218 protein-coding genes, 3 tRNA genes, 1 other RNA gene and 6 pseudogenes (2 of these 228 cut by a window edge) are annotated in these 228,417 nt (G+C 67.7%); 124 read left to right on the forward strand and 104 right to left on the reverse strand.

Annotated elements, in window-relative coordinates:
* The 8 genes in view from HUN07_RS02075 to HUN07_RS02110 are tightly spaced (at most 47 nt apart) and all read right to left on the reverse strand, a layout consistent with a single transcriptional unit that may run on beyond the window.
* On the reverse strand, positions 1-1,126 hold the 5' portion of the coding sequence (locus HUN07_RS02075) for a cytochrome P450 (protein WP_174907640.1). 74 nt of this gene lie to the left of the window's left edge; only the first 1,126 of its 1,200 coding nucleotides appear in the window; its start codon is at positions 1,124-1,126; the stop codon falls past the left edge of the window.
* Between the two features lie 22 nt (positions 1,127-1,148).
* Entirely contained in the window at positions 1,149-2,141 is a 993-nt protein-coding gene (locus HUN07_RS02080) for a PDR/VanB family oxidoreductase (protein WP_174907642.1), read from the reverse strand.
* A complete protein-coding gene (locus HUN07_RS02085) occupies positions 2,138-4,132 on the reverse strand; it encodes a flavin-containing monooxygenase (protein WP_174907643.1) in 1,995 nt (664 codons plus the stop codon). Before HUN07_RS02085 ends, HUN07_RS02080 begins: the two co-directional genes overlap by 4 nt.
* The gene (locus HUN07_RS02090; RefSeq protein ID WP_114723847.1) at positions 4,129-4,959 is read right to left on the reverse strand and encodes an alpha/beta fold hydrolase; all 831 of its coding nucleotides are present in this window, start codon (positions 4,957-4,959) and stop codon (positions 4,129-4,131) included. The genes HUN07_RS02085 and HUN07_RS02090 overlap by 4 nt, the downstream gene beginning before the upstream one ends.
* A 45-nt stretch (positions 4,960-5,004) precedes the next feature.
* Positions 5,005-5,694, reverse strand: a complete 690-nt coding sequence (locus HUN07_RS02095; RefSeq protein WP_174907644.1) for an SDR family NAD(P)-dependent oxidoreductase — start codon at positions 5,692-5,694, stop codon at positions 5,005-5,007.
* Between the two features lie 11 nt (positions 5,695-5,705).
* Entirely contained in the window at positions 5,706-6,479 is a 774-nt protein-coding gene (locus HUN07_RS02100; protein ID WP_174907645.1) for an alpha/beta fold hydrolase, read from the reverse strand.
* Between the two features lie 34 nt (positions 6,480-6,513).
* On the reverse strand, positions 6,514-6,711 hold the full coding sequence (locus HUN07_RS02105) for a tautomerase family protein (RefSeq protein ID WP_114723850.1): 198 nt from the start codon (positions 6,709-6,711) through the stop codon (positions 6,514-6,516).
* 47 nt (positions 6,712-6,758) lie between these two features.
* Positions 6,759-8,045: an MFS transporter gene (locus HUN07_RS02110; RefSeq protein WP_174907646.1), complete on the reverse strand. Its 1,287-nt coding sequence runs from the start codon at positions 8,043-8,045 to the stop codon at positions 6,759-6,761.
* 10 nt (positions 8,046-8,055) lie between these two features.
* On the opposite strand from HUN07_RS02110, the gene HUN07_RS02115 reads away from it, so the two are divergent.
* Together HUN07_RS02115 and HUN07_RS02120 are read left to right on the forward strand one after the other, a co-directional pair.
* Positions 8,056-9,021 (forward strand): IclR family transcriptional regulator, encoded by a 966-nt coding sequence (locus HUN07_RS02115; RefSeq protein ID WP_147283582.1) that lies wholly within the window; start codon positions 8,056-8,058, stop codon positions 9,019-9,021.
* Between the two features lie 102 nt (positions 9,022-9,123).
* The gene (locus tag HUN07_RS02120; protein ID WP_174907647.1) at positions 9,124-9,966 is read left to right on the forward strand and encodes an SDR family NAD(P)-dependent oxidoreductase; all 843 of its coding nucleotides are present in this window, start codon (positions 9,124-9,126) and stop codon (positions 9,964-9,966) included.
* Between the two features lie 167 nt (positions 9,967-10,133).
* Here HUN07_RS02120 and HUN07_RS02125 read toward each other — a convergent pair whose 3' ends face one another.
* The 6 genes from HUN07_RS02125 to HUN07_RS02150 form a co-directional block, all read right to left on the reverse strand.
* Positions 10,134-10,760: a non-canonical purine NTP pyrophosphatase gene (locus HUN07_RS02125; RefSeq protein WP_174907648.1), complete on the reverse strand. Its 627-nt coding sequence runs from the start codon at positions 10,758-10,760 to the stop codon at positions 10,134-10,136.
* 88 nt (positions 10,761-10,848) lie between these two features.
* A tRNA-Cys gene (locus HUN07_RS02130) sits at positions 10,849-10,919 on the reverse strand.
* A 35-nt stretch (positions 10,920-10,954) separates the two neighbouring features.
* On the reverse strand, positions 10,955-12,295 hold the full coding sequence (locus HUN07_RS02135) for an aminotransferase class III-fold pyridoxal phosphate-dependent enzyme (RefSeq protein WP_174907649.1): 1,341 nt from the start codon (positions 12,293-12,295) through the stop codon (positions 10,955-10,957).
* A gap of 38 nt (positions 12,296-12,333) precedes the next feature.
* Complete coding sequence (locus tag HUN07_RS02140) at positions 12,334-13,599, reverse strand: pyridoxal phosphate-dependent aminotransferase (protein WP_254622743.1); 1,266 nt, start codon at positions 13,597-13,599, stop codon at positions 12,334-12,336.
* Positions 13,600-13,779: 180 nt separating this feature from the next.
* Entirely contained in the window at positions 13,780-14,244 is a 465-nt protein-coding gene (locus HUN07_RS02145) for a GNAT family N-acetyltransferase (RefSeq protein WP_114723856.1), read from the reverse strand.
* Positions 14,245-14,363: 119 nt separating this feature from the next.
* Positions 14,364-15,590, reverse strand: a complete 1,227-nt coding sequence (locus HUN07_RS02150) for a benzoate/H(+) symporter BenE family transporter (protein ID WP_174907650.1) — start codon at positions 15,588-15,590, stop codon at positions 14,364-14,366.
* Positions 15,591-15,677: 87 nt separating this feature from the next.
* On the opposite strand from HUN07_RS02150, the gene HUN07_RS02155 reads away from it, so the two are divergent.
* Complete coding sequence (locus HUN07_RS02155) at positions 15,678-17,060, forward strand: aminotransferase-like domain-containing protein (RefSeq protein ID WP_174907651.1); 1,383 nt, start codon at positions 15,678-15,680, stop codon at positions 17,058-17,060.
* Between the two features lie 33 nt (positions 17,061-17,093).
* Here HUN07_RS02155 and HUN07_RS02160 read toward each other — a convergent pair whose 3' ends face one another.
* Complete coding sequence (locus HUN07_RS02160) at positions 17,094-17,879, reverse strand: class I SAM-dependent methyltransferase (RefSeq protein WP_174907652.1); 786 nt, start codon at positions 17,877-17,879, stop codon at positions 17,094-17,096.
* A 164-nt stretch (positions 17,880-18,043) separates the two neighbouring features.
* On the opposite strand from HUN07_RS02160, the gene HUN07_RS02165 reads away from it, so the two are divergent.
* The 6 genes from HUN07_RS02165 to HUN07_RS02190 all read left to right on the forward strand — a co-directional run bounded on the left by HUN07_RS02165 (position 18,044) and on the right by HUN07_RS02190 (position 26,448).
* Positions 18,044-18,652, forward strand: coding sequence for a TetR/AcrR family transcriptional regulator (locus tag HUN07_RS02165; protein ID WP_174907653.1), 609 nt, complete (start codon positions 18,044-18,046; stop codon positions 18,650-18,652).
* A gap of 27 nt (positions 18,653-18,679) precedes the next feature.
* Positions 18,680-21,013: an MMPL family transporter gene (locus HUN07_RS02170; protein WP_174907654.1), complete on the forward strand. Its 2,334-nt coding sequence runs from the start codon at positions 18,680-18,682 to the stop codon at positions 21,011-21,013.
* Between the two features lie 99 nt (positions 21,014-21,112).
* A complete protein-coding gene (locus HUN07_RS02175; protein WP_174907655.1) occupies positions 21,113-22,846 on the forward strand; it encodes an ABC transporter ATP-binding protein in 1,734 nt (577 codons plus the stop codon).
* Between the two features lie 26 nt (positions 22,847-22,872).
* Entirely contained in the window at positions 22,873-24,771 is a 1,899-nt protein-coding gene (locus HUN07_RS02180) for an ABC transporter ATP-binding protein (RefSeq protein WP_174914353.1), read from the forward strand.
* Between the two features lies 1 nt (position 24,772).
* Complete coding sequence (locus HUN07_RS02185; protein ID WP_174907656.1) at positions 24,773-25,936, forward strand: acyl-CoA dehydrogenase family protein; 1,164 nt, start codon at positions 24,773-24,775, stop codon at positions 25,934-25,936.
* A 50-nt stretch (positions 25,937-25,986) separates the two neighbouring features.
* Positions 25,987-26,448 carry a PPOX class F420-dependent oxidoreductase gene (locus HUN07_RS02190; protein ID WP_114723864.1) on the forward strand — a complete coding sequence of 154 codons (462 nt, stop codon included), beginning with the start codon at positions 25,987-25,989 and terminating at the stop codon, positions 26,446-26,448.
* Positions 26,449-26,549: 101 nt separating this feature from the next.
* Here the strand turns inward: HUN07_RS02190 and HUN07_RS02195 are convergent, their stop codons facing one another.
* Both HUN07_RS02195 and HUN07_RS02200 read right to left on the reverse strand, forming a co-directional pair.
* Positions 26,550-28,286 (reverse strand): N-acyl-D-amino-acid deacylase family protein, encoded by a 1,737-nt coding sequence (locus tag HUN07_RS02195; protein WP_174907657.1) that lies wholly within the window; start codon positions 28,284-28,286, stop codon positions 26,550-26,552.
* Positions 28,287-28,892: 606 nt separating this feature from the next.
* Positions 28,893-29,279, reverse strand: coding sequence for a carboxymuconolactone decarboxylase family protein (locus tag HUN07_RS02200; RefSeq protein ID WP_174907658.1), 387 nt, complete (start codon positions 29,277-29,279; stop codon positions 28,893-28,895).
* Between the two features lie 315 nt (positions 29,280-29,594).
* Here HUN07_RS02200 and HUN07_RS02205 point away from each other — a divergent pair, with 315 nt between their 5' ends.
* The 7 genes from HUN07_RS02205 (at position 29,595) to tgt (ending at position 37,158) form a co-directional block, all read left to right on the forward strand.
* Positions 29,595-30,617: an AraC family transcriptional regulator gene (locus tag HUN07_RS02205; protein ID WP_174907659.1), complete on the forward strand. Its 1,023-nt coding sequence runs from the start codon at positions 29,595-29,597 to the stop codon at positions 30,615-30,617.
* Between the two features lie 337 nt (positions 30,618-30,954).
* A complete protein-coding gene (locus tag HUN07_RS02210; RefSeq protein ID WP_114724619.1) occupies positions 30,955-32,010 on the forward strand; it encodes a 3-keto-5-aminohexanoate cleavage protein in 1,056 nt (351 codons plus the stop codon).
* An 83-nt stretch (positions 32,011-32,093) separates the two neighbouring features.
* Complete coding sequence (locus tag HUN07_RS02215) at positions 32,094-33,119, forward strand: ABC transporter substrate-binding protein (protein ID WP_114721371.1); 1,026 nt, start codon at positions 32,094-32,096, stop codon at positions 33,117-33,119.
* Positions 33,116-34,006, forward strand: coding sequence for an ABC transporter permease (locus tag HUN07_RS02220; RefSeq protein ID WP_254622744.1), 891 nt, complete (start codon positions 33,116-33,118; stop codon positions 34,004-34,006). Before HUN07_RS02215 ends, HUN07_RS02220 begins: the two co-directional genes overlap by 4 nt.
* Positions 34,003-34,815: an ABC transporter ATP-binding protein gene (locus HUN07_RS02225; protein ID WP_174907661.1), complete on the forward strand. Its 813-nt coding sequence runs from the start codon at positions 34,003-34,005 to the stop codon at positions 34,813-34,815. Before HUN07_RS02220 ends, HUN07_RS02225 begins: the two co-directional genes overlap by 4 nt.
* Before the next feature lie 182 nt (positions 34,816-34,997).
* Positions 34,998-35,837: a class I SAM-dependent methyltransferase gene (locus HUN07_RS02230; protein ID WP_114721367.1), complete on the forward strand. Its 840-nt coding sequence runs from the start codon at positions 34,998-35,000 to the stop codon at positions 35,835-35,837.
* 43 nt (positions 35,838-35,880) lie between these two features.
* Positions 35,881-37,158 (forward strand): tRNA guanosine(34) transglycosylase Tgt, encoded by a 1,278-nt coding sequence (gene tgt / locus HUN07_RS02235; RefSeq protein WP_254622745.1) that lies wholly within the window; start codon positions 35,881-35,883, stop codon positions 37,156-37,158.
* Here the strand turns inward: tgt and HUN07_RS02240 are convergent.
* The 4 genes from HUN07_RS02240 to gluQRS all read right to left on the reverse strand — a co-directional run bounded on the left by HUN07_RS02240 (position 37,125) and on the right by gluQRS (position 40,510).
* Complete coding sequence (locus HUN07_RS02240) at positions 37,125-37,877, reverse strand: queuosine precursor transporter (RefSeq protein WP_174907664.1); 753 nt, start codon at positions 37,875-37,877, stop codon at positions 37,125-37,127. The two genes, tgt and HUN07_RS02240, sit on opposite strands and share 34 nt — an antisense overlap.
* 128 nt (positions 37,878-38,005) lie before the next feature.
* Entirely contained in the window at positions 38,006-38,500 is a 495-nt protein-coding gene (locus HUN07_RS02245; RefSeq protein WP_174907666.1) for a DUF4282 domain-containing protein, read from the reverse strand.
* 68 nt (positions 38,501-38,568) lie between these two features.
* Entirely contained in the window at positions 38,569-39,486 is a 918-nt protein-coding gene (locus HUN07_RS02250) for a hypothetical protein (protein ID WP_174907668.1), read from the reverse strand.
* 109 nt (positions 39,487-39,595) lie between these two features.
* Complete coding sequence (gene gluQRS / locus HUN07_RS02255) at positions 39,596-40,510, reverse strand: tRNA glutamyl-Q(34) synthetase GluQRS (protein WP_174907669.1); 915 nt, start codon at positions 40,508-40,510, stop codon at positions 39,596-39,598.
* 210 nt (positions 40,511-40,720) lie between these two features.
* Here gluQRS and ctaD point away from each other — a divergent pair, with 210 nt between their 5' ends.
* On the forward strand, positions 40,721-42,520 hold the full coding sequence (gene ctaD, locus HUN07_RS02260) for an aa3-type cytochrome oxidase subunit I (protein ID WP_174907671.1): 1,800 nt from the start codon (positions 40,721-40,723) through the stop codon (positions 42,518-42,520).
* 23 nt (positions 42,521-42,543) lie between these two features.
* On the opposite strand, the gene HUN07_RS02265 is transcribed toward ctaD, so the two are convergent.
* Positions 42,544-43,101, reverse strand: a complete 558-nt coding sequence (locus tag HUN07_RS02265; RefSeq protein WP_174907673.1) for a TIGR03086 family metal-binding protein — start codon at positions 43,099-43,101, stop codon at positions 42,544-42,546.
* Positions 43,098-43,907, reverse strand: coding sequence for a helix-turn-helix domain-containing protein (locus tag HUN07_RS02270; protein ID WP_174907674.1), 810 nt, complete (start codon positions 43,905-43,907; stop codon positions 43,098-43,100). Before HUN07_RS02270 ends, HUN07_RS02265 begins: the two co-directional genes overlap by 4 nt.
* Before the next feature lie 78 nt (positions 43,908-43,985).
* Here HUN07_RS02270 and HUN07_RS02275 point away from each other — a divergent pair, with 78 nt between their 5' ends.
* Positions 43,986-44,480: a COG4315 family predicted lipoprotein gene (locus tag HUN07_RS02275; protein ID WP_174907676.1), complete on the forward strand. Its 495-nt coding sequence runs from the start codon at positions 43,986-43,988 to the stop codon at positions 44,478-44,480.
* A 3-nt stretch (positions 44,481-44,483) separates the two neighbouring features.
* On the opposite strand, the gene HUN07_RS02280 is transcribed toward HUN07_RS02275, so the two are convergent.
* From HUN07_RS02280 to HUN07_RS02295, 4 genes are all read right to left on the reverse strand, one after another.
* Positions 44,484-45,539, reverse strand: a complete 1,056-nt coding sequence (locus HUN07_RS02280; protein WP_114721347.1) for an ABC transporter ATP-binding protein — start codon at positions 45,537-45,539, stop codon at positions 44,484-44,486.
* Positions 45,536-47,092 carry an ABC transporter permease gene (locus HUN07_RS02285; RefSeq protein WP_174907678.1) on the reverse strand — a complete coding sequence of 519 codons (1,557 nt, stop codon included), beginning with the start codon at positions 47,090-47,092 and terminating at the stop codon, positions 45,536-45,538. The genes HUN07_RS02280 and HUN07_RS02285 overlap by 4 nt, the downstream gene beginning before the upstream one ends.
* Positions 47,076-48,128 (reverse strand): iron ABC transporter substrate-binding protein, encoded by a 1,053-nt coding sequence (locus tag HUN07_RS02290; protein ID WP_114721343.1) that lies wholly within the window; start codon positions 48,126-48,128, stop codon positions 47,076-47,078. Before HUN07_RS02290 ends, HUN07_RS02285 begins: the two co-directional genes overlap by 17 nt.
* Positions 48,129-48,311: 183 nt before the next feature.
* Positions 48,312-48,399, reverse strand: a tRNA-Ser gene (locus tag HUN07_RS02295).
* Positions 48,400-48,495: 96 nt separating this feature from the next.
* Here HUN07_RS02295 and ffs point away from each other — a divergent pair.
* Positions 48,496-48,590, forward strand: an RNA gene (gene ffs, locus HUN07_RS02300) — signal recognition particle sRNA small type.
* A 41-nt stretch (positions 48,591-48,631) separates the two neighbouring features.
* Positions 48,632-49,924 (forward strand): aminotransferase class I/II-fold pyridoxal phosphate-dependent enzyme, encoded by a 1,293-nt coding sequence (locus HUN07_RS02305; RefSeq protein ID WP_174907680.1) that lies wholly within the window; start codon positions 48,632-48,634, stop codon positions 49,922-49,924.
* Positions 49,925-49,991: 67 nt separating this feature from the next.
* Here HUN07_RS02305 and fepB read toward each other — a convergent pair whose 3' ends face one another.
* Positions 49,992-51,023, reverse strand: a complete 1,032-nt coding sequence (gene fepB / locus HUN07_RS02310) for a Fe2+-enterobactin ABC transporter substrate-binding protein (RefSeq protein WP_174907681.1) — start codon at positions 51,021-51,023, stop codon at positions 49,992-49,994.
* Positions 51,024-51,095: 72 nt separating this feature from the next.
* Between fepB and fes the strand changes: the two genes are divergently transcribed.
* The 11 genes from fes to HUN07_RS02365 all read left to right on the forward strand — a co-directional run bounded on the left by fes (position 51,096) and on the right by HUN07_RS02365 (position 63,809).
* Entirely contained in the window at positions 51,096-52,253 is a 1,158-nt protein-coding gene (gene fes, locus HUN07_RS02315; protein ID WP_174907683.1) for an enterochelin esterase, read from the forward strand.
* 689 nt (positions 52,254-52,942) lie between these two features.
* On the forward strand, positions 52,943-54,205 hold the full coding sequence (locus HUN07_RS02320; protein WP_174907685.1) for an ABC transporter substrate-binding protein: 1,263 nt from the start codon (positions 52,943-52,945) through the stop codon (positions 54,203-54,205).
* 22 nt (positions 54,206-54,227) lie between these two features.
* Positions 54,228-55,001, forward strand: coding sequence for an ABC transporter ATP-binding protein (locus tag HUN07_RS02325; RefSeq protein ID WP_114721331.1), 774 nt, complete (start codon positions 54,228-54,230; stop codon positions 54,999-55,001).
* Positions 54,994-55,806 carry an ABC transporter ATP-binding protein gene (locus HUN07_RS02330; RefSeq protein WP_174907687.1) on the forward strand — a complete coding sequence of 271 codons (813 nt, stop codon included), beginning with the start codon at positions 54,994-54,996 and terminating at the stop codon, positions 55,804-55,806. Before HUN07_RS02325 ends, HUN07_RS02330 begins: the two co-directional genes overlap by 8 nt.
* Positions 55,799-56,689: a branched-chain amino acid ABC transporter permease gene (locus HUN07_RS02335; RefSeq protein ID WP_174907689.1), complete on the forward strand. Its 891-nt coding sequence runs from the start codon at positions 55,799-55,801 to the stop codon at positions 56,687-56,689. Before HUN07_RS02330 ends, HUN07_RS02335 begins: the two co-directional genes overlap by 8 nt.
* 91 nt (positions 56,690-56,780) lie before the next feature.
* A complete protein-coding gene (locus HUN07_RS02340; RefSeq protein WP_174907691.1) occupies positions 56,781-57,812 on the forward strand; it encodes an ABC transporter permease subunit in 1,032 nt (343 codons plus the stop codon).
* Positions 57,812-59,338, forward strand: coding sequence for a class I adenylate-forming enzyme family protein (locus HUN07_RS02345; protein WP_174907693.1), 1,527 nt, complete (start codon positions 57,812-57,814; stop codon positions 59,336-59,338). The genes HUN07_RS02340 and HUN07_RS02345 overlap by 1 nt, the downstream gene beginning before the upstream one ends.
* Positions 59,339-59,402: 64 nt before the next feature.
* The gene (locus HUN07_RS02350) at positions 59,403-60,926 is read left to right on the forward strand and encodes an AMP-binding protein (protein WP_174907695.1); all 1,524 of its coding nucleotides are present in this window, start codon (positions 59,403-59,405) and stop codon (positions 60,924-60,926) included.
* A gap of 24 nt (positions 60,927-60,950) precedes the next feature.
* Positions 60,951-61,682, forward strand: coding sequence for a GntR family transcriptional regulator (locus HUN07_RS02355; protein WP_174907696.1), 732 nt, complete (start codon positions 60,951-60,953; stop codon positions 61,680-61,682).
* A 19-nt stretch (positions 61,683-61,701) separates the two neighbouring features.
* The gene (locus tag HUN07_RS02360) at positions 61,702-62,868 is read left to right on the forward strand and encodes an enolase C-terminal domain-like protein (protein WP_174907697.1); all 1,167 of its coding nucleotides are present in this window, start codon (positions 61,702-61,704) and stop codon (positions 62,866-62,868) included.
* Positions 62,869-62,876: 8 nt separating this feature from the next.
* On the forward strand, positions 62,877-63,809 hold the full coding sequence (locus tag HUN07_RS02365; protein ID WP_174914357.1) for a ketopantoate reductase family protein: 933 nt from the start codon (positions 62,877-62,879) through the stop codon (positions 63,807-63,809).
* Positions 63,810-63,829: 20 nt separating this feature from the next.
* Here the strand turns inward: HUN07_RS02365 and leuC are convergent, their stop codons facing one another.
* Both leuC and HUN07_RS02375 read right to left on the reverse strand, forming a co-directional pair.
* The gene (gene leuC, locus HUN07_RS02370; RefSeq protein WP_217487173.1) at positions 63,830-65,230 is read right to left on the reverse strand and encodes a 3-isopropylmalate dehydratase large subunit; all 1,401 of its coding nucleotides are present in this window, start codon (positions 65,228-65,230) and stop codon (positions 63,830-63,832) included.
* Between the two features lie 18 nt (positions 65,231-65,248).
* Entirely contained in the window at positions 65,249-65,815 is a 567-nt protein-coding gene (locus tag HUN07_RS02375; RefSeq protein WP_174907698.1) for a VOC family protein, read from the reverse strand.
* Between the two features lie 145 nt (positions 65,816-65,960).
* Between HUN07_RS02375 and HUN07_RS02380 the strand changes: the two genes are divergently transcribed.
* Complete coding sequence (locus tag HUN07_RS02380) at positions 65,961-66,578, forward strand: TetR/AcrR family transcriptional regulator (protein ID WP_174907699.1); 618 nt, start codon at positions 65,961-65,963, stop codon at positions 66,576-66,578.
* 66 nt (positions 66,579-66,644) lie between these two features.
* On the forward strand, positions 66,645-67,766 hold the full coding sequence (locus tag HUN07_RS02385; protein WP_174907700.1) for an alpha/beta hydrolase: 1,122 nt from the start codon (positions 66,645-66,647) through the stop codon (positions 67,764-67,766).
* Between the two features lie 16 nt (positions 67,767-67,782).
* Here the strand turns inward: HUN07_RS02385 and HUN07_RS02390 are convergent, their stop codons facing one another.
* The gene (locus HUN07_RS02390; protein WP_174907701.1) at positions 67,783-68,409 is read right to left on the reverse strand and encodes a DUF5701 family protein; all 627 of its coding nucleotides are present in this window, start codon (positions 68,407-68,409) and stop codon (positions 67,783-67,785) included.
* Positions 68,410-68,577: 168 nt separating this feature from the next.
* On the reverse strand, positions 68,578-69,102 hold the full coding sequence (locus tag HUN07_RS26750) for a hypothetical protein (RefSeq protein WP_254622748.1): 525 nt from the start codon (positions 69,100-69,102) through the stop codon (positions 68,578-68,580).
* A 131-nt stretch (positions 69,103-69,233) separates the two neighbouring features.
* On the opposite strand from HUN07_RS26750, the gene HUN07_RS26755 reads away from it, so the two are divergent.
* Genes HUN07_RS26755 through HUN07_RS02410 form a run of 4 tightly spaced genes read left to right on the forward strand, consistent with a single transcriptional unit; the run spans position 69,234 to position 71,245 of the window.
* The gene (locus HUN07_RS26755) at positions 69,234-69,884 is read left to right on the forward strand and encodes a hypothetical protein (RefSeq protein ID WP_254622749.1); all 651 of its coding nucleotides are present in this window, start codon (positions 69,234-69,236) and stop codon (positions 69,882-69,884) included.
* 53 nt (positions 69,885-69,937) lie between these two features.
* Positions 69,938-70,522, forward strand: coding sequence for an HhH-GPD-type base excision DNA repair protein (locus HUN07_RS02400; protein ID WP_174907702.1), 585 nt, complete (start codon positions 69,938-69,940; stop codon positions 70,520-70,522).
* A gap of 10 nt (positions 70,523-70,532) precedes the next feature.
* The gene (locus HUN07_RS02405; protein ID WP_174907703.1) at positions 70,533-70,751 is read left to right on the forward strand and encodes a hypothetical protein; all 219 of its coding nucleotides are present in this window, start codon (positions 70,533-70,535) and stop codon (positions 70,749-70,751) included.
* Positions 70,752-70,804: 53 nt separating this feature from the next.
* Complete coding sequence (locus HUN07_RS02410) at positions 70,805-71,245, forward strand: VOC family protein (protein ID WP_114721417.1); 441 nt, start codon at positions 70,805-70,807, stop codon at positions 71,243-71,245.
* Between the two features lie 39 nt (positions 71,246-71,284).
* Here HUN07_RS02410 and HUN07_RS02415 read toward each other — a convergent pair whose 3' ends face one another.
* Together HUN07_RS02415 and HUN07_RS02420 are read right to left on the reverse strand one after the other, a co-directional pair.
* Positions 71,285-71,683 (reverse strand): VOC family protein, encoded by a 399-nt coding sequence (locus tag HUN07_RS02415; protein ID WP_174907705.1) that lies wholly within the window; start codon positions 71,681-71,683, stop codon positions 71,285-71,287.
* 78 nt (positions 71,684-71,761) lie between these two features.
* Entirely contained in the window at positions 71,762-73,078 is a 1,317-nt protein-coding gene (locus HUN07_RS02420; RefSeq protein WP_174907707.1) for an ammonium transporter, read from the reverse strand.
* Positions 73,079-73,263: 185 nt separating this feature from the next.
* On the opposite strand from HUN07_RS02420, the gene HUN07_RS02425 reads away from it, so the two are divergent.
* A complete protein-coding gene (locus HUN07_RS02425; RefSeq protein ID WP_174907708.1) occupies positions 73,264-75,468 on the forward strand; it encodes a DNA polymerase III subunit gamma and tau in 2,205 nt (734 codons plus the stop codon).
* Between the two features lie 391 nt (positions 75,469-75,859).
* Here the strand turns inward: HUN07_RS02425 and HUN07_RS02430 are convergent, their stop codons facing one another.
* From HUN07_RS02430 to HUN07_RS02440, 3 genes are all read right to left on the reverse strand, one after another.
* Positions 75,860-77,212 (reverse strand): MFS transporter, encoded by a 1,353-nt coding sequence (locus HUN07_RS02430; RefSeq protein ID WP_174907710.1) that lies wholly within the window; start codon positions 77,210-77,212, stop codon positions 75,860-75,862.
* 451 nt (positions 77,213-77,663) lie between these two features.
* A complete protein-coding gene (locus HUN07_RS02435; RefSeq protein ID WP_174907712.1) occupies positions 77,664-78,179 on the reverse strand; it encodes a dioxygenase family protein in 516 nt (171 codons plus the stop codon).
* 56 nt (positions 78,180-78,235) lie between these two features.
* Complete coding sequence (locus tag HUN07_RS02440; protein WP_174907714.1) at positions 78,236-79,195, reverse strand: AraC family transcriptional regulator; 960 nt, start codon at positions 79,193-79,195, stop codon at positions 78,236-78,238.
* A 235-nt stretch (positions 79,196-79,430) separates the two neighbouring features.
* On the opposite strand from HUN07_RS02440, the gene HUN07_RS02445 reads away from it, so the two are divergent.
* Positions 79,431-79,796 (forward strand): YbjQ family protein, encoded by a 366-nt coding sequence (locus tag HUN07_RS02445; RefSeq protein WP_114721413.1) that lies wholly within the window; start codon positions 79,431-79,433, stop codon positions 79,794-79,796.
* Positions 79,797-79,990: 194 nt separating this feature from the next.
* Here the strand turns inward: HUN07_RS02445 and HUN07_RS02450 are convergent, their stop codons facing one another.
* Complete coding sequence (locus HUN07_RS02450; RefSeq protein ID WP_174907716.1) at positions 79,991-81,139, reverse strand: DUF7927 domain-containing protein; 1,149 nt, start codon at positions 81,137-81,139, stop codon at positions 79,991-79,993.
* Between the two features lie 193 nt (positions 81,140-81,332).
* Positions 81,333-82,460 (reverse strand): non-hydrolyzing UDP-N-acetylglucosamine 2-epimerase, encoded by a 1,128-nt coding sequence (gene wecB, locus HUN07_RS02455; protein ID WP_254622751.1) that lies wholly within the window; start codon positions 82,458-82,460, stop codon positions 81,333-81,335.
* A gap of 40 nt (positions 82,461-82,500) precedes the next feature.
* Between wecB and HUN07_RS02460 the strand changes: the two genes are divergently transcribed.
* From HUN07_RS02460 to HUN07_RS02505, 10 genes are all read left to right on the forward strand, one after another.
* Positions 82,501-85,578 carry a helix-turn-helix transcriptional regulator gene (locus HUN07_RS02460; RefSeq protein WP_254622752.1) on the forward strand — a complete coding sequence of 1,026 codons (3,078 nt, stop codon included), beginning with the start codon at positions 82,501-82,503 and terminating at the stop codon, positions 85,576-85,578.
* Between the two features lie 15 nt (positions 85,579-85,593).
* Positions 85,594-86,448, forward strand: a complete 855-nt coding sequence (locus HUN07_RS02465; protein ID WP_114721290.1) for a class E sortase — start codon at positions 85,594-85,596, stop codon at positions 86,446-86,448.
* A 2-nt stretch (positions 86,449-86,450) separates the two neighbouring features.
* Positions 86,451-86,606, forward strand: a complete 156-nt coding sequence (locus HUN07_RS02470) for a hypothetical protein (protein WP_174907722.1) — start codon at positions 86,451-86,453, stop codon at positions 86,604-86,606.
* Positions 86,603-87,133 carry a DUF2020 domain-containing protein gene (locus tag HUN07_RS02475; RefSeq protein WP_174907724.1) on the forward strand — a complete coding sequence of 177 codons (531 nt, stop codon included), beginning with the start codon at positions 86,603-86,605 and terminating at the stop codon, positions 87,131-87,133. The genes HUN07_RS02470 and HUN07_RS02475 overlap by 4 nt, the downstream gene beginning before the upstream one ends.
* 155 nt (positions 87,134-87,288) lie before the next feature.
* Positions 87,289-88,071 (forward strand): septum formation family protein, encoded by a 783-nt coding sequence (locus HUN07_RS02480; RefSeq protein WP_174907726.1) that lies wholly within the window; start codon positions 87,289-87,291, stop codon positions 88,069-88,071.
* The gene (gene wsfD / locus HUN07_RS02485) at positions 88,068-89,678 is read left to right on the forward strand and encodes a glycan biosynthesis hexose transferase WsfD (RefSeq protein ID WP_174907728.1); all 1,611 of its coding nucleotides are present in this window, start codon (positions 88,068-88,070) and stop codon (positions 89,676-89,678) included. Before HUN07_RS02480 ends, wsfD begins: the two co-directional genes overlap by 4 nt.
* Positions 89,675-90,259, forward strand: coding sequence for an exosortase/archaeosortase family protein (locus tag HUN07_RS02490; RefSeq protein WP_174907730.1), 585 nt, complete (start codon positions 89,675-89,677; stop codon positions 90,257-90,259). The genes wsfD and HUN07_RS02490 overlap by 4 nt, the downstream gene beginning before the upstream one ends.
* Entirely contained in the window at positions 90,256-91,629 is a 1,374-nt protein-coding gene (locus HUN07_RS02495; RefSeq protein ID WP_217487175.1) for a glycosyltransferase, read from the forward strand. Before HUN07_RS02490 ends, HUN07_RS02495 begins: the two co-directional genes overlap by 4 nt.
* Before the next feature lie 131 nt (positions 91,630-91,760).
* Positions 91,761-91,949 (forward strand): hypothetical protein, encoded by a 189-nt coding sequence (locus tag HUN07_RS02500; protein ID WP_114721283.1) that lies wholly within the window; start codon positions 91,761-91,763, stop codon positions 91,947-91,949.
* Positions 91,950-91,959: 10 nt separating this feature from the next.
* On the forward strand, positions 91,960-92,946 hold the full coding sequence (locus HUN07_RS02505; RefSeq protein WP_174907732.1) for a hypothetical protein: 987 nt from the start codon (positions 91,960-91,962) through the stop codon (positions 92,944-92,946).
* Between the two features lie 26 nt (positions 92,947-92,972).
* On the opposite strand, the gene HUN07_RS02510 is transcribed toward HUN07_RS02505, so the two are convergent.
* Positions 92,973-94,700, reverse strand: a complete 1,728-nt coding sequence (locus tag HUN07_RS02510) for an amidase (protein WP_174907733.1) — start codon at positions 94,698-94,700, stop codon at positions 92,973-92,975.
* Between the two features lie 238 nt (positions 94,701-94,938).
* Here HUN07_RS02510 and HUN07_RS02515 point away from each other — a divergent pair, with 238 nt between their 5' ends.
* From HUN07_RS02515 to HUN07_RS02525, 3 genes are all read left to right on the forward strand, one after another.
* A complete protein-coding gene (locus tag HUN07_RS02515) occupies positions 94,939-96,153 on the forward strand; it encodes an acetyl-CoA C-acetyltransferase (RefSeq protein WP_174907735.1) in 1,215 nt (404 codons plus the stop codon).
* Between the two features lie 31 nt (positions 96,154-96,184).
* Complete coding sequence (locus HUN07_RS02520) at positions 96,185-98,326, forward strand: 3-hydroxyacyl-CoA dehydrogenase NAD-binding domain-containing protein (protein WP_174907737.1); 2,142 nt, start codon at positions 96,185-96,187, stop codon at positions 98,324-98,326.
* Between the two features lie 191 nt (positions 98,327-98,517).
* Positions 98,518-99,285: an IclR family transcriptional regulator gene (locus HUN07_RS02525; protein ID WP_174907739.1), complete on the forward strand. Its 768-nt coding sequence runs from the start codon at positions 98,518-98,520 to the stop codon at positions 99,283-99,285.
* Positions 99,286-99,342: 57 nt separating this feature from the next.
* Here HUN07_RS02525 and HUN07_RS02530 read toward each other — a convergent pair whose 3' ends face one another.
* Both HUN07_RS02530 and HUN07_RS02535 read right to left on the reverse strand, forming a co-directional pair.
* Positions 99,343-100,644, reverse strand: coding sequence for a class I SAM-dependent methyltransferase (locus HUN07_RS02530; protein WP_174907741.1), 1,302 nt, complete (start codon positions 100,642-100,644; stop codon positions 99,343-99,345).
* Positions 100,641-102,071 (reverse strand): FAD-binding oxidoreductase, encoded by a 1,431-nt coding sequence (locus tag HUN07_RS02535; RefSeq protein ID WP_174907743.1) that lies wholly within the window; start codon positions 102,069-102,071, stop codon positions 100,641-100,643. The genes HUN07_RS02530 and HUN07_RS02535 overlap by 4 nt, the downstream gene beginning before the upstream one ends.
* A gap of 171 nt (positions 102,072-102,242) precedes the next feature.
* On the opposite strand from HUN07_RS02535, the gene HUN07_RS02540 reads away from it, so the two are divergent.
* From HUN07_RS02540 to recR, 3 genes are read left to right on the forward strand one after another with little or no spacing between them, the layout of a single operon-like run.
* Positions 102,243-102,677 carry an SRPBCC family protein gene (locus HUN07_RS02540; RefSeq protein WP_174907745.1) on the forward strand — a complete coding sequence of 145 codons (435 nt, stop codon included), beginning with the start codon at positions 102,243-102,245 and terminating at the stop codon, positions 102,675-102,677.
* A gap of 50 nt (positions 102,678-102,727) precedes the next feature.
* The gene (locus tag HUN07_RS02545) at positions 102,728-103,069 is read left to right on the forward strand and encodes a YbaB/EbfC family nucleoid-associated protein (RefSeq protein WP_114721269.1); all 342 of its coding nucleotides are present in this window, start codon (positions 102,728-102,730) and stop codon (positions 103,067-103,069) included.
* A 9-nt stretch (positions 103,070-103,078) separates the two neighbouring features.
* Positions 103,079-103,687: a recombination mediator RecR gene (gene recR, locus HUN07_RS02550; protein WP_114721267.1), complete on the forward strand. Its 609-nt coding sequence runs from the start codon at positions 103,079-103,081 to the stop codon at positions 103,685-103,687.
* 3 nt (positions 103,688-103,690) lie between these two features.
* Here the strand turns inward: recR and HUN07_RS02555 are convergent, their stop codons facing one another.
* Complete coding sequence (locus HUN07_RS02555; RefSeq protein WP_174907747.1) at positions 103,691-104,626, reverse strand: LysR family transcriptional regulator; 936 nt, start codon at positions 104,624-104,626, stop codon at positions 103,691-103,693.
* Positions 104,627-104,744: 118 nt separating this feature from the next.
* Here HUN07_RS02555 and HUN07_RS02560 point away from each other — a divergent pair, with 118 nt between their 5' ends.
* The gene (locus HUN07_RS02560) at positions 104,745-106,082 is read left to right on the forward strand and encodes an NAD(P)/FAD-dependent oxidoreductase (RefSeq protein ID WP_254622753.1); all 1,338 of its coding nucleotides are present in this window, start codon (positions 104,745-104,747) and stop codon (positions 106,080-106,082) included.
* Positions 106,083-106,152: 70 nt separating this feature from the next.
* On the opposite strand, the gene HUN07_RS02565 is transcribed toward HUN07_RS02560, so the two are convergent.
* Together HUN07_RS02565 and HUN07_RS02570 are read right to left on the reverse strand one after the other, a co-directional pair.
* On the reverse strand, positions 106,153-107,697 hold the full coding sequence (locus HUN07_RS02565; protein ID WP_174907749.1) for an acyl-CoA synthetase: 1,545 nt from the start codon (positions 107,695-107,697) through the stop codon (positions 106,153-106,155).
* A 115-nt stretch (positions 107,698-107,812) separates the two neighbouring features.
* Positions 107,813-108,547 (reverse strand): DMT family transporter, encoded by a 735-nt coding sequence (locus HUN07_RS02570; protein ID WP_254622754.1) that lies wholly within the window; start codon positions 108,545-108,547, stop codon positions 107,813-107,815.
* Positions 108,548-108,850: 303 nt separating this feature from the next.
* On the opposite strand from HUN07_RS02570, the gene HUN07_RS02575 reads away from it, so the two are divergent.
* Complete coding sequence (locus HUN07_RS02575; protein WP_174907751.1) at positions 108,851-109,717, forward strand: LysR family transcriptional regulator; 867 nt, start codon at positions 108,851-108,853, stop codon at positions 109,715-109,717.
* Here HUN07_RS02575 and HUN07_RS02580 read toward each other — a convergent pair.
* Entirely contained in the window at positions 109,696-110,631 is a 936-nt protein-coding gene (locus HUN07_RS02580; protein WP_441346795.1) for an oxygenase MpaB family protein, read from the reverse strand. The genes HUN07_RS02575 and HUN07_RS02580 overlap by 22 nt on opposite strands.
* Before the next feature lie 5 nt (positions 110,632-110,636).
* Positions 110,637-112,169, reverse strand: a complete 1,533-nt coding sequence (locus tag HUN07_RS02585) for an aldehyde dehydrogenase family protein (protein WP_174907754.1) — start codon at positions 112,167-112,169, stop codon at positions 110,637-110,639.
* 171 nt (positions 112,170-112,340) lie between these two features.
* Between HUN07_RS02585 and HUN07_RS02590 the strand changes: the two genes are divergently transcribed.
* Genes HUN07_RS02590 through HUN07_RS02600 form a run of 3 tightly spaced genes read left to right on the forward strand, consistent with a single transcriptional unit; the run spans position 112,341 to position 115,069 of the window.
* The gene (locus HUN07_RS02590) at positions 112,341-113,483 is read left to right on the forward strand and encodes an acyl-CoA dehydrogenase family protein (RefSeq protein ID WP_114721251.1); all 1,143 of its coding nucleotides are present in this window, start codon (positions 112,341-112,343) and stop codon (positions 113,481-113,483) included.
* A 9-nt stretch (positions 113,484-113,492) separates the two neighbouring features.
* Complete coding sequence (locus HUN07_RS02595; RefSeq protein ID WP_114721249.1) at positions 113,493-114,173, forward strand: GntR family transcriptional regulator; 681 nt, start codon at positions 113,493-113,495, stop codon at positions 114,171-114,173.
* A 59-nt stretch (positions 114,174-114,232) separates the two neighbouring features.
* Positions 114,233-115,069, forward strand: a complete 837-nt coding sequence (locus HUN07_RS02600) for an oxygenase MpaB family protein (protein ID WP_254622755.1) — start codon at positions 114,233-114,235, stop codon at positions 115,067-115,069.
* Positions 115,070-115,088: 19 nt separating this feature from the next.
* Here HUN07_RS02600 and HUN07_RS02605 read toward each other — a convergent pair whose 3' ends face one another.
* The 4 genes from HUN07_RS02605 to HUN07_RS02620 form a co-directional block, all read right to left on the reverse strand.
* Positions 115,089-116,282: a site-2 protease family protein gene (locus HUN07_RS02605; protein ID WP_254622756.1), complete on the reverse strand. Its 1,194-nt coding sequence runs from the start codon at positions 116,280-116,282 to the stop codon at positions 115,089-115,091.
* A gap of 66 nt (positions 116,283-116,348) precedes the next feature.
* Positions 116,349-116,825, reverse strand: a complete 477-nt coding sequence (locus HUN07_RS02610) for a DUF4334 domain-containing protein (RefSeq protein ID WP_174907756.1) — start codon at positions 116,823-116,825, stop codon at positions 116,349-116,351.
* A 2-nt stretch (positions 116,826-116,827) separates the two neighbouring features.
* Complete coding sequence (locus HUN07_RS02615) at positions 116,828-117,862, reverse strand: NAD(P)-dependent alcohol dehydrogenase (RefSeq protein ID WP_174907758.1); 1,035 nt, start codon at positions 117,860-117,862, stop codon at positions 116,828-116,830.
* Complete coding sequence (locus HUN07_RS02620; protein WP_254622757.1) at positions 117,859-119,121, reverse strand: TetR/AcrR family transcriptional regulator; 1,263 nt, start codon at positions 119,119-119,121, stop codon at positions 117,859-117,861. The genes HUN07_RS02615 and HUN07_RS02620 overlap by 4 nt, the downstream gene beginning before the upstream one ends.
* Before the next feature lie 298 nt (positions 119,122-119,419).
* Between HUN07_RS02620 and HUN07_RS02625 the strand changes: the two genes are divergently transcribed.
* The 15 genes from HUN07_RS02625 to HUN07_RS02695 all read left to right on the forward strand — a co-directional run bounded on the left by HUN07_RS02625 (position 119,420) and on the right by HUN07_RS02695 (position 134,854).
* Entirely contained in the window at positions 119,420-120,322 is a 903-nt protein-coding gene (locus HUN07_RS02625; protein WP_174907761.1) for an NAD(P)H-dependent flavin oxidoreductase, read from the forward strand.
* Entirely contained in the window at positions 120,319-121,098 is a 780-nt protein-coding gene (locus tag HUN07_RS02630; protein WP_174907763.1) for an enoyl-CoA hydratase, read from the forward strand. Before HUN07_RS02625 ends, HUN07_RS02630 begins: the two co-directional genes overlap by 4 nt.
* Positions 121,099-121,365: 267 nt before the next feature.
* Positions 121,366-122,964: a fatty-acid--CoA ligase FadD5 gene (gene fadD5, locus HUN07_RS02635; protein WP_174907765.1), complete on the forward strand. Its 1,599-nt coding sequence runs from the start codon at positions 121,366-121,368 to the stop codon at positions 122,962-122,964.
* Positions 122,965-123,034: 70 nt separating this feature from the next.
* Positions 123,035-123,844 carry an MlaE family ABC transporter permease gene (locus tag HUN07_RS02640; RefSeq protein ID WP_114721226.1) on the forward strand — a complete coding sequence of 270 codons (810 nt, stop codon included), beginning with the start codon at positions 123,035-123,037 and terminating at the stop codon, positions 123,842-123,844.
* Positions 123,844-124,701 (forward strand): MlaE family ABC transporter permease, encoded by an 858-nt coding sequence (locus HUN07_RS02645; RefSeq protein WP_174907767.1) that lies wholly within the window; start codon positions 123,844-123,846, stop codon positions 124,699-124,701. The genes HUN07_RS02640 and HUN07_RS02645 overlap by 1 nt, the downstream gene beginning before the upstream one ends.
* Position 124,702: 1 nt before the next feature.
* The gene (locus HUN07_RS02650; protein ID WP_174907769.1) at positions 124,703-125,896 is read left to right on the forward strand and encodes an MCE family protein; all 1,194 of its coding nucleotides are present in this window, start codon (positions 124,703-124,705) and stop codon (positions 125,894-125,896) included.
* Positions 125,893-126,942, forward strand: coding sequence for an MCE family protein (locus HUN07_RS02655; RefSeq protein WP_174907770.1), 1,050 nt, complete (start codon positions 125,893-125,895; stop codon positions 126,940-126,942). Before HUN07_RS02650 ends, HUN07_RS02655 begins: the two co-directional genes overlap by 4 nt.
* A complete protein-coding gene (locus HUN07_RS02660) occupies positions 126,942-128,009 on the forward strand; it encodes an MCE family protein (RefSeq protein ID WP_174914368.1) in 1,068 nt (355 codons plus the stop codon). Before HUN07_RS02655 ends, HUN07_RS02660 begins: the two co-directional genes overlap by 1 nt.
* On the forward strand, positions 128,006-129,118 hold the full coding sequence (locus HUN07_RS02665; protein ID WP_174907772.1) for an MCE family protein: 1,113 nt from the start codon (positions 128,006-128,008) through the stop codon (positions 129,116-129,118). Before HUN07_RS02660 ends, HUN07_RS02665 begins: the two co-directional genes overlap by 4 nt.
* A 17-nt stretch (positions 129,119-129,135) precedes the next feature.
* Complete coding sequence (locus tag HUN07_RS02670) at positions 129,136-130,155, forward strand: MCE family protein (protein ID WP_254622758.1); 1,020 nt, start codon at positions 129,136-129,138, stop codon at positions 130,153-130,155.
* Complete coding sequence (locus HUN07_RS02675; protein WP_174907775.1) at positions 130,152-131,372, forward strand: MlaD family protein; 1,221 nt, start codon at positions 130,152-130,154, stop codon at positions 131,370-131,372. The genes HUN07_RS02670 and HUN07_RS02675 overlap by 4 nt, the downstream gene beginning before the upstream one ends.
* Positions 131,359-131,949, forward strand: a complete 591-nt coding sequence (locus HUN07_RS02680) for a mce associated protein mas1a (protein WP_254622759.1) — start codon at positions 131,359-131,361, stop codon at positions 131,947-131,949. Before HUN07_RS02675 ends, HUN07_RS02680 begins: the two co-directional genes overlap by 14 nt.
* Positions 131,950-131,971: 22 nt before the next feature.
* On the forward strand, positions 131,972-132,874 hold the full coding sequence (locus tag HUN07_RS02685) for an oxygenase MpaB family protein (RefSeq protein WP_174907777.1): 903 nt from the start codon (positions 131,972-131,974) through the stop codon (positions 132,872-132,874).
* A gap of 118 nt (positions 132,875-132,992) precedes the next feature.
* Positions 132,993-133,667 carry a hypothetical protein gene (locus HUN07_RS02690; protein ID WP_254622760.1) on the forward strand — a complete coding sequence of 225 codons (675 nt, stop codon included), beginning with the start codon at positions 132,993-132,995 and terminating at the stop codon, positions 133,665-133,667.
* Positions 133,664-134,854, forward strand: coding sequence for a PrsW family intramembrane metalloprotease (locus tag HUN07_RS02695; protein WP_254622761.1), 1,191 nt, complete (start codon positions 133,664-133,666; stop codon positions 134,852-134,854). The genes HUN07_RS02690 and HUN07_RS02695 overlap by 4 nt, the downstream gene beginning before the upstream one ends.
* Positions 134,855-135,149: 295 nt before the next feature.
* Here the strand turns inward: HUN07_RS02695 and HUN07_RS02700 are convergent, their stop codons facing one another.
* The 4 genes from HUN07_RS02700 to leuA all read right to left on the reverse strand — a co-directional run bounded on the left by HUN07_RS02700 (position 135,150) and on the right by leuA (position 139,799).
* Complete coding sequence (locus tag HUN07_RS02700; RefSeq protein ID WP_114721209.1) at positions 135,150-135,863, reverse strand: type 1 glutamine amidotransferase; 714 nt, start codon at positions 135,861-135,863, stop codon at positions 135,150-135,152.
* Positions 135,856-137,112, reverse strand: a complete 1,257-nt coding sequence (locus HUN07_RS02705) for a Mur ligase family protein (RefSeq protein ID WP_114721207.1) — start codon at positions 137,110-137,112, stop codon at positions 135,856-135,858. The genes HUN07_RS02700 and HUN07_RS02705 overlap by 8 nt, the downstream gene beginning before the upstream one ends.
* Positions 137,113-137,257: 145 nt before the next feature.
* A complete protein-coding gene (locus HUN07_RS02710; RefSeq protein WP_114721205.1) occupies positions 137,258-137,638 on the reverse strand; it encodes an SHOCT domain-containing protein in 381 nt (126 codons plus the stop codon).
* Positions 137,639-137,990: 352 nt separating this feature from the next.
* Positions 137,991-139,799 (reverse strand): 2-isopropylmalate synthase, encoded by a 1,809-nt coding sequence (gene leuA / locus HUN07_RS02715; protein WP_174907778.1) that lies wholly within the window; start codon positions 139,797-139,799, stop codon positions 137,991-137,993.
* A gap of 228 nt (positions 139,800-140,027) precedes the next feature.
* Between leuA and HUN07_RS02720 the strand changes: the two genes are divergently transcribed.
* The 4 genes and pseudogenes from HUN07_RS02720 to HUN07_RS26770 all read left to right on the forward strand — a co-directional run bounded on the left by HUN07_RS02720 (position 140,028) and on the right by HUN07_RS26770 (position 142,181).
* Positions 140,028-140,384, forward strand: a complete 357-nt coding sequence (locus HUN07_RS02720) for a hypothetical protein (RefSeq protein WP_114721200.1) — start codon at positions 140,028-140,030, stop codon at positions 140,382-140,384.
* Positions 140,385-140,568: 184 nt separating this feature from the next.
* Positions 140,569-141,069 (forward strand): annotated as a pseudogene (locus tag HUN07_RS26760) (SulP family inorganic anion transporter); the annotation flags it as partial.
* Between the two features lie 82 nt (positions 141,070-141,151).
* Positions 141,152-141,310, forward strand: a pseudogene (locus tag HUN07_RS26765) (hypothetical protein); the annotation flags it as partial.
* A 73-nt stretch (positions 141,311-141,383) separates the two neighbouring features.
* A complete protein-coding gene (locus tag HUN07_RS26770) occupies positions 141,384-142,181 on the forward strand; it encodes a SulP family inorganic anion transporter (protein WP_254622762.1) in 798 nt (265 codons plus the stop codon).
* Positions 142,182-142,192: 11 nt separating this feature from the next.
* Here HUN07_RS26770 and HUN07_RS02730 read toward each other — a convergent pair whose 3' ends face one another.
* The 3 genes and pseudogenes from HUN07_RS02730 to HUN07_RS02740 all read right to left on the reverse strand — a co-directional run bounded on the left by HUN07_RS02730 (position 142,193) and on the right by HUN07_RS02740 (position 147,255).
* The gene (locus HUN07_RS02730) at positions 142,193-142,426 is read right to left on the reverse strand and encodes a hypothetical protein (protein ID WP_174907780.1); all 234 of its coding nucleotides are present in this window, start codon (positions 142,424-142,426) and stop codon (positions 142,193-142,195) included.
* Between the two features lie 113 nt (positions 142,427-142,539).
* The gene (locus HUN07_RS02735) at positions 142,540-145,095 is read right to left on the reverse strand and encodes a LuxR C-terminal-related transcriptional regulator (RefSeq protein ID WP_254622763.1); all 2,556 of its coding nucleotides are present in this window, start codon (positions 145,093-145,095) and stop codon (positions 142,540-142,542) included.
* Between the two features lie 178 nt (positions 145,096-145,273).
* A pseudogene (locus HUN07_RS02740) lies at positions 145,274-147,255 on the reverse strand (arylsulfatase).
* Between the two features lie 109 nt (positions 147,256-147,364).
* On the opposite strand from HUN07_RS02740, the gene HUN07_RS02745 reads away from it, so the two are divergent.
* The 7 genes and pseudogenes from HUN07_RS02745 (at position 147,365) to HUN07_RS02765 (ending at position 154,455) form a co-directional block, all read left to right on the forward strand.
* Positions 147,365-149,080, forward strand: coding sequence for a SulP family inorganic anion transporter (locus HUN07_RS02745; RefSeq protein ID WP_174907784.1), 1,716 nt, complete (start codon positions 147,365-147,367; stop codon positions 149,078-149,080).
* Between the two features lie 102 nt (positions 149,081-149,182).
* Positions 149,183-151,442: pseudogene (locus HUN07_RS02750) on the forward strand (arylsulfatase).
* Positions 151,443-151,476: 34 nt separating this feature from the next.
* Positions 151,477-151,962, forward strand: a complete 486-nt coding sequence (locus tag HUN07_RS26775; RefSeq protein ID WP_254622764.1) for a hypothetical protein — start codon at positions 151,477-151,479, stop codon at positions 151,960-151,962.
* Positions 151,863-152,408, forward strand: a complete 546-nt coding sequence (locus HUN07_RS26780) for a DUF1254 domain-containing protein (protein ID WP_254622765.1) — start codon at positions 151,863-151,865, stop codon at positions 152,406-152,408. The genes HUN07_RS26775 and HUN07_RS26780 overlap by 100 nt, the downstream gene beginning before the upstream one ends.
* A 60-nt stretch (positions 152,409-152,468) precedes the next feature.
* Complete coding sequence (locus tag HUN07_RS26785; RefSeq protein ID WP_254622766.1) at positions 152,469-152,867, forward strand: DUF1214 domain-containing protein; 399 nt, start codon at positions 152,469-152,471, stop codon at positions 152,865-152,867.
* A gap of 10 nt (positions 152,868-152,877) precedes the next feature.
* The gene (locus HUN07_RS02760; protein WP_174907786.1) at positions 152,878-153,864 is read left to right on the forward strand and encodes a SulP family inorganic anion transporter; all 987 of its coding nucleotides are present in this window, start codon (positions 152,878-152,880) and stop codon (positions 153,862-153,864) included.
* Between the two features lie 9 nt (positions 153,865-153,873).
* On the forward strand, positions 153,874-154,455 hold the full coding sequence (locus HUN07_RS02765) for a hypothetical protein (protein ID WP_254622767.1): 582 nt from the start codon (positions 153,874-153,876) through the stop codon (positions 154,453-154,455).
* 4 nt (positions 154,456-154,459) lie between these two features.
* On the opposite strand, the gene HUN07_RS02770 is transcribed toward HUN07_RS02765, so the two are convergent.
* The 3 genes from HUN07_RS02770 to HUN07_RS02780 all read right to left on the reverse strand — a co-directional run bounded on the left by HUN07_RS02770 (position 154,460) and on the right by HUN07_RS02780 (position 156,813).
* On the reverse strand, positions 154,460-155,065 hold the full coding sequence (locus HUN07_RS02770) for a LamG domain-containing protein (RefSeq protein WP_254622768.1): 606 nt from the start codon (positions 155,063-155,065) through the stop codon (positions 154,460-154,462).
* Between the two features lie 95 nt (positions 155,066-155,160).
* Positions 155,161-155,487, reverse strand: a complete 327-nt coding sequence (locus HUN07_RS02775) for a putative quinol monooxygenase (protein WP_114721189.1) — start codon at positions 155,485-155,487, stop codon at positions 155,161-155,163.
* A 117-nt stretch (positions 155,488-155,604) separates the two neighbouring features.
* Entirely contained in the window at positions 155,605-156,813 is a 1,209-nt protein-coding gene (locus HUN07_RS02780; protein ID WP_174907788.1) for a low temperature requirement protein A, read from the reverse strand.
* 138 nt (positions 156,814-156,951) lie between these two features.
* Between HUN07_RS02780 and HUN07_RS02785 the strand changes: the two genes are divergently transcribed.
* Together HUN07_RS02785 and HUN07_RS02790 are read left to right on the forward strand one after the other, a co-directional pair.
* A complete protein-coding gene (locus HUN07_RS02785) occupies positions 156,952-158,217 on the forward strand; it encodes an aspartate kinase (RefSeq protein WP_174907790.1) in 1,266 nt (421 codons plus the stop codon).
* A gap of 6 nt (positions 158,218-158,223) precedes the next feature.
* Positions 158,224-159,258, forward strand: a complete 1,035-nt coding sequence (locus tag HUN07_RS02790; RefSeq protein ID WP_174907792.1) for an aspartate-semialdehyde dehydrogenase — start codon at positions 158,224-158,226, stop codon at positions 159,256-159,258.
* Positions 159,259-159,327: 69 nt separating this feature from the next.
* Here HUN07_RS02790 and HUN07_RS02795 read toward each other — a convergent pair whose 3' ends face one another.
* Complete coding sequence (locus tag HUN07_RS02795) at positions 159,328-159,669, reverse strand: Imm51 family immunity protein (RefSeq protein ID WP_114721181.1); 342 nt, start codon at positions 159,667-159,669, stop codon at positions 159,328-159,330.
* A 161-nt stretch (positions 159,670-159,830) separates the two neighbouring features.
* Between HUN07_RS02795 and HUN07_RS02800 the strand changes: the two genes are divergently transcribed.
* Entirely contained in the window at positions 159,831-161,351 is a 1,521-nt protein-coding gene (locus HUN07_RS02800; protein WP_174907794.1) for an acyl-CoA carboxylase subunit beta, read from the forward strand.
* Positions 161,352-161,355: 4 nt separating this feature from the next.
* On the opposite strand, the gene HUN07_RS02805 is transcribed toward HUN07_RS02800, so the two are convergent.
* From HUN07_RS02805 to HUN07_RS02820, 4 genes are all read right to left on the reverse strand, one after another.
* Entirely contained in the window at positions 161,356-161,625 is a 270-nt protein-coding gene (locus HUN07_RS02805; RefSeq protein WP_217487176.1) for a hypothetical protein, read from the reverse strand.
* A gap of 294 nt (positions 161,626-161,919) precedes the next feature.
* On the reverse strand, positions 161,920-162,465 hold the full coding sequence (locus HUN07_RS02810; protein ID WP_114721179.1) for a hypothetical protein: 546 nt from the start codon (positions 162,463-162,465) through the stop codon (positions 161,920-161,922).
* A 275-nt stretch (positions 162,466-162,740) separates the two neighbouring features.
* A complete protein-coding gene (locus HUN07_RS27565) occupies positions 162,741-163,082 on the reverse strand; it encodes a sigma factor-like helix-turn-helix DNA-binding protein (protein WP_254622769.1) in 342 nt (113 codons plus the stop codon).
* 9 nt (positions 163,083-163,091) lie between these two features.
* Entirely contained in the window at positions 163,092-164,015 is a 924-nt protein-coding gene (locus tag HUN07_RS02820; protein WP_174907796.1) for a hypothetical protein, read from the reverse strand.
* Between the two features lie 257 nt (positions 164,016-164,272).
* On the opposite strand from HUN07_RS02820, the gene HUN07_RS02825 reads away from it, so the two are divergent.
* The 6 genes and pseudogenes from HUN07_RS02825 (at position 164,273) to HUN07_RS02850 (ending at position 170,710) form a co-directional block, all read left to right on the forward strand.
* On the forward strand, positions 164,273-166,132 hold the full coding sequence (locus tag HUN07_RS02825) for a multicopper oxidase family protein (RefSeq protein ID WP_174907798.1): 1,860 nt from the start codon (positions 164,273-164,275) through the stop codon (positions 166,130-166,132).
* A gap of 157 nt (positions 166,133-166,289) precedes the next feature.
* Positions 166,290-166,778 carry a DUF1269 domain-containing protein gene (locus tag HUN07_RS02830; RefSeq protein ID WP_174907800.1) on the forward strand — a complete coding sequence of 163 codons (489 nt, stop codon included), beginning with the start codon at positions 166,290-166,292 and terminating at the stop codon, positions 166,776-166,778.
* Positions 166,779-167,149 (forward strand): annotated as a pseudogene (locus tag HUN07_RS02835) (AI-2E family transporter); the annotation flags it as partial.
* A 123-nt stretch (positions 167,150-167,272) separates the two neighbouring features.
* On the forward strand, positions 167,273-168,811 hold the full coding sequence (locus HUN07_RS02840; protein ID WP_174907802.1) for an arylsulfatase: 1,539 nt from the start codon (positions 167,273-167,275) through the stop codon (positions 168,809-168,811).
* Positions 168,812-168,816: 5 nt separating this feature from the next.
* Positions 168,817-169,758, forward strand: coding sequence for an HAD family hydrolase (locus HUN07_RS02845; RefSeq protein ID WP_174907804.1), 942 nt, complete (start codon positions 168,817-168,819; stop codon positions 169,756-169,758).
* Between the two features lie 76 nt (positions 169,759-169,834).
* Positions 169,835-170,710 carry a formylglycine-generating enzyme family protein gene (locus HUN07_RS02850; RefSeq protein WP_174914379.1) on the forward strand — a complete coding sequence of 292 codons (876 nt, stop codon included), beginning with the start codon at positions 169,835-169,837 and terminating at the stop codon, positions 170,708-170,710.
* A gap of 64 nt (positions 170,711-170,774) precedes the next feature.
* Here HUN07_RS02850 and HUN07_RS02855 read toward each other — a convergent pair whose 3' ends face one another.
* Together HUN07_RS02855 and HUN07_RS27240 are read right to left on the reverse strand one after the other, a co-directional pair.
* Positions 170,775-171,374 carry a hypothetical protein gene (locus HUN07_RS02855; RefSeq protein WP_174907806.1) on the reverse strand — a complete coding sequence of 200 codons (600 nt, stop codon included), beginning with the start codon at positions 171,372-171,374 and terminating at the stop codon, positions 170,775-170,777.
* Between the two features lie 98 nt (positions 171,375-171,472).
* Positions 171,473-171,607 (reverse strand): hypothetical protein, encoded by a 135-nt coding sequence (locus HUN07_RS27240; RefSeq protein WP_302675472.1) that lies wholly within the window; start codon positions 171,605-171,607, stop codon positions 171,473-171,475.
* A 9-nt stretch (positions 171,608-171,616) separates the two neighbouring features.
* On the opposite strand from HUN07_RS27240, the gene HUN07_RS02860 reads away from it, so the two are divergent.
* Positions 171,617-171,772, forward strand: coding sequence for a hypothetical protein (locus HUN07_RS02860; protein ID WP_174907808.1), 156 nt, complete (start codon positions 171,617-171,619; stop codon positions 171,770-171,772).
* Between the two features lie 52 nt (positions 171,773-171,824).
* Positions 171,825-172,262 carry an SRPBCC family protein gene (locus HUN07_RS02865; protein ID WP_174907810.1) on the forward strand — a complete coding sequence of 146 codons (438 nt, stop codon included), beginning with the start codon at positions 171,825-171,827 and terminating at the stop codon, positions 172,260-172,262.
* A gap of 32 nt (positions 172,263-172,294) precedes the next feature.
* Here HUN07_RS02865 and HUN07_RS02870 read toward each other — a convergent pair whose 3' ends face one another.
* Positions 172,295-172,681: a TraR/DksA family transcriptional regulator gene (locus tag HUN07_RS02870; RefSeq protein ID WP_174907812.1), complete on the reverse strand. Its 387-nt coding sequence runs from the start codon at positions 172,679-172,681 to the stop codon at positions 172,295-172,297.
* 30 nt (positions 172,682-172,711) lie between these two features.
* A complete protein-coding gene (locus HUN07_RS02875; protein ID WP_174907814.1) occupies positions 172,712-172,918 on the reverse strand; it encodes a hypothetical protein in 207 nt (68 codons plus the stop codon).
* Positions 172,919-173,292: 374 nt separating this feature from the next.
* Between HUN07_RS02875 and HUN07_RS02880 the strand changes: the two genes are divergently transcribed.
* Together HUN07_RS02880 and HUN07_RS02885 are read left to right on the forward strand one after the other, a co-directional pair.
* Complete coding sequence (locus HUN07_RS02880; protein ID WP_174907816.1) at positions 173,293-173,823, forward strand: Fur family transcriptional regulator; 531 nt, start codon at positions 173,293-173,295, stop codon at positions 173,821-173,823.
* Between the two features lie 19 nt (positions 173,824-173,842).
* The gene (locus HUN07_RS02885; RefSeq protein WP_174907818.1) at positions 173,843-175,309 is read left to right on the forward strand and encodes a catalase; all 1,467 of its coding nucleotides are present in this window, start codon (positions 173,843-173,845) and stop codon (positions 175,307-175,309) included.
* A gap of 185 nt (positions 175,310-175,494) precedes the next feature.
* Here the strand turns inward: HUN07_RS02885 and HUN07_RS02890 are convergent, their stop codons facing one another.
* The 3 genes from HUN07_RS02890 to HUN07_RS02900 all read right to left on the reverse strand — a co-directional run bounded on the left by HUN07_RS02890 (position 175,495) and on the right by HUN07_RS02900 (position 179,410).
* A complete protein-coding gene (locus tag HUN07_RS02890) occupies positions 175,495-176,424 on the reverse strand; it encodes an ABC transporter permease (protein ID WP_217487177.1) in 930 nt (309 codons plus the stop codon).
* A 152-nt stretch (positions 176,425-176,576) separates the two neighbouring features.
* Complete coding sequence (locus tag HUN07_RS02895) at positions 176,577-178,040, reverse strand: pyridoxal phosphate-dependent decarboxylase family protein (protein WP_174907821.1); 1,464 nt, start codon at positions 178,038-178,040, stop codon at positions 176,577-176,579.
* On the reverse strand, positions 178,040-179,410 hold the full coding sequence (locus HUN07_RS02900; protein WP_174907823.1) for an MFS transporter: 1,371 nt from the start codon (positions 179,408-179,410) through the stop codon (positions 178,040-178,042). Before HUN07_RS02900 ends, HUN07_RS02895 begins: the two co-directional genes overlap by 1 nt.
* Before the next feature lie 166 nt (positions 179,411-179,576).
* On the opposite strand from HUN07_RS02900, the gene HUN07_RS02905 reads away from it, so the two are divergent.
* From HUN07_RS02905 to HUN07_RS02915, 3 genes are all read left to right on the forward strand, one after another.
* Positions 179,577-180,392, forward strand: coding sequence for a metal-dependent hydrolase (locus HUN07_RS02905; protein ID WP_174907824.1), 816 nt, complete (start codon positions 179,577-179,579; stop codon positions 180,390-180,392).
* A gap of 186 nt (positions 180,393-180,578) precedes the next feature.
* Positions 180,579-182,333 (forward strand): cholesterol oxidase substrate-binding domain-containing protein, encoded by a 1,755-nt coding sequence (locus tag HUN07_RS02910; protein WP_174914381.1) that lies wholly within the window; start codon positions 180,579-180,581, stop codon positions 182,331-182,333.
* A 129-nt stretch (positions 182,334-182,462) separates the two neighbouring features.
* Positions 182,463-182,924 carry a MepB family protein gene (locus tag HUN07_RS02915; protein WP_217487178.1) on the forward strand — a complete coding sequence of 154 codons (462 nt, stop codon included), beginning with the start codon at positions 182,463-182,465 and terminating at the stop codon, positions 182,922-182,924.
* On the opposite strand, the gene HUN07_RS02920 is transcribed toward HUN07_RS02915, so the two are convergent.
* Positions 182,921-183,430, reverse strand: a complete 510-nt coding sequence (locus HUN07_RS02920) for a TetR/AcrR family transcriptional regulator (RefSeq protein WP_254622770.1) — start codon at positions 183,428-183,430, stop codon at positions 182,921-182,923. The two genes, HUN07_RS02915 and HUN07_RS02920, sit on opposite strands and share 4 nt — an antisense overlap.
* 194 nt (positions 183,431-183,624) lie before the next feature.
* Here HUN07_RS02920 and HUN07_RS02925 point away from each other — a divergent pair, with 194 nt between their 5' ends.
* Entirely contained in the window at positions 183,625-184,032 is a 408-nt protein-coding gene (locus HUN07_RS02925; RefSeq protein ID WP_174907828.1) for a RidA family protein, read from the forward strand.
* Positions 184,033-184,223: 191 nt separating this feature from the next.
* Here HUN07_RS02925 and HUN07_RS02930 read toward each other — a convergent pair whose 3' ends face one another.
* The 9 genes and pseudogenes from HUN07_RS02930 to HUN07_RS02970 form a co-directional block, all read right to left on the reverse strand.
* A complete protein-coding gene (locus HUN07_RS02930) occupies positions 184,224-184,499 on the reverse strand; it encodes a hypothetical protein (protein WP_174907830.1) in 276 nt (91 codons plus the stop codon).
* Positions 184,500-184,563: 64 nt separating this feature from the next.
* Positions 184,564-185,604: an ABC transporter substrate-binding protein gene (locus HUN07_RS02935; RefSeq protein ID WP_114721136.1), complete on the reverse strand. Its 1,041-nt coding sequence runs from the start codon at positions 185,602-185,604 to the stop codon at positions 184,564-184,566.
* Between the two features lie 349 nt (positions 185,605-185,953).
* Positions 185,954-186,484 (reverse strand): annotated as a pseudogene (locus HUN07_RS02940) (integrase core domain-containing protein); the annotation flags it as partial.
* A 28-nt stretch (positions 186,485-186,512) separates the two neighbouring features.
* A complete protein-coding gene (locus tag HUN07_RS02945) occupies positions 186,513-186,908 on the reverse strand; it encodes a YbaB/EbfC family nucleoid-associated protein (RefSeq protein ID WP_174907832.1) in 396 nt (131 codons plus the stop codon).
* A 62-nt stretch (positions 186,909-186,970) separates the two neighbouring features.
* On the reverse strand, positions 186,971-187,534 hold the full coding sequence (locus HUN07_RS02950) for an LppA family lipoprotein (protein ID WP_254622771.1): 564 nt from the start codon (positions 187,532-187,534) through the stop codon (positions 186,971-186,973).
* Positions 187,531-189,225: an alpha/beta hydrolase gene (locus HUN07_RS02955; RefSeq protein ID WP_254622772.1), complete on the reverse strand. Its 1,695-nt coding sequence runs from the start codon at positions 189,223-189,225 to the stop codon at positions 187,531-187,533. The genes HUN07_RS02950 and HUN07_RS02955 overlap by 4 nt, the downstream gene beginning before the upstream one ends.
* The gene (locus HUN07_RS02960) at positions 189,226-189,531 is read right to left on the reverse strand and encodes a type VII secretion target (protein ID WP_174907834.1); all 306 of its coding nucleotides are present in this window, start codon (positions 189,529-189,531) and stop codon (positions 189,226-189,228) included.
* A 196-nt stretch (positions 189,532-189,727) separates the two neighbouring features.
* Positions 189,728-189,871, reverse strand: a complete 144-nt coding sequence (locus HUN07_RS02965) for a hypothetical protein (protein WP_174907836.1) — start codon at positions 189,869-189,871, stop codon at positions 189,728-189,730.
* Between the two features lie 217 nt (positions 189,872-190,088).
* Positions 190,089-190,250 carry a hypothetical protein gene (locus HUN07_RS02970; RefSeq protein WP_174907838.1) on the reverse strand — a complete coding sequence of 54 codons (162 nt, stop codon included), beginning with the start codon at positions 190,248-190,250 and terminating at the stop codon, positions 190,089-190,091.
* Positions 190,251-190,480: 230 nt separating this feature from the next.
* Between HUN07_RS02970 and HUN07_RS02975 the strand changes: the two genes are divergently transcribed.
* A complete protein-coding gene (locus tag HUN07_RS02975; protein WP_254622773.1) occupies positions 190,481-190,690 on the forward strand; it encodes a tyrosine-type recombinase/integrase in 210 nt (69 codons plus the stop codon).
* A gap of 85 nt (positions 190,691-190,775) precedes the next feature.
* Here the strand turns inward: HUN07_RS02975 and HUN07_RS02980 are convergent.
* Both HUN07_RS02980 and HUN07_RS02985 read right to left on the reverse strand, forming a co-directional pair.
* Positions 190,776-190,849, reverse strand: a tRNA-Pro gene (locus HUN07_RS02980).
* 54 nt (positions 190,850-190,903) lie between these two features.
* On the reverse strand, positions 190,904-191,884 hold the full coding sequence (locus HUN07_RS02985) for a metallophosphoesterase (RefSeq protein WP_114721131.1): 981 nt from the start codon (positions 191,882-191,884) through the stop codon (positions 190,904-190,906).
* Positions 191,885-191,948: 64 nt separating this feature from the next.
* On the opposite strand from HUN07_RS02985, the gene HUN07_RS02990 reads away from it, so the two are divergent.
* Both HUN07_RS02990 and HUN07_RS02995 read left to right on the forward strand, forming a co-directional pair.
* The gene (locus tag HUN07_RS02990) at positions 191,949-192,425 is read left to right on the forward strand and encodes a GatB/YqeY domain-containing protein (RefSeq protein ID WP_114721129.1); all 477 of its coding nucleotides are present in this window, start codon (positions 191,949-191,951) and stop codon (positions 192,423-192,425) included.
* A 98-nt stretch (positions 192,426-192,523) separates the two neighbouring features.
* A complete protein-coding gene (locus HUN07_RS02995) occupies positions 192,524-193,309 on the forward strand; it encodes a hypothetical protein (RefSeq protein ID WP_174907840.1) in 786 nt (261 codons plus the stop codon).
* A 3-nt stretch (positions 193,310-193,312) separates the two neighbouring features.
* Here HUN07_RS02995 and HUN07_RS03000 read toward each other — a convergent pair whose 3' ends face one another.
* The 4 genes from HUN07_RS03000 to HUN07_RS03015 all read right to left on the reverse strand — a co-directional run bounded on the left by HUN07_RS03000 (position 193,313) and on the right by HUN07_RS03015 (position 197,140).
* The gene (locus HUN07_RS03000; protein ID WP_174907841.1) at positions 193,313-193,876 is read right to left on the reverse strand and encodes a type 1 glutamine amidotransferase domain-containing protein; all 564 of its coding nucleotides are present in this window, start codon (positions 193,874-193,876) and stop codon (positions 193,313-193,315) included.
* Entirely contained in the window at positions 193,873-194,514 is a 642-nt protein-coding gene (locus HUN07_RS03005) for a DUF2231 domain-containing protein (RefSeq protein ID WP_174907843.1), read from the reverse strand. Before HUN07_RS03005 ends, HUN07_RS03000 begins: the two co-directional genes overlap by 4 nt.
* Before the next feature lie 66 nt (positions 194,515-194,580).
* Positions 194,581-194,736: a DUF6131 family protein gene (locus HUN07_RS03010; protein ID WP_174907845.1), complete on the reverse strand. Its 156-nt coding sequence runs from the start codon at positions 194,734-194,736 to the stop codon at positions 194,581-194,583.
* Between the two features lie 97 nt (positions 194,737-194,833).
* Complete coding sequence (locus HUN07_RS03015) at positions 194,834-197,140, reverse strand: penicillin-binding protein (protein ID WP_174914388.1); 2,307 nt, start codon at positions 197,138-197,140, stop codon at positions 194,834-194,836.
* A gap of 316 nt (positions 197,141-197,456) precedes the next feature.
* On the opposite strand from HUN07_RS03015, the gene HUN07_RS03020 reads away from it, so the two are divergent.
* Positions 197,457-197,780 (forward strand): WhiB family transcriptional regulator, encoded by a 324-nt coding sequence (locus HUN07_RS03020; protein WP_114721123.1) that lies wholly within the window; start codon positions 197,457-197,459, stop codon positions 197,778-197,780.
* Between the two features lie 144 nt (positions 197,781-197,924).
* On the opposite strand, the gene HUN07_RS03025 is transcribed toward HUN07_RS03020, so the two are convergent.
* On the reverse strand, positions 197,925-199,064 hold the full coding sequence (locus HUN07_RS03025) for an ArsA family ATPase (RefSeq protein ID WP_114721121.1): 1,140 nt from the start codon (positions 199,062-199,064) through the stop codon (positions 197,925-197,927).
* Entirely contained in the window at positions 199,061-200,101 is a 1,041-nt protein-coding gene (locus HUN07_RS03030; protein ID WP_114721119.1) for an ArsA-related P-loop ATPase, read from the reverse strand. The genes HUN07_RS03025 and HUN07_RS03030 overlap by 4 nt, the downstream gene beginning before the upstream one ends.
* Before the next feature lie 54 nt (positions 200,102-200,155).
* Between HUN07_RS03030 and HUN07_RS03035 the strand changes: the two genes are divergently transcribed.
* The 3 genes from HUN07_RS03035 (at position 200,156) to HUN07_RS03045 (ending at position 201,747) form a co-directional block, all read left to right on the forward strand.
* The gene (locus tag HUN07_RS03035) at positions 200,156-200,320 is read left to right on the forward strand and encodes a DUF4177 domain-containing protein (RefSeq protein ID WP_005515911.1); all 165 of its coding nucleotides are present in this window, start codon (positions 200,156-200,158) and stop codon (positions 200,318-200,320) included.
* A 5-nt stretch (positions 200,321-200,325) separates the two neighbouring features.
* Positions 200,326-200,796, forward strand: coding sequence for a RidA family protein (locus tag HUN07_RS03040; RefSeq protein WP_174907847.1), 471 nt, complete (start codon positions 200,326-200,328; stop codon positions 200,794-200,796).
* A 120-nt stretch (positions 200,797-200,916) separates the two neighbouring features.
* Positions 200,917-201,747, forward strand: a complete 831-nt coding sequence (locus HUN07_RS03045) for an enoyl-CoA hydratase-related protein (RefSeq protein ID WP_254622775.1) — start codon at positions 200,917-200,919, stop codon at positions 201,745-201,747.
* A gap of 54 nt (positions 201,748-201,801) precedes the next feature.
* Here the strand turns inward: HUN07_RS03045 and HUN07_RS03050 are convergent, their stop codons facing one another.
* Positions 201,802-202,425 carry a TetR family transcriptional regulator gene (locus HUN07_RS03050; RefSeq protein WP_174907850.1) on the reverse strand — a complete coding sequence of 208 codons (624 nt, stop codon included), beginning with the start codon at positions 202,423-202,425 and terminating at the stop codon, positions 201,802-201,804.
* Positions 202,426-202,558: 133 nt separating this feature from the next.
* On the opposite strand from HUN07_RS03050, the gene HUN07_RS03055 reads away from it, so the two are divergent.
* On the forward strand, positions 202,559-203,323 hold the full coding sequence (locus HUN07_RS03055) for an SDR family NAD(P)-dependent oxidoreductase (protein ID WP_114721111.1): 765 nt from the start codon (positions 202,559-202,561) through the stop codon (positions 203,321-203,323).
* A gap of 113 nt (positions 203,324-203,436) precedes the next feature.
* Positions 203,437-204,222 (forward strand): MBL fold metallo-hydrolase, encoded by a 786-nt coding sequence (locus tag HUN07_RS03060; RefSeq protein ID WP_174907852.1) that lies wholly within the window; start codon positions 203,437-203,439, stop codon positions 204,220-204,222.
* A gap of 13 nt (positions 204,223-204,235) precedes the next feature.
* Here HUN07_RS03060 and HUN07_RS03065 read toward each other — a convergent pair whose 3' ends face one another.
* Both HUN07_RS03065 and HUN07_RS03070 read right to left on the reverse strand, forming a co-directional pair.
* The gene (locus tag HUN07_RS03065) at positions 204,236-204,793 is read right to left on the reverse strand and encodes an SWIM zinc finger family protein (protein WP_174907854.1); all 558 of its coding nucleotides are present in this window, start codon (positions 204,791-204,793) and stop codon (positions 204,236-204,238) included.
* The gene (locus HUN07_RS03070; RefSeq protein ID WP_174907856.1) at positions 204,793-206,556 is read right to left on the reverse strand and encodes a DEAD/DEAH box helicase; all 1,764 of its coding nucleotides are present in this window, start codon (positions 206,554-206,556) and stop codon (positions 204,793-204,795) included. Before HUN07_RS03070 ends, HUN07_RS03065 begins: the two co-directional genes overlap by 1 nt.
* A 121-nt stretch (positions 206,557-206,677) precedes the next feature.
* On the opposite strand from HUN07_RS03070, the gene HUN07_RS03075 reads away from it, so the two are divergent.
* From HUN07_RS03075 to HUN07_RS03105, 7 genes are all read left to right on the forward strand, one after another.
* Positions 206,678-207,436 carry a TetR/AcrR family transcriptional regulator C-terminal domain-containing protein gene (locus tag HUN07_RS03075; protein ID WP_254622776.1) on the forward strand — a complete coding sequence of 253 codons (759 nt, stop codon included), beginning with the start codon at positions 206,678-206,680 and terminating at the stop codon, positions 207,434-207,436.
* A gap of 122 nt (positions 207,437-207,558) precedes the next feature.
* Complete coding sequence (locus tag HUN07_RS03080) at positions 207,559-209,034, forward strand: 2-hydroxymuconic semialdehyde dehydrogenase (protein WP_114721101.1); 1,476 nt, start codon at positions 207,559-207,561, stop codon at positions 209,032-209,034.
* Positions 209,035-209,072: 38 nt separating this feature from the next.
* Positions 209,073-209,852: a 2-keto-4-pentenoate hydratase gene (locus tag HUN07_RS03085; RefSeq protein WP_174907860.1), complete on the forward strand. Its 780-nt coding sequence runs from the start codon at positions 209,073-209,075 to the stop codon at positions 209,850-209,852.
* A complete protein-coding gene (locus tag HUN07_RS03090) occupies positions 209,849-210,319 on the forward strand; it encodes a RidA family protein (RefSeq protein WP_174907862.1) in 471 nt (156 codons plus the stop codon). The genes HUN07_RS03085 and HUN07_RS03090 overlap by 4 nt, the downstream gene beginning before the upstream one ends.
* Positions 210,316-210,837 carry a 3-hydroxyanthranilate 3,4-dioxygenase gene (locus tag HUN07_RS03095; RefSeq protein ID WP_174907864.1) on the forward strand — a complete coding sequence of 174 codons (522 nt, stop codon included), beginning with the start codon at positions 210,316-210,318 and terminating at the stop codon, positions 210,835-210,837. The genes HUN07_RS03090 and HUN07_RS03095 overlap by 4 nt, the downstream gene beginning before the upstream one ends.
* 3 nt (positions 210,838-210,840) lie before the next feature.
* The gene (locus tag HUN07_RS03100) at positions 210,841-211,845 is read left to right on the forward strand and encodes an amidohydrolase family protein (RefSeq protein WP_114721093.1); all 1,005 of its coding nucleotides are present in this window, start codon (positions 210,841-210,843) and stop codon (positions 211,843-211,845) included.
* A gap of 165 nt (positions 211,846-212,010) precedes the next feature.
* Positions 212,011-213,354, forward strand: coding sequence for an MFS transporter (locus HUN07_RS03105; protein ID WP_114721091.1), 1,344 nt, complete (start codon positions 212,011-212,013; stop codon positions 213,352-213,354).
* Between the two features lie 59 nt (positions 213,355-213,413).
* Here the strand turns inward: HUN07_RS03105 and HUN07_RS03110 are convergent, their stop codons facing one another.
* The 4 genes from HUN07_RS03110 to HUN07_RS03125 form a co-directional block, all read right to left on the reverse strand.
* Positions 213,414-214,346: a LysR substrate-binding domain-containing protein gene (locus tag HUN07_RS03110; RefSeq protein WP_174907866.1), complete on the reverse strand. Its 933-nt coding sequence runs from the start codon at positions 214,344-214,346 to the stop codon at positions 213,414-213,416.
* 113 nt (positions 214,347-214,459) lie between these two features.
* Entirely contained in the window at positions 214,460-215,317 is an 858-nt protein-coding gene (locus HUN07_RS03115) for an alpha/beta hydrolase (RefSeq protein WP_114721087.1), read from the reverse strand.
* A gap of 161 nt (positions 215,318-215,478) precedes the next feature.
* The gene (locus tag HUN07_RS03120; protein WP_005515884.1) at positions 215,479-216,153 is read right to left on the reverse strand and encodes a Crp/Fnr family transcriptional regulator; all 675 of its coding nucleotides are present in this window, start codon (positions 216,151-216,153) and stop codon (positions 215,479-215,481) included.
* 213 nt (positions 216,154-216,366) lie between these two features.
* Positions 216,367-216,648 (reverse strand): hypothetical protein, encoded by a 282-nt coding sequence (locus HUN07_RS03125; RefSeq protein ID WP_114721085.1) that lies wholly within the window; start codon positions 216,646-216,648, stop codon positions 216,367-216,369.
* 175 nt (positions 216,649-216,823) lie between these two features.
* Here HUN07_RS03125 and nth point away from each other — a divergent pair, with 175 nt between their 5' ends.
* Genes nth through marP form a run of 4 tightly spaced genes read left to right on the forward strand, consistent with a single transcriptional unit; the run spans position 216,824 to position 220,126 of the window.
* The gene (gene nth / locus HUN07_RS03130; protein WP_114721380.1) at positions 216,824-217,504 is read left to right on the forward strand and encodes an endonuclease III; all 681 of its coding nucleotides are present in this window, start codon (positions 216,824-216,826) and stop codon (positions 217,502-217,504) included.
* A gap of 5 nt (positions 217,505-217,509) precedes the next feature.
* Positions 217,510-218,178, forward strand: coding sequence for a TlpA family protein disulfide reductase (locus tag HUN07_RS03135; RefSeq protein WP_174907868.1), 669 nt, complete (start codon positions 217,510-217,512; stop codon positions 218,176-218,178).
* Complete coding sequence (locus HUN07_RS03140; protein WP_174907870.1) at positions 218,175-218,939, forward strand: NUDIX hydrolase; 765 nt, start codon at positions 218,175-218,177, stop codon at positions 218,937-218,939. Before HUN07_RS03135 ends, HUN07_RS03140 begins: the two co-directional genes overlap by 4 nt.
* The gene (gene marP, locus HUN07_RS03145; protein WP_174907872.1) at positions 218,936-220,126 is read left to right on the forward strand and encodes an acid resistance serine protease MarP; all 1,191 of its coding nucleotides are present in this window, start codon (positions 218,936-218,938) and stop codon (positions 220,124-220,126) included. Before HUN07_RS03140 ends, marP begins: the two co-directional genes overlap by 4 nt.
* Positions 220,127-220,152: 26 nt before the next feature.
* Here marP and HUN07_RS03150 read toward each other — a convergent pair whose 3' ends face one another.
* From HUN07_RS03150 to nhaA, 3 genes are read right to left on the reverse strand one after another with little or no spacing between them, the layout of a single operon-like run.
* Positions 220,153-221,088, reverse strand: coding sequence for an alpha/beta fold hydrolase (locus HUN07_RS03150; RefSeq protein ID WP_174907873.1), 936 nt, complete (start codon positions 221,086-221,088; stop codon positions 220,153-220,155).
* Positions 221,089-221,107: 19 nt separating this feature from the next.
* Positions 221,108-221,632 carry a phage holin family protein gene (locus HUN07_RS03155; RefSeq protein ID WP_174907875.1) on the reverse strand — a complete coding sequence of 175 codons (525 nt, stop codon included), beginning with the start codon at positions 221,630-221,632 and terminating at the stop codon, positions 221,108-221,110.
* A 58-nt stretch (positions 221,633-221,690) separates the two neighbouring features.
* Positions 221,691-222,899: a Na+/H+ antiporter NhaA gene (gene nhaA / locus HUN07_RS03160; protein WP_174907877.1), complete on the reverse strand. Its 1,209-nt coding sequence runs from the start codon at positions 222,897-222,899 to the stop codon at positions 221,691-221,693.
* Between the two features lie 321 nt (positions 222,900-223,220).
* On the opposite strand from nhaA, the gene HUN07_RS03165 reads away from it, so the two are divergent.
* Positions 223,221-224,552 carry an MFS transporter gene (locus HUN07_RS03165; protein ID WP_114721378.1) on the forward strand — a complete coding sequence of 444 codons (1,332 nt, stop codon included), beginning with the start codon at positions 223,221-223,223 and terminating at the stop codon, positions 224,550-224,552.
* Positions 224,553-224,649: 97 nt separating this feature from the next.
* Here HUN07_RS03165 and HUN07_RS03170 read toward each other — a convergent pair whose 3' ends face one another.
* The 3 genes from HUN07_RS03170 to acs form a co-directional block, all read right to left on the reverse strand.
* On the reverse strand, positions 224,650-225,015 hold the full coding sequence (locus HUN07_RS03170; RefSeq protein ID WP_174907879.1) for a Zn-ribbon domain-containing OB-fold protein: 366 nt from the start codon (positions 225,013-225,015) through the stop codon (positions 224,650-224,652).
* Positions 225,016-225,144: 129 nt separating this feature from the next.
* The gene (locus HUN07_RS03175; protein ID WP_174907881.1) at positions 225,145-227,475 is read right to left on the reverse strand and encodes an ATP-binding protein; all 2,331 of its coding nucleotides are present in this window, start codon (positions 227,473-227,475) and stop codon (positions 225,145-225,147) included.
* Positions 227,476-227,852: 377 nt separating this feature from the next.
* On the reverse strand, positions 227,853-228,417 hold the 3' end of the coding sequence (acs, locus tag HUN07_RS03180; RefSeq protein WP_114721066.1) for an acetate--CoA ligase. Its footprint extends 1,364 nt past the window's final position; 565 of the gene's 1,929 nt are visible here — the last part of the coding sequence; the start codon falls outside the window, past its right edge — the gene reads right to left on this strand; its stop codon occupies positions 227,853-227,855.

Raw genomic sequence — 228,417 nt, forward strand, 5'->3', positions numbered from 1 at the left:
CCAATTCGATCGTCTTCACCTTCTCGGCCAGGACGGTCAGGAGCGCTTCCGCCTCGAGCCGCGCGACATGTTGGCCGACGCACTGGTGAAGACCCATCCCGAATCCGAGGTGGCCGGAGGGGTCGCGCGTGAGTGTGAAACGGTCACCGTCCTCCCATCGCCGCGGGTCCGTGTTGCCGGCGCCGATCACGAGCAAGATCTTGCTGTGCTTTCCGAGTTGGACGCCTTCGAGTTCGACAGCCTTCGCCGTTGTGTGGAAGACGAACTGGAGAGGTGACGCCCAGCGGACGGCTTCGTCGAAAGCTCGACGGACCAGCTGGGGTTCGCTGCGCAGTCGCTGCCATTCGTCCGGATGTGTGGCGAAGGCGTGGAGGATGGCGGCGACACCGTGGACGGTGGTGTCGATGCCGGCCGACAGGAGGGAACGAACGACGAGTGGGGCCTGGTCGGCCGTCAGTTCCCCTCGGTCGGATGCCTCCCAGATCTTGGCGCCGAATCCGTCCGGGCTCAGGCTCTCGCGCTCGCAGAGAGTGGCGACCCATTGGGAGAGCTCGGACAGCCGAGCGGCCCCGCGGTGGAAATGCTCGTTCTGGGGCCCGAAGGCATTGAAGACCAGATCGCCGTAGGCGAGGAGGTTGTCCCGGTTCTCGGGTGGAAGACCGACGGCGTCGGGGAAGACCTTCAAGGGAAACGCAGAGGCCAAGTCCTTCATGGCATCGACCTCCGGGCCGCGAGCGAGAACCCGATCGACGACCTCCTCGGCCTCCTCGAGCCAGTGCTCGCGCAGCCGCCGCAGCGCTCTCATGCCGAGCACGTCGGTGAGTACCCTTCGGGGAGCATCGTGCTCGGGAGGGTCGGTCTCCGTCGGATTTGCCTTCGGGCGCCAGGGCTTTTCGGTGTGAAAATTGGCGAGACCCACGCCGGCGCCCACTTGGTAGGTGGGCCAGTCGGCGAACACCTCGCGGATCGTGTCGTAGCGTCCGGTGGCGTACACGCCGTAGGCGTTGAGGTAGACGACCGGCGCGGTCTCCCGGATCTCCTGCTGTACCCGTGATCGGTCGAGGAGATTCTCGAGCGCGAAAGGGTCGATATCCAGTTCTGTAACTGGTGCAAGCTGTGCTGGCATCACATGGTCCGATCTGCTGGGTTTACAAGTCGAGGACGAGGCGCTCGGTCTGTGCTCGCGAGACGCACGAAATCATGCAGTCGCCCGCCTGTCGGTCGACTTCACTGAGCACGCTGTCACGGTGATCGGGTACTCCGTCGACCACGGTGACCTCGCAGGTTCCGCACGTTCCCTGGCGGCAGGACGAGAGGATTCCGATTCCCGCTCCGGCGAGTGCGTCGAGGGCGCTCACCCCGGGAGGAACATCGATGTCGGTGCCCGATCGGGTGAGTCGGAGTGTGAACGGTCGATCCTGTGACGATTCTGCTGCCGATGCCGTGAACCGCTCTGTGTGCAGTGTGTACGGCGGCAGGTGTCGGCAGGCAGCTTCGACCGCTTCCAGCAGTCCGGCCGGCCCACAGCAGTAGACCTTCGTTCCTGGACCCTCATCGGCCAGGATCGCGTCGAGATCGAGGAGGCCGACCTCGTCCTGGGGCGCAAAGTGCACGTGATCCCCCAATCTCTCGAGATCGTCGAAAAATGCCATCGACTGCCGACTGCGGCCCCCGTACACCAGGCGCCACGGGCGGTCGGTCCGCTCTGCTTGATCGATCATCGGGATCATCGGCGTGATACCGATGCCGCCGGCAATGAACAAGTAGCGGTCGGCGGGAACCAGGGGGAAGTGGTTCCTCGGCCCGCCGTGGCCGAGCACGTCGCCTTCGCGGACGTTCTCGTGAATCCATCGCGACCCACCGCGTCCATCAGGCTCGTTCAGCACAGCGATCCGGTAACGGTATGTATCCCAGCGGTTTCCGCAGAGTGAGTACTGGCGCGACATACCGTTGGGCAGGATCAGATCGATGTGCGATCCGGGTGTCCACGGCGTGAGGCGCCGGCCGAGAGGATCGGCCAGCGTCAGCGACACGACATCGGCGGAAACCTCCTCGCGGGATTCCACGCGCAACGCAGCCAGCGTCGGGCCGGTCAGCAGGGACGCTGAACTGCCGGCACTGCTCACATCGGTCGTGTTCATCGGAAGTCGCCCGTGAGGTCGAATGCCGACAGATCCGGTGTCCGCGTCAGCTGGTAGAACTCGAGCAGTGAGAACGGCCAGACCTGCGTGGCGCGGCCGAATCGGTTGCGGTACCAGGTGTGTACGTCGGCAACCCCCCAGGTGCGGAGACGATTTCCCGCGTCGACCCGGTCGCAGAATTCGTCCATCGCTTCGGCGTGCGGCTCGATGTTCTGCTTTCGTGCACGGAGGAGTTCGCCGAGACACTCGACGGTGTACTCGGCCGCACACTCGGCCATGTACAGGGCGCTGCCATTGACGACGACACCGGTGTTCGGGCCCATGAGCATGAAGAGATTCGGAAAGGACGGGACCGTGATACCCATGTACGCCCGTGCGTCGCCGCCCCACGATTCGTGGAGGTCCTTCCCGCCGCGCCCGGTGATGGTGATCGGTTCAAGGTAGTCGGAAGCCCGAAATCCGGTTGCGAAGACGATGACGTCGACCTCGTGCAGGACGCCGTCGACCGTGCGGATCCCCGCCGGAGTGACGGCCTCGATTCCGTCGGTGACGAGATCGACATGCGATTGCATGAGCGTCGTTGCCCACATGCCGTTGTCGCGAAGCATGCGCTTGGCGCCCGGTGGGTACTTCGGCGTCATCTTCTCCAGGAGGTCCGGATGACCCTCGAGCTGTCTGCTGAGGTGGGTCAGCAACTGACGGCGTAGCTCGGCATTGTTTGCCGAGGTGCTGCCCTCTTCTGTCCAGTCGGGATCTGCTTCGACGAAAGGCAGACGCCCTTCTGCGGCAATCCAGAACTGCCAGAAGCGATACCACCGTCCGTAGTGCGGGACATGGCGCAGCAGCCAGGCCATGCCGGCAGGGATATCCGCGAGGTAGCCGGGCGTGGGGAGCATCCACGGGGCATTCCGTTGGAAGACGCTCAGATGCTGCACCGTGCCGGCGATCGAGGGAACGATCTGGTACGCGCTCGCGCCGGTCCCGACCACGGCTACCCTCAGTCCGCTCAGATCCACCGACGTGTCCCACTGCGACGAGTGGAAGCAACGTCCCGCGAACGAGTCGAGCCCGGGGATCTGAGGAATATTGGGCCGATTGAGCTGTCCGACAGCGGTAATCACGGCGTTCACCCGCCGGATTCCGCGGATTCCGTCCGCGGTCTCGGTGGTAACGGTCCAGGTTCCGCTGTCGTCGTCGAACGACAGGGAAGTCACTTCGGTCCCGAACTCGACGTTGGGTCGCAGGTCGAACGTGGTTGCCACGTCCTGCAGATAGGTCTCGATCTCGTCCCGCGTGGAGAACTGCTGCGGCCAGTCGGCTTTCTGCGCGAACGAGTAGCTGTAGGCGAAGTTCGGGGTGTCGAGTCGACAACCGGGGTAGACGTTCTCCCACCAGGTGCCGCCGACCTCGGTGTTCTTCTCGAACACCACGTACTCGATCCCGGCCTGCTGCAGCCGGTGTGCGGCGGCCATGCCGGAGATTCCGGCGCCGATGATCGCCACGCTGAAATCGATCTCGGGGGCAACCTCCGACTTCTTCCACGCCGGGGCGCCGTAGTCGTTCGGGATTCCCAGTTCGTGTCGCAGCAGGGGCAGGTAGTCGTCGCTCGCGTCCTTGGTCAGGAAGCGCATGATGTGTGCGAGAAATTCCTCGGAAGGCTGCGCCGCCGGGACGGATCCTCGATCACGAAAGGCCTTGAGGGCGTTGGCAGCGACCCTGCGGGCCGACTTCTGGGCCTCGGTGGACATTCCCCCTTGTGGAGCGATCACCGAGTCCATCGGAGGCAGCGGAGGCCGAAGCTCGTCGGCAAGCAACGACGGATCGGCATTCGCCAGTGCCAGGGCGGCAAGTAGAGCCGGAAGTTCCGCACTTTGTACCGCCTGCTCGAGGAAGTCGTCGTCCTCGACGATCGGTAGGCAGGCGTCGTAGTGCCCGGGCCGAGCGACCTCGCGCGGGTGCGCTTCGTCCGTGGTGAAGGTGGTGGGGGTCATTCGAGACCTCCGGTGAGGAAGTCGACGATGAGGCCGGCGGTCTCGGCGGGTGCATCGATGTTGGGTTCGTGCGCGTAGTCGAGTTCCGCTGCGCGTGCCATCGGGGTGAGATCGGCGAGCTTCTTCGACCATCCCGACTCGAGGAGTTCGTCACGCGTGCCCTCGACGAGCAGCACCGGGATCTGTGTCGCGGCCAAGAGATCGAGGAACGGGTCGGCGATCTGGGTTCGCTCGACCGACGGGTTGCTCAGTCGAGGCGCGGCCATCGCCTCCCAGTGCCCGGGAATGAGGCTGTTCTCGAACCGCTGTCGGATGTGCTCGTCCATTCCGTCCAGACTCCGCACCATGTATCCGGTCATTCGGGCGGCATCCTCGAGGCTGGGCGTGTAGTCGGCCAGGGCGGCGATGCCCTCGGGCAGCCGGTACGGTCCGCCCGTTCCGGAGATGCTCACCGCGCGGTCGACCGGCCACGGGCTCGTGGGATCGGTGATTGCGCGCATGACCATCGACCCACCGAAGGAGGCCCCGACGAAGTGAGCCCGGTCCACTCCGAGTTCCTGGCAGAACGCCGCGATGTGCTTCACCCGGGGCGCGAACGGCGGCCGGTCGAGGAAGACCGCCTTGTCGGTTCCGCCCCATCCGAGCAGGTCGGGGGCGAGAACGTGGAAACGATCGGTGAGGTGCGGGATCATCTCGGACCAGCACAGTTCGGCGGTGGACCCGAAACCGCCGTCGTGGATCAGGACGATCGTGTCCTTGTCGGGGTTGCCGGCCTCGATGTAGGTGGTGTGGAACCCGTCGGCGATGAGTGACTTCTTCTCGTACATGGTTGGTTTCCGTTCTCTAGCGAAGATCGAGATTTGCAGGGGCCGTCAGTTCTTGACCGAGCCGCCGTCGACACAGATCGTCTGGCCGGTGACGAAGGCCGCACCGGGGCCGAGCAGGAACTTCACCGGGCCGACGATGTCCTCCGGGTATGCCCGTCGCTTGATCGAGCGGCTGGCGATGTTGTTCTCTTCGGTGTGGGCCATGTCCGTGATCATCGGTGTCGCTGTGATGCCCGGGCTGACGACGTTGACCGTGATCTCGTCATCGCCGAGTTCATCTGCCAGGCAGCGCGCGAAGCCGATCACGCCGGCCTTCGACGCGACGTATGCGAAGAGGTTCCTGGCGCCCTTGAACACGGTGCCGGAGGCGAAGAGCACGATCCGCGATCCCCGCGGCATCAGAGGTACGACTGCTTGGGTGATGGCGATCGTTCCCTCGAGGTTTGTGCGCAGGATGCGCTCCCAGGCATCCCGGGGGGTATCGCGGAACGATGACCATTGTCCCATGGCGGCGCAATGGACGAGGTTGTCTATCTCCTGTCCGGCAAGGGATTCGAGGACAGTCGAGATGCCTTCCGACGAGCTGAGGTCTGCCCGGATGTAGAGGTCGGTGAACCCGTCGGCTGGGGGTTCGGCGATATCGATGACGATTGTGCGATGTCCGTCGTTGCGCAGTTCGTCGACGACAGCTCGGCCGATGCCGCTGGCGCCTCCGGTAATGATCGTTGTGGTCATGCGCATGCTTTCTAGTCGATGGTGGCGCGCTCGTCGACGCGCGCGAGGAAGGACGTGATCACCGCATTGAAGTGGGCGGGGTTCTCGATGCACGACAGGTGGCCGGCGCGGGGAACGACCTCATGCTCGGCGTGGGCGATGCCGCCGATGATCTCGGCCGTGCGTTCGCTCGGAATCTTGGCGTCGAGTTCGCCTGTGACAACGAGCGCGGGGCAGGTGATCGAGTCGAGTAGGGGAACCACGTCGGCGCGGAACGTCGCCGCCGCAGACGCGAGGTACGACTCGGGGGTCATCGCGGAAATCGCGTCGTAGAGGGCGGCGTAGTCGGAGCTGTCGAGTGGCTGTGTGAGTGTTTGGTCGAGGTACTCCTTTGCGAATGCGGCCATGCCGTTGCGAGTGATCGACTCCGTGGAGCCGTTGACGCGGGCGTCGGCGACGTCGATCGGGAGTCGCGCGAACGAGTTGGCGATGGTGACGCTACGGACCAGGTCGGGGTGCTTTGCGGCAAAGGCGATCGCCTGCAGCCCACCCATGGACAGTCCGACCAGGTGCACGGGACCGCGATCCTTGACGACCCGGTAGAGGTCATCGGACCAGGCATCGAGGTTGATCGCTCCGGTCGCCGAGGACTTGCCGTGTCCCCGGCTGTCCGGCGTCGACAGATCGTAGTGTGTTGTCAGGGAGCTGATTTGATGGCGCCAGAGCCGGTGGTCCGTGCCGAGGCTGTGCAGCAGAACAACCGTCGGTCGATCGGAGTGGGGTGCGACAGCTTCCGCGAGTTCCATTCTGTCCTTTCCTGATACAGCAGAACGGGGCTCGTCAAGACTTCGCGTTGCGCCTGGACAGGCTTTCGCCTCCGACAGCCCAGCGTTCCGTGGGGACCTGCTGGACCAGTACGTGGACCGCCGCGGGATTCGCCTTGGTGACCGACGTGTAGACCTCGGTCAGGCCCTCCATCAGTGCTTCGATCTGTTCCGCGGTCAGTGGGCTGGCGTGATTGACATTGATGATGGGCATTTCCTGCTCCTGCACTTCGATGGTGACGGTTGGTGAATTGGCCGGTGTCAGGCTCGGTCGTGGGCCGCAACCACGGCGGCTTCCGAAGGCTCGGCCTGATCGTGCTCGCCGAGGCCGAGATGGCGGGTCTCACGCACGCTGAGTGCCGCCAGGAGGAAGACAATCGCGGCGACCGTGATGGCGATGGCCAGTCGGACCGGGATGTCGCTGACGCTCGGGCTGACGGCCGTCACGATCGCGGGCATGATTCCACCGATTGCGAAGCCGATGTTCCAGCTCAGCCCGGTGCCCGTCGCGCGAATCTCGGTGGGGAAGCGTTCGTTGAGGAAGATCAGTACCGGTGCGGAGCCAGCCATGACGATCACAGCCATCGCGGTCGATATGACGGTGACCAGGGCGATCGAGCCCGAGCTCAGGGATGCGAGCCAGAGGTAGAGCAAGGGTAGAAGCACGACGTTGGGCACGCCGAACCAGAGGAAGACCGCCCGCCGGCCGATCCGGTCGCTGAGGTGCCCGCCCAGGGCTCCACCCGCGATGACCCCCACGTTGGCGACGATCAGGATCATGGCCGAGGTCGTCTTGCCGATCCCGAGGTTCGCGCCGAAGAAGGTCGGGAAGAAGCCAACCGTGAGGTAGTACGCGGTTGCTCCGCCCGCGGCGAGGGCGATGTTGAGCGACGTCGTCTTGCGGTAGCGCGGCCCGAAGATGACTCGAAGAGGCGACTTTCGGACTGCCGGTCCCGACGACTTCCCATGCCACAGAGGCGATTCCTCGGTGCGTCGGTAGATGTAGAAGCTGAAGGCCGCAGTCAGAAGGCCGGTGAAGAACATCACGCGCCATCCGTAGACGCCGAAGTCCTCGCTGGGAACGACGGCCGAAACGACGAAGTACACGATCGAAGCGACCACGGCGCCGGCGCCGGCGCCGCCGCCGGCGACCAAACCCGACATCAGCCCGCGATGTTCCGGTGCGACAGTTTCGGTTCCGAGCGTGTGGGTCGAAGCGACGACGCCGCCGACGAACACCCCCTGCACGATGCGCAAGGCGAGGAAGAGGATCGGAGCAGCAAATCCGATGGTCGCGTATGTCGGCACCGCTCCCATGCACGCGGTCGACAGCCCGACACCCAGAATCGCGAACATCATCGCTTGCTTGCGCCCGTTGCGATCGGCGTAGGCGCCGAACAGCGCAGAACCGAGCGGGCGGAAGAGGAGGGTCACCGCGAAAGATGCGTAGACGAACGTCAATTGGAGCGTCGCGTTGTGGGCGGGGAACAGAAGCGGCCCGATAGTAGGGGCGAGGTAGAGGATGATCGTCAGATCGTAGAGATCCATCGCCCATCCGGTGATCGAAGCGATCCCCGCAGAGCGAACCTGCTTTCTGCGGGCACTGTCCTGGAAATTCTCCAAAGCTGCCTCCTGGCCGAGTGGTCGTCACGGCTGTGACGTGATCTGCACCATAGACATGTGGTTCCTTAATGCTCAACGAGCGTTCCGCATTGCGAAACGAATCTTCCGTCGTTGGTTCCGTTATGGTGATTCCATGGTCGAATCGCGCGCAACGGACACGCTCGGCTCCGTCAATCGGGCGCTCTCACTCCTGGAGCTCCTGGCGGAGAACAACGGACTCACTGTCACCCAGCTGGCGGACCGCCTCGGCGTCGGCAAGACGACGGCATTTCGCCTGGCCAAGACGCTTGTCGAGCGTGGATGGGTGGAGAAGGACGACGAGCTGCGATACCGACTGGGGCCAGGATTGCTCAGCCTTGCGCCGGGTCTTCAAGTCGGGCAAGACATTCGGAGCAGGCTCCGGCCGATCATGGATGAACTCCACGACGAGACGCAGGAGACCATTCACCTCACCGTGCTCCAGGGGAGGTACGTCATCTATGTCGAGCAGCTCGTCTCGCCGAAGCCGGTCCACTCGGTGAGCACGCTCGGCAGCCGGTCTCCCGCGCACTGCGTGTCGCCGGGGCTTGCGCAGCTGGCGGCACTGCCCGATGACGCGGTCGACTGGGTTCTGGCGGGTCCGCTGCGCCGATACACCGAACGGTCGCTGACCGACCCGGCGGATGTTCGCAAGGAGCTGCAGCACGTCCGGTCGACCGGATATGCGGTGAATCGGGGAGGCTTTCGGGCCGAGGTCGGCGGCGTCGGGGTGGCTGTCCTCAATGATCGTGGGAAGCCCATCGCGGCTCTCTCGGTCTGCATGCCCATCTATCGGATGCAGACGACGGATTTGGAAGCGGTTGGTGCGCATCTTGTTTCGGCCGCAGCTGATGCCCACCGGGTGCTCGAGGTTTCCCGCTGATACGGGGGTCGAAGGGGTCGGGGAGTAAGTCATTCCGCATGGCGGAATCAAACTTTCCGTCGAGACGCGCGATCGATGTCGCGGGCTTGCTAGCCTCATGGAATGTCGGATTCTCGCCAAAGTTCCAGTGCTGCAATCGGTCAAGAGTTCAGCCGTCCGGAGGTGGGCCATGTCGAGGGGGAGTCCGCGGGGCGTAGATTCCTCGTGACCGGGGCCGCGTCCGGGATCGGACGCGAGACTGCAATCTTGTTGGGTCTCCGGGGCTCGCGAGTTGTTGTCGTCGATCGCAGTCTCGAGAGCGTCTCCAAGGTCTCCGCCGACATCAACGCCTCCGGTGGGGAAGCTGTCGCGCTCGTCGCGGACATCTCGAACGAGGCGGATGTCGAACGCATGATCGCCGATGCGATGTCTGCTTTCGGAGGGCTCGACGGGGCCTTCAACAACGCGGGGATTTCCGCCGCGGGGGCCTACTCGTTCGGTACGGCCCTCGCCGATACGGACGTAGCCGACTTCCGTGAACTCGTCGACGTCAACCTGGTGGGCATGTTTCTCTGCCTCAAGCATGAGCTGCGGCACTTGCGAAGCGGGGCATCGATCGTGAACAACGCCTCGGCCGCCGGTTTGATCGGCGTCTCCCACGGCGCCGCGTATGTCGCGTCCAAGCACGGTGCGGTCGGACTGACAAAGGCTGCGGCACTGGAAGGCTCGAGCAAGGGTATTCGCGTGAATGCCACCTGCCCTGGATTCGTCGAAACGCCGATGCTTCTCGAGAACGCGACGGACGAAGGCAAGCAGGCGAGGCGGGCTATGACTCCGATGGGGCGTCTGGGGCAAGCGTCGGAGATTGCGGAACTGGTCGCATGGTTGCTCTCGCCTGCCTCCTCGTTCGTCACCGGAGCATGCATCCCGGTAGACGGAGGACTTACGGTCGGAGGCTCTCGCTGAGGTTGTCGCGTCGATTCCGAGTACGGACAAGGCCGCCCGAGATGCGCTGCGGCCTGCTGGCGGATTCCTCGCGGAGTCGCATTCGGTAGGTGGAGATCAACTGCGTGCGAGAGATATTCGGTGCGGTCAGACCTGAAGCATGCCCCCCCCGTAGCACTCGGGCATGCTCATCGGCACGTTTGGACGTTGGTCAGCGCTTCGAGAGCCGGAACGAGTGCTTTGAACGCGCGTGCCCGGTGTGAACTCCGATATCTGTCCTCGGTGTCCCATTCGGCGACGGTGCGCTCGTGACCGGGCGTTTGGCCGTCCGGGACGAAGATCGAGTCGTACGGGAATCCGTCGTCACCTGCCGGCGTGAGGGCCAGTCGGCCCGACCAGTGTTCCATGGCAACGTATTCGGCACCGCTGGGGGCGACGAGCGCGAGCGCTGAAGTAAATCGTGCGGTGCGGTGCGGTGCGGCGACGCCTGAGAGTTGGTCGAGTAGCAGATTACGGTTGGCGGTGTGGTCCTTACGGTGTCCCGCCCAGTAGGCCGAGAAGACGCCGGGCGCGCCTCCGAGTACGTCCACGCACAATCCGGAATCGTCGGCGACAGCTGGAAGGCCGGAGTGTGCGGCGGCAACGCGTGCTTTGATGAGGGCGTTGTCGCGGAAACTGAGTCCGTCCTCGTCCGGCTCGGGACCGTCGTAGGAGGCCGGCGTCCAGCCCGGCAGCATCGACTCTGCGATGAATCGGTACTCGGCGACTTTGGTTGCGTTGTGGGTCGCGAGAACGAACGTGTTGTGTGTGGCCATGCTCGACCTCCTTTGGCGGACAAAGGGTCTGGATATGCATCAGGTGTGTCGCACGGCGGGTTCGAGCCCACTGTGCGGTATCCCGTCGAGGTGGGTGCAGGATTCGAACCTGCATGCGCGGTGTTGCGCACCGCTACCTGGCCATTCGGCCACCCCACCGTGTGTGCCGACGTTTCCGTCGGCACAGCGCCGACTCATTCGTGCCCGTTCAGTGCTTCCTCGATCACTGTGAGCGCGTACTGGAGGAGATCGTCGGTGACGTCGAGGGTCGGCAGGAACCTGATGACGTTGCCGTCGCTGCCCGCGATGATCAGGACCACGCCCCGCCGGGCCGCGTGCTCGCTGATCGCAGCGGCGCTCCCGGGCAACGGTCGAGTCGTTCCAGCCTGCGTCAGCTCGAAGGCGATCATCGCACCGTGCCCCCGGACATCGCCGATGACGGGATAGGTTTCGGCAATTCGCCGTAGGCCACTGGTGAGGGTGTTGCCGATCCGGCGTGCGGCGGCGAACTGTTCCTCGTCTTCCAGAAAGTCGAGAACGGCGTGCGCGGCGGCGATCGAGACGGGGTTGCCGCCGAAGGTCCCGCCGAGGCCGCCGGGTGCGGCGGCATCCATGATCTCCGCTCGTCCGGTGACCCCGGCCAGGGGTAGGCCGGCGGCGATCTGCTTGGCGGTGAGCACCACGTCCGGTACGAGGCCGAACAGTTCGCTGGCGAACCAGGTCCCGGTCCGTCCGAGCCCGCACTGGATTTCGTCGGCGACGAGAACGACGCCGTTTCGGTTGGCCCATTCTTGCAGGGCCGGTAGATATCCGTCTGCGGGCACGATGAATCCGCCCTCGCCCTGGATGGGTTCGACGACGAGCGCGGCGAGGTCGGCGGAGCCTACGCGCTCTTCCAGGTATGCGATCGTCCGTGCTGCAGCCTGCTGACCCGTGAGCCCGTCCCGGAACGGATAGGAGTTCGGTACCCGGTGGACATCGGGTGCGAACGGCCCGAAACCGGTCGCGTACGGGACCGCCCGGTGGTTCATCGCGAGAGTTAGATTGGTGCGGCCGTGGAACCCGTGGTCCAAGGACGCAACTGCGCGCCGACCCGTGTACGCCCGGGCGACCTTCACGGCGTTCTCGACCGCTTCGGCACCGGAGTTGACGAACATGGTCTTCTTCGCGTGCGCCCCGGGGGTCTTCGCGGACAGACGTTCGGCCAGGCGCACGTAACCCTCGTAGGGCGTGATGCCGAACAGCGTGTGGGTGACCCGGTTCAGTTGCGCAGACGCCGCATCGATGATGCTCTGCTGGTGGTGGCCGACCATGTTGACGCCTGCGCCGCAACCCAAGTCCAGAAACCGGTTGCCATCGACGTCGATGAGCCACGGGCCTTCGGCGTGATCGATGTAGATTGGCAGCGCGCTGCCAATTCCGCGCGGCACGGCCGCCGTCTTGCGGCTGTGGAGCTCGCGACTCTTCGGCCCTGGAACCTCGGTGACCAGTGCAGGTCCAGTTGAGGTGGATGCGGCTGGAAGTGTTTCGGTCATCTGCGTTCTTTCTTGTCTCGGTTCGGTTTTGGGAGTCGTCACACCGCGCGGCGGTGTGGGTCTTGCCGGTAGTCGCTGAGGAACCGGGCGAAACGTTCCAGGGCGTCGGCGAGAACTGGAGTACGGGGAAGAAAGGCGATGCGCAGGTGGTCGGGGCGTGCCCAGTTGAACGCGCGACCGTGGACGAGGAGGACGTGCTCGGCGTCGAGGAAGTCGAGCACGAGTTGTTCGTCGTCCGCGATCCCGTAGACGTCGGGGTCGATGCAGGGGAAGACGTACAGACCGCCCCCGGGCTCGTGACAGGTCACTCCGGGGATGTCCTGCAGCAGTCCGACAGTCAGAGCGCGTTGCTCGAAGAGTCGGCCTCCCGGCATCCGGAGCGCGGCGATCGTGTCGTCGTGCTGCAACGCCGCGGTGATCGCGTGCTGCGCGGGAACGGAGGCACACATACGCATCGACGCGAGCAGGCGAAGTCCTGCTGGGTACCCGTCGTCGGGACTGAACCCGGTAGCGATAACCCACCCGGCCCGGTAGCCGGCCACACGCGAGGTCTTGGACAGCCCCGAGAAGGTGATGCAGGGATGCGTCGGCGCAACCTGCGCAGTGCTGACGTGGACGTGCCCCGGGTAGACGATCCGGTCGTAGATCTCGTCGGAGAGCAGGAGGAGCCCGTGCCGATCTGCGACAGCGGCGATCTCCTCGAGTGTGCGCCGTGAGTACACCGCGCCGGTGGGGTTGTTGGGGTTGATGACGACGATCGCCCGGGTGCGGGGCGTCACCATGCGCCCCAATTCCTCTGTGTCCGGACTCCATCCGTTGTCTTCGTCGCACGGGTAGTGCCGGGGTACCCCACCGGCGAGCACGGTCGACGCCGTCCACAAGGGGTAGTCCGGAGAGGGGATGAGGACTTCGTCACCGGGTTCGAGGAGAGCCTGCAGGGTGAGGGTTACCAACTCGGAGACGCCGTTGCCGATGAGGATGTCGTCGATACCCGCGGCCGGGAACCCGGGCCGCGCAGCGTAGTGGTCCCGGATCGCTTCGCGGGCGGAGCCGAGTCCTTGCGACTCGGAGTAGCCGTGCGCGTGCGGAAGCGCCTCCCGGAGCGCGTCGACCACGACCTCGGGAGCCTCGAATCCGAACGGGGCCGGGTTCCCGATGTTCAGGCGCAGGATCTCCTGCCCGCACCGCTCCAGTTCGACGGCGCGTTCGTGTACGGGTCCGCGGAGGTCGTAGAGGACTCCGTTCAGCCTCGACGACGAGTTCACGATCACGGGCTTCTCGGCCGGCGTCACGTGGGTTGTCACAGTCCTGCTCCTGTAGTGAGTGCGGCCGTCGTGGCCTTGGTGAGAGCATCGGCGAGCCGCCGGCCTGCCCTGGTCCGATCAACAGGACCAGGGCAAGTCAATGGATCGACTCGTCTTGCCGCCGCCGCCCCGTGCCACCGCCCAGAGACCTCTGGCGGCAGCGGGTTCATGTTGCAGTGCTCACTTCGCGGAGGGTTCGGCCTCGTAGGTAACCCAGCTCGTTCGCGTGGCGAGGGTGTTGTAGAGCGCCTGGGCTTGATGGTTGTCGTCGGCGGTCACCCACTGCACCACGGCGCGGCCCTCGGCGGTGGCCATCTCGGTCAGACGCCCGATCAGTGCACGTCCGACGCCCCGGCCTCGGGCCGCGGGGTCGGTGAACAGGTCGTCGAGGAAGAGGCCGGTGGTTCCGGTGTAGGGCGAGGAGAACCGGCGATGGTGTGCGAACCCGAGGATCTCGCCGTCCGCTTCCGCAACGAGAGCCTTGCATTCGTGTCGGGGATCCATGAACCATCCCCATGCGCGGGAGACGATGTCCTCGGATTCGGGCAGCTTGTAGAACTCGCGGTACTCGCGGAAGAGGACACGCCAGCGACTCTCATCGGTGGCGTCGAGCGGCCGGATCGTCGGAAGGGTGGTCGTTGCCATGGTGGCTCCTATCGGTGTTCGAAGGTCTCGGCAGAGCTGTACTGCCACCTACTGTCTGAGCGTTCTCTGCCCGCGAGGATTGAAGATTCGATGCGGGATGCGCGGCGCGCGGGCCTCGGTCATGTGATCACCGCGTTCTCCTTTCCTGATTCGCCTGTTCGGGTTCGTGGTCGGCGTGGGGCCAGGAGGAGATACACGGCGCTGCCCGCGACGAGGCCCCAGAACGCGGCACCGACGCTGAAGAACACGACGCCCGACATGGTGACCGCGAGCGTGGTGAGGGCCGCGATCCCGGTGCGGGCATCGCCGCCCATCGCGCCCTCGAGTGCGGTGAGCGCTGATCCGAGCAGCGCGACGGCGGCAAGTACCGAAACCGTTTCGGTCGGGATCGCCTGGAACCCGGCCACAAGCACGCCCCCGAACGAGCCGACCAGCAAGTAGGTGAGGCCGCCCGAGAGGCCCGCGATGTAGCGCTTTGCGCGATCCGGGTGCGACTCGGGGCCGAGCGCGATTGCCGCCGTGATCGCGCCGAGGTTGATGCCGTGGCAGCCGAAGGGCGCGAGGACCGCCGAAACCGTCGAGATGGCACCGACGACCAGGCGGTCGTTCGGCTCGTACCCCTGCGAGTGGAGCAGTGCGAGGCCCGGTGCGTTCTGTGAGGCCATCGTGACGATGAACAGTGGCAGCGCGATGCTCACGAGTGCGGCCGGGGTGAACGCCGGCATCGTGAACACAGGGCCGCCGAGCTCGAGCGACGGCGCGACCTCGCGGAAGGATCCGGTCGCCCAGGTCACCGCAATCCCGGCGACGAGTCCGGCGAGCACTGCGTATCGGTCGAAGAAGCGCTTGCCGAGAAAGAATGCGACGACGATGCTCCCCGCAATCAGCGGCGCGCTCGTGAAGGCGCCCGCCGCGGTCACGACGAAGGGCAGCAGGATCCCGGCGAGCAGCGCCTGCAGCACCGGGCCGGGCACCCTGGCGAGTATCCAGCCGAACCAGCCCGTGTACCCGACCACTGCAGCGGCGACCGAGGCGACGAGGAACGCGCCGACTGCCTCGGCGAACGAGAAGCCGCCGAGCGAGGCGATCAGCAGCGCCGCTCCGGGTGTCGACCAAGCGACGATCACGGGGATACGGGTGAAGAGGCTCAGCGCGATGCTGCACACACCGTTGCCGATCGACACCGCCCAGACCCAGGACGCGGTCTGCGCCTCGTTCAGACCTGCCGCGCGGGTGGCCTCGAGCACGATCAGGAACGGGCCGGCGAAGTTGATGAGCGCAGAGAGGACGCCCGCGACGACCGCGGACACCGAGACATCCCGCAGAACGGAGGAAGCCCGACTCATCGGTGCGCCACCGAGATTGCTGACTTCACGCCCGGCCGATAGCGTAACAATATTGCGGAAACTAGAGTAACGTTATTCACTAGTGTCATGTCGAATGATAACAGGTCCTCGGAGATTGCGGCACGCCTCCGCCAGCGGATCGCGACGATGGGTACGGGGGAGAAGCTGCCGGGCGTCCGAGAACTCTCCGTGGAGTTCCAGGCAAGTGCGGCCACCATCTCGGCAGCTCTTTCGGAACTGAGCGCATTCGGGCTGGTCCGGGCTGAGCCCGGACGGGGAACGTTCGTGGCGGGCCACGAACGACTTCCGGAACCGGACTTTTCCTGGCAGTCTCAGGCGCTTGGCCGCGCCAGAGTGGACGCCGACCGGGCCGCTCGTCTGGGCGGCTACGGTACTCCCGAGCACATCCCGCTCTCCTGGGGATACCTTGCCCCCGAACTACTGCCGAACGAGGAACTGCATCGCATCGGCTCGCGTGCGGCAAAGAGCGGTCGTGCCTGGATGATGACACCGCCAGCGGGATCGCCGGAACTGCGGCGCATCCTCGCCTCCGAATACCGCGCCGACCCGAACGACGTGCTTGTGGTCTCCGGCGGGCAGCAGGGCCTCGTCTTCGCAATGCGCACACTCGCCGAGCCCGGGTCGGCGGTCATCACCGAGAGTCCGAGCTATCCGGGCGCGATCCTCGCTGCGCAGAGCGCAGGCCTCAACCTCTCGTCGGTACCCGCCGACGCCGACGGGATCCAGGTCGACCGCCTCGCCGACGAACTCGAACGCACGCGAGCGCGAGTGGTCTACCTCCAGCCGAGCTACGCGAATCCCACCGGCGCGGTCTTGAGTTCGGAGCGCCGGAAGCAGGTGCTCGAACTCGCCGCCCGACACGGTGCGTTCATTATCGAGGACGACTGGGCCAGACATCTCGGCATCGACGGACAGGCCCCACCCCCACTCTTCACCGAAGACCCTCACGGACACGTCGTGTCGATCCTCACCCTGTCGAAGCCTGCCTCCCCAGGCCTCAGGCTCGGCGCGGTCATCGCGCGCGGTCCGGCAGGCGAGCGGCTCCGGGCCGCGCGCACCGCCGACGACCTCTGCGTCGCGCCGCTGGTGCAGGAAATCGCCTGCGGTCTCCTGACCTCGAATGTGTGGCCCCGGCACCTGAAGCGCCTGCGCGCCGAGCTCGCGACGCGACGCGACGCACTTGCCTCCGCGATTCGTGCCACGACGCCCGGCATCCGCATTCCGTGCGTCCCGCGCGGTGGCATTCACCTCTGGGCCAGGCTTCCCCAGGGCGCAGATACCCGCGAGGTCTGCGCCGCCGCATACGCGGCCGGGGTGCTCATAGGAGACGGGCGTCACTTCTTCGTGGACGAACCACCCGCACCGTTCCTGCGCTTCTCCTACGGGGCCGCAACTGAAGCCCAGATCGCCGAAGGCGTCAGGCGACTCTCCGAAATCCTCCAGCGGTGAGGGTCGTCGGTACGACCGGCAAGACGTCCGCCGTCAGCTCCCTGCCGGGCGGGCGCTCGGGGTGAGCGCTGCCCGCATCTGCATGTACTGGAAGAGCCCCGGCCGCCCCGACACCTCCTCGTAGGCGCGCATCCAGTCGTCGATGAACCGCGGACGGTCGTCGGGGTCCAGTCGGTGTGTCCAGGCGTCGGCGCCGGCGGTGCACCACTGTGCGAACGCTTCCCGGGTGCCGAAGTCCCAGGTGACGTCGTGGACCGACAGATCGGTTACGCGCAGGCCCGCGGACGCCGCGAGTTCCGGGTAGTCATCGGGCTCGACGTGGACGAACGGTGGCGTGAATGCGGCGAACCGGTCCACCCATCGGGGCGTGCCCGCGACCTCCATCGCGATGGTCTCGAGGCTCACGCGGTCACCCGCGCACACCACCTGGATCAGGACCCGCGCGCCCGGCCGCGCGGCGTCGGCGATCGACGCCAGCGCCTGCTGCTGTTCGGGCACCCAGTGCAGCGCGTTGAAGGACACCACGACGTCGAATCGATCCCGGAACGGCAGTCGTCGCGCGTCCGCGACCATGAACCGCACCCGAGGATCCGTCGCGCCCGACGCGGCCTTCTCGATCATCTGCGGCGACGCATCGACGCCGATCGCGTAGCCGTCGGTGAGTCGGTCCGCGAGCATGCGGGTGACGAACCCGTCGCCGCAGCCGACGTCGAGCACGCGACCGTGTGGATCCAGGTCGAGTCCGTCGAGTGCACGGGTCGCCATCGTCCGCTGCAGTTCGCTCGCCTGTGCGTACTGTTCGCCGTCCCAATCGGGCATCGTCGCCGCCGTTTCCGAGGTGCGCGGGTTTGTGGGATCAGCGTAGGCCGCGAACGCGTGCGACGTGACCCCGATCACTCTCCTTGTGCGGGTGTGCCGAAGCCCACAAAAGTGCACTCGACTGCAACATTGCAGAGCTCTGCAACTTCGGTACCTTCGAAGGGGTGAGTGAAGCACTCGGTCTGAGGGACCGGAAGAAGGCGGCGACGCGCATCGCGCTCAGTGAGGCCGCCGCGCGCCTCGCCAAGGGTCGGGGCATCGAACTCGTCACCGCCGACATGATCGCCTCCGAAGCCGGCGTGTCCACGCGCACGTTCCACAACTACTTCTCCAGCAAGGAGGAGGCCGTCCTGCACCACCTCGAGGCCTCGGTCTACGAGTGGGCGGACTGGCTCCGAGAACGGCCCGCGTCCGAGCCGATCCTCGATTCCCTCGAACACGTCGTGATCCGGGCCGTCACCGATCCGGAGCACGACATCGAGGAGATGCAGGCGCTGGCCGAGCTCATCGACGCCAGCCCCACGCTGCTGGCGAAGAAACTCGAGATGCACCTCCGGGTCACCCCGGTGCTCGCCGACGTCATAGCCGAGCGCACCGGCACCGACAGCGCCACCGATCTGTATCCCAACCTGCTGCACATGGTCGTCGGTGCAGCCTGCAAGGCATCGATGGACCTGTGGATGAGCGGTCGAGCGTCCGCCGCGAACCCCGAAGAAGTCGTCCGAGCGGCATTCGACCAACTGCGGCGAGGCCTCGCCGTGCCCGCCCGCTAGACCCCACCCGATCAAGAAGGAGCCACCATGGCCACCTATCTCTATCGGATCGGCAGATTCGCCTACCGGCGAAAAGGCACGGTCCTCTCCATCTGGCTGGCCATCCTGGTTCTGATGGGTGTCGGTGCCGCGACGCTGTCGGGTCCGACGAAGGACTCGTTCTCCATCCCGGGCACCCCGGCGCAGCAGGCGCAGGACCTGATGTCCGAGCGCTTCGGTGACCAGGGCAGCGGGATGGACTCGCTCTCGGCCCGCTACGTGTTCGCGGCCCCGGACGGTCAGACCCTCGATACCCCGGCGAACCAGGCCGCGATGGACGAGGTGCTCGCGAAGGTCCGCGGCATTGACAAGGTCAGCGCGGCCGCCAAGGCCGACCCGACCGCGGGGACGCCAGGGGCCCTGGTCAACCCGGTGACCGCCGACGCCGGTCTCGCGCAGATGGCCAAGGCCGGCGCCGCGGACCAGGGCATCCCCGAGGACGTCGCGGTCTCGAACGCCCAGGCACTGTCGCCGCTCAGTGAGAATCGCACCGTCGGCTACGTCGAGGTCCCGTTCGACGGCGAGTACAGCGACATGGACCAGGCGACGCGCGACCAGATCAAGGAGGCCGCCGACATCGGTCGGGGTGCCGGCCTCGACGTCCAGGTCAGCGGCTCCGCCGCGATGGAGGCCGAGATGCCCGGCGGCATCACCGAGCTGATCGGTATCGCCGTCGCCGCCATCGTCCTCGTCATCACGTTCGGCTCGCTGGTGGCCGCGGGCCTGCCGCTGATCACCGCGATCATCGGCATCATGATCGGCAGCCTCGGCATCACCGTCGCGACCGGTTTCATGGACCTCAGCTCGATGACCCCGACGCTCGCGGTCATGATCGGCCTGGCCGTCGCGATCGACTACTCGCTGTTCATCGTCTCGCGCTTCAAACACGAACTCGAGCTCACCGACGACCGCTCCGAGGCCGCGGGCCGCGCGGTCGGCACCGCCGGTTCGGCCGTCGTGTTCGCGGGCCTGACGGTCATCATCGCGCTCGTCGCGCTGCGCGTCGTCGGCATCCCCTTCCTGTCCGACATGGGCGCCGCGGCCGCATCGACGGTGTTCATCGCGGTCCTCATCGCACTGACCCTGCTGCCGGCGATCCTCGGCCTGTTCGGGCGCAAGGCGTTCGCCGGCCGCGTCCCCGGTCTGGATCAGCGAGACGCCGAGGGCGACGACGGCAAGAAGACGTTCTCGAAGCGCTACAGCCGTGCGGTGGTCCGCCGACCGGCGATCGGTGTGATCATCGGCGTCGTATTGCTGGGTGTGCTCGCGATTCCCGCGGCGAAGCTCGAACTGGCGCTGCCCAACGAGGGCAGCGGTGACCCGGCGACCAGCGCCCGCCAGGCCTACGACCTGGTGAACGAGGGCTTCGGGCCCGGCAAGAACGGACCCCTGCTGGTCGTCGTGGATGCGCAGGACGCGACCGTCCCGGCGGGTGAGGCGTTCGGTGACGTCGTCGCGAAGATCTCCGAGCAGCCCGACGTGCTCAATGCGCAGGTTGTCGGCGCCAACGAGGCGGGCGATACCGCGCAGATCCTGGTGACCCCGCGCAGCGGCCCGAGTGATCCGTCGACGATGGACCTGGTCGCCGACATCCGCGCGGCCGAGTCCGACCTGCACGACTCGATCGGCATCAACTACGGCGTCACCGGCCAGACGGCACTCGAGGGTGACATCTCCGAGCGTCTGCTGGACGCGCTGGTGCCGTACCTCGCGGTGGTCGTCGGACTCGCGTTCGTGCTGCTGATGCTGGTGTTCCGTTCGATTCTGGTGCCGCTGACCGCGACCCTGGGTTTCCTGCTCAGCGTCGCCGCCACGTTCGGTGCCACCGTCGCGGTGTTCCAGGAGGGCTGGGGCGGACTGGCCGCCAACCCGCAGCCCATCGTCAGCTTCATGCCGATCTTCCTGATCGGTGTGGTGTTCGGCCTCGCGATGGACTACCAGGTGTTCCTGGTGACGCGCATGCGCGAGGAGTACGTGCACGGCGCGTCCGCGAAGGACGCGGTCGCGATCGGGTTCAACCACGGTGCCCGCGTCGTGACGGCGGCGGCGATCATCATGATCTCCGTGTTCGCGGCGTTCATCGCGGAACCGAACTCGTTCATCAAGTCGATGGGCTTCGCGCTCGCCGCGGCGGTGTTCTTCGACGCCTTCGTCGTCCGCATGCTCGTCATCCCGTCGGTGATGGCGCTGCTCGGCGACAAGGCGTGGTGGCTGCCGAAGTGGCTCGACAAGATCCTGCCGAACGTCGACATCGAGGGCGAGAAGTTGGCCCGTGCACTCCCGCAGGAGGGACGCGAGCGCGAGGACGTGCCCGTCTCCTGACCACCTCCTGACAGTTTCGTGAACGGGGAGGGATCGGTCCCGGCAGTCCGGCCCGATCCCTCCCTTTTTCACCCTTCGGATTGGTAACCTTCGCCCACCATGCTGATCAGACTTCTCGGCACCTACCTGGGGCCATACAAGCGCGACCTTGCCGGCGTCATACTCCTCCAACTCGTCGCCACCGGCGCTGCGCTGTATCTCCCCAGCGTCAACGCCGACCTGATCGACAACGGTGTGGCCGCCGGCGACACCGGCTACATCATGACCGCGGGCGCGAAGATGCTGCTCGTGACCGTGGTTCAGATCATCTGCTCCATCGGGTCGGTGTACTTCGGTGCCCGTGCCGCGATGGGCTTCGGTCGGGACGTGCGCAGCGCGGTCGTGAGCCGCGCCCGGTCCTTCTCGTCCCGTGAATTCGGGCGGTTCGGTGCGCCGTCGCTCATCACCCGCAGCACCAACGACGTGCAGCAGGTGCAGATGATGGTGGTGCTCGGCGCCACCATCCTCGTGATGGCACCGATCATGTGCATCGGTGGCATCGTGATGGCGATCCGGCAGGACGCCGGACTGTCGTGGATCCTCGCGGTGAGCGTGCCGCTCCTCGCCCTCGTGATGATCGTGATGATCACGAAGATGGTGCCCGCGTTCCGCACCATGCAGACGCGGATCGATGCGGTGAACCGCGTGCTGCGCGAACAGATCACTGGCATCCGCGTGGTCCGCGCGTTCGTGCGGGAGCGGTCCGAGGCGGAGCGGTTCGACGAGGCCAATTCGGCCCTGACGAACACCGCGTTGAAGGTCGGCCGGATGAGCGCGTTGATGATTCCGCTCGTGATGATGATCGCGAACCTCACCAGCGTCGCCGTCATCTGGTTCGGCGGCCACGAGATCGACAACGGCAGCATGGGTGTCGGCTCGTTGACCGCGATGCTCAGCTACATCATGCAGATCCTGATGGCGGTCATGATGGCGTCGATGATCGCGATGCTCGCGCCCCGCGCCGCGGTGTGTGCCGAGCGCATCACCGAGGTGCTCGACACCGAGCCGTCGGTGGTGGCCCCGGTCAACCCCGTCACCGCCATGGACCAGCCCGCGCTCGTCGAACTGCGCGACGCCGAGTTCAAGTACCCGGGCGCCGAGGAGCCGGTGCTGCGCGGCATCAGCTTCACCGCCGAACCCGGCAAGACCACCGCGATCATCGGCGGCACCGGATCCGGCAAGACCACGCTGCTCGGCCTGATCCCGCGTCTGATCGACGTCACCTCCGGCGCCGTCACCGTGTCGGGCACCGACGTGCGCGACCTCGACCCCGAGCTGCTGCGTTTGCAGATCGGCCTCGTGCCGCAGAAGGCATTCCTGTTCTCCGGCACCGTCGCGACCAACCTGCGCTACGGCAAGCCGGACGCCACCGACGAGGAGCTGTGGCGCGCGCTCGAGATCGCGCAGGCCGCCGACTTCGTCCGCGCGATGCCCGAGGGCCTCGACACGCCGATCTCGCAGGGCGGCACCACCGTCTCCGGCGGGCAGCGGCAGCGTCTCGCGATCGCCCGCGCGCTCGTGCGCCGCCCCGCGGTGTACCTGTTCGACGATTCGTTCTCGGCGCTCGACCTGAGCACCGATGCCCGGCTGCGCGCGGCGATGCGGCCCGAAACCGAGGATGCCTGCGTGATCATCGTGGCCCAGCGTGTGTCGACGATCATCGACGCCGACCAGATCATCGTCCTCGAGGAGGGCGCGACGGTCGGCATCGGCACGCACGAGCAACTTCTCGAGACCTGTTCGACGTACGTCGAGATCGTGGAGTCCCAGCGTTCGGTTCAGGAGGCGCTGTGAGCACCGCGACCCAGTCCTCGCCCCCGATGCCCGGCGCACCCGGGGCCCCCGCCGCGAAGGCGGAGAACTTCGGCGCATCCATGAAGCGCCTGCTCGGACGACTGCGCTCGCACCGGACCGCGGTCACGGTCGTCCTGATCCTGGCCGCGGCCAGCGTCGTGCTGTCGGTCATCGGCCCGCGCCTGATGGGCCACGCCACGAACATCATCTTCGACGGTGTGATCGGCCGGCAGCTGCCGGACGGCCTGACCAAGGACCAGGCCGTCGACGGACTCCGCGCCGCCGGCGAGAACCAGTTCGCCGACATGGTCTCGGGCATGGACGTCGTGCCCGGTGCGGGCATCGACTTCACCGCCGTCGGCCAGGTGCTCGCGCTGGTGCTGGCGCTGTACCTCGCGTCGGCGTTCGTGTCGTGGCTCGCCGCGTACCTGCTGAACATCATCGTGCAGGGCGTCGTGCGGGATCTGCGCAACGAGGTGGAGCGGAAGATCAACCGACTTCCGTTGCGCTACTTCGACACCTCCTCGCGAGGTGACCTGCTCAGCCGCGTCACCAACGACATCGACAACGTCTCGCAGAGCCTGCAGCAGACGCTCAGCCAGTTGGTGACCGCCACGCTCAGCGTCATCGGCATCCTGGCGATGATGATCGTCATCTCGCCGCTGCTGGCGCTCATCGCGGTGCTCACCGTGCCGCTGTCCGCGGTCGTCGCGGCCAAGATCGCGAAGCGGTCCAAGCCCCACTTCGGTGCGGTGTGGAAGACCACCGGCGAGCTCAACGGTCAGGTCGAGGAGGCCCTCACCGGCCACGAACTGGTCACCGCCTACGGCCGCGGCCGTGAGGTCCAGGCCCAGTTCCAGGAGAAGAACGAGCATCTGTACCAGTCCGGGTTCAAGGCGCAGTTCATCTCCGGCATGGTGATGCCGGCGATCATGTTCCTCGGCAACCTCAACTACGTCGCGATCGCCGTGATCGGCGGCATGCGGGTCGCGTCGGGCACGATGAGCCTCGGCGACGTGCAGGCGTTCATCCAGTACTCCCGCCAGTTCACGCAGCCGCTCACCCAGATCGGTTCGATGGTGAACCTGCTGCAGTCGGGCATCGCGTCCGCCGAGCGCGTGTTCGCGGTCCTCGACGAGGACGAGGAGTCGGAGGATCCGGATCCCGCGCTCAGCCCGGCGCAGGCCCGAGGCCGCGTGGAGTTCGAGGACGTCCGGTTCGGCTACGACGCGGAGACCCCGCTCATCGAGGGCCTTTCGCTCACCGCGGAGCCGGGACAGATGGTCGCGATCGTCGGGCCGACGGGCGCCGGCAAGACCACGCTGGTGAACCTGATCATGCGGTTCTACGAGCTCGACGGCGGCCGCATCACGCTCGACGGCGTCGACATCTCGCAGATGACCCGCGACGATCTGCGCTCGCGGATCGGCATGGTCCTGCAGGACACGTGGCTGTTCGGCGGGACCATCCGCGACAACATCGCGTACGGTCACCCCAACGCCACCGACGAGCAGGTCCGCGAGGCCGCCCGGATGAGCTACGTGGACCGCTTCGTGCACATGCTGCCCGACGGCTACGACACGGTCATCGACGAAGAGGGCAGCAACGTCAGTGCCGGCGAGAAGCAGCTGATCACGATCGCCCGGGCGTTCATCGCGCAGCCGTCGATCCTGATCCTCGACGAGGCCACCAGCTCGGTCGACACCCGCACCGAACTGCTCGTCCAGCAGGCCACCGCGGTGCTGCGCAGCGACCGGACCAGCTTCGTGATCGCGCACCGGCTGTCCACGATCCGCGACGCCGACCTGATCGTCGTCATGGAGGACGGTCACATCGTCGAGCAGGGCAACCACGACGAACTGCTGGAACGGCGCGGCGCCTACTACATGCTGTACAACAGCCAGTTCGTGGGAGCCGTGGACTGATATGACCATGAAGCCGCTGGACCTCTTCGGGATCGACGCCCTCCTCTCGGAGGAGGAGCGGGACATCCAGGCGACGGTCCGGCGGCTCGTGGACGAACGACTCCGGCCACAGCTGCCGGAGTGGTTCGAGTCCGGCACGCTGCCGCGCGAGATCGCCCGCGATCTCGGCGGGCTCGGGCTGTTCGGCATGCACCTGCAGGGCTACGGCTGCGCCGGCACCAACGCCGTCAGCTACGGGCTCGCGTGCCTCGAGCTCGAGGCCGGCGACAGCGGGCTGCGCAGCTTCGTCTCGGTGCAGGGCTCGCTGTCGATGTTCTCGATCCACCGCTACGGCTCGGAGGAGCAGAAGCAGGAGTGGCTGCCGCGGCTGGCGACCGGTGAGGCGCTCGGCTGCTTCGGGCTCACCGAGCCGGACTTCGGATCCAACCCGGCGGGCATGCGGACCCGAGCCCGCCGCGACGGCGACGACTGGATCCTCGACGGCACCAAGATGTGGATCACCAACGGCAGCCTCGCCGACGTCGCGACGGTATGGGCGCAGACCGACGACGGCGTCCGCGGCTTCCTGGTCCCCACGGACACACCGGGATTCACCGCCAACACCGTGCACGGGAAGCTGTCGATGCGGGCGTCGGTGACGTCGGAGCTGGTGCTCGACGGGGTCCGGCTGCCGGCGTCCGCGCAGCTGCCGGGCGCGCACAGCCTCGGCGCGCCGCTGTCATGCCTCAACGAGGCCCGGTTCGGCATTGTGTTCGGCGCGCTCGGCGCCGCCCGCGACAGCCTCGAGACGGCCATCGAATATGCCGGGACCCGAGAGGTGTTCGACCGCCCCCTCGCCGGCTACCAGCTCACGCAGGAGAAGCTCGCCGACATGACCCTCGAGCTCGGCAAGGGCATGCTGCTCGCGATCCAGCTGGGCCGGACAAAGGACCGCGGCGACATCACGCCCGACCAGATCAGCGTCTGCAAGCTCAACAACGTGCGCGAGGCCATCGCGATCGCGCGCGAGTGCCGGACCATCCTCGGCGCCAACGGCATCACGCTCGAGTACTCGCCGCTGCGGCACGCCAACAACCTCGAGTCGGTGCTCACCTACGAGGGCACCAGCGAGATGCACCTGCTCTCGATCGGTCGGGCCCTCACCGGGCACGCCGCGTTCCGCTGAGACACCTTAGGCTGGCACCGTAGAGCCGTCACCGACCAGGAGGCCGCACCATGGCTGTCGCAACCGCCGCACACGTCACCCGTGACCAGTTGCTCGACTTCATCCGCTCACGTCATCGCAGCGTTCTCGTCACCCGGAAACAGTCTGGGGGACTGCAGATCTCGCCCGTCACCTCGGGGCTGGACGCCGAGGGGCGGATCGTCGTCTCCACGTATCCGCAGCGGGCCAAGGCCGCGAATCTGCGCCGTGATCCGCAGGCGAGTGTGTGCGTGCTGTCCGACGAGTTCAACGGCGCCTACGTGCAGGTCGACGGCACGGCCGAGGTCCTCGACATGCCCGACGCGCTCGAACCGCTCGTCGAGTACTTCCGGTGTATCTCGGGCGAGCACCCCGATTGGGACGAGTACCGCGAAGCGATGCGCGCGCAGAACAAGAGCCTGATCCGCATCACCATCGACAACTGGGGACCGATCGCCACCGGAGGGTTCCCGCCGAGCCTCGCCCGCGACTGACGCCGCGAGGAGTCTCCGAGACCGGAGGCTCCTCACGACCGTGGGCAGTGGTCGGCCACTGTCCGTCGATGTGGCGGAGGCGGAGGCGGAGGCGGTTTCGGTCAGCGGGCGCCGCGGACCAGGGCGCCGGGCCGGGCTCCGGTGTCCTCGCCGTCGCGCAACACGACCTGACCGGACACGATGGTGGCCCGGTACCCGTCGGCGCGTTGCAGCAGCCGCCGCGCCCCGCCGGGCAGGTCGTGTTCCACGGCCGGCGGCCGCAGTTGCAGCCGCTCGAAGTCGATGACGTTGAGGTCGGCCTTCTTGCCCTCGGCGATGACGCCGCGATCGCCGAGCCCGTAGATGGTCGCCGTGTCCAGCGTCATCTTCTTCACCGCGGTCGCCAACGGAATCTGCGCGCCCCGGGTGCGGTCGCGCGCCCAATGGGTGAGCAGATACGTGGTGTTGGACGCGTCGCAGATGGCGCCCGCGTGCGCGCCGCCGTCCCCGAGCCCGACCGCGGTCGCGGGGTGCACCAGCATCTCCCGGATCGCATCGTGGGTGAACTCGGAGTAGTTGAGCAGCGGCCGGAAGAACAGTGCGCGACCCCAATCCGAGAGCAACAGGTAGTAGGCGTAGTCGAACGGATCCCGCCCGGCACGCTCGGCCTCCCGCGCGAGGCTGGCCTCGGGTGCCGGCTCGTACTCCGGCGGGTTGCCGAGGTTGAAGGTCCGGTCCAGTTGGCTGAGATAGGGCATCTTGTTGGTGGGCGAGTCGGACTCGGTGAGTACGGCCCGTCGGACCGCGGGGTCGCGAAGGGCGGCGACCAGTGCGTCGAGGTCTCCGGCGGAGCGTTCGACGGCGGCGAGGTAGCTGGGCCGGGTCGAGAACGCGTTGAACGTCTGCAACCCGGTCAGCAGGCCCAGCGGACGTGCCGGGACCTGCGGGCGCAGCGGAATGCCGGCCTCGTACGCGCCGGCGGCGAGGTCCAGCAACCGCTTCCAGTCGTCCGGTACGGCATCGTGCTGCATCAGACCGAAACACACTGTCCGCCCGGTGAGTTCGGCCAGCCGCAGCATCCAGTCCATTTCTCGATCGGGTGCCGCGAGGTCCTCGCCCATGATGCCCGCGGGCGCGAGTTCGAAGACCCCGGTGCCCGCGGCGGCCAACGCCTGCCCGATCGCGAACAGTTCGTCCTCCGCGGCGAAGGTGCCCGGTACCGGCTCGCCGTCGATGGCCTTGTGCGCGATGGTGCGTGAGGTCGAGAACCCCAGCGCCCCGGCCTCGACGCCTTCGCGGACCAACTTCGCCATCAGCGCGATGTCCTCGGGCGAGGCGGGCTCGTTGCGGGCTCCCCGCTCGCCCATGACATAGGCCCGCACCGATCCGTGCGGTACGTGCGTCCCGACATCGATGGCCAGCGGCAGGCGATCGATCTCGTCGAGATACTGCGGGAACGACTCCCAGCCCCACTTGATGCCCTCCGACAGCGCGGCGCCCGGAATGTCCTCCACGCCCTCCATCAACCCGATCAGCCACTGTCGCTTGGCCTCGGTCACGGGCGCGAATCCCACGCCGCAATTGCCCATCACCGCGGTGGTGACGCCGTGCCAGCAGCTGGGCGTCAGCATCGGATCCCAGGTGACCTGCCCGTCGTAGTGGGTATGGATGTCGACGAATCCCGGTGTCACCACCAAGCCGGTTGCGTCGATGACCTCGTCGGCGTCGGCATCGCTGAGGCCGCCGCCGGGCGTGACCGCCGCGATCCGGCCGTCGCGGACACCGATGTCGGCGACATAGGGCTCGCCCCCGGTCCCGTCCACCACTGTTCCGTTCGAGATGACAAGAGAGAAATTCATAGTCAGTCCTCGCTGATCGGGAATCTGCGCGCCATCCGTACCGTGCTGACGTTCCGCAGGTTAACTCGACAGGGTGTCAGCGAGAGGCGTTTTGGCTGTTTGTTCGGGGGTGGCGAGGTTGAGGCTCCGACGGCGCCGGAAACGGCAGGGGGTCCGGCCATCACGTGAGAGAACGTGTTCGTGACCGCCAAGAACGAGAGAAATGCCCGGATACATCGCGCGTCTGTCGAAGAACTCTAACGATCGAGCGGTGCTTCGAGCGCGACGTGGGGTTCCCAGCGATAGCACCACGTGGACAGCGGTTGGCCAGATTCGTCGAGCTCGGGGCCCACCCTGGCATAGACCTCGTTCGCGGAGGTGGTGATTGTTGGTGGCAGGGGGATCGAAACGTCCTTGGAGTCGCCATGTTGCGGTCCGCCGTACAGCCATGCCGTGACGACAGTTCGAGCGGAACGCGACTGACCACTCACAGGCTTGATTGTATTGGGGGCCCTGGGTCTGCCCGGACAAACCCGGAAATGCTCGCCGGATAGACGCCAAGCAGCTCTGTGCGAGCACCGATATCACGGTGCTCGCACAGAGCTGCTGTTCGGGCTTCGGCCCGGCTCAGTCCTCGGACTGCTTCTGCCGGCGCGCGGTCATTTCCTCCACCAGGATGGGAACACCGAGGTTGCAGGAGTGGATGCCCACGATCGTTGCGAGCTTGAGCACCTCGAGAATCTCCTCGGGCGTCACTCCCATATCCAACGCGGCCTGAATATGACGCCGCGTGCCGGGCGCATACATGTGGGTCGCCGACGCATCGACCGCAATGCACAGCAATTGCACCACCTTCGGTGGGATGACGCCGCTCTGGAACGGCTGCATCGCCATCTTCATGTACAGCTCGGTCCACTCGGGGTCCATTTCGTACAGCCCGTCCCAGAGCTCGTTCCAGCCGCCGCCGGCCTTCATACCCTCGACAACGGGGAAGTCGCTGTTCGCTTGAGTCATCGTGTTATCTCCTATTGGCGGGATTTCTGTTGGCCGTGATCGGCGAAGGGGTGGCAGCCGGCCGAATCTTCGAGTAGCGCAGACCGATTGAGCATTGGCGGGCAGCGGTGTTCCCGTGGCCACCCGCACTCGCGCGTGACGAGGCCCGTGCTGGTGGCGTCGTTGACGGCGATTTCGATGATCGCGGTCGTGGGCGATCGTCGGGGGACATCACAGGTGGCTACGGGGTGATGGCGATCACGCTATCGTAGAGCGTCGGACTCGGACTTGACGATGCGGGTCGCCAAACTTGACCAATGGGGAGACTGAGCCCGGATGCTGATGCTCAGAAGTGCCGTTCTGAACGGCTATGTCGAGGTGGCGGAGTCGGTGGGTTTGAACCCCCACCCGCTGATGCGAGTCGCGGGGATCGACCCGGGCGCCTTCGCAGCCACCACCGGGTGGATCTCGGCGCAGTCGGTGGACCACTTGCTCGAGATCTCCGCGGCGCAGTCGGGCCGTGCGGATTTCGGCATCAGGATGTCAGGCAACCGCGGGGTGTCCAACCTCGGTCCGGTGGGGCTCGTCGCCCGGGAGGAGCCCGACGTCCGCAGTGCGTTGGGAATCGTCCTGCGCCACATGAACCTGCACAACGAGGCCATCAGCCTTGGTCTGACCGAGTCGAGAGGCCTGGCCACCTTCCACGCGCAGTCCGCCCCGGGAATCACCCTGGGGCACCAATCCCTCGAACTGGTGGTCGCGTCCGTCTTCCGAATTCTCGCGGATCTACTCCCCGAGGGCTGGCGTCCGGTGGCCACCTATTTCGCGCACGAGGCACCTCCCGATATCGCGATGCACCACCAGGTGTTCGGCCCAACCGTGGTCTTCGGGCATGAGATTGACGGGATCATCATCCCGGCCAGCGATCTCGACACGCCGAACCCACTGTCCAACCCGATGCTGCGACCCTTCGCGCAGGAGTATCTAGGGCTGCTGGCCCCGGCCACCGGGGCCTCGGTTTCGCTCCAGGTCCGCGACCTGATCGCCACGCTCTTGCCCACGGAGAGCTGCTCGGTCTCGCGTATCGCGCACAGCTTGGGCATGGATCGGCGCACGCTGCACCGCCATCTGGCTCATTCGGGCGACTCGTACTCCTCGATTCTCGACTCCGTTCGCAAGGAGCACGCACGACTCGCGATCGAGCACGGAGACCGCTCCCTCACCGAGATCGCTGCGGAGTTGGGGTTCTCGGAGCTGAGTGCCTTCTCGAGGTGGTTCCGGCAGCGATTCGGCGTCAGCCCGCGGGCCTGGGCGAAAACGTCCGCAGCGGACACCTCCTTCTCGCCGCCTGCCGGCTGATGAAACCTTCTGTCCCGCTTAATGCTCCGGCGACGCATTCGGCGCCGGACTGATCTTTTCGCAGTGGGCGAAGCTGTCGGATATCAGCGCGATCGGTGTGGACTTCGCCGAGGGGGAGTCGCGGTGGCGCGCGCCGATTCACAAACGATCCCAATCGGTCAAGAGTTGCGACCCAAACCGTCAAGTTTGAGCCCCGTCTCCGGGCTACTGTGATCGCCATCACCCCGCAGCCGCGTGTGGTGTCGCCCAGATGGCCGATCGGGCGTGACGGCATATCGCGCGGTGGCCCAGTCCGTGTTCTCGGCTGGCGCCTCTCTTCCACGAACGGAGTTCCACAATGCATTTCCACGATGACGCACTGTTCCCGGAGAACCAGGAGAAGCTGGTTATCACTGTCGCGCCGTACGGCCCGGAGTGGGCGGTGGAGGACTTCCCGGAGGATCTGCCGTTGACGATGGACGAGCATGTCCAGCAGGCGGTGGACTGCTACGAGGCCGGCGCGACGGTGCTGCACATCCATGTCCGTGAGGAGGACGGTAAGGGCTCCAAGCGGCTGTCGAAGTTCAACGAGCTCCTCGGTCGCCTGCGTGAGGCGGTGCCGGACATGATCCTGCAGGTCGGTGGTTCGATCTCGTTCGCGCCGGAAGGTGAAGGCGCGGATGCGAAGTGGCTCTCGGATGATGTCCGGCACATGCTCGCCGAGTTGGATCCGAAGCCGGACCAGGTCACGATCGCGATCAACACCAGCCAGATGAACATCATGGAGTTGATGACGCCGGGCGACATCAAGGGCACCTCTCTGGAGAACGCCGAGCTCGCCTCGACCTACCGTGAGATGACGGTTCCCGCCGGCCCCGAGTGGGTCGAGGAGCACCTGCGTCGTCTGCAGGCGGCGGGGATCCAGCCGCATTTCCAGCTTTCGTCGATTCCGCAGCTCGAGACGGTGGAGCGGTTGATCCGTCGGGGCGTGTACACCGGTCCGTTGAACCTGACCTGGGTGGCGATCGGTGGTGGCTTCGACGGCCCGAACCCGTACAACATGATGCAGTTCATCAATCGGGTTCCGGACGGCGCGTGCCTGACGCTGGAGACGCTGATGCGCAGCGTGTTGCCGGTGAACACGATGGCGATCGCGATGGGTCTGCACCCGCGCTGCGGTAACGAGGACAACCTGTGGGCGCCGAGCGGCGAGGTCAAGATCACCTCGGCCGAGCAGGTCCGTCAGCTGGTGCGGGTCGCCAAGGAGCTCGGCCGTGAGGTTGCCACGGGCAAGGAGGCTCGCGACATCTACAAGATCGGCACCACCTACGCGAACGCCGACGAGACCCTCGCCGAGCTCGGTTACGCCCCGAACCGTCGCCCCGGCCAGGTCGGCTTCACCCAGCACGCCTGACAATTCAGCAGCGGAAGCCTTCGTTGGGCAGGACGCGGCGTGTATCCCCGCCTCCGCCAACTTCAGCAATCAGAGGACTTTAGATGAGCACATTCCGCACGCGTGCGGCCAAGACGGTTGCGATCGCCGCAACCGCTGTCGGCGCGATCACCCTGGGAGCATGTGGCGGGAACACTTCGGCCGCAGACGGTTCCGTGATGAAGGTCGGCGTCACCCAGGGTGTGCCTGGCGACCTGATCGCGGTCGTCGCCGAGAATGAGGGGTTCTTCGACAAGCGTGGCGTCAATGTCGAGTTGATGCCCCCGTCGTTGACCACCGCGCAGTCCGCCGCCGTCATCTCCAATGACCTCACGGTCGGCACCATGGTGCCCGGCACGCTGTGGCCGGCGGTCGACAAGGGCGCCTGCGTGAAGGCGCTCGGCTCCACCCTGGGCAACACGCTGGATGTCATCGCGCAGCCCGGCACGGAGATCAAGGGCGACCCCACCGATCCCGACACCACCATGAAGAGCCTCCAGGGCAAGACCATTGGCGTCACCTCCCGCGGCTCCGGCATGGAGCTGTGGATCACCGAGCTGCTGAACGAGGCGGGCCTGGACCCCGCGAAGGATGTCACGTTCGTGGCCGTCGGCGCTCCCGCGACCGCCATCCAGGCCTTCAACGCCAAGCAGGTCGACGCCATGTACTACGGCCCGACGATGGAGGAGCAGCTGCCCCCGTCGAAGGTCACCCGCGTCACCGACATCGTCGGCCGGGACGGCAACGCACTCTCGCCGCTGGTCCAGGGTTATCCGTCCGCGTCGTGCGACACGATCGAGCAGCGCCCCAACGACGTGCTGAACTACTGCAAGGCCATGTGGGACGCCTACGACTACTCGCGGGACCCGCAGAACGCGGCGACGATGGCCAAGTGGCTCGGTGAGCTCGTCGGCGTCTCGCCCGAGGGTGCGCCCGCGCTGTGGGAGTCCATCAAGGACGTCTACCTGCCCTTCACCATCACCGAGGATTCCTGGGCGGCGCAGGCGCCGCTGGCAGGCTCGCCTGCTCCCCAGGTGCCGGACTTTGCCGACACCGTCCACGCGCCGTGTGCAGGCGGCGATCCGCGATGAGTGTGACCTCGACAACCCCCACCGCGGCCGCCGGCGCGGCCGTGACGGCGGGCGGCAAACGTGCCGCCGATGCCAAGAAAAAGAAGAAGGTCGTTGTCGGCGCGACCGGTGTGAAGGCCAAGCTGTCGGGCGGGCCGCTGCTGGCGGTGCAGATCCTGCTCCTGGCCGCGCTGCTGGGACTGTGGCAGCTCAGCTACAACTTCGCCGGCAGCAACAAGCTGGTGGTCTCGAACCCGCAGCTGGTGTGGAAGGCGTTCGTGGCCTGGCAGGACAAGGGCACCTTCTGGCCGGATCTGTGGTCGACGGTGTCGGCGGCGTTGATCGCGCTGGTCGCCAGTGCCGTGATCGGCATCGCCGTGGGCATCGGCCTGGCGCTGTCCCCGAGTGTGGAGGCGGTGGTCTCCCCGTTCCTGGACGCGATCAACGCCATGCCGCGCATCGCGCTGGCCCCGGTGTTCGTGATCTATTTCGGCATCGGGTCGACGTCGAAGATCGTGCTGGCCTTCACGCTGGTGGTGTTCATCATCACCATCAACACCCGTGCGGGTGTCGCCAGCGCGGACCCGGAGTTGCTGCGACTGTCGGTGGTGATGGGCGCGAACAAGTGGCAGCGCTTCTACAAGGTGCTGCTGCCGGTGGCGGTTCCCTCGATCTTCGCGGGCCTGCGACTGGGCCTGATCTACTCGCTGCTCGGCGTGGTCGGCGCGGAGCTGATCGCGTCCACGGCCGGCCTGGGCCAGCAGATCTCCGCGTCCTCGGCCGCCTTCGACCTCGGCACCGTCTATGCGGCGCTGATCGTGCTGGCGATCATCGCGGCGGCGTTCAATGCGGCGTCGGGCCGGATCGAAAAGGCGATTCTCCGTTGGCAACCCCCTCAGGACTCATGATGACGCATACGGACGTGACGACAACGGGCGCCGTCGGCGCCACCACCATCGAGGATCCGGCCTTCGAGATCCGCTCCGCGACACTGGATTACACCCCGCCGGGTGCGACCACCTACTCGGGTGTTCGGGACCTGTCGATCACCGGCAAGCGGGGCGAGCTGCTGGTCTTGGTCGGGCACAGCGGCTGCGGCAAGACCACCGCGCTGAACCTGATGGGCGGACTGATCCAGCCGACCACCGGTTCGGTGTCGGTGCTGGGCACCAGCCCGGCCCAGGCGCGCTCGCAGATGGGCTACATGTTCGCCCGCGACGCGCTCTACCCGTGGCGGACTGCGCTGCGCAACGTCGAGCTGGGCATGGAGATCGCGCACGTCGACAAGACCGAGCGGCGCGAACGCGCGATGGACATGCTGCGCAGAGTCGGCCTCGAGTCGGCGGCCGACCGCTACCCCTGGCAGCTGTCACAGGGCATGCGCCAGCGGGTCGCCCTGGCCCGGACCTGGGTGATGAAACCCGCCCTGATCCTGATGGACGAGCCGTTCTCCGCCCTCGACGCGCAGACACGTGACGTGGTGCGCGACGAATTCCTCAACGTGTGGAGCCAGGAACGGCAGACCGTTGTGTTCGTCACCCACGACCTCAACGAGGCGCTGCTGATCGCCGATCGCGTCGTCGCGATGCGTGAAGGTCGCATCGTGATCGACACGAAGGTAGAACTCGACCGGCCCCGCGACGCCATCGACACCGAGAGCTCCGCCGAGTACCGGGACATGCTCGCCGAACTGCGCGAAACGCTCAATCAGCACTGACCGCAACACACACCCCGGACAGCAACAGGGGCCGGCCCGGACAACGGGCCGGCCCCTGTCTCAGTCCCGACCGGAATCATCGGACGGCAGATTCGGGCCATGTCGCATCCGCGCCGCGGGGTGCGCGCGGGCCACCCCTGGGGGCCCTTGTTCCCGATGCCGTCGGGGCGCAGGCTCGAACCATGACTGAATCACTGGTAGCGAAGGAAGCAGACCGCGTGCTCAAGGCCAAACATCGTGCAATGTGGGCGTCGGGCGACTATCCGGCGGTCGCGGCGGACGTGATCCCTGATCTGGGGGCAGTGCTGGTCCGGGCGTGCGGCGTGCGCAGCGGGCAGCGGGTCCTCGACGTCGGTGCGGGTACCGGCAATGTCGCGATTCCCGCGGCGCTGACCGGCGCCGACGTCGTGGCATCCGATCTGACCCCCGAACTGTTCGACGCGGGCCGCGAGCTGGCCGCCAAGCGCGGTGCCCAACTCGAGTGGCGCGCCGGCGACGCGGAGGCGTTGCCGTTCCCGGACGACGAGTTCGACGTCGTGACGTCGTGCCTCGGGGTGATGTTCGCGCCGCACCACCAGAACAGCGCCGACGAGTTGATCCGGGTGTGTCGGCCCGGCGGCACGATCGGGCTGCTCAGCTGGACGCCCGCCGGGTTCATCGGCCGGATGTTCGCGGCCATGAAGCCGTATGCGCCGCCGCCACCGCCCGGCGCGCAGCCGCCGCCGCTGTGGGGCGACGAAACTCACGTCCGCGAGCTTCTCGGGGACCGGGTCACCGACGTCGTCGCGCACCGGGACACCGTCCGGGTCGACCACTTCGATGGTCCCGAGGCGTTCCGGGACTACTTCAAGGCCAACTACGGTCCCACGATCGCGGTGTACAAGGCGATATCGGGCGAGCCCGACAAGGTCGCCGCGCTGGATCGCGATCTCGTGGACCTGGCCCGACAGTTCGACGTCGGCGCGGGTGCGTTCGCGATGGACTGGGAGTATCTGCTGCTCACCGCGGTCGAGCGCGCGTAACTCACCCGCGGAGCTGTGACAGTATGGCCAGGTGAGTGACCCCGTGCCTGGCCAGACGAACGACGCAGTGCCCACCCCGCCCGATCCGTTCTTCACGGTGGGCACTCGCCTGCCCGACAAGCTGGGCCGCACCGGCACCATCCACACCCCGCACGGCGACATCCGGACCCCGGCGTTCATCGCGGTCGGCACCAAGGCCACCGTCAAGGCCGTGCTGCCCGAGGCCATCAAGGACCTCGGTGCGCAGGCGGTGCTCGCCAACGCCTACCACCTGTACCTGCAGCCCGGCCCCGACATCATCGACGAGGCAAGCGGGCTCGGGAAGTTCATGAACTGGGACGGCCCGACATTCACCGACAGTGGCGGCTTCCAGGTGATGTCCCTCGGTGTCGGCTTCAAGAAGGTGCTGGCGATGGAGGCCGTCGGTGTGCAGTCCGACGACGTCATCGCGGCCGGCAAGGAGCGTCTGGCGCACGTCGACGACGACGGCGTGACGTTCAAGTCGCACCTCGACGGCTCGGCGCACCGGTTCACCCCCGAGGTGTCGATGCAGATCCAGCACCAGTTGGGCGCCGACATCATGTTCGCGTTCGACGAGCTGACGACGCTGCTGAACACCCGCGGCTACCAGGAGCAGTCGGTCGAGCGCACGCAGGCGTGGGCGGTGCGGTGCATCGCCGAGCACGAGAAGCTCACCGCCGAGCGCGCGCACCGGCCGTACCAGGCTTTGTTCGGTGTGGTGCAGGGTGCGCAGTACGAGGACCTGCGCCGCCAGGCCGCCCGCGGGCTCGAGTCCATCACCGGTGTGAGCGGGCGCGGTTTCGACGGCTACGGCATCGGCGGCGCGCTCGAGAAGCAGAATCTCGGCACCATCGTGCGCTGGGTCAACGAGGAACTGCCCGAGCACAAGCCGCGGCACATGCTCGGCATCAGCGAGCCCGACGACATGTTCGTCGCGATCGAGAACGGCGCCGACACGTTCGACTGCGTCAACCCTTCCCGCGTCGCCCGCAACGCCGCGATCTACCACCCGGACGGCCGCTTCAACATCAACACGGCGCGGTTCCGTCGCGACTTCACCCCGATCGACGACGAGTGCGACTGCTACACGTGCGCCAACTACACGCGCGCGTACATCCACCACCTGTTCAAGGCGAAGGAGATGCTGGCCTCGACGCTCTGCACCATCCACAACGAGCGGTTCACCGTGCGGCTCGTCGATCGGATCCGGGAGAGCATCGAGGGCGGCTACTTCGAGGAGTACAAGCGCGAGATGCTGGGCCGGTTCTACGGCAGCAAGCCGTCGTCCACCGGCGCGTAGGTCGGTTCGCGCTTCTTCACGAACGCGATCACGCGGTACGTCACGGGCATCACGACGATCTCGACGAGGGTCTTCCACACGAAGCCGACGATCACGTAGTTGATGAAGTCGTCCCACGTGGAGATGCCGATCGCTCCGGCCGCGATGGAGCAGAAGATGACCGTGTCGGCGAACTCGCCCACCACCGTCGAACCGATCAGCCGCGCCCACAGGTGCTGCTCCCGGGTGCGTTCCTTGATGAGCACGAGGACGGCGGAATTGAGCAACTGCCCGACGAGGTAGCCGGCGAGCCCGGCGATCAGCAGCCGCGGCACCACGCCGACGACGGCGTCGAACGCGGCCTGGTTCTCGTAGAAGTCGGCCGCTGGCAGCTGCTGGGTGATCCAGAAGCTCAGCGCCGCCAGCAGCAGCGCACCGAAGCCCATGTAGATCGCGCGGCGGGTGGCCTTGAAGCCGTACACCTCGCTCAGGACGTCGCCGAGGACGTACGCGAGCGGGAACAGGAAGAACCCGCCGTCGGTGATGATCGGCAGGACCTGGAACGGGCCGAACGTAACGTCCTGATCCACGAAGAACGCGACCCCCTTGGTCGCGCAGATATTCGAGATCAACAGAGTCATCGTGAACAACGCCACGATGGTGGCGTAGTAACCGCGGCTGACGTGGGCAAATGCCGCTGGTTCGGAAAGGGTGGATCGGGACTGCACTGGCTCTGTCACCGCGCCATCCAAACATTAGGCGTGGTGTGACGGCGATCCGCACCCCGTGTCCGCCCGTTTTGCGCACTTACCGCCCCGGCGAGGCTGGTCTCCCCGGGGCGGTAAGTGCGCGGCGCACAGGGCTGCGGTCAGCGGCGCTTGATTTCCTTGACGTCCTCGGAAATCTTGATCACCGCGACGTAGAACTCGAGACTGATGCGGGCGAGCGCGAGCATCACGATGAAGAACAGGGAACCACCGAGCAACGCCACGAGTCCGATAGCTGGGCTCTCGGAGGCGAATCCAGCGATCGTCCAGACGACGACCATCAGCCCGAGGGCGATGGTCACCAGAATGTAGACGACCTTGACGACCTTCGGCGTGACGTAGCTGTTGAAGTTGTAGTCGAACAGCGCGGAGAAGAAGCTGGTCGGGGGCGGTCCAAGGGGCGGGCCCTGCGGTGCCGGGGGTGCCGGCGCGAATCCGCCGAACCCGGCTCCGGGCGGCTGTCCGGGGTAGCCGGGTCCGGGGTAGCCGGGTCCGGGGTAGCCCGGACCGGACGGCGGTGTGCCGCCGGGCGGCGGCATGGGCGGGCCGCCGAAGCCGCCGGAGTTGTTCGGATCGTGAGTGTCGCCGGTATTCATGTTTCCCCTCGTCGTTCATGTCAGGCGTCGAGCATCAACACAATACGGCGAGGTCGGTTTTTTTATGGTCAGGGTGCTACGCGTCCTCCGACCGTTACGCGGTACGCGTATGTCGACGCGATGATCGTCATCGGGATCGTGATGAACAGACCCAGGCCCAACGGGATTGCGCCGAGTATGTTCAGGCCCACCAACGCGAGGGCGAGCAGCAGCAGGGGGCCCCAGTTCGACGAGATCGCGCGGAAGCTGGACTTGATCGCGGTGACCGCATCCTGGTTCTGGTCGATCACGAACTGCAGTGTCCACCAGGTCAGGAAGACCACGATGATGCCCGGGATGACCAGCAGGATGAAGCCGACCGCGCTGAGCAGGCCGACGAGGAAGCTGGCCAGGACGACCGCTCCGACGTTCGCGAACTGGAAGAACGACCCGATCGACGGTTTCGTGCCGGACGTCTCGTGCAGCGCGCCGCCGATCATCGCCGCTTGGATGAGGTAGCCCACGACTGTGGTCACGATCAGGCCGATGATCCCCCACAGCGAGAACATGGGTGACCAGTCGATCGTCCCGTCGGCCGCCACTTCGGGCGACCTGTCGAAGATCATCCCGAGCACGGCCTGGATTACGGCCGCGATCAGCATGATCAGAACCCAGATCCCGGCGTTCCCCGCGAACTTCCGCCATCCGTAGGAGATGGCGGCGCCGACGCTGAGGCCGTCGACGTGCTGCAGTTGGCCGTAGCCGGCATCGAATGCGGGCGGGGGCGGTGGGAAGTTGCCGGGCGGGGGCGGGTAGCCACCGCCGGGACCGGGCGGCGGCGGATAGCTCCCGGGCGGGGGCGGGTAGCCACCGCCGGGACCCGGCGGGGGAGGCGTGGCACCGGGCGGGGGCGGGTAGCTCCCCGGAGGCGGCGGTGTGCCACCCTGCTGCGGCTCGTTGTTGCCGCCCTCCGGGTTCTGATTCGGGTCCTGTCCACCACTGGTCATGTGTGCACCTTGGTTCTCGTCGTCGGGGTACTGCTCGCGGCGAAGATGAATTTCTCGTCCGTGACCCTACGTCGCGAGTGGTCTGTTTGGGTGGTCCGTCGGCGGAGATTCACATGCCGTAAACCCAGGGATCGAGCGAAAGGGCTTTCGGATCCCACCGATCGAGAAGCTGTTGCGGGGTCACCGACTCCTCGTCGTCGGTCATTCCCAGCGATCGGGCGAGCATGCCGAGTACGTCTCGGGGCGTGTGGCCCAGACCCGCCTGGTCTGCGAGGGTGACGGCGCCGTCGCGCTTGGCCAGACGCTTCCCTTCCGCGTTCAGCGCCAACGGCACGTGGGCGTACGCGGGTGCGGGCAGGCCCAGGAGGCCCGCGAGGTACGCCTGCCGCGGTGCCGACGACAGCAGGTCGTCGCCGCGCACCACCTGGTCGATGCCCTGCGCGGCGTCGTCGACCACCACCGCGAGGTTGTAGGCGGGGACGCCGTCGCCGCGCCGGAGGACGAGGTCGTCGACCGTCCCGGTGTAGGTGCCGTGCAGGACGTCCTCCACCGTGAACAAATCGGTGCCCGCCCGCAGCCGCAGCGCCGGCGGCCGTCCCGTCGCCCGCCGCTCGTCGCGTTCGGACGGACTCAGGTCGCGGCACGTTCCGGGATAGGCGCCGGCGGGTGCGTGCGGAGCCGAGGCCGCCTTCAGGATCTCCTTGCGAGTGCAGAAACACTCGTAGGTCAGTCCGGCGCGCTGCAGTCGGGCGATCGCGGCGTCGTACAACGGCAGCCGCGCGGACTGGTGGACGACGTCGCCGTCCCAGTCCAGACCCAGTGCCGCGAGATCGTCGAGCTGGCGTTCCTCGGCGCCCGGACGCACCCGGTCCAGGTCCTCGACCCGGACCAGGAAGCGGCGCCCCGTGGACCGCGCGAACAGCCAGGCCAGCAGTGCGGTTCGCAGGTTGCCCAGATGCAGGTCGCCGGAGGGGGAGGGGGCGAATCGTCCCGCATGCGTTGATCCGTCGACCTCGTTCGGCATTGCCGCAGCTTATCGAGGCGGGTGCGACTGTTCGGGACTCGGTCCGGGGCCGCCGGATCCGTAGCCAAGCGCGGGTGGAAGGCGTAGCGTCCACAGTGCTGAGCTTGTGCCGGTTGCCGCCTGCCGATCAGATGTCCCGAGCAGACCGTGACCGGTCACGCTTCGACGAGGAGTGCGCCTCGATTGCGGGGCCCGCGGTCAGGAGGAGCGGTGGCAACCGTCGCGTCGAAACCTGTTGCGGTTCGGCCGTATCCGGCCAGGTTTGCCCGTAAGGGCGCGGTCTTCTACCGCGTGATCACGACGACGGATCCCAAGGTGATCGGGATCATGTACCTGATCACGTCGTTCGCCTTCTTCATGTTCGGTGGGCTGCTGGCGCTGCTGATGCGTGCCGAACTCGCCTTGCCGGGGCTGCAGTTCCTCTCGAACGAGCAGTACAACCAGCTGTTCACGATGCACGGCACGATCATGTTGCTGCTGTACGCGACGCCGATCGTATTCGGTTTCGCGAACTTCATCCTGCCGCTGCAGATCGGTGCACCCGACGTCGCGTTTCCGCGGCTCAACGCATTCAGCTACTGGGCGTTCCTGTTCGGCGGCATCATCGCGTCGGCCGGGTTCATTACCCCCGGCGGTGCGGCCGACTTCGGTTGGACGGGCTACACGCCGCTCAGTGATGTTCTCCATTCGCCCGGGATGGGCGGCAACCTGTGGATCATGGGCCTGGCCCTCAGCGGTCTGGGCACGATCCTCGGTGCGGTCAACATGATCACCACGGTGATCTGTCTGCGTGCGCCCGGCATGACGATGTTCCGGATGCCGATCTTCACGTGGAACATCTTCATCACCAGCATCCTGATCCTGGTGGCGTTCCCGATCCTCACCTCGGCGCTGATGGGCCTGTTCGCCGATCGCGTGGTGGGAGCGAACGTCTACGACCCCGCGACCGGCGGAACCCTGTTGTGGCAGCACCTGTTCTGGTTCTTCGGTCACCCCGAGGTGTACATCGTCGCGCTGCCGTTCTTCGGCATCATCTCCGAGATTCTGCCGGTGTTCTCGCGCAAGCCGATCTTCGGTTACACGGGACTGGTCTACGCAACGATCGCGATTTCCGCTCTGTCCGTTGCGGTGTGGGCACACCACATGTATGCGACGGGTGCCGTGCTGCTGCCGTTCTTCTCGTTCATGACATTCCTCATCGCGGTGCCGACCGGCGTGAAGTTCTTCAACTGGATCGGCACGATGTGGCGGGGCCAGTTGACGTTCGAATCCGCCATGCTGTTCTCGATCGGGTTCATCGTCACGTTCCTGTTCGGTGGTCTGTCGGGAGTCCTGCTCGCGAGCCCGCCGATCGACTTCCACGTCACCGACTCGTATTTCGTGATCGCGCACTTCCACTACGTCCTGTTCGGCACGATCGTGTTCGCCACGTATGCCGGCATCTACTTCTGGTTCCCCAAGATGACGGGCCGGTTCCTCGACGAGCGACTGGGGAGGTGGCACTTCTGGCTGACGTTCATCGGCTTCCACACCACGTTCCTCGTGCAGCACTGGCTCGGCGCAGAAGGCATGCCGCGCCGGTACGCCGACTATCTGCCGTCCGACGGTTTCACCGTGCTGAACTCGGTGTCGACGGTCGGTTCGTTCATCCTGGGTGCGTCGACCCTGCCGTTCCTGTGGAACGTCTTCAAGAGCTTCCGCTACGGCACTATCGCCACGGCCGACGACCCGTGGGGTTACGGCAACTCCCTCGAGTGGGCCACGACGTGCCCGCCGCCGCGGCACAACTTCACCGAGCTGCCCCGAATCCGTTCGGAGCGGCCCGCATTCGAGTTGCACTACCCGCACATGGTGGAACGGCTACGGGCGGAGGCCCACGTGGGTCCGGGCAGCGCCGGCCGCGCGGTGACGGCGGTGATCGAGAGCAGTGATCGGGAGGCGGACAGCGACCGTGAGCCGCCGCCCGAGGAAGAACGACACGACCCCGGCCGGCACCGCGACGACACATGACGCCGCCGCGGCGGACGGTTCACTCAGGCCTTGCGCCCCAGGGCCGCGAGGCTGCGCGTCTGCCGATCGGCGTCCGCGGGCACCTCGACGGCCGGGCCGCAAACACCGTCCATGTGCAGCGAGTCGCCGAGTTGCGCGATGATCGCGCCGACCATGTCGAGGTCCTGCTCCGGAATCGTCGTGTCCAATTCTGCCGCGTGGGCGATGTCCCAGCCGTGAACGACGAGGTCGAAGCAGTAGAAGGTGCGGATCGTCGAGGCCAGATCGGTGCGCCCGAAGTGACCGTCGTATTCGAGCGCCGCCTTCGCGGGATCGTCGAGGATCGCCTGGACCGCATCCCGGGTGTGCCGCCAGGCGCCCGCCGGATCGGTGGCGGCGGACGGGCCGGGCGGGATGGACAGTCCCACGACGCCCATCATCTTCGCCTGCGTACCGACGACGTGGTCGACCACGTCGCGGGTGGTCCAGCCGTCGCACGGCGAGGGGCTGTCCCAGCGGTTGGTGGGCACCGCGTCGACCCGCTCGGTGAGCGCTGCGGCGAGACGTCGGTACAGGTCCGGTGTGGTTTCGGTGATTGTCATGCGGCCGATTCTCCGTTCTCGGGGACGGTGCGGTCTTGCACCGATCGGACATCGAGGACCGACGCGTCGCCGTGCCAGTCGGGGGCCTCGCCGGCGAGCAGGTCGGTGGGCGTGAGCGACGCGATGCGGCGACACTCTCGCGACAGGTGCGCCTGGTCGCTGTATCCGGCCTCGGTCGCGAGCGCCGCCAGTCCCCGCCGGCGATCGGCCCGGGCCAACGCCATGAACCGCTGCAGACGGAGGATCGATCGCAGCGTCGACGGCCCGTACCCGAACGCGTCGTTGCAGCGGCGGTGCAGTTGGCGGCTGGTCATCGCCGACGCGTCCGCCAACTCCTCGACGCTCCACGAGCGAGTGGCCAGCGCGGACGTGATCCGGGCCGCGAGAGGGTCGGGCTGGGGCCGTGAGACGAGCCACCGCCGACCGGCGTCCTGCAGGATGGTCAGCCGTTCGGTGGTGTCGCCCGCGTGCTCGAGTCGATCGACGAGCACGCGTTCGGAGGCGGACCCGAGGACGTCCTCGAGTGAGACCCGGATGTCGCGGATGTGTGCGGCGGAGGTGCGCAGCACGTGCGGGGCCGTGCCCGGCCGGAACCGGATGCCGAACGACTCGCTGCCCGGCGGCAACGTGAACGACCACGCCGATGTCTCCGGGCCGCACACCCGGATACCGGCACCGGCGATCCACAGCACGTCGATGCAGCCGTCCGGCACGAGAAGGTGGTGCCCCTCGGCGCGCGCGGACCACGCGCACACGAGCGCGTCGGCCAGGTCCGGTGCGACCGCGGTCGGCGAATACCACCCCATGCCGCTCAGCGTAGGAGCGGGCACCGACATCCCGCGCACGAACCGGCTTGGGCCGAACCAGAGAAGAGGAGTTCCGGCATGAGAAGAGCCGTGCTTATCTCGCTCGCCGCATTGGCGGCGGGCGCCATGTTGGTCGGATGCTCCGACAACAACAACTCGGGCCCGACTCCCAGCACCACCCCGATGCCGACGACGGTGCCCGCGGCGGGCCCCGTGCTGTCGACGGGCGAGTCGAGCATCGGCCAGATCGTGGTGAATACCGACGACATGACGGTGTACGCGTACGACCGCGACGAGCCCGGTACCAACGCCAGCGCGTGCGACGCGGTCTGCCTGCAGATGTGGCCGCCGGTGACCAGTGATACGCCCAAGCCGGAGGTGCTGGGCGTCGCCGGCGTCATCGGCACCATCCCGGGGCCGCAGGGCGGCAACCAGGTCACCGTCAACGGAATGCCGCTGTACCTGTTCGCGGGCGATCCGCGGCCCGGTTCGGTGGCCGGTCAGGGGATGGACAACCTGTGGTGGGCGCTCAACCCCGCCGGCGAGAAGATCACCAACGCGCCGGGTGGGTGAGCGTCACTCGCCGGGCGGGAAAGCCTGGGCTGCGCCGAACACCTCGACGGTCACCCGGGCGCCGACATCCGGTGTGCGGGTGCTCGCCTGACGGACCTGGATCTCGGCGCCGGAGTCGAGCGTGATGTCGAGCATCGACGGTGCGCCGAGGAACTCGGTGCGGGTCACCGTGCCCGTCCCGCCGCCGGAATCCCCGGCGACTTCCGTCGCGACGATCTGCTCGGGCCGCAGCATCAGCCGTGCCGGGCCGTGGATATCGGTGTCGCGTACCGGGATCCGGCCCAGGGCGCACGACGCGACACCGTCGGCGACATCCGCCGGCAGCACCACGCACTCGCCCAGGAACCGGGCGGTGAAGTCGTCGACGGGGGAGTGGTAGAGCTGTTCGGGCGTGCCCACCTGCGTGAAGCGTCCGGTACGCATCACCGCGACCTGGCCGGCGAACGTCAGTGCCTCTTCCTGGTCGTGGGTGACCAGCAGGGTCGTCACGCCGGCCGCACCGAGCGTGGCCGCCACCGATTTGCGGGTCGTCACGCGCAGTCCGGCGTCGAGGGCGCTGAACGGCTCGTCGAGCAGCATCACCTCCGGATCGCGGGCCAGCGCTCGTGCCAGGGCGACGCGCTGCTGCTGGCCACCGGACAGCTCGTGGGGGCGCCGCCGCCCGTACGACGCGTCTAGCGAGACCATCTCCAGCAGTTCGGCGACGCGTCGGTCGGATGCCCTGCGGCTCCCGAACCGGGAGCCGGGGAGCCCGTACGCGATGTTTCCGGCGACCGTGAGATGGGGGAACAGCGCACCGTCCTGCGCGACGTATCCGACGCGTCGGCGGTGCGCGGGCACCATCTGGTCGCGGCCGGCGACAACGGAACCGGCGATCGACACCGTCCCGTCGTCGGGGCGCTCGAATCCGGCGATGATCCGGAGCAGGGTGGTCTTGCCGCAGCCCGACGACCCCACGACCGCGGTGATCGATCCGTGCTCCACGCCGAGGCTCACACCGCGCAGCACGTCCGTCGGTCCGAACGACTTCGACACCTGGTCGATCACGATCTCGCTCATGCGCCGGCCGCCTTCCGGGATTGACTGAACAACAGGTAGGTCATCGGCAACGCGAGGACGATCATCAGCAGCGCGTACGGCGCCGCGGCCGCGTAGTCGAGCTCGCTGGTGAGCGACCAGAATCGGGTCGACAGCGTGCGGGTGCCGTTGGGGGCCAGCAGCAGCGTCGCGGTCAGTTCCGTCGCGATCGCCATGAACACCAACGCGGCCCCGACCGCGGCGGACGGCGCGGTCAGCCGCAGCGTCACGCGCAGGAACGTCGTCCACGGCGGCCTGCCGAGCGCCGCCGACGCCTCCTCCAGGCCCACCGGTACCTGCGCGAGACCGGCGCGCAGCGACACGAGCGACCGCGGCAGGAACATCAGCACATACGCGACGATCACCATGATCGTGGTCTGGTACAGCGGATTCGCGTACCGGATGGTGACGGTGATCAGCGCCAGCGCGGTCACGATGCCCGGTAGCGAACTCGTCACGTAGTTGGTGCCCTCGACGATCTTGCTGAACACGCCGGGCCAGCGGATCGCCAGCCACGCGACGGGGAACGCGAGCGCCGTCGCGGCCAGCGCGCCGACCAGGCCGAACGTGAGGGTCTGTGTCAGTGCCGGCCACAGCGCCGCCGACTGCCACACTTCGCTGCCGCCGATCCGCAGCCAGCGCACGATGGTCCACAGCGGCACGCCCAATGCCAGCACCGTCAGCGCGACGAGCGCCAGCGTCGCGGGCACGGCGCTCCACCGGAGTCGGATCCGTGGTGCGCTCCGGGCCGCGCCGGAGCCGATGCGGGCGTACCGGGCGGACCCGCGGGCCGCGGCCTCCGAGACGAGCAGCACCAGGCAGCACACCACCAGCACGCTGGCGAGCATGCTGCCGGCGACACCGTTGAACGTGGACTGGAACTGCTCGAGGATCGCGGTGGTGAAGGTGTCGAACCGCAGCATCGCGAAGGCGCCGTACTCGGCGAGCAGATGCAGGCCGATCAGCAGTGCCCCGCCGAGCATGGGCAGCCGCAGCTGCGGCACGACCACCCGGAAGAACACTGCCCAGGGGCTGGACCCGAGCGCGCGGGCCGATTCCTCGACCGCCGGGTCGAGTCGGCGCAGCGTCGCGGCCACGGGCAGCGCGACCAGCGGGAAGTAGGAGAGGGTGGCGACGAGGACGCCCGACCACAGGCCGTGCAGCGAGGGAATCACCGTCACCCACGCGTAGCTGTTGACGAAGGCGGGGACGGCCAGCGGGGCGGCGAGAACCGGTCCCCACCAACGGAATCCGAACACCGTGGTGCGTTCGACGAGCCAGGCCGCGCCGACGCCGAGCGCGACGCAGATCGGGATGGTGACGACCACGAGGGAGACCGTGTTGACCAGCAGTTCGCCGACGCGGGGGCGGAAGATCAGCGCGGACGCAGTCTCCCACCCGGTCGAGATGGTGGTGGTGACGACGTAACCGAGGGGGATCAGCGTGACGGCCACGAGGGCCGCCACGATCAGAACGAGAACCAGCGGGGGGCGGGGCCGTGCCCGCCCCCCGAGCCGGTCAGAGAAGGCCGGCATCCGTCATCAGCTGAGTGACCTTCTGGCTGTTGAGCTTCGACGGATCCACGTTGGGTGCCTGCAGGTCCGCGAGCGGCACCAGCTTCGGGTTGGCGGCGACACCGCTGCCCACCGGGTACTCGAACGAGGTACCGGTCTGCAGGATCTCCTGGCCGGCCTTGCCGGTGATGTACTTCAGGAACGCCTGCGCCGCTTCCGCGTTCTTGCTGGACTGCAGCACACCGCCACCCGAGATGCTGACGAAGGCACCCGGATCTTCGTTCTTGAAGTAGTGCAGCTCGGTGTTCTTGCTGTTCTCGCCGGTCTTGGCCTGGTCGCCGAACCAGTAGTACTGGTAGATGATGCCGCCGTCGATCTCGCCGGCGTTGACGGCCTTCATCACCGTGCTGTTGCCCTTGTAGACGACGGCGTTCTCCTTCATGCCCGCCAGCCACTGCTTGGTGACGTCCTCGCCCTTGAGCTCGAGCAGCGCGCTGACGATGGCCTGGAAGTCGGCGCCGGACGGCGACGCGCCCCAGCGGCCCTTCCACTCGGGGTTCTGGAGGTCGAGCAGCGACTTCGGCAGCTGGTCGGCGGTCAGCTTGTCCTTGTTGTAGACGAACACCGTCGAGCGAGCGGCGATGCCGGTCCACTTGCCGGTGGACGGCCGGAACTGCGTGGGAACCTGCTCGAGCGTCGCGGCGTCGACGTCGGCGAACTGCCCGGCGTTCTCGACGAGCGCCATCGCCGGCGAGTTCTCGGTGAGGAAGACGTCGGCCGGCGACGCCTTGCCTTCGGCGACAATCTGGTTCGCGAGCTCGGTATCCGAGCCGTTGCGGAGCGTGACCTTGACGCCGGTCTCGGCGGTGAACCCGTCGACCCATTCCTGCGTGAGCGACTCGTGCTGCGCGTTGTAGACGGTGATCTCACCGGACGGCGCGCCGGAGGCGGCGGGGTTCGAGGTGCCCGAGTCGGAGTCGTTCGAGCAGGCGGTGATCCCCACCAGTGCCGACGCGAGGAACGCCGCCCCCACAATCCTCTTCCAGGTTCTTGCCATGTCGGACCTCTCGTCGCTCTCACCGGTGCCTCCGATGAGGTATGGCTAAGCAACATACACCGCAGGTGGCGGTGGTCACTCTCGCCGCCTGCCTGGTGGGACCTATGGCCCTGCATGTGACCTGTCGTCGGCAGGTGAGGAAAGAGAAGAGCCCCCGGTGACTGAGTCACCGGGGGCTTCCCGTGGCGGAGGATAGGGGATTTGAACCCCTGAGGGCGTTAACCCAACCCGCGTTCCAGGCGAGCGCCATAGGCCACTAGGCGAATCCTCCGTTGGGGAGCATACCGGTTCGAGGGGTCGGAATGCCAAACGGGGCCCGAGGGAGGGGTGCGTCACTGCGCGATCGGTGGATCTGGTTACACTCGTAGACGGATCCCGCGCGGCGCGCATCCTGTGAACTCCCCCAGGGCCGGAAGGCAGCAAGGGTCAACGGGCTCTGCCGGGTGCGCGGGGTCCCCTATCTTCCCGTCCCCGACCGGTCGTGTCGGTGAAAGGCCGCCCGCATGCCTGTACAAACCCAAATCGGGTTGATGAGCCATGATGAACTTCGCGCCGAACTCGAGCGTCAGAACGCGAAGTACGAGCAGCTCAAGGCAGAGAAGCTGAAGCTCGATCTCACGCGCGGCAAGCCGGCACCCGAGCAGTTGGACCTGTCGGAGCGCCTACTCTCCCTGCCGGGTGACGGTGACTTCCGCGACAGCGACGGCACCGACTGCCGCAACTACGGCGGCCTGACGGGCCTGCCGGAACTGCGCGCCATCTTCGGCGAACTGCTCGGCATCCCGACGGCGAACCTCATGGCCGGCAACAACGCGAGTCTCGAGATCATGCACGACACGATCGTGTTCTCGCTGCTGCACGGCACCCCCGATTCCCCGCGGCCGTGGTCGCAGGAGTCGGCGATCAAGTTCCTGTGCCCCGCACCGGGTTACGACCGTCACTTCGCGATCACCGAGTCGTACGGCATCGAGATGATCGCGATCCCGATGCGCGACGACGGCCCCGACATGACGCGGGTCGCGGAACTGGTCGCTGCGGATCCGCAGATCAAGGGCATCTGGTGCGTTCCCACGTACTCCAACCCGACCGGCGCCGTGTACTCGGAGGATGTGGCCCGCGCGCTCGCGTCGATGCCGGCCGCGGCCCCCGACTTCCGCATCTACTGGGACAATGCGTACGCCGTGCACCCGCTCGTCGAGGAGTGCGCCCCGGCGCTCGACATCCTCGGCATGGCGGCAGGGGCCGGCAACCCGAACCGTCCGCTCGTGTTCGCGTCCACGTCGAAGATCACCTTCGCCGGCGCGGGTGTGAGCTTCTTCGGCGGCTCCGACGCCAACCTGGCCTGGTACCAGCAGCACCTGGGTAAGAAGAGCATCGGCCCGGACAAGATCAACCAGCTGCGCCACCTGCGCTTCTTCGGCGATGCCGACGGCGTCCGCGCGCACATGGACAAGCACCGCGAGATCCTGGCCCCGAAGTTCGCGAAGGTTCTCGAGATCCTCGACGATCGGTTGGGCGCGTCGAAGGTTGCGTCGTGGACCGAGCCCAAAGGCGGCTACTTCATCAGCCTCGACGTGGTCGACGGCACCGCGAAGCGTGTCATCGCGCTCGCGAAGGATGCCGGCATCGCGCTCACCGCCGCCGGCTCCGTCTTCCCGTACAAGCAGGACCCCGAGGACAAGAACATCCGCCTCGCCCCGAGCTTCCCGTCGATGGACGAGCTCACGAAGGCGATGGACGGCGTCGCGACCTGCGTCCTGCTCGCGGCCGCGGAGCACGCGCTCACCAAGCAGTAACCGTCGAACACGACAGTGGCCGGTCACCTCGAGGTGACCGGCCACTCCCGTTCAGGGGTTCGCGGGGCTAGGAGAGTGCGGCGACGATGCGGTCGACGACGTTGTTCGCGCTGTAGTAGTCCAGGCGGAAGCTGTCGTAGTCCAGCGGGTACACGGCATCGCGCTGCACCGACGGGACGGCGGCGAGTGTCGGGTCGGCCTTCATCCGGTCCGCACCCGGCTGCTGCGCGTTGATGATGAAGGTCGTCGCGCCGGTCAGTGCGAGCGGCAGGTTCTCGGCGTTCACGGCGACGATGTCGGATCGGCCTGCTTCCGCGCCGGCGCCGGTGATCTCGGTGGGCAGCGTCGCCAGGGTGAGGCCGAGGCGCGTGGCGAGCCGTCCCTGCGCCGACTCGGTCGTGAAGATGCGCGAATCCTCGGGGTTGTTGTAGGTGAGAATGTTCACCGGCGCGGCGCCGGCCTGCAGCGCGGGAGCGATGGTGTTCTTCGCCTTGTCCACCTTGGCGTCGAACTCGGCGATCCGTTCCTTCGCCCGGTCCTCCTTGCCGACCGCGGCGGCCAGCTGCGTGGTCAGTTCCTGCCACGACTTGTCGGAGTAGTCGAACAGCAGGGTCGGGGCGATCTTGGACAGGACGTCGACCTGCTGGGCGGCCGAGTCGGCGCCGCTCGTGGAGACGACGATGAGGTCGGGGGCCGCCGCGGTGATCTTCTCGACGTTCGGCTGGCCCTGGTAGAGGACCTCGACGTCGCGGTCGGCGGCGACGCCGGCCCATTGCGTGAACAGGCCCTGATCGTTGGTGACGGTGCTCTTGGGCTGCGCGGCGGTGCCGATCAGCGGCGCGTCGAGCGACAGCAGCGATCCGGTGAGCGTGACACTCGTGGACACGATGCGCTGCGGCTCGGCGTCGAGCGTGACTGGGCCCTTGGCGGTCTCGACGGTGCGCGGCCACTCGCCGGACTGGGCGGTGGCGGCGGCAGCGGCGTCTGCGGATTCGTCGTCGGACGAGCACGCGACGGTCGTGACGCCGATCGCGAGGGCGCCGAGAACGACCGCGATCCGGGTGCCGACGGATCGGAGGTGAAGCGTGGTTGGGGACAAGGGGGTTCCTCCTGAGGGTGGGTACGATGAGACCCTACTTTTAGGGCAGCATCACCTAAGTAAGGGGTACCTATGTCGAACGTCACGTCGGTCGACGGCCTGGCGCGACGTCTGCGCGCCGAAGGCGGGCCGTTGATCGATCCGGGGCCGCGCGGATTCGTGACCGCGACGTTCGTGTGGCGGGCGCCGGCAGGATCTCCGGTTCGCCACGTCTATCTGGAGGCCAACGGCATCACCGACCGGCGGCGGCCCGAACGCAATGCGCTCCAACGGGTTCCGGGGAGTGATCTGTGGACGCTGTCACTCGAGGTTCCGGAGAGATGGCGGGGCGGCTACGGATTCCTGCCCCGGGTGGAGCCGATCACCGGTCCCGCCGAGGGGCAGACGGAGTGGGAGTGGTCGCGGGCCGTGATCGCCGGACTCGTCACGGACGAGGAGAACCCGCGTCCGCCGGTCTCGTCGATGGGGCTGCCGGCGCGCTCGGAGGCGGTGATGCCGGGTGCCCCCACGCAACGCTGGTGGGCGTCCGATGCGCCGGTGCGTGGCGTGCTGACGGAGGCGTCGCGGATCCTCGCGGGGGTGCGCCGCAGTATCTGGATCTACGAACCCGCGGGGATCGCGGATCGCGACCGTCCGGTGCTGGTGCTGTTCGACGGCCGGGTGACCGCCGTCGAGATTCCCATCGCCCCCGCGCTCGACCGACTCGCTGAGCGCGGCTACCGGGTGCCGCTGGTCGTGATGATCGACAGCATCGAGCCCGGACTGCGCTCCAGGGAACTTCCTTGCAGCACCGAGTTTCTCGATGCCCTCACCGGCGACGTGCTGCCGTACCTGCGCGAGCGGTGGCAGGCGACGGGCGATCCGGAGTCGGTGCTGGTCGGCGGTTCGAGCTACGGCGGCCTGGCGGCCACGTTCGCAACGCTGCACGCACCCGACGATTTCGGCGGGGCGATCAGCCTGTCCGGATCGTTCTGGTGGCCGCGACCCGACATGCGGGGACGCTCGGTGCAGGCACAGCTCGCGGATCTGGACGTGAGCAAGTCACGTTTCTGGATGGCGGCTGGGGTGCTCGAACCCCGCCTGATCGAAGAAAACCGAGAGGTGCGGGACCTGCTGCGGGCCAAGGGGTTCGAGGTGGACTACCGGGAGTTCTGCGGCGGCCACGACTACATTCAGTGGCGCGAGCTGCTGGTCGCGGGGGTGGCGGCGCTGCTGGGCGGCGCCATCTGAGCTCCTCGGGGTCTGGCGAGGGAGCTGGCCGAGGCACCTCCGGGACGTTCCTCCCCCGGGTGGTGCTGGGTCGCTCGTTACGGGTGCCGTCTGCGACGGCGTCTCCAGACTGACTCCGATCTGGCCGTTGCGCCTGTCGGGAGTTTGGTCCGTACCTATCTGCGTGCGATGAGTGCTCGGGAATCGACGTCTGTCCTGCGGATTTCGAGGAAATCGAAGAATTCTTTGGTCCGCACCTTGACTTGTGATGCGAGTCACGCTTATATCTAAATCTGAGTTTAGATTTACATGTCGAGGACAGGGAGGCGTGTCGTGCAGGCACTCGTGGTGGACGCCGGTGGACCGGCGGACGTCGGACCCTCCCTGCTCCGTCTCGTTGCGGGGTCTGTCGATCATCGGACATGCCGCCCGGAAGTCCTTCGGATGGCTCGGCAGGGTCGGACTGTCAAGCACCGCAGCAGTGTTCGATCGTTTGGGCCACTCTCCGGGTCGACCGATGGTGCTGATCGGGTCGATCGCCGAGATCCGCGGGTCGTTGCTGTTGATCGTCGGCGCGCTGCTCCGGTGGCCGGTGCGGTCCTCCTCGGCCTTCGTTTCCCCGTCTGGGCCCCGGTTGCGGCTTCTCCTTCGTGCGCACCCGGCTCCCGCTCGCGCTCTATCCAACCCGTACCAACTGCCATGGAGAACGAATGAAGAACAAGCTCAAGGTCCTAGGCCCAACGCTCGTGATCGCACTCGCCATTGCCAGCTGCTCCTCGAAGGCGACCGACTCTGACGGCCAGGCAGCAAGTGGCGACCTGAAGGCGGGTATCGGTGTCACCGCCGATGCGATCACTGTCGGATCGCTGGTGCCGCTGAGCGGTCCGATCGGTGGCCTCGGTCAAGATGGCGTTGCCGGCATCCAGTTGTGGTTCGACAAGGTCAACAAGAACGGTGGCGTGTGTGATCGTCAGCTGCGGATCGAGTCGCGCGACAACAAGTACAACACCCAGGAGACCATGACGCAGTACACGTCGCTGCGTTCGGACATCGCCGCGATCGTGAATCTGTCTCCTGGCACGGATGCGGTGACTCTGGGGCCAAAGCTCGCTCAGGACGGACTGGGCGTCATGGCCGGCTCTTTCGACCCCGTGCTGCTGGCCGTGCATGAGGCATTCATGCCGGGTTCGCCGTACGACGTGGAGGCCGTGAACGGCGTGGCCTACCTGGTCGAGCAGGGGGTCCTGAAGGAAGGCGACACGATCGGTGTCATCGCGTACCCGAACGGTATCGGAGCGGCGGTTGCAAACGGTGTCGCCGGTGCGGCTGAGCAGTTCGGCCTGAAGGTGGAGAACACAAAGATCGACAGCACGGCGACGGACGCGACCGCGCAGGTCAACACCTTGCGGCAAGCGGGTGCAAAGGTGATTGTTATGGGAACCGCAGCTGCACAAACTGTTTCGGCGGCTTCTGTGGCGAAGGCCAGCGGGTATGACGTGGTCATTCAGTCCACGAATCTACTGTCCAGTGGCGACCTGGCAGGACCGGCACGCGATGCGCTTGCCGATCACGTCGTCCTGACATCCAACAACGCGCCGTTCAGCTCGAATGCGGCACCGGTACAAGAACTCTTGTCTGCCTGGACGGCTAAGTACGGCGACCGGCCCGCCACGTCGCCCGCCGCCTCCGGCTATTTGATGGCGCAGTTGCTCGAAAAGGGCTTGAGCCAGGCCTGCAAGGACAAGGATCTCACCCCGAAGGGCATTACTGCTGCGATGAGCAAGATGGGCGCCATCTCCACCGCCGGGCTTGCTGTCGATCTCGATTACTCCACTCCGGGCAAGGCTCCCTCGCTGTCCTCCTTCATCATCAAGCCCGATCCGAATGCCAAGGGTGGCACAGTAATTGTGCAGGACCCCGCAGCCAGTGACGCCGCGGTCAAGTACGCGGCCGACAAGGGCTATACCAAGTGATTGCAGGGCAGGGAGGCTCACGATGATCGAAGTCGATTCCCTTGCAGTGAGTTACGGAACCGCCAAGGTTCTCCATGACGTGAATCTGCGCGTCGATGACGGGCAGATCGTAGCGCTGATCGGAAACAACGGTGCCGGCAAAACTACACTCCTGCGGGCACTCTCGGGACTACTAGGGGCCCAGGGTGGACACGTGGTCGCCGGGACCATACGTGGCGAGGGTCTGGATCTCAACCGGAGCAAGGCCGACAAGATCGTTCGGCACGGCATCGTCCAGGTGCCGGAAGGACGTCGAATCTTCGCGCAACTGACCGTCCAGGAGAATCTCATGGCCGGCGCACTGTCGGTGCGCTCTCGGTCCCGCGTGGCGGCCAGCTTGCGCCGAGTACGCGAGCTCTTCCCGATCCTGGTGGATAGGTCGGGGCAAACCGCCGGCTTGCTGTCCGGCGGGGAGCAGCAGATGCTCGCGATCGGACGGGCTCTGATGAGCGAGCCGAAGGTACTGCTCATGGATGAGCCGTCGTTGGGTCTGGCGCCGCTCATCGCTCAGCAGATCATGGAGACGATCACGCATGTGAACGCGGACGGGACGAGTGTCCTTCTGGTCGAACAGAACACCAGGCTCGCTCTGTCCGTCGCACACCATGCGTATGTCCTGAACGGCGGGACCATGGCAGCCGAAGGGCCTGCGGCGGAACTGATCGACTCCGACATGCTCCTCGAACTCACACTCGGCAAGACTGCCGCTCACGGTTCCGCCGTGTCGGCCATGACAGGGGAAGGGCACGATGTCTGAAATAGACGGGAATCTTCTCACGGCCGAGGGCTTGACGGTTCGGTTCGGCGGTGTCCTGGCACTGGACAATGTTTCGTTCGCTATCAAGCGCGGTACCATTCATGCATTGATCGGTCCGAATGGAGCCGGGAAGTCGACGTGTTTCAACGCTCTCACCGCGTTGTACCCGCTGGCGTCGGGCGAGGTCCGTCTCGGTGATGAGCGGCTCGATACCCTGCCGCAACACGAGATCGTCACCCACGAAATTGCTCGTACCTTCCAGAACCTGGTGCTCCCACCGCACCTCACCGTCGCGGACACTCTTCGGGTCGGGCGTCACCATCGGACCCGCACTGGGATGCTCGCCGCGGCATTGGCTCTGCCGTCGGCTCGCCGTGAGCGAGCCGAGGACGAGCGAGTAGTTCAGATAATGGCGGAGGCGCTGGGCATCGAGGAGTACCTCGACCAGCCTGTCGGTCCACTACCGTATGGCATCCGCAAGAAAGTGGAGATCGCGCGCGCCCTGTGTGCGGAGCCGTCGCTGCTGTTGCTCGACGAACCGGTTGCGGGCATGAACGACGCCGAATCACGTGCTTTGGGTGAGCAGATCCGGGAGTGCCGCGACCGCTTCGGCCTCACTGTGCTCCTCGTCGAGCACGACATGGAGTTGGTGCTCACTCTCTCCGACCACGTCACGGTCTTGCAGTCCGGCAGGGTGATTGCCGACGGCGCACCTGACGTCGTGCAACGGGACCCTGCTGTCATCGCGGCGTACCTCGGTACGGACGCGACGCCCTACGAATTGGAGAGGACTTCTCGTGGATAACTTTGTGAATGCCTTGGCTGGGGGACTGTCACTCGGTGCACTGTATGCCGTGATGGCCCTCGGATTCGTGGTCATTTACCGGGCCACCGGAATCCTCAATTTCGCCCACGGTGGGTTCCTGCTCTCGGGTGTCTTCGTGGCAGCGCTGGTCAGTGAATCGCATGGCTATCTGGTGGGCGTGCTGGCCGGACTCGCGGTGGGTGCCTTGGTAGCGATCATCATTGATGTTGTTTTCATTCGGCAGTCCCGGACTCAGGATCATGTGACGCTGACGATCCTGACTCTCGGTGTGAACTTGCTGATCGTCACCGAAGTCAGCCGTCGTCTCGGTTCAGAGTCGTGGGCCCTCAACGATCCGGTCGGGGACCGGATCGTCGAATTCGGGATGATCACCATGCCGGCGTCGCGGCTCATTGCGCTCGGGGTTGCGGTAACCGCCATCGTCGTGTTTCTGCTCCTGTTCCGATTCACCAACTGGGGCCTGGCGATGCGCGTGGGCAGCCAGGACGCAGAGGTCGCCAAGCTGATGGGGGTGCGTTTGTCGCGGGTGTCCTGGACCAGCTGGGCGATCGGTGGTGCGCTGGCTGTTCTCGCCGGATTGTTCCTCGCTTCCTTCCCGGCCGCTGGTGTTTCATCTTCCCTGGCGGACACGGCATTTCGCGCTTTTCCAGCCGCAGTGATCGGTGGTCTGGGATCGGTCGGCGGCGCTCTGGTCGGTGGTATGATGCTCGGCCTGACGGAGGCGTTTGCGGCGACCTACGAGAGCGCATTGGGCGGATGGGCGCACAACCTGTCCGGTATCAGCGCGTGGATACTGCTGTTGGTTGTCTTGCTGGTGAGGTCCGAGGGTCTGTTCAGTTCGAAGCAGGTGGCCCGTGTCTAGAGGTCGTTTGCTCGTAGCCGGACTCCTGGTAGCGCTGGTTGTCGCACCGTACTTCGTCACTGAATTCTGGTTGCAGGTCGGCGGTCTGGCCATGGCTGCAGCGATCGCTGCGATGGGCTTGACGATGCTCGTGGGCGTCGCCGGTCAGATTTCGTTGGCCCATGCAGTTTTTGTCGGCATCGGAGCGTATGGATACGTCATCCTGGCGAGCCCGTCGGGTGAGAATGTATGGGGCCTGGGTCTGCCACCCGTTGTTGCTGCCGTCGGGGCAGTTCTTGCCGCGGGGATCGGTGGCCTGCTGCTCAGCCCGCTCTCGAGTCGGGTGACCGGACTCTACTTGGCGGTCGTCACCATCGGGTTGGTGTTCATCTGGGTCCACTTCCTCAACGAGGTCGAGCAATTCAGCGGTGGCTATATCGGCCGTGCGGTACCGGAATTCGATATCTTGGGCTTGAACTTCGGTGACAGCGAGCCGTGGCACATATTGGGCGTGCCCTTCGGTGCAGTGGAAAAACTATGGCTGCTCGGAATCGTCCTGGTAGTGGTTACCTATATTGCTGCCCGTCGGATCGTGCAGGCCAGGCCGGGGTTGGCTCTGTCCATGGTGCGCGAGAGCGAAGTGGCGGCCGCATCCATGGGGGTCAACGTGGGCCGGTACAAGGCCGGGGCCTTCTTCGTCGCCTCGGTGTACGCGGGCATTGCCGGCGTGTTCCTCGCCGTCACCATTCAGTTCATTACCCCACAGGCGTTCGGGTTCACGCTTTCCACTGATTACTTGGTGATCATCATCATCGGCGGTCTCGGCAGCTTGCGCGGTGCCATCGCCGGTGCCGTGTTCGTCACGGCCCTGCCCCGACTGCTCGGGCAGTTCGCGGGCAACATCCCGTTCCTTGTTCCGGTGGGCCAGGGTGGCATCGACGCCAACGTGATGAGCGTCTTCGTCTACTGCGGCCTACTGATTCTCGTCATCATGTTCGCCCGCGGCGGGCTCGACCGGGTCCTGGGGTGGATGGTCGGGCCGCAACGCCGCTCCCGCCCGGCGCCTGAGCCGAAGCAGGACCCGGTGCCCCAACCCGAACCGGACCCGGCGCCTGCGCCGAAGCAGGAGAAGGAGACCGTCTGATGTATACGTGGCTGCACGTTCTCGATTGGCGTGCTACGTCCGATCCGGACACCCTCGCGGTGAGCGACGACCGCGAGCAGTTGACCTATCGGGACCTCCGGGATCGCGTGGAGGACACCGCCGCGAGTTGGTACGCCCTCGGTGTCCGGCCGGACGACGTCGTCGCGGTACTCGCCCACAACAGCGCCGAATTCCTCGTCCAGACACTCGGTCTCATTCGGCTCGGAGCACTGCCGCTGCTCGTCAACTGGCGAATGACCGCGCACGAGATCGATCGGCTGCTCGACATCACCAACCCCGTCGGCATCTTCGCCGACGAGGCGTGCCGGTCCGTTGTCGGTCACCGCGGCGACCTCGTGCGAGTGGCAGTCGGACTGGGCGGTGGCGGCTGGACCGAAGCCGGTAGTGTCGCCGGTCCGCCCGCGCCGTACCCACGGGACCGGTTGCGCAGCGATCAGGTGGCCTTCCTCATGCACACCAGCGGCACCACCGGGTTGCCCAAGGTGATCCCGCTCGACCACGGCTCCCTCATCCGCGGGCTCGCGGGGTTCGCGATCGACATCGGCGACCAGCAGCGGGGCGGCCGGCACCTGGTGATGATGCCGCTGTTCCATCTCGCGGGTTTCGCCCAGGCAATGCAGTGCTTCCTCACCGGGGGAACGCTTTTCATTCACGACGGAGTTCAGATCGACCGCGTCATCGACACGATCGTGCGGGACCGCATCCAGTTCTTCACCGCAGCCCCGACCATCATCGAGATGCTCGTCGACGCGATGGAGGGAGCACGACAGGGGGAGGACCTGTCGAGCCTGCGTGAGGTGCAGTACGGTGCCGCGCCGATCGACTCCGATTTGCTGGAGCGGGCCGTACGTGTCGTGTGCCGACGATTCCGGCAGATCTACGGCAGTACAGAACTTCAGGGATTCCTGACCGTCCTGCGACCGGAGGATCACGTTCCCGGCAGCACCCGACTCGGTTCCGCGGGCCGAATCTCGCAGGGCTGGGAGGCGCGCATTGTAGGTCTCTCCGGGAACCCGCAGCCGGTTGGCGAACCCGGCGAGCTGTGGGTTCGCAGTGAGAACATCATCCGCGAGTATTGGCATAATCCCGAGGAGACGCGGGCGGCCTTCACCGACGACGGCTGGTACCGAACGGGTGATATGGCGGTGCTCGACGAGGACAGTTTCCTCTATATCGTCGGGCGCTCCAAGGACATGATCATCAGCGGCGGCGAGAACGTCTACCCCGCCGAGATCGAGCGCGCGCTGCTGGATCATCCCGCCGTGGTCGAGGTCGCCGTCGTGGCACGGCCCCATCCGAAGTGGGGCGAGACCCCGGTGGCGTTCGTTGTCTGCGCCCCGGGCGTGGATCCGGATGACGGTGAGCTCGCCCGCCACTGCCGGGAGCGGCTGGCCGGTTTCAAGTGCCCGTCCTCGATCGAACGCATTGCGGAGCTGCCGCGCAACGCCCTGGGCAAGGTGCGCAAGGTCGAGTTGCGTGAGCGTCTGGTAGCCGGCCCCGCCTGAACGGCCTTGGCCGGGAGCACGAAAGGACTGAGTGCACATGGACCACCACCGTTCGATCGGACGGATGCTTCAATACTGGTCGCAGGAACGACCGAACTCACCCGGCATCGCCGTCGAGGGCGTGGCCGAACGCACCTTTGCCGAGTGGTACCGGCGCAGCAGCCGGCTCGCCACCGGTTTCGCGGGTCTGCGGCCAGAGGGCATCGGAGGGCGCGGTGTCGGATTCGCCGGCAAGAATGCCGTGACCTGGGGCGAGGTGCTGGCCGCGGCCTCGCTGACGAGAGCCTTTGCGGTGCCGCTCAATTGGCGGCTGAGTCACCGGGAAATGCAAGAGATCGTCGCGGACGCGGGCCTGGATGCGATCGTGGTCGAGGCGGAATTCATGCCGCTGATGGGGCATCCGGTGCCCGAGGACGGCCGTCCCCGGCTCCTCGTCCCGGGCGCACCGCCCCAGGACTTCGAACGGTGGCTGGCGCAGTGTTCGGCGGATCCCGTAGAGCCGCAATCGGATCCGGATGACGTCGCGCTCGTTGTCTACACCTCGGGAACGTCGGGCCGCCCGAAGGGCGTGCAGTTGTCCAACCGGGCCATAGCCGCCAACCTCGCCTCCGGTCCACCGTGGCAGATCCACCCCGGGGACGTCGTGATGGTGCCGGCTCCGAACTTCCACATCTCCGGAACGGGATGGACCTTCTACTGTTTGGGGCTGGGTGCCGGCTCGCACCACGTCCTGGAAGTCCGCCCGGAGTTGGTGTTGCGCGTCCTCGCTGGTGGACGGGTCAACCACGCCCTGACCGTGCCGGCGGTTGTGCAGATGTTGGTCGGGCACGAGGACGCCCGGAAGTCGACGTACAAGGGGTTGCGCACCCTGATCTACGGAGGGTCGCCGATGTCGCCCACCGTCGCAGCGGTCGCGCAGGAGGTCTTCGACTGCGACCTGATGCAGGGCTACGGCATGACCGAAACCTGCGGGCCGATCACCACTCTCGACGCCGACGATCATCGCAGCGGAGGTGAGCGGCTGGCTTCGGCCGGCCGGCCCGTGTCCGGTGTCGAGATGGGCGTCTTCGACCCCGTCACCGGGGAACGCGCTCCGGTGCGGACCACCGGTGAGGTCTGGACGCGCAGTGAGATGCTCCTGACGGGCTACCGCAACCAGCCGGACGAACTGGCCGCGGTGCTGCGCCCCGACGGCTGGTTCCGGACCGGTGACGCGGGCTACCTCGACGAGGACGGGTACCTGTTCCTCTGCGACCGGGTCAAGGACATGATCATCACCGGTGGTGAGAACGTGTATCCGGTGGAAGTGGAGAATGTGCTCATGTCCCATCCCGGCGTGCGCGACGCCGCCGTCATCGGCGTACCGCACGAGCGCTGGGGCGAGACCGTCAAGGCCGTGGTGGTGCAGTCCGGTGCCGCCACGGACGTGGACGAGCTGATCGCCTACTGCCGGGAGCGTCTGGCGCACTACAAGTGTCCGACCTCGGTCGACGTGGTGCCGGAACTTCCGCGCAACCCCAGCGGCAAGCTCCTCAAGCGTGAGCTGCGCAGGCCATTCTGGGAGGGGCGCGGGCGAGGGATCGCATGAGTGTTTTCGGAGGGATGGAGGGGGATGACTGTGGTTGCCCGGTATGAGGAGGTGGCGCGGTCACTGTCCCAGCGGATCGAGGACGGGTCCTACCCGGTGGGATCGAAGTTGCCGACCGAGGTGAATCTCGCCGACAGCTACGCGGTGTCACGAGCCACAGTCCGCTCGGCGTTGGATTCCCTGGAGCGTCTGGGCATGGTGTCGCGTCGGCGCAAGATCGGGACGCTTGTGGAGTCGGCGCAGCCCACCAGCGGATATACGCGCACCGTTACGAACATGAACGACCTGGTGCAGTACTCCGTCGAGACCCGGCGGCTGGTGTTGTCCCGGGACGAGGTGGTCGCCGACCAGGCCCTCGCCGACCGGATCGGCGGCCACGCCGGCGACGCGTGGACCCTGATCCGCATGCTGCGGCTCGGCGAGTTGGGTGAGGAACTCCCGGTGTGCCACACCGACGTGTACCTCGACCCCGAGGTCGCCGCTATCGTCGGGGACCGCCTCGAGCGTCCGGATGGTCTGATCAACGAGATCGTGGAGCGGTGTACCGGGCGGCTGACCGATCGTGTCGAGCAACGTATTCGCGCGTGCGCCCTGCCGAAGGGCCTTGCCGCGCAACTGAAGGCCGAGGCCGGTTCGCCGTGCCTCGAAATCACCCGCAGATATGTCGAGAGTTCGGGAGCAGTGGCCCAGGTGACCGTGTCGATCCACCCGGGCGATCGCTTCGATTTCAACGTGCCGATGCAGAGGCAGCGTTGAGAAGAGTCATGGAGGAAAAGTGAGGATCACCGAGATCCGCGAAATCGATGTGCCGCTGGTCGGGGCCATCTCGAACGCGGTAGTCAGCTTCGACCGGCACAAGGTCTCCCTTGTCGCTGTTTTCACCGACACCGTACGCAACGGGCGGCCGTTGGTGGGTGTCGCCTTCAACTCGATCGGACGGCACTCCCAGGGCGGCATCCTGCGTGAGCGGATGATCCCGCGGGTGCTCGAGGCGGACCCGGACACGCTCCTGTCGCCCGACACCGGGCTGCTGGATCCCGCCCGGGTCCTGCGGTGCGCGCTCACCGACGAGAAGCCCGGCGGCCACGGCGACCGCGCGGCGGCCGCCAGCGCGATCGAGCTGGCGGTCTGGGACCTGCTCGCCAAGTACCACGATGAACCGGCGTACCGAACAATCGCGCGTGCCTACGAGCGGACGCCGCTGGCGGCGGGGGCGCCGGTGTATGCGGCCGGTGGCTACTACCAGGACGTCGACGACCTGGGCCGACTGCGTAACGAGATCGCGGGTTACCTCGCGGCCGGATACCCGGCCGTCAAGATCAAGATCGGCGGTCTGCCGCTCGACGAGGACCTGCGCCGGATCGAAGCTGCCATCGAGGTCACCGGGAGCGGACAGCACCTGGCGGTCGACGCGAACGGCCGCTTCGACCGCAGGCAGGCCCTGGAATACGCCGAGGCGCTCGCGCCGTACGGCCTGCGCTGGTACGAGGAGGCGGTCGATCCGCTCGACTTTGCCCTGTACGGCGAACTCAGCGAGGCGTACGACGGCGTGATCGCGACCGGCGAGAACCTCTTCTCCACACAGGACGTCGGCAATCTCCTGCGCTTCGGTGGATTGCGGTCGGACCGCGACATCCTCCAGATGGATGCGGGTCTGAGCTACGGGCTGACCGAGTACGCGGCGATGATCGCGCTCATGGAACAGCACGGTTTCGACCGTACCGCCGCGATGCCGCACGGCGGGCACCTGGTGAATCTGCACATCGTCGTCGGGCTGGGTCTGGGTGGCTGCGAGGCCTATCCGGGTGTGTTTCAGCCGTTCGGCGGTTACAGCGCCGACTGTTCCCTGGCCGACGGTCTCATACGGCCCGCCGACCACCCCGGGTTCGGTCTGGAGGCGAAGGTGGGCTTGGCAGAGAAGGTTGCGGGGTTGGTGGCATGACGGTGCAACTGCGTATCGCTGTGGTGGGTTGCGGCGCGATGGGCTCGGTATACGCAGGCCGGCTGTCGGCCGCCGGCCACGACGTGCTGGTGGTGGACTCCTGGGCCGATCACGTCCATGCCATCGCAACCTCGGGCCTGCAGATCTCGGGTCCGGACGGGGAGCGGGTGGCATCGATCCGTGCATTCCCGACGACCCCACACGAGGTTGTCGACCTCGTCGTGTTGGCGGTGAAGGCCGCCGATGTCTCCAGCGCTGCAGCCACTCTCGGCGGGCTGATCGGCGCCGACACCGTTGTGCTCACGATTCAGAACGGCTTGGGCTCGGCCGACGAGGTCGCCCGGCACGTGGGGGCGGACCGGCTCGCGGTGGGCATCGCCAGCGGTTTCGGTGCGTCACTGGTCGCCCCCGGCCGGGTGCACCACAATGCGATGCGGGCGATGCGCTTCGGGGCCTACGCCGATCTCGCGTTCAGTGCTGTGGACCGGGTCGCCGAGGCCTGGCGAACGGCCGGCTTCGATGCCCGCGCGGTCGACGACATCGCCGCCATGCAGTGGGAGAAGCTGATCTGCAACGTCGCCTACAGCGCCCCGTGCGCGCTGACCGGACTCACGGTGGGGGAAGTCCTCGACCACGAGGAAATGGGCCCGGTGAGCCGGGCGGCCGCGACTGAGGCGTGGGAGATCGCCAAGGCCCGCGGAATTGCCGTCGACGTGGACGATCCGGTCGCGTTCGTGCGCGACTTCGGGGCCCAGATGCCCGCGGCGAAGCCGTCGGCGTTACTCGATCACGAGGCGGGGAGGGTCGGCGAGATCGCGGTGATCAACGGTGCCGTTCCCCGGGAGGCCGCCAAGGTGGGCCGCCTTGCTCCGGTCAATGCGACGCTGACCGCGCTCGTGCGGACCCGCGAGGCCGGCTTCGGGGGACGCCCGAACCGCTGATCCCGGTCCGCGCGGCCGGCTCAGAGGTCTCCGGGACCGCTGAGCCGGCCGCGTACCGCTGTCATCGCCGCCACCACGGGGGACACGAGGTGGGTCCGTGCCCCAGCACCCTGACGTCCCTCGAAGTTCCGGTTGGTCGTCGACGCCGAACGTTGCCCGGGGCCCAGCGCATCCGGATTCATGGCGGTGCACATCGAGCAACCGGCCGAGCGCCACTGGAACCCGGCCCGGGTGAAGATCCGGTCGAGCCCTTCGGCCTCGGCTGCGGTCGCGACGGCCTGCGAGCCCGGAACCACGAGGGCCCGGACGCCGGGAGCCACCGTGCGCCCGCTCAGCACCTGGGCCGCGGCGCGCAGGTCCTCGAGCCTGCCGTTGGTGCACGATCCGATGAACACCGTGTCGATTGCGATGTCGCGCACGGGGGTTCCCGGCTCGAGGTCCATGTATGCGAGGGCCCGCACCGCCACCTCGCGCTCGTCGGGATCGGCGTATTCGTCGGGGGACGGGACGACGCCGTCCAGCGACACCGAGTGGCTGGGGATGGTGCCCCAGGTGGCGGTCGGGGAGACGTCGGCGGCGGCCAGCACTCTGGTGCGGTCGAAGAGGGCGCCGTCGTCGGTGCGAAGGGTCCGCCAGTACGCGAGCGCCTCGTCCCACCGGGCGCCCTCTGGCGCGTGGCGGCGGCCACGCAGGTAGCCGAAGGTCACGTCGTCGGGCGCAACCATGCCGCCGCGTGCGCCGCATTCGATGGTCATGTTGCACAGCGTCATCCGCTGCTCCATGCCGAGCGACCGGACCGTGCTGCCCCGGTACTCGAGGACGGCCCCGGCGCCACCGTTGGGGCCGAGGCTGCGTACGACGTGCAGGGCGAGATCCTTGGCGCTCACACCCGGAGCGAGGTCTCCCTCGATGCACACCTGCATCGCCTCCGGGCGCTCCATCCAGAGCGTCTGCGTCGCCAGGACATGCTCCACCTGGCTCGTCCCGATCCCGAAAGCCAGCGCCCCGAAGGCGCCGTGGGTGGAGGTGTGCGAGTCGCCGCACACGATCGTCAGACCGGGCTGAGTCAGGCCCTGCTCGGGCCCGATGACGTGAACGATGCCGTTGCCGGACGAGCCCATCGGGTGGTGCGGCACCCCGAAGGCCGCGCAGTTGCGGCGGACCAGCTCGAGTTGCAGCCGGCTCAGTGGATCGGCGACGGGTGAACCGGGCCCGGTGGTCGGCACGTTGTGGTCCTCGGTCGCCATCGTCAGGTCCGGGCGGCGGACCTGCCTGCCGGCCGCCCGGAGCCCTTCGAAGGCTTGGGGGGAGGTCATCTCGTGCAGCAGGTGCAGGTCGACGTAGAGCAGGTCGGGGCCGTTGCTGCCACGGACGACGACGTGCTCGTCCCACAGCTTGGCGAACAGGGTGCGCGGTGCCACGGGCCGTCGTCGCAGTCGTCAGTCGGTGACGGCGACGGGCCTGCGGCGGTCCGCTTCGGTCCGGGGCGTGTGGGTGACGTCCTCCGGGCCGAATTCGCGCATCCAGCAGGCGAACTCGAGCAGGATGCCGTCGGGGTCCTGGAAGTAGAACGAGCGGACGTACACGCCATCGTGCATCCCGGTCGCCACCTGGGACGGACTGTCGTCGTGGTTCACGATCGGGCCGACCCGTACGCCCGCCTCCTTGAGCCTTTGGCGGTAGTCCTGAAACTTCTCCGGAGGGACGTCGAAGGCGATGTGATTGAGCGAGCTGACAGCGCTGGTCCATTCACCGAAGCCCGGCTTCTCGACAGGGGCCGAGATGCCGGGCACGCCGTCGGGCGCCTCGGCGAACCAGAAGAATGCGAGGGAGTTGCCGTTGCCGGCGTCGAAGAAGAAGTGCTGGCCGATGCCGTCGGGGAGGTCGACGGTCTTCACCAGGGGGAGGCCGAGGACGTTGCTGTAGAAGTCCACGGTGCGTTCCATGTCCGAGCAGACGAGCGCGACGTGGTTGAAGCCGCGGATCTCGAAGTTGGGTGTGCTCATAGGGCTTCCTTTCGAGGTGGTATCTGATTCTAACATCAGGTTCATATCTGATCAACGGTCGAAGCGCGGCGAGGGGGGCGGGTCGAAGAAGGTCGGGTAGAAAAGGCGGCAGACGATCTGAAGATTGCAAGGGAAGGGTGCACACATGGCTGATCCGGTGAAGGGTCGACCGACGCGGCGGGGTCGAGAGACGCTGGAAGCGATCGATGCCGCTGCGCGAAAGGTGATCGCGGAGAAGGGCTTCCTGAAGATGAGGGTGGCCGACATTCTCGCTGAGGCGGGGAGGTCGCCGGCGTCGTTCTACAACTATTACGACTCCAAGGAGGCGTTACTCGAGCGCTGGGCCCGTCGATTCCAGGACGAGGCACGCGCGCGTGCACAGGCCGGCCGTCAGGTGGCCGGTCGCGAACCGCGGGAGCGTGTGGCTGCGTCCGCTCGGGCGCACTGGGAGACCTACCGGGAGTGGCTCGCGGAGATGGTGGGTGTCTTCCAACTCGCCATGGTCAACGACGATTTTGCTCAGGTCTGGGATGAGCTGTGTGCCGAGGCCATTGCCGGAATCACGGAGGAGGTCACTCGCGCGCAGCAGCGGGGTTACTGCCCGGGCGTCGATCCCCACCTCACCGCCACGGCAATCGTCGGGATGATGAACATGTTCAGCTACGAGAAGCTCGCGAACGGGCGCGCAGCCGACGTCGACGACGAGGCATGCATCGCGACACTGACCGAGATCTGGTACCGCGCCGTGTACTGGCGGCCGTGAGGGATGGACAGCGCCTCGACCCCGTGATACTAAATCTGAACTCAGATTTATAAACAAGGAGTCACAGTGGCTATCGAACGTACGTTTGTCGGACTGCCGAGCCTTGGTCTGCCCCGCTTCGGCGCCGGCGGACACCCGTGCCAGGGTCTGTACCACCACCTGGCGGGCACACGCCCGAAGACGGCGGTGATCGCGACGCACTACCAGATCGATTTCTCCGAGCACTACATGGCGGATTACCTGGCGAAACGGGGGATCGGCTTCCTCGGCTGGAACACCCGGTTCCGTGGCGACGAGCCTCATTTCATCCTCGACTACGCCCTGAGCGACATCGGGGTGGGTGTCCGCTGGCTCCGGGAGCAGGCCGGCGTGGAGAACGTCGTACTGCTCGGCAATTCCGGAGGCGGTTCGCTCATGGCCGCCTATCAGTCACAGGCGGTGGCACCGAAGTTGACCCCGCTGCCCGGAATGCGCTTGGCGTCCGGTGTCGAAGACTTGCCGGCCGGTGACGCCTACATCTCGACCGCTGCCCACCTGGGTCGGCCCGAGGTGCTCACTGCGTGGATGGATGGTTCGGTCACCGACGAGAGCGACCCACTGGCAACCGACGCGTCCCTCGACTTGTTCAATCCGGACAACGGGCCGGCATACAGTGCCGAGTTCGTCGAGCGCTACCGGGCCGCGCAGGTCGCCCGCAACCACCGCATCACCCGGTGGGTGAAGGACGAGCTCGAGCGGTTCACTGCCGCCGGCTACCACGACCGGCCGTTCTCGGTCGCCCGAACCTGGGCCGACCCGCGCATGGTCGATCCCACCATCGAGCCCACCGAACGCGAACCGAACCTCTGCTACTCCGGCGTTCCGGAGCGGGCCAACCGCTCTGTGTTCGGCATCGCCTCGGCGTGCACACTGCGGACGTGGCTGTCACTGTGGAGCCTCGAGGACTCCCAGACTCGGTCGCGTGCGCACCTACCCAACATCACCGTCCCCGCGCTGGTGGTGAACGCCATGGCCGATACGGGTGTGTTCCCCAGCGACGCAGCGGCGATCCTTGACCTGATCGGTGCGGAGGACAAGGAATTTCACGAGATCGTCGCCGATCACTACTTCCTCACCCCGGGTGCTCGTGACGAGCTCGCCGACCTGACCGCGGCCTGGATCGAGAAGCGTTTCGGAGTGTCGAAGTAGCTGCTGCGCCCGACCGTCAGAGCCCGACGCGCTCCCCGGCGTGCGCCGATCCCAGCCACGTGTGTGGGTTCCCATTCCAGCACCAGCCCAGCTTCGGCTTGCGGTCGCTGATCCACAGCGCCGGCACGCGCTTGTCGCCGCAGCGTGACGCCAGCAGCGAGAAGCACTTGTTCTTCCGCAGCATGTCGGGGCGCGCGGTGACGAGCGCGATGCCCTCGTCGATGGTCAGCGGGCCGCGGCCGTCGCCGGTGATCTTCACGAGCGCGTCCTGGGGCGTGACGTTCAGGAACTCGGTGCCGGTGTCGATGTCGAACAGGAGGTAGCCCGGACCGTCGGGGACATCGACGCCCTCGATCGGACGGAACGTGGTGAGCTCGCCGGCCTCGAGAACGGTGAATCCCTGCTGCTTGCCGAGTGCCGCGCGGGCGATCGTCTCCTCGCGGGGAAGCCCGGTCGGGACGAGCACGAACGGGATGTGGTCCTCGCCGCGCTCGACATCGGCATCCGGGCGGGCGGCGACGACGTCACGCAGCGGGGCCAGCCCGTCACGGAACGCGGATTCGGACCTTCCGGCCAGGGCCGGATATCCGAGTCGGACGAGCTGGTCGAGTTGACGGTCGAATTCGGCGAGGGCATCGGACATGGGTCATCCTTTCGACGGCAGTGGATGGTCCAACGCGCGGGCGGCGGCATTGGTTCCCCGATCGGCAGGGAAAGCTGCCATACTCCGGCCAGGGTCGCCGCGCCGGACGCGGCGGGTTCGAAAGTGGTGAGTGTGATGGCCGCTCCGGCTGCAGTCGACGGACTCGGGTCACCGGCGGGATCGTCGCCCCGGGCCGGGGTCCTGGACATCTTTCTTCTGGCACTGAATATCCCTGGCCTCCAGGATATTTCGGTGGCCGACTCGGTGCGCGATCCCGGCCGCCGAGGCGCGTTCGCGCCGTTCCTGCCCGCGTCGAACATCGAGTCGGGAAGCACGCTGCCGGTGCACCCGTCCGCGGCGCGGGTGACGCTCGACCGCACCGGCCGGGAGGTCGTGCTCGCAACGGATTCGGGTGCGATCCACGTCGGCGCCGAGGCGACCTGCCTGTCGCTGTGGATCGTGCCCGGCCACGGTGCCGTGCTCGCGTGCGAGGCGTTGGCGACCGGTCCGGGCGGGGACCTCGTCGACTGGCGTGCCGGTGAGATCGACCAGGTCCTCGCGCGGTTCCTCGCGCAGTTCGGGCTCACCGTCGATGCCCGGCTGCGCGACGTCTTCCCGGACCTCGATAGCGCCGACCTCGATACTGCCCTGTCGAATCTTCGGCTGCCCGACCTCGTCGCCGGTGCGGGTCACGAGCGTGCCTCGGCGGCCCTGGCTATCGAGGTGACCGGCGACGGCGGTGACCGGGTCCGCCGGCGGGTCGACGGCCGCGGCACCGACGCGGCGGGGTGGAGTTGGGAGTCGATCGCGCTGGTGGAGCGCCGGTGCGGGCGGGTGCGGCCATCGCCGTCCGTGAGGACGCCGGGGCGATCGTGTTCGACCTCGACGCGACCGCCGGCGACCACGACCACGACGTGTTCGGCGTGGGCGAGATGGTGCGCGCCCTCGTGCCGTGGGTCGCCGTCCGGGCCCGCCACGCCGGGGACTACCGGCTGGTGCTCGACCACCTGCGTGACCACGACGCGCTCGAGGACGGTCGACTGCTGGCCGCGCTCGACGACCTCGCCGGGGTGCAGGCGCGGCGCATGGAACGCGTCCTGCTGGCGACCGAGGCGCGGCACGACGGTGCGTCACTACCCCGGATGTCGCCCGCGCAGTTGCGGACGGTGCTGGTGCGACGGTTGTCGGCGGAGATGACGGCCCTCGATGCCGAACTCGGTGAGGCGACCCGGGTGATCGAGCGCGCGTTGCTGCGCAGTGCCGAACGGCGCGGGAGCCGGCACTCGCGGATCGCCCAGGCCTGGTCGGTCGCCGCCGGCGCCATCGCGGTGGTGGCGGTGTTCGCCGCGCTGGCCGCGGTGCCGGCGGTGGACCAGCCGACGCTGTTCGGGCACTGGATCGAGGCCCTGGCGGCGACGATCGCGATCACCGCCGGTGTCGTCGCGATCGCGATCCTCTGGCGGCGCCCGTCCTGACCGGTCCCGGCAGACGGCATGTACCGCGTTCGGCCGGATGGCAGGATCGGGGCATGGCACTCACGCTGAATCTTGTCGGTGACCCGGACGCGGACGCCCTGTTGGCATCGGACCCGCTCGCGCTGCTGATCGGGATGCTGCTCGATCAGCAGGTGCCGATGGAGACGGCGTTCGCGGGACCGAAGAAGCTCGACGACCGGCTCGGCGGCCTGGACGTCCACAAGATCGCGGAGATGAGCCCGGACGACTTCATCGCGGTGTGTGCGCAGCCGCCCGCGGTGCACCGGTTCCCGAAGTCGATGGGGGAGCGCATCCAGTCGCTGTGCGGCGACATCGTGGAGCACTACGACGGCGACACCGCCGCGATCTGGACGTCGGGCGACCCGGACGGCAAGGAAGTGCTGAAGCGGCTCAAGGCGCTTCCCGGGTACGGCGACCAGAAGGCACGGATCTTCCTGGCGCTCTTGGGTAAGCAGATCGGTGTCGAGCCGAAGGGCTGGCGCGAGGCCGCCGGATCGTACGGCGACGAGGGCGCGCGCCGCTCGATCGCCGACGTCGTCGACCGGCAGACGCTCCTCGAGGTGCGCGAGTTCAAGCAGGCCGCCAAGGCCGCGGCGAAGGCGGCGAAGGGGAAGTAGGGACTCCTGGATGAACGATGACGGGTCGCTGCTGTGCGGGCGATGGGCGGAAGCCCCTCCTGCCGGCGCGCGGCGTCGACTTCACCCAGGCCCGGCGCGGCAGATCTCGGTCACCACGGGGAAGACGAAGCTCAGCCCCTTGGACTACACGCGAGAGCGCCTCGAAATGTTCCCCGACGCAACGGAGATCGCCGAGAACATCGCACTCATCGAGGGCAACGGGCAGTAGCGGCGGCTCCACCCCGCATCGAATCGGCAAGACGGCATTGCAGGATGGATTCCATGGCACACGTGCAACGTTTCGACCACGTCGGCATCACCGTCGCGGACCTCGACGCGGCAACCGCGTTCTTCGTCGGACTCGGTCTCGAGGTGGAGGGCACCGGGTCCGTGGAGGGTGAGTTCGTCGAGACCGTGTGCGGCATCCCCGGTGCGCACTGCAACATCGTGATGCTGCGGCCGCCCGGCGGCGGGTCCCGGCTGGAACTCTCGGCCTTCGTCACGCCCGATCACGTGCCGGGATCGCCGACAGCGATGGCCAACGAGCTCGGGCTGCGCAACGTGTCCTTCGAGGTCGGCGATCTTCAGGCGGCCGTCGACGCGGTGGCTGCGGACGGGTACGGGCTCGTCGGTGGCATCGGCGAGTACGAGAACAGCGTGCGCATGGCTTACGTGCGTGGGCCCGAAGGGATCATCGTGTCCCTGTTCGAGCAGATCGGCTGACGCGCGAGTCCGATCATCGTGATTCCGGGGCAACCAGATTCAGCCGGGCGGCGCGAAGAACTCGAGCGCGATGTTGTCGGGGTCGCGGAAGGACAGCCCGGAACCGTAGGCGGCGGTCTTGATGCCGCCGTGCGCGATGCCGAGCTCGTCGAGACGATCCCGCCAGAATTCGAGTTCGCCGGTGGTGCAGGCGAATGCGACGTGGTCGAGGCCGATCCGTCGTTCGTCGAACTCTGCGTCCGGGCGCTCGCCGGTGTGGGTGTGCAGGCCGAACATGGTCCCGCCGCCGAGCACGAAGACGGCGTGATGGAAGGCCCCGGATTCCTCGTCCTCGTCGAGCACCGGCGGCGACCCGAACAGGCGCGTGTACCACTCGGTGCTGACGGCCATGTCGGACACCGTGACCGCGATGTGGGTTAGAGCTGGGAACGGCGCCACAACGCACCTCTTCCTCCGGAACGGCGATACAGACCACGGTAGCGTCGTTCGCCGCTCCGGAGGGAGGGATTGGATCCGTCAGACCCCGTCGGTTTCCGGTTCCGGACGCTGCCGGGGGCGCTCGTGCTCGCGGGAGAACAACCCCGGCTGAGTGCCGTGCGCGAGCACGGCGTGCTCGTACGCCGACTCGGCGTGCAGCGCCAGGTCGATGCCCGACGTCTCCTGTTCGGCGGTGACGCGGAACCCGACGAGCCGGTCGATGAGCTTGCCGAGGCCATACGTGACACCGAACGCGTACAGGCCGACGACGGCGACCGCCAGCGCCTGCTTGCCGAGCTGCGCGAGCCCGCCGCCGTACAGCAGACCCTCCACGCCGCCGGTCATGACCTCCGCGGCCAGCAGTCCGATGAGCAGCGTGCCGATGATGCCGCCGACCAGGTGCACGCCGACGACGTCGAGCGCGTCGTCGTAGCCGAAGCGGAACTTCCAGCCCACCGCGAACGAGCACACGGAGCCGGCGACGAGGCCGATCACGGCCGCGCCGACCATGCCGACCCAGCCGCACGACGGGGTGATCGCGACCAGGCCGGCGACGACGCCCGACGCCGCGCCGAACGTGGTGGGGTGCCCGTCGCGCTTCTGCTCGACGAACAGCCAGCCCAGCAGGCCCGTGCAGCCGGCGACGAGGGTGTTGAGGAAGACCGCGGCGGCGGTGCCGTCGGCGGCCATCGCGGAGCCGGCGTTGAACCCGAACCAGCCGAACCACAGCAGGCCGACACCGAGCAGCACGAGCGGCAGGTTGTGCGGGCGCATCGGCTCGCTGCGGAACCCGATCCGCGGGCCGAGAACCAGCGCCAGGGCCAGTGCCGACGCGCCGGAGACGATCTCGACCACCAGGCCGCCGGCGTAGTCGAGGGCGCCGAGCTTCGAGATCCAGCCGTCCGGTCCCCACACCCAGTGCGCGACGGGGACGTAGACGAGCAGCGCCCACACCGGCACGAAGAACATCCACGACGAGAACTTGGCGCGGTCCGCGATCGCACCGCTGATCAGCGCCGCGGTGAGGATCGCGAACGTCAGCTGGAACGTCGCGAACAGGAACTCCGGAACCTGGCCGTGCACGGTGTCGGGGGTGATGCCCGCCATGCCGAAGTGCTCGAGGCCGCCGATCAGACCGCCGCCGATGTCGTCGCCGAACGCGAGGCTGTACCCGGCGAACAGCCACACCACGGTGACCAGGGCGATCGAGACGAAACTCATCATGATCATGTTGAGGACGCCCTTGGAGCGGACCATGCCGCCGTAGAACAGGGCCAGGCCCGGCGTCATGAGCAGCACGAGGGCGGTGCTCACCAGCAGCCAGGCGGTGGTGCCGGCATCGATTGTTTCGGGCATGTCAGTTTCTCCTCACCGTCGCGGGGCGACCGCACGCGAGAAACGACGATCGTCGCCTCCGGTTTCACCGGCGCTGCCGCGCTGTTGCGAGCGTGTTTCGGAAATCTCTCGCCGATTCGCGGGCCGGACGGCACCCGGGTGCGGTCCTGCGGCGCACCGTCGGGACGCGCCGGTAGTCTTTCGCCGTGGCCCTGTACCGGAAATATCGACCAGCTTCGTTCGCGGAGGTGGTGGGTCAGGAGCACGTCACCGAGCCCCTGAGCACCGCACTCGACGCTGGACGCATCAACCACGCCTACCTGTTCTCGGGTCCGCGCGGCTGCGGCAAGACGTCGTCGGCCCGCATCCTGGCGCGCTCGCTCAACTGCGTGCAGGGGCCCACGTCGACGCCGTGCGGTGAGTGCTCGTCGTGTGTCGCCCTCGGCCCGGGCGGGCCAGGCAATCTCGACGTCATCGAGCTCGACGCGGCCAGCCACGGCGGTGTCGAGGACACCCGTGAGCTGCGCGACCGCGCGTTCTACGCGCCCGCCGAGTCGCGGTACCGGGTGTTCATCGTCGACGAGGCGCACATGGTCACCACCGCGGGCTTCAACGCGCTGCTCAAGATCGTCGAGGAGCCGCCGGAGCACCTCATCTTCATCTTCGCCACCACCGAGCCCGAGAAGGTGCTGCCGACCATCCGGTCGCGCACCCACCACTACCCGTTCCGGCTGCTGGCGCCGTCCACCATGCGCGGGCTCCTCGAGAAGATCTGCGCGCAGGAACACGTGCCGGTCGAGGACGCGGTGTACCCACTGGTCATCCGCGCCGGCGGCGGCTCGCCGCGCGACTCGCTGAGCGTGCTCGACCAACTCCTCGCCGGTGCCGGGGGGGAGGGCGTCCGGTATGCGCGGGCGCTCGCCCTGCTCGGCGTCACCGATGTTGCGCTCATCGACGAAGCCGTGGACGCGCTGGCCGCGAACGACGGCGCCGCACTGTTCGGCACCGTCGACAAGGTGATGGACGCCGGGCACGACCCGCGCCGGTTCGCCGTCGACCTGCTCGAGCGCCTGCGCGACCTGATCCTCATGCGCGCCGTGCCCGACGCCGCCGAGCGCGGGCTGGTCGACGCCCCCGGCGACGTCCTCGACCGCATGCGCGAGGAAGCCGAACGCATCGGTCCCGCGACGCTCGCCCGCTACGCCGAACTGGTGCACGACGGCCTCGGCGAGATGCGCGGTGCCACGGCACCACGCCTGCTGCTCGAGGTGATGTGCGCCCGAATGCTGCTGCCGTCCGCCACGGACGCGGAATCGGCTGTGCTGCAACGCCTCGAGCGGATCGAGCAGGGAGTGGTGATCACCGCCGCCGGTTCCGCCGCGGCGCCCGCCCCGGCCGCCGCGCCGCGTCCGGCCGCTGTCGAGCCGCCGCCGTCGTCGGGTCCCGTCTACCAGCGTCCGTCGCAGCGCCGCGAGGCCGACGCCGCGCCGGCCCCCGAGCCGCAGCGGCAGCCGGAACCGCCCCGCGAACCCGAGCCCGTGCGTCAGCCGGAGCCTGTCGTGGCGCAGCCCCTCGCCGAGCCGCGTCAGCCGGAGCCGGCGCGTGAGCCGGAACCTTCCCGCGAACCCGAACCCGAACCCGAGCCCGTGCGCGTGCCGGAACCTCCGCGCCGGCCCGAGTCGGTTGTCGAACCCGTCGTCGCCGTCGCGCCCGTCCCGGAGCCCGTCGCGCCCGTGCCCGAGCCCGCAGCGCCTGCGCCGGTCCCGGAACCTGCTCCGGTGCAAGCGGAGTCGTCGGATCGCCCGGACGTCGCCGGGGTTCGTGCGGTGTGGTCCGAGGTGCGTGCCAAGGTGCGCGACCGCAGTCGCACGGTCGAGGTGATGCTGTCCGGCGCCACGGTCCGGTCGGTGGACGGTCCGCGTCTGGTGCTCAGCCACGACTCGGCCCCGCTGGCCAAGCGCCTGGTCGAGCCTCGCAACACGGACGTGATCGGTGCCGCGATGCGCGATGTGTTCGGCGGCGACTGGGAGGTCACGTGCGAGCACGGCACCGCGCCGCCGGCGCAGACGGCTCCGTCCCGGTCGGCGCAGCAGGCGAAAGCTCCTGCCGCACCGCGTTTCTCCCGGCCCAGTCAGGGCAGGGCTGCCGTGGCGCCCCCTCCGTCGGTACCCCGGTCGTCCTCGTCTGACCTCGACGACATCCCGCCGCCCGAGGCTCCGGACTACCCGGACGACCCCGGGCCGCCGCCCGTCGACTACGAGGCCACCCCTCCTCCCACCACCCCCGAGGATGAGGAAGAGATGATGGCCGAGGCGGCCGTGCCGGTGGATCAGGCGAGCCGTCGCGACCCGGACGAGGTCGCCGCGGAGTTCCTCGGCGAGATCCTCGGCGCGCGCAAGATCGACGGTTAGGGCGTGTCTCCTAGGCCGCGGTGGAGGGATCGGTGACGACTGCTGGTCGTGTCGGCCACCAAGCACTTGAATGATGAGCGGTGGTTGTTGATCGAGCCGTTGCTTCCTTCCTCGGACGGCCTGTGGGCCGCCTGTTCCGAGACAACCGCCGGGTGGTCGACGGCATCATCTACCGCTACCGGGCCGCAATCGCGTGGCGGCGGGACGTACCTACCGATTTTCGGCCCGTGGCACACGATCTGGAAACGTCAGCGTCGGTATGCCGGCGATGGAACCTGGGACACGATTTCGGCCGCGCTCCTCGCCCATTTCAGATACGAACCGCCTGGTCGACTGGACCGTCGGTAGACACGAACATCTGCCGCGCATACCAACACTGCAGTCGATCCCGTCACCGTTTTGCACGGCGGGCGAGGACCACGAGGCAGCCGAGGGCGAGGACAGCCAGAGCGACGATCAGCAGTCCCACCCGCCAGAGATTGTCGACCTCTCCGTTGATGAGGGCCACCATAGCCATCGGAGCCATGCCCCCGAGAATGGCTGCAGCCTGGTAGCCGAGCGAGGCGCCCGAATAGCGCACCTCCGGCGGGAAGAGTTCTGCGAACAGAGCTGCCTGCGGACCGGTCTGGAACGACATGACGACGCACGAAATGATCAGGGCGGCAGCGAGCGGCCAAATGTTCTGCGGTGACGAGGCGCCGACGAGCAACCACATCGGAACGGCCCATAGCCCCATGCCCACGATGCCGATGCCGTAGATCAGCTTGCGGCCGTAAATGTCGGACAGGTACGCGGTCAGCGGCACCATGGGTACAAGCACTCCCGCTGCCACCAGGATGATCGCGAGGACATCCGATCGGGCAATGTCGAGGGTTGTAGTGGCGACCTGTACCGACCCCGTGATGGTGAGATAGAACATCACGATGCCGACCAGATAGGTGCCACCGGCCATGATCACGGTGCCCCCGTTGTTCCGGATGACCTCGAGAATTGGGGAACGCCGCTTGATCGGTTCGGCGGCCAGCTTGGCCTCGAGCTGCTGGAACTCGGGGGTTTCTTCGAGGTAGCGGTGGATGGCGAATGCGACGAAGAGCATGAAAAGGCTGATCCAGAACGGGACGCGCCAGCCCCATGACATGAACGCCTCCGGTGTCACCGCCCACGCTGCGATGAGGAAGACCGCGTTGCCGACGACCACGCCGATCGGGATGCCGAGCTGGGCAAAGCTCCCGTAGAAGCCTCGTCGGTTCGGGGGCGCGTACTCGGTGGCCAGCAAGACTGCGCCACCCCATTGCGCCCCGACAGCAAGGCCTTGGCAGATGCGCAGCAGCACCAGCATCGTCGGGGCGAGCCACACGATCGAGGTGTCCGGCACCAGTCCGATCAAGGTCGTCGCGATGCCCATGATCAGGATCGCAATCACAAGCACCGGCTTACGGCCGTATTTGTCGCCGAAGTGACCGGAGATGATCCCGCCGATGGGCCGTGCGATGAAACCCACCGCGACGGTAGCGAACGAATTGAGTGCGGCGACAACTTCGCTCTGAGTGGCAAAGAACGTCTTGTTGAAGACCAGAGCGGCGGCTGTCGCGTAGATGAAGAAGTCGTACCACTCGAGGGAGGTTGACACGGCGGCGGCAAACGCAGCCTTACGGGCCGCTCGGCGCGGGTGCGGCGGCGCAGCGTTCGCCGGCGCAGCGTTCGGCGCCGTGGTCTGCTGCGGGGAAGCCGATGTTGGGGGCATCTTCGCCTCTTTCGAACTCATGGGACAGACCGAGCGAACGCTCGGTAGCGATGTTCACGTAACATAGGTGACGCACGCCACTGCGGTCAACTTCTGGCGAGGACGCCACACTGTTGTCGAATGGGACTCCGACCGTGCGCTCCCTGGTCGCTGAGTCCCGTGAGGGCGGAGTGGGCTCGGTGGTGATTGAAGTGAAGCAAGCCGGGGTAGAGCAGTTCGGCGTTCGGCTTCCGAGGTGTAGAAGCGGGCGCAGGCCCAACCCACCGAGAGTGCGGTGGAACCGCTCGATCTTCCCGTTCGTCTGAGGCCACCCCTCCTCGCACCACCCCGAGGATGAGGAAGAGATGATGGCCGAGGCGGCCGTGCCGGTGGATCAGGCGAGCCGTCGCGACCCGGACGAGGTCGCCGCGGAGTTCCTCGGCGAAATCCTCGGCGCGCGCAAGATCGACGGTTAGGCGCCGGATACCGGCGACGTCGACCGTTCGAGCGTGAAGTCGATTGTGGCCCGGTCGATTCCGCCGACGCCGGGTCGGGGGTCGAGGATCGCCTTCGCCGGGGCGTCGTGGCGGATCCAGGCGTCGCGGCGGAAGTACAGGCGAGTGGTCACGGTGCGCATCCGCGGCGCCTTGACCGTGACGTGCAGGTGCGCCGGTCGCCACGGGTTCCAGCCCTCGTTCGCGATGAACCAACCGGTCGGGCCGTCAGCCGGAATCTGATAGGGCGCAGGCGTAATCGTCGCAATCGTGAAACAGCCGTCGTCGTCGGTCGTGACCGTGACGACCGTAGAGGTGCCCGCACGGACCGTCCCGCCGTTGTCGCTGCGACGGACCTGGACGGAGACACCGCGCACACCCCGGCCCGTGTCGTCGTGGATGCGACCTGTCAGCACGAGTGGGCTGCCGACGGGATGTCTCGCAGGTGAGAAGGCCGTGGTGTGGGGAGCGGGCGAGCGAAGGCGGGTCGGCACGGACGTCGGAAGAACACGGGGATCCCTTCGGCTGGATTATGTCGGCGGACAGAGGATCAGGTCGTGCGGAGGGCCGAGGACGGGGAGACGCCGAATCGGCTGCGGTAGGTGGCCGCGAAGCGGCCGGTGTGGGCGAAGCCCCAGCGCAGGGCCACCGCGGTGACCGTGTCGCCCGGGTCTGCGGCGAGGAGATCGTCGCGGGCGCGGACGAGGCGGATGTCGTTCAGGTACTGGGTCGGACTCCTGCCCACGTACTGCCGGAACCCTTCCTGTAGTCGGCGCACGCTCACGCCGGCCTGCTCGGCCATCTCGCCGGCCGTCCACCGGTGGGCGGGGTCGCCGTGCAGGGCGTCGATGACCCGCTTGACGATTCGTGGTCGCGCCGCGACGGCGCCCTCCGTGCCCTCCGTGCCCTCCGGATCGTCCGGTACGGCCGCGAGGACGAACGCGGTGGTGACGGCGCTGAGCAGTTGGTCCGCGACCAGATCGTTCTGCAGCAGGCAGTTCGGTCCTTCCATCTGGTCGGACAGCGATTCGACGAACCGCATCCACGTCGTCCCTGCGGGGGCGGACAGGTCCACCTGGCTTGGCAGTGGACGATCGGGGCGCGCGAGGATTCGATGCATTTCCCGTTCCAGGTACTCGTGATCGAAACGGACACCGATGATTTCGCACGAGGCAGCCCAGTGAGGGATCCGGGTGTCGGTGTCGGGTGGGCACACCGTGGCGGTGCCCGGCAGCGACGACACCTCGCGCCCGCCGACGACCGAGTCGAGTCGACCCGACACCGGAATGTTGACGCCGTAGGCACCGGGGTGATCGGACCGGATCGAGACGTCGGCACCCCAGCCGAGTCGAGCGATGCGGACAGGTCCCTCCCCGGTGCTGCGCGGAAACGCGCAGTCGGTGCGGACGGGAGTGCGAGGTGTGAGGGTGTGCGGAAAGTAGGCGTCCGCGACTACTTGCGAGATCTCGTCCCAGTCCCGCGATTCGATCTTGCCCGACGGCATCGACATCGTTCCGACCTCCCGACTCGCGTTTCGGCTCCGCGTGTCTCAGGTGTATGAGCCAATTGAACGCCGACGGCAGGCGTGCCGCCAGGGGCGCCGACCGCTCGGTGAGAGGTTCCCGCGCGATCCGGATCGGGTCAGCGCTTTCCGGACTGAGCAAACGAACATTCGACCGGGCGTCGTCGAGCCGCGGCCGCAGCCGATCGGGACGTTGTCGCAGCTGTTGTCTAGCCTGATCGGCATGCTTGTTGTGACGACGAACGACATTCCCGGCTGGGAGATCCAGCGCGTGATCGGCGAGGTCTTCGGACTGACCGTCCGGTCCCGCAACATCGGCTCCCAGATCGGCGCCGGCCTCAAGTCGCTGGTGGGTGGTGAGCTCCAGGGCATGACGAAGAACCTCACCGAGAGCCGCAACGAGGCGATGAGCCGACTGATCAACGAGGCGTCGCAGCGGGGCGGGAACGTGATCGTCGCGATGCGGTTCGAGACGTCCGACCTCGGCGGCAACTGGTCGGAGATCTGCGCGTACGGCACCGCGGCCTACGCGGTACCCGTCACCGACGCCGCGAGGCAGACGGCAGCCGAGTTGGGCTATCGAAACTGACGCGAGCCGTCGAGTCGAACCGGTTCCCTGTCCCGTCCGCGGGACTGGCTGTCGGGAGTCGACGCCGCACGGTCAATGACCGAACGGCGGTCACGCGCGGCGAGGGGCCTGCGGCAAGGACGCGAAAGGCCCTGCCCGAGATCGGAATCGAACTCGGGCAGGGCCGGTCGCGCGCGGGAACTGGGTGACCGGGCTCAGGCTGTTCCGGTGCGTCGCCGGCGGAGCAGCAGGACGCCGCCTCCGGCCAGGCCCACTGCCGCCGTGATTCCGGCGACGGCCGGGTTCACGAGGGGGACGGCAGCGGTGTCGGCGGTCGCCATTTCGAGGCAGTCGGCGGTACCGGTGCACGAGGCCGGCACGCCTCCGGGCAGGGCGGACGGGGCGGCCACGAGGGACACGAGGTTGTGGTCACCCTGCTGCGCATACGTTTTGGTGACCACGCTGTAGACGATGGTCACCGTCTGGCCGGGCTGCAGGGTTCCGGCAATGCCGAAGGTGTCGACAGAGCCCTGGACTGACAGGGCGGCGTCCGAACTGGTCGGTCCGGAGACGAGGTCCGCGTCGTCGAGCAGGCCCGCGAGCGCCAGCGCCTGGTCGACCGCGAGCGGTTGGGCGCCGGTGTTGGTGAAGGTGACGGTGTAGTTGACCACCTGGTTGTCGTCCAGCGGGCCCGATGCGTCGGCAGTGTGCGTCACTTGCAACTCGCTCGGTGCCGCGTCGAGTCGCAGCGAGATGTTGTCGGCGTACGCGTCGAGCGAGCCGTAGGCGGCGGTGAAGACGAGGTCGACCGTCACAGAGCGGGTGCCGACCGGAACGGGCGCCGAGGCGTCGCGGCGGGCGAATCCCCGTACGCCACCGCGGTCACTGTTGGTCACGGCGGGCAGCGAGAAAGTGCCCAGGACCGTACCGGACGCGTCCGTGAAGGTGTAGTTGACGCCGACGCGGTCGTTCTGGCCGGCGATCGCGCCCAGGTAGGCCCCGCCGAGTGCGGTCACCTTTCCGGTGTCGATACTGGCCGCGGACGGCGTCAGGTCGACAACCTGCGTGGCCTTCCTGTTGGCATTACCCGAGACCCCGAAGTAGCTGGTGCCGCCGTCGAACGTCTTCCCGGTCGCGCCCTTCTCGTTGACGATCGTCGGCTGCAGACCGGTGCTGTAGGCCCTCGACGCGAAGGTGGTGCCCGTCCATTCGGTGATGCCGTTCTCGGCGTCGCCGTTGACGATCAGCTCACCCGGTTGCGCGGCCAGCGGATCCGCTCCGGCCGGTGCCGCGGCGATTCCCCAGGTGGTCGCGGTCAGAGCCGCAACCGCCAGACCGGAGACGGTCCTTGCGAACGACGCCATCCTCATTCTTGCTCCATTCTCGTGCCGCCTGCAGCGTCACGGGTCCGCAACAGGTGGGGACTCCCCCCACAGTCAGGTTCGCCCACGAAGTGGCACGGAGACGGTTCGGCGAGATCACTGTGCGGCCTCGCGCGCGGACTGTGCGCCATCCCGCACCGCTGCGGGATGGCACGAGCACGCTCCGACGGTCCGGCTATCCGACCGATACGGCGATTCGCGTCGAGGATGAGAAGTCACCGTCGGGTGCGTAGTCCGGCAACCGCGACCCGGCCCCGACCAGTTCGGCAATCGCGGCGGCGGCGCGCGCGCCGGCGTGCCCGTCGCCGTACGGGTTTCCGGCGGCCGTCATCGTTCGGTACGCGTCGGCGTCGAGGAATAGCCGCGTCGCCTCGCTGAAGATCGCGTCCGGTCGGGTGCCGACCAGCAGAGCACACCCGGCGTCGATGGCCTCGGGGCGCTCGGTGGTGTCGCGCAGCACCAGTACGGGTACTCCGAAAGTCGGTGCTTCCTCTTGGATTCCGCCGGAGTCAGTGAGGACCAGATGGGCGTGACGGAGCGCGGTTGCCAGGTCGGTGTACTCCAGCGGCTCGGTGAGCAGAATGCGTTCGTGCCCACCCAGGTTCGCGGTCAGTGTCTCGCGCACCATCGGATTCGGGTGCATCGGGCAGAGAACGACGATGTCGGGCACGGCCTCGACGATCCGTCGCACCGACTTCGCGATCGCGCTCATCGGTGGCCCCCACGACTCGCGGCGATGCAGCGTCAGCAGAACGAGGCGTCGACCGCCGGCCAACGCGGTCCGCAGGGCGGGGTCGGTGGGCGGGATGTCGCTGGACGCCACGGTGAGCAGCGCGTCGACGACGGTGTTGCCCGTCACCGTGACCCGATCGGGCACGACACCCTCGTCGAGCAGATTGCGGCGGGCCAGGTTTGTGGGGCACAGATGCAGCGCCGTCACAGCCGCCGTCATCCGCCGATTACCCTCCTCCGGAAACGGGTTGCCGAGGTCGTGCGAGCGCAGCCCGGCCTCGAGGTGGACGACGGGGATGTTCTCGCTGAACGCGGCCAGGGCGGCCGCGGTGGAGCTGGACGTGTCACCGTGGACCACCACCGCGTCGGGGCGTTCGGCGCGGAGCACCGCACTCGCGGCGGTGGTGACGCGGCCGGACAGCCGGCCCAGCGGTTGACCCGGCTCCATGAGGTTCAGGTCGTGGTCGGCGGAGATCCCGAACGTGGCGTGGACCTGGTCGACGAGGCCGGTGTGCTGGCCGGTGACGATGACGGTCGGGTCGAGTGCGGGATGGGCCTCGAGTGCCTTCACCAGGGGTGCACATTTGATGGCTTCCGGGCGGGTTCCGTAGATGACCGCGATTCGAGCCGACTGTGACTCGCTGCGCGCGGATTGGTGCGACAATTTGCTGTCCCTTTCGCTCATCTCGATCCGCAGTCCGACTGTCGGATCGGTGCATTCGTCGACAGCCAACCCGACCTCTCGATGCTGTCGGGTCTTGCGGAGCCAGGAGGCGGGGCGCCGCACAGATCGGTGCGGCACCCCGCAGTTCCCGCACCGATTCGGTGAAATCCCCGCCGACCCGTGGTTTACGGAGGCGGAGAGCTCTGGTCAAGCGTTAGATATAGGCGATCACGATCAATATGACTGGGAGAAGGGCGCGACGGCAACGATGAACGACGGCGGATTCCGCAGCCGCACGGCCGAGCCGATCTCCACCCTTCGACAGGTTCAGGATGCTTTCGAGGCCGCCGAACTCGGTCTCGGATCTGCGCTCGTGATCACTGGACCCACCGGGTCCGGACGCACTCGTCTGCTGGGCGAGTTGGTCGTCAATTCCTCCTTCGACACGGTCTCCATCGGCGGCGCGTCGAACGTGTGCGAGCAGGTCGACTACAGCCTGATGGCGTTGCTCGGCCGATCGGGTCGGCAGCGCGATGCTTCCCGGCGGACGGCGGGGCTCGAGATCCGCAAATCCGCGATCGCCACCCGCGCCGAACATCTGCTCGACGCGATCGCGCGGCATGCCGATCACGAGGGGCCGTTGGCGATACTCGTCGACGATGCCGACCGCATGGGGGAGGACTGCCAAACGCTCCTCGGGTACGTGGGGCGAAGGCTCGCGAATCATCGGGTCGTCCTGGTGCTCGTCAGCGGAGTCGAACCGCCCGAACCGTTCCTGCCCCTGTCTCAAGTCGCAGTGCCCCCGCTCGGGAAGGCCGCTGCAGTCGCGCTCATGACCGAGGCGCTCGGAAGAACCCCGGCGCCGGCTCTCGTCGATGAGCTGCACCGCATCTCGCGCAGTAATCCGGGTGCGTTGCTGGAACTGTGCGAGACGGTCACCGACCGGCAGGTCGACGGAATCGAGTCGATCCGCTATCCGATCGTGGTCAGCGGCTCCCGCGCGTCGCGTTGGATGGAAATCGACGACCGTATGACCGAGAACCAGCGGACGATGTTGTCCCTTCTGGCGGTGGCAAAGTCGGTTGCGGTACCGGATCTGCTCGAACTGGCTGCGGACCGGGCAAGCGCCGACCCCGAACGCGAGTTGGACGGATTACTCTCGCTGCGACAGCTGGAACGGATCGGGGACCGGGTACGGATCGGCAATCAGCTGGACCGGTGGGCCGTCTACGGGACTGCCACCCCCGGTCGCCGGACGCTCGCGCACACCCTGGTCGACGAGCGTGGGTATCAGAGAGAGCTCGGTAGCGGACGTGACGGCGTCACGGACGCTTCGGTCCTGCGTCCTGTCGACGCGGAACTCGAGCCGCAGCAGGTCCTGGAGAACGCCGACGCGATGGCCCGCGAGTGGTCGTGTTCTGTCGCCCTGTCGATTCTGCGTGACGCAATCTCGATGTCGTGCGGCACGAGCGCGAGCGCACTGCGGTTGACCGCCGCGAAGCTCGCGCTCGAACAGGGATTCCGCAGCGACGCCGAGAGTCTCGCGGACGAGGTGGTGTGGTCGGATGCATGCGTGGCAGACCGTGCCGCGGCCGAACTCGTCAAGATCGAGGCGCGCTATCTCGCCGATCGGCCGATCAACGTCGAGTCCGTCGTCGATGCAGTGCGCGAGTGTGCCGACGAGGCCCCCGCCGCCGCGATGGACTTGGCAGGGGTCGCGATACTCTTTCAGCTCGAGCAGGGCCAGTTCTACGGTGTGTACGAGCTGTACAGGTTGGCGGAGCGTATCCACACCCGCCACCCCGGAAGCCCCTGCGATGCGCTCACGCTGGCACGCATGAGCCTGGCGCTGGCGCGGGAGAACTCCGAGGAGGCGCAGTCTCTGCACAACGAGGCGGACGCCGTCGAGCCGTTCTCCCGGCGTGACTTTCGCGGTATCGCCGCCTCGGGAATGTTCCTCACCCGGCTGGGACGGGTCGAGGAGGCCCGGGCACGGTTCGAATGCGCTTCGAATCCGTCCCTGACCCCGCTCCAACGGATGTACCTGCTCACGGCGCAGGTCGACTGCGAGATCATTGCGGGAAACCCCGTCGGAGCGAGGAATCTCTGGGAACACGCCGACGCGATCCTCTCGTCTCACACGCACCTGCGCACGCTGCGGCTCGCTCAGCGCGTGCAGATCCTGGGGTTACAGGGACAGTTCTGTGAGGCCGAACAGATTGCGGCCCAGTTGCTTTCCGTCAGTGCGTCGGGGGAGATCGACAGCCTGCAGGCGAGGGTGCTCGCCGTGCTGGGCGAGAACGCATTGATGCAGGGTGATGCGGAACGGGCGATCGCCCTGCTCGAGCAGAGCATCGACCACGTCGACCGGCATGCGTGCATCTGGAAGACGCAACGGTACGTCGACCTCATCGAGGCGCTCGTGCTTGCCGGCGACCTGCGGGCCGCGGCGCGCATGCTGGACGTGACGACCGAACGGCTGCAGCGGCGCACCCAGACGACTCTGACGTCGGCGATCCTGGCACGGGGACGGCTGCTGGTCGCCGAAATCACTGATGCCCGTGAGCTGGTCGAGTTGGCGCTGGGTTCCCGGGACGACAAGGTTCCCGCTCTGGAGCGGGCTCGTTCCCTGGCGATCTATGCCGACAGGCTGCTCGAGCACGGCAAGGTGACCCAGAGCCGTCAGCGTGCGCGGACGGCCTTCGCGCTGTTCGAGCGCATCGGCGCCGACGGGTGGATCAGTGGTGGTCGTTGGTCCACCCGCACTGGTATGGAGGCCGCCGCGCCCTCGGCATCCGGTGATCCTCGACTCGGGACGCTGAGCGACATCGAGCGGCGGGTGGTCCAACTCGTCGTGCAGGGCATGCGCAACCGTGAGATCGCTGCGCAACTGTACGTTTCGCAGCGCATGGTGGAGAAGCATCTCACCAGCATCTTCCGCAAACTTGGTATCCGTTCGCGCGCCGAGGTCTTCGCGTTGATCAAGAACGAGCAGCCGGCGTCTGCCTCGAGCATCCCTGTGTGAGGTTCCGAATCCCCTATGCCTGGACGACATCGATATTCGCCGTACAGCCCCACGCGGGTGGTCCTGGACGCGCCGGTCACACGCGCGCAACGAATCTACCGTGGGGCAGGCGAGGCGCTGCTGACCCTCGCGCTGATCGGGGTCCTGTTCATCGTGTACGAGGTGTACTGGACCGACCTCACCTCCGACCGCAAACAGCGCACGGCCACAGAGCAGCTCGATCAGCTCTGGTCCGAGCCCGACCGCGAGCGGACTGCGACCGAGTCGGTGTCCGGACCGGTCGGCTTCGCGAAGCTGCACATCCCAGCCTTCGGCAACGATTTCCAGCTGACGGTGGTGCAGGGCACATCCGACGCCGAGTTGGAAATCGGGCCGGGGCACTACGAGGGAACCGCGCAACCCGGAGAACGGGGCAACTTCGCGCTCGCCGGTCATCGCGTGGGCAAGGGATCCCCGTTCAACGACATCGACCTGCTGAACACCTGTGACGCGGTGGTGGTGGAAACCCGGACCCATTGGTTCACCTACCGGGTGCTGCCGAGCGCGAGCGAAGCGCTGGACTGGGCGACGAACAGGAAACCTGCCACGTGTTCGGCGGATTCGGTCACCGTCACGCCACTGCCGGCGCCCTATCAGCGCGCGGTGGGGCAGCAGGTGGTCGATCCGACGGCTATCGGTGTGATCGCACCGGTGCCGATGGACGCGGATTACGCGGAGCCGCCGCAGGACGGAGTCGCGCTGCTGACGCTCACCACCTGTACGCCCCGTTTCTCGGCGACGGATCGGCTGGTCGTGCAGGCAGTCCTGGTCGACACGGCGGAGAAGGATCCTCTGAATCCTGTTGTTCCCAAGTCCCTCTCGGAAGGATAGTTGTGTACGCCTGGATCTGGCGGCATCTGCCCGGCCCCTGGCCGGCGAAACTGGTCGCCGCGGTGGTGCTCTTCGTCGCGATGGTGGCGTTGCTGATGCTCGTGGTGTTTCCCGTGGTCGAGCCGTTCGTCCCGTTCACCCGGGTGGCAGTGCTGTGAGGGCCGACCACGCGTTGGCCGGTGTCGTCGTGGCCGTTCTGCTCGGCGCAGTTGTCGGTTGCGGTGCGGCACAGGATGCGCCGGAGGTGGCGGCGGCACCGTCGGCCGTCGTCGCCGCGGTACCCGACGTTCCGGTCCCGCGTACGGCGGGCGACTGCTCGGTCCTCTCGGTCGAGCAGGTCGAGGTGCTCAACGGCGAACGGGTCGGGTCGGTGCTCGTCGATCCGACCGTCGACCCGTCCGCGTGCTTCTTCACCGATCCCGGCGGCGCCGTGGTGGCCTCGGTGTGGGTGGCGCGGACCGAGGCCGAGACGACGGCGGTTGAGGTGGTTGACCGCGCGGCCCCGATATCGACCAGCTCGCCTGCGTCGGAACCGGCGGGCTGGAGCGGCGGCCGGTTCGGGGGTCCGGACGGCGCGGTGTACGCGGTTGCACGTGGAACAACCGCGGTCGTCGTCACCACTGCACAGCCGCAGTCGGTGCGTGCGCAGCGGTTGGCGCTCGCGGTCGTCGAGACGATCGGGTGACGGGCCGGCCGAGCAGGGCGGTACGGCGCTGCGCACCATCGCGTGCGTGGTTCCGCCCTTTCGTAGCGAGCCGTGGTTCGAGTGTGTGGGGACCAGTACCGTCGGTGTGTTCGCGTCGCCGCGGAACGTGTCAGGACTCAACGAGGAGCAGTTGGTTGTTCAGGTCGATCTTTGTGATCGCGGCGGCGTCGGTGGTAGCGACGTTCGTCGTCGCGTGTGGGACCGAACCGGACACCGCGCTTCCCACCTATCAGGCCGCCGAGGGCACCTGCTACGTCCGCGAGACTGCAGAGGAGATGCTCTCGCTCAGCAACGTCTCTCCGTGGATCAATTGCGAGTATCCGCATCAGCTCGAGGTGTACGGATTCGGTGTGTTGCCGGACGATCTGCTGAATCAGCCCGATCGTCCGTCCAATGCATTGGAGCGCCTGCAGGCCTCGGATGTCTGTCCGTGGGACGGGATTCGCGGATACCTGGGTGCACGCGAATTCGACTACCAGTACGGAATATCGGTGTGGGCGAAGTACCCGACCCAGAAGGAATGGGCCGGCGGGCTCCGCACGGTGGTGTGCTCGCTCGGTGTGCAGGATCCGCTGCAGCCGGAGAGCCGCCCCGAGTTCACCGGATCTCTGCGGAACATCATGGGACGCACCATCTCCGATGGCATTCGGCTGTGCCGTTCGGGTGAGAAGCAGACGGTGTGTTCACGTCCGCACGACGCCGAGATGACCGGGGCGATCCCCGTGCCGAACGGGGACGCCCAGGTCCGCCTCGATGCGGCCTACCGCGCCTGCCAGCCGGTGATCGATCAGTACACGGCGGGGCAGCGGCCGGACGACTTCGTGATCAAGCCGCTCGTCGGTGAGACGTCCGCGGATTGCTGGTACGGCCCGGCGACCGGCACCGTCATCGGCAGCGTGCGCGGTGGACTCAGGTGAGCGACAAGTTCGAACTCGTCGACTCGGACGGTCTCGGATTCACCGAGGATCCACTGGCGTTGGTGCCCGGCACCAAGCCCCCGAAGCCGCGCCCGCGACTGCGGGCGGCGCTCGCGACGGTCTCCCGGATCTTCGGATACCGGATCGAGGGCACGGCGCTCGGCTGGGTATCGGTGGGCGCGGGCGCGGCCTTCGCGGGCCTCATGCTGATGCGTCTGTTCTACGGCGGCGCCATAGGCCTCAGTGATCAGGGCGATGGTCAGCGGCTCACGTGCGGCATGGGTCTGCGCGCCGGAAACCCTTACAACACTCCGGTCGACGACCTGGTGTACACGACGTACTTCGACCACCGGTGGTACGGCGAAGACTGCCCGTGGAACACATACGGGCAGGCGTACAACTCGTCGCAGCTCTACCTGCTTCAGCTGGCGGAGTGGTTGACTCCGCTGTTGCGCCTGCCTGGAGTCATGGACCTGCGAGCGCTCGGCGTCCTGTGCGCCGTCGTACTCGGCCTGCTCGCCGGACTCCTCTTCGCCTGGACCCCGGGATCGTTGGTGGGCAAGGCGTGCGTCGTCGGTGGCGTGTGGCTGGTGGTGGCCGACGCATCGTTCGCCGGCTACTTCGTGTCGCCCTACAGCGACACCGGGGCCATCCTCGGTGTACTGGCGTTGATGGTGGCGTCCCTGGCGATGTGGCGGGCGCAGCGCGTGCACTGGTGGCACGTCGCCGCGATAGGACTGATCGCGCTGTTCACGGCAACGACCAAGACCCAGGCGGTGACGTTCGCCGTCGTCGCGGCCGGGCTGATGCTCTGCCGCCGTGTGGGTGACCCGGCGTCCCTCGGCCAGTATCCGTTGCAGGGCAGGTGGTTCGGAATCGGCGCGGTTGGTGCACTGCTCGCCTCGGTCGGCCAGTACCTGCGCACGCAGCCGGCCCGGTTCGCCGAACTGAACCAGTACAACGCGGTTTTCGTCGAGATGCTCCCGCACAGCCCACATCCCGACCAGGACCTGGCCCGGCTGGGGCTCGATCCGTCGCTCGTGTCCGGTGTCGGCTCCCGCATCAACTCGCCGAACTCGGTCACGGAACTTCCGGGTTACCAGGGCTTCCTGGACAAGACCTCCATGTGGGATCTGCTCTCGCAGGTCTACCTGCACGAGCCCACCCGACTGCTCTCGATGATGGGGCGGGGTCTCGTGGGAATGTCCAAGCTGCGGGCGGACTACATCTACTCGTATCCGTGGTATTCGGGACGGCCCGACACCCAGGAGTGGCGGGTATCGGTCTTCTACCACTTCTGGCGCATGATGTTCGGCGCGCTTCCGCTGCTCATCGTCGCGTTGACGCTCGTTGCATGCGTGCTGTTCGTCGCGGTGCTGCGGGTGTGCCCGGACCAGCAGGACAAGAGCATCGGCGCGACCGGCCTGTTCCTCGCGGTCGCCGCGATCGCACAGTTCTGGGCGGTGAATCTCTCCGACGGTGCGTCCGATCTGATCAAGCACCTGATGCTCACCAACCTCACCGTCGGACTGGTACTCGTGCTCGGCGTCTATTCGACGGTCGTGTTGCGGTCGAGTGTGATCCGGGAACGAGGAGTCCCGAAGTGACCGCCGGACGAGGGGTGCGCATGCCGGATGCTCCGTCGGTCCGATGGACGGGGGTCGGGGTCTATGCCCTGATCATCGTGATGCTATTGATTCGCCAACCTCAGTTCCGTGCCTGGGAAGCTGGGTTGGCGGCGCTGCTCAACGGCCTCGTCGGGGCGCCCACCAAATGGGTGCGCGGGTCCGACACCTTCTATGTCGGCATCGGCACCAACAAGGTGTTCGCCCTGGAACTGGTCACCGGCTGCAGCACCGCGCTGCTGATCCTGCCGATGCTGCTGCTGGCCGCCATCTACCTCCACTTCGGCCGGGTCCGGCTGTTGCACATGACGATCGGACTGGTCATCAGCTGCGTGGCCATGCTCAGTGTCAACATGATCCGCCTGGTCGTCGTGGGGGTGTACACGGTGCACAACGGGCGCTCCGGCTTCGAGATGGCGCACACCATCATCGGGTCGCTCATCGTGTTGGCGGGTGGATGCACGACCCTGGTGGTCTTCAGTAGGTGGATCGGTCGGGCCAGCACGGTCGCGGATGGTGCCGGTCCGATCCGTGCGCGATTGAAAGAGAGTCCCCGTCAGTGACCTTCGATACCGTGCTCGGCCTGACGATCGTGCTCTCGCTGATCCTCGGCCTCGTGTTCCTGGTGTATGTGATCGCCATTCTCGTCCCGTTCCTGCGCCACGTTCCCGAACGCCCCGGCGACCCGGACGAATTCGAACTGCACTTCATCATCCCCTGCCTCAACGAGGAAGTGGTGATCGGCGACACCCTGAGCTACCTGCGGCGACACTTCCCGGACTGTCACGCGTGGGTGACCGACGACGAGTCGGAGGACGGGACGCGCGACGTCGTCGCTGCGATCGAGCAGTTCGATCCCATGGTCCACCTCCTCCCACGCACCCTCCCGAACGCCCGTACCGGCAAGGGCGACGCGCTCAATTTCGGTTATCGCGCGATCGACGCCCAGCTGCCCGACGACGTCGACCGGAACAAGGTGCTGATCTGCATCGTCGACGCGGACGGACGACCTGCTCCGAACATGCTGGAGATCTCGGCGGGCCCGGACTGCTTCGGCAACGACTACGTCGGGTCGGTGCAGGTCGAGGTCCGGATGAGCAACCGCGCGGATCCGCAGCCGCTCGGCCCGGGTCGGCAGTGGAAGAACAGGTTCGCCCGGACCCTGGTGCGTCTGCAGGATCTGGAATTCCGGGGCCCGATCTCCGCGATGCAGATGGCCCGGCGCTACTCACGGACCGTCAGCATCGGCGGCAACGGTCAGCTGAGTCGGCTGTCGGCGCTCGACGCGGTCGCGGCCCGATTCGGTGAGCCGTGGCACGGCGCACTGCTCGAGGATTTCGAACTCGGACTGCACCTGATCCTGCTGGGATGGCGCAATGCGTACACCACGGCGAGCTGGGTCGATCAGGAGGCGCTGCCGGAATTGAAACCGCTGATCCGGCAGCGGGTTCGCTGGGCGCAGGGCGGAATGCAGTGCATCCGCTATCTGCCGGCGATCTGGCGCTCACGGCGGGTGACCAACCTCGGCGCATGGGAGATCACCTATTTCATGCTGACTCCCTGGCTGCAGGTGATCGGCACGATCGTCTATCCGTTGCCACTGCTGGTGATGACCTGGAACATGGTCAACTACCCGGAGTTCTTCAAGTCGTACTTGGTGAGCGGCGGGTGGGCGCTGTTCGTGTCCTATCTGATCCTCGGTGTGGGCGAGTTCGCGATCTGGGGTCCGCTGTATCGCCGGCGCAGCGAACCGCAGCTGTCGCGTCTCCACGGGATCGTGTTGGGCATGAGCTACGTGGGCTACATGCTGATGTCCTACGTCGTGGCGTGGAGGGCCTTCGGGCGCCTCATCAGTCGTCAGAGCGACTGGGTCAAGACGAAACGCAACGCCGAGCGAACGTCGGTGCCGATGCACCGGATCGCCGGCACCTGAGTGGTGCGGTAGCGCGCACCGAACCCGCACATCGGGACCGCCCGGCGCTGGCGGCGGTGCTGCGCGAGGCATCATCGAGCGGGGTAGCGGAGTATCGGAGTCGAGAACGACACGAGAAGAAGAGGATTCGGATGTACACACTGGGTGCGGGGCCTAGTGCCGGTGCGGGCTCGGCGGCCGTGGCCGGTGGGGGAACGCTGGCCTTCACGGGCGCGCCGGTTGCCGGCGCCCTGGTCCTGGTGATGTTCGTGCTGGTGATGGGGCTGCTCCTCGTCCGTGCATCGCGGGTGCGGCCGAACGAGCTGCCCGATCTGGCCTGACACTTCCGTCGTGCGTCGTCGAATCCTTCTGTCGGGAGCGGCGATTGCGTTCGTTGTCGCGTCGGTACTCGCCGTCGTGACGGTGTGGGACACACGTGACGCAGACCGGCTCGACGGCGGCGGACACGACGACCCGCCGACCGCCGCGTATGCGGCACCTTCCGTGGTGCCGGCCGAGCCACCGATCCGGACGCCGGACCCCGCTCGGACCGCGGGACCGTTCGTCACGTACAACACGTATCCCGGTTCGGCGCATGCGCAGTGGGGCAAGTACTCGATAGCGCTGGAACGGGACGGCAGGTACTACCTGCTGTCTGCCGGTCATGTCGGCGGCAAGGTGGGTGCGCACCTCGAGCTCGGGTGGTCGGGGCCCACGCAGGCGGTTGTCAGCCACAGCACCCGCCGCTGGGATGCCGACTTCGGCTCGGTCACGGGTGGATCCGGTCTCGACATGTCCATGGTGGACACCGGTCCGGAGCCCGTCTCGCCGGTGCTGACGTTGTCGGCGGCCCGCGGCGCGACGCCGGACGACGTCGTGGTGGTGCCGACAGGGTCCGGGACCGATCGAGTGACGCTGCCGCGCACGGCGAGAATCGCCGCTGTCGCCGACGACCTCGAGCCGGGGGCCGTCGTGTGCCAGTCCGGCGCCGAGTGGTTCGCGTCGGAATACACCGCGGCGGCCGGCAACGTCCGGTGCGGACGCCTGACGGCACCGTGCCCCACGACGAGCGACACCTGCAGTTTCGCCGGCCTCGACGCGGCCCCCGCCGTCGCCCCGAACGATTCCGGAAACCCCGTGTGGGTACCGCGGGCCGACGGCACGGTCGCGGTCCTCGGGATCGTGTACGCCGCCGGCGGGTGCGACAGGTCCTCGGGTACCTGCCCGACCGGCCTGTTCACCCGGGTGCAGGCGTACACGCGACGGGAGTGGGCGGCCGATGAGACCCTGCCGGGGGCGCCGACCGGCGAGGGCGGTCGGATCGTCATGGATCACTGAGCAGGTCGAGTCCCGGGCGGTGACGATCAGATGGCGACCGTCGACGTCGTCGGCAGGAAGTGGAATCCGAAACCGATGTTCGCCGTGTTGGTCGGATCGGGGCCCGGACCGGGGGTGGTGACCCGGACCTGCGGGATCTGCCGCGGCGCCGGCGCCACCGGGGGCGCCTCGGTCCAATCGGGGCGCGCCGCCTGTAGTTCCAGTGCGATCTCGATCAGCGCGGTCTCGTCCCACGGGCGCCCGCCGATCTGGACCCCGAAGGGCAGCCCGGTGGCCGCGGAACGTCCGGCCGGCGTGCAGATCACGGGGGCGCCGGTGAGGTTGGCCCACCGCACGTCCCCGGTCGTACCGCCGAACACCGAGACGCCCGCGATCTCGAGTCGCTTGGACCCGTCCACCTTCGAGCCCGGCACCAGGACGGCGTCGAGGTCGTTGTCGGCGAACATCCGGTTGTACTCGTGCTGGTACACCAGTCGGTTGCGGGCAGCGGTCATGTAGTCGATCGACGGAACCGCCAGTGCCGCCAGGGCGCCGGCGACGGTCACGTTGTTGTCGAGGCGGTAGGAGCCCAGCTTGTCGGCGAACTGTTTGTGGTAGCTGCCCATCTCGGCGGAGTCGCCGGTCAACAGGTCCGGGCCGGCGATCGGCAGCGCGACGTCGACGAAGCTGCCGCCGAGGCGTCCGATGAGATCGAGGTACTCCGCGAACAGTGTGCCGAGTGGTGCGGGCAGCGCATCGACACTGCGTCGGGCCACACCGAACCGCTTGCCCGACAGCGGTGTCGGGCCGCCCTTCGCGGCGATCGGGTAGCCGCCGGCCGGGACGTCGGGGCCGACCGTCGTCGTCGGATCGTCGGGATCCGCGCCCGCCATGAAGCCGAGGAGTAGTGCGGCGTCGGCGACGCTGCGGCCCATCGGTCCGGCGTGGTCGCGGGTCCACGTCAACGGAATGACGCCGCGGGTGCTGCACCGGCCGAACGTCGGTTTGATCGACGTGATCCCGCACGCGCTCGCCGGCAGACGGAGCGAACCGCCCGTGTCGGTGCCGGTTGCGAGCGGGACGAAACGCGCCGCGAGGACGGCCGCGCTGCCGCCCGACGATCCGCCCGGTGAGTACTCGGTGTTCCACGGGTTGCCCACCTGTTCGGTGGCGACGCCGATCGCGAACTCGTCGGTGTGCGCGTGACCCATCAACACCATGCCCGCGTCGCGCAGGCGCGTCCACGCCGTAGAGTCACCGGCGGCGATGTTGCCCTCGAGAACCTTGCTCGACGCCGTCAGCGGCAGGCCCGCGACCGCGAACAGGTCCTTGAGAGCCAGCGGCAACCCGCACACCAGCGGGGCGTCGCCGACGGCGGCGCGGCCCTTGCCCGACAGTCGCTGCGCCGCAGCATCGGCTGCCTCGTACGCCATCTCGGGATAGATCCGCACCCAGCCGCCGGTCGCGCCGTCGAAGGCGGCGCTGCGGTTCAGGCAGGCGTCGAGCAACTCTCGGGGATGCAGCGTGCCGGACTGCAGGAGGCTGGCGGCCTCCACCGCGCTGAGCAGCGCGGGATCCGTCGCCGTGATGGATCCGGGTGCGGGAAGACCCTGCGCGGGGGCACTGCGGCGGACGGTGGATCGCGCCGCGGCCACCCCGGGGGCCGCCGCCGCCACCGCCGTCACGCTCGCCGCGCCTGCCGCACCGAGCGCGGCCGCGCCCAGGAAGCCCCGTCGTGTCAGCCCGGACCGCGATCCGCCCCCCACTGCACTCATCGACTTCGATCCCTCCGCACTGCCCGACTCCCCAGAAGGCTAACGGCCGAATCGATCGAATGCTTGATGGCGACGCCCGCGGGAGGGTCCGGTGATCGCCTCGGTCACAGACCGGGATCGCTTCGGTCCTTCCCGCAAAATGGAACACGTTCTAAGGTGAAGCGAGCCGAGGTCTGTGCCTCGAATGGGCAGGTCGCTGCGGCGGCACGCAGACGTGAACAGGAAGGAACACCTCACAGTGACCACAGAGGCATTCATCTATGAAGCCATCCGAACCCCGCGCGGCCGGGGCAAGAACACCGGTTCGCTGCATTCGGTCAAGCCGATCTCGCTGGTCACCGGCCTGATCCAGGAACTGCGCACCCGCTTCCCGGACCTCGACGAGAACCGCATCTCCGATGTGATCCTCGGTGTCGTCTCCCCGCTCGGCGACCAGGGCGCCGACATCGCCCGCACTGCCGTGACCGTGGCCGGGATGCCCGAGACGGTCGGCGGCGTGCAGATCAACCGCTTCTGCGCCTCCGGCCTCGAGGCCGTGAACATGGCCGCGCAGAAGGTGCGCTCCGGCTGGGACGAGCTGGTCATCGCAGGCGGCGTCGAGTCGATGTCCCGGGTGAAGATGGGCTCCGACGGCGGCGCCTGGATGCAGGACCCCGCCACCAACTTCGACACCTACCTGGTGCCGCAGGGCATCGGCGCCGACCTGATCGCCACCATGGAGGGCTTCACCCGCGAGGACGTGGACGCCTACGCGGCGCGCTCGCAGGACCTGGCCGCCAAGGCGTGGGCGGGCGGTTACTTCGCCAAGTCCGTCGTCCCGGTCAAGGACATCAACGGCATCACGGTCCTCGACAACGACGAGCACATGCGTCCGGGCACCACGGCCGAGGCGCTCGGCAAGCTGGCGCCGTCGTTCGCGGGTCTCGGTGAGTTGGGCGGCTTCGACGCCGTCGCGCTGCAGAAGTACCACTGGGTCGAGAAGATCAACCACGTCCACCACGGCGGCAACAGCTCCGGCATCGTCGACGGCGCCGCGCTGGTGCTCGTGGGCAGTGAAAGCGCAGGGCAGGCCATGGGCCTGACACCGCGTGCCCGCGTCGTCGCGACCGCCACCTCCGGCGCCGACTCGACGATCATGCTCACCGGCCCGACGCCGGCCGCGCACAAGGTGCTCGCGCAGGCCGGTCTGACGGTCGACGACATCGACCTGTTCGAGATCAACGAGGCGTTCGCCGCCGTCGCCCTGAAGTTCCAGAAGGACCTGAACATCCCGGACGAGAAGCTCAACGTCAACGGTGGCGCCATCGCGATGGGTCACCCGCTCGGCGCGACCGGCGCCATGATCACCGGAACCATGGTCGACGAGCTCGAGCGCCGCGGCGCCAAGCGCGCCCTCGTCACGCTGTGCATCGGCGGCGGCATGGGCGTGGCCACCATCATCGAGCGCGTCTGACGCTCACGGACCAAGCAGGAGATACGAAACAGTGAGCGATCAGAACATCATCAACTGGGAGCAGGACGCCGACGGCATCGTCGTGCTCACCATCGACGACCCCAACCAGGGCGCGAACACCATGAACGACCGCTACATCTCGTCGATGCAGGAGACCGTCGACCGGCTGTACGCGGAGAAGGACTCGATCACCGGCGTCGTCCTCACCTCCGGCAAGAAGACCTTCTTCGCGGGCGGCGACCTGAAGAACATGATGAAGGTCGGCCCCGAGGACGCCGAGCAGATCTTCAACCACAGCCTCACCCTCAAGGCCGACCTGCGTCGCCTCGAGACCCTCGGCAAGCCGGTCGTCACCTGCATCAACGGTGCGGCGCTCGGCGGCGGCCTGGAGATCGCACTCGCCACGCACCACCGCATCGCGGCGGACGTCAAGGGCGTCAAGATCGGCCTGCCCGAGGTCACCCTCGGCCTGCTGCCCGGCGGCGGCGGCATCGTCCGCACCGTCCGGATGTTCGGCCTGATGACCGCGCTGACCCAGATGCTGCTGCAGGGCCAGCAGCGCGGGCCGCAGCAGGCCAAGGAGGTCGGCCTGGTCGACGAGGTGGTCTCCTCCGTCGACGAATTGGTCCCCGCCGCGAAGGCGTGGATCAAGGCCAACCCCGAGGGCGGCGTCCAGCCGTGGGATGTCAAGGGCTACAAGATCCCCGGCGGCACCCCCGCCACCCCGGCGTTCGCGGCGAACCTGCCGGCCATCCCGGCGAACCTGCGCAAGACCCTCAAGGGTGCGCCGATGCCGGCGCCGCGCGCGATCCTCGCCGCCGCGGTCGAAGGCAGCCAGGTCGACGTCGACAACGCGCTGCTCATCGAGTCCCGCTACTTCACCTCGCTGGTCACCGGCCGTGTCGCGAAGAACATGATCCAGGCGTTCTTCTTCGACATGCAGGCGATCGGTTCGGGTGCCTCGCGTCCCAAGGACATCCCCAAGCGTGAGATCAAGAAGGTTGGCGTCCTCGGCGCCGGCATGATGGGCGCCGGCATCGCGTACGTGTGCGCCAAGGCCGGAATCCCGGTGGTGCTCAAGGACGTCACGATCGAGGCCGCCGAGAAGGGCAAGGCGTACTCCGAGAAGATCGAGGCCAAGGCGCTCTCCCGCGGCAAGACCACCGAGGAGAAGTCCAAGGCCCTGCTGGCGCTGATCACGCCCACCGCGGATCCAGCCGACTTCGCGGGTGTCGACTTCGTCGTCGAGGCCGTCTTCGAGTCGCCCGACCTGAAGAAGAAGGTGTTCCAGGAGATCGAGGACATCGTCGAGCCCGACGCGCTCCTCGGCTCCAACACCTCGACGCTGCCGATCACCGATCTCGCGACCGGCGTCAAGCGGGCCGAGGACTTCATCGGCATCCACTTCTTCTCGCCCGTCGACAAGATGCCGCTGGTGGAGATCATCCGCGGCGAGAAGACGTCCGACGAGTCGCTGGCGCGGGTGTTCGACTTCGTGCAGGCGATCCGCAAGACCCCGATCGTCGTCAACGATTCGCGCGGGTTCTTCACCTCGCGCGTGATCGGCACCTTCGTCAACGAGGCCATCGGCATGGTCGCCGAGGGCATCGAGCCGGCCACCATCGAGCAGGCGGGCATGCAGGCCGGCTACCCGGCGGCACCGCTGCAGCTGTCGGACGAGCTGAATCTGACGCTGATGCAGAAGATTCGCGCCGAGTCGAAGGCCGCCGCGCTGGCCGAGGGCAAGGCACTGCCCGCCGACCCGGCCGGCGACGTCATCAACTACCTGGTCGAGGGCAACGACCGTAAGGGCCGTCTCGGCGGCGCGGGCTTCTACAACTACGAGGACGGCAAGCGTTCCGGCCTGTGGCAGGGCCTGCGTGAGCACTTCAACTCCGGTTCGGTCACGCCGCCGATCCAGGACCTGATCGACCGCATGCTGTTCATCGAGGCCATCGAGACGCAGAAGTGCTTCGACGAGGGCGTCATCACGTCCACCGCCGACGCCAACATCGGCTCGATCATGGGCATCGGCTACCCGGCATGGACCGGTGGCGTGAGCCAGTTCGTCGCCGGCTACGAGGGCGGCAAGGCCGGCTTCGTCAAGCGCGCCGAGGAACTCGCCGCCAAGTACGGCGAGCGCTTCACCCCGCCGGCGTCGCTCGAGGCCTGAGCGGCGAATTTTCGGCAGAATCTCGAAGGTGCCCTCCGTCCGTCACCGGACGGAGGGCACCTTCGTCTCTGTCGGTGGGAACTCGTGCCTGCGGGGCGTGCGGGGGAACTATATTTCGGGGCTGTACATCTCGATGTCAGAAGGATCGGTGTCTGACCTGTCTGACCTGCCCTAGCGGAGAGGACTCGGCCGTGTCGGATGACCGTGAACAGGCCCCCGCCACGTCGATGCTCGATCGGATCGAGCTGGTGCTCGAGGCGCTCGACGACAACGGGTATCTGACCCTGAGTCAGACGACGCGGCTCACCGGAATTCCCAGCTCGTCGGCGCATCGTCTGCTCGAGAAGATGGTGTCGATGCGCTGGCTCAACCGTGACGGATCGCGGTACGAGCTGGGGGTTCGCCTGTTCGAACTGGGATCGCGGGCAGTGCGCAATCACTGGTTCCATCGGACCTCGTTGCCGATCCTCCAGGATCTGCACCGGTCCACCGGTGCCGTCGTCCACCTCGCGTTCCTCGACGGTGCCGACAGCATCTACTGGGACAAGCTGTCGGGCACGTTCGGTGCCAAGGTCCCGTCCCGGATCGGCGCCCGCTATCCGGTGCACCGCTCGGCGGTCGGGAAGGCGCTGCTCATGACCCTTCCGCGCGAGGTATTCGACCAGCCGGCGTTCGCGCACCTGGAGGCCGGTGTCGTGGGCGGGCGGAAGGCCCTGGAGGCCGAACTGGATCGCGCCCTCGCCGAGGGGGTCACCTACGACCGGGGCACCGCCGTCCCGGAGCTCGGGTGCATCGGGGCGCCGATATCGCGGGGGATCCCCAAGCCCGCCGCGATCTCGATCTGCGGTCCGCTCGACCGCATCACGAACGACCGCCGGATGGCCGAGGCCGTGCAACGAGCGGCCGCGGCGATCGAGCGGGCGGCACGCCAGGTGAACGCGGCCTCCCGCACGACGTGACGATGCCCGCCGTCCGTACTCGGACGACGGGCATCGGCGACATCGGTGTGGCGGCGATCAGCCCTTCCACCACGGGCGCAGCGGCACGTTCGCCTCGCCGTCGGGTCCGAGCTTGACGGCCAGCACCTGGTGCAGCTGAACGACGTTGCGTTCGAATCCCAGCCGCGAACCGGCCATGTACAGGCCCCACACCTTCGCGGTGCCCTCGCCGACCTCGGCGACGCACGCGTCCCAGTTCTCGACCAGGTTCCGGCACCAGCCGGCGAGGGTCAGCGCGTAGTGCTCGCGCAGGTTCTCCTCGTGCCGGACCTCGAGGCCGACGTTCTGGATCTCGCTGATTATCCGGCCCGAGCCGGTGAGCTCGCCGTCCGGGAAGATGTACCGGTCGATGAAGTAGCCGGCCTTGGCGCCGCTGCGGTTGTCGGGCCGGGTGATGCAGTGGTTGAGCAGCCGTCCGCCCTCGCGCAGCTTCTCCTTCATGAAGCCGAAGTACGCCGGGTAGTTGTGGACGCCGATGTGCTCGGTGAGGCCGATCGACGAGATGGCGTCGAACCCGGTCTCGTGGACGTCCCGGTAGTCCGAGAACCGCACCTCGGCCAGCTCGGACAGGCCCTCCTCGGCGATCGCCTTCTGCGCCCACTCGGCCTGCTCCCGCGAGAGCGTCGCACCGATGACCTTGACGCCGCGCCGGGCGGCGTAGCGGACCATTCCACCCCAGCCGCAACCGATGTCGAGCAGCCGGTCGCCTTCCTTCAGGCCCAGCTTCTCGAAGACCAGTCGGTACTTGTTCTCCTGCGCGTCCTCGAGGCTCTGGTCCTCGGACTCGTACGCGGCGCACGTGTACGTCATCGAGGGGCCCAGCACGTGCTCGTAGAAAGTGTTCGAGACGTCGTAGTGGTGGTGGATCACCTCGGCGTCGCGGGTCTTGGAGTGCCGCAGGCCCTCCGCGAATCGGCGCCACCGCGGCAGGTGCTCCTGCGGCGGGGGAGCGATGGGACGCAACTTGTCCCAGCCGATGGACCGGGTGATCGTTGCGAGTTCCTTCGCCGACGGGCGGTGGAAGTGCAGGTCGGTCATCGCCTTCAGGATCGCGTACGGATCGCCGGGATGGACGCCGACGGCCTCGAGATCGCCGGAGACGTACGCGCGGGCCATGCCGAGGTCGCCGGGGGCGGTGGCCAGGTAGGTGGTGCCGCGTGTCGACTTCAGGTGGAGGCCGTACTGTGCGTCCTCCGGCCCGGTCGCGCTGCCGTCGTACGCGGTGAATCGCAGCGGGATCCGGCCGTCGGAGACGGTTTCGAGAATCTCCGCGATGCTGAGTTTCTGCGCCGTGTCGGGGTTCGTTCTGAGAGTCGTCACTTTCGTTGCACCGCCTTCGAATAGAGGTCCAGGAGACGTGAATCGGGGTCGTACCGCTTCTTGATCTGGGTGTAGTGCTCGCCGCCGTAGAGCAGCGCGAACTCGTCCTCGCCGTAGAACGAGTCGGAGTACAGGGACTTGTGACCGTCGAGGTCGCTGACCTTCTTCTCGATCAGCCGGTTCGCCGCGCCCTCGGGTGCGCCGGCCTCGATCGGCACGGACGACCAGAATCCGACGTTGACGTAGGTGCGTCCGGGCTCGAGCGGGTACAGGGGCCACGGCCGCGTGGTGTCCGCCGCGGGATGCGCGGGATCGCGAAGGCGCAACGGGCACAGCCACAGCGGCTCGATCGGGATCTCGTCGAGGAACCAGTGCAGGAAGTCCGCCGTGTTCTCGATCGGTACCTCGATGTCCTGTACGACGCGCTCACGCGGCGGCAGCCCCTTGCGGGCCTCGAGGCGGTCGGCGATGTCGTACTTCTGGTCCAGCCCGATGAGCTTCCAGTAGAAGCTGCTGCGGCGGTAGCGCTTCGGCCAGAAGCGGCGGATCTTGGGGTTCTGGGTGCCGAACGCGCGCGAGCACCAGAACCAGTCGGTGTCCCAGCGCCACAGGTAGTCGTGGATGGTCAGGCGGTCCGTCTTCGGGTGGTTGACCGATTCGTGCTGGATGGACCGGTAGTAGATGTCCATGTCGGTGTAGTCACTCACCGGGCCCGGCTCGTCGGTCTGCACCCCGAGCGTCAGGTAGGCCTCCGTCGCGGTGAACACGACGCCGTCGAGGTAGTCGACCGCGATCCCGTCCCATCTGCGCTCCTCGACGATCCGGTCCATCGTCTCCTCGAGCTGCTTCAGGTCGGTGAAGCGCAGGTGGCGCAGCGCGACATAGGGTTTCACCGCCTCGAGCTCGATCCGGATCCGCGTGGAATAGCCGAGGGTCCCGTACGAGTTCGGGAACGACCAGAACAGATCGGAGTGCTCCCCGTCCGGGGTGGCGGTGATGATGTCGCCGCTCCCGGTGAGGACGTCGATCTCGAGCACCGACTCGTGCGGCAGGCCGTTGCGGAACGACGTCGATTCGATGCCGAGCCCGGTCACCGCGCCGCCGAGGGTGATGGTCTTGAGCTGCGGAACCACCGGCGGCGCCAGCCCGTACGGCAGGGTGGCGGCCACGAGGTGCTCGTACGTGCACATGCCGGCGACGTCGGCGGTGCGCGCCTCCCGGTTCACCGAGATGACGCCGTCGAGGCCCGAGACGTCCAGTCCGGGGGCGGTGCTCTTCGCCCGTGCTCGGAACAGGTTCGACGTCTTCTTCGCCAGTCGCACGTTCGCGTCCGGGGGAATTGCCCGGTAGCTGGTCAGCAGACGATCGACTCCTGCGCGATGCGCGGCGAGTCCAGTTTCGCGGATACCACTCGTAGAGTCGGCCACACCCTGACGCTATCGCTAGTCGGATCGGCGGGCCACGGATATCCCGGTGCGTCGCCATTCTGTAGCCATGCTAACGACTTGGCGGCCGCGGCGTGAGGTGCCCGCACGATCGTCGCCATCGCGGGCGAACGTGCAGGATGGAGGGGTACACCCAGAGCAAGGAGACAGTTAGTGGCACAGGTCAGCGCCAGCAGTTCGATCACCACCACCGCGGCCCCCGAGCATGTGCTCGCCGCCCTGTCGGACTACGAGACCGTCCGACCGCGGATCCTGCCGCAGCAGTATCTCGACTATCGGGTGCTCGAGGGCGGCCAGGGCGCGGGCACGGTTGCCCAGTGGACGCTGCAGGCCACCGAGAAGCGCTCGCGTGACATCAAGGCGTCGGTCACCGTTGCCGGCCACACCATCACCGAGCGTGATGCGAACTCATCACTCGTCACGACGTGGGAGGTGGCCCCCTCCGGGACCGGCTCCACGGTCACCACGACGACGGAGTGGAAGGGCGCGGGCGGCATCGGCGGCTTCTTCGAGCGCACCTTCGCGCCCCTCGGGCTGCGCAAGATCCAGGAGAAGACGCTGTCGAATCTGGTTCGCGAGCTGGGGTAAGGCCCGCGACGGACTACGCTGGCAACGCGACTTCAGAAAGGACCATTCAGGTGCAACCAGGTGGACAGCCCGACATGCAGCAGCTGCTCGCGCAGGCGCAGCAGATGCAGCAGCAGTTGATGGCCGCGCAGGCGGAAATGGCGCAGGCCGAGGTGACCGGTCAGGCCGGTGGAGGCCTGGTGACCGCGACGGTCAAGGGCACCGGTGAGGTCGTCGGCCTCACGATCGATCCCAAGGTGGTGGATCCGGACGACGTCGAGACCCTGCAGGATCTCGTCATCGGTGCGATCGCCGACGCGTCGAACAAGGCGCAGGAGTTCGCGGCGAGCAAGCTCGGCCCGCTGGCTGGCGGCTTCGGTGGGGGCGGTCTGCCCGGACTGCCCGGTTTCTAGGACCGCGCGTTGTACGAGGGTCCCGTCCAGGACTTGATCGACGAGCTGGGCAAGCTGCCCGGTATCGGGCCCAAGAGCGCCCAGCGCATCGCGTTCCACCTGTTGACGGTCGAGCCGCCGGAGATCGACCGGTTGCAGGCCGTCCTGCAGCGGGTGCGCGACGGCGTCCAGTTCTGCATCGTGTGCGGCACCGTCTCCGAGGAGGAGAAGTGTCGCATCTGCTCCGACCCGCGTCGGGACCGGACGATGGTGTGCGTCGTCGAGGAACCGAAGGACGTGCAGGCGATCGAGCGCACCCGTGAGTTCCGGGGGCGCTACCACGTTCTCGGTGGCGCGCTCGATCCGCTCAGCGGCATCGGGCCGGACCAGCTGCGGATCCGGGAGTTGTTGGCCCGCATCGGCAATCAGGAGGACGGCGTCGACGTCGCCGAGGTGATCATCGCGACCGACCCGAACACCGAGGGGGAGGCGACGGCGACGTACCTGGTGCGGATGCTGCGGGATTTCCCCGGCCTGACGGTGTCCCGGCTGGCGTCGGGGCTGCCGATGGGTGGCGATCTCGAGTTCGCCGACGAGCTCACGCTCGGTCGCGCGCTGTCGGGGCGCCGGACGCTGTAGCGGCTACCGAGCCTGCGGTGTGCCCCCGAGTCCGTGTCCCGGATTCGGGGGCACACTGCTCTGCGCGGTCACCGTCCGGCGGAGCGACTCGACCAGGTCGGACAGGCCGGGGGAGGCGGCCGCGCCGGTGCGGACGATCCCGCTCACGGGCACGCGCAGCCGGTTGCGGGCCTCCCGCATGAGGGCCAGTCCGGTGCGGGGTGCCTCGCCGACGGTGCTCGCGTAGAGGACCGTCCAGGCCCGGGGGTTGGTGATGACGTCGAGGATCGCGGTGTGGTCGCGCGCGATCGGTGGCCCGAGTTGCACCCGGCGTCCGACGTCGACGAAGGCGTTCTCGACGACCGTGTGGATCAGGACCTGACTGGACCGCGGTGGCAGCAGTAGCGGGTAGGGGGCGAGCTCGCCCAGTTCGACGGTGGAGAACGCCGACACCGGATGCCGGCTCGACGTCGCGATCATCAGGTCCTCGACGCCCAGTTCCACCGTCTCCAGGCCCGGTCGGTCCACCTCCCCGCGGATCAGGGCGATGTCGGCGTCCCCGGCGGACACCGCGTCGATGCGGTCGGTGAAGTTCTTGATCACGAACTCGATGTCCAGGTCCGGGTGCCGCTCGCGCACGCGGGCGATGGCGTCGAGGCTCTGCGGCGCGAAGCTCATGCTCGCGGTGATCCGGATCCGGTCGCGCGGTCCCTTCGCGACGGCGAAGGCCTTGGTCTCGAGGCTGAGCACCTCCTGCGCGATCGGTACGAGCCGGGTTCCGGCCGGGCTGAGGCGCACGACCCGGGTCGATCGTTCGAACAGCGGCGCGCCGAGTTCCTGCTCGAGCTTGGTGATCTGGTGGCTGATGGCAGACTGCGAAATGAAGCAGCGCTCGGCCGCTCGGCTGAAGCTCAGCTCCTCGCTCACGGCGAGGAAGTAGCGCAGCTGTCGGAAGTCCATGACGACATACTACTTATGAGCAATCGAGATAACTGTTTTCCGAATATCCCTGATTACTGGCGCAAACGTCGTTAGCGCTCCTACGGTGTTCCTCATACATCTCGACGAGGAGGTACCCGTGAGCGAAGTAGCAGTCGACCGGACCGAAGTAGTGATCGTTGGTTCCGGATTCGGTGCCCTCGCTGCGGCGAAGAAGCTGGCCAAGGCCGGCAAGCCCTTCGTTCTGATCTCGGAGACCACCGAGCATCTCTTCCAGCCGCTGCTGTACCAGGTGGCGACCGGTGTCCTGGCCGCCGGTGAGATCGCCCCGTCGGTGCGCGCGATCCTCGCCAAGTATCCCAACGCCGACGTCCGGCTCGGCCGCGTCGTCGACGTGCACCCGGAGGAGCAGGAGCTGGTCTACGAGGCTGCCGGTCAGCGGCACACTCTCGGCTACAGCTCGCTGATCGCCGCCACCGGCGCACGGCAGTCGTACTTCGGCCGCGACGAGTTCTCGAAGGTCACCTACGCGCTCAAGACCGTCGACGACGCCGAGCGGCTGCGCGCCCAGATCGTGCGCTGCTTCGAGGAGGCTCACACCACCACCGACCTCGAGCGCCGCAAGAACCTGCTCAGCTTCATCGTCATCGGTGCCGGTGCGACCGGTGTCGAGCTGGCCGGGCAGATCAAGGAGCTCGCGGGTCGCTACTTCGAGCAGTCGATCCGCGGCGTCACCGCCGACGACGTCACCGTCACCCTCGTCGAGGGCGCCGGGGTCGCGATGCCCGCGTACGGCGGCAAGCTCAGCGAGTACACCAAGGAGTCGCTCGAGAAGTCGGGTGTCGAGGTGGTCCTGGGCACCCTCGTGACCGATATCGACGAGCACGGCGCGACCTTCAAGGCGCACGGCAGCGACACCGGTGAGCGTCGCACCGCCGAGACCATCATCTGGTCGGCGGGCGTGCAGGCCAACGACTTCGCGGCCGCGCTCGCCGAGCGCACCGGTTGCGAGACCGACCGCGCCGGACGCCTGCTGGTCAACCCCGACCTCACCGTCGGTGGCCGCGCCGACATCTTCGCCGTCGGCGACATGACGTCGCTGAACAACCTGCCCGGGCAGTCGCCTGTCGCGATGCAGGGTGGCCGGCACGTGGCCGCGACGATCCTCGGTAAGACCAAGCGCGGCACGCCCTTCAAGTTCCGCGACAAGGGCTCGATGGCGATCATCAACCGCTTCCGCGCCGTGACGAAGGTCAAGAGCATCGAGCTCACCGGCTTCGTCGCGTGGGTGCTGTGGCTCGCGGTGCACATGGTGTACCTGGTGGGCTTCCGCAACCGCTACGTCGCGGTGATGTCGTGGTTCGGATCGTTCCTCGGCCACCGGCGCCCGCACTTCCACTACGCGCAGGAGATCGGGCCGATCGAAGCCCCGGACACCCGCCTCACCGACGACGAACCAGTCAAGGCTGCCGCTTAGCTCATCGACAACGGGCGGTTACTGCGACATCGGCCGAGAGCCGAGCGCAGTAACCGCCCGTTCGGCGTTTCTAGGCGAGGGCGCGCAGCGCCAGATCGCGCAACTCGTGCTTCTTGACCTTGCCGGTCGCCAGGCGCGGCAACCGCTCGCAGAACTCGATGGTCTTCGGAACCTTGTAGCCCGCCATGTGGGTTCGGACGTACTCGCGCAGCCGCTCGGCGGTCACGTCGTCGGCGGGAACCCCCGGATCGAGTTCGACCACCGCGTGGACGTATTCGCCCATCTCGGGGTCGGGAAGCCCGAAGACCGCGACGTCGGACACCTCGGGGTGGGCCGACAGGCACGACTCGATCTCGGCGGGACAGATGTTCACGCCCCCGGAGATGATCATGAACGACTTGCGGTCGGTGAGGAACAGGTAGCCGTCCGCGTCGAGGTAGCCGACGTCGCCGACGGTGGACCACTGCGCGTGGTCGGGATGCCGGGAGTCGGCCTTCTTGTAGGTGTCATTGTGGTACTCGAACGGCACGACGTCGCGCTCGAAGTAGACGGTGCCGATCTCGCCGTCCGGGAGCGGGCTGCCGGCCTCGTCGCAGATGTGCGGGACGCCGAGCACCGCGCGGCCCACCGAACCGGGGCGGTCGAGCCATTCCTGTGCGGTGATGAACGTGATGCCCATTCCCTCGGTGCCCGAGTACAACTCGCACACGATCGGCCCCACCCAGTCGATCATCTGATGCTTCACCGCGGGAGGGCACGGGGCGGCCGCGTGCAGGACGTTCTGCAGCGTCGACAGGTCGAAGCTCTCCCGTTCCGCGGCGGGCAGTTTCAGGAGTCGGACGAACATCGTCGGCACCACCTGCGTGTGCGTGACGGAGTACTGCTCGATCGCGGCGAGGAAGTCCCTGGCGTCGAAGCGCTCCATGAGGACCACCGTCGCGCCCAGCGCCTGCGCGCCGACCGACCACTGCAGCGCCGCCGAGTGGTACATCGGTGCCGGCACCAGGTAGGTGGAGGTCTCGCCCATCCCGAGCAGGCTGCTCGCGAAGTGGCCGGCGCCCATGCCGCGCGGGTCGTCGATGTCCATACCCGTCAACGGCCGTCGAATGCCCTTGGGGCGACCGGTTGTTCCCGACGAATAGAGCATCATGTCGCCGCGGGGCTGCTCCGCGAGCGGGACCGGATCGAACCGTGCCATCGCGGCCTCGTACGCCTCGAACCCGTCGACGGTGCCGTCCATCATGAACCGGTGCGGCGTGTCGGTCAGTTCGGGGAGGACCGCGACCGCGAGGTCGGTCATGCGTGTCGTCGTCACCAGCACCTTCGCCCGGCAGTCGTTGACGATGTAGGCGGCCTCGTCCGCTGTGAGATGCCGGTTCACGGCCGTGATGTAGAGCCCGGATCGGACTGCCGCCCAGTACACCTCGAAGTATCGCGGGTGGTTCTCGGCGAGGATCGCGACGTGGTCTCCTTTGCGGAGTCCGAGCGCAAACCACTGCTGCGCCAGTCGGTTCGAACGGTCCTCGAGCTCTCGATACGTTACCGTCTCGCCGGTGGCGGCCATGACGACCGCCGGCCGGTCGGGCGAGGTCGCTGCGTAGACGCCGGGATACATGAAGTCGAGCCTCCTAGCTGTTGTGGCCTGAGAGGAGTCCCGGGCCCGATCTGCCTTGCCCGCCGAAACGGCGGAACCAGGGGTTGCGCTGGAGGCGCCATTGTCGCCTCCGTCACTACTGCGTGTGCCGAATCTCGCTCAGTGGGAACGCTTTCCGCGAAACGCCCGGTCGAATCGAGACGAACCAGGCCGCCCCGATCACCATGGTGCAGCCGACGAGCTGCGGGAGCGTGGGGCGCTCTCCGAGCACGACCATCGCGGCTGCGATCGCGAGAACCGGTTGGAGCAGCAGCAGGGTGGCGCCGACCTCGGGTGCCAGTCGGGGCAGCGACCGGCCGAGCATGATCCAGCCCAGGAACTGCGCCGACAATGCCAGGGCGAGCAGCCAACCGAACGCACTCCACCCGGGGGCGAGATCGACCGGACCCCACAGTGATCCGGCGGCCGAGCCGACCACGCCCGCCGCGGCCGTCGAGACGAGGACCTGGGCGGCGGCGGTCTCGGCGGAACCGGATCGGCCGACGATGAAGATGTAGCCTGCGTACGCGACGCCGGACAGCAGCGCGAGGAGCGCTCCCCACGCCAGGTCCGGGCCCGTGGACGCGCCGTCGCTCAGTCCGGCGGCGAGTGCGATGCCGGCGAACAACACCGGGGCGGACACGACGAACCGCATCGGAATGCGCGTCCGGAAGATCAGGAACGAGAACAGCGGGACCACGACCACCTGGACGTTCACGAGGACGGTGGAGATACCGGCTCCGATCAGCAGGATGGACTGCGACCACAGTGCGAAGTCGACACCGAGCAGGGAGCCGGCGACGGCGTAGCGGGCGACGGCGCGGCGGGACAATCCGTGTCCGGCCCGGTGCTCGCGCAGCCGCGAGGAAGGCGAGTGGCGGCAGCGCGAGCAGGCATCGGTAGAACACGGCCGTCGCGGGGGCCACGTCCGCGAGGCGGATGAGTACGGCCGTCAGCGAGATGCAGCGGGCTCCCCAGACGGCGACGGCGCGCGGGTCGCGGAACCCGCCGAACACGGGGCCGGCGGCCGGGCGGGCGGTGGGGAAACGAACGGTACGCACTTCTGAGATTCTGCGTTCGACCTGCGGAAACGGCAAGTAAGAAGTTCTTCTTACGATTCGGTAGTGTTTCTGCCGTGTTGAACCTCGATCGAGTACGAGCGCTGTGCGCCGTGGCGCAGGCGGGGTCGGTGGCCGCGGCCGGCCGGATCCTGCATGTCACGCCCTCCGGGGTGTCCCAGCAGCTTGCCAAACTCGAACGCGAGGTCGGTGCGGTCCTGCTCGAGCCGGCGGGGCGCGGGGTGCGGCTGACGCCGGCCGGTGAACTCCTCGCCCGTCGCGGCGAGGAGTTGCCGTCCCACGCCTCCGGGATCGAGGCCGAGATCGCGGCGATGCGCAGTGAGGTCGTCGGCCCGATCCGGTTCGGGGCGTTCGTCACCGCGTCACGGCTCGTGCTTCCGGGCGCGGTGACGTTCCTGCTGTCCCGGTACCACGTCCACGTGACGGTCACCGAGGCCGAAACCGAGGTCACACTCGAGTCCGTCAGCCGGGGCCGGATCGACATCGGTGTCGTCGACAGTTGGGAATCGGCGCCCGTCGAGATCCCGACGGAGCTGGAATCGCGACTGATCCACCGCGACACCGCCGATGTCGCCCTCCCCGCGGATCATCCGTTCGCGCGCAGCGCCGTGGTTCCGTTGTCGGCGCTGTCGGCAATGCCGTGGGTGGCATGGGGCTCGGGGACCGCCTTCCACGCGTGGCTCGTGCGGACGCTGCGGCGGCAGGGTTTCGAGCCCCGGGTCGACTTCGAGGCGTCCGACATCTCGACGCACCTCGCCTTTGCCGCCGCCGGACTCGCGGCGGCGCTGGTGCCCCGTCTGGCGGTGGACCGGCCGCCCGCCGGGGTGGCGCTCGTGGCCACCGAACCCCGCCTCCACCGCGACATCTACGCGGTGGAGGCGGCGTTCGGGAGCGGGGAAGCTCAGGACTCGCGCAGTGAGTGATCCTGCTCGACCCCCAGGTCCCGCGGGCAGTAGCCCACCGGATACCCGGGGTAGGTGCGGTTCCGCGGATCGTGCGCCGACGCCGACGCCCGCCGCTTCGGGAGCAGGCGCACCACCGCCGACCTGGAACGCAGCCCCGCCTCGGCGGCTGCCCGCACCCGGGGTGAGCCCTTGGGGAATCCGAACGCGGTACTCATGCGGTGGTCGATCAGCGCGTAGACGGCCGCCGCGACGGGGCGGGCCAGGGCCTTCGGGTACCACGACTGGAACAGGCCGAGCGTGTACGTACCGATCCGGTGGTTGTCCTCGCTGTAGACGAAGTGCTCGCGCTCGTAGTCCATCTTGAAGCGCTGGAAATCCTGATACGAGTCGGGAATGTCCTTGATTCCCATGCGGATTCCCACCTGACGGTAGAAGTGGAACGACGCCAGGCGCTCGTGCGGATGCAGCCGACGCCAGCCGTACCGGTCGATCCAGTCGATCGGGTCGTACACGAACGTCGACAGCACGTACAGCATGTCGTCGTTCGAGATCGTGTAGCGGCCGTGCATGCGGTTGATGTTCCGCAGCGACTCCCGCCCCCTCGGCGAGTCGTAGCCGTGCTCGATGAGTTCGGCCATCAGCAGCGCGGTGTCGTCGTAACGCTTCTGCGGCCGGTTCTCGAATTCGCCCGTGCGGGCGAGGAGTTCGGAGATCGTCGGAACGCAGTACGTCCGGAACAGCGCGAACTCGAGGGAACGTTGGTAGTCCCACGGGAATTCGTAGCCCGCCGTGATCCGCAGGATGTCCTGGTGCCGGGTCGCTGGATCGAGTTGCTCGATCACCTCGACCCACCCCATCCGGCCCGGACCGGGCCGCTGGTCGGGGTCGGGTGGAGGGAAGGTGCCGGCGCGGCGAGAGTTGGTGAGGCTCATCCCGGTCACCGACCGTGCCGGGCCTTGAGCATCCACGCGGAGATCTTCATGTCCCGCGCGGACCGCTCGAGGGTCAGCAGGTTCAGTGGGGCCGAGAACTTCTGGACGGTCACGGCCTTGGGTCGGCTGAACTCGCGGAGGCCGTCGGTGCCGTGGATGCGGCCGAACCCGGACTCCCCGATGCCGCCGAACGGCAGCGACGGGATGCCCGCGAACCCGAGGACCGAGTTCACCGACACCATGCCGGTGCGCAGGCGGTCCGCGATGTCCTTTCCGCGGGAACGGTTTCCGGTGAACACCGACGCACCGAGGCCGTAGGACGTGGCGTTGGCGCGCTCGATGCCCTCCTCGAGGTCGCGCACCTTGTTGACCACGACGGTGGGCCCGAACGTCTCCTCGCACACGGCCGACGAGGATTCCGGGACGTCGGTGAGGATCACCGGATCGACGAATCGTTCGTGCACGGAGTCGATTCCGCCGATCACCGCGCGAGCGCCCTTGTCGAGGGCGTCGGCAATGTGGCCGCGTACGACGTCGACCTGGCGGGGCAGGGTCATCGGGCCGTACGTGTCCCCGTCCGTGCTGCCCGGACGGACGCGCTCGACCGCGGCGGTGAACTTGTCGAGGAACTGCCGGTACACCGGCTCGGCGACGTAGATGCGCTCGACGCCCGCGCACGTCTGGCCGGCATTGCCGAACGCGCCGAAGGCGGCGAACTCGACGGCCTTGTCCAGATCGGCATCCTCGGCGACCAGCATCGCGTCCTTGCCGCCGCACTCGGCCACCAAGGGGGTCAACGTCTCCGCGCACACCGCCATCACCTTGCGGGCGGTCGGGCCGGACCCGGTGAACGCGATCTTGTCGACCCCGGCCCGGCACAGGTCCGCGCCGGTGGCGCCCAGCCCCGTGATCACCTGCAGCACGGGCTGGGTCGGGGCGAGCGAGTTCCACTTGGCCTCGAGCCACTTGCCGACACCGGGGGTGAGCTCGCTGGGCTTGAACACGATCGCGTTGCCGGCGGCGAGGGCGTACGAGATCGAACCCATCGGCGTGTACACGGGGTAGTTCCACGGGCCGATGACGCCGACGACGCCCATCGGCTTGTAGCCGAGGGTGGCCGACTGGTTGGCGCTGACCAGTCCCGATGGCACCCGACGGGGCTTGAGGACCTTCTTGGCGTTGCGGGCGGCCCAGTCGAGATGCTCGACGGCGAGCATCACCTCGAGGAGCGCGTCGTCGTGCGGCTTGCCGGTCTCTGCGGACACGACCCTCGCGAGACCGTCGGCGTCCGAGGCGATCGCCTTCTTGAACTCGAGCAGCCAGTCGCGGCGTCCACGGAACCCCTGTGCTTCCCACCAGCGGGCCGCGCCGTGTGCTCGCTCGACGGCCGCGTGCACGTCGGCCGCGTTCGCGACGGGGTATTCGGCGAGCACCTGGCCGGTGCGGGGATCGAGGCTCTCGAACGCGGGTGCGTCGGTGGGGGATGGAGAAGCAGGTAAACCGGGTGCCGCGTCGCTCGAAGACAGTTCTCGGGTCATGTCGGGCTTCCTCCAAGGGATCGCATCAAATATATTTGATGTGATTTACTGTGGTGACGCTCACACTATTCGGCGCGGCCGGTGTGGACAACCCCCACGCGCGGCGTCCTCGCCCGGCCCGTACCGCACGGATCTCGGTTCACTCGATTCTTCGCAGGCAGGAGCACATCAATGACGATCGACTTCACCGCCGAGCAACAGGATTTCGCGCAGGCAGTGGCCGCGTTCTGTCGCAAGGAATGCGGTACCCGTGAACAGCGTGACGCCCTCACCGGACGCGGCGAGCACAACCACAACCAGGACCTCTACCTCAAGATGGCGGCGCTGGGGTGGCTCGGTGTCACGGTCCCCGAGGAGTACGGCGGATCCGCCGGCACCGCCGTCGACATGTGCATCCTGCTCGAGCAGGCCGCCCGCGGCATGGCGCCGATCGGCGGTATCGGGCCCACCCTCATCACCGGCGCCGCGTACGAGAAGTTCGGGACGCCCGCGCAGAAGGAGGCGGTGCTCGGGGGCATCGTCCGCGGGGCGTCCGAGTCGATCTCGATGTCCGAGCCCGAGGCCGGTTCCGACGTCGGCAACCTCAGCTGCCGGGCCGAGAAGGTGTCCGACGGCTGGCTGATCAACGGGCAGAAGACGTGGTGCTCCAACGCACACTTCGCCGAGAACATCCTGCTGGTGGCGCGCACCGATCGCAGCGGCTCCAAGCACGAGGGGCTCACGATGTTCCACCTGCCGGCGGACACCCCGGGACTGAAGATCAGCGGCATCGAGACGATGGGCGGCAAGGAGGTCAACGACCTGTACCTCACCGATGTCCTGCTGCCCGACGACGCCGTGGTCGGCGAGGTGGGCCGCGGGTGGACGCAGTTGATGACCGGACTCAATATCGAACGGCTGATCCTCGGCGCCATGATGCTCGGCACGGCGCAGCGGGCGTTCGACGACGCGCTCGAATTCATCACGCAGCGAAAGCAGTTCGGCCGACCGGTAGGGACGTTCCAGGCGCTGCGGCACCGCATCGCGGACCTCGCCACCGAGATCGAGTGCACCCGGCTGCTGGTGTACAGCACGGCGCGGCTGATCGACGCGAACCCGACGAAGCTGTTCCCGCGCGAGGCGTCGATGGTGAAGCTCAAGGCCACCGAGACCGCGAAGAAGGTGGCGCTCGAGGGCATGCAGATGATGGGCGGCTACGGGTACGCCACCGAGTTCGACATGGAGGGTCACGTTCGCAAGACGCTGGTGTCGTCGATCTACGGTGGCACCAACGAGATCCAGCGCGACATCATCGGCAAGACGTACGGGTTGTAGGAGCCGATCGTGGTTGCACCGGTACGTCCGACGCGGCCGCTGCGTCGGACACAACTCTCCGACGACGTGGCGGCGCATCTGCGCGGCGCCGTGATGTCGGGGCGATTGCGGCCCGGCGAGTTCGTGCGACTCGACGAGACCGCAGCCGAACTCGGGGTGAGCGTCACGCCGGTGCGCGAGGCCCTGCTGACCCTGCGCGGCGAGGGCATGGTCGAGTCGGTGCCCAACCGTGGCTACGTCGTCTCACGTCTGGCGCCGGAGGACGTGCACGACATCTTCTGGCTGCAGGGGCAGATCACCGTGGAGCTGGCGGTGCGTGCATCCAGGTCCGCGGGGACCGAGGACCTGACCCGGCTCGGGGAACTCAACGACGTGCTGCGTGACGCCGTGACACTCGCGGACCCGGACCGGATCGCGGACGCGGAGTACGAGTTCCACCGCGAGCTGTGCCGCATCGCGGGCGGCCCGAAGCTGGCGTGGTTCCTGCTCAACGCCGCGCGGTACACGCCCTACCGGCTGTACGCGGCGGATCCGGCATGGGGTGAGCTGGCGGTGCGATCCCACACGAGTCTGATCGAGGCGATCCGTGTCCACGATCGGGACGCGGTAGTGCGCCACACCCGCATCCAGTTCGACGATGCGGCCGAGCGGCTGGTCGCGCACCTGGGGCGAGCGGGGATCTGGACATGACCGCCGGATCGAATCCGGTTGCTGTGGAGAGCAACTCGACTGGGAAGGGAGGCCATGCGATGGCCACCGAGACCGCTGGCCGACAGACCGGGATCCGGGCGGGGGAGCCGCCGGCCGGCACGGTCGACCTGGCCGACTTCGTCGGGGAGTCCATGCTGCTGATCGGGGCAGGGGCGACCGTCCTGCTCCAGCTGGCGCTGCCGGGCGTGGGGCACGGCGTCGCCGAGCACAGCACGACGCTCGAACGACCGCTGGACCGACTGCGCACCACGATGACGTACGTGTACGCCGTCACGCGCGGCACGCCCGAGGAGAAGCAGGCTGTGGTCCGGTTGGTGAACCGGGCACACGTCCCGGTGCGATCCGAACGCTACAACGCGTTCGATCCGGAGCTACAGCTGTGGGTGGCGGCGACGCTGTACCGCAACGGCTCCGACATGTACTCGCGGTTCTTCGGTGCCCCCTCGGATGCCGACGCGGAGCGGCTGTACCGGCAGTCCGCGGTGTACGGCACCGCTTTGCAGGTCAGGGACGACATGTGGCCTGCCACCCGGGCCGAGTTCGATGCCTACTGGGACCGGATGATCGCGTCGGCGGAGGTGGACGATCAGGTGCGAGCGTACGTGCGGGGCCTGCTCTCCGGTGGCAGGGCGCCGCTGCCGGTGCGGCTGGTGATGCCGCTGCAGCGCTTCTTCACGATCGGATTGCTGCCGTCCCGGATCCGTGACCAGTTCGAGCTGCCGTGGAGCCCACGCGATCAGCGCCGCTTCGACCGGTTCATGGCGGTCCTGCCCGTCGTCTACCGGCGAGTTCCGCGGCCGATCCGCCAGATCACCGCCACGTACTACCTGCGGGACATGCGCCGGCGCCTCGCGGCGCACCGGCATCTCATCTGACGCGCTCGGGCCGGATCGTTCAGCTCGACGCGGTCGGAGGTCGGCGCCCCGGCAGGCCCAGCGCCGTCCGCTCGCACACCCGCACCAGATCCGTGGCAGTGATGACTCCGGTGACCTGCTCGCCGTCCACAACGACGAGGAGGTCTCGGCCGGGTCGCAGCACCGCCTTCGCCGTCACGTCGGCCAGACGATCGCCGGGGTGTACCCGAGCCGGGTCCGGCAGTCGTCGTGCGAGAGCCCCGAGTTTCCCGCGCCGCTCCTCGGGCGACGCGCGGGAGATGTCGCGTAGCGACAACACGCCCACCGGTCGGTTCCACCGGTCCACCGCCGGGAAGGTGCGGTGGTGCAACGTCGGCAGGACGTCGGACACGAACGTCGTCACGTCCTGGTCCGCGTGTACGACGACGGCGGGGGTGCTCATCACGTCGTGGACCGTGAGTTCTCCCATCCGGTGACGCATCGACGCGCCCATCAACTCGACGGAAGCCGCGTTGCGGAGGAACCAGCCCAGCAGCATCAGCCACAGCCCCGAGATGCTGCCGACGAGCACGACCTGTACGGCGCCCAGCACGATCAGACCGAATCCGATGATCCGACCGCTGCGGGCCGCGCCGGCCGCCGCGGTCAGGCGGTCCCCACTCCTGCGCCAGAGCGCGGCATGCAGCACCCGTCCGCCGTCGAGTGGGGCGCCGGGCAGCAGATTGAACACGGCCAGAATCATGTTGGCGGTGCCCAGCCAGGCGAGAGAAGCGGTGACGACCGGGTCGACGAGGTCGTGCACGCCGAAGGCGAGGATCACCGCGCTGATCCCGATCGCGAGACTGGCCAGCGGGCCGGCGAGCGCGATCCGCAACTCCGAACGCGGATCGGCCGGCTCGCCGCGCAACTCGGACATCCCGCCGAGCAGCCACAGCGTGATGCGCTCCACCGGCACACCGTCGTGGATAGCCACGATCGAATGCGCGACTTCGTGGGCGGCGATCGAGAGCAGGAACAGCACGGCGGCGACCGTGCCGACCGTCCAGTACTCGATGGCCGACCGTCCGCCGAACTCTGTCGGAAGGACCGACGTGGACATCAGGCCGGCGATCAGGACCAGGGTCGCGAGCAGGGACCAGTGCGCGTAGATGCGAACACCCACGACCCGACCGGCGGGCATCGACCATCGCAGCATCCCGGCCACCTCCGATCCGGGCCGCGTGTTGCTCCACACCCATTCTTCCTTCGATCGTCTCGGTCCCGCCACTGCGCAGCCGTCGGTCGCGAAATGGGGGCGGCGTCAGAGTGCGACGTCGCGTTCGAGCCCGAACCAGAAGTGCTCGCCGCCGTCGAAGACCAGCGTGCCCTTGCCGTTCATGACGCCGATGACGGTGTCGTCGTCGACCTTCTTGAAGTGATCGAACACCGGCATGCCGTCGTAGACCATCGTTGCGGTCACCTCGCCGCGGAAGGCCACCTCCCAGAGGCTGGCCTCGCCGTGCCCGGTCCCGATGTCGGAGAACAACTGTCCGTCCTCGCCGCGGCAGAGCAGGGGCTGGACGTCCGACTCGCTCGCGAACGCCTTGCCGTACCAATGTGCCTTGTCGAGAAGACGGCTCGTCCGGTGCCCGGTGTCGAAGGCAAACCCACGCCAGCGGAATCCGATGAGGTCGACAGGGCGGCACGGCTCCAGCCGTGCCCAGAGTTCGTCGAGTTCGCGCGGATCGATCCGATCGGTGCGGGCCCGCAGCGCCGCGACCTCGTCCTGCAAGTTCATGCTCAACCTCCTGTGTCGTCGGTCGTGAACGTCAGTACCGCCTTGACCACGTCGCCGGACCGGGCCGCGGTCACAGCATCGTCGATCCGGTCGATCGGGAACGTCCGAACGATCTTCTCGATCGGGAACCGGCCCTGCCGCCACAGATCCACGAGCCGGGGTAGGAACACCAGTGGGTCGGCGTCGCCCTCGATCACGCCGGTGAGGGTACGGCCGTTGAGCAGGTGGCTCTGGTCGACGGTGATCGGGTTCCGCCCCGGTCGCAGGCCCAGCGTCGCGCACGTTCCCGGAGCGCGAAGCGACGACAAGGCTTGACGGACAACGGAGTCCGTGCCGACCGACTCCACCGCGAAGTCGACGCCGCCGTCCGAGGCGTGGCGCACCGCCCGGCCCACGTCGGCGTGGTCGGTGGGGGAGGCCATGACCGCCGCCATCCCCACAGCCCCGAGACCGAACACCGCGAGGGACGCACCGGGTTCGGGGCGGAGGACCTCGAGGACGGTCCCCGCCCCCGTCTGCAGGCCACAGCCCAGAGGTCCCGCGAGCGCGACGGGCACGTCGCGGGGTAGTGGCACCGTGTTACGGGCGGAGGTGACCGCGTACGAGCACATCGACGACTGTCCGAACCAGTTGCCGTGCAGTGCAGACCCGTCGGCCTCGGTGAGCGTGGTGCTGCCGTCGGCGCGGGTGCCGCCGTAGTTCAGTGCCGCGAAGCGCGTGCAGTAGGCGGGCCGGCCCCGCGCACAGTTGCGGCAGTCCCGGCACGAGTCGAAGCCGAGGACCACGGGATCGCCCGGCGCCAGCCCGGTCACCTCGGCCCCGACCGCTTCGATCACCCCGGAGCCCTCGTGTCCCAGAACCGCCGGCAGGGGGAAGAGGACGCCGCCCGCCGCGGCCGTGAGATCGGTATGACAGATGCCCACGCCGTGGACGCGAACGAGCACCTCGTCCGCGCGGATGGAGGGAACCCTGACGGATTCGAGCCTGAAGGGCTCTCCGTGCCCGCGCAGTACGGCAGCGGTCGCCGAGACACTCACGCGTCGGTCGTCTCGCCGAACAGTGTCGCGAGCATGAGCGTGCGAACCCGCGCCTCGTTGGCCGCGGTCGGTTCGAAGCGCATCACCCGCCCGACGTCCAGCACCAGGCTCAGCGCCGCATGGACGAGGAACCGGCATTCGACCGCGGAGAGTCCGGGCCGGGACTCCCGGAGCAGGCGGGCCCACTCCTCGACGTTGAGCCGCTGCGTGTTTCGCAGGTCCGTGCGATGCGCATCCGGAAGGCTGCCGATCTCGGCGAAGTACACGCTCATCAGTTCCGATTGCGCGAACGACAGCCGCACGTAGACCTCCACGAGCGACGCCAGGGCCTCGCGCGGCGTACTGGAATCGCCCAATGCGGTACTGACCGCGACGGCCAGCCGGTCCGCTGCACGGTGGAACGCCGCGGCCAGCAGGTCCGACTTGCTCGAGAAGTGCCGGTAGACGCCGGACGCGTTGATGCCTGCAGCCTGCCCGATCTCCTCGATGCTCACCTCGTGGTACCCGCGGGCGTGGAACAGCACGATCGCCTCGTTGAGCAGCACTTCCCTCTTGTTGGACAACGGGATTCCGCTGCCTCCGTCGGAGGCAGTCTCGGGCTCCTCGTGCGTGGGGAGTTCGGCCCGGGACACAGACCGGCAGGCGGCGAGGAGCAGGCTCTCGAGGCGGCGAGCGGGCAATGTAGCCCGATGGACGGTGATGCTCCCGATGACGCTGAGCATGGCGACGCAGATCTGCAGGTTGTCCCGCCGACCGAGGTCCGGGCGGAGTTCCTCGAGCGTCGCGCCGATCCGCCGGTTCACGGTCGAGATGGTGTCTCGGATGCACGCACGGTCGCGGGACTCGAGATATCGGCTCTCCCAGCGGTAGAGACCGGCGGTCCGCCGGTTGGCGACGGTGGTGCGGATCGCGGCCAGGATCTGTTGATCGAGACGTTCGGCCGGGTCGGGAGCGACCTCGTTCGCGTCGTCTGCGATGGCGTCCTCGAGTGCGGTCGCGAGCCCGGTCGCGGCGTGCAGGAAGAGCGCGTACTTGTTGGGGAAGTGGCGGTAGAGCGCCGGACCGGAAATGCCGACAGTCGTGGCGATCTCGTCGATGCTGACGCTGTGGTAGCCACGCTCGCTGAAGGCTTCCGCGGCGACCGCGGCGATCTGCGCCTTCCGGTTCTTCGGCCTGCGCCGAGGCTCGCCGGTGGCCACGTGTTGCACGTCGATGCGGACACGTCCCGCGCGGGCCCCGGCCTTCGTCCGTTCCGCCACCGAACCTCCTGACGCGTGGGGACTGGTGGCCGAAGCATAACGCACAGGTGAGTCCCGATGACCCTTGTTCGTGAACTGGATTGTTCCGTCCGTCAGTGACATTCGCCTGGACACGAGGGGTTGACAAACCGGCGGTGCGTCGCGAAAGTTAACGCCAATTCTTGCACGGTCCGGTCTGAGTCAGACGGCCGGATGCTTCGCCGCTCGTGTCGCACCGCCCTTTCGTTCGCGTCCGATTCTTTCGTTCCTGTTCGTTCATCCGAGTTCATCCGAGTCACCCGGATCCGAGGAGGCCCATGTGAGAACCCGCTTCACGGAGATGTTCGGAGTCCGCTATCCGATCGTCCAGGGCGGAATGATGTGGGTGGGGCGTGCCGAGCTGGTCGCGGCCGTCGCGGAGGCCGGCGGACTCGGGTTCCTCACCGCGCTCACTCAGCCCACACCCGGCGATCTGGCGAAGGAGATCGAGCGCACGCGGCGTCTGACCGACAAGCCCTTCGGCGTCAACCTCACTATCCTGCCGTCAATTTCACCACCGCCGTACGCGGAGTACCGGCAGGTGATCATCGATGCCGGAGTTGGCATCGTCGAGACCGCCGGCGCCAATCCGGTCGAGCATCTGCCGCACTTCAAGGATGCGGGCATCAAGGTCGTCCACAAGTGCACCAGCGTGCGGCACGTTCCGGGGCTGATCCTGATCCCGGCGGCCGCCCGCACACTGCGCATCCCCGTCATCGCGTCGGGCGGGATTGCCGACGGCCGGGGGTTGGTGGCTGCGCTCGCGCTGGGTGCCGACGGCGTCAACATGGGCACCCGCTTCATGTGCACGGTGGAATCACCGGTGGCGCACCGGGTGAAGGAACAGATCGTCGCCAACAGCGAGCGAGACACCCGGCTGATCTTCAGGACGTTGCGGAACACCGCCCGGGTCGCCGCCAACGCGGTCAGTGACGAGGTGGTCGACATCGAATCGCGGGGATGCGAGTTCGCGGACATCCAGCACCTCGTTGCCGGCGCCCGCGGCAGGCGTGTGTTCGAGGAGGGGTATCTCGACGCAGGTATCTGGACCGCCGGACAGAGTCAGGGGCTGATCGACGACATTCCCACCTGCGACGTGCTGGTCCGGCGGATGATCGAGGAGGCCGAGGAGATCATCCGGGGACGGCTCACGGACTCGATCGAGGAAGGGGCTCGGGTATGACCACGACGACAGGCAGCGGCCTGCAGCAGGACCTGCGCGATTCGGTTCTGGAACTGACGATCGCGCGGCCCGAAAGGATGAACGCCGTCGACATGGCCACGATGCGCGATCTCGGTGCGGCCGTCCGCGCGGCCGGAAGCGATCCGAGTGTGCGGTCGATTCTCGTCACGGGGGCCCGTAGGGCCTTCTGCACGGGCGCCGATCTGGCTGCAGCCGCGGAAAATCCGGCCGATCCATCGGTCGTCATGGACGTGGCGAACGAGGTGATCCGAGCGATCGTGGAGGTTCCGGTTCCCGTCGTCGCTGCGGTGAACGGGCCGGCTGCGGGGGTCGGCGTGTCGATCGCGCTCGCCGCCGACCTCACCTATGCGGCGGACAGTGCGTACTTCCTGCTCGCGTTCGTCGGCATCGGTCTGATGCCGGACGGGGGATCGAGCGTGCTGGTTCCGGCCGCGATCGGTCGGGCGAAGGCCGCAGAGATGGCGTTGTTGGGCGAGCGGGTGTCCGCGGGCGACGCCGACCGGTTGGGTCTGGTGTCGCGCACGCTGCCGGACGACGACCTGATGGCGCACGCGCGCGGGGTCGCGTCGACACTCGCGGCGGGGCCGCGTCGGGCGCTCGAGCTCACGAAGCGGGCGCTCAACGCGGGCACGCTGGCCGCGCTCGACGAGGCGCTCGAGACGGAGAAGCGGGGTCAGTCCGAACTGCTCGTCTCCGCGGACTTCGCGGAGGGGGCGGCGGCGATGCTGCAGAAGAGGCGTCCGCACTTTCCGTAGGAAGTGGAATCTGTGTCTACTTTTCGAGGCGTTCCGGGCGCGGTATCCGACCGGCGGTTGTCGGACGATCGTCCGATAAGTGCAGGTTGCAAGGCATTGTCGGCGCCCGCGTGGCTGTCGTCGCCGGGGGCCGCCCGGGTCGGTACCTCTCGAGAATCCCAATTAACAAAGTGCTCACTGAAACTGCCCATAACATGTAATCTGCCTCACATCGAACCACGGGTCCGGTCAGGTCGGGAGGACCCGCCACGCACGAGAGGAACCTTGATGGTCACTTCCGCTGCTGTTCCCGCCGCCGCCCTGCAGGCGCGCCGGTTTCGTCGCAACAATTGGAACAATCAGGTCGCGCGGCACGCGGAGATGATTCCGGACCGGACCGCGCTCCGATTTCAGGGTGCGACCGTCACGTGGTCGACCCTGCACGAGCGGGTCGAGCGGGTCGCGGATGCGCTGTCCCGACGCGGTGTCGGCGCCGGCGATCGGGTGCTGATCCTGATGCTCAACCGTCCCGAGTACCTCGAGGTGGTGCTCGCAACCAACGCGGTGGGCGCCATCGCGGTTCCGGTGAATTTCCGGATGACCGTGCCCGAGGTTGCATTCCTGGTGCGCGACAGTGGTGCTCGCGTGGTGGTGGCGGACACGACCCTGGCGCCGCTCGCCGCGGCCGTGCGGGCCGAGGTCGAGGGACTGGAACTGTCCGTCACGGTCGGCGGCGACACCGAGCGGGGCGTACTCGGATACGAGGATCTGATCGCGGAGGAGGGTGCGCCGCGTCCGGAACTCGACATCCCCGACGACACGCCTGCACTCATCATGTACACCTCCGGCACCACCGGCCGTCCGAAGGGCGCCGTGCTCACGCACAGCAACATGGAAGCGCAGGCCTTGACGTGCATCCGCGCGTTCCAGTTGAACCGGCCTGACGACATCGGCTTCTGTGCCTCGCCGATGTTCCACATCGCCGCACTGGGGTCGATGGCGCCGAGTCTGATGCTGGGCCTGAGCACCGTGATCTACCCGGTCGGTGCGTTCGATCCGAACGCGCTGCTCGACGTCCTCGAGGGGGAGCAGGTCACCACGCTGTTCCTGGTGCCCGTCCAGTGGCAGGCCGTCTGTGCGATTCAGCAGGCACAGCCGCGAAAGCTGAAGCTGCGCGGTATTTCCTGGGGCGCGGCCCCCGCATCGGACACCGTACTGCGGTCCATGGCCGAGACCTTCCCGGACGCGTCGAACGTTGCGGTGTTCGGGCAGACCGAGATGTCGCCGATCACCTGCGTGCTCGACGGTGAGGACGCACTCCGCAAGCTGGGCTCGGTGGGCCGGGTGATCCCGACCGTCCAGGCCCGGGTCGTCGACGACGACATGAACGACGTCGCGCCCGGCGAGGTCGGGGAGATCGTCTACCGTGGGCCGACGATGATGCTCGAGTACTGGCAGAACCCGGCCGCCACCGCGGATGCGTTCCACGGCGGGTGGTTCCACTCGGGAGACCTCGTGCGCATGGACGACGAGGGTTTCGTCTACGTGGTCGACCGCAAGAAGGACATGATCATCTCCGGCGGAGAGAACATCTACTGCGCCGAGGTGGAGAACGCGCTGTTCGCGCATCCGAAGATCCAGGAGGCGGCCGTGATCGGCCGCCCGGACCCCAAGTGGGGCGAGATTCCGGTGGCGGTGATCGCCTTGCGGCCGGACGCCGGCGGAAGCCTCACGCTCGCCGAACTGCAGCCGTTCCTCGACGAGCAGCTGGCCCGCTACAAGCACCCGAAGGCGGTCGTGTGCGTGGAGGCGTTGCCGCGCAACGCGAGTGGCAAGGTCGTCAAGGGCGACCTGCGGGGCGGGGCGGCCGCCGTCGTGCAGGGCTGACGGCGCAGCCGACCGCGCGGGGGGGCCGCAGCGGTCTCGGGTTCGACACGGAACTGGGGAGGGCCGGCGAATGACGTACGAGTTACCCACCGCCAAGGGGCCGATGCAGGACGTCGCCCTCCAGAGCGGGTACCTCATCGGTTTCTCCGTGCAGGCTCTCGTCGCGCTCGTGCGGGCGCTGCTGCGCGGGCGACTCTCGCTCGGAGAAACGGTGACTCAGACGCTGTTCATCGGCCGCGTGAGTACCGGTCCCTCTCTGCTGCTGATGATTCCGATCGGGGTGTTCGTCGCGGTGTCGGTCGGTGAGTTGGCGGGGAGGATCGGCGCCGGCGGGTACTCCGGCGCGGTGGTGGCGTTCATCATCGTGGGACAGGCGTCGGCACTGGTGTGTGCACTGATGATGGCCGGGGTGGCCGGATCGGCTATCTGTACGGACTTGGGCTCGAGGAAGATTCGCGAAGAGATCGACGCGATGGAGGTCATGGGGATCGACGTGCTCGAGCGGCTCGTCGCGCCCCGTCTGGTCGCGGCTGTCGTGGTGTCGCTCGCGCTGTGCGCGATGGTCACCTTCGGCGGCGTGATGGCCTGCTACCTCTACCACATCTACGTCCAGCACCTGCCGGCCGGAACGTTCATGGCGACCTTCAGTCAGTACGGCCGCATGTCGGACTTCGTGATGGCGCTCGTGAAGGCCGCGATCTTCGCGCTCGCCTCGACGCTCGTCGCGACCTTCAAGGGTTTGCACGCCAAGGGCGGACCCCGTGGGGTCGCGGACGCGGTCAACGAGGCCGTGGTGATCGCGTTCGCGCTCGTGTTCATCGTGAACACCGCGCTGTCGGCGCTGTACACGGTGATCGTCCCGGCAGTGGGAGCGTACTGATGGTCGGCTTCGACACCAGGGTGCGATTACGCCGGGCCGTCCGGCCGGTATCCGCCGTGCTCGACGGTCTCGCCGATGTGGGCCGACACGTCACGTTCTTCTACCGCACCCTCGTCTCGCTGCCGTACGCGGCGACGCGGTATCGCAAGCACGTCCTCACGCAGATCAGCGAGGTCAGCTTCGGCACCAACTCGGTGCTGGCGGGCGGCGGGACGATCGGGATCGTGTTCGCGATGTCCCTCGCCGCCGCGATGATGCTCGGTGTCGAGACCCACCGTGGCCTCGAACTCATCGGCATGACAACACTTTCGGGGATGCTTTCGGCTATAGCGAACACCCGCGAACTCGCGCCGGTGGTGGTCGCGATCGCGCTGGCCGCCAAGGTGGGGACCGGATTCACCGCGCAGCTGGGCGCGATGCGGATCTCCGACGAGATCGACGCCCTCGACTCGATGGCGGTGCGGTCGATCCCGTTCCTCGCCGGCACCCGGGTGCTGGCCGCGATGGTGTGCGTCCTGCCGATCTTCATGATCGGTCTGCTCGCCAGCTACCTGTCGACGCGACTGGTGATCGTGTTCTGGGGCGGGGCCTCGGCGGGCACGTACGACTACTTCTTCCACCTGGCGTTGTCGCCGACCGATCTCGTGTACTCGGCGCTCAAGGCCATCGTGTTCGCGGGCGTCGTCGCCCTCGTGCACTGCTCGTACGGCTACTTCGCGTCGGGCGGCCCCGCCGGGGTGGGGCAGGCCGCCGGACGCGCGCTCCGGACCGCGATCCTCGCGATCGGCATCCTCGATGTGCTCATGACGTTCGCGCTCTGGGGCCTGGTGCCCACGATCCCCGGAATGGGGGTCTGACGTGGACGTGTACAGCCGTCGCCGAACAGCCTTCCTCGTGCGCGGCGCGATCGCTGTCCTGGTCGCAGTGGTGGCCGGCACCGCCATGGTGTTGCGGGGAACCGGTCAGTTGCACCGCGACCCGGAGGTGGTCGTCGCGATCCCGGCGTCGGCGGGACTCATCAGCGGGGAGGCGCCCGTCCGCTACAGCGGGGTCAACGTCGGCCGCATCTCGGGGATCGAGCCGGGCACCGAGTCGTCGGTCGTCCGGCTGCAGCTCGACGCCGACGCCATCGGACTGATCCCGGCGACCGTCACGGCCCGGGTGGTACCCCGCACGTTTTTCGGGGACATCTACATACAGCTCGTCGACGATCCGGGGCCCGCGGCGCTGTCGGAGACGAGCCTGTCCAACGGCGACGAGGTGCGCGTCGACACCGGGCCGGACGCGGTGGCGCTGTACGGCGTCTACACCAGGCTCGTCGACGTCCTGGACCGGATGCAACCGCAGAAGATGCAGGTGGCCCTGTCGGCGCTGTCGCAGGCCCTGGACGGACGCGGCGAGACGGTGGGCCGGATCGTCGGCCGGCTCGACGCCGCGTCGCGGACGCTCGCCCCGGCCGCGGAGACGTTCCTCGACGCGACCCCCGAGTTCCGGGCGGTGCTGCAGGCGTTGGACACCGCGACCCCGGACGTCGTCGCGACGCTGTCGTCGGCGGCGTCGGTGTCCAGGAGTCTGGTCGACAACCCGGATTCCCTGTCCGAAAGTCTCTCGGCAGCCGCGAGTTTCGCGCCCGTCCTGGCCGGATTCCTCGGTGAGCAGCGGGACCGGATCGTCACCGTCGTCGATTCGACCGGCGTGATTCTCGCGACCACCGCGGCGGACCCGACCGGGCTCGTCGACACGCTCGAGGGGGCGCGAACCTTCGGCGCGGCCGGCGCGCGGGTGTTCTCCACCGGCCACTTCGACATCACCGCCGTGCCGACGTTCGCGGATCCCATGCCCTACACGGCTGCCGACTGTCCTTCCTACGGCGCGCTGGCCGGGGCGTGTGGGCCCGTCGGCGTCGACGGCGGCGCCGACGAGCAGCAGGCGCTGCAGGTGCTGCAGGATCGGTTGCTCGGCGCGACAGCGGATTCGGAGCCTGCACAGAGTCCGGTGTCCACGCTCATGCTGGGCCCCCTGGTGCGCGGAACCGAGGTGCAGATCCGATGAAGGTGGCCCGGGTTCCGCTCGCGAAGGTGATCGGTTTCTGCGCGGTGGGTGTCGTGTGCGCCTCGTTGGTTGCGAACACGCTGTCGGTCCCGGTGCACGGTGCCACCGAGCGATACGCCGTCGAGTTCACCGATGTCGAGGGTCTCAACCAGGGCAATCCGGTGACGATGTTCGGGGTCCGGGTCGGCCGGGTCGACTCCATCGAGTTCGCCGACGCGGGCGGTGGCACCAGCAAGGCCGTCGTCGGGATCGAGGTGTCGTCGGACTATCCGCTCGACCGGAACGTCACCGCGGCCGTGCGGTACGGCGACATGCTCGGTGCCCGGTACCTCGCGCTCACCCCACCGCCGGGCGGCGCCGTCGAGGCGGTCGCGGCCGGTGCGTCGTCGGAGGCACTGGCGCCGGGTGGCGTCGTCCCCCTCGAGCGGACCACACCGCCGGTCGACCTCACCGCCCTGATGAACGGATTCGCGCCGCTGTTCGACGCACTCGACCCCGCCGAGGTCAACACGCTGACCCGCGGCTTCGTGGAGACCTTCGACGGCGGTGGGGCGACGGTCGCGACGCTGCTCGACCGGATCGGGACCCTCACCACCGATCTCGCGAACCGCCGGGGTGTGTTCGAGGAACTGCTGTCGAACATGAGCACCCTGATGGGATCGGTGAACTCGCGCCAACCGCAACTCGAGGAACTCGTCACCGGTCTGCGTGATCTGAGCACCTCGGTGGCCGGCAGCAACGATCAACTGGCGGCCTTGTTGGACAACGGGAATCGCGCGGTGGCGTCGCTCGCGGACGCCCTCACGCACTCGCAGGGCGCGTTCGGCAGTTCGATCACCGACCTCACATCGGTCACCGATGCCTGGATCGCGGACACCGATGCGTTCGAACGCTTCGTCGCACAGATGCCCCAGTTCGCGGATGGGGTGAACCGGATCAGCAGCTACGGCGGGTTCGTCAGCCTCTACCTGTGCAACTTCGTCCTGAAGGTCGGCGACGTGGAGGCGAACATCTTCGGTACCACCCATTCGGAGGTGTGCCGATGATGTTCCCCGTCCGGATCATCGACGTCGTCGTCGGGGTGTGGCTGTTCGTCTTCCGTGGTGAGCGCCGCCCCGGTGCGGGCACTCCGCTGGCGCTGGGCACCGTCGGCATCGTGCTGTTGGTGGCCGGTCTCGCGGCGGCGATCGGCATACCCAAGGTGTGGTACCTGGCCCGGACCAGCCCGTACACGGCCGAACTGGCCAATGCCAGCGGCCTGTCCGGCGGCGACCCCGTCTACGTCGCGGGCGTGCCCGCCGGACGCGTCGAGGGCATCGACCTCGCGGGTGATCATGTGCGCGTGGACTTCCGGCTCGACAACGGACAACCGCTCGGGAACCGGACCACCGCCACCGTGCGGCTGAAGACGGTGCTCGGCAAGCGGTACCTCGAGGTGGTCCCTGCCGGGATTGTCGACGAGGCTGCGTCCGACGGGGCGGCGGCGAACCTCATCCCGCTCGCCCGGACCACCGTGCCGTACAGCCTCGACGACGTCAGCCGGGACGCCACCGATGCGTCGACTCGGATCGACGCGAAGTCGTTGGAGGCGATGATGACGACGCTGTCCGAAGTGATGCCGGACGACCCCGAGCAGCTCGGCAAGGCTCTCGCGGGTATCAGCGGAGCGTCCGCGGTCGTCGCGCAGAACGCCGAGCAGATCGACCAGTTGCTGACCATGTCGCGCTCGCTGTCGGATCTGGCCGTCCGACAGAGCGACTCGCTGACTGCGACGGTGGCGAACGCACAGACCATCGTCCGCACCCTGGCGGTGCGCAAGGAGGTGCTCACCCGGTTGGTCCAGAATCTCCGGTCCGTGCTGTCCACCCTCGCGACCACCTACACCGAACACGAGGAGGAGTTCGGGCAGATGACCACCAACCTGGTCGAGGTGACGGACACGTTGCAACGCAACGCCGATCACATCGACCAGATCCTGACCCGGCTGCCGCGGGCACTGCGCGCGGCCACCGACGCGACGGGCAACGGATCGTGGACCGACGTCACCGCCCCCGCCGCCGTGGTCCCCGACAACATGCTGTGCATGCTCGGCGTGATGCAGGGCTGCCGATGAGTGCCCCCCACCGACGGATCTCCGGCCGGATCGTGCTCGCGCTGGTCGTGGTGATCACGGTGGCGGCCGGCGCCTGGTTCGTGTTCGCGGGGACCGACCGCACGAAGACCGTGCACGTCGACTTCGCGTACGTCAACGGTCTCTACCCGGGCAGCGACGTGACGGTGCTCGGGGTACCTGTCGGCACGGTCACCACAGTGGAACCGCTGGGTACCCACGTCCGGGTGACGGCGTCGGTGCCCGACACCGTCGACCTGCCGGCGGACGCGCACGCGTACGTGCTCAACCCCTCGGTGATCAGCGATCGGCACCTCGAGTTCGGCCCGGCCTACCGCGGCGGCCCGAAACTCGAGGACGGTGCGGAGATACCGCTCGAGCGCAGCCACGCACCGATCGACTTCGACGGCCTGATGGGCAGCCTCAGCACGCTCACCGAGGCGCTGGGACCGGACGGCGGCGACGCGGGCGAGCTGCTGTCGCGGGCCGCGACCGGGATGAGCGGTCGCGGTGACGACTTCAACCGTGCGGTCCGGAACCTCGGCGCCGCAACGGGTGTCGTGGGCGCGCGCAGTGAAGACATCGGAGCCGTGGTCGAGAACCTGAACACGCTCATGGTCCAGCTCGACGAGCGGCAGGTGAGCCTCGACGCGCTGGTGTCCGACCTGGGTGCGCTCGGCGACGAATGGGCGGCCCAGGACCTCGACATCTCCCAGCCGCTGCAGGATCTGGCGACCGTCTTCGACCAGATCGACCGCTTCACCGCTGAACACGGCGACGACGTGGGGGTGATCTCGCAGAACATGGCGACCCTCGGTGACGCGCTCGCCGCGAATCGGCCGGGCCTGGCCGAGTTCATGGACCTGGTGCCGCTGCTGATGCAGAACCTGTCGAAGACCGTCGGACCCGACGACCGCGGCCGGATCCGGCTCGACATCTCCACCGCGCTCACCCAGTTCGCGGTTGCGCAGCCCCTGTGCGAGCAGTACCCGATGCCGCTGTGCACGGGCGCCGGCTTCACCAATCCGATCTCCTTCCCGATCAGCGCATCCGACCCGTTGGGTCTGGCCACGCTGCTCTCGGGAGGTTCCGCGCCGATCGGGGGGAACTGATGCGGCGCCGAGGAATCGTGACGGTTGCTCTGGCCGGAGCCCTGGCCGCCACCGGGTGCGGCACCGGCATCCAGGACCTGCCGCTGGGGCGGTCCGTGCCCGGCGACAACTACACCGTGAGCGTCCAACTCGCGCACGCCGACGGACTGCTCCTCGGTGCCGACGTCCGCCACGGACAGCGCGTGATCGGTCGGGTCGCGCACCTGTCCACCGACACCGTCGGAGCGGTCGTGGACCTGAACCTGACGTCGTCGGTCGAGCTGCCCGACAACGTCGAGGCCGCGGTGGAGCTGCCGTCCGCGCTGGGCAGTCCGTTCATCCGGCTCCGGGAGCCCGAGCAGCCGTCCGGAACCGCGCTGTCCGACGGCGACGTGATCGCTCTGTCCCGCACCGAGATCGGGCCGCAGATCGAGAGCGCGCTCGCCACCCTGGGCGCGGTCCTGACCGGTAGCGGCTTCGACCAGTTGCAGACCGTGATCGGCGAACTGAACGCCGCCTTCGACGGACGACCCCAGCAGGTCCGGAACCTGCTCGACACGGTCACCGCCCTGACCGGGACGGCGACGCAGCACCAGCAGGACTTCGATGCCGCGACCGATCTCGCTGCGGACATCTCGCGCCAACTGGTGGCGCAGCTGGACGTCATCGACGGGTTCCTCGACACCGCGCCCGAGACGGTGACCATCCTGGCGGGACAGCGGGATCGCATTGCTTCCCTGCTCGATTCGAGCGCACGGCTGGCCGAGCACGTGGACTTCGTGACGTCGCAGTCGTCGACCGGCCTGGGTGCGGTGCTCGGTGACACTGCGACAGTGCTGGCATCGCTGCGCTCGTACAACTCTCGCATCGGCGAGACCCTCGCGAACATGAACAGCTTCCTCGGGAACTTCGATCGTGCGGCCAAGGGTGACTATCTGATGTTCGACGGCACCCTCGACATCCCCGCCGGCATCGAGAACCTGATCACCGGCGGGACGGCCGCACTGCCGCCCGAGGCAGGGTCGATGCGCTCGCTGTTGTCGGGAGGTATCGGATGAGGCGCGTCGTGCTGGTCCAGCTGATCCTGTTCGCGCTGACGGCCGCAGTGGTCGTGCCGTTCGGTATCGCGTACGTGGCCGGTCCACGCGCCTTCGGAGACCCGATCCGACTGCATACGAACATGTCCGACGCACTCGGGCTCACCGCGGGAACGACCGTCACCTACCGCGGCGTGCAGGTCGGGAAGGTCGCGTCGGTGGCGCTCGACGCCGAACACGGCGGTGCGCGTGTCGAGTTCGACCTCGATCCGGGGACCCGGATCCCGCAGGACAGCATCGCAAAGGTCGGGATGGGGACCGTTGCCGGCATCCAGAACGTCGACATCTTCCCGAACACCGCCGCCGGGCCGTATCTCGAGGACGGCGACACCCTGGCCGCGCCACAGGATCAGCAGCCCGTCCAGATGGACCAACTGATGGGGGACGCCGCGAGGCTGCTCGGCAGTATCGACCCCGACGCCGTCAGCACCCTCGGCACCGAGTTGGGCGCATCCTTCGAGGGGCTCGGGCCCAGCCTGACCGGACTGATCGACGACGGCGACCGGCTCACCGCTCTGCTCGAACGGCAGGCACCCGAACTGCGCTCACTGCTCACGCGCACCGCGAGCCTGGTGGGGACGATGGCAGAGGCCTCCGATTCGTTCGTCCGCGGGATGGGTGCGGCGCGCACCTTCACCGGCCAACTCGACGACAACCGGCCGGTCCTGGTGTATCTGGTCGACCGTTCGCCCGAGGCGCTCACCCGCACCAGGGAACTGTTCGACCGGTACCACGACACCTTCGGTGCGCTGCTGGCGAATCTCGCGACGGTCACCCCGGTCATCTCCGACAGACATGACGCACTGGCCGCGGGACTCGACGAGATCCCCGAAGGGCTCGGCAAGCTCGAATCGATCGTCAAGGGGGACCGGGCGGAGTTCGCGCTCGTCGGTACGCAGGGGCCCGTGTGCAACTTCGACACGACCCGTCGCGCCGTGGGCGCCCTGACGCCCACCGAGCCGAACCTCACGCTGTACTGCCCGCCCGGAACCGACATCGCGCAGCGCGGATCGCGAACGGCCCCACGCCCCGACGATCTCGGGCTGCAGAACGCGACGACGCCGGGAACGGTCATCGGCCCGCCGATGGTGCAGGACCCGATCCTCGTCCCCACCGGGGTCGAGGCGCTCGACCAATGGAACCAACTGCTGGAGGAGCTCGGAGATGGCGAACGATAAGCCGGACAACGGCGACGACACCGCGACCACCGGTGCGGTTGCCACGGCGGCGCAACCGGTGGTGGACGCGGCCGCGGACACGAGCGAGCCGTCTTCGACCGACCGGCGCCGGTTCGGGATCGTCCCCGTCGCGATCCTGGCGGTTCTGGCCGTCGTCCTCGGAGCGGTGGCGGGCTGGCAGTGGTGGGAGCAGCGGCAGCTCGATTCACTGCGCGACGCGGCGATCGACACCACCGGTGACTACGCGCAGACGATGGCGTCGTTCGACTACCAGAACCTGGACGCGAACCGCGACAAGATCGCGGGGATGTCCACGCCCGAGTTCACCGGCAAGTACAACGAGATGGTCGACGCGTTGCGGGCACTCGTCACCGACGGTCAGGGGCAGGCGACGGCCACCGTCACGAACATCGGTGTCCAGAGCCTCGACGATTCGAGTGCGGTGATGCTGGCCTTCGTCGACCAGGAGGCGAAGAACGTGATTGCCCCCGAAGGCAAGTCGCAGAAGTACCGGATGGTCGTGATGCTCGAACGGGACGGCGATCGCTGGGTCGTCGACAACGTCGAGACCAAGTAGCCACGGGCAGCGGAGGGGTCTCATGCCGACCAACTATCTGGACCTCGCGGGCGCCGAGCCGCGACTGACCAACGAGCGCACCCGGATTCGCATCGCGACCGCGCCGCGCCGGGCACGCGGCCCGGCCCGGATCTCCGATGCCCTCGACTTCTGGTCGTTCGCCGGCGGCGCGGCGAACGTCGTGATGCAGCTGTCGTGGCCGGAGGTGGGACACGGGGTCGCGGAGAGCAAGGTCGAGTCCGGCAGTCTGGTCAAGCATCCGTGGAAGCGTGCCCGCACCACGTTCACGTACCTGTCGGTGGCGATCCTCGGCACCGACGACGAGTGCCGTGCCTACCGGGAGGCGGTGAACGGCGCCCACCGGTACGTGCGGTCGGACGAGAACAGTCCGGTGACCTACAACGCCTTCCACCGGGAACTGCAGTTGTGGGTTGCGGCATGCCTTTTCATCGGGTTCGAGGACACTCACCAGCTGCTGCACGGGAAGATGACGCCCGCGCAGGCCGAGGAGTTCTACCGCTCGTCGTCGACCCTGGGCACCACGCTGCAGGTCACCGAGGACATGTGGCCGGCCACGCGCGCCGACTTCGACCGGTACTGGAACATCGCCTGCGAGCGGGTCGCGATCGACGACACCGTCCGCGGATACCTCACCGATCTGATCGGACTGCGGATGGTGTCGTGGCCGCTGCGACTGGTGTTCGGTGACCTGCTGCAGTTCCTCACCGCCGGATTCCTGGCGCCGCTGTTCCGGGAACAGCTCGGGCTGGAGTGGAGCGAGGACGATCGCCGCCGGTTCGAGCACCTGTTCATCTTCGTCGCGTTCGTCAACCGCTTCGTTCCCCGATTCGTCCGGCATCTGCCGAGTCGGGTGCTGATGCGCGACCTGCAACGTCGGATCCGGCGCGGCAGGCGACTCGTGTAGGTGCAGGCCGTGCCGACGTCGGCACGTTCCGGTGTTGCGCGCTGTGCGCGGGCATTCGTCCGGTTTGATAGAGGGCGCAGGGTGCCCAGCGCCCCAGACCGGAACAGAGGACGAAGGTTTGACCGAGTCGCAGCAACCGGTAAAGACCGATGGTGCCGCCATCGACTACTTCGAGCCCGACGATCGATGGGTTCCCGTCGATCGACGATGGTTGGGCCTCGACCGCAGGACCATCGCTCCGACGCTGGTCGTCCTGGCGTTCGTCCTCATCATGGCCACGATCCTGCCTGCGATCGACGACGCGACCCCCTACGACGACCGGGTGGCCGCGGGCGACGTCATGGAGGTCGAGGGCGGCGTGACGTTCGTTCCGGCCGCGGACTGGGGAATCACCTCGGGCGTGCGGGTCGGCGACAAGCCGACTTCCGGGTCGTACCCGCCCTCGGCAAAGGTTGTGGACGGCGACGTCTCCTTCGCGGTTCGCAGCGCTCCGTTCACCGGGGATGCGGCCGGGCTCCTCGACCAGATCAGGCAGACGACCGAGGCGCTCAATGGTGCCAACGGATTCCAGGTCGCCGGCGACCCGGCCGACATCACGACCGCGGACGGCGGCCGCGGTGTGCTGGCGCGGTACTCGGGCACGACGTCCGACGGCGTCATCGCGGCGTTCGTGTTCGACGGGATCGGTGTCGAGGTCGTCGCCGTCGGCCCCTCGGAGATCGACCACGATCAGTCCTCGGACATCGGACGCATGATCTCGAGCATCAGTCACAGGCAGGGAGAAGGCGCGTGAGCACCACCGAGACGATCGACGAGCTGCAGCAGTCCCGCGTCGCGGCGATCGACAACTCCGGCTGGGGTCGCTCGTTCGCGTTCTATCAGCCACGCAACGCCGCCTTCTGGGTGTACCTGCTGTTGGTCGCCAGCGGAATCCTGACCTTCTTCGCGATGCTCGCCACTTCGTCGGGCGCGTACGGTCGGGCGATTGCCGTCGCAGCCGTCTCCTTCACCGTGTACGGGGCGGCGTTCTGGTGGTTCACCCGGCACATCGACCGGTACGCCCGCCAGCCGCTGAAGCTGATCGTCGTCGCGTTCCTGTGGGGTGGATTCGCCGCTACGTGGGTGATGGCGGCTACCGCCAACGATGCCCTGCTGGCCCTGTACGCGAAGGTGTTCGGGCAGGCGTGGTCGCTCGACTGGGGAGCCGGTCTCGCCGCGCCCTTCACCGAGGAGGTCGCCAAGGGGATCGGCCTGCTGCTCCTCGTCTCGTTGGCGCCGAGACTGGTGCGAACCGCCTTCGACGGCTTCATCCTCGGCGCATTCCTGGGCCTCGGATTCCAGATCATCGAGGACATCGTCTACGCGTTGAACTCCGCCGGGTCGCAGTTCGGGGCCAACCAGGTGGAGGCCGCCATGTCGACGGTCTGGCTGCGCATGGCCACCGGAGTCACCGCACACGTCCTCTACAGCGCGATCTTCTGCGCCGGCCTGGTCTACCTGATGGGGCGTCCGGGCGAGCCGCGCCGGGCGGGAAGAGGACTGGCGCTGATGGCGTGCGCGATGCTGCTGCACGGCGTCTGGGATTCCGCCGGGGCGATCACCCGCGGCAACGGTGCGCTGATGCTGGTGATGATCGTCGGGATGATCCTGGTCGGGCTGTACGTCGTGGTTCGCGTCTTCAAGATGACGGTTCCGCGCGAGCGCGAGTACCTGCGGCACGTCATGGCGCCCGAGGTGGCGAACGGTGTGATCACCGATGCCGAACTCGAGGCGATGTGTGGCGACCGCAAGGCGCGCAGGGCGTTCCGGAAGGCTCCGGACACCCACCACGAACGCAAACGCGCCGGTTTCGTCCTCGAGGCGGCCGGGGACCTGGCGGACGAGTTGGCGGGGTCTCGCGGAACCGACACCGGCCGCGTCGAATTCGCGCGATCCGAGGTTCGGCGGATCCGTGCCGGCGTCCCCTCGGCGAATCCGTAGGTTCCACCCTGAAACGAACGGTCGTGTTGCCCCGAGTGCTCCTGCCGGCGACGCCAGGAGCACACGGGAACTCCGATAACACTCAGGTCACATTGTTCAGGAAACAGTCACAAATTGGATCGGCCCGTTCGAGGCATTGCGGCGCGCCGGTCCGCGCGTAGTATTAGCAGTGCGGATCGAGTGAGTAATCGGTAACGGTGAAAGGCTCGTGAAACAGAGATCCGGCCGAGGGTGTGAAAGCATTCCCGGCCGAACCCCTGTCTGGGGACCTTTCCCTCGTCGGCGTCGATCCGACTCAGCGCACCCGCAACCGTTCGCGGCGCAGCTGCTCCACCTCGGGCAGATCCAGCGGCGCCAACTCGTCCACCCCGAGGGCGCGCTTCAGCAGCAGGTCCGCCAGCTCCGGATTCCGTGCGAGTACCGGTCCGTGCATGTAGGTGCCGATCACCGAGCCCTGCGTGACGCCTTCGAGTCCGTCGCCGACGCCGTTGCCCACGCCGTGGGTCACCCGGCCCACGGGCTCGGCGTCGGCGCCGAGAGTCGTTCCACCGCGGTGGTTCTCGAATCCCGACAGGGGAGCGGTCAGACCGTCGATCAGCGGCGTGGTGATGACCTCGCCGATCGAGCGCGTGGCCTGCGGGGTGGTGGTGGCGTCGAGCATCGAGACGCCCTCGACGCGCTCGCCGGCCGACGTCTCGTACCAGTGCCCGAGCACCTGGATCGCCGCGCAGATCGCGAGCACGGGTGCGCCACGCTCGGCGGCGCGCTGCAGGCCCGGATAGGTGTTGAGGTGGCGGGTCGCGAGGCGCTGCGCCGAGTCCTCGGCGCCACCGAGGGTGTAGACGTCGAGGGAGTCGGGGACGGGATCGCTGAGCGTGATGTCGACGATCTCGGCGTCGTATCCGCGCATGCGCAGGCGCTGCCGCAGGATCAGGGCGTTGCCGCCGTCGCCGTAGGTGCCCATGACGTCGGGCAGGACCAGGCCGATGCGGACCGTCGACTCAGACATCGCGGCTGTTCTCCTTCGCGATCGCGGTGTTGAGGTCACGGAACGCCGTGTAGTTGGCGAGTACCTCGACCCGTCCGGGCGGGCACGACGCGATCGCCTTCAACGGGTCCGGCTCGAGCGTGTGCTCGACGCCGGCGTACGTCAGGCGGACCGCGAGGTCGGTGCCGCGCTCACCGGCGGCGACGACCTTGACTCCCTCGAAGTGCTCGAAGCGCACGTCCCACAACCACGACAAATCCTCGCCGTCGGGGACCTGGCCGTTGACGGCGATGACGAGGCCGTCGACGCTGTGGTCGATCATCGACAGCGCCTCCTGCCAGCCGGCCGGGTTCTTCGCCAGCAGCATGTGCACGGAGTGCGCGCCCACCTGCACGGTGCTGTAGCGGCCGGCGACCTCCTCGACGATCGATGCGGCGGCCACGGCGTCCTCCGCCTTCGCCCCCATCGCGACGGCGGCGGCGACGGCCTGGGCCGCGTTGCCGCGGTTCGCCCTGCCCGGCAGCGTCAGCTTCATCGGGAGCACAAGCCCGTCGGGGCCGTACAGGTTGTCGTCGTCGAGCCACCAGTCCGGCGTCGGACGCGCGAAGTCGGAGCCGGTGCTGCGCCAGTTCGGGCCGTCCCACACGATCGGCTCGCCGGTGCGCGGGCAGCTCACCGAATCGCTGGCCCAACCGCTGCCCGCGGCCACCCAGATCACGTTCTTGCAGTCGTAGGCGACGGAGGTGACCAGCACGTCGTCGCAGTTCGCGACCACGATCGTGTCGGGGTGCCGTTCGAGGCCGGCGCGCAGCTTGCGCTCGATCATGTTGATCTCGCCGACCCGGTCCAGCTGGTCGCGGCTGAGGTTGAGCAGCACCACGACTTCGGGGTTCACGGCGTCGGACACGTGCGGGACGTGCAGCTCGTCCACCTCGAGGGCCGCGAGCGGGGCGTTCACGCGCGCGGTGAGCGCGGCGACGATACCGGCGTCCATGTTGGCGCCGTCGGCCTGCGTCGCGACCTCGTCGAGCGTCGCCAGCGCCGCCGCGGTCATGCGGGTGGTGGTCGACTTGCCGTTGGTGCCGGTGATCACCACGCTGCGGCGTCCGCGACCCAGTTGCTCCATCAGGGTCGGGTCGATCTTCAGCGCGATCAGGCCGCCGATCATCGAGCCCTTGCCGCGTCCGGCCTTCTGCGATGCCCACGCCGCAGCGGCCGCGGCACGCAGGGCGAGGCGTCCGCGCAGACTGATCCGAGTGCTAGTTCCCACGTGCCGAGTTTTCCACAGGCCGATCGGGGACGCCGCCCGGCGCCGGGCGGCCGCTCCGGAAACGGCGATGCCGCGCTCCCGATCGGGAGCGCGGCATCACGAAAAGCCGAGCGACGAGTGCCGCGTGGACCCGCGAGTGCCCAGGTCAGCTGGCGAGAGCCTTGGCCTTGAGCGCCTGGAACTCCTCCTGCGTGATGGTGCCGGAGTCGAGCAGCGACTTGGCGTCGGCGATCTGCTCCGCGCCGGACTTACCGGCCACCTGGCGGATGTAGGAGTCCTGCGCGTCCTTCATGTGCTGTGCGGAAGCGATGGACCGCTTTGTCATGTCGTCGCCCTTGACGATCAGGTACACGAGGGCGGTGATGAACGGGAGGATGATCAGGAAGACCACCCAGATTGCCTTGACCCAGCCGGAGCTCTTGTGATCCCGGAACAGGTCCGTGATGATCGAGAACAACAGCATCAGGTAGGCGACGAACGCGAAGCTGACGAGAATCACCCAGAGAAAATCCCAGAAAGAGTCCATGCGGACGGCTCCATTCACGTGTTCGGTCGAGAGTGCAACTGACTGTGACACAACGGCCGCCGCAATTGGGTCATTCGTTGTAGGTGAAATCCGCGTCACGATCTCGACGGCCGCGATTACCGTCGGATTCCGCGTTCGTCGGCCTCCCGCATCGGCCTGAGCGCCCACTCCTCGTCGGCTTCCGCGGAAACCCGCGGCTCGCGTCGAGGAATGGGCGCTCAGCTCAATTGCGGTGCGGTTGCGCCGCACGACCCAGGAGCGCCGCCGCGATACCCGCTACGAATCGGAATCCCATGCCGAAGAAGGGGCCGCACCCTCACGGATGCGGCCCCTCTCGAGGAGTTCGGAAAACTCAGTGCGCCCGGTTGACCGCCGAGACGACGGCCCGCAGCGACGCAGTGGTGATGGAGGTGGCGATGCCGACGCCCCAGACGACCTTGCTGGTGCCGTCGGGCAGGGTCACCGCGCACTCGACGTAGGCCGCGGCCTGGGCGTCGTCACCGGCGGACATCGCGTGCTCGGAGTAGTCCAGGACGCGGACGTCGAAGCCGATGGTGCCCAGTGCATCGACGAACGCGGCGAGCGGACCGTTGCCGGACCCGGAGATCTCCTGCTCGGCCCCGTTGACCTTGACGACCGCGGTGATCGCGTCGGTGCCGCCGTCCTCCTCGGACGCCGTCACCTTCTGGCGCATGCGCTCGAGCGGGTTGACCGGGGCCAGGTACTCCTCGGAGAACACGTCCCAGATCTCCTTCGGGGAGACCTCGCCGCCCTCTCCGTCGGTGATCTTCTGGACGGCCTGCGAGAACTCGATCTGCAGACGACGCGGCAGCTGCAGGCCGTGGTCGGCCTTCATGATGTAGGCGACGCCGCCCTTGCCGGACTGCGAGTTCACGCGGATCACGGCCTCGTAGGTGCGGCCCACGTCCTTGGGGTCGATCGGCAGGTAGGGGACCTCCCACACGATGTCGTCGACATCGGCGTTCTGGTCGTCGGCCGCGGCCTTCATCGCGTCCAGGCCCTTGTTGATCGCGTCCTGGTGGCTGCCCGAGAACGCGGTGTAGACCAGGTCGCCGCCGTACGGGTGCCGCTCGTGGACGGGCAGCTGGTTGCAGTACTCGACCGTGCGACGGATCTCGTCGATGTTCGAGAAGTCGATCTGCGGGTCGACGCCGCGCGTGAACATGTTCAGACCCAGTGTCACCAGGCACACGTTGCCGGTGCGCTCGCCGTTGCCGAACAGGCAGCCCTCGATGCGGTCGGCGCCGGCCTGGTAGCCCAGCTCGGCGGCCGCGACACCGGTGCCGCGGTCGTTGTGCGGGTGCAGGGACAGGATGATGCTGTCGCGCTTGGTCAGGTTGCGGTGCATCCACTCGATGGAGTCGGCGTACACGTTGGGCGTGGCCATCTCGACGGTGGCCGGCAGGTTGATGATCACCCGGTTGTCGGGGGTGGCGCCCAGGGTCTCGACGACCGCGTCGCACACCTCCTTGGCGTACGACAGCTCGGTGCCGGTGTACGACTCGGGCGAGTACTCCCAGCGCCAGTTGGTGTCGGGGTGGTTCTTCGCCTCCTCGAGCACCAGCGCGGCGGCGTCGGTGGCGATCTTCTTGATCGCGTCCTTGTCGGCGCGGAACACGACGCGACGCTGCAGGATCGACGTCGAGTTGTAGAAGTGCACGATCACGTTCTTCGCGCCGTCGCAGGCCTCGAAGGTGCGCTTGATCAGCTCGGGACGGGACTGCGTCAGCACCTGGATGGTGACGTCGTCCGGGATCGCGTTGTCCTCGATGATCTCGCGGACGAAGTCGAAGTCCGTCTGGCTCGCGGACGGGAAGCCGACCTCGATCTCCTTGTAGCCCATCCGGACCAGCAGCTCGAACATGCGGCGCTTGCGGGCGGGGCTCATCGGGTCGATCAGGGCCTGGTTGCCGTCGCGCAGGTCCACGGCGCACCACTGCGGGGCGCGGTCGATGACCTTGTCGGGCCAGCTGCGATCCGGCAGCGAGACAGTCTCGACCTCTTCACCGAACGAGCGGTAGCGGAAAGTCGGCATCGACGAGTTCTTCTGGGTGTTCCAGATCGGCTGGTCAGCAGGCGCCGGCTTGGACGGCGGAGTGATGGTGCGCGATCCGGAAGTAAAGGCGTCAGCGGGGGACATGGGATTGATCTCCAAGTTCGAATGTGGACTTTATGAGTCCGACAGCTGAGTCGACCGGCGCACGAGAGAACCCCGCGACGGGAAGCCAGTCTGGATCAGACCCCGCCGCGGCACCCAAGGAGGAGTGCGCGCTGCATAGCTGGCACTGTACTCCTGCGTCTCTCCAGCACGCGCGGAGTGGGGAGCAAATTCACACCGAGGGCGGGGTCGACGTGGTCGACTGTGCGCATGACAGCACAGCTCGACGCGGCCCGCTCGTATGTGGCCGCCCTGCTCAGCCACGACGGAGATTCGGTGCCGTACGCGCCGAACGCGGTGCGTTACGAGATGGGCCTCAAGACGGGCCTTTCAGGAAACCACCTGCGCCGCAGCCTTTCGCGTGGCCCACAGTTCCGGGTGATCCGCGCAATCCGTGACGAGCAGTATCGAGTGGAGGGCGACGAGGTAGTGGCCGACTACCTGATCGACGCCGGCATGTTCGGTCGCACACTCGCCACCGCGCACGTTCACGAGACGTTCGTCATCCCCGCCGACGACCCGCGCATCCACCGGATCGAGGCGAAGATTCGACTGGTCGGCCGGTAGACGCGCTGGACATCATCCGCGGCGAGTGAGGACGCGGACCGCTCCGCTGCGCAGACTGGCCGACATGTCCGATGTGCGCGGGGCGGTGCGGGGATGGATTCGTGCGCGTCTCCCGGAGCGGAAGTCCTTCAAGGCCGACTTCGTCGCGGGAATCCCCGGTGCGATCAGCAGCGTGCCCGACGGCATGGCGTCCGGTGTGCTTGCCGGCGTGAGCCCGGTCCACGGGCTCTACGCGAGCTTCGCGGGTCCCCTCTTCGGTGGTATGCAGACCAGCACCAAGCTGATGGTGATCACCACCACCAGCGCCGCCGCCCTGGCCGCGGGATCGGCGGTGGCCGACATCCCCGAAGAGGATCGGTCCGGGGCGTTGATCCTGCTCACGCTGATGGCCGGTGTCGTGATGGTCGCGGCAGCGCTGCTGCGCCTCGGCCGCTACACGCGATTCGTCTCGCACTCGGTGATGACCGGTTTCCTCACCGGCATCGCGGTGAACATCGTGCTCGGGCAGGTCCCCGGTCTCGCGGGCGCCGACGCGAGCGGGTCCGTCGCGGTCGCCAAGTTCTTCGACGTGGTGTCCAACCCGTCGAGCATCGACTGGCGTTCCCTGGTGACGGGCGTGACGGCGCTGCTGCTGTCCGTGGTCCTCGCCCGCACGCGGCTGGCGCTGTTCGGCGCGCTGATCGCGCTGATCGCGCTGATCGCGCTGATCGCGCTGGTCGTGCCGAGTGCGATCGTGATCGGGTTCGGCTGGGGCACTCGTGGACCGCGTGTCCGACGTCGGCACCATCCCCACCGGCCTGCCGCTACCCAGCCTGCCCGATCTGGGGCTCTTGTCACCCTCGCTGGTGAGTGGGGCACTCGCGGTCGCGGTGATCGTGCTCGTGCAGGGCGCCGGGGTGGCCGAGGCGGCACCGAACCTGGACGGCAGCCGGTCGCAGGCTGACGTGGACTTCTCGGCGCAGGGCATCGGCAACATCGGCTCGGCCTTCTTTCGGGGGCATGCCGGTCGCCGGCTCGGTCGGGCAGACGGCGCTCAACGAGACCGCGGGCGCGCGCAGCCGCTGGGGCGCCGTCTGGTCGGGCATCTGGATGCTCATCATCCTGGTGTTGTTCTCGGGGCTGGTCGGGAAGGTGCCGATGCCGACGCTCGCCGCGGTGCTGGTGTTCGCCGCGGTCGGCTCCATCCGGCCGAGCCGGATCCGGACGATCCTGCAGTCCGGCCCGAGCTCGCAGATCGCGCTTGCGACCACCTTCGTTGCGACACTGTTTCTTCCGGTGACCGCCGCGGTCGGAATCGGCGTAGCGCTGTCTTTGCTGTTACAGCTCAACCAGGAGGCCATCGACCTGTCGGTGGTGGAACTGGTGCCCGGTTCGGACGGCGCTCTGCGCGAGCAGCCCGCCCCGCGCGCCCTGGCCGACGGGCAGATCGTCGTCCTCGACGTCTACGGCAGCCTCTTCTATGCCGGCGCCCGGACACTGCAGGCTCGGCTGCCCGATCCGGGTGGAGCGGTGAATCCGGAAGTGATCCTGCAACTTCGGGGTCGTACCACGCTGGGTGCGACGTTCTTCTCCGTCGTCCGTGACTACGCGAAGCGCCTCGACGCAGCCGGTGGGCGGGTGTATCTGAGCGGCGTCGGCGAGGGCGCCTCGCGGTACTGGGACGACGAGCGGTTGGCCGGTCAGGGAATCGCGTTGGAGATCTACCCGTCGACCGACACCATCGGGGAGTCGACGCGTCACGCGTTCGCCGCGGCGGAGAATCGCCTGGTGCGGGTGACCGAACGCCACGACGGTTGAGCTGAAACGACTCAGTCCGGCAGGCGCCGCATCTCGATGACGGTGAGTCCCAACGAGTCGAATCGCGCGAGCATGCCACGCAGTTCGGTGGGGCTGCGGACGGGGCCGTAGAGGGTGGTGTGGGCGCGAGCCGTCTCGGACACCTGCAGTTCCGGAAAAGCCGCGAGAACCCGTTCGGACAGTTCACCACCGACGAGGAACGCGTAACGCACGGTGGCCGGCCAGCCCGGATCGGATTGCGCCATGACGCCTCCCTCGGCATGTCAGGTGAACTGCCCCGACCGGGTCGCGGAACCCGGTCTTCCGAGGATGCCGTCGTGCGGTCCGGGTCACCTCACCCATCGATGGTGAATCCCGATCAGAGCAGTCCGCGCGTGTGCGCGGCGGCGACCGCGTCGCGCCGGGTGGTGACGCCGAGTTTGCGGTAGATCCCGCGCAGGTGGGTCTTGACGGTGTTCACCGATACGCAGAGGTCGTTCGCAATCTGCTCGGCAGTTCGCCACGACGGAAGTTCGCCGAGTAGTTCGAGTTCCCGGGGAGTCAGCGCCTCGGTGGGCCCCGACTCGCGGGCCGGGAGCGACGCGACGACGCGATCCGCGAAACCTCCGAGGTGTCCAAATCTGCCTTGGCTGTTCAGTAGCAGGTCTCGAATTGACGGGTCGACGTCATGGAACGGGCGCAGCACCGACTCGGGTTCGGCGAGTCGCAGCGCCTCCGCCAAGGAGGAGTGGGTACGAGCGCGGTGTCCGCGCCGGTGCGCCGCCACAGCCTCGGCGAGCCACGCAGTGATCAGGTTCGTTGCTGCAATGCACATCAGGTTGCCGTCGAGCACCGGGACGAGCAGCTTCCGGGCCCGCTCGAAGTGCTGGTCGTGCAGGTGCGCGAGCGCATCGATCACCACCGCGTCCCCGGTCCCGGGGAGCGCGACAGCGGAACGGGCGACGCATTCGTTGGCCCACTGTGATTCGCCCCCAAGCAGATAGGCCGAATGGATCGAGGGCAATACAGCGGCCGCGATGCCCGGCGGCGGCCGGTGTCGACTCGATCCGCCACCCGCATGGATCGCGGCCACCGACCCGTGTCGATCCTGCGACGTGGCGAGTCCGAACAGGGCGGCGAGGGACGATGCGGCCCGGGCCAGGTCGGTGTCGAGGTCCACCAGCGCCACCGTGGCAGTGCCGGCGGACTCGGTCGCGTCCTCGAGCCGGATCCATCGGCACCACGCGCCGAGCAGGACTGCCAGGTGGGTCTCGACATCGTGCGTCAGCTCCGCGTCGCGGCCCAGTTCGACTGCCTCGTCAGCGAATTCTGCTGCCTCGGAAACCCTGCCGCGACAGACGGATGCCGCCGCGAGGGCGGCGAGAGCATGCAGTACCGTGCGCGGGCTCCGGCCGGCCCGCGCGTGCGCGAGCGCTCGGCGCAGCGGGCCTTCGGCCCCAGCGGCGTCTCCCTGGTAGAGCCGCCCACGCCCCAGTTGGAGCAGGACGAACGCGTCCAGTTCGGGATCGCCGGTGGTCCCGGCATCGACGAGGGACAGGCGCGCGAGTGCGGGAGTGAGGTCGCCGGTCCGGATCGCCGCCTGCACGCGCAGGGATTCATGGAGCAGACGCTGACGATCCGCGGTTCCATCGAGCGGCGGCCAACTCGGTTCCAGCGCTGCAAGTGTGGACTCGGCGGCAGGTGTGTTGCCGATGGCAAGGGCGGCCGCGGCGTCCGCCAGTCGGGCCGCGGGATGATCCCGCACCGACCTCGACGCTCGCGCGAGGAGCCGTTGGACGGTCTCACCATGGCCGTTCTGCACCAGGGTGAGGCCGGATTCGGACAGGACCCCGACTACGTGGTCGTGATCGCCGGCGTTGATGCCGTGTTCGAGTGAGAGCAGAGCATCGCCGAACTCGGTGTACCACTGGGCGGTTGCCTGCTCCAGTTGTGCCACAGCCTTCGCGCCGAGGCGCGTCGTTTCCGCGCGCAGGTAGCTTCGGAGGAGCGGGTGGTATCGAAAGACTGTGGGGGACTCCTCGATCCGGCTGAGGAGGCAGTTCTGATGCTCGAGTCGATCAGTGATGTCGTGTGCATCGGTGTAGCCGGTGAGCTGTTCGGCCAGTGCGACAGTGAAGGTGGCGGGTACCGATGTGTAGAGCAGGAACTCGCGTTCTCGGGGTTCGAGCCCTTCGAGGACCTGTTCGAAGAGGTAGTCCGCCACCGCGCGTCGATCGCCGGTGAAGTTGGCGATCAGTCCGGCGGGATCGGGGTGGCCTGCGAGCGACATTCCCGCCAGTCTCAATCCTGCCGCCCACCCCTCGGTGCGTTTCATCAGCGCGGCGAGATCAGTGTCAGGAAGGTGCACATCGTGTTCGGTCAGCAGTTCGGCAGCTTCGTCCGCGGTGAAGGCGAGATCCCGGAAGTCGAGGTCGAACACCTTGCCGTCGAGTCGCAGGCGCTGAACGGCAAGGGGCGGTTCGAATCTGCCGGCGATGACGATTCGGAGGCGGGCAGGGGGAGCGCGCAGGAACGACTCGAGATCCGCGAGCGCATCGGGGTCGTGCAGCAGGTGTGCGTCGTCGATGACGAGGCGGATCGGATCGGCGAACTGTCTCAGCGCCTCACCGATCGGAAACCGTTGCGCGGGAGACGGCGGCGGCAATCCCCGGCAGATGCGGCGCAACTCGGGATCGCCCGCGTTGACGAGCGCTGCGACGAGCGTGTCGTGCAGTACGTGCGAGTCGTTGTCGTGGTCGTCGACCGTGGCCCAGGCGGTGATCGGTTGTCCACCGTCGCTGCGCGCTCGACGAGCCCAGCCGGACAGTAGGGTGGTTTTCCCTGAACCTGCAGGGGCGCAGGCCAAAGCGACGTGCACGGCGGTCGGACCCTCGAAGGCGGCGTCGAGCGCATCCGCGAGCCGTTCCCGAAACACGATCCGATCGCTCCGGAACGCTGGAATATCAGCGCCCGCAGCGCAACTCCTGACCTGCGCGATCGACACCCGACATGCCTCCCACATAACGAGCCCTCACCCGAGAGGGCTCCCGGGTGAACCCCACGTAGCGCCCGAAGCTTAACGCGGGCAGGCGATTTTTCGCGCGATATGTCTCTCAATCTCTGGCCATTGCGGCCTGCAGGTGCTTTTCGACGTCGACATACGCGTCGTCGGCGACGTCGAAGACCACCTTGACGATCCGGCCACCTCGATACTCGAAGCGGCCGGTGTAGTCGCTGGTCACGGCATCGCCACTGTCGTAGCCGATGCACAGGCCCTCACCGCACAGGGAGAAGTGGCCGGTCATCGTGCGAATCTCCGCGGACGCGACCTCCGTGCCGTCGATATGGAGGGCGGCGGGTCCGTAGGACTCGTGATGTTCACCCGTCCGTTCCTTGCGGAAGTCGACCCCGATGATGTGGTGGCCGGCCCGAGGCGCCGGTGCCTCCACCACCTGCACGTCTCCCACACCGAGGAAGTTGTAGACGTACCGGACCGCGCCGTCCTTGATGTACAGCGCGTGGCCGCCGAACCGCGAACCGTGCGCGAAGATCACGCCCTCGGTGTCGGTCTCGGTGTGTACCTCGGAGAGGACCTTGAACGACACGCCGTGCGTGTTCGCCGCCGATCGCTCTGCGATCTCGCTGGTGTCGGGGTAATAGATGTACTGGCCACTCGGCGGCACCGGGACGTTGAACTCGAGCTTCAGGAAGGTCTCGAGGTCTTTACCCACCACGAGCAGATCGTTGAGGGGCAGTACCTTGTTGACCTTCGCCTCCTCCATCCACAACGCGGACAACTCCTGCACCATCTCGGGATGATCTGCCGACAGGTCGCGCGCTTCGGAGCGGTCCTGGTCGGTGTGGAAGAGCTGCCACTTGTCCCGGTCGAAGTTGCTCATGCCGCTCATCGGGCCATGTTCGGTGACGGCCTTCCATCCGTCGTGCCGGATTGCGCGGTTGCCGAACATCTCGTAGTACTGCGTTCGCTTGCGGGTCGGCGCATCCCCGTCGTCGAACGAGTATCGCATCGACACCCCGGACAGGGGACTCTGCTTCACACCGTTCACGACGTCCGGCACGGCGACACCGCACGCCTCGAGAATGGTCGGAACGATATCGGTGCAGTGGTGGTACTGGTCGCGAACCTCGCCGCGTGCCGCGATGCCCTTCGGCCACGAGATCACCAGCGGGTCGCAGATGCCGCCCTGGTACGTGTATCGCTTGAACATCCGGTAAGGCGTGGAGAATGCGACCGCCCACCCGGTCGGATAGTGGTTGTAGGTGTCGGGGCTGCCAAGCTTGTCGATGAGCGGGAGGTTGTCCGCGATCGTGTCGTGGTAGCCGTTGAAGAACTTCCCCTCGTTGACGGACCCGTTGGGACTGCCCTCTCCGGACGCACCGTTGTCGGCGGCATAGATCACGAGAGTGTTGTCGAGCTGGCCCGATTCCTCGAGGTAGTCGATGATCCGCCCGACCTGGGCGTCGGTGTATTCGGAGAATCCGGCGAACACCTCCGCCATCCGGCTGAAGAGTCTCTTCTCGTCGCCGTTGAGTGTGTCCCACGGCCGGACCGCATCACCCTCGGAGAACGTGCCCGGCGGCATCGGGTTGATCTCGGTGAGTTCGGTGTCCGCGGGAACGATGCCACGCTCGATCAGCCGGGGCAGCACCCATTCCCGGTACGCCTCGTAGCCGTCGTCGAACATGCCCTTGTACTTGTCGATGTACTCCTGCGGCGCGTGGTGCGGGGCATGGTTCGCGCCCGGGCAGAACCACAGGTACCAGGGCTTGTCCGGCTCCGTCTGCTTGGAATCCCGGATGAAGGCCGGCCGGTCAGGAAGCAGGACCTGGTGGGGGAGCACAGTGCCGTGGTGTGCCACTGGCTGTAGGTGAGTCCGTCGGCAGCGAGGCGGTCGAGGGTCGGCATGCTCACCCGTCCGCCGTACGGCGACCAAGCGGCGGTGCCGGTGTCGTCGAACAGTACGACGAGAACGTTGGGTGCACCCTCGGGAGCCTTGTCGGCGGTGAATGCACTCCAATCCGGTTGGGAATCACGGATGTCGACATTGATGATGCCCTCGAACTCCTTGGCCATGAGATCCTCCAGCACAGTGCGGTCATGGTTCGGTACAGGTCCGTTGTCGAGATAGTGGGCGCTACGGTGCGTTTCCTCTTCACCCGTCGTGTGTGAAGAGGAACTGGTGATGGCGACGGAGCATGGCGACGTGACGCCTACGAAACGGACATGGCCCGTCTTCGGCTCGTTGCAGTCCTACCGACGTGAGTGGATCCGCCCGGACGTGGTTGCCGGGCTGACGGTGTGGGCCGTGCTGGTGCCGGAAGCCCTCGCGTACGCCACCATTGCGGGCGTTCCCCCGGTAGTCGGTCTGTACGCCGCTGTCCCGGCTCTGATCCTGTATGCGGCAGCGGGCAGTTCGCGTCACCTCATAGTCGGGCCGATGTCGGCCACGGCCGCGTTGTCGGCAGCGATCATCGCGCCGCTGGCAGGTGCCGACGGTGGCAAGTACATCGCGCTGTCGACGGTCCTGGCGATCGCGACGGGAATCGTCGGGCTACTGGCCGGGTTGATCCGCCTCGGATTCATCGCGTCTTTCATCTCCGAGCCGGTGCTCAAGGGTTTCATCGTCGGCCTGGCGCTCACCATCATCATCGGTCAGGTCCCCAAGCTGTTCGGTGTCGAGAAGTCCGATGGCAACTTCTTCGAGCAGGCGTGGGGCGTGATCCGGCATCTCGGCGACACCGACTGGCGGACGCTGGTGGTCGGTGTGCTGAGTCTGGCGGTGGTGCTCGGCTTCAAACGGTGGCTACCGTTGGTTCCCGGTTCCCTGCTCGCCGTTCTGATCGGTATCGCCGCGGTCGGCGTCTTCGGCCTCGCCGACAAGGGCGTGACGATCGTCGGCCACATCGATTCGGGTCTGCCGTCGCTGGGACTGCCGTCCGGCGTGGGTTTCGACGATTACATCGACCTGCTGGGGCCGGCAGTAGGGGTGCTGCTCATCGGGTTCGCGGAGGGGCTCGGCGCTGCCAAGACTTATGCCGCGAAGGCCGGCTACGACGTGGACGCCAACCGGGAACTGATGGGTCTCGGCGCCGCCAACCTCGGTGCCGGCCTGGCGTCGGGGATGGTCGTCAACGGCAGCCTGTCCAAGACCGCCGTCAACGGCGGCGCTGGTGCCAAGTCGCAGGTCAGTGGGTTGATGGTGGCCGCGCTGACGATCTTGACGCTGTTGTTCCTGACCGGACTGTTCGAGAACCTGCCCGAGGCGACGCTGGCCGCGGTCGTGATCGCCGCGGTGATCGAGTTGGTGGACTTCGCGGCGCTGCGGCACCTCTACGGGGTGTGGACCGAGCGGCTGGGGAGCATCTACGGCTATGCGGCGCGGGCCGACTTCGCCGCGGCGATCGCCGCGATGGCCGGCGTGCTGCTGTTCGACACGCTGCCGGGCCTGGTGATCGGCATAGGGGTGTCGATGCTGCTGCTGCTATACCGAGTGTCCCGCCCCCATGTGGCTGCGCTCGTCAAGCAGGACACCCTGTGGGTGGATGCCGAACGGCACTCGGAAATCCCGACCCGGGACGACGTTGTGGTCGTACGGGTCGAGGCGGGCCTGTTCTTCGCGAACTGTGACCACGTGAAGGCCCGCATCGAGGATCTGTGCACCGACCGCACCCGTGTCGTGGTGCTGGACGCCGAGACCTCGCCCTTCGTGGACGTCACCGCCGCGAAGATGTTGATGGAGCTTCGGGATGCGCTCGGTCGGAAGGGAATCGATCTTCGCGTCGCACGCGACATCGGCCAGTTCCGGGACACACTCGGCCGGGCTGCGACGGAGGGCCGGTCGGTGTCCGTGTACCCGACCGTCGCCGCCGCCCTGGCCGGGACCGGTGCGGACGCCTGAACGAGGTGCGGACACTCACCCGCGGTGGATGAAGCCGACGACGTGACGCGGTGCCTACGGTCACGGTAGGTGCGCGAATATATACGGAGAGGGATCAACACGATGAGCTTCGATCCGAACGATCTTCAGCGAGGGACGCTTCCGATTCCCGATCTCGCGTACACCGGCACCGTCACCTATGACGCGACCGATCCGGACACGAAGTTCCCGCCGATCCGGCGGCTGTTGCCTCCCGAGGGCGCGCCGAACGTGTTGGTCGTACTGATCGACGACGTGGGGTTCGGGGCCTCGAGCGCGTTCGGTGGTCCGATCGAGACGCCGAACTTCGAGCGGGTGGCCGCGCAGGGCCTCGAGTACACCCGGTTCCACACCACCGCGTTGTGCTCGCCTACCCGCGCGGCGCTGCTGTCCGGTCGCAACCACCACACCGTCGGCATGGGTGGCATCACCGAGATCGCCACCAGCGCACCGGGCTACAACTCGCTGCGGCCCAACAACTGCGCGCCCCTCGCGGAGACCCTGAAGCTCAACGGGTACAACACCGCCCAGTTCGGCAAGTGCCACGAGGTGCCGGTGTGGGAGGCCTCGGCGGTGGGTCCGTTCGACCACTGGCCGCACCCCCGAAGAGGGCTACCACTTCATGGGTGACATGACGGACAAGGCCATCGACTGGACGCGTCAGCAGAAGTCCCTCGCTCCGGACAAGCCGTTCATCACCTACTTCGCGCCCGGTGCGACGCACGCCCCGCACCACGTGTCCAAGGAGTGGGCGGACAAGTACCGCGGCCAGTTCGACCAGGACTGGGATGTACTGCGCCAGGAGACATTCGAACGGCAGAAGGCGCTCGGCGTCATCCCGCAGGACGCGGTGCTCACCGAGCGCAGCCCCGGTATCCCCGCCTGGGACGAGATGAGCGAGACCATCAAGCCGGCCCTCGTCCGTCAGATGGAGGTGTACGCGGGCTTCCTCGACTACGCAGACCACCACGTCGGCCGTCTCCTGGACGCGCTCGAGGAGCTCGACGTGCTCGACGACACCCTCGTCTACGTGATCATCGGCGACAACGGGGCATCCGCCGAGGGGTCGATGCACGGCACCACCAACGAGGGCTTCACGATCAACCACATGAACGAGATCGAGACCGAGGAGTACGTCGCCGCGCACATCGACGACATCGGGACCCCGAGCTCGTACAACCACTACGCGGTCGGCTGGGCGCACGCGATGGACACGCCCTACCAGTGGACCAAGCAGGTGGCCTCGCACTGGGGCGGCACCCGCAACGGCACCATCGTCAGCTGGCCCAACGGTATTGCGGCGCGCGGAGAGATTCGCACCCAGTTCACCCACGCCATCGATGTTGCCCCGACGGTCCTGCATGCCGCGGGGATTCCCGAGCCGACGACGGTGCACGGCGTCACCCAGCGCCCCTACGAGGGCGTCGCCATGAACTACTCGTTCGCCGACGCCGACGCGGCCGAGCAGCACGAGACGCAGTACTTCGAGATGCTCGGCAACCGGGCGATCTACCACAAGGGCTGGACGGCGGTCGCGAAGCACAAGGACCCCTGGGTTGCGTCGGACCACGGTCTCGACGACGACGTGTGGGAGCTCTACAACGTGGAGGAGGACTGGACGCAGTCGCATGACCTGGCCGCCGAGTACCCGGACAAGCTCGCCCACCTGCAACGGCTGTTCCTCATCCAGGCCGCAAGGTTCAACGTGCTGCCGATGGACATCCGCTCCGCGGAACGGATGAACCCCGACATCGCGGGGCGGCCGGCGCTGATCACCGCGCAGAGCCAGACGTTCTATCGCGGCATGCGGCGCCTGAGCGAGAACTCGGCCATCAACATCAAGAACAAGTCCTTCACGGTCACAGCATCGGCCGAGGTGCCGGACAACGGCGTCAACGGGGTGATCATCGCGCAGGGCGGCGCCTACGGCGGTTGGTCGTTCTACGCGCTCGACGGCAAGCTCGCCTTCGCCTACAACCTGCTCGGTATCGACACGGCCATCGTCCGTTCGGACACTTCGGTGGCACCCGGAAAGCAGGAACTGCGGGCGCATTTCGCGTACGACGGCGGGGGACTCGGCAAGGGCGGCACGGTCTCACTCTTCGCCGCTGATCAGAAGGTCGGCGAGGGCCGCGTGGAGCGGACCATCCCGTTCCAGTTCACCTTCGACGAGACCGTCGATGTCGGAGCGGATCTCGCCTCACCGGTGTCGCCCGACTACGGGGCAACCGGCAACGCGTTCACCGGAACCATCGACCGGGTGCGCATCGATCTCGGCGACGACGACCACGCGCACCTGGCCGACCCGGAGCATCTGATGAACATCGCGATGATGCAGCAGTAGAGCACCGACGACGGATCCAGGGAGAGGCGGCGGAATGAGTGACATCGAGTTGTACCTGCAGAGTTCGTCCATTGCGCGGGACGGCGAACTACTCGCCCGGGACGACGTCGGAAAGGTGTTCGACGAGCTGGACTTCCAGCTCGCGACCCAGTCCTATCTGTGGGCGTTGCCGTTGGTGTCGTGGGCGCAGTGGCAGAGCGTGCACGAGAACGTATTCGGCACCGCGCCTTCGGATCTCGTGGTGTACCGGACGTATCGGGATCGGCTGGGTCTCATCACCGCGAACGCGACGACGCCGTACATTCTCACCTTCTTCGAACTGAACCGGACCGGACCGATGGTGATCGGGGCCTTCCGCCGGGGCCGACCGCCGGTGGCTGCGCCGACTTCTGGCAGCGCGAGTTCGCGACGATGGGGGAGATGGGTCCCGACCGGGGAGAGGGCGGGCAGTATCTCGTGGTGGGGCCCGGCCAGCAGTCACCCCCGGGAGACGGATTCCGGGTGCTGCAGTCGCCGATGATGCACGTGTTCTTCGGTTTCCGCACCCTCGATCCCGACCACGAGCGGTCCCGAACGCTCGTGGAAGCGGTTCGCGTCTACCCGTATGCGGAGCGCGAGAATCCGCCCCCGACCCGGCTGGTGTCACCGGACGGCCGGGAATGGTCCGGGATCCAACCCCGCGACCTCCGGTTCTGGGAACTGTTGCACGACGTCCTGCAGTCCGAACCGGTGGAGGAACGCGACCGATTTCCGATGGCCGGGTTGAAGCAGTTGGGCATCGAGAAGGGACAACCGTTCGCGCCGGACGAACGCCTGAGCAGCATCCTTCAGCGGGCGATCGACGCCGGCGAGATGTTCGCCCGGGCGAACGCGTTCGCGAAGCGGTTCCCGGGGTCGCAGTACTGGCCGGACCGCAAGTGGGACACCGCGATCGTGCTCGACAGTCCCACCCAGCGGGGCCGATAGCACGACGAACTGCTCGAACGCGCGTCGTGGTTCTACGAGGCCGTGTCATTCTCCATGGCGATGAAGAGCACCATGTCGGGTCTCGGACAGGCGTACCTGGGCGCGTACTTGGACGCCGACGGGAACTGGCTGGACGGCGGACGCGCGTACACGCTGCACGTTCCGGCCGGTGTGCCGGCGAAGCTGTTCTGGTCCGCGACGGTGTACGACGTCGATACCCGGTGCCTGGTCGACAACGAGCAGGGCCGCGGCGATCGCGGGTCGCGGGACACCGACCTGGTGGTCGGCGACGACGGCTCCGTCGACCTGTACTTCGGGCCCACCGCGCCTCCGAGCCGTGAATCCAACTGGGTGCAGACCATTCCCGACCGTCACTGGTTCTGCTATTTCCGGCTGTACGGCCCGCTCGAGCCGTACTTCGACCGCAGCTGGAAACTCGGCGACATCACCGGACTGTAGTGGAGGCGCGTTGACCGCAGTTCTCGCACCGACGCTCGCCGGCTACCGGAGGAGTTGGCTTCGCGCCGACGTGGTTGCCGGACTGAGTGCCGGTGCCGTCGTGATTCCGCAGGCGATGGCGTACGCGACCATCGCGGACATGCCGGTGCAGATCGGCCTGTACACGTGCATGGTGCCGATGATCGTGTACGCGCTGCTCGGTGGATCCCGCACCGCCAGCGTGAGCACGACGTCGACCATCGCGACACTCACGGCCTCGACCCTGATCGGTGCGGGCATCGCATCCGGATCGGACGACGCCCAGACCGCGCTGATGACACTGACCCTGATGGTGGGCGTGATCCTGATCGCGGCTCGGGTACTGAAGCTCGCGGCGATCATCGAGAACATCAGCGAGGCAACGCTGTCCGGGATCAAGGCCGGCGTCGGCCTGACGGTGGCCGCGAGCCAGTTGCCGAAGCTGCTGCGCATCGAGTTCTGGGTGGCCGCGGTGACTGCGGTGATCGGTCTGACCGCGGGACTGCTGCCGGCGGTGCTCGTGGGCGTCGTCATGACGCTGTATCTCGTTTTGCGCGAGCTCAACCGTCCCCACATTTCGCAGTTGGTGAGGGATCTGGACGGCATCTGGACCGCGGTCGATCCGGACGGGCCACCGATCGCGTCGGATCCGCTGGTGCTCCGGATAGATCTGGGGCTCTACACCGCGAACGTGCGCGCCAATACGCGCGAGATCAGTAGGCGGGTCACCACCGCGGCCACCGCGCCGCGTGCGGTCGTGCTGGACTGTTCGCGGCTGTACCAGGTCACGACGACGGTTATGAAGAACTTCGTCGATCTCACCCGGGAACTGTCCGACGCCGGAGTGACCGTCTACTTCGCGGCAGTGCCGCCGCAGAACCTGGCGACCGTCCGCCGAACCGTCCTCGGTCGCGACTACGAGTCGCAGGGTCGGATGTTCGATACGGTCGAGGCGGCCGCCCGCACGTTGAGCGATTGACCGGGGCGCGTGACGCCCGGGTTGTTCGGTGTCGATGTCACAACCATTCGGCCCGAACGCCGCTACACCGGCCGCTCGGATATCTACCGTCCGCAGTATGTCGTTCCGATCATCGGTGATGCGGGTCCGGCCGGGAGTGTGGTCGTGGTGACACGGGTCCTGGTCGGCGTGGTCGTCGTCGCGGCGCTGTGCGGATTCGGGTTCGCGTTCTACCGGATGGTGTCCGATTTGCCGCAGACGGAGACGAGTCGTCCGATGGTGAAGGAGACATTCACGATCGGCGGACAGCCGACCACGTGCGAAGGTCTCTTCGGATCGTGCGACTTCAACCTGCAAACCTCGTTCAACCAGTGGGGGCGGAATCTGGACGTGTTCGGGGACGCGCCCACCCTGGGGCCGTACGGCCGAGAGATCGGCTTCCCGGCGTCGGCGAAGCTGGGGTTGCAGGCGTGCGAGATCGCGAGGGCGCCGGGGCGGACCTACCTCGAGTTTCTCGACCTCGCGCACGTCGAGCACCCCGAAGCGACCAGCCCCCAGCTCTTTCCGTTCTGGGACCTGGCCGCCCGGGAACTCTGCCCGATACCGCGGTGACGGGCTACTGGTGCTTGAGCACTGCCGCGAGCGCATCATCGGGATCGATGAGGTGGCTGTGGTCGTCGTCGCCGAGTTCGATGTCGGCCCAGTCGATTCGGCCGGTGAACTTGCCGCGCGGTGACTTGTAGCCCTCGTATACCGGCATCCCGGTGTCGACTCCGACGTCGAGTCCCTCGTCGAACGAGAAGTAGAGCGGGTGCGTGCGCGGCACCCGAGCGCTACCGGATTCGTCCCCGTCGATGTACAGCGTTGCCGTGCCGCCCTTGCCGATTCCGTCCCCGTCGTAGGTGAACTCGACGCGGACCTGATGCTGTCCCGGCGTGAGCGAATCGTCGGACAATGCGGTGGTGCGCTGCAGTCCGCAGTAGTTGTAGTGATACCCGAGTTTCCCGCCCTCGGTGAACAGACACCACCCGCCGGTTCGTCCGCCCTGCGTGACGATGACACCGTCGGCGCCGGTCTCAGGCACCTGAACCTGTGCGGTCAGTGAAAAGCTCCGGTTCTTGATGTTGATCGCGACGTTTTCGTTCAACCGGGTCATCCCCTCGAACAGCCGCAGCTTGTCACCCTGGACCAGGGTCGGCCGGCCGGCGATGGCCGGGTTCATTCGTTCCGCAGCGCGATCGTCGAGCGGCCCTGACAGCGCGACTGTGGCGTAGATTCCATCGCCCGAAGCCCGTCGCCTGGCGGCCAGATCGGGATCTACTGTTCGATCTCGAGTTCGCCCATGAGCGACCAGTCGACGCCGGGAATCTCGGTGTTGACGATGCGCGGAGTCTCGCGCAGTGCCGGACGCATCGCATCCAAGCCGTTCCTGAAATGCGCGGAACCGACGTGGTCGGCGCCGGCCTGTCCGTCGCGGAACGCCTCGATCAGGACGAACTGAGTGGGACTGTCCACACTGCGGGTCCATTCGAACCAGAGATTTCCCGGTTCGGCCCGCGTCGCCTCGGTGAATTCCCGGGTGATCTCGAGCCAGTTGTCCCGGTGCTCGTCGAGGACTTCGAACTTCACCACGATGAAGATCACGATGACTCCAGTCTGCTCGTCAACGGATGACGGACACGCGGCCCACGCTTGCGGTCACGAAGTCAGTATCGGTCGTGAGCGGCGTCGCAATCAATGCCGCAACGTCGAACGCGGCGTTCAGGGCGTTCGGTGCGAACGCAATTCCCGCCGTGGCTCGGCGAACCGGAAGAACTCGAATGTGATGAGCGCGAGCAGGACCGCGGTGAGTACACCCAGCGTCGCGAGGGCCGGCAGGTGCCACACGATGGGGATGAGGCCGAGCAAGACGATCACCGTCACGATCCGGGGCACACTCAGCAGCCCGGCTCCGTACTTCTTGAAGAACACCAACGCCGCGACGTACAGCGCGGCACCACCGAACAGCGCCACGAGTGGCCACCCGGTCAGCGGGTCCGTCAACCGGTGATGGTTGCCGTCGCCCACGTAGTAGAGGATCTTCTTCAACCCCAGCGAGAGCATCACGATGCCGATCACCATCGGCAGGTGCGCATAGCTGTAGCAGCCCTGGGCGATGAGGATGCGTCGGCGCCCGTCGGATTCCTCGAACGCGTGCTCCACCATGAGCGAGGTGACGTCGAAGTATGCCCACCACAGCAGCGACGACACCGCCAGGCCGAGGAGAGACGCGACGATGATCGCCCACGTGATCGGCAGGCTTGCGACACCGATCCCGATCGAGACGATGGACTCGCCCAGCGCGACGATGACGATCAGCCCGTGCCGTTCAGCGAAGTGGCTGACCGATCGCAGCCGCCAGCCGGTGCCGCCGATCAGGGTGCCGAGGTAGTCGCCGGCGAGGGCGAGGAACCACATGACCGTCTGCCACGGCCCGGTCAGCTGCGACGCGATCAGCAGGAAGGTGGTGCCTGCGAGCATCGACGGTACGAACCGCATCACCTGGCCGCGTAGCTGCGGATCCTCGCGACTGATCACCAGGAACATCAGGATGTGCAGCGCGCGGACCACGAAGTAGCCGATCGCGAAGACCACGGGCCCGTCGAGGCCGCCGGGTAGGTCGTCGAACGCCTCGGGGATCGTCAGGGCGACGATGAACACGGCGGACATCGCCGCGAGCATCACCACCCGGACGACGCCCTCGTCGGCCCGCACGAGGTTCGCGAGCCACGAGTAGCCCACCCAGCTCCACCACAGCACGGCCATCACCAGCACGCCGTGCAGAAGGTTGATCCCGCTGGGATCTGCCGACATCAGGTCCGTCACCCGGGTGAGCGCGAAGACGAACACCAGGTCGAAGAACAGCTCCAGCGGCGAGACGGACGCCCGTTCCTCGGTGGGGCGGGTACTCAGGCGTCGAGTGAGGTCCACGGCGACGATGCTTCCACCGACGGAGCCGACGTGCGCCCCGAAACCAATGGCCGGGACGGCCCTGCACCGGATCGGACGCTCGTCGGTAAGCTCGACAGCTGGACTTGCATCAATCCATCTACCCGGAGGTACACACGCGTGGCTCTCGTCGTCCAGAAGTACGGGGGATCCTCGGTCTCGAGTGCCGAGCGCATCCGACGCGTCGCTGAACGGATCGTCGAGACGAAGAAGGCGGGCAATGATGTCGTCGTGGTCGTCTCGGCGATGGGCGACACGACCGACGAACTGCTCGACCTCGCGCAGCAGGTGTGCCCGGTGCCGCCGGCTCGCGAGATGGACATGCTGCTCACCTCGGGCGAGCGCATCTCCAACGCCCTCGTCGCGATGGCGATCCACTCCCTCGGCGCGCAGGCTCGATCGTTCACCGGCTCGCAGGCCGGCGTCATCACGACCGGCAGCCACGGCAACGCCAAGATCATCGACGTCACGCCGGGCCGCGTCCGCGCTGCACTCGACGAGGGCTCGATCGTTCTGGTCGCCGGCTTCCAGGGCGTCAGCCAGGACAGCAAGGACGTCACCACACTCGGCCGTGGCGGCTCCGACACCACCGCCGTCGCGCTGGCCGCGGCCCTGAAGGCCGACGTCTGCGAGATCTACACCGACGTCGACGGTGTCTTCACCGCCGACCCGCGCATCGTGCCCGACGCGCAGCGCCTCGACACCGTCTCCTTCGAGGAGATGTTGGAGATGGCCGCGTGCGGCGCCAAGGTGCTCATGCTGCGCTGCGTCGAGTACGCCCGCCGCTACAACGTGCCCGTGCACGTCCGCTCGTCATACACGACCAAGCCCGGAACGATCGTGTCCGGATCGATGGAGGACATTCCCGTGGAAGAAGCCCTGATCACCGGTGTTGCCCACGACCGCGGCGAAGCCAAGGTCACCGTCGTCGGCCTGCCCGATACCCCGGGCCACGCCGCCAAGCTCTTCCGCGCGGTAGCCGACGCCGAGATCAACATCGACATGGTGCTGCAGAACATCTCCAAGGTCGAGACCGGCAAGACCGACATCACGTTCACGCTGCCCAAGTCCGACGGCCCGCGCGCGGTCGAGAAGCTGACGGCGCTGCAGTCGGAGATCGGCTTCACGCAGATCCTGTTCGACGACCTCATCGGCAAGGTGTCGCTCGTCGGCGCCGGCATGAAGAGCCACCCGGGCGTCACCGCCAAGTTCTGCGAGGCACTCGCGGACGCCGACGTCAACATCGACCTGATCTCGACGTCGGAGATCCGCATCTCGGTGCTCGTCAAGGACACCGATCTGGACGACGCCGTGCGCGCGATCCACGCAGCTTTCGAACTCGGCGGCGAGGAAGAGGCCGTCGTACACGCAGGAACGGGACGGTAATTCGAGATGACCACCATCGCTGTCGTCGGTGCCACCGGTCAGGTCGGCATCGTCATGCGCACCCTGCTCGAGGAGCGCAACTTCCCCGCCGACAAGGTCCGCTTCTTCGCGTCCGCGCGCTCGGCCGGCAAGACGCTGCCGTTCCGTGGGGAGCAAATTGTCGTGGAAGATGCTGCGGACGTGTCCGATGAAGACCTGAAGGGCATCGACATCGCGCTGTTCTCGGCCGGTGCCACGCTCTCGCGTGCGCAGGCCCCGCGGTTCGCCGCGGCCGGTGCGATCGTCGTCGACAACTCGTCGGCGTGGCGCAAGGACCCCGAGGTTCCCCTCGTGGTCAGCGAGGTCAACCCGGAGGAGACCAAGAACCCGCCGAAGGGCATCATCGCCAACCCGAACTGCACCACGATGGCCGCGATGCCGGTCCTCAAGGTGCTGCACGACGAGGCGGGCCTGCAGCGCCTGATCGTCAGCAGCTACCAGGCGGTCTCCGGCAGCGGCATCGCCGGTGTCGAGGAGCTCGTCGGCCAGGTCCGCGCCGTCGCCGACGACGCCGAGAAGCTGGTGCACTCCGGCTCGGCCGTCGACTTCCCGGCCCCCGACAAGTACGTCGCGCCCATCGCGTTCAACGTGGTGCCGCTCGCCGGCGCGCTCGTCGACGACGGCAGCGGCGAGACCGACGAGGACCAGAAGCTCCGCAACGAGAGCCGCAAGATCCTCGGCCTGCCGGACCTGCTGGTGTCGGGTACGTGCGTGCGCGTGCCGGTCGTCACCGGTCACTCGCTCGCGATCAACGCCGAGTTCGAGCGTCCGCTGTCGGTGGAGCGCGCCCAGGAACTGCTGGCCGCCGCCCCCGGCGTCGAGCTGGTGGACGTGCCGAACCCGCTGGCTGCTGCCGGCGGTGACGTCTCCCTCGTCGGCCGGATCCGCCAGGATCCGGGTGCGCCCGAGGGCCGCGGTCTGGCGCTGTTCGTCTCGGGCGACAACCTGCGGAAGGGCGCGGCGCTCAACACGATCCAGATCGCCGAGCTGCTGGTCCGCTAGGGACACATCTGATCCGAAGATGCCCTGTACCGATCGCGGTACAGGGCATCTTCTGTTTCGGGGTCTTCGTCAGTCGAGTTCGGAAATGGCGACCAGCCCGCCGAGATATTCGGAATCCGAGTACGCCTTGGCCAGCAGTGCGCCGAGCTCGGCGAGAGCCTCGTGGTCGGGACCGTACGCGACGAACATTCCGGCCTCGGGATCGGTGCGGAAGCGTTCTTCCAGGTGGGGTGCGTCGCGCCCCACCACCGCGTGGGCCACCGAGGCCCAGTCGTATCCGGAACCGTCGAAACCCTCCACCTGCTCGAAGATCGCGGCCACCTTGCCGAAATGCTGGTCCGTCAGCATCAGCGACCAGTTACCCGGTGACGTCTCGAAAAGCTGCAGTGGCTCGATCGAAGGTGATGTCATGGGTGCATTGAAGCAGAACCGACCGACAGGTGTGTCTCGTCGGCCGCCGGATCGCCTCCGTCGGCGAGTCCTGATGCCGCCGAGTGTAATTCGACGTAGGTTGGCCTCGACGGTGGCCGATGGTGATCCGGCTCACGCGCGGGATCGAGAGGGTATCGACGATGGACGCTGGGAACAGTCGGGACTGGGCGCCGCTCCTGGAACGTCTGGCTGACCGTAAGTCGGCGGCGCGGGCAATGGGCGGCAGCGAGAAGGTCACCCGCTACCGGGCGACGGGACGACTCGATGCGCGCGCCCGGATCGAGTACCTGCTGGACCCGCAGTCGTTCGACGAACTCGGCCTGCTCGCGGGCGACGGCATTCCCTCCGACGCGTTCGTCGCCGGATCGGGTCTGGTCGACGGACGTCCGATCATGGTCGGCGCCGAGGACTTCACCGTCGCCGGCGGGTCCATCGGCACCGCGGCCGCCTCCAAGCGGACGCGCGCAGCCCAACTGGCACTGCGCAACCGGGTCCCGCTGGTGATGATGCTCGAGGGCGCGGGACATCGCGCGACCAACGCGCTCGAGCGGAACCGACCCGCACCCAACGACCTGCAGGCCATGGCGGACCTCTCCGGGCTGGTGCCGACGGTCGCGATCGTGACGGGACCGTCGGCCGGTCACGGGGCCCTCGCCGCGCCGCTGTCCGACTTCGTGATCATGATCGCCGGGCACGGCGCGCTGTTCACGGCCGGGCCGCCGTTGGTGGCGGCGTCCACCGGCGAGCAGATCGACAAACAAGCACTCGGCGGGCCGCAGGTCGCGATCGACGCCTCCGGTGTCGCCCACAATCTCGCCGACTCCGACGAGGCCGCGCTCGCTCTCGCCGGCCGGTACCTGTCGTACTTTCCGAGCAGCGCGTGGCAGCGGCCGCCGTGGGTGGGTCCCGAGGGCGGCAACCACGACGTGGGGGAGCGTGCACTACCGGAACTGCTGGACCTGGTCCCGGTGAACCAGAAGCGCCCCTACGACATGCGTGCCGTCATCGACCGACTGGCCGACGCCGGCACGGTCACCGAGATCCAGCCCACCTACGGGAAATCGATCATCACGGCGCTCGCGCGCATCGGCGGGCACTCGGTCGCGGTCGTCGCGAATCAGCCGAGTGTGATGGCGGGTTCGGTGACGGTCGAGGCCGCCGACAAGGCCGCGGGCTTCCTGCAGTTGGTGGGGGCGTTCCACCTGCCGGTGGTGTTCCTCGCGGACAATCCGGGGGTGATGGCGGGCAGTGCGTCCGAGAAGGCGGGCATCCTCAAGGCCAGCGCCCGGATGTTCGCCGCGCAGCACCGGTTGCGGACCCCCAAGTTCCACCTCACCGTCCGCAAGGCGTTCGGGTTCGGCAGTTCGGTGATGGGGATGAATCCGTACGACGACCAGTCCATGACGCTCGCGTTTCCCGCCGTCACCCTCGGCGGCATCCCCGCCGACGTCGGGGGCCGGACGGCGAAGGAGGACGACGAGACCCGGCGCGCGCTCGTCGAGAACGAGGCCTCCGGGCCGTGGGCGCTGGCGCAGACGCTGTTCTACGACGACGTCATCGACCCGCGCGAACTCCGCAACATCCTGATCCGCGGCCTGCGGACATCCACCCGCGACGGAGGCGGGATCGAACCCGTCGCGCACCACGGCTACCTGCGCTAGCGGCTCACGGGTGCGTCGGTGCCGTCGTACGTGCGGTAGCGGCCACGCCGGACAGCAGCGCCGCGACAGCTGCGTACCCGGCGAGCGTGGTGACCTGCGAATCGCCGAAGACGGTGGCGGGGGTGATCACCGGGATGTCGAGCAGGCCGCGGACGAGCAGGAGCCCCACCACTGCGGCGAGGGCCGCGACGATCGCGGTGGCGGCCCCGCCGGCCCACAGACGCTTCGCATCGAGAGTGGGTGCCGGCGGAGGGCCGGGCGGGTATGCGGTCATCGAGTGTTCCTTCCGGTCGCCGGTCGGGGAACCGTCCTGTGGACAACGTAGGTCGGCGACCATCCCGACGCCGTCACCCGCGGCGGGTGAAACATCGGGCGCCGGGTGTCTGTGCCGCTCCCGATGTGGACGTGTCACGGTTCGCTGGAAGCGATAGTGGTTCCACGTTCGCGGACCGCATTGCCGACATCGACGCGCAGATCGTGCTCCTGTGGTCCGCCACGTCGGCGAGCACCGGTCACCGGCGCCGGCACCCCCGACGGGTGCCGACGCCGGTGCACGACGGGCGGGCGGTCAGGCCGCCGGCATGGCCGACCCGCTGAGAAGGCCCTGGACGAATTCGGCGATGCCGTCGAGCATTCCGTCCTCGAGACTGCCGAGATCGACGCTGCCGAGCAGTCCGCCGTCCGGGACGGACACGATCTGCGGCCGGCTCACCGCCGGTTCCTCACTGTTCGGCGAAACACATTCGCCCACAACGGCGTAGAGGCCGTCAGTTAGCTCCGCGCTGAAGGTGTCCTCGTCGCCGGGGCCGACGCGCTGGGCGATGTCGGTGCGCCACGACAGGAAACCCGGGTCGTCGATCTTGCCGGGATCTGCCTCGAGTTCGGCCAGTTTGGATGACTCGAGGGCGAAGGCGCCGCACGTGCTGGTGGGCTCGCTGTTGGTGTTCTTCAGCGTGACGTTCAGTGTGTTCGCTTCCACGTTCGTCGTGACCGTCGGGCCGGTGAGCTCGACCGGTTCGGCGGATGCGAGGGCGGGTACCGCAAGCGCCGAGGCGGCGACGATCGCGGCGCCGCCGACCGTGCGGGAGAACACTTTCCGGTTACGCAACTGCATGTAGAACCCCTTCCGAAGGTGGGACGCTGGGCATGATCGGGGTGTCGGGATCGCGGCGGGATCTCCGTGTCGGGATCTCGAAACCAAGATCACCACTCCACCATCGGGGCTCGGCGCCGGGGCTGCAACAGGAGGGTCGGGCAAATGCGACATCGGCGACGTCCGTGCCGGTGTCGCAGTGATGTGACGGTTTCCCGATTCGCCGATGAGCAGCGTCGATCCGGGATGTCCCGCAATAGATAACGATACGATAACGGTATCGCTCCCGGTGTGGATCAGGCGTTGCGACTCTTGGTGTTTCGAGAGTTCGTCGCGAATTCCTCGCGGAGTCGGGCGAGCGCGCGATGCTGCGCGACCCGAACGGCGCCCGGTGTCATGCCGAGTGCGTCCGCGGTGTCGGTGGCCGTACGGCCGTCGATGATCCTCAGGTGCAGAATCGTCCGCTGCTGTGCGCTCAACGACGGGTAGCGCATCCCCTGCATCCGCGACCGGCAGAAACTCAGCACCATCGGGCGGATGCGCACCAGGACGGCGGACATCGCCGCGCGGTCTCCGAGAGCGGCGGCGACCGCGACGTCGTTCAGGTCGGTGGGGGGCGAGGCGTACCGGGTACTCACCCTGCACAGCTAACTGGTGCCGACTGGGGTCTTGCTCTCGACAACCGGTGAACTTCCTGGGAGTTCTTCCGCGGGTCCCCGCAGGAACCGTCCGATCGGTCCCTCGTCCAGCGCGAGTGCCTTGGTGACCACGGTCGCACCGACGATGATGCCGCACGCGACGAACATCCAGCCGATCGCCGTGAACACCAGCCCCAGGTCGCCGAACTTGGTCTCCGCCGACGCGACGATCCGCGGAAGAGCGACGTTACCGACGAGCCGCAGCGCCGTGAGGCCCACCGCGGTGATCGCCCCGGTCGACCACAGCACCCGGGCCGACAGGCGACGCTCGGTGAGCAGGTGCGGCACCAGGGTCCACAATCCCATCCAGACCGCGAACTGTGCCGCCAGTGCGAGCGGACCGCCGACGTACGCGAGGTCCCGCAATATCCGGGTCCCGCCGACCAGTGCGGCGGACGCCGCCACCGACGGCAGCACGGCCACCCACCGCCACCAACTCGCGAGGCGGAGTGTCGGGACGTGCCACACCCGCCCGTACAACCGGCCCAGCACGCGGGCGAAGGACGTGCCGCTGAGTATCACCATGAGCAGCCCGACGATCCCGAACGCGGCGAACGACGGATCATCGATGGAGAGGCTGTCCGGGGAGAAGTCGACGGCGTCCATATCGACACCGAACTGGTCGAAGAATCCCTTGGTGAAGTTGTCGTGGCTGCCGATCGTCGATGCCGCGATGACGACCGGCAGTACCGACGTGAACGACTGTGCCGCGAGGGTCATCGAGCGGTCGACCAACTCGATGTCGACGAGCCCCGACAAGACGCGTTGCACCGTACGGCCGGGCGCGGTGCCGCGCAGCCAGCCCTGCGCCGTTTGCGAGCGGGCCGCGAGGGCTTCCTTGGCCAGCGCCACATTGAACTTCGACGACTTCACAGCACCCCGCTCATGCCCGATGAGAAGCCGGCCGTGCCGGTCTCGATGATTCCGACAGCGTAGGCGACGTGCGCAGCCGAATCGGGTTGCCGAATCGACGAAACACGGCGGGTCCGCGCGATTCGTCCGGCTCGTCCGCAACCGTCGTCGGAATCGGGACGGATCCGGGGAAACCGGCGGGGCCCCAGGAGTCGCCGGCGTACCGTCGGGGCGACGCGATCGAACGGGCTCCGGCGGGCAACCACAGGGAGTGTGACATGAGCGGACGGATCTCGCGGCGAGCCTTCAACCGCGGCCTCGCGTGGACGGCCGGCGCCGTGGGTGTAGGGGCGATCACCGCAGGAGTGCCGGGGGTGCGGGCGCAGGATCTGGGCGATCTCGGCAATATCGACCCGTCCCGCCCGCAGTTGTTCGCGTCGCCGCGTATCGAGCCCTTCGTCGACGAACTGCCCCGCATTCCGGTGCTGTCCGGCTCGCAGCTGGAGCTGCGCGCCACGAGCACGACACATCGGTTCCACCGTGACCTCGATCCCTCTCCGGCGCTCGCGTACGGCGGCATGGACTATCTCGGTCCCACCATCGAGGCGCACAGCAACGACCCGCTGACGGTGTCCTACCGCAACGAGATCGGGGTCCATCCCCTCGCCGCGGACTTCGACACCACACTGCACGGCGTGACCGAGCAGGATCGGACGTCGGTGCCCACGTCGATGCATCTGCACGGCGCCGTGACACCTCCCGAGCACGACGGGCACCCCGCGTTCCTGCAGCGGCCGGGACAGGGGCACGTCCATCACTACCCGAACGGCCACGAGGCCACCCAACTCTGGTACCACGATCACGCGATGGGGATCACCCGCCTCAACGTGTACGCCGGACTCGCCGGGATGTTCCTGTTGCGGGACGAATTCGACACGGGTGCAACCGGTAACGCGTGGGGGCTGCCGTCGGGGGAGTTCGAGATTCCGCTGGTCCTGCAGGAGAAGATCTTCACCGCGGACGGACGGCAGAGCATCCGGGCCACCCCGCTGGTGCCGCAGGGGCGGTGGGACGGCGGAACCCCGGGCGACGTGGGGGTGGTGAACGGCAAGATATGGCCGGAACTCGAGGTAGCGCGGGGCTTCTACCGCCTGCGCATCGTCAGCGCCGCGTCCTTCAGCGTGTGGAATCTGTTCTTCGGCAACCGGATGCGGTTCTGGATTCTCGGCATGGAGGGCGGGCTCCTGCCCGCGCCCGTAGCCTCCGACCGCGTGCGGCTCGCACCCGGAGAGCGGGTCGATCTCCTCGTCGACTTCGGGGCACTGGAACCCGGTGCGACGGTGGAACTCTGCAACGACGAGCCCCCGCCGCTCGGGGCGTCCCAGCGCGGTGCCCGGGCGATGCCGCTATTCTGCCGGTTCCGGATGTCGGCGGGACGCGGCTTCTCCGGGCGGGTTCCGGAGACGCTGCGCGGAGGGTCGGGGCAGCCCGCGGATCTGGAACCGGTGCCGACGCCGCAGGTGCAGCGAACGGTCACTGTGATGCAGTTGATCGACCAGTCGACCGGCGGAACGATCATGTCGCTCAACAACCTGATGTTCGGCGACCCCGACATCGAGATGCCTCGGCAGGGCACCGTCGAACAGTGGAACATCGTCAACGTCGCGCCTGAGCCGCACCCGATTCACCTCCACCTGGTGAACTTCCGCGTGCTGGGCCGGCAGAACATCGATGTCGCGGCGTACACCAGGCAGTACCCGCAGCCACCGATCGGTACCAAGTGGACGCCGCCCGCCGACGACTTCGTCACCTCCCCGCTCGCACCGCCGGAGCCGTGGGAGACCGGTTCGAAGGACACAGTCATCGCGGATCCGGGGACGATCACCCGGATCGTCGCGGTGTTCCCGACCGCCGAGCGCCTCGGTTTCGACCCCGATGCGACCTTCGGGGTGGGAGAGATCTCCGCCCCGGTGGAGGCCTCACCTCAGATGCCCGACCACCGGATGCCCGCCCCTGCGGGACACGATGCCGCGCCGGCGGCGGCGGGTCCGTTGCAGGGGTACGTGTGGCACTGCCACATGCTCGACCACGAGGACCACGACATGATGCTGGGATTCCGCACCGTCGCCGGGGGATGAGGAGTAGGCGAGGGCCGATTCGAGATTCTGGGGCCCCGCGGACCGGAGTGTCCGCGGGGCAGTTCATCCGATGGGTGTGAGGCCGCCGAGGCGATTCTGTTCGTACGGTGCCTGAGAGGCCGATGTGGCTGGATCCCACCATCTCGAGGAGTTTCGCATGGCAGGAACGCTGACCGTCTGGAAGTTCGCGTCTCCGTCCGGAGCGGACACCGCCGTCGCGACGTTGGAAGCCCTGCAGAAGCAGGAATTGATCACCGTTCACGATGCGGCAGTGGTGAGTTGGCCGGAGGGGAGGAGGAAGCCGAAGACTCACCAGCTCGCCGATCTCGCGGGCGCGGGCGCGCTCGGCGGCGCCTTCTGGGGGCTGCTGTTCGGCATTCTGTTCTTCATCCCACTGATCGGGGTGGCCGTCGGTGCCGCCGTCGGCGCACTGACAGGGGCGCTGACCGACGTCGGAATCGACGACGACTTCATCAAGCGGCTCAAGGAACAGATCACCCCCGGAACCTCGGCCCTGTTCGTGTTGACGTCCGACGCGACGGTCGATCGCGTGCACGACGAATTCCATGGTCAGCACGCCGAACTGATCTCCACGAACCTGTCCCATGAGCAGGAGGCGCACTTTCGCGAGGTGTTCGCGGACTGACTGCCCGACGGCGGGCCGGGTCTCATGGTGTGGGTGATCGCGGTCTACTGCGTGATCAATTTCGTCATCCAGTCGATCATCCAGCCGAAGTTCGTCGGCGACGCCGTCGGCATCAGCGGACGATGACCTTCCTGGCGCTGGTGTTCTGGGCCTGGGTGCTCGGCCCGCTGGGTGCGCTGCTTACAATTCCGATGACGCTTCTGGTCAAGGCGATGCTGCTGGACATAGACCCCGCCACCCGTTGGGTGAACGTCCTGATCGGCGAGAAGGCGGAGGACGTTGCGGTTCCGCCGGACCCCGACATTCCCTCTCCTGCAAAGGAAGTCGATGATCCGAGTCCTGAGCCGGAGTCGGTCGTGCCGGCGACGTGACATCTGTGTCCTCGTCGGTCGCCCGAGCCTCATCCCGAACGGGTGATGTGGACGGCCGGCGGAGGGCGCACCCTGATGGGGACACGGACTCAACGACATGCGGAGCGGACGAGGAGATGTGCGATGCCGGACTCGAAGCCGAACATTCTGGTGATCTGGGGCGATGACATCGGCATCTCCAACCTCAGTTGCTACAGCGACGGACTGATGGGATACCGGACGCCGAACATCGATCGTCTCGCCGACGAGGGCATGAAGTTCACCGACTCCTACGGTGAGCAGAGTTGCACCGCCGGCCGCGCCTCATTCATCACCGGCCAGAGCGTCTACCGGACGGGGATGAGCAAGGTCGGCATGCCGGGCGTCGAGATCGGTCTCTCGGCTGAGGACCCGACCATTGCGGAACTGATCAAACCGCTCGGGTATGCCACCGGTCAGTTCGGTAAGAACCACCTCGGTGACCTGAACAAGTACCTGCCGACCGTGCACGGTTTCGACGAGTTCTTCGGCAACCTCTATCACCTCAATGCCGAGGAGGAGCCGGAACTCCCGGACTACCCCGACGCGGATCTGTATCCCCGCCTGTACAACCTGCAACGGCCGCGGGGCGTCCTGCGCTCCTGGGCCACCGATGAGGACGATTCCACCGAGGATCCGCGCTTCGGCCGCGTCGGCAAGCAACGGATCGAAGACACCGGTCCGCTGACCAAGAAGCGGATGGAGACCATCGACGACGAGATCGCCGATGCCTGCATCGACTTCATCCGGCGCAAGCACGACGAGGACACGCCCTTCTTCGTGTGGCTGAACTTCACCCACATGCACCTGCGGACGCATACCAAGCCGGAAAGCCTGGGGCAGTCCGGCATCTGGCAGTCGCCGTACCACGACACGATGATCGACCACGACAAGAATGTCGGCTCCGTGCTCGATGTCCTGGACGAGCTCGGTCTGGCCGAGGACACGATCGTCATCTACAGCACCGACAACGGCCCGCACGCCAACACGTGGCCGGACGGTGCGACCACACCCTTCCGCAGTGAGAAGGACACCAACTGGGAAGGGGCATTCCGGGTTCCGCAGGTGATCCGGTGGCCAGGGAGGATCGAAGCGGGGGCGGTCTCCAACGACATCGTCCAGCATCACGACTGGCTCCCCACGTTCCTCGCGGCGGCCGGTGACACGGACATCGTCGACAAGCTGAAGTCCGGGCACGCCCCCGGCGACAAGACCTACAAGGTCCATATCGACGGCTACAACCTGCTGCCCTACCTCACCGGGGAGGTGGAGCGGAGCCCGCGCCGGGGCATGGTCTACTTCTCGGACGACTGCGACGTGCTGGGTGTGCGGTTCGAGAACTGGAAGATCGTCTTCATGGAGCAGCGGGTACAGGGCACACTGGGGATCTGGGCGGAGCCGTTCACGGAACTGCGGGTACCGAAGCTGTTCAACCTCCGCACCGATCCGTTCGAGCGGGCCGACTCGACGTCGAACACGTACTGGGACTGGTTCCTCGACCACGATTACATCGCCCTCTACGGCACCGCGATCGCTACCGCCTTCCTCGACACGTTCAAGGAGTTTCCGCCGCGGCAGGAGCCAGCCACCTTCACGATCGATCATGCGGTGAAGAAGCTGCACGCCTTTCTGTCGCGGGACTGACCGGCATGGTGAATGCACTCGAGTCGTGGGCCGACGGGGGAACAAGATCCGCCATAGTCGATTTCGTGGATCGGGTCACGGCGGCCGGCGGACCGGACTTCGTCGAACCCGAGGACCGGGTGGCGGTCTTCGACAACGACGGCACACTCTGGTGCGAGAAGCCGATGCCCATCCAACTCGACTTCACCGTGCGGCGCTTCGCCGAGATGGCTACGGGCGAACCCGATCTGCGCCAGAAACAGCCGTGGAAGGCGGCCTACGAGAATGACCTTCAGTGGCTCGGCACGGCGATGGTCAAGCATTATCAGGGCGACGACGGCGATCTGAAGCTGCTGATGGGCGCGGTCACCGCCGCGTTCGACTCGGTCACCGTCGAGAATTACGACGCGCGGGTCCGGGCCTTCTTCGCCGGGGCGGATCACCCGACGCTCGGCCGCCCCTATTACGGGTGCGGATACACGCCGATGGTCGAGTTGTTGCGTTACCTCGAGGAGAACGGCTTCACGACCTACATCGCGTCCGGTGGTGACCGCGACTTCATGCGCCCGGTCGCCGGAAGGCTCTACGGGCTGCCGCCGGAACGCATCATCGGCAGCGCGCTCGGTCTGTCGTACCGCGAGGGCGAGGACACCACCGATCTGCTCTACAAGGCCGCGATGGATTTCTTCGACGACGGACCGGAGAAGCCCGTCCGGATCTGGAGCAGGATCGGGCGGCGGCCGATCCTGTCGGTCGGCAACTCCAACGGCGACCTTCCGATGCTGGCGTTCTCCGGGCAACCCGACCGCCCGTCCCTGCGGATGGTGATCCTGCACGACGATGCCGAACGCGAGTTCGACTACGTCGCCGGTGCCGAACAGGCCCTCGATCAAGCGCGAGAGAAGGACTGGACCGTGGTAAGCATGAAGAACGACTGGACGAACGTCTTCTCGACGGCCGTCACCTGACCCCGAAGAGGAGCGAGGCCCAGTGGGTGATTCGGCATTCTCCGACCTCCGAGACGTACCGGCGCAGACATTCACGATGGGCTCGGATCGGCACTACCCGGAGGAGGGCCCGGCGCACCGTGTGAAGGTCGATGCCTTCGCCATCGAGACCCATCAGGTCACCAATGCGCAGTACGCGCGTTTCGTGCGGGACACCGGCTACGTCACGGTGGCCGAGAGGCCGTTGGACCCCGCCGATTTCCCGGGGGCGCCCGTGGAGAACCTGCAGCCCGGATCGATGGTCTTCACACGCACCGCCGGTCCGGTCGATCTCCGGCACCTCAGTCAATGGTGGACCTGGACGATCGGGGCGTCCTGGCAGCGCCCCACAGGCCCCGGATCGTCGACCGCCGGGCTCGGGGACCACCCCGTCGTTCATGTCGCGCACGAGGATGCAGCGGCGTACGCGCAATGGGCGGGACGGTCGCTGCCCACCGAGGCGCAGTGGGAGGCCGCTGCGCGGGGTGGGCTGGACGGCGCCGACTTCACATGGGGCAAGGACGGCGAAGCGGACGACGAGCGTCTCGCGAACTTCTGGCACGGCGACTTCCCCTGGCGAGCGGATTCCGGGTACGGCACCACCGCAGCGGTCGGCAGCTATCCGTCGAACGGGTACGGCCTGCACGACATGGCGGGCAACGTGTGGGAATGGACGGCCGACTGGTACTCGGACCGACATGCCGACTCGGCGGACTCGTGCTGCGCACCGCTCAATCCGCGTGGGCCGGACGTGTCGCAGAGCTTCGACAGCCGTCAGCCCCAGTTCCAGGTGCCCCGCAAGGTGATCAAGGGCGGCTCGTTCCTGTGCGCCGACAGCTACTGCCGCCGCTATCGGCCCGCGGCGCGCCGACCCCAGATGGTCGACACGGGGATGAGCCACATCGGATTCCGGTGCGTGGCGGGCGCCGCGTAGTCGAATCCGGACGGGCTCCGAACAGGTTGCGGCTCATGGTCGGCCGGGCCGCCGGGGCGACGGGTCAGGGATTTCCGTCCATAGCCGAGCAAGCGGGCAGGCCGAGTTGCTCGATCCGGCTGTTGAAGTCCTCGATCCGGTCGAGGTCCGTCGTGGTCAACCCGGCGTCTGCATCGGCGGCCAGATCCAGGATCCGCTGCGCTCCGTTCACGCTGAGCCCGTCGGGGCTGGAATCGATCACTGCGACAACATCGGTGGTGAGTTTCCTCCACGCGCGATGGGACGCGTCGAGGATGGCCTTGATCTGACGACCGTCGGAGACGGGCGGTTCCGGCATCTCGATCAACGTGTCGAGCGCAGGCAGGCTCGCGACGAGGGCGCTGCGGGTATTCGTGATGTTCGCCGGTGACAGTGCGGAGCTGGCGGGAATCTCGTCGAGCGCCTCTGTGGCGTCGGCGAGGGGTCCGTAGGCCGTGCAGAAGGCGTCGGCCCACGTTTCCAGGTCGGAGGCGACGGTATCCGGCGGCCGACTCGATGCGACGACCCCCTCCTCGCTCGTCGGTGTGCCTTCCAGTTCGGTCGCGCAACCCGCGATGCCGATCGCCGCGATCGCCGCGATCACCAGCCCCGACGATTCGCGCCGTCCTCGGTCCTTGACGAACATCTTCCCCCCCAGAGAAACGTACGTGTACGCCCAGGCTAACGGGGGAGCCGGCCCGATCCGCACACCGCCCCGGTGAACGGCCCGGCGGTCGACGTCGGCTACCAGGCGGAGTCGCCGCGGCGCACGGCGCCGCCGTCGACGAAGACGACGTGGCCGGTGACGTGCGAATTCTCCGGGGAAACAAGCCGGGACAGCAGCGTGGCAATCTGTGCCAGGTCGCCAGTTTGTGCCACGCTGTCAATGTGCTCGAGACGCACTCTCGGATGCGACCGCTGCTGGCGGGGCGGGCCGGGCCCGATCTGGACGACCCCGAGGGGCCGGCCGACGTGGGTGAGCTGGCGGCGTCCGCGCTGTCCGTCCTACGCCTCGATGTCCAGATTCCGGCGCGAAGCGACTAGCTCGACGAATCCGTTCGACAGACAACATGTTTCGGCAGACAAGGAGACAATCATGGTTCGGTCACTGGTGAGAAGCGTCGTGGTTTCGGCAGATCCCGATCGGGTCTGGTCCCACATCGGCGACTTCGACCGGCTCGGCGCGTGGCATCCGGGCGTCCCGCCCTCGGAGCTCGAGGGCGACACGGAGCCGACCGAGGTCGGTGCAATCCGTGTCTTCTCGATCGACGGGCGTGTCGTCGCCCGGGAGCTTCTCGTCGGCCGCGATGCAGCGGCGCGCACGTACAGCTACCAGGTGCTCGACCCGATGCTGCCGATCAGCGACTACATCGCCACCCTCGCGGTGCGGCCGCACGCCGGCGGCACCGAGATTCATTGGAGCGCGGAGTATCAGGCCGACGACGACGCGGCGGTCGCGACGGTGGAGCAGATGTTCGGCGACGGGGTCTATGTCACCGGACTCAACGCTGTGGCAACGTATTTCGCGGACTAGCCGCGCACCGACCGCCGGCTCGTCGTCGCTTGCTAGTGGCGACGAGCCGAGCAGTCGATACACATCGTGGCGGCGGGCACCGCATCGAGTCGGGCCTCGGTGATCGGTGTTCCGCATCGGACGCAGACGCCGTACGTGCCGTTCTCGAGGCGCTGTGTTGCCGCCGCCAGGTCCTCCAGGTCGCGGCGAGCGTCGTCGAGCAGGGCCGAGACCTGGGCACGCTCGAAGGCGATGGTCGAGCCTTCGGGATCGTGCTCGTCGTCGTCCGTGGTGAACTCCGATCCCTCCACTATTCCGGTGAATCGCTGGTTGAGTGCGGCGATGCGGCGCTCCGTGTCGGCGCGTTCCCGGGCGATCCGGGCCCGATGCCGGGAGGCGGTCGCGTCCGCGTCGGCTCCTGCGGGGGTGTCGTCGACCATGGGTGTTCCTCCATCGAAGCCGGTTCGCGGTTACCGAAAGTTGATCAGTAGCCCGGCCATCCACACGCAAGCCAGGGTGAAGGCTGTGATCAAAACGGCCTCGAGCAGCGTGGTGCCGACCATCAGTGCGAACAATCCGGGCACGAACACGATGAGTGCGATGCACAGCAGCCATGCCAATCGCAGTGACGTGGTTCGTATCCCGGCCCGCCGCGCGCGTTGTGGAGCCTCGCACATGTCGTCTCCCGTGAGCTGTGGTGCGCTCCTGTCGTCTGTGCCGTGCAGTACGCACCCGACGGTAGCGGAGTGGTAGCGGAGGCGTGTGGGGAATCGTCCGAATTGTACTGCGGTGCAGAGATTGGCCGAATCGATCGCGTGGATGTGGTTGCGGGCGAATCCATCCCGCTTCGGGTTCCGGGTGCAGATCATTGCACCCGCGCGGCCGGTGACGGTGCGGCCGGTTCGCCGCGCGCACCGGGGCGGGGATTGCCTCTGTCCGGAGGGTCGCCCGGCCCGCGGTCCTCGCCGGACGGCCCGGGTTCGCGCGACCGCCGCATCCTGGAGGTTGTCGTTCTTTTGACTTATTCCAGAAAAGGGGCATACTGGGAACCATGCAACACGGAGAGCACGGCATCGAACCCCGCACCCTGCTGAGGGAAGCGGGCCTACGTGTCACGGCTCCCCGGGTTGCGGTTCTGAATGCTGTTGCCGCGAATCCGCATTCGGATGCGGAGGAGATCGCTGCCGAGGTGCGTCGTCAGCTCGGGACCGTCTCCACCCAGGGCGTCTACGACGTGCTGGGGGCCTGTGTCCGGGCGGGTCTGCTGCGCCGGATCGAACCTGCGGGTTCCCCGGCACGGTACGAGACCCGCGCCGCGGACAACCATCACCACTTGGTGTGCCGCTCGTGCGGCACGGTCGTCGATGTGGACTGCGTCGTCGGCCACGCTCCCTGCCTGGAGCCCTCGAACGACCACGGCTTCGAGATCGACGAGGCCGAGGTGGTGTTCTGGGGTCTGTGCGGCGGTTGCCGAAGTGTTTCGGCGAAAACCACAGCAGAGACCGTTGCCAGCTCACAGAATCAAGACGATGTGCCCGGATCGGGCGGGTCGAACCATTCGAAGACAGCCACAGCCCACTAGTGCCAGGAGGCTTCGCAAAATGACGTCCGCACAGTCACGTCCGACGACGAACAACTTCGGAATCCCGGTCAGCAGCGACGACGAGTCGTTGACCGCGGGTACGCAGGGGCCGATCCTGCTGCACGACCACTACCTGATCGAGAAGCTCGCGCAGTTCAACCGCGAGCGGGTGCCGGAGCGCATCGTGCACGCCAAGGGCGGCGGCGCGTTCGGTGAACTCGTCATCACCGGTGACGTCAGCAAGTACACCAAGGCGAAGTTCCTGCAGCCCGGCAAGAAGACCGAGTCGCTGGTGCGCTTCTCCACCGTCGCCGGCGAGCAGGGCAGCCCCGACACGTGGCGCGATCCGCGCGGGTTCGCGATGAAGTTCTACACCGAAGAGGGCAACTACGACCTCGTCGGCAACAACACCCCGGTCTTCTTCATCAAGGACCCCATCAAGTTCCCCGACTTCATCCGCTCGCAGAAGCGTCTGCCGGGTTCGGGTCTGCGCGACCACGACATGCAGTGGGACTTCTGGACGCTGCGTCCCGAGACGGCGCACCAGGTGACGTGGCTGATGGGCGACCGCGGTATCCCGAAGTCGTGGCGGCACATGGACGGGTTCGGCTCGCACACCTACCAGTGGGTCAACGCTGCCGGTGAGCGCTTCTGGGTGAAGTACCACTTCAAGACCGACCAGGGCATCGAGTTCCTCACGCAGGCCGAGGCCGACACCCTCGCCGGCTCCGACCCGGATTACCACCGCGCCGATCTGTACAACGCGATCGATCGGGGCGAGTTCCCCAGCTGGACCATGAAGGTTCAGGTCATGCCGGTCGTGGAGGCCGAGGGCTACCGCTTCAACCCGTTCGACCTGACGAAGGTGTGGTCGCAGAAGGACTACCCGCTGATCGAGGTCGGCAAGTGGACCCTGAACCGCAATCCGGAGAACTTCTTCGCGCAGATCGAGCAGGCGTCGTTCGAACCGTCGAACGTGGTGCCCGGCATCGGGTTCAGCCCCGACAAGATGCTGCTCGGCCGGGTGTTCTCCTACGCGGACGCCCATCGCTACCGGATCGGCACCAACTACGCCGACCTGCCGGTGAACGCGCCGAAGTGCCCCGTGAACTCCTACTCCAAGGAGGGTGCGATGCGCTACAGCTTCAACTCCGCCGACACCCCGGTGTACGCGCCCAACTCGTACGGCGGGCCGCACGCGGATCCGTCGGCCGCCGGTGACGAGGGCCTGTGGGAGTTCGACGGTCAGGCGGTGCGCGCCGGGTACATCCAGCACCCGGAGGACGGCGACTTCACGCAGGCCGGAACCCTGGTCCGCGAGGTGCTCGACGATGCCGCCCGCGAACGTCTGGTGAGCAACATCGTCGGCCACGCGCTCGGCGGTGTCAGCGAACCCGTGCTGCAGCGCGTGTTCGAGTACTGGAAGAACGTGGACGCCGAACTCGGCAAGAAGGTCGAGGTAGGCGTGCGCGCCGGCCAGAAGTAGACCGATGAGCCCGATGGGCCCGTTCCGGAATTGGACAATTCCGGAACGGGCCCATCGGCTTTCACGAACCTGTCGGCCTCATCGACTCGTCAGGGGAGCAGGCCCCACCAGTAGATGAAGGTTGCTGCCAGCCACAGAATCAGAGTGTCCATAACCGCCTCCCGAGCATTCGAGGACTGCCTCCATCATGCCCCTCGGCGTCGGCTCTGAACAAACACGGCAATTCCGTACACGAGTACCGCCCCGATGATCCAGGCCTCCAGCACCGCGATCGCTGTGGGGAGGCCGTCGTTGTCGAAGTACGCGGTGCCGCGCAGCGCGCGAACGGTGACGCCGACCGGCAGGATGTTCGTCAGCGGTTCCAACCAACCCGGAAGGAACTGTGCGGGCAGGATGCCGGTGCTGGTCGCGTTTCCGAACACCAGCAGGACGACGGCGGCGACGAAGATCCCGGGCGGCCCGAGGAGTTTGAGCAGCGCCACGGTCGAGGCGCCGACGGCAAACGCGAGCAGACCGACGAGCGTGGCGGTCATGAGGAACGACGCCGGCAGCGCCCCGAAAACGGGCTGGACCAGCCAGGCGACGACGAGGCTCACCAGGATCGAGAAGGCCACTGCGCTGACGGCACGCCAGACGACGGGCAGTCGCGGACCGGCCTGCATGCTGGTGAGGCCGAACAGGAACGCCGCGAGGACGACACCGAAGGCGGTGTAGAACACCGACAGTCCGCGGGAATCGCCCGACGCCAACGGGACGACGTCGGTCACGGTCAGCGGCGTACCGGTCGCCGCGGCGGCCGCCCCGAACGCACGGGACAGGACCTCGGTGACCGCCGGCCCGTTCGCGCCCGCGACGAGCAGTTCCGCGGTGGGCGCACCGGCGGCGACGAACGCGCCGAAGACATCGTGCGACTCGACGGACTGCCGGGCCGTGTCGGCGGACGGGTAGACGCGCACGTCGAAGGCGTCGCCGGCGGCCGCCGACTGGGCCTCGATCGCGGCGACCGCCGGTGGCGGCGCAACCACCGCGACGGGCAGATCGTGCGGTTTCGGATCGTGGAAGGCGGCCAGGAACACCGCGACGAAGATGGCGCCGATCAGCAAACCGACCAGCATCGGGACCACGGTTCCCCGCACGACCGTGTCGCGCTCCGGCTCCGAGTGCTCGGCTGACCGATCCGGTTCCGAATCGTCTACTGACCGCGTCGACGTCGCTGCCATACATCGAGTGTGCCCACATCACGGCGCCGCGGTGGGCGTTCTCGACGTCACGGTTCGAGAAAGCGTGCCAGGAACTCGATCAGCAGCCGCTCGCCGACCGGTGCGGGCAGTGCCTCGACGAGGGCGAGGACGTCGGCCTGGGGGCCGGTGAGCCCGGCCTTCGGATCCAGCCCGGCGAGCCCCAGCACGGCGGCGCTGACCTCGCTGGTGAGATCGACGGGATCGATCTGCGCGGCGGCCGCGACCAGGTCGGCGGGGGCGTCCGCGCCCGGGATCCCGCGGGTGCCGTCCGCCGCCTTCTGCAGCGCCGCGATCAGGTCGTCGACGACCCGTTCGGTGACCGGCGTGATCGTCAGATGCGTGGTGCGCGGCAGGACCGTTCCGTCCGACTGGGTGTACCGGGGCTGCGGCTGCAGCGCCCACCCGGCGTCGCCCGCGGCGTCGGACCACCGGTGCGGATCAACGCGGCGCTCCGGCGACACCGCCTCGTCCGTGGCGATCGCCAGCAGGGGGCCGACGGGATCGCCGACGAGCCGCAGGCCCACGATTCCCGCGATCGCGCCGCGGATCCGTTCGGTCGCGCGCGCCATCGGCGCGACCAGGGCTGCGAATCCCTCCTCGCCGAGGGCCTGTGTCACCGCCCAGCCGGCCGCGATCGGCATGACGCTGCGCGATCCCAGCAGCGTCGGATTGACCACGGAGTAGCCGGGCCACGACGTGGTGGCGAACCAGTGTGCGCGGTGTCGGTCGCGGTCGCGGTAGAGCAGCAGCGACACGCCCTTGGGGGCGTACCCGTACTTGTGCAGGTCCACCGACAGGCTGCTCACGCCCGGCACCGTCAGATCCCACCGCCGTGTCAGGCCCGGCCACCACGGCAGCACCCAGCCGCCGATGCAGCCGTCCACGTGCAGTGGGACATCCTGGGCTGCACACAGTTCCGCGATCTGCTCGACAGGATCGAGGGCGCCGTGCGCATACGACGGCGTGCTCGCGACGACCAGGGCCACGTCGGGCGACAAGGCCGCGGCGACGTCCGACGGCCGCAGCCGCGCGGTGACGGGATCCACCGGCAGCACCTCGAGCCGCAGATCGAGATGCTGCGCCGCCTTGTGGAAGGCCGCGTGCGCAGTGGCGCCGATCAGCAGTGTCGGGCGGTGCTCGGCCCCCGTTCGCCTCCGCCACGTGTCCCGTGCGGATTTGACGGCGAGCATGCAGCTTTCGGTGCCGCCGCTCGTGACCGAGCCGACGACGTCCGGGTCGCCACCTGCGAGCACGCCGCGCCCCAGTTCGACGAGATCGCGCTCCATCGCCGCGATCGACGGAAACGTGGTGGGGTCCAGCCCGTTCAGCGACTGCGCGCGCAACGCCGCGGCCCCCGCGAGCTCGGCGAGTTCGGCGACGCCCGGGTCGTACACGTACGACAGCAGGCGTCCGCCCGACGTCGGGGCATCCGCCGCGCGAAGGGCATCGAGGCGGGCGAGGACGTCGGCAGGATCGTTGCGGAACTGCATCAGTGGCTTCCGTTCTGGGAGTAGGAGTCCTCGGCGGCGAGGCGGTAGCGCGCGAGCGCGACGATGCTGAGCGCGGTGAGGATCGCAGGAGCCGCGGAGATCGCCAGTGCGATGCCGTTGATCGCGGTCTCGGACTGGTCGGCGTGGTGGTCGTCGGTGGACGAGACGAACCCGGTGATCGCGAGGATCGCGAGGACCAGAGCGGGACCGAGCGCCAGGCCGATGGTCTCGACGGCCGTCCACACGCCGCTGAACGCCCCGGCGCGAACCGTGCCGCCCTCGCGCTTCTCGTGGTCGCTGATGACGTCCGGCAGCATCGACATGCCCAGCATCTGCATGCCCGCGTAGCCGACACCGGCCACCGCCACCACCGCGTACACCCACCACCCGGTGTCCACGAGCAGACCCAGCAGCGCCACGGTGGCGGCGAGGAACAGGCTCGACGCCAGCAGGTAGGCGCGCCGCTTGCCCCACGCCCGCACCGAGCGTGACCACAGCGGCATCACCGCGACCGCCGGACCGACCAGCGCGGCGAACAGGATCGACACCGACCGCTCGTTGCCGAGCACATACGTGGCGGCGTACTGCGCTGCGGCCAGCATGGTGCCCGTCGCGAAGGCCTGCAGCGCGGACGCCGTCAGCAGCATCCGGAAGGGCCTGCTGGATCGGACGACGCGCAACGAGGCCGAGAACGAGGCGTCCTCGCCGAGCGACGGCTCCGACGCCGCCCGGCGCGGCGCCACACGGGACGCCGCGAACATGCCCAGTCCCAGCAACGCGCCGGCGACGATGCCCATGACGAGGTAGCCCCAGCGGCCGCCGCCACCCAGTTCGCGCAGCTCCGGACCACCCGCGCCGAAGAGGAGGATCGCGATGCCGAGAACCGCGACGCGCCACGCCATCAGACGCGCGCGCTCGTGGTAGTCGTCGGTGAGTTCGGCGGGCATCGCGATGTACGGAACCTGGAACATGCTGAACGCCACCGCGGACGCGATGAACGCGACCGCGACCCACACCGCACCGCCGGCGGCGTCGACCCCGTCGGGCACCGCGAAGGTGAGCGCGAAGAAGACCGGCAGCAGCACGGCGCCGATCGTGAGGAACCGCCGTCGGCTCCCGGTCCGACGGGCCCACGAGTCGCTCCACGCCCCGATCGCCGGATTGAGCACCACGTCCAGCGCCTTCGGCGCGAACACCACGAACGTGGCGACGGCCGCCGCGACGCCCAAGGTGTCGGTGAGGTAGTAGGCGAGCACCAGGCCCGGCAGGGTCGAGAAGCCGCCGGTGCCGACTGAACCCAGCGCGTAGCCACGAATGGTGGCGGCGCTGAGCCGACCTGGCGCGGTGGACGAGACATTCGTGGCCGTCATGCGCGTCAATCTAGGCCAGCCGCAGGCCGGTGGTGGGCCGGTCGCGGCCGTCGGAGCGTCGTGTCGGTGGTCGTTGCTAGCGTTCCCGGCAAGGGGTCCGGGGCTGCCGCTTCGGACCCCTTCGCTGTCGGTGATCTGCTGTCCTGCTCGAAAGGTGCTGTCTCCCATGGTTATGGGTGCTACCCATGCAATGTCCGGTGCCGTGGTCGGCCTAGCCGTCGCGGACCTGCTGCCCACCGACTGGGGTGGACCCACGTCCACCGCGGAGACCTTCGCGTTCGCCGGCGTGTGCGCCGGGGCCGCGCTGCTGCCGGATCTGGACACCACCCAGTCCACCGTCGCGCGGTCGTTCGGCCCGATCAGCAGGACCCTCGCCGCGGGCGTCGACGCCCTGTCCCTCGGGGTGTACCGGGTGACCAAGGGGCGGAAGGATCCCAACCGGCGCGGTGGGCACCGCACCCTCACCCACACCGCGTTGTTCGCGGTGGGGCTGGGCGCGGGCATCTCGGCGCTGGTCGGCCAGTTCGGCCGGCCCGCCATCATCGTCACGCTGTTCTTCACACTCGGCTTGGCGCTGCGCGGTCTGGTCGGGGACTGGGCGCGGGACAAGGGGTGGCTCGTCGTCACCGGCGCCGCGGCCTTCCTGTCGATCCTGACGTGGCAGTGGTTCCCGGATCAGGTGGGGTCGACCGGGCTCGGCGTCGCGGTTGCGCTCGGCTGCGCCACGCACTGTCTCGGCGACATGATCACCAAGGAGGGGGTGCCGTTCCTCGCGCCGTTCGTCCCGTTCGGGGGACGACGATGGTGGGAACTGCGGCTGCCCTCGTTCCTGGCGATCCGCGCGGGCGGCGGCTTCGAGAAGGCCGTGCTGGGTCCGGCGCTGACGATCCTGGCCGTCGGTCTCGCGGTCTGGTCGGTGGACGGGGCGCCGGAGGCGATCACCGATGCGCTGCGGACCTCGGTGCAGGTGACCGAGAAGTAGGGGCGCCTCCGAGGTTCCCTCGACCAGAATTACGGAACCACTGGCATCGGAACGAAACTTGTTCTAGTTTGGCTCGAGATCGTGCGCGGCGGACTCGACGGTGCCGCCACCCCCGACGAGTGGATCGGAGTCGAACCGGTGAGTGTCGACGGCAGCGAGATGGCGACAGGCGGATCGCGTAACGGGATGTCGCGCAGGGGATTCCTCGGCCGAGCGGCCGGGGCGGCGGCGGGCGCCGCCGCCGCGGCGGGCATGGGCTGGTCTCCGGCCTTCGCGCTGCCGGCGGCGGGCTCGACCGGTTCGGGTGGTGGCCCGGTGTCGAACCTTCCGGCGCCGCCCGCGTTCCCCCAGGACATTCCGCTGTCCCAACAGGGCTACGTCAACTGGGCCAAGGACATCCGGTTCGACGCCGTGTGGACCGCGACCGCGCGGACACCCGACGACGTGGTCCGGATCGCGAACTGGGCCAAGGACAACGGCTTCCGGGTGCGCGCGAAGGGCACCATGCACGGGTGGAGTCCGCTCACCGTCGTGCCCGGCGAGAACGTCGAGAAGATCCTGCTCGTCGACACGATGACCCATCTGAACTGGGTGAACGTCGACCCCGTCGGATCACCGGCCACCGTCACCGCAGGCGGCGGTGCCAGCCTCGAGGCCATCCTCACCGCGCTGCAGCAGCACGGTCTCGGGTGGGCCAACTCGCCGGCCATCGGCGATCTCTCGATCGCCGGGATCCTCGCCATCGGCGCCCACGGCGCCACGTACCCGGCCGCGGGGGAGACGGTGACGCCCGGCCAGTCGTTCGGCTCGCTGTCGAACCTCGTCACCGCGATGACCGCGGTGGTGTGGGACGACGCCACCGACCGCTTCGTGCTGCGCGACTTCACCCGCGCCGATCCCGAGATCACCGCGCTGCTGACACATCTGGGCCGCAGCTTCGTCACGGCGGTGACGCTGCAGGCCGGCGTCAACGCCCGCCTGCGCTGCCAGAGCATCATGGACATCCCGTGGCAGGAGATGTTCGCGCAGCCGGGAGCACCGGGCCGGACGTACGAGACCTTCGTGGAGACGTCGGGCCGTGTCGAGGCGATCTGGTTCCCGTTCACCGGCAAGCCGTGGCTGAAGATCTGGACGCCGACGCCGGTCAGGCCGCCGGAGTCCCGGGAGGTGTTCGGTCCCTACAACTATTTCTTCACCGACAACCTGCCCGAGCCGCTCACCGATCTGCTGGGGCAGGTGGCGTCGGGCATCCAGGCCGCCACCCCCGCCTTCGGGATCGGGCAGTTGGCGGCCGTACAGGCGGGCCTCGCGCTCACCGACACCGACGACCTGTGGGGCTGGTCCAAGGACGTCCTGTTCTACCTGCGGCACACCACGATGCGTGTCACCGCGGGCGGCGGCGTCGTCGTGACGAAGCGGTCGAACATCCAGCGGGTCATCAACGAGTTCACCACGTGGCACAACGCGCGGATAACGGACCTGGCGGCGCAGGGCAGGTACCCGATCAACGGCCCGTTCGAGGTGCGCATGTGCAAGGTCGACGACCAGGCCGAGGTGCTGGTGGAATCGGCCGGGCCGCCGAACCTCTCGGCCGTGCGTCCGCGCCCCGACCACCCCGAGTGGGACACCTGCATCTGGATGAACGTCGTCACGCTGCCGGGCACGCCGGGCGCGGCGGACTACTTCCGCGACATGGAACGCTGGATGGCGCAGAACTATTCGGGCGACTACGCCACGTTCCGCTCCGAGTGGGCCAAGGGCTGGGGCTTCGACGGTCAGGGCGGCTACCGCGACCCCGAGTGGCTGACGCAGACCCTGCCCGCCGCCTACACGACAGGAATCCCGGCATCGGGGAACTGGGAGGCCGCGCGGAAGTCCCTCAACGCGCACGACCCGCACCGCGTGTTCGCCAACAGCTTCCACGACCGACTGCTGCCGTAGAGGGCGCCGTCGGGTAGTTTCGGGCGGGGTCGAATTGTTGGAGTTGTTGTGGTTTCTGATGCGGTCCATCCGGATGTGGCCCTCGTGATGCGTCTCTTCGCTGGCCTCGGGGTCGGGTGTTCGCCGGCTGTGTCCGAGCCCGACAACGCCGAGTACGGTGCCGCGATTTCGGAGGTCGGCCGGTCGACGGTTCGGTTTCGGGTCGGCAAGCTGACCCCGACGAAGGTGGGGCTGTTCGTCTCGGTGTGGCGTCGCGCGGCCGGTGGGTCGACGGAACCGTTCCCGACCGAGGGCGACGTGGACGGGCTGGTCGTCACCGCCCGCGAGGGGGACCGCTTCGGCGCGTTCGTCTTCCCGACGGAGGTGCTGGCCACCCGCGGCATCGTGTCGGTACGTGGTGCCGGTGGGAAGCGGGGTTTCCGGGTGTATCCGCCGTGGTCGGCGACCAGCAACCCGCAGGCGAAGCGGTCCCAGGGTTGGCAGTGCGACTGGTTCCTCGACCTGAGTGACCGAGCGGCCGTCGATCTGCAGCGGGCCGGTCGCCTCCTTGCGGTGATCCAGCAGCCCATCACGGGTTCGAGCAACCACTAGACGTCGCCGACATCGAGTGGATGCGCGCCCCATCCGCCCGCTACCGAACGCTCGCATTGCGCAGGGTCGTCGCCGGCGCGGATCAATAGAGCGGTCAACATGGTTGCGCCGTAGTCGAGAACCTCCCTCGCGAGAGGTCCGGTCGCAACCAGCGAGGTCAGCCCGTGGCCGATGATCCAACACTGAGTGGCGAGGTCGGACGCAACGACCTCGCCGGACAGCCGCCCGGCGAGCTTTGCTCGTTCCACAGCGCGAACGAGATAGCTCAGGGTCGCATCTGCGGCCAGGGGATCTGCGAGTTCGACGGTGTCGTCGAACATGACGCGATAAAGGTCAGGATTCGCCAACGCATTTGATACGTATGCAGAACCCAGCGCAACCAGGTCCCGAACGGGATCGTCGGAGGCTGGGGTCTTTTCGAGAATCGCCGCAAGTCGTGTGAATCCTTCCTGCCGCACCGCCGTCCACAGGCCGTCCATGCCGTCGAAGTAGGTGTAGACGGCCATCGTGGATACGCCGGTCCCGGCAACGAGTGAACGAATCGTGATCGGCTCCCGGGTGCGGAGCATCCGGGCCGCTCGCTCCACCAACAGTTCCCGAACCGCAGGATCCTTCGCTCTGACCACGCCAGAACGATACATAACGCTGCTATGTTTTCTCGTGACCGCTCCGCCCTGACCAGACAGAGATGAGAGTTGAGATGCCAGTCACCCTGATCAACCCTGAAGGACTGCCGAAGCCCGCCGTCTACCGGCAACTGTCGATCGCGACGGGCTCGCGGATCGTTTTCCTCGCAGGGCAGGTCGCTCGTGATGCAGACGGAAGACCGGTCGGCGAGGGCGACTTCGCCGCACAGGTCGAGCAGGCGTACCTCAACATCGGAACAGCTCTCACCGAGATCGGCGGGTCATTCGACGACGTAGCGAAGCTGACCGTCTACGTTGTCGACTGGACCCCGGACAAGATGGCACTCCTGGGGGAGGGTGTGACCCGAGCGGCGGAGAAGATGGGGATCGATCCGGTCAAGCCGATCACTCTGCTGGGAGTCGCGTCCCTGGGAGAACCGGATCTCATGGTCGAGGTCGAAGCGACCGCAGTAATTCCCTAGCGTGCCGGATCGGCATTCGCCGCGGGCTGAGCGGAAAGAAGGTGGACCGGCGGCTCGGTCGCCTCACGGCGAAAGGCGCAACGCAGCTCCAGCCGAACGGAACTCTGCGAAGGCGGTGAAATTGAGCCCGGGGGACACGGAACCGCCGATCCGAACCATTCAACCACGACCCCGCCGAGGTTATTCCAGGGTCATCCCAAGAGGTCCCGGGCCCGTTCCAGCTCCATGTCGAGCAGGTCGTCGACATCGAGATCCGAGGCTTCCCGCACCGCGGACTCGAGGAGCGCCGTCGCCTCGTCGGCCCGTCCCAGCTGCTGCAGAAGGTCGCCGTAGACGACGAGCGCGCGGACCCGCAACACGCCGGGCTGCGAGCGATCGAGTAGCTCACGCAGCGTGACCTCCGCTTTCTCGACCCGGCCGTAGTCGAGCTGGAGCAGTGCCTTCTGCAGGGTCAGCGACTCGTCCATGCGGCCACGATAACGGCGAGGCCCGGCACCGAATCGGTGCCGGGCCTCGCCGCGGGTCGAACGTCTACTGCTTGCCGCCGAGCAGGTTGTCCAGGTCGTCGAGCACGATCATCGCGCCTGTCGGACCCAGCGCGAGGAACCATGTCTCGTCGGACACCTGCACGGCCTTGCCGTTCTTCACTGCGTTCATGCTCGACCACAGCGGGCCGCCCAGCACCTCGCCCTCGGCGGTGGTGTCGGGCTTGCCGTAAGTCGAGTAGAAGATCCAGTCACCGTCGGCCTGCGTGATGGTCTCGGGGCTGACCTCGACGGCCAGCTCCTCGATGTTCTGGATGTCGGGGCGGCGCAGTCCGACGTCCTGCAGGATCACGCCGATAAACGACAGGTTGCCGTACAGGCGGGTCTTGCCGCTCATGAAGCGCACCAGCGAGATCGACGGATCGCCCTGGATGCTGTCGCGGACCTCGTTCGCCCGGGTCTGGTAGTCGTTGAGCACGGACTCGGCCTTCGTCTCCTCACCGAGGGTGTCGGCGACCAGGAGGAAGTTCTCCTTCCACGGGAAGCCCGGGCGGATGCCGAACACCGTGGGCGCGATCTGCGACAGCTGCGGGTACAGCTTGTCGGAACGCAGCTTGCTACCGAGGATCAGATCCGGCTGCAGCGCGGTGATCGCCTCGAGATTGAGGTTGTTGGAGGTGCCGACATCCGGCACACCCTTCAGCTTGTCCGCGAGGTACGACGGCTGTCCGGACACACCCTCCGGATTCGCGATACCGACCGGAGTGATGCCGAGCGACAGGACGTCGTCGAGCTCGCCGCCGTCGAGCACGACGACGCGCTCCGGCTTCTTCTCGATCACGGTCTCGCCGAGCGCATGCTTTACGGTCCGCGGGAACGCGCCGGGCTGCGCGTCGCTGCCCAGTTCGGCGGTCGCGGCGTCGGCGGTGGCGAACAGGTGACCGCCCGTCGCGACGTCGGTGTTGCCGGCCGGAGCGTCGGTCGCACTGTCGGAGGAGCCGCATGCGGTGGCGGCGAACACGGTCGCGAGGGCGACCATCGCGACGCGGACGGAGGTCCGCTTGCGCAGGGACGATCGATTGAACATTAGGTCAGGCTAGCCTGTGGTCCAGGGGGGCTTTCCGGTGGGACGGCGGGAGCGGTCCTGTAAACGGAAAAGACCCGGTCCGAATAATCGGACCGGGTCTTTCTGTTCTTCACTGTCGGGGTGGCGGGATTTGAACCCACGACCTCTTCGTCCCGAACGACCTCACCTGGGCAGACGACAGGATATGGAGGCGTGAGCTGCATGAGTGAAAACGCCGTAACCAGCGAACTGGATGGTCAGCTTCGTGAGTGAGATGTGCCGAGTAATGGCGGTGCTGCGGACCCACTCGCTTACCTGCGATCGAAAGCGACTCACGAGGATGCAGGCGACTGGGTGTACCCGGCCATCGGGTTGGTTGCAGTCGGCTGATCGGCGGTAGTCCTTCGAGTGCGCTGTGGCGTCGTCGAGTGTTGTAGTACTCGAGCCAGGGTGCAAGCGCGTCGGCGCGTTCGGTGTTGCTGGTGAAGACCTGCCGGTAGGCCCACTCGGATTGCAGGGTCCGATTGAGGCGTTCGACCTTCCCGTTCTGCCACGGGCAGTGCGGTGTGATGAACTTCTGTCGGATGCCGTGCTCAGCGGAGACCTCCCGTAGCGACCACCGGTAGGCCCAGGCGTTGTCGGTCATCAGCCGCTCGATGCGGGTGATGCCGTGGCGGGCGAAGTAGTCGATCGCACGGACCAGGAAACCCGCACAGGTGGAACCCTTTTCGTCCGGGAGGATCTCCGAGTAGGCGAGCCGGGAGTGATCGTCGATGAGGGAGTGGACGTAGTCGAACCCCACCTTCGTCGAGTAGTCCCGGATCCGGTGCTCTCGGCCATGGGCACGCCATCCGCCACCGTCGGGAATCCGGCCGAGCTTTTTGACATCCATGTGCACCAACAATTCGTCTGCGGCCAGGTCGCTGTTGTCAGATGCTCCGGAGGATCGACCTGGTGGCGTAGTACGCGTCCTCGTCCGCATCGGGTCCAGGGTGGTAGCGCGGCGTAGTGGGGGCGGTTGTGCGTGTTCCGGCGATGACCTGTGCGACTCGTGGGTCGGCGGCCAACTCGCCACGAAGGGCCTGGGCTGCCTCCTCTGCTTCGGTGCATGCTGCGCGGTGGGTGGCGGTGACGATCGCCGCGAGCGTGGTGGCGCCTCCCGCGAGGGCGGTGTCGGTGATGGTCAGTGCGGTGATGCGCCCGGCGGCGTCGACTTCGGCGGTGACGTGCCCGCCCGCGGATTGGGCCCGTCCGCGCACGAGTGTCACCGCCTCGTGGACTCGGCGTGCTTTCACGGCGAGGTCGTCGAGCGGTGCGCTGGTCATGGTGTCGCTCCCGGAGGTATCGGTCGGGTGTGCTGGGTGGGTGGCAATCGGGGGGCGACGCGTTACGGCGTCTGTTCGGTCCGCTGGGCAGGGAGTCGGCACCCGGTTCGGGCGCTGACGAGTGCGGCGACCTGTGTGCCGAGGTGGATTTGGCTGCCGTCGTCGCTGGTGAGTACCACGTCGTGATCGCCCGGCTTGTCGACGCGGACGTTCAGCTGGGTGATCCCGAGGGACGCGGCGATGTCACGGGCCGCCTGGAGCACGCGGGGCCAGTCGGCGTCGGGAATCGGGGTGGCGGAGACGTAGTTCGGTAAGTCGATCTCGAGTCCGTCGGTTTTGCCGAAGGCGCCGCCGCAGCTGGACTGGGTCCGCTGGCGACGCCATTCCCACTGCAGTTCTGGTGCGATGGTTGTTGCGGCGTTGGCGATCTGCACCACCGCGTCGGTGATCTGCTTTTCGGTGTCCTCGAGTGAGGGTCGGGTGGGCAGGAGGGCTGCGGCGGCGGCGATTTCCTCGTCGGTGTGGTTGTAAGGGTTGCCCATGGTGTCGAGGTCTCCGCATCCGGTGGTCAGGATTGTCACGGTTGTTGCGATCGCCGCCAGCAGCGGCAGGGTGTGTCGGTTCACAAGCGCACCGCCTGTTCGGGTAGTCCGGCCACGATCACGGCCATGTTGTATCCCGACATTCGAAGCTCCCCGTTGTCGCCTTGCTGTGAGTATTGACTGTGCTTGTGGACGCCGTCTCGTGTGACGCCGTCGGGGCTGGTGCCTGCGTTGGTGGAGAGCTGTTCGAAGTCGGAGGTGCTGGGGTCGGGTCCGAACCGGTGCGTCTTGCCGATTTCGGTGACGACGCGGTCCTCGTCGGCCTCCATCACGTAGCCGTGTCCTTCGGCGAGGCCCAGGTCGGATTCGTCGTCGGCGTTGATGCCGGGCGATCCATAGAACACGGCGTCGTCGATGGGTTGGCCGGGACCGGGGTCCTGGAGTGCCAGACCGGTGGTCAGGGACCCGTAGGAGTGCCCGAGCGCGGTGATGTGCGGGTCCGGCTGCGTGGACGCGACGTCGAGGCCGTCGTAGAACCCGGCGAGCTTCGCGGCGCCCGCGTTCGCGCGGTCCGTCTGGGCGACGTCCAGTCCGCCGCGTGCGTGGTCCGCGACCACGTTCGACGACCCGTCGAGCTGCGGTGGTTCGTATCCCAACCAGGCGATGCTCGCCACTGTCTCGTCAGCACGGCCGGCGCGATCGAGCTGTTCCTCCGCCTCGGACTGCAGGTATGTCGCTTCATTGACCATGCCGTTGAAGGAGTCGTCGATGTTGGTGTTCAGCCCGGGGGTGGTGACGGAGATGTGGTCGGCGGTGTCGGGGTCGCCGACGGCGAAGGCGGCCATGCCGCGTTCGCCGGACTGCAGGTCGAGCAGCATCAGGCGGCCGTCTGGGTTGTCGGCCACGATGCCCTCGATCTCGTCGAGGTCACGTAGTTTCTGCTCGGTGTACCAGAGCGCGGCGTCGTCGTTGGTGAACGTGCCGCCGAAGAGGTTGTCGTCGAGGTTCGCCTGCAGGCGGTCGCGTTCGGCTTCGAGACGGTCGCGTTCGTCGTCGAACCGGTTGACGTTCGCCTCGTGTCGTACGGCGGAGGGGATGCCGTCGCGGTTGCCGACCCAGTCCGGGTGCTCGTCGATGATCTGACGTCGCTGTTCCTCGGTGAGCGAGTCCCAGTACTTCTTGTTGTCGGCGGCGGTGGCGCCGGGTGCCGGCTCGGGGAGCGCGCCGGCTCCGAGGTTGCCCGCTCGGGCCTCGCCGGCGTCGCCGAGCTGGGCGGTCGCGGCGTCCAGGGCGGCACCGGCGCGGGCGTCGAGTTCGCCGACTGTCGCGAGGGCGGGGATCAGCCGGGCCTCGAGCACGGTCGCTTGTTCGCCCAGTTGTGCCTGAATCAGCATGTCGGCGACCGGGTTGCCGCTGACGAACGGTGGGGCGCTGACCCGTCCGTCGTCGGCGACCGCGAATCCGGAGGCGATCGCCTCGTCGGCGATCGAGAGGGCGGTGAGTCGGGCGGGACCGATCGAGGCCGCGGCATTCGTCAATGCGTCGGCCTGGGCGGTGACCGCTGTCGCGATGCGGCGTCCGGCTTCCTGTTCCGAGGCGGACCGCGACGAGGCGGCCGCGGCGGCGGTGCCGTGCCAACTCGACATGGCGGTGTCGACATGTGATCCGGCCGCCTGCATCGCGTCGCCGAAGGTGCGGTTCGCTGCGGCGACGGCGGTGCCGGCGGCGGCGAGGAGGTCCGGTTGCCAGGTGCGGAGCTGAGACAGGGTGACCATCTAGATCTCCCCGGACTTGATATCGAGCTGCTGCCGGAAGGCGCGCTCGGCACCGTCGTAGACGTGGGCGTTCGCCTCCGCGTTCGCGGACATGTCGCGGAGCCGCTCGGCTGTGTCGCGGTGGGACCGGAGCAGCGGGGCCCCGGCGCGGGCCGCGGCCGCACCGACCGACGACCCTGGCATTGCGCCTGCTGCGGCGTCGATCGGACCGGACGGGTCGATACCCGAGATCCGATCGGCTTCGACCGTCAACGATGCAGCGAGCGAACGCAACGCCTCTGTATCGACACCCAGCTGATCTCCCAAAGCACCCCCAGTTCCTTCTGTGCCATGTGCGGTACCGCGCACCGCCGCTCATACGGCGCTCACAGCGGAGCCCTGTTTGGTTTGACGCAGCCCAGCGGTGAACGGTTCCATCACAATTACTGCAGGTTGCGATGCCTGTTCGGTCGTGGTCAGGTGAGTACGATCTGGCTCTGGGCGCCGTCTTGTTATTGCAGGATCACGGTCGCTCCGCGCTTGCGTGCTTCTCGACGAACGAGGTCATGCGGATGGAGCGGGCGAGGGCGGCAGTCATGGTCGACGCCTGGTGCTCGGCCATTTCGACGAGTAGTTCGACGTCGGTGTCGGGCAGCTCCACGGTCATCTTGGTGGTCCGGAGAGGCCCCCGGTGAGTTCTCCTGCGACTCCACCGCATTCGCAGGCCTCCTGACGTGGCTCGTCGATGATCGGCCCTGGCTGAACGCGACAAGGCCGCCCCGCCAGGCTATCTGGCGGGGCGGGGTTCTTTGGCTGGAACGGTCAGCGGCCTATCGTCCGGGTGTAGCCGCGGGCATGCATGTCGGCGAGGCGATGCAGCCGAGTCATGGCGCCGGCACGTCCTGGGTGATGATGGTGCCCACCTGGACACCCCCGGCGAACCCGAACGCCTCGGCGCCGAGCTCATCGAGGATCTCCGTCCTGGTTTCGCGGAGGTAGTCGTTCGCTTTGGTCGAGTAGGCCTGCGCCCAGTCCAGCGTCTGCATCTGCGGCGACGTGCTGGCGGGCCCGGTATGTCGATGACACTGGCCGTGAACACTCCAAGGCATTCGGCAAGAAGGTCGACGCGCAGTCGTGGCTCGATACGGCCACTGCGTCGTTGGTGCAGGGATCCCATGTCGCGCCCTCTGCTGGCAAGGGGACTGTCGGGGAGCTTGGCGCCCGGTGGCTTGCTGCGAACGGGCACGTCAAAGCGACGACCGATGCAACTCGTCGGGTGACGTCGTCGGCCCATGTGACCCCGCACGATCTGCGGCACATGGCCGCGTCGCCGGCGATCAGTGCCGGCGCCAACCCCAAGGCGGTCCAGAAGATGCTCGGACACGCGAAGGCGAGCATGACCCTCGACGTGTACGCGGACCTATTCGAGGATGACCTCGAGGCCGTGGCCGAGGCCCTCGATGTCGCGGTGCGTGCAGCCGAGTGAAACTACTGCGGACCCACTGCGGACCGGAAACGAGTAGAGGCCCTATCCGATCTCCCGGATAGGGCCTCTACCTGCTCTAACACTGTCGGGGTGGCGGGATTTGAACCCACGACCTCTTCGTCCCGAACGAAGCGCGCTACCAAGCTGCGCCACACCCCGTGTTGAACCTCGGTTAGCTTACATGACCGATTCCTCAGGGGTTAAATCGGCTGGTCAGCGCCCCAAAACGGCGCTTTCCACGGCGGCCGATCCGCGAGCTTCCGTCACGGTGTCACGCGGTGCGGGGACCAACGTGAGCAGCGTCGCCTCGGGGCGGCAGCAGAACCGGGCCGGCGCGTACGGCGACGTGCCGATGCCCGCCGACACGTGCAACCGGGTGTGCGCACCCCACCGCGATGGGCCCTTCACCCGGGACCGGTCCAGCTGGCAGTTGGTGACCAGCGCGCCGTAGAACGGCAGGCACAGCTGGCCGCCGTGGGTGTGCCCGGCGAGGACCAGGTCGTAGCCGTCGTCGGCGAAGCGGTCCAGCACGCGCGGCTCGGGGGAGTGGGTGATGCCCAGCTTCAGGTGGGCGAGCGGGTTCGGCAGGCCGGCGATGGTGTCGTACCGGTCGCGCTCGAGGTGCGGGTCGTCCACACCGGCCGCGGCGATGCGCACGCCCCCGACCTCGATCTCGCGATGCACGTGGGTGGCGTCGAGCCAGCCGCGCTCGGTGAACGCGGCCCGTAGATCGGCCCACGGCAGCGGATCGCCGAGCACCCGGCGGTGCTCCTTCTTGAAGTACTTGAGCGGGTTCTTCGGCTTGGGTGCGAAGTAGTCGTTGCTGCCGAACACGAACAGGCCCGGGCGGGCCAGCAGGCCGCCGAGGGACTGCACCACGGCCGGGACCGACTTCTGGTGCGACAGGTTGTCGCCGGTGTTGACCACCAGATCCGGTTCGAGTCGATCGAGCTCCCGCAGCCAGTTCTGCTTGAGCTTCTGGTTCGGCATCATGTGTAGATCGCTGATGTGCAGCACCCGCAGCGTCGCCGAGCCCGGTGCCAGTACCGGCATCGTCGCCTCCCGCAGGGCGAACGCGTTGCGCTCGATCAGCGAGGCGTAGCCGAGGCCCAGCGCGGCGGCGCCCGCAGTGGCCAGGGCAGCGCGGTTCAGGGTGCGGCGGGTCGGGGTATTGCGAGACAGATCAGACACCATTTCAGAATACGGGTGCACGCAATGAAGGTGCAGGACACCGCGCTGGGCGCGTACCGTTCGGCGCATGGCCGATACCACTCCCACGCTCAAGTCCACGCTCCGTGCCGACCTCACCGCCGCGATGAAGGCGAAGGATCCGCTGCGCCTGTCGACGCTGCGGATGATCCTGGCCGCGGTGCAGACGGAGGAGGTGTCCGGCAAGGAGGCCCGCGAGCTCACCGACGACGAGGTGCTCAAGGTTCTCGCCAAGGAGTCGAAGAAGCGTGGTGAGGCCGCCGAGGTCTACACCGAGGCCGGACGCGGCGAGTTGGCCGCCACCGAGCGCGCCGAGGCCCAGATCATCGACGGCTACCTGCCCACCCCGCTCACCGACGCCGAACTGGCCGATGTCGCCGACACCGCGATCGCACAGGTCGCGGAGGAGCTGGGCGAGCGCCCCGGCCCGCGACAGATGGGTCAGGTCATGAAGGCCGCCACCGCACTCGCCGGCGGCAAGGCCGACGGATCGCGCGTCTCCAAGGCGGTCAAGGACCGTCTGTAGTGCCGTGAGCCGATTTCGTCCGTAACGCCCGGACCTCCGCGCATGATGACCATGATGATCGGGGGCCGTGGGGGTCCTCCCACGGGGTGGAGGTCGAGATGGGTGGAATCGGTTCGAGGACAGTACGTTCCCTCGTCGCACTATTCGGTGTCGCGGCAGCGGTGGTGATGGCGTCGCCCGCCACCGCCACCGCTGCGGTGGTGCCCGGCGAACTCGTCCAGATCGACTGGCTTGCCGCCAACGGCGGCACGAAGGGCGTCTCCGAGTTCGCATTCCCGGTGACGATCGACGAGATCGGTGTGACCGGACCCGGGCAGACGCTGTCCGTCGGGCAGCATTTCGGATTCCAGAACTGGCAGGGCGGCTACATCGGGCTCGAGGTCCAGCGCCCCGCGATCGACGCGCCGCTCGTTGCCCGCACGGTCTTCAGCTACTTCGGCCCCGACGTCCAGCACGCCGGATGCGGACCCATCGTCCCCGGACCCGGTGGGATGACATGTCGCGGCGAATTCTTCGACCTCGCACTCGGCAGGACGTACACGCTGCGGGTCGAACAGATGGGATCCAACTACTGGCATGCCTATGTCGGAGACGGCACGATGCAGCGGTCGATCAGCGGGGTCCAGATCACCAACGAGCTGCGCCGCATGATGCCGTTCGGTCACCAGTCCGTCGGGTACTACGGTCCGTCGGGATCGTGCGGAGAAGTTCCACATGCCCGTGTGCGTCTCGGCACGCCCGTGTCGTTCTCGACGCCGATCGACTACACGGGTGAACCGGTCCTGGTCGCGCCGCGCAGGCCGAACCTCACGTGCCTCGGTGGCATCGTCAACGACGCCGTCGCCGTGCCGGGCGGGGTCTCGGTGACCGTTGGCCGCGGGTAGGACTCACACGCGCGTCGAGGTCGACGAGAAGACGTCGACGATCGCGTCGCAGAACGCCGGCAGATCGCGGGGATTGCGGCTGGACACCAGCGCGCCGTCGATCACCACCTCGCGGTCGACGACGTTGCCACCGGCGTTGCGGATGTCCGTCCGCATGCTCGGGTACGACGTGAGGGTGCGGCCGCGCACCACGTCCGCCTCCACGAGTGTCCACGGACCGTGGCAGATCGCGCCGACGGGTTTGCCGGCCTGAACGAAATCCCGAACAAAGGAAACGGCTTTCGGGTCCATCCGCAGGTGATCGGGATTGGTGGTCCCGCCGGGCAGGATCAGAGCGTCGTAGTCGGCCGCCGACGTGTCACCGACCGTGACGTCGACGTCGTACCGTCCGGCCTCGTGCACGTCGCTGCGCATGGCCTGGATCCGGCCGCCCGACAGTGAGACCAGTCGTGTGGTGGCCCCGGCCTCTTCGACGGCCCTGCGCGGTTCGACGAGTTCGACCTCCTCGACGCCGTTGGTCGCGAGGATCGCGACGGTGCGTCCGGTGAGTGTTCCCTTGCCGGTCACGGGTGCCCCCTCCGGTGCAGTCCGATGTGTGCCAGGTGGCCGTTCGAGTGTTCCGGCTCGGTCCGGGCATCGACCTCGGCGAGCACCGGGTCGAACGCCGGACCGTCGTTGGCGGGCGTCATCGCCAGGCCCGCACCCTGCCCGAAGACGAGGTGCCCGCCCAGCGCGCCGCCCGCCCCGACCGCACCGAGCGCGGCCACGGACAGCCCCACCGCCAGGGCGTCAGATGCGGCGGGATCTCGCCGACGGCGACGGAACGACGCCAGCATCAGCGTGATCCCCACCGCGTTGGCGCCGGCGTGCAGCAGGCCGACCCGACGCTGACGGACGTCGCGCTCGCTCCAGTCCGCCCAGCCGGTCGCGAGGGTCGGTGGCAGCGCGACCAGCCCGACGCCGATCAGACGGCGGGCGCTGCGGTGGTCACGCAGCACCGCGTCGAAGATCAGCGAACTGGTCCAGGCCCCGATCGGAATCGCGACCAGGACGGGATGCACCGGGTGTCCGAGCCAGTCGCCCCGCAGTCGGTCGCCGACCGGCGTGCGGCCCAGCCCGTTCTGCAGTCGGTGCTGCAGCCCGGCGCTCAGGCCGTCCAGGAACGACGCGGACTCGGCCCGGTTGTACAGATGACGAAGGTTCATCCCGTCCGGCTACCCGGGAATCGCGACCGGCAAACGCCGCGGGGGAGTGGCCGCTCAATATCACGCTCAGTACCAGTAGCGCCGACCGCCGACAGCGCGCCCCGTCGCACCGAGCAGTGCCAGGATCGCGCCGACCACGATCAACACGATCCCGATGGTCCACAGGATCGAGATGTTCGTCAGGAACCCGACCATCAGCAGAATCAAGCCGAGAACGATCATGACGGGACCTCGATCCGGTCGAGGGGGCCCGGACGGCTCCCCGCGCACCACGATTACCCCGGGCGCGGGGAGCGCAAACCGCCTCCGTGCGGGCTGATCAGCCGCCGGGCGTCGTGTTCGGCCGCGGTGCCGCGGAGCCGGGCGGTGCCGCCTTCACCGAGCCGTCGCTGACGTAGATCGTCACCGCGGAACCGGGAACCGCCAGCCCCGACGGCGCGCTGCCGGTGATGCTGCCCTGGGGCGCGTCCGACTTGGTGCCGACCGCGTTCACCGTGAAACCGGCCGCCTTCAGGGCCGCCGTCGCAGCGTCCTGGGTCATCCCGACGACGTCGGGCACCTGGGCGTTCTGGGATCCCCTGACGTACTTGTCGTCGACCGGAGGCAGCGCCGTGGGACCGAAGTTCCCGACGACGGGTGTCATCGCCTGGAACCACGTTCGGGCCGGTTCGGTGCCGCCGTACAGGTTGCCGTCACCACACGGGCGCAGCGGCGCGGAGCAGATCTCGCCCGGCGTCGTGGAGTCGCCGTAGACCAGCACGCTGCCCGCGAGGTTGTTGGTGAAGCCGAGGAAGCCCGACGACATGTGGGACTCGGTGGTGCCGGTCTTGCCCGACATCGGCAGCTTCCAGCCCGCCGAGTTCGCCGCCGCGAACGACGTGCCGCCCGGCTGGTCGTCCTTGCTCAGCGCGACCGACAGGGTGTCGGCCAGGCCCGGCGCGACCACCTGCTCGCACGCGTCCTGCGTGATGGAGACCGGCTTGCCCTCACGGTCGGTGATCGAGTCGATGGGCGTCGGCGGGCACCACTTGCCGTGCGAGGCGAGGGTCGCGGCAACGTTCGCGAGCTCGAGCGGGTTGACCCAGGTGGGGCCGAGGGTGAACGAGCCGAGGTTCTGCGACTTCTGCATCTCGGCCATGCTCTCGTCGCCGAAGCCGGACGAGCTCGTGGCGGTGTACGAGCGCAGACCCAGCCGGACGGCCATGTCCACGGTCGGCGTGACGCCGGTGGATTCGATCAGCTTGACGAACGCGGTGTTCGGCGACTGGGCGAGCGCGTCGGTGACCGACAGCTTCGCGGCGTAGTTGGGCGACGCGTTCTCGACACAGTAGGTGGCGGCCGGGCAGCCCTTCGCGCCGCCGTTGCCCATGCCGCGGGCCTCGAACCGTCGGGGGACGTCGAGCACCGCGTTGGTGCCCAGGCCCTGCTCCATCGCGGCGGCCGTCGTGAAGATCTTGAAGATCGAGCCCGCGCCGTGTCCGACGAGCGTGTAGGGCTGCGGCTGCACGGTCTGCTCCGCCGAGGTGTCGAGGCCGTAGTCGCGGCTCGAACCCATCGCCAGGACACGATGCTGGTCCTGCCCGGGCTGGACGACGTTCATGACGTTCGCGATGCCGTCGAGCTTGGGGTCGGCGTTCGCCGCCAGGGCGGACCTGACCGAGTTCTGGACGGCGGGGTCGAGCGTCGTCTTGATCGTGTAGCCGCCCTTGTTGATCTGTTCCCGGCTGATGCCGGAGGCGGCGAGGTACTGCAGCGCGTAGTCGCAGAAGAAGCCGCGGTCGCCGGCCGCGATGCAGCCGCGCGGCAGCGCCTTGGGCTCGGGCAGCACCCCGAGCGGTGCGTCCTTGGCCGCCCGGATCTCGGTGGCCCGGTCCGGAATGTTGGCGATCATCGTGTCGAGGACCGTGTTCCGGCGCTCGAGGACGCCCTCCTCGTTGGTGTACGGATTGAGGGCCGAACTGGACTGCACCATGCCCGCGAGCATCGCGGCCTGCGTCAGGTTCAGATCCTTGGCGTCGACGCCGAAGTAGGTCTGCGCGGCGTCCTGCACGCCGAACGAGCCGTTGCCGAACGGCACCAGGTTGAGGTACCGGGTGAGGATCTCGTCCTTCGTGAGCTTCTTGTCCAGCGTGAGCGCCATCCGGATCTCCCGGATCTTGCGGGCCGGCGTCGTCTCGATCGCGGCGCGGCGCTCGGCGTCGTTCCGGGCGACCACCAGAAGTTGGTAGTTCTTCACGTACTGCTGGTCGATCGTCGAGGCGCCCTGCTGGACCTCGCCGCTGGTGGTGTTCGTCATGAACGCGCGCAGCGTGCCCTGCCAGTCGACACCGTGGTGGTCGGCGAAGCGCTTGTCCTCGATCGAGACGAGCGCGAGTTTCATCTCGTTGGAGATCTGATCGCTGGGGACCTCGAATCGGCGTTGCTCGTACAACCACGCGATCGGGTTGCCGGCGACGTCGGTCATCGTCGAGACGGCGGGGACTGTGCCCTCCACCAATTCCGCCGAGACGTTGTTGACGGCGTCCGCGGCGCGGTTGGACGCGAATCCGAAGCCTCCTGCCAGCGGAAACATCAACCCGGCGAGCAGGACACCTGCGAGTGCGGAACACCCCGCGAGCTTGGCGATCGTTTTGGCTCTCGACACGCCCTACAGAGTACGTCGAACGAACCGATTGCCCCGGTGGACAGCCGCTCGGGCGTGAGAGATCGGGGGTGAAGGTGCGGATCGACTCGGGCAATTGCCGCGAAGCATGCACGGTCGTACCAGAATTTTGGTAGCTGATCTTGCGCACCGCGCGTTCTTTACCTAAATTGGCTGAAGTCAGTGTGATACAGCTAACACTGGATTAGGAATGTGGTGCAGTCCTCACGTGCTACCGAGAGCGATTGCGCGAACATCCTGAACGCCGTGGGGAACGGCGTTCGGACTGAAGGGGAACCGAATGCACATGACCACCACAGCCACACGGCTCGACTATGAGGAAGCGGAAGCCCGTATTCAGTGGGTCGCACAGGCCCGATGCCGTGAAGTAGATCCCGATCAGCTCTTCGTACGTGGCGCGGCTCAGCGGAAGGCGGCCACCATCTGCCGGCACTGCCCGGTTCTCATGCAGTGTGGTGCCGACGCCCTCGACAATCGCGTCGAGTTCGGTGTGTGGGGTGGCATGACCGAGCGTCAGCGGCGCGCGTTGCTCAAGCAGCATCCGGAGGTGGAGTCCTGGGCCGAGTTCTTCGAGGCGCAGCGCCAGCACCAGTCGGCGGTCTGAAGCTCAGACCACAGCAGTTCGGTCCTCGTCGGGGAGTAGGTCCGATCTGTAGCCCAACTTGTTCGCGAGCAGCGGTGTGCAGGCGCCGCTGCTCGCGGCCCTTCATGCCCGATCAGTGCCTGACCGGTGCCTACGCGGTGCCTCTCAGCCCTGTCGTGCGAGCTGGTCGCCGACGGCGCGCAATGCCTCGAGATCGGACACCTCGAACGGCAGGGACGGCACGCCGATGATCGGCACCCGTGGATGCGCTGCGGTGAATCGCCCGAGCAGCCGGATCTCCCGCTTCGCCGTGACCGCGCGATGCGCGTGGACCCGCAGGACAGCCGAGGTCAGCTCGTCCGCCGGCTCCACGGGTTCGCTCTCGTCCAGGAGATCGGCACCGGTGAGGGCGTGATCGGCGGGCAGCGAACACAACGTGGGATGCGTCCGGTTCAGCACCAGACCGGCCAGCGGCATGTCGTCGCCGGAGAGGCGGTCGACGAAGAAGGCGGCCTCGCGCAGCGCGTCGGGCTCCGCGGCCGCGATCACCACGAACTGTGTGCCCTCCTGCCGGAGCAACTGGTACGTGCGGCTCGCCCGCTCCCGGAACCCACCGAACATCGAATCGAGGGACTGCACGAACGCGGACGCGTCGGACAGCATCTGACTGCCCACGACGGTGGACACGCCCTTGAGTGCGAGGCCCATCGCGCCGGTGACGAGGCGACCGATGCCGCGGCCCGGCGCCGTGAGCAGCCGGATCATGCGGCCGTCGAGGAACGCGCCCAACCGCTGTGGTGCGTCCAGGAAGTCCAGCGCGTTGCGGGACGGCGGGGTGTCCACGATCACCAGATCCCACCGGTCGTCGGCCGCCAGCTGGCCGAGCTTCTCCATTGCCATGTACTCCTGCGTTCCCGAGAACGAGGTCGCGACGGTCTGATAGAAGGGGTTGGCCAGGATCTGCTGCGCCTTGTCCGGTGCGGAATGCTCGAGCACCATCTCGTCGAACGTGCGGCGCATGTTCAGCATCATCGCGTGCAACTCGCCCGTCGAGCCGGGCGCGAGCTCCACCAGCTGAGGCTCGTTGTCGAGGTCCTGCACGCCGAGGGCCTGGGCGAGGCGTCGCGCAGGGTCGATCGTCAGGACGGCCACGCGCCGGCCCTGCTCGGCGGCGCGCAGCGCCATCGACGCGGCGGTAGTGGTCTTGCCGACGCCGCCGGCGCCGCAACACACCACGATCCGGGTCTTCGGGTCGGTCAGGACGCCGGCCAGGTCGAGGGCCGGGGCGGTCCGCGGCGGGTTCATCGCACACCCTGCTCGGTGAGGCTCTCGGAGAGCTCGTACAGCCCGCCGAGGTCGACGCCGTCCACCAGCGCGGGCAGATACATCCGGGTCACCTTCACCTCGTCGAGTTGGGCCGCGCTCTCGTCCTGCGCGGCCAGGGTGGCCGCGTGCTCGATGGTCTCGGTCAGCAGACCGGCGAAGTCGTCGTCGGACAGCGTGATGCCCGCCTTCGCCAAGCCGGTGTGGATCGCGTCCGCGTCGATCCGGCCCTTCGCGGCGTCGGCGAGAGCGTCCTCCGGAAGGAACGGGGTGTTTGTGCGATTGACGATCACGGTCCCCAGATGCAGGTCCGCGGCCTCGAGTTCGGCCACGGCGTCGGCCGTCTCCTGCACCGGCAGCGCCTCGAGCAGGGTCACCAGGTGCACGACGGTCTCCTCCGAGTGCAGCAGTCGCACCACACCCTGGCTCTGCGAGTGGATAGGACCACCCTTCGCCAGGTCCGACATCGCGCGCGTGACGTCGAGGAACTTCCCGATCCGTCCGGTGGGTGGGGCGTCGACCACGACCGCGTCGTACATGCGCCGGCCGGCCTTGTCGGTGCGGACCACGCACTCCTTGATCTTGCCGGTGAGCAGGACGTCGCGCAGGCCCGGAGCCAGGGTGGTCGCGAACTCGACCGCCCCGATCTTCTTCATCGCGCGCCCCGCGAACCCGAGGTTGTAGAACATGTCGAGGTACTCGAGGAACGCCGTCTCCAGGTCGATCGCGAGCGCCACCACCTCGCCGCCGCCGTCCGCGGTCGCGATCTTGGTCTCCTGCGGCGGCAGCGGCGGCACGTCGAACAGCTGCGCGATGCCCTGCCGGCCCTCGACCTCGATCAGCAGCACGCGCCGTCCGCCGGCCGCGAGCGATAGCGCCAACGCGGCCGCCACGGTGGACTTGCCGGTGCCGCCCTTGCCGGAGACGAAGTGCAGTCGCGCCGTCTCGGCGTTGGGAGGCCATCCCGGCTCGGCGGGGTGCGACCGCTCCTGCGCGGCTGTGTCTGTCGGTGCTGCCACGGCACGAGCCTATATATCGAGGAGCCCACACGTGCGGGGGATAGGCTCACCGGCATGAGTGAATTGACTACCTGGGAGTACGCGACCGTGCCGCTGCTCACGCACGCGACCAAGGCGATCCTCGACCAGTGGGGTGGGGACGGCTGGGAGCTGGTGACGGTTCTCCCCGGTCCGACGGGCGAACAGCACGTCGCGTACCTCAAGCGTCCGAAGGGCTGAGGCTCGTGGCAGACACCGCACAGTCCTGGACCGCGCGCCTGGCCGAGCTGGGCATCGAGCTGCCGCCGGTCGCCGCCCCCGTCGCGGCGTACGTGCCGGCCGTGCGCACCGGTGACCACGTCTACACCTCGGGGCAGTTGCCGTTCGTGGACGGCAAGCTGCCGCTCACCGGCAAGCTCGGCGCGGACGTGTCCGATGCGGACGCGAAGGCCGCCGCCCGCACGTGCGCCCTCAACGCGCTCGCCGCGATCGACGCACTGGTCGGTCTCGACTCGATCGTGCGGATCGTCAAGGTCGTCGGCTTCGTGGCCTCGGCCGAGGGATTCACCGGTCAGCCGGGCGTGATCAACGGAGCGTCGGAGTTCCTCGGTGAGGTCTTCGGCGACGCCGGCATCCATGCCCGCTCCGCGGTCGGCGTGGCCGAACTGCCGCTGGGTGCGCCCGTCGAGGTCGAGCTCATCGCCGAGGTGCGCTGAGCAGTCCGCGAATTTGTCCGACCTGAGCCGCATTCCCGAACGGGGATGCGGCTCAGGCCGTTTCGGGCTTATCGTGGCTCGGGCGACGCTGATCCGACATCGTCGCGGGAAAGAGGATTCGTGAACGACGACGTCGTGCTGTTGGAGCGGTCCGGTGAGATCGCGATCGTGCGGCTCAACCGTCCGGATCGGTTGAACGCCTTCACCTACGACATGTGCGAGCGCATCGTCGCGGCGCTGGACGAGTGCGACGCGGACGACGACATTCGTGCGGTGGTGCTGACCGGGTCCGGCCGGGCTTTCTGCGCCGGAGCCGACCTCGCTGCCGGCGGGGAGGCCTTCGTGCTCGGTACCGATCCGCAGACCGGCGGTGCACCCGCCGACCAGGGCGGCCTGGTGGCGTTGCGCCTCTATGCCTCGACGAAACCGATCATTGCGGCCGTCAACGGCCCCGCGGCCGGCGTCGGTGTCACGATGATGCTGCCCGCGGACATCAGGATCGCCTCCGACACAGCTCGATTCGGGTTCGTCTTCACCAGGCGGGGTCTCGTCCCCGAGGCTTGCTCCAGTTGGTTCCTGCCCCGGGTCGTCGGCGTCTCCACCGCTCTGGAGTGGACCCTCGGCGGAAAGATGGTGCCCGCGACGGAAGCTCTCGAACGCGGCCTCGTGCGCGAGGTCGTCCCCGCCGACCGGGTACTCGCTCGCGCGGTCGAGGTCGCGCGGGAACTGGTTGCCGGGACCGCGCCGGTGTCCGTCGCCCTCACCCGGCAGTTGATGTGGCGAATGCTGGGAGCCGAGAGTCCCGAGGTGGCCCACCGTGCCGACTCGCAGGCGATCTACGTGCGTGGTGCGTCGGGTGATGTGCGCGAGGGCGTGGGAGCCTTCCTGGCCAAACGCGAACCGGTGTTCCCGGATCGGATCTCGGAGGGCCTTCCCGACCTTTTCGGCTAGTCCGCCCGGGTGCTCACCGTGGGGAGGTGCGTGCGGCTCAGTTGTCTTCGGGGTTCAGCCGACGAGGGTGCGGATGCAGCGCGCCGCGAGATCCGCCGGTCCGCCGGGGCCGGTGCTCGGGGCGTCGGTCGCCGCCCACGTCTCGACCGCGATCCGCATCGCGGCGTTCGCGGAGGCCGCGGTGAGCCGGACGGTCAGCGGGTCGGCAGTCGGCCCCATCAGCGTCGTGAGCGCCGCGACCAGTCCGTCCTCCGAGTCGGCCTGTACGCGCAGCCACACGGCTCGTAGACCGGGTTCGGCGTGCACCGTCCGCAGCAGTCCGCGGGTCCACTGCAGCATCTCCTCGGCGATGTCGTCGGACGGCGTCAGTGCCTGGCGCGTCGCCCGCTCGAGGGCGGCCTGCACGGATTCGTCCGAGGGGGCGTCCCCGTCGCCGGTGAGGTGTGCGATCCAGCCCGTGACCCCGCCGGCGAGCAGGGGTGCGACTGCCTCCTCCTTGGTGCGGAAGTAGCGGTAGAACGTGCGCAGGCCGATGCCGGCCGCCGCGGCGATCTCCTCGGCTGTCACCGCGGACGCGCCGCGTGCGGAGAACAGTTCTGCGGCGCGTCGGGAGATCTCGAGTTGTGTCTCCGCTTTCCGTCGCTCGGTCAGCGAGGTGGCGGGCTGTGCGCCGGGCATGTTCTGGGCTCCTCGGGTGGTGTCGGATCGCAGACTACCGGTCTTGTTTCCGGAAAATGCGTGACACAACGTGCCATCTCGGCCTACCGTGCCAGTAGAGCTGTGAATCAACTCTATGCGAACAGGAGAAATCATGAAGCGATTCGAAGGACGCCGAGTACTCGTCACCGGAGCCGGATCCGGCATCGGTCAGGCCGTGGTGGCCCGCATCCTCGACGAGGGTGGCATCGTCACCGGCGTCGACGTGGTCGAGAACGGCCTGGCAGTGACGCGTGAGCGCGCCGAGCAGGCCGGAGTCGCCGACCGGTTGCGCACCGTCACCGCCGACATCTCCGATGAGAACTCGGTCCGCGAGAACATCGGCGGCGCGATCGAACAGCTCGGCGGCCTGGACGTCCTGGTCAACGCGGCCGGCATCCTGCGCTCGTCGCACACCCACGAGACCGAACTCGACTTCTGGAACAAGGTGATCGGCACCAACCTCACCGGGACGTTCCTGGTGACCCGCCAGTCGCTGCCCGCGCTGCTCGAGACCGGCAAGGGCGTCGTGGTGAACTTCAGTTCGACGTCGGCACAGTTCGCGCACCCCTACATGGCGGCGTACGCGGCGTCGAAGGGTGGCATCCAGTCGTTCACGCATGCGATCGCGCTCGAGTACGCCAGGCAGGGCCTGCGCGCGGTCGCGGTCGCACCGGGCAGCATCGCGTCGGGCATGACCAGCAACCCGGGCTTCCCGGAGGACGTCGACGCGAGCCTGATCGGCAAGCTGTACCCGTGGATCGGCGAGGGCTTCGCGGGCCCCGAGACCGTCGCCGGCGTCGTCGCGATGCTCGCGTCCGACGACGGCGCGTTCGTCACCGGCACCGAGATCCGGATCGACGGCGGCACCCACATGTGAGTGCGCTTGCCGCGCAGTAGGTGTCGTCCGGGGCGGCCGCGGCGTGGCAGGAGTCGTACAGTGATGCTCGGTTTCGCCGAAGACGCTGTCGGCCCGTCACGAAAGGGGCGTCCATGACGCTTCAGCACCCCGCGTACGCCCAGCTGCGCCAGGTCACGCCGATCGCGGCGGTGATGCTCGAGAACAACCCGAGCATGTACTCGCTCGACGGCACCAACACCTGGATCCTGCGGAGCCCGGGTCGCGACGAGTGCATCGTGGTCGACCCGGGCGACGACGACCCCGAGCACCTCGCACGGGTCGCGCGCGTCGGCACGGTGGTGCTGACGCTGGTCTCGCACCGACACCACGACCACACCGGCGGCCTCGATCGGTTCCACGAACTGACCGGGGCGCCGGTGCGTGCGGTCCGCGAGGAGTTCCGTCGCGGCGTTGGCGGCGGACTCGGGCACGGCGAGTCGATCGAGGCGGCTGGACTCACCCTGCGCGTGCTGCGCACCCCCGGCCACACCGCCGACTCGGTGTCGTTCGTGATCGAGGACGACGGGTCGGTGCTCACCGCCGACACCATCCTCGGCCGCGGCACCACGGTCCTCGACGCCTCCGACGGAAATCTGCGCGACTACCTGGCGTCGATGCGGCTCCTCATCGACCTTGGCCCCGGCCGGACGGTCCTGCCCGGGCACGGACCCGAACTGCCCGACCTCGAGACCGTGGCCCGCTACTACCTCGCGCACCGCGAGGAGCGACTCGCGCAGGTGCGCGGCGCACTCGACGTCCTGGGCGCCGACGCCGACGTCCGCGCGGTGGTCGAGCACGTCTACACCGACGTCGACGAGACGCTGTGGCCGGCTGCCGAGCAGTCGGTGCGGGTGCAGTTGGAGTACCTGCGGAGCTGAGCCCCGGCAGGGCTCAGCCCGACGCCCTCTCGAAGAATGCCGCGGGATCGAGCGCGCTGACGGGTGTCCAGCGCGCGGTCGACGCCGGTACCGCCGAATCATGCAGCATCGCAGTGGTATAGCCCTGGATGTCCAGCGCGAGCTGTGGGTTCTCGTCGACTCGGTGCGCGATTTCGTAGAGGACGGCGAGCAGGTGCAGACAGGGAGCGGAGCGCGCCGAACACGAACAGTCGGTGTCCGCGAGAACGGGTGCGAGCGCGATCCCGGCGGTGACGATGTCCTGGTGGATGTCGTCGGTCAGCACGGCGGTGTCCGGAACTATCGCCGCGATGCCGGTGATCGACGCTCTGGTCAGCGGCGCCACCTCCAGTTGGGTCACCGATGCCTGACCCCCGCGGTGGATCGAGGCGCGCACGATCCGTCCCTCGACCGTCGCCTTCACGAGGTTGTTGCGTGCGAGGCTGCGAGCACGAGGCAGGAGTAGGCGCGCCGGTCCGCTCTGGCGCAGCGGCTGGGCCAGCCGCACCCAGTCCATGCCCCATGCGGTGTATCCGAATTCGTTGTCCACCATCAGTTCTCCCTCTTGCGGCGAAGGATCTCGATCAGCTGGTCGTCGTCAAGTCCCGCGAGCGCGGCGATGCCCGCCGTGTCACTCAGATCGGTGAGTGCAGCCTTTCGGTCGTGCATGCCCGCGATGTGCTCCTCGACGGTGGTGGTCGAGGTGAGTGTGGTGACGGTGACCGTGCGCGTCTGACCGATCCGGTGTGCCCGGTCGGAGGCCTGCGCCTCGACCGCGGGATTCCACCAGCGGTCGAAGTGGATGACGTCGGCGGCGCGGGTGAGTGTCAGACCGGTGCCGGCGGCGCGCAGGCTCAGGACCAGTACCGGCGGTCCGTCCTCGGTCTGGAACCGGGACACGATCTCGGCGCGTTCGGCCGGGGCCAGCCCGCCGTGCAGGAACGGCGCCGTGACGGCGAACTGATCGGCGAGATGGCGCACGAGTAGTTCACCGGTCCGGCGATACTGGGTGAAGACCAGTGTCGGGCTGGCGGTTTCCAGATTGGTGGCCAGGATGTCGGTGCACAGGTCGAGCTTCCCGGACCGGCCGGCGAGTGACTCCAGTTCACCGGTGACCAGCCCGGGATGGTTGCAGACCTGCTTCAGTGAGGTCAGTACCGCGAGGACACGGCCGTGGCGTTCGATACCGGAACCGAACCCGTCATCGATGGCTTCCGCGAGGAGGAGGTCGTAGATCTCCTCCTGCTCGGCGGTGAGATCGCACAGCATGTCGTTGTGGATCTTCGGCGGTAGCGTCGCGGCCACCTGGACCTTCTTGCGCGCCAGCACGATCGGCTCGATGGTGTCGCGCAACCGGGTCGCGGCGGCGACCGAGCCCTCCTGGATCGGTTGGACGAACCGCCGCCGGAACTGCGCCCGGTGCCCGAGCATCCGGGGCGCGACCAGGTTAACCAGCGCCCACAGCTCGTCGAGGTGGTTCTCCACCGGTGTGCCGGTCAGCGCGATCTTCGCCGCACTGTCCAACGCCCGCGCAGCCTTCGAGATCTGGGTGCGCGGGTTCTTCAGCGCCTGCGCCTCGTCGAAGACCACCGTGCTCCAGTGCTGTCCGGCCAGCAGTTCGCCGTGTATGCGCAAGGTCGGGTATCCCACGATGACGACGGTTCCCGGTTCGGCGGGGATCTGCCCGCCGCGCCACGCCGTCGCATGTAGTCCCGGCGCGAATCGCCCGATCTCGTGTGCCCAGTTGCCGACCAGCGAGGTCGGGCAGACCACGAGCTGCGGCTCCGCCTCCGCGCGACCGAGGAGGAAGCCGATGGTCTGGACGGTCTTGCCGAGGCCCATCTCGTCGGCGAGCACCGCGCCGCCGTGAGCGTCGACGGTCTCCCGCAGCCAGCCGACGCCACGTGCCTGGTAGGGCCGGAGTTGCGCCTCCAGCGTCGAACGTAGTTCGGCCGCCACGGCCTCGGATTCGCGCAGGACGCGAACGGCGTGTTCCGCCGACACGATCGCGGTGCCGGAGGCGTTCGGCACCGCGTGCGCCGCGACGGGCAGGGACGGCCTGTCGGTGGCCGGCGGGGTGAGCGGGCCGCCGTCGGTGGCGTGCACTGCGTCCTGCCACAGCGTCACCGACTCGCCCGCCGGTTCGAGCGTCAGTCCGGCGAGGGTCGTGGTGTCCACGAGCGTGGTGTCCACGTCGGCAACCTCGATCGCGCCGTCCGCGCCGACCGGGAGCGCGAGCGCCAGGGTCTCGCGGTCGCCGTGGACGCTCGGGGCGGGGCCGGTGCCGCGGCCCGTCCACGTCCAGAGCGCGAACATGTGCCGATCCGGCAGGTAGGTGGCGTTTGTGCTGGGCAGAGTAGACCCCCGAAAGTAGCGTATGGTGTACGGAGTATCCCTGACAACGTACACCGTACTGGATTTGTTCCGAAGGGGCTCCGTGAGCGAGGAGATCAGCGCCGAGCAGGCGAAACAGGTGGTGAACCTGCTGTGGCGGCACGAGCTTCCGCCGCAGCCTGCCAGGCGCGGCCCGAAGCAGACGGTCAGTGTCGACGCGGTGGTCGCCGCGGCGATCGCGCTCGCCGACCGGGAGGGCTACGCCAGCGTCTCCATCCGCTCGGTCGCCACCGAGCTGGGCCTGCGGCCGATGAGCCTGTACACCTACGTCCCCAGCAAGGACGCACTCACGATCCTCATGGTCGACGCGGTCGCCGACGAGGACACCACCTCGATTTCGGGGGACCTCGCACCGCGCGAACGGATGGCCTCCATTGCCCGTCAGGTCCGCGCCGAACTGATCGCGCATCCCTGGCTCCTGGAAGTGCCGCCCTGGCGGCTCGTGCTCGGGCCGGGGCGCATGCGGCGTTACGAACAGCAGCTGGCCGCGATCGAGGGCATCGGCCTGTCGGATGTTGCCATGGACCGGGTGATCGCGGTGCTGTCGGAGTTCGCCACGGGCAACGCCCGAGTGGCGGTCGCGGCGATCGATGCGACGCGGCAACTGAGTGACGCCCAGTGGTGGGAGGTGCACGGCCCGTTGTTCGCTGCGGCCATGCCGCCGAGTCTGTTCCCGCTGTCGTCGCGGGTGGGTTCGACGGTCGGGGAGCTGTACCAGGCGCCCGCAGACCCGGACGGCGCGTTCGAGTACGGGCTCGCCAAGCTGCTGGACGGGATCGAGTGTGAGGTTTCGGCAGACTGACACATCTCCGCAACCCTGCGCCGGTTCTCCGTGGGCTCTGCGCGGGACGTATGCCTACAAGGGCATGGGTAGAACCCGATTTGGCATTTGTTCGGCATGGATCGGGGCTCGACCATTGATCCATGACTTCAACCCTCGACGGCTGGATCCGTAACTTCGTCGACGGCGCATTCGTCGATCCCGACCCGCAGCGCGGCTTCGACCAGATCGACCCGGCGACCGGGCGGGTCCTCGCCCAGGTGCACGAGGCCGACCAGGTGCTGGTCGACCGTGCCGTGACCGGCGCGCGCCGCGCGCTGGACAACGGCTGGGCCGACACCCCGGTCCGCGAGCGCACGGCGCTGCTGCGTCGGGCGGCGGACCGCATCGAGGAGCGGTTCGAGGAGTTCGTGGCCGCCGAGATGGCGGACACCGGCAAGCCGATCACGCAGGCCCGCGAACTGGATGTCGCCCGCGCGCTCACCAACTTCCGGACCTTCGCCGACGTCGCGGCGGCCGCCGGTCAGGAATCGTTCATGACCGACCTCGCCGGGGGTCGTCAGGCGCTCAACTACGCCGTGCGCAAGCCGCTCGGCGTGGTGGCGGTGATCGTGCCGTGGAACCTGCCGCTGCTGCTGCTCACCTGGAAGGTGGCGCCCGCGCTGGCGTGCGGCAACGCGGTGGTCGTCAAGCCTAGCGAGGAGACGCCCGCGACGGCGACGCTGCTCGCCGAGGTGCTCGCCGAGGTCGGTCTGCCCGCCGGCGTGTACAACGTGGTGCACGGCTTCGGCGGCAACTCCGCCGGCGAGTACCTCACGACGCACCCCGGCATCGACGGCGTCACGTTCACCGGCTCGTCCGCGACCGGCTCGCACGTGATGAAGACCGTTGCCCCGCGGGTGCGCCCGGTGTCGTTCGAGCTCGGTGGCAAGAACGCGGCCGTCGTGTTCGACGACGTCGACCTCGACGAGGCGCTGACCGGGCTGACCAAGTCGGTGTTCACCAACACCGGCCAGGTGTGTCTGTGCACCGAACGGGTGTACGTGCACCGGGCGATCTTCGACGACATCGCGACGGGCCTCGTCGAGCGGGCGCAGCAGCTGCGGCTCGGCGATCCCACCGACGAGAACACCACCACCGGCCCGCTGATCTCGCAGGCACACCGCGACAAGGTCATGAGCTTCTTCAAGATGGCCGAGCAGTCCGGAGCGAAGGTGCTCACCGGTGGCGGAATCCCCGACCTGGGCTCGAAGTTCGCGTTCGGATCGTGGGTGGAGCCCACCCTGTGGACCGGGCTGACCAACGAGGATCCTGTGCTCCGTGAGGAGATCTTCGGGCCGGTCGCCGCGCTGGTGCCCTTCGACACCGAGGAGGAGGCGATCGCGCTGGCCAACGACACCAAGTACGGTCTGGCCGCCTCGGTGTGGACGAACGACCTGCGTCGCGGACACCGTGTCGCGCAGAAGATGAACGTCGGAATCTCCTGGGTCAACACGTGGTTCACCCGTGAGCTGCGGTCACCGTTCGGTGGCGTCGGGCTGTCCGGCATCGGGCGGGAGGGCGGCGAGTCCTCGCTGCACTTCTACACCGAGCCGACGAACGTGTGCGTGGCGCTGTGACTTCGAGGACTTCTGGGACTTCTGGGAAACGAGGACTGATGGAAACGAAACCACTGGACAGCAACGAGATCCAAGCGCTGGCCCGGCGCCTGGACGACGCTCAGGTCGGCGTGCACGACACCCTCAGCCTCGCCGACGACGTCGCCGTGGACATCGACGACGCGTACCGCATCCAGGAGTCGCTCATCGGCTTCCGCTGCGGGCGCGGCGAGATGCTCCTCGGTGTGAAGCTCGGCTTCACGAGCAAGGCGAAGATGGCCCAGATGGGTGTCTCCGATGTGATCGTCGGCCGGCTCACCGATGCGATGTGCGTCGATGACGGCGGCGACGTCGACCTGCACCGCTTCATCCATCCCAAGATCGAGCCCGAGATCGCGTACCGTCTCGCGCGCGACGTGGACGTCGACGATCCGACCGTCGACATCGAATCCTGCGTCGACGCCGTCGCTCCCGCGATGGAGATCATCGACTCCCGCTACCGGGACTTCCGCTTCACCTACACCGATGTCGTCGCCGACAACACCTCTGCGGCCGCGTACGTGATCGGCCCGTGGCAGCCGATGCGGGGGGTCGGCGACCTCGTGGTGCGGCTCGAGGCGGGCGGCGAGTCCGTCACCGGCTCGACGGCGGCGATCCTCGACGATCCCGTCAACGCGCTGCACGCGCTGCTCGACATGAGTCGACGCCGGCAGATTCCGCTGCGGGCCGGGGACGTCGTCCTCGCCGGTGCTGCGACGGCGGCGATCCCGTTCGCCGCGGGCACCGCACGGTGCGACGTCGAGGGTCTGGGCAGTGTCACGGTGAAGGGAATCGCATGAGCGACAACGCAGCCAAAGTGATCGAACGCCTCGCCACCCCGCGCGGACGGTTCCCGCACGTGAAGGTGGCCGGCGACTTCGTGTACGTCTCGGGCACCAGTTCGCGTCGGCCGGACAACACGTTCGTCGGCGTCGAGGTGGACGAGATGGGCACCACCAAGCTCGACATCCGGGCCCAGACTCGCGCCGTGATCGAGAACATCGAGGCGATCCTCGCCGAGGTCGGTGCCGAACTGAGCGATCTCGTCCAGGTCACGTCGTACCTGGTCTCGATGAACGACTTCGGTGGGTACAACGAGGTGTACGCCGAGATGTTCGACGAGACCGGACCCACCCGCACCACGGTTGCGGTGCACCAGCTTCCGCACCCGCACCTGCTGATCGAGATCCAGGGCGTGGCGTACCTGCCCGCCGACCGTCGCAAGAACATCATCACCACCGCCGCAGACTCGGAGGACCACTCGTGACCCGTATCCCGCCCGTCATCGACTTCCAGAAGTGGATCGCCGAGAACCGCCACCTGCTCGCGCCGCCGGTCAACAACCAGACGATGGCGCTCGGTGACGACTTCATCGTGCAGGTCGTCGGTGGACCCAACCAGCGCACCGACTACCACCTCGACCCGTACGAGGAGTGGTTCTACCAGCTCGAGGGCGACATCCACGTCGACGTCATGACCGAGGACGGACCCGAGCGGGTCCACATCCGCGAGGGCGAGACCTGGTTGCTCCCCGGCAACCTGCCGCACTCGCCGCAGCGGCCCACCGCGGGTTCGATCGGCCTGGTCATCGAGCGGGTGCGCCGCGAGGGCACGCTGGAGAAGTTCCAGTGGTACTGCCTCGAATGCAACCACCTCATCCACGAGATCGAACTGCAGGTGCGCGACATCGTCGCCGACCTGCCGCCCGTGTTCGTGCAGTTCTACGAGGACGAGCAGGCGCGCACGTGCGACAAGTGCGGCGCCCTGCACCCCGGAAAGGGCTGACGAGTGTCCGGCATCATCGACATCCACACGCACTACGTCCCCAAGGGGTGGCCCGACCTCACCGCGGACGCCGGGCCGGAGGCGCCGTGGCTGCGGGTCGAGAGCGAGTCCGAGGCCGTCATCATGATGGGCTCCAAGGAGTTCCGTCGGATCCAGGCCGACGCGTGGGACGCGGAGACCCGGCTGCGGGACATGGACGCCGACGGTGTCCGAACCCAGGTGGTCTCGCCGACGCCGGCGTTCTTCAACTACGGACGCACCGGCGAGCAGGCCGCCCGCATCTCGCGGATCTTCAACGATCTCGCGCTCGAGATCGTCGCACCCGCCCCGGACCGGCTGATCCCGTTCTGTCAGGTCCCGCTGCAGGACGCGGACGCCGCCTGCCGTGAGGTGGAGCGCAGCGTCGCCAACGGGCACCGCGGCGTGGAGATCGGCAACCACGTCGGTGACCGCGACCTCGACAGCGAGGGCGTGGTGACGTTCCTGCAGCACTGCGCGTCGCTGGACGTCCCGGTGTTCGTGCACCCGTGGGACATGGACTCGTCGCCGCGCCTGAACCGGTGGATGGCGCAGTGGCTCACCGCGATGCCGGCCGAGACCCACCTGTCGATCCTCGCCCTGGTCCTCGGCGGCGTCTTCGACCGCATCGACGAGCGACTGAAGATCGGATTCGCGCACGGCGGCGGATCTTTCGCGTTCTGGCTCGGACGGATGGAGAACGCGTGGCATCGGCGCAACGACATCATCGGTACGTCGGAGATGCCGCCGTCACACTACCTCGGTCGCTTCTATGTGGACTCCGTCGTGTTCGACGACCGCGCACTGCGCCTGCTGGTCGACACCGTCGGTGTCGACCGGGTGATGGTGGGCAGTGACTACCCGTACCCGCTGGGGGAGCGGCCGGTCGGGGAGGTCGTGCGCAAGAGTGAGTTCCTCGACGAGACCGCACGCAATCTGATCCAGCGCGGCAACGCCGAGCGGTTCCTCGGGCTCTCCGACATCGCCTGAGGCATAGCCAAATTGAGATACCCGGCGGCCGATTCGGCATTTGTGAGTCATGTCTCACGTGTGCAGAATCTTCCGTACAAGGCCGAATTGGCCGCCGGATTCTCCTGGCGAAGAACGGATCTCGGAGATCCGACCGCCTCCCCCGACACCCGATAGGTATCTGCGATGACCGACAGCACACCAGGCCGGGGCACCGCCCCCGTCGCGGCCGCGCGCAGCCGCGTCGCCATGGCGACCCTGGCCGGCACCACCCTCGAGTGGTACGACTTCTTCCTCTACGGCACCGCCGCCGCACTGATCTTCAACAAGCAGTTCTTCCCCAGCCTGAGCCCCACCGCCGGAACCCTCGCCGCGTTCAGCACGTTCGCGGTCGGATTCATCGCCCGCCCGCTCGGCGGTCTGGTGTTCGGTCACTTCGGGGACCGGATCGGCCGCAAGGCGACCCTCGTGGTCTCACTCGTGATGATGGGCATCGGATCGACCCTGATCGGCCTCATCCCGAACTACGACGCGATCGGCGTCTGGGCCCCGATCCTGCTCGTCGCCATGCGCGTCGTGCAGGGCATCGGACTGGGCGGTGAGGGCGCCGGCGCGACGCTGATGTCGATGGAACACGCCCCGGCCGGCAAGAAGAACCTCTACGCCGGGTTCCCGCAGATGGGCACCCCGGCGGGTCTGGTGCTCGCGAACGGCATCTTCCTCACCACCAGTTCGGTGATGTCGGACAGTGCGTTCGCCTCCTGGGGTTGGCGGATCCCGTTCCTGCTCAGCTTCGTCCTCGTCGCCATCGGTCTGGTCATCCGCCTGCGGGTCACCGAGTCGCCGTCGTTCACCGGGATCGTCGAGAACAACGAGGTGGCCAAGTTCCCGCTCCGCGAGGCGCTGAAGGTCGGCTTCCCCCGACTGTCGCTGACCCTGCTCGCGGTCCTCGCGAATTCCGCTGTCGCGTATGCCTTCATGGTGTTCTCGCTGTCGTACGGCACGCAGCACCTCGGCTACGACAAGCAGTTCCTGATCCTGAGCGTGACGGCGGCCGCGGTCCTGTGGTTCGCGTCTATTCCGGTGTGGACGAGGGTCGCCGACAAGCACGGCCGGCGCACCATGTTCATCGCCGGCTCCGCCGCGATCCTGGTGTGGTGCATCGTGTTCTTCCCGCTGCTCAACACCGAGAACTCCGTCGTCGCCGTGATCGCGTTCCTCGGCATGGGCCTGATCGTGCCCGTCACGCACTGCGTGCAGGGCAGCATCATCGCTGACACGTTCCCCACGAAGGTCCGGTACTCGGGATCGTCGCTGATCCTGCAGAGCGGAGCGATCCTGGGCGGTGGCCTGGCGCCGATGATCGCCACCGCGCTGCTCGACGCCACCGGATCGTCCACCGGCGTCACGTGGTACCTCGCGATCATCTGCGCCGTCAGCCTGTTCGGTGCCATCGCCCTGTTCCGGGTGGTGCCGGACTCGTCCCGCGGCCTGCAGCACGACGAGGCGCCGTCCGTCGTCCACGTCTGATCCTGTCGGGGGATTCGGAGCCGTCCACCTTTCCGGTGGGCGGCTCCGCCCGTTCCGGATCAGCCTCGCTGGGGCGCGATCTCGGCCGCGAACTCGGCGAGGAAGTCCACCAGCGCGGCCGCGGACGGGCTCAGCGTGCGACCGGCCGAGAGCGTGACCCCGACGCTGTGGCCGATCGGATCCAGCGTGATCGGCAGCGTGGTCAGCCGGGCGTCGTCCCGGGGGATCAGGCTCGGGAGCACCGCCACCATATCGGTCTCGAGCAGCAGCTGGCGCACCGTCAGGAACGACGTGGCCTCCACCCGGTTCTCCGGGAGGGAGAGGCTGTTCCGGGCGAAGAACTCCTCGAGCTCCCGACGCAGCGCGGTTTCCACCCCGGGCAGGATCCACGGGTACTGGGTGAGATCGCTCAGTCGGATGTCATCGCGACCCGCGAGTGGATGTCCCACGCGCGTCACGAGTTCCACCGACTCGGCGTACAACGTGCGCCGCACCGCCATCTCGTCGGTGGGGGAGGTGAGCCTGCCGACGATGAGATCGATACGCCCGGACTGCAGTTCGGTCAGCAGCATCTCCGGCGTGCCCTCGCGCACGATCACCGTCAGCAGCGGTCGCTCGTTCTTCAGTCTGGCGATCGCACCGGGCAGCAGCACGTTCGAACCCGCGAGATGTGTTCCGACGACAACGGTTCCGCGGTCGGCGTCCGCAAGCTCGACGACGTGCCGGCCGGCCTGGGTCAGTTGCGCGATGACCGCTCGGGCGTGCGCCGTGAACGCCTCGCCGAAGATGGTCGGGGTGATTCCCCGTGGGCCGCGGTCGTACAGGGACACACCGAGAATCGACTCGAGATCGTGCAGGCTGCGCGTCGCGACGGGTTGCGTGACGTGGAGTGCCGCGGCCGCGGCGACGACGCTGCCCTGACTGGTCAGCGCGTCGACGAGGAGCAGGTGGCGGAGCTTGAGGCGCCCGTCCAGCAGTTTGGGCATGTCCATGGTGGAATCCTAGCGACGACCGCATCCGACGTATACCGTCAGCGGTTTGGCGGTTGCGATGCGCAACTGTACTGCGGCGAGGCGGATTTCGAGGTCTCGGTGGTGCAGCGCCCTCAGGACGTGTGCTCGAGGCCCGCGAACAGCCCGAGCAGTGCGGTACTCAGAGCCGACGCGGGATCGGCGAGATCGAGGAACACGTCGTAATGATTACGGTCCGGGATCACCAGGAGTTCGCTCTCGGATCGACGGGCCCACGCGCTGTGGAACCTCCGACTCTGGGCGAGGAACCCGACGCCGTCGTGCTCGGCCACGGCGACCACCGCCCGCGGACCGACCCGGTCGGTCTGCAACATCGGGCTCAGCGCACTCGCCCGTGGGGTGTCGAGGCTCAACCACTCGTTCGCGAACGAGTTCACGAGTGGCCGGATGTCGAACAGTCCGCTGATCGGCATCGCCGCGCGGACCACGTCGTCCGGCAGACCGAGCGGATCCTGCCAGCCGGGGACCATCGTGGTGGCGGTCAGGTGGCCGCCCGCGGAGCTGCCGCCCACCACGATGCGGTTCGGGTCCAGTCCGTGCTCCGCGCCGTGGTGGTACACCCACGCGACCGCCGCTCGCACCTGCCGGACGATCTCCTCGAGCGGGGTGTCGGGGGCGAGGCCGTAGTCGACCGCGACGGTGGCGATGCCGGCGGCGTCGAGCATGCGCGCCATGAACGCGGTGTGGTGCCGCGACAGCGCCCGCCAGTACCCGCCGTGGATCGCCACGAACACCGGTCGCAGCCCGGTCCCCGTTCCCCAGACATCGAGGCGCTCGAGGCTGTCGGGGTCGTAGCGCAGATCCTGGCACCCGTCGAGCCCGTCGACGGCCTCGCGCGAGCGCTGCCGATACTCCTCGATCGTGGCATCGAACAGTTCGGCGGAGACGGTGTTGCGGACGTTGTAGTCCGCATCGATCTGCGGGTCGGTCATCCTCCCATCCTCTGGGGCGAAGCGAATGCCTGTCGAATGCGAAATCCGGGCAGAGGTATGACCGTGCAGCTATGGCTACTCGACCACAGAAACGACGAAGCCGCCCGGCCCCGGATGGGGACAGGCGGCTTCGGGTCGTTCGGTGCCGGTCGCTCGCGCGATCAGCGAGCGCGGCGCGCCAGACGCTCCGAGTCGGAGATCAGGACGCTCTTGCCCTCGAGCCGCAGCCAGCCGCGGTGCGCGAAGTCGGCCAGGGCCTTGTTCACGGTTTCGCGGGAGGCGCCGACGAGCTGGGCGATCTCTTCCTGCGTGAGGTCGTGCGTCACGCGGAGCGAGCCGGCCTCCTGGGTGCCGAAGCGCTGCGCGAGCTGCAGCAGTGCCTTGGCGACACGACCCGGGACGTCGGTGAAGATCAGGTCCGCGAGGTTGTTGTTGGTCCGGCGCAGGCGACGCGCGAGAACACGCAGCAGCTGCTCCGCGATCTCCGGGCGCTGGTCGATCCACGACTTCAGAGCGTCGCGGTCCATGCTCACGGCGCGAACCTCGGTGACCGTGGTCGCGGTCGACGTACGCGGACCCGGGTCGAAGATCGACAGCTCGCCGAACATGTCCGACGGACCCATGATCGTCAGCAGGTTCTCGCGGCCGTCCGGCGAACGGCGGCCGAGCTTCACCTTGCCGGAGACGATGATGTACAGACGATCGCCGGGCTCACCCTCGTTGAAGATGACGTGCCCGCGCGGGAAATCGACGGGCTGAAGCTGCTTGACCAGCGCAGCCACCGCCGAGGGCTCGACTCCTTGGAAGATGCCGGCTCTGGCCAGGACCTCGTCCACGTGCGCTCCTTTGGAAAAATCTGTTCATCAATGCAAGTTGCTGCACGTCGACTGAGGTCTCATGCAACGAGTACGAGAAGAAAGTCTACTTGGCATCGCTGTGGGACGAGTCACGGACACCACGTAGAGTTCTACAACTTTGCGAAAATCCCTCCCCGGACTGTTCGAGGAAGACACTCGAGGCCGATCGAATCGGCCGGCCGGCGCGCGGGATCAGCTGGCGCGGCGGGTGCTCTCGGGGTTTTCCAGGTCGTCCGTGTCGTCGGCGATCTCGGTCTGACCACCCTTCTTCCGGCGACGGTGGAAACGGGCCAGCGCGTGGGGGAATCCCTCGTTGGCCAGGGTCGCCACCTCGTCCTGGCTGGCCTGGTCGAGGAACTCCTCGACCTCCTGCTCGCGGACGGTGAGACGCCGAAGTCGGAACTCGACACGCTCCATCGCCAGCGCGAACAACATGAGCAGCACCGGGAACAGCACCACAGCCAGACCTTGCATACCGGGAAGTAAACACTGCGAAGGTCTCAGAATCGACACAGTCCGGAATCCGATCGGACGCCGGGTCCGTAGAGTTGTCGAGGTGCATGCGACCTCAGGAGACGACCCGAATCAGGGTGCGGGTGCCGCCGCGACAGGCGAGTCCCGGCTCGCGCTCGTGCGCCGGGCACGGCGGATGAACCGCCGCCTGAAGGTGGCGTTTCCGCACGTCTACTGCGAGCTCGACTTCACGACGCCGCTCGAGCTCACGGTCGCGACGATCCTGTCGGCCCAGTGCACCGATGTGCGCGTCAACCAGGTCACTCCGGCATTGTTCGCGCGCTACCCGGACGCCCGCGCCTACGCGGAGGCCGACCGGACCGAGCTCGAGGAGTACATCCGGTCGACCGGTTTCTATCGCAACAAGGCGAACTCGATCATCGGCCTCGGGCAGGCTCTGCTCGAGCGCTACGACGGCGAGGTGCCCGGCAAGTTGAAGGACCTCGTGGCGCTGCCCGGGATCGGTCGCAAGACGGCGAACGTCGTCCTCGGGAACGCGTTCGGCGTGCCCGGAATCACAGTCGATACGCACTTCGGGCGGCTCGTCCGGCGCTGGAAGTGGACCGAGGAGACCGACCCGGTCAAGGTCGAGCACGCGGTCGGGGCACTCATCGAACGCAAGGAGTGGACCGACCTGTCGCACCGGGTGATCTTCCACGGTCGCCGGGTCTGTCATTCGCGCAAGCCCGCGTGCGGTGTGTGCGTGCTCGCGAAGGACTGCCCGTCCTTCGGTGCCGGGCCCACGGATCCGGTTGCGGCGGCCGCGCTCGTGAAGGGCCCGGAGACCGAGCACCTTCTCGAACTGGCAGGCATGTGAGCGGTATGCGGATCTCGAATGCCGCGCGGTGGAGCCTGGCCGCGCTCGTGGTGGTGGCGGCGCTCGTCGTGGCGATCTGGCCGCGCGGCGACAGCGACGAACAGGAGATCGGGGACTACCCTGGTGCGGGCCGCTCGACGTCGCAGCAGGAGCGTCGGGCTTCGGACTCGCCCGAGGCCCTGGCCCCGCTGCGGGCTGAGGCCGCACTCGCACCGTGCCCCATGGCCGCCGGCCCCGCACCCGACGGTTCCGTGTTGACGGGCATCACGCTCGAGTGCCTCGGCGACGGCACCCGAGTCGACCTCGGTGCCGCGCTCGCGGGCAAGCCGGTGTTGCTGAACATCTGGGCCTACTGGTGCGGGCCGTGCCGGGAGGAACTGCCGTATCTCCAGCAATATGCGGACCGTGCGGGCGACGCGGTTACCGTTCTGACGGTGCACACCGATTCCAACGAGGCCAACGCGCTCGCCCGACTCGCCGAGTACGACGTGCACCTGCCCGGCGTCCAGGACGGTGCGGTGCGGGTGCAGGCGGCCGTCGGGTCGCCCGCTGTGCTGCCGGTGTCCGTGCTGATCCGTCCGGACGGCACCGTCGCGAAGATCCTGCCGCAGCCGTTCCGGAGCGTCGACGAGATCGCCGACGTCGTCCAGCAGTATCTCGGCGTCGCCGCATGAGCCTCTACCCGCAGTCCGGCGGGGCTCCCGAATGGCTGCGCGCGGTGACGAGCACCCTCCCCGCCGACCCCAACCGCGTCAACCCGGTGCTGAACCGACGGTCGCCGACGGGCGCCAGGGTGCGGCCCGCCGCGGTACTGGTGCTGTTCGGCGGCTCGCACGAGTCCGATCCGCTCGCCATCGGCGGGCTGCCCGCCGACGCCGACGTCCTGCTCACCCAGCGCGCATCGACGATGCGGCAGCACAGCGGGCAGGTCGCATTCCCCGGCGGTGCAGCCGACCCGGAGGACGACGGTCCCGTCGACACCGCGCTCCGGGAGGCGGAGGAAGAGACCGGCCTGGTGCGCAGCGGCGTCCAACCGCTCGCGACGCTGCCCGAGATCTTCATCCCGCCGTCCGGGTTCGACGTCACTCCCGTGCTCGCGTACTGGCGCGACCCCAGCCCGGTCGGCGTCGTGGACCCCGCCGAGGCCGAGCGGGTGGTGCGGGTCCCGCTGCGGGAGCTGATCGACCCGGACAACCGGTTCCAGGTCCGGCACCGCGCCGGCTACCAGGGCCCCGCGTTCGAGGTGGACGGAATGCTCGTGTGGGGATTCACCGCGGGCGTGCTCGCCGGGCTCCTGGCCGTGTCCGGCTGGGAACTCGAATGGGACCACCGCGACATCCGAGACCTCGATGCCACGCTCACCCAGGTGGACAGCGGACTGGAGAACACCGAACCCGGACACCTGCGTCCGGGTCGAGGAATGGGGGAGCGTTGAGCGGATCGGGTTGGATCGATCTGGCCGTGATCCTGGTGGCGCTGCTCGCGGCGTCGTCGGGGTGGCGGCAGGGTGCGGTCGCGTCGGCGCTCGCGTTCCTCGGGGTCGTGCTCGGTGCCGTCGCCGGCATCCTCATCGCACCGCACGTCCTGGTCCACGTGGACGAGGGCCGGATGCGGGTCCTCGCCGGCATCGCGCTGATCGTCGCGCTGGTCGTGATCGGCGAGGTCGCGGGCATGGTGCTGGGGCGGGCGGCCCGCAGCGGCATTCACAGCCCGGTGGCTCGGTCGGTGGACAGTTTCGTCGGCGCAGGACTGCAGTTGACCGCGGTGCTGGTTGCCGCCTGGCTGCTCGCGATCCCGCTCACCTCGTCGACCCAGGCCAATGTGGCCGGCGCGGTCCGCGGATCCAAGGTGCTCACCGCCGTCGACGACGTCGCCCCCGACTGGCTACGCCAGGTGCCCAGCGAGTTTTCGGCACTGCTCGACACCTCCGGACTTCCCGACGTCATCGGTCCGTTCGGCCGCACGCCGATCACGAACGTCGAGCCGCCGGACCCGAGTGTGCTCGCGAGCCCGGTGGCGCAGCGGCTGCAGTCGAGTGTCCTGCGGATTCGCGGCGTCGCACCGAGTTGTCAGAAGGCGCTCGAAGGCTCCGGATTCGTGGTGGGACCTGAGCGCGTCATGACCAACGCCCACGTCGTCGCCGGGACGTCGGCGGTCACCGTCGACACCGCCGACGGGCCGCTCGACGCCCGCGTCGTGGTGTTCGATCCGGCCGTGGACGTCGCCGTCCTCGACGTGCCGGGGCTGCGGGCCACGCCACTCACCTTCGCCCCCGAGCAGGCGCGGACCGGTGACAGTGCCATCGTCCTCGGCTACCCGGGCGGTGGGCCCTACACCGCCAGCGCTGCACGCATCCGTGAGGTTCTGGACCTGCGCGGCCCGGACATCTACCGGTCCGGCACGGTCGAGCGTGAGGTCTACACCGTGCGCGGGTCGATCCGTCAGGGCAACTCGGGTGGCCCGCTGGTCGATGAGAAGGGGCAGGTCCTGGGTGTGGTGTTCGGTGCCGCCGTCGACGACAGCGACACCGGGTTCGTGCTCACCGCCGATGAGGTCTCCCGTCAGCTCGACCTGGCCGGCCAGTCCACGGAAACGGTCGGGACCGGGGTGTGCATCGTCTGAGTCCGGGTGGCCTGTGCCGCCCGGGCTCAGCGTGAGGCGAGCGCGAACCGCGTCAGTTCCGCGGTGACCTCGTCGGGGGACTCCTGGTGTGCGAAGTGGCCGGCGCCCGCGATCCGGTGCAGTTGCTGTCCCGGCGCGTGCGCGGTGGACTGCTCGACGGTCCTCGCGAGGACGTAGCGGTCCAGCGTGCCGTGGATCTGCAGGACCGGGATCTGAACCTGCTTGTCCATCGCCGTCATGAAGCGGTGGCCGTCCGGGCGGAACTGGCTGCGGAACGCCCACCGCTGGTACTCCAGCGCCGAGTGCGCGACCCGGGGAATCTGGATCGCCGACCGGAGCCGGTTCGCCACGTCGGCGAACTGCTCCGACTGCGGCCACGCCGGACCGGATCGGGCGCGCAGGAGGCGTTCGACCTCGGCGCCGTCGTCGCGGACCAGTCGTCGCTCCGGCCGCCACGGCACCTGGTAATCGAGGAACGTCGGCAGCAGCGCGGACCGCTGTCGGCGGTCCTTCAGAACGGACTGCTTGAGCGCGATCGGGTGCGGCGAGCTGATCAGACCGATCGACCGCACGAGCCGCGGGTGCAGCAGTGTGGTCGCCCAGCAGACAAGTCCGCCGTCGGCGTGGCCGATGAGGGTGGCGTCGGTGTGGCCCATCGCCCGGATCAGTCCCGCGATGTCACCGGCGAGCGTCCAGCCGTCATAGCCGCGGGGCGGGGTGTCGGTGTCGCCGTAGCCGCGCAGGTCGACCGCGACGGTGCGGAAACCGGCGTCCGCGAGTGCGGGCAGCTGGTGGCGCCACGTCCACCAGAAGTCTGCGAAGCCGTGCAGGAGGACGACGAGCGGCGCGTCGGGGCGTGCGGGGCCGGTCTCCGCGGTGTGGATGCGGATGCCGTTCGCATGGATGTCACGATGCGTCCACGGTCCGTCGAAACGGACCGTGGACGGGTCGGGCTGTGTCACTGATTCGACCACCGCCGGATCAGCCGGCGGTGCCCGTTCCGGTACCCAGCGGGGACGCGCTGTCCGGGCGCTGGCCCGGCAGCACCGTCGCGGCCTGCTTGAGGGAGTCGATCGTCTTGTTCGGCGCGCGCACCTTGCGGACCCGCATGTAGCCGAGCAGCGCGAGGATGCCGGTGACGACCAGCATCAGCACGAAGACGATCAGGAACGACGCCCAGCGATCGAGCCACACGCTGAGCAGCTCCGCGAGGAAGAAAAAGAAGAAGAACGCGCTGAACACCAGCACGGCCAGCGCCAGGATGAAGAACAGGCTGCCCTGCAGCCCCTTCTTGACCTCGCTGGTGACCTCGGACTTCGCCAGCTCGACCTCGGCGCGGAACAGCGTCGACACCTGGGCGGTCGCGTCGCGCACCAGGGTGCCGATCGACGCGGTCTCCGGGTTGTGGAGGTCGGTGAGGGGAATCGAGGAAACCGTGGTCGGGACGCCGTCGCCGGTGAACCGGCCGCCGTCTCCCGTGACTCCGTTGCCGTTGGTGACGCTCACTTCTCGACCCCTCCAGGTTGTTCTGACGCGCTGGTTACTGCGACCCGCGAGCGGTCACTCACGAGCCCTCGGCAGCGGCGCGGGCCTGATGGACCCGTCCGCGTCGCAACAGTAGCGCCGATCCGAGCAGTGACGCAGCCAACGACGTCACGAGCACCGCGGCCTTCGCGATGTCCGCTTCGCTGCCGTCGCCGATACCCGCGAGAGCAAGATCGGCCACCAGAAGGCTAACGGTGAACCCGATCGCGCCGAGCACCGACAGGGCGAACATGTCGCGCATGCCCAGGAGTCGGGGCTTGGTCGCGATGCCCAGACGGATCGCGAGCCACGAGATACCGAAGATTCCGACGGTCTTGCCGACCAGGAGTCCGAGGATGATTGCCAGGCCGATGCGATCGGTGAACAGCTGCCCGAGGACCTGGCCGTTGATCGGGACGCCGGATGCGAACAGGGCGAACAGGGGCACGCAGATCGCCGCGGAGTACGGCTGCAGCCGGTGTTCGAGCCGGGTCGCGGGGGCGTACTGCTCGCCCGGATCGGTCCGGACCCGGGTGAGCAGGCCCAGCGCGACGCCGGCCAGTGTTGCGTGGATCCCCGCCTCGTGGACGCTGTACCAGGTCAGCAGGGCCAGCGGGACGTACAGCAGGGGTGTCGTGATGCGGCGCTTCTGCGCGTACCAGTAGACGACGAGGCACACGATCGCCGTCAGGATCCACAGCATCGCGATGGAACTGGTGAACAGCACCGCGATCAGCACGATCGCGAGCAGGTCGTCGACCACCGCGAGGCTGAGCAGGAACACGCGGGCGCTCGCCGGGATCCGCGAGCCGGTCAGCGCGAGCACACCGAGCGCGAAGGCGATGTCGGTGGCGACCGGGATCGCCCAGCCGCGGTCCATGCCTGGGGCGCCGGCGCCGACGACGGCCGCGATGATCGCCGGCACCACGACGCCGCCGCACGCGGCGATGATCGGCAGCAGCGCCTTCTTCCGGTCGGCCAGTTCGCCGACCACGAGCTCGCGTTTGAGCTCGAGACCAGCGACGAAGAAGAAGATCGCGAGCAGACCGTCCTGTGCCCAGGTGCCGAGGCTGAGGTTCAGGTGGATGGCGGCGGGGCCGATCTGCCAGTCCCGCAGTGACGTGTAAGCGTCGGCGAAGGGAGAGTTTGCCCACAGCACGGCCAGAGCGGCGGCGATCAGCAGGATGGACCCGCCCACCGTTTCGGTGCGGAGGTAGCGGGCGAGTTCGGAGCGTGCGGCAGAAATCAAGGAAAGCCTCTCACCTGGGGTTACGTCGGGTACGGCAAAGCTGTCGCCGACCAGACTTCCCGGCACTCCTCCTAGATCTTAACGGGTTCTTTGCAACCGTTCAGTCGGTAACCGTCGGTTGCGACTTCGTGTGCGCGCCGTGTTCAATTCCTAAGGTTTGGGATGGATTTCCATTCAGTGGAACTTTGGGAACCAGCTCACGGGCGGGGGAGCCATCGAGATGTTTGTGCAGGAGATTGTCACGTGAGCAAGGATGTCGAGTCCGCCGAGCGCGGACAGGACGAGTTATCGACGGCCGGCGCCCCGGCGGACGCGTCGACGGTGGGCGGCGTCCCGCGCAGCCGCATCGTCGTCGCGAGCATGGTCGGAACCTCGATCGAGTTCTACGACTTCTACATCTATGCGACGGCCGCGGTATCGGTCTTCCCGCACCTGTTCTTCCCCAAGGGCAACGACACCACCGCGCTGCTGGCGTCGTTCGCGACGTTCGGTCTGGCGTTCGTCGCCCGGCCGCTCGGTTCCATCCTGTTCGGTCACTTCGGTGACCGCATCGGTCGCAAGGCCACGCTCGTCGGATCGCTGCTCACGATGGGCATCGCGACGTTCCTGATCGGCCTGCTGCCCACCTATCACGCGGTGGGGCTTTGGGCGCCGGCGCTGCTGGCCCTGATGCGTTTCTGCCAGGGTCTCGGCCTCGGCGGTGAGTGGTCCGGCGCGGCACTGCTGGCGACGGAGACCGCGAAGAGCGGCAAGCGGGCGTGGGCCGCGATGTGGCCGCAGTTGGGCGCACCGATCGGGTTCTTCTTCGCCAACGGCCTGTTCCTGCTGATCACGCTCACTCTCGGCTACACCAGCAGCTCCGATCCCGACCTCGACAGCGCATTCCTGTCGTGGGGCTGGCGAATTCCGTTCCTGTTGAGCGCGCTGATGGTGATGATCGGTCTGTACGTGCGCCTCAAGCTCGAGGAGACGCCGGTGTTCGCCCGGGCCGTCGCCAACGGCGAGAAGGTCAAGACCCCGCTCAAGGAGGTCTTCAAGACCAGCTGGCGTCAGCTGATCATCGGCACGTTCGTGATGCTCGCGACGTACACGCTCTTCTACATCATGACCACGTGGGTGCTCAGCTACGGGACCGGCAAGACCGCCGCTGACGGCGGGTACGGTGCCGGATTCCAGTACCGCGACTTCCTGGTTCTGCAGTTGGTGGCGGTGCTGTTCTTCGCGGCCACCATCCCGCTCGCCGGTTGGCTCGCCGACCGCTACGGGCGCCGCATCACGCTGCTGGTCATCACCGCCGCCATGATGGTCTTCGGTCTGACGTTCGGTCTCCTCCTCGGGACCGAGGGCATGACCGATGCCCGGATGCTGGTCTTCCTGATCATCGGCATGGTGTTGATGGGCCTGACGTTCGGCCCGATGAGTGCGGTGCTGCCGGAGTTGTTCCCGACCAATGTCCGGTACACGGGCTCCGGCATCGCGTACAACACCGCGAGCATCCTGGGCGCCGCGGTGGCCCCGTTCATCGCGACCTGGCTGGCCACGAGCTACGGCGTCGGCTGGGTGGGTATCTACCTGCTGATCGCGTCGGCGCTCACGTTCGTCGCGCTGCTGGTGATGCGCGAGACCAAGGACGAGTCGCTCGACGAGATCTGATCCCGGCCGGGATACGAAGGAGGGTGTGACCGTCGCGGTCACACCCTCCTTCGTTCTTTGTCGAGGTTCCTGCCTCTGCCGGCTCGGCCGAGGCAGATCAGCACGTCTGCTGGACGAACAGCGGGTAGGGCTCGCCGGACATCATGCGGGAGTAGCGGACGCGGGGACGCTCGGCGCCCTCCATCGGAGCACCCTCGATCCAGGCGTAGGTCCACGGTCCTTCGTCGAGTGCGACGATCGCGATCGTGTACGGGATGACATCGGTGTACGTCCGGCTGGGGGAGACCTCGAGGACGGTCCAGGCGACGATCGACCCGGTGCCCTCCGACGGCGTCCGGCTGATCTCGGTGCCGCGGCACGACGAGCACGTCGACGCCTCCGGGGCCAGGAGTGAGCCGCAGTCGTCGCAGCGGCCGATCGTGAAACGGTCCACGGTGGTGGTGCGGGGAGGTTGGTTCTGCATCGGGATACCTCGACTTCGTGAAGCTTGGGATGTCCGACTCCCACAGTTCCAACTGCGACGCAAGAGCACGACGGTAGAACTGCCGGGGGGCATACCTATTTCCCGATCGGGTAGGTGCCCGGCCCCGTGTCACACGGCGTCGTCTTCGACCTGTTTCCCCTGTTCGACGACCCAGGCGGCGATCTGGGTGCGCGAATTGAACCCGAGCTTCGCGAGCACGTGCTCGACGTGGCCGTGGACGGTGCGCTGCGAGATCACCAACTGCTCGGCGATGGCCCTGTTGGTCAGGCCCTGCGCCACCAGTTCGGCAACCTCCTGTTCGCGTGGCGTCAGATCGGTGGCGGCGCGCTCGGCGGAGCCCTGACGGGGGAGCTCTCCCTCGGCCGCGAATACGACGATCTCGTCCCGCGTGAACCCTGATCCCTGGCGGACGGCCGCGTCGAATGCGCGGTCACCGAGAGCGCGCTGACACAGGCCACGGGCCTCCTCGCGGTTGTACTGCAGCGCCGGGATGACGACACCCGGGTTTCCGGCCGCGGACCACAGGGTGTCGGCGGCACCGAGCAGGGTCGCGCCCCGCGGGAAGTCGTGCGTCGCCGTGGCCGTCCAGGCGAGCGCTTCCACACAGACCGCGGTCCCCAGCAGGTCGTCGACATCGCCACTCAACTTCACCGCCTGCTCGAACAGGGGACGCGCCTCCTCCGGAGCGTCGTGCCACAGCGCGAGTCCCTGCATGCTCAGGGCGTACGAGCGATAGATCGATTCTCCGTGGGCGCTGGTGATGTCGAGGACCTCGGCGGTGTACTGGGTGGTCTCCTCGCGCTCGCGGAGTACCGCGGTCGCCGTTGCCAGGCCGAGCACGGTGGTGACGTGCCGGAGCCGATTCCGGCCGGCGCGGACGGTGTCGAGGATGCTGCGGAGCAACCGGATCGCTTCGGACGGGTCGCCGGCGTAGATCTGCAGGTGTCCGGCAGCATCGATGACGTCGACGTCGGTCTCGCGATCCCCGATCCGGGCGGCGACGTCGGATGCCTCGGCGACCAGGGCTTCCCCCGCTGCGACGTCGCCCTGGTTCGCGGCGAGGAGCGCTGCCGCGGCCAACGCCTTCACCCGTTCGGGCGTCGGATCGCCGCCCTGCGCCGCCAGCGCCCGGCCGAGCCAGAGACGGCCCTCGTTGAGGAGGCCACGGGAGATCCAGAACATATAGAGCACGTTCGCGATGCGGAGGCCGTTCTCGGCCTCGCCGGGCTTGGTCATGCAGTACTCGAGCGCATCGCGCAGGTTGGACCGTTCGCGCTCGAGTCGCGCGACCCACGCGGGCTGGTTCGGGCCGATCCACTCGTCCTCGCACTGTCGCGTCAACGTCTGGTACCAGTCCCGGTGCCGGCGGCGCAGAGCGTCGTGCTCGCCGGCCGCGTGCAGGCGCTCGAGGCCGTAGTCGCGCAGCGTCTCGAGCAACCGGTATCGCACGACGCCGTCGTATTCCTCGCGGATCAGGATGGACTTGTCGATGAGGGAGGCGACGATGTCGAGTAGATCGTGCGCGGCGAGGTCGCCAGCCGCGATCGCCTCGGCCGCATCGAGTTCGAATCCGCGCGGGAAGATCGACAGCCGCCGCCACAGCTCCTGCTCGGTCGGGGCGCACAGGTCGTGGCTCCAGTCGATGCTCATGCGCAGGGTCTGCTGACGGTCGGGCGCGGCTCGGCCGCCCCCGGTGAGCAGGCGGAACCGATCGGTCAGCCGCTCGAGGACCTGGTTGACCGACATGGCCCGCAGCCGGGCCGCCGCGAGTTCGATGGGCAGGGGAAGTCCGTCGAGCTCGGCGCAGATCGCGAGGATCGTGTCGCGGTTGTCCTCGGTGAGTTCGAATCCGGGAACCGCGGCGCCGGCCCGCTCCACGAACAGGTTCACCGCCTCGTACTCTGCCAACGCCCGCGTCGGCGTCGATCCGTCCGGGACGGGGAAGCTCATCGGGGGGACGCGGAACACGGTTTCCCCGCCGATCGCGAGCGGCTCCCGGCTCGTCGCCAGGATGCGTAGTTCGGGACACGCCCGCAGCAGGGCCTCGGCGAGTTTCGCGACGGCATCGATCAGGTGCTCGCAGTTGTCGAGGACGAGCAGCATCTTCCGGGAGGCCAGGTAATCGGTGAGGATCTGCGTGGTGGGGACCGCCGACTGCTCCCGCAGGCCGAGCGCCGCCGCCACTGCCTCGGCTGCCAGCTGCGGGTCGCGCCGCTCACCGAATTCGACCAGCCACACACCGTCGTCGAAGGCGCGCCTGGAGTCGGCGGCGACCCGGAGCGCGAGTCGTGTCTTGCCCACTCCGCCGATGCCCGTGAGCGTCACGAGACGGGAGGCAGAGAGGAGTCGTCTCGCCTCGGTCACCTCGTGGCGACGTCCGACGAAACTGGTCAGATCGAGGGGCAGGTTTCCGATCCTGCCCCGCATCGCGGGCGCCATCGTGACCCTCGTCTCCGGGACCCTGCGTTCCCGGTTCCCTGCCGGTCACGCTACGCCTGTGCGCTGCACCGGTGCTGTGACCTGGTGATCTGTCGTACTGGTGAGGTTTGGCTGCGTGGCCGGCGTCGATCCGCCCGCCGCGATGGGAGACGTCGTCGATCTCTGCAGCGCAGCGGAACCGATCGTCACGAAGATGGCGGCGAGTAGTGCGCCCGCGATCAGGTCGGTGAGCCAGTGGATCCCCAGTCGGAGACCTGACCGCCACCAGGGTCGACGTCATCCGGGGCGGCCCCCGAACTCGACTCGATCTGACATCCTCGAGCGGCGTCCACTCCGGTCCGGTCGGGACCGGAGAGGACGCCCGGCAGGACGCCGGACTACTGGCCGCGGATCGCGTCGAACACCTTGGGGTCGACGAGGGTGGAGGTGTCGCCGAGGTCGCGTCCTTCTGCGATGTCGCGCAGGAGGCGGCGCATGATCTTGCCGGAGCGGGTCTTGGGCAGTTCGGGCACGACGGTGATCTGCCGCGGCTTGGCGATGGGGCTGATCTCGGTGGAGACCTGCGCGCGTAGTTCCGAAATGAGTTGTTCGCCAGTATTTTCCATGCCTTCGCGGAGGATGACGTACGCGACGATGCCCTGGCCGGTGGTCTCGTCGGCGGCGCCGACGACGGCGGCCTCGGCGATGGCGTGGTGTCCGACGAGTGCGGATTCGACCTCGGAGGTGGAGATGCGGTGGCCGGAGACGTTCATGACGTCGTCGACGCGGCCGAGCACCCACAGGGCGCCGTCCTCGTCGTACTTGGCGCCGTCGCCGGCGAAGTACCAGCCTTCCTCGGCGTAGCGGGACCAGTAGGTGTCGCGGTAGCGGTCCATGTCGCCCCAGATGCCGCGCAGCATCGACGGCCACGGCTCGTCGAGGACCAGGTAGCCGCTGCCGCCG

The organism is Rhodococcus sp. W8901 (assembly GCF_013348805.1).
Classification (GTDB): Bacteria; Actinomycetota; Actinomycetes; order Mycobacteriales; family Mycobacteriaceae; genus Prescottella.

Excerpts from the sequence above, each read along its gene's own strand:
- HUN07_RS02185 (WP_174907656.1), top strand. The coding sequence starts at position 24,773 with ATGACCATGAAGCCGCTGGACCTCTTCGGGATCGACGCCCTCCTCTCG.
- HUN07_RS26775 (WP_254622764.1), top strand. The coding sequence starts at position 151,477 with ATGAGTGACATCGAGTTGTACCTGCAGAGTTCGTCCATTGCGCGGGAC.
- HUN07_RS02920 (WP_254622770.1), bottom strand. The coding sequence starts at position 183,430 with ATGGCCGTCTACACCTACTTCGACGGCATGGACGGCCTGTGGACGGCG.
- HUN07_RS02265 (WP_174907673.1), bottom strand. The coding sequence starts at position 43,101 with ATGACAATCACCGAAACCACACCGGACCTGTACCGACGTCTCGCCGCA.
- HUN07_RS02095 (WP_174907644.1), bottom strand. The coding sequence starts at position 5,694 with ATGACCACAACGATCATTACCGGAGGCGCCAGCGGCATCGGCCGAGCT.
- HUN07_RS03020 (WP_114721123.1), top strand. The coding sequence starts at position 197,457 with ATGCACATGACCACCACAGCCACACGGCTCGACTATGAGGAAGCGGAA.
- HUN07_RS02120 (WP_174907647.1), top strand. The coding sequence starts at position 9,124 with ATGTCGGATTCTCGCCAAAGTTCCAGTGCTGCAATCGGTCAAGAGTTC.
- HUN07_RS02770 (WP_254622768.1), bottom strand. The coding sequence starts at position 155,065 with ATGAACCCGGCCATCGCCGGCCGGCCGACCCTGGTCCAGGGTGACAAG.
- HUN07_RS03085 (WP_174907860.1), top strand. The coding sequence starts at position 209,073 with ATGGAAACGAAACCACTGGACAGCAACGAGATCCAAGCGCTGGCCCGG.
- HUN07_RS02180 (WP_174914353.1), top strand. The coding sequence starts at position 22,873 with ATGCCCGGCGCACCCGGGGCCCCCGCCGCGAAGGCGGAGAACTTCGGC.
- HUN07_RS03080 (WP_114721101.1), top strand. The coding sequence starts at position 207,559 with ATGACTTCAACCCTCGACGGCTGGATCCGTAACTTCGTCGACGGCGCA.
- HUN07_RS02250 (WP_174907668.1), bottom strand. The coding sequence starts at position 39,486 with ATGACCAGTGGTGGACAGGACCCGAATCAGAACCCGGAGGGCGGCAAC.
- HUN07_RS02330 (WP_174907687.1), top strand. The coding sequence starts at position 54,994 with ATGTCTGAAATAGACGGGAATCTTCTCACGGCCGAGGGCTTGACGGTT.
- HUN07_RS03125 (WP_114721085.1), bottom strand. The coding sequence starts at position 216,648 with ATGCAAGGTCTGGCTGTGGTGCTGTTCCCGGTGCTGCTCATGTTGTTC.
- HUN07_RS02680 (WP_254622759.1), top strand. The coding sequence starts at position 131,359 with ATGGCGAACGATAAGCCGGACAACGGCGACGACACCGCGACCACCGGT.
- HUN07_RS02200 (WP_174907658.1), bottom strand. The coding sequence starts at position 29,279 with ATGACTCAAGCGAACAGCGACTTCCCCGTTGTCGAGGGTATGAAGGCC.
- HUN07_RS02085 (WP_174907643.1), bottom strand. The coding sequence starts at position 4,132 with ATGACCCCCACCACCTTCACCACGGACGAAGCGCACCCGCGCGAGGTC.
- HUN07_RS02805 (WP_217487176.1), bottom strand. The coding sequence starts at position 161,625 with ATGACCGCATACCCGCCCGGCCCTCCGCCGGCACCCACTCTCGATGCG.
- HUN07_RS02565 (WP_174907749.1), bottom strand. The coding sequence starts at position 107,697 with ATGTATCCCGGCGTCTACGCAGCGACCTCGCCCGACCGGCCGGCGGTC.
- HUN07_RS02880 (WP_174907816.1), top strand. The coding sequence starts at position 173,293 with ATGCAACACGGAGAGCACGGCATCGAACCCCGCACCCTGCTGAGGGAA.
- HUN07_RS02655 (WP_174907770.1), top strand. The coding sequence starts at position 125,893 with ATGAAGGTGGCCCGGGTTCCGCTCGCGAAGGTGATCGGTTTCTGCGCG.
- HUN07_RS02440 (WP_174907714.1), bottom strand. The coding sequence starts at position 79,195 with ATGTCGATGCCGTCGGGCAAGATCGAATCGCGGGACTGGGACGAGATC.
- HUN07_RS02610 (WP_174907756.1), bottom strand. The coding sequence starts at position 116,825 with ATGAACTTGCAGGACGAGGTCGCGGCGCTGCGGGCCCGCACCGATCGG.
- HUN07_RS02445 (WP_114721413.1), top strand. The coding sequence starts at position 79,431 with ATGCTTGTTGTGACGACGAACGACATTCCCGGCTGGGAGATCCAGCGC.
- HUN07_RS02935 (WP_114721136.1), bottom strand. The coding sequence starts at position 185,604 with ATGTTCAATCGATCGTCCCTGCGCAAGCGGACCTCCGTCCGCGTCGCG.
- HUN07_RS02590 (WP_114721251.1), top strand. The coding sequence starts at position 112,341 with ATGACGATCGACTTCACCGCCGAGCAACAGGATTTCGCGCAGGCAGTG.
- fadD5 (WP_174907765.1), top strand. The coding sequence starts at position 121,366 with ATGGTCACTTCCGCTGCTGTTCCCGCCGCCGCCCTGCAGGCGCGCCGG.
- HUN07_RS02460 (WP_254622752.1), top strand. The coding sequence starts at position 82,501 with ATGACCGCGATTCGAGCCGACTGTGACTCGCTGCGCGCGGATTGGTGC.
- HUN07_RS02220 (WP_254622744.1), top strand. The coding sequence starts at position 33,116 with ATGAGTGTGACCTCGACAACCCCCACCGCGGCCGCCGGCGCGGCCGTG.
- HUN07_RS02100 (WP_174907645.1), bottom strand. The coding sequence starts at position 6,479 with ATGGAACTCGCGGAAGCTGTCGCACCCCACTCCGATCGACCGACGGTT.
- HUN07_RS02270 (WP_174907674.1), bottom strand. The coding sequence starts at position 43,907 with ATGGGGTGGTATTCGCCGACCGCGGTCGCACCGGACCTGGCCGACGCG.
- HUN07_RS02410 (WP_114721417.1), top strand. The coding sequence starts at position 70,805 with ATGGCACACGTGCAACGTTTCGACCACGTCGGCATCACCGTCGCGGAC.
- HUN07_RS02970 (WP_174907838.1), bottom strand. The coding sequence starts at position 190,250 with ATGCAGACGCTGGACTGGGCGCAGGCCTACTCGACCAAAGCGAACGAC.
- HUN07_RS02105 (WP_114723850.1), bottom strand. The coding sequence starts at position 6,711 with ATGCCCATCATCAATGTCAATCACGCCAGCCCACTGACCGCGGAACAG.
- HUN07_RS03005 (WP_174907843.1), bottom strand. The coding sequence starts at position 194,514 with ATGAACCTTCGTCATCTGTACAACCGGGCCGAGTCCGCGTCGTTCCTG.
- HUN07_RS02500 (WP_114721283.1), top strand. The coding sequence starts at position 91,761 with ATGTACACACTGGGTGCGGGGCCTAGTGCCGGTGCGGGCTCGGCGGCC.
- HUN07_RS02795 (WP_114721181.1), bottom strand. The coding sequence starts at position 159,669 with ATGACATCACCTTCGATCGAGCCACTGCAGCTTTTCGAGACGTCACCG.
- HUN07_RS02825 (WP_174907798.1), top strand. The coding sequence starts at position 164,273 with ATGAGCGGACGGATCTCGCGGCGAGCCTTCAACCGCGGCCTCGCGTGG.
- HUN07_RS02645 (WP_174907767.1), top strand. The coding sequence starts at position 123,844 with ATGGTCGGCTTCGACACCAGGGTGCGATTACGCCGGGCCGTCCGGCCG.
- HUN07_RS02510 (WP_174907733.1), bottom strand. The coding sequence starts at position 94,700 with ATGAGTGCAGTGGGGGGCGGATCGCGGTCCGGGCTGACACGACGGGGC.
- HUN07_RS02090 (WP_114723847.1), bottom strand. The coding sequence starts at position 4,959 with ATGTACGAGAAGAAGTCACTCATCGCCGACGGGTTCCACACCACCTAC.
- HUN07_RS02600 (WP_254622755.1), top strand. The coding sequence starts at position 114,233 with ATGGCCACCGAGACCGCTGGCCGACAGACCGGGATCCGGGCGGGGGAG.
- HUN07_RS02205 (WP_174907659.1), top strand. The coding sequence starts at position 29,595 with ATGCTGATGCTCAGAAGTGCCGTTCTGAACGGCTATGTCGAGGTGGCG.
- HUN07_RS02870 (WP_174907812.1), bottom strand. The coding sequence starts at position 172,681 with ATGGTCGACGACACCCCCGCAGGAGCCGACGCGGACGCGACCGCCTCC.
- HUN07_RS02555 (WP_174907747.1), bottom strand. The coding sequence starts at position 104,626 with ATGGACTTCCGACAGCTGCGCTACTTCCTCGCCGTGAGCGAGGAGCTG.
- HUN07_RS26785 (WP_254622766.1), top strand. The coding sequence starts at position 152,469 with ATGAAGAGCACCATGTCGGGTCTCGGACAGGCGTACCTGGGCGCGTAC.
- HUN07_RS03070 (WP_174907856.1), bottom strand. The coding sequence starts at position 206,556 with ATGTTCGCGCTCTGGACGTGGACGGGCCGCGGCACCGGCCCCGCCCCG.
- HUN07_RS03055 (WP_114721111.1), top strand. The coding sequence starts at position 202,559 with ATGAAGCGATTCGAAGGACGCCGAGTACTCGTCACCGGAGCCGGATCC.
- HUN07_RS02430 (WP_174907710.1), bottom strand. The coding sequence starts at position 77,212 with ATGCCCCCAACATCGGCTTCCCCGCAGCAGACCACGGCGCCGAACGCT.
- HUN07_RS02175 (WP_174907655.1), top strand. The coding sequence starts at position 21,113 with ATGCTGATCAGACTTCTCGGCACCTACCTGGGGCCATACAAGCGCGAC.
- HUN07_RS02110 (WP_174907646.1), bottom strand. The coding sequence starts at position 8,045 with ATGGATCTCTACGATCTGACGATCATCCTCTACCTCGCCCCTACTATC.
- HUN07_RS02845 (WP_174907804.1), top strand. The coding sequence starts at position 168,817 with ATGGTGAATGCACTCGAGTCGTGGGCCGACGGGGGAACAAGATCCGCC.
- HUN07_RS26770 (WP_254622762.1), top strand. The coding sequence starts at position 141,384 with ATGCCGGTCGCCGGCTCGGTCGGGCAGACGGCGCTCAACGAGACCGCG.
- HUN07_RS02855 (WP_174907806.1), bottom strand. The coding sequence starts at position 171,374 with ATGTTCGTCAAGGACCGAGGACGGCGCGAATCGTCGGGGCTGGTGATC.
- gluQRS (WP_174907669.1), bottom strand. The coding sequence starts at position 40,510 with ATGCCGAACGAGGTCGACGGATCAACGCATGCGGGACGATTCGCCCCC.
- HUN07_RS02985 (WP_114721131.1), bottom strand. The coding sequence starts at position 191,884 with ATGGTGTCTGATCTGTCTCGCAATACCCCGACCCGCCGCACCCTGAAC.
- HUN07_RS02285 (WP_174907678.1), bottom strand. The coding sequence starts at position 47,092 with ATGCCGGCCTTCTCTGACCGGCTCGGGGGGCGGGCACGGCCCCGCCCC.
- HUN07_RS02640 (WP_114721226.1), top strand. The coding sequence starts at position 123,035 with ATGACGTACGAGTTACCCACCGCCAAGGGGCCGATGCAGGACGTCGCC.
- HUN07_RS02865 (WP_174907810.1), top strand. The coding sequence starts at position 171,825 with ATGGTTCGGTCACTGGTGAGAAGCGTCGTGGTTTCGGCAGATCCCGAT.
- HUN07_RS02810 (WP_114721179.1), bottom strand. The coding sequence starts at position 162,465 with ATGCAGTTGCGTAACCGGAAAGTGTTCTCCCGCACGGTCGGCGGCGCC.
- HUN07_RS02685 (WP_174907777.1), top strand. The coding sequence starts at position 131,972 with ATGCCGACCAACTATCTGGACCTCGCGGGCGCCGAGCCGCGACTGACC.
- HUN07_RS02955 (WP_254622772.1), bottom strand. The coding sequence starts at position 189,225 with ATGGTCACCCTGTCTCAGCTCCGCACCTGGCAACCGGACCTCCTCGCC.
- HUN07_RS02800 (WP_174907794.1), top strand. The coding sequence starts at position 159,831 with ATGGACGCTGGGAACAGTCGGGACTGGGCGCCGCTCCTGGAACGTCTG.
- HUN07_RS02465 (WP_114721290.1), top strand. The coding sequence starts at position 85,594 with ATGCCTGGACGACATCGATATTCGCCGTACAGCCCCACGCGGGTGGTC.
- HUN07_RS02150 (WP_174907650.1), bottom strand. The coding sequence starts at position 15,590 with ATGAGTCGGGCTTCCTCCGTTCTGCGGGATGTCTCGGTGTCCGCGGTC.
- HUN07_RS03060 (WP_174907852.1), top strand. The coding sequence starts at position 203,437 with ATGACGCTTCAGCACCCCGCGTACGCCCAGCTGCGCCAGGTCACGCCG.
- HUN07_RS02630 (WP_174907763.1), top strand. The coding sequence starts at position 120,319 with ATGACCACGACGACAGGCAGCGGCCTGCAGCAGGACCTGCGCGATTCG.
- HUN07_RS02420 (WP_174907707.1), bottom strand. The coding sequence starts at position 73,078 with ATGCCCGAAACAATCGATGCCGGCACCACCGCCTGGCTGCTGGTGAGC.
- HUN07_RS02580 (WP_441346795.1), bottom strand. The coding sequence starts at position 110,631 with ATGAGCCTCACCAACTCTCGCCGCGCCGGCACCTTCCCTCCACCCGAC.
- HUN07_RS02965 (WP_174907836.1), bottom strand. The coding sequence starts at position 189,871 with ATGACCGTGGAGCTGCCCGACACCGACGTCGAACTACTCGTCGAAATG.
- HUN07_RS02160 (WP_174907652.1), bottom strand. The coding sequence starts at position 17,879 with ATGCCCGATTGGGACGGCGAACAGTACGCACAGGCGAGCGAACTGCAG.
- HUN07_RS02225 (WP_174907661.1), top strand. The coding sequence starts at position 34,003 with ATGATGACGCATACGGACGTGACGACAACGGGCGCCGTCGGCGCCACC.
- HUN07_RS02170 (WP_174907654.1), top strand. The coding sequence starts at position 18,680 with ATGGCCACCTATCTCTATCGGATCGGCAGATTCGCCTACCGGCGAAAA.
- HUN07_RS02135 (WP_174907649.1), bottom strand. The coding sequence starts at position 12,295 with ATGACCGAAACACTTCCAGCCGCATCCACCTCAACTGGACCTGCACTG.
- HUN07_RS03140 (WP_174907870.1), top strand. The coding sequence starts at position 218,175 with ATGAGCCTCTACCCGCAGTCCGGCGGGGCTCCCGAATGGCTGCGCGCG.
- HUN07_RS02895 (WP_174907821.1), bottom strand. The coding sequence starts at position 178,040 with ATGCAGTTCCGCAACGATCCTGCCGACGTCCTCGCCCGCCTCGATGCC.
- HUN07_RS02340 (WP_174907691.1), top strand. The coding sequence starts at position 56,781 with ATGGCTGCAGCGATCGCTGCGATGGGCTTGACGATGCTCGTGGGCGTC.
- HUN07_RS03025 (WP_114721121.1), bottom strand. The coding sequence starts at position 199,064 with ATGAACCCGCCGCGGACCGCCCCGGCCCTCGACCTGGCCGGCGTCCTG.
- HUN07_RS02400 (WP_174907702.1), top strand. The coding sequence starts at position 69,938 with ATGGCACTCACGCTGAATCTTGTCGGTGACCCGGACGCGGACGCCCTG.
- HUN07_RS02375 (WP_174907698.1), bottom strand. The coding sequence starts at position 65,815 with ATGAGCACACCCAACTTCGAGATCCGCGGCTTCAACCACGTCGCGCTC.
- HUN07_RS02885 (WP_174907818.1), top strand. The coding sequence starts at position 173,843 with ATGACGTCCGCACAGTCACGTCCGACGACGAACAACTTCGGAATCCCG.
- HUN07_RS02840 (WP_174907802.1), top strand. The coding sequence starts at position 167,273 with ATGCCGGACTCGAAGCCGAACATTCTGGTGATCTGGGGCGATGACATC.
- HUN07_RS03090 (WP_174907862.1), top strand. The coding sequence starts at position 209,849 with ATGAGCGACAACGCAGCCAAAGTGATCGAACGCCTCGCCACCCCGCGC.
- HUN07_RS03010 (WP_174907845.1), bottom strand. The coding sequence starts at position 194,736 with ATGATCGTTCTCGGCTTGATTCTGCTGATGGTCGGGTTCCTGACGAAC.
- HUN07_RS02080 (WP_174907642.1), bottom strand. The coding sequence starts at position 2,141 with ATGAACACGACCGATGTGAGCAGTGCCGGCAGTTCAGCGTCCCTGCTG.
- HUN07_RS02230 (WP_114721367.1), top strand. The coding sequence starts at position 34,998 with ATGACTGAATCACTGGTAGCGAAGGAAGCAGACCGCGTGCTCAAGGCC.
- HUN07_RS02945 (WP_174907832.1), bottom strand. The coding sequence starts at position 186,908 with ATGACCAGCGCACCGCTCGACGACCTCGCCGTGAAAGCACGCCGAGTC.
- HUN07_RS02925 (WP_174907828.1), top strand. The coding sequence starts at position 183,625 with ATGCCAGTCACCCTGATCAACCCTGAAGGACTGCCGAAGCCCGCCGTC.
- HUN07_RS02245 (WP_174907666.1), bottom strand. The coding sequence starts at position 38,500 with ATGAATACCGGCGACACTCACGATCCGAACAACTCCGGCGGCTTCGGC.
- HUN07_RS03110 (WP_174907866.1), bottom strand. The coding sequence starts at position 214,346 with ATGGACATGCCCAAACTGCTGGACGGGCGCCTCAAGCTCCGCCACCTG.
- HUN07_RS02990 (WP_114721129.1), top strand. The coding sequence starts at position 191,949 with ATGGCCGATACCACTCCCACGCTCAAGTCCACGCTCCGTGCCGACCTC.
- HUN07_RS02355 (WP_174907696.1), top strand. The coding sequence starts at position 60,951 with ATGACTGTGGTTGCCCGGTATGAGGAGGTGGCGCGGTCACTGTCCCAG.
- HUN07_RS02665 (WP_174907772.1), top strand. The coding sequence starts at position 128,006 with ATGAGTGCCCCCCACCGACGGATCTCCGGCCGGATCGTGCTCGCGCTG.
- HUN07_RS02900 (WP_174907823.1), bottom strand. The coding sequence starts at position 179,410 with ATGACGGCCACGAATGTCTCGTCCACCGCGCCAGGTCGGCTCAGCGCC.
- HUN07_RS03065 (WP_174907854.1), bottom strand. The coding sequence starts at position 204,793 with ATGGTGGACAACGAATTCGGATACACCGCATGGGGCATGGACTGGGTG.
- HUN07_RS02215 (WP_114721371.1), top strand. The coding sequence starts at position 32,094 with ATGAGCACATTCCGCACGCGTGCGGCCAAGACGGTTGCGATCGCCGCA.
- HUN07_RS02720 (WP_114721200.1), top strand. The coding sequence starts at position 140,028 with ATGACAGCACAGCTCGACGCGGCCCGCTCGTATGTGGCCGCCCTGCTC.
- HUN07_RS02145 (WP_114723856.1), bottom strand. The coding sequence starts at position 14,244 with ATGGCAACGACCACCCTTCCGACGATCCGGCCGCTCGACGCCACCGAT.
- HUN07_RS02345 (WP_174907693.1), top strand. The coding sequence starts at position 57,812 with ATGTATACGTGGCTGCACGTTCTCGATTGGCGTGCTACGTCCGATCCG.
- HUN07_RS02280 (WP_114721347.1), bottom strand. The coding sequence starts at position 45,539 with ATGAGCGAGATCGTGATCGACCAGGTGTCGAAGTCGTTCGGACCGACG.
- HUN07_RS02450 (WP_174907716.1), bottom strand. The coding sequence starts at position 81,139 with ATGGCGTCGTTCGCAAGGACCGTCTCCGGTCTGGCGGTTGCGGCTCTG.
- HUN07_RS02305 (WP_174907680.1), top strand. The coding sequence starts at position 48,632 with ATGCCTGTACAAACCCAAATCGGGTTGATGAGCCATGATGAACTTCGC.
- HUN07_RS02190 (WP_114723864.1), top strand. The coding sequence starts at position 25,987 with ATGGCTGTCGCAACCGCCGCACACGTCACCCGTGACCAGTTGCTCGAC.
- HUN07_RS03035 (WP_005515911.1), top strand. The coding sequence starts at position 200,156 with ATGAGTGAATTGACTACCTGGGAGTACGCGACCGTGCCGCTGCTCACG.
- HUN07_RS03170 (WP_174907879.1), bottom strand. The coding sequence starts at position 225,015 with ATGCAGAACCAACCTCCCCGCACCACCACCGTGGACCGTTTCACGATC.
- HUN07_RS02325 (WP_114721331.1), top strand. The coding sequence starts at position 54,228 with ATGATCGAAGTCGATTCCCTTGCAGTGAGTTACGGAACCGCCAAGGTT.
- HUN07_RS03105 (WP_114721091.1), top strand. The coding sequence starts at position 212,011 with ATGACCGACAGCACACCAGGCCGGGGCACCGCCCCCGTCGCGGCCGCG.
- nth (WP_114721380.1), top strand. The coding sequence starts at position 216,824 with ATGAACCGCCGCCTGAAGGTGGCGTTTCCGCACGTCTACTGCGAGCTC.
- HUN07_RS02905 (WP_174907824.1), top strand. The coding sequence starts at position 179,577 with ATGGTTATGGGTGCTACCCATGCAATGTCCGGTGCCGTGGTCGGCCTA.
- HUN07_RS02210 (WP_114724619.1), top strand. The coding sequence starts at position 30,955 with ATGCATTTCCACGATGACGCACTGTTCCCGGAGAACCAGGAGAAGCTG.
- HUN07_RS02275 (WP_174907676.1), top strand. The coding sequence starts at position 43,986 with ATGAGAAGAGCCGTGCTTATCTCGCTCGCCGCATTGGCGGCGGGCGCC.
- HUN07_RS02405 (WP_174907703.1), top strand. The coding sequence starts at position 70,533 with ATGAACGATGACGGGTCGCTGCTGTGCGGGCGATGGGCGGAAGCCCCT.
- HUN07_RS02675 (WP_174907775.1), top strand. The coding sequence starts at position 130,152 with ATGAGGCGCGTCGTGCTGGTCCAGCTGATCCTGTTCGCGCTGACGGCC.
- HUN07_RS02380 (WP_174907699.1), top strand. The coding sequence starts at position 65,961 with ATGGCTGATCCGGTGAAGGGTCGACCGACGCGGCGGGGTCGAGAGACG.
- fes (WP_174907683.1), top strand. The coding sequence starts at position 51,096 with ATGTCGAACGTCACGTCGGTCGACGGCCTGGCGCGACGTCTGCGCGCC.
- HUN07_RS02745 (WP_174907784.1), top strand. The coding sequence starts at position 147,365 with ATGGCGACGGAGCATGGCGACGTGACGCCTACGAAACGGACATGGCCC.
- HUN07_RS02710 (WP_114721205.1), bottom strand. The coding sequence starts at position 137,638 with ATGGACTCTTTCTGGGATTTTCTCTGGGTGATTCTCGTCAGCTTCGCG.
- HUN07_RS02700 (WP_114721209.1), bottom strand. The coding sequence starts at position 135,863 with ATGTCTGAGTCGACGGTCCGCATCGGCCTGGTCCTGCCCGACGTCATG.
- HUN07_RS02585 (WP_174907754.1), bottom strand. The coding sequence starts at position 112,169 with ATGACCCGAGAACTGTCTTCGAGCGACGCGGCACCCGGTTTACCTGCT.
- HUN07_RS02730 (WP_174907780.1), bottom strand. The coding sequence starts at position 142,426 with ATGGCGCAATCCGATCCGGGCTGGCCGGCCACCGTGCGTTACGCGTTC.
- HUN07_RS03175 (WP_174907881.1), bottom strand. The coding sequence starts at position 227,475 with ATGGCGCCCGCGATGCGGGGCAGGATCGGAAACCTGCCCCTCGATCTG.
- HUN07_RS02390 (WP_174907701.1), bottom strand. The coding sequence starts at position 68,409 with ATGTCCGATGCCCTCGCCGAATTCGACCGTCAACTCGACCAGCTCGTC.
- HUN07_RS02875 (WP_174907814.1), bottom strand. The coding sequence starts at position 172,918 with ATGTGCGAGGCTCCACAACGCGCGCGGCGGGCCGGGATACGAACCACG.
- HUN07_RS02320 (WP_174907685.1), top strand. The coding sequence starts at position 52,943 with ATGAAGAACAAGCTCAAGGTCCTAGGCCCAACGCTCGTGATCGCACTC.
- HUN07_RS03135 (WP_174907868.1), top strand. The coding sequence starts at position 217,510 with ATGCGGATCTCGAATGCCGCGCGGTGGAGCCTGGCCGCGCTCGTGGTG.
- HUN07_RS02995 (WP_174907840.1), top strand. The coding sequence starts at position 192,524 with ATGGGTGGAATCGGTTCGAGGACAGTACGTTCCCTCGTCGCACTATTC.
- HUN07_RS02910 (WP_174914381.1), top strand. The coding sequence starts at position 180,579 with ATGTCGCGCAGGGGATTCCTCGGCCGAGCGGCCGGGGCGGCGGCGGGC.
- HUN07_RS02350 (WP_174907695.1), top strand. The coding sequence starts at position 59,403 with ATGCTTCAATACTGGTCGCAGGAACGACCGAACTCACCCGGCATCGCC.
- HUN07_RS26780 (WP_254622765.1), top strand. The coding sequence starts at position 151,863 with ATGGGTCCCGACCGGGGAGAGGGCGGGCAGTATCTCGTGGTGGGGCCC.
- HUN07_RS02790 (WP_174907792.1), top strand. The coding sequence starts at position 158,224 with ATGACCACCATCGCTGTCGTCGGTGCCACCGGTCAGGTCGGCATCGTC.
- HUN07_RS02125 (WP_174907648.1), bottom strand. The coding sequence starts at position 10,760 with ATGGCCACACACAACACGTTCGTTCTCGCGACCCACAACGCAACCAAA.
- HUN07_RS02195 (WP_174907657.1), bottom strand. The coding sequence starts at position 28,286 with ATGAATTTCTCTCTTGTCATCTCGAACGGAACAGTGGTGGACGGGACC.
- leuA (WP_174907778.1), bottom strand. The coding sequence starts at position 139,799 with ATGTCCCCCGCTGACGCCTTTACTTCCGGATCGCGCACCATCACTCCG.
- HUN07_RS02830 (WP_174907800.1), top strand. The coding sequence starts at position 166,290 with ATGGCAGGAACGCTGACCGTCTGGAAGTTCGCGTCTCCGTCCGGAGCG.
- HUN07_RS02155 (WP_174907651.1), top strand. The coding sequence starts at position 15,678 with ATGTCGAATGATAACAGGTCCTCGGAGATTGCGGCACGCCTCCGCCAG.
- HUN07_RS02930 (WP_174907830.1), bottom strand. The coding sequence starts at position 184,499 with ATGGACGAGTCGCTGACCCTGCAGAAGGCACTGCTCCAGCTCGACTAC.
- HUN07_RS03115 (WP_114721087.1), bottom strand. The coding sequence starts at position 215,317 with ATGACCGACCCGCAGATCGATGCGGACTACAACGTCCGCAACACCGTC.
- HUN07_RS02290 (WP_114721343.1), bottom strand. The coding sequence starts at position 48,128 with ATGGCAAGAACCTGGAAGAGGATTGTGGGGGCGGCGTTCCTCGCGTCG.
- HUN07_RS02890 (WP_217487177.1), bottom strand. The coding sequence starts at position 176,424 with ATGCTGGTCGGTTTGCTGATCGGCGCCATCTTCGTCGCGGTGTTCCTG.
- HUN07_RS03050 (WP_174907850.1), bottom strand. The coding sequence starts at position 202,425 with ATGCCCGGCGCACAGCCCGCCACCTCGCTGACCGAGCGACGGAAAGCG.
- HUN07_RS02850 (WP_174914379.1), top strand. The coding sequence starts at position 169,835 with ATGGGCTCGGATCGGCACTACCCGGAGGAGGGCCCGGCGCACCGTGTG.
- HUN07_RS02660 (WP_174914368.1), top strand. The coding sequence starts at position 126,942 with ATGTTCCCCGTCCGGATCATCGACGTCGTCGTCGGGGTGTGGCTGTTC.